We start from the raw sequence: 177,064 nt of genomic DNA on the forward strand, positions 1-177,064 counted from the left end.
CGCTCAATCCTGCTGGCAGAAAATGGCGGTCAGCAGCGGCCCGGCGTGATGGACGATAGCCGTATTGCCGACCGCATCGAGGGCGGCCTGCACCTTGCCCTGCGTGCCCACCACCACCGCGCCATAGGCCGAACGGGCGATCGGCTTGCCGTCGCCGGTCTTGAACAGCGGATCGTCCTGCTGGAAACCCACAATCGCAAACACGCTGAAGCCGTAGGCGGTCAGATGCTGGCCGTGCGCGGGCCAAAACGCGTTAATCGAATTTTTCTCCACGCGCATGGGCTTTTCGTCGATCAGTTTCTGGTCGAGCAAGCCGGAAACGAAGTCGTGCGCCGACTCCTTGCAGGTGAGGGCGTCGTCGAGGGCGGCGGCGTGGCCGGCGAGCGGTGCGAAAGAGAGCGCCGCGAGCAGCAGGGCAGCGAGGGAATGACGTTTCATCGAAATTCTGGGCGATCTGGGTGCGTCGGCGCCGCACGTAGGCGCGAAGCCGGGGCCGATGCGAAGGGATGCACTGTACGCGGGTTTGCCGGAGCGTGCTCGCGGGGCCGCATCGGGCGTGTCCAGATCCTGTCCGATCTGATCGAGGCAAACGTTCGCCCACTCAAGGGCGGACATTCTTTTCTCCCGTTCGTCAGGAACCATGCGCGCTCTGTAGGGTGGCGGTAAAATTGATGCATTCTGAATGAATTATCGCCTTGGTGCGGTAAAAAGTGCCGGTATGGCGGGGAATCATACCAGGGCGCACAGATGCTCAAGAAAATCGCCCGGACGCGCCCATCGCAGGCGTCGAAGTCCGAATAAAACCAGAACGTGCAATATGAAAAACACCGCGCTCGCCGCGTCGGCCTTCCTGGCAGTCGACGTCTTACTCGTCGTCTACATCGCCATGCTCGCCTACGGCTTCAGCATTACCTCGGGGGCGTGCAAGGCGCTTCAGGCCGACTCCGGCGCCATCACGGAACTCGCCGACCTCAAGACCGTTTGCCAGCAGCAAACCGATCCCGTGAGCTGGCTGACGCTGGCATCGGGCAGGCTGTTTCGCGGCTAGGACGTTGGCGCGGCGCGTCAGCGCAAACCAGGCCCGGCTATCTCAAGAAAACGACACACTTCCGGATCGATGAGTTACACGTAAGTGTGCTAGGCCCGAGAGCATATCGAGACGGCTTACACTATACTTCCCGGTTATGACTGGAAAAGACCAACCTGCGGAAACGCTACCGCGATCGGTGCCGCTTCCGCGCACGTGGGATGCGCGCGCGGCGCGCTGGCTCGTCACGCCTCTCGTGCCGACCCGCGTGACTCCGAATCACCTGACGACCCTGCGCCTTTTGATCGGGCTCGCTGGCGCCTTCTATCTGGCGCGCGGCGATTTCCTGCACGTCAATATTGGCGCATTTCTGATCGTTTTGTCGAATTTCGTTGATCACACCGACGGCGAACTCGCGCGAATCAGCGGAAAAACCAGCCGTATCGGGCATTTCTACGATCTCGCTGCGGACGCCGCCACCACCATCCTGCTGTTCTTTGGCATGGGCTATGGCCTGGGCGTCGCCGCCGCCTCCGGCGCGACTGCGGCCGAATGGCGCGTGCCGCCGGCCGTGCTCGGCGGTATCGCCGGGGTGGCCGTCGCGGTAATCTTCTTCCTGCGCATGCGTATCGAGGAAATGGCGGGCAAAGCCGGCACGCAGCAGGCTTTTGTCGGCGGTTTCGAAACGGAAGACGTGCTGTATCTCCTGCCGCTCGTCACCCTTACCGGTATCGCATCGCCGTTCGTCGTGGCCGCGTCCATTGGCGCGCCGCTGTTTGCGGCTTACGTGGTGTTCGACTATTGGCGCGTGACGCGTCGCGCGGTCGGCAAGGAAACCAGTCAGGTTTGGATCAGCAGATGAGTGTGCAAGCAGAAGAAGAACAGGCAGTAATGGGCAACGCGCGTGGCGACGCCACAGCGGCGGCCGGCGTGCCCGATGCCTCGATTGGCCGCGCCCTGGGCGGTCTGGATTCGGCGCGTCTGCGCGACGAATACGTCAATCAGGGTTCGTTTCTGTATCTCTCCGAATTCCTGCCTGCGGACGCCACGCAGCGGCTGATCGACGCCGCTAATGCGCTGATGCCCGAGGTCAACCGCAATTTCATTCCCGGCCACAAGGCGGGCGGCAGCGTCAGCCGCCATACGATCGACCGCCTTCAGCCTTACATCGCCGAGCTATACCGCTCGCCGAAGCTGATCGCCTGGCTCGAAAAGATCACCGGCGACAAGCTCCAGCTTTCGCCCGAGGACGATCCGCACGCCTATGCGCTGTATTACTACACGCGCGCGGGCGATCACATCGGCTGGCACTATGACACGTCGTATTACGACGGCCGCCGCTACACGGTGCTGCTGGGCGTGATCGACGACTCGTCGTGCATTCTCGATTACGAACTGCACACCCGCGACCAGAACAAGGCCGATGAACCCGGCGCGGTGCAATATCCGCCGGGCGCGCTCGTGCTGTTCGACGGCGACAAGCTGCGCCACCGCGTCACGGCCAGCCGCGAAGGCGAGGTGCGCGTTTCGCTCACGTTCGAATACGTGACCAACCCGAATATGCGTCCGTGGCGGCGTTTCATCTCGAACATGAAAGACGCGATTGCGTACTTCGGCTTCCGCCAGGTGTTCCGCAAGGCGCTGCAATCCGCCACTGGCGGCGCGCGCAAGACCGGAGAGCGGGTGTGAGTCGTGTTGCCATCCTGCTGCTGTCGATCGGCACGGCACTCTTTATCGCGCTGCTGGCCTGGCAGGGCCTGGGCTCGATAACGAGCACGCTGGCGGCTGCTGGCTGGGGACTCGCGCTCGTCGCGGCGTTCCACGTCGTGCCGCTCGCGCTGGATGCGGGCGCGATCGCGGTGATGTTCAGGAAGGGCGAGCGCGTCGATCAACGCGACGCGCTGCTTGCGCGCTGGACCGGCGAATCCGTCAATAGCCTGCTGCCGGCTGGCCAGATCGGCGGCCCGGTGGCAATGGTGCGTCAGCTGGCGCAGCGCGGCATGGCCATGCGCGACGCAGCGGCAGCAATTACGGTCAGCACGACGCTGCAGGCGGTCGCGCAGATCGTCTTCGCGGTGTTCGGCATCGCGCTCTTTTCCGCTTATGCCGCCAATGGCGCGCCGCGCGATCTCGGCGTCGCCGCCATGATCGCCACGGTCGTGCTCGGCGGCATGATCGCGCTGTTTTACGTGGCGCAGCGCCGCGGCCTGTTTGGCCGTTTGCTGCGTCTCGCGGCGAAGGTGTTCGGCAAGCGCGACTGGTCGTCGCTCGCCACGCGCGCCGACGCCATCGACGCCGCCGTCAAGGATCTCTACGCCGAACGCGGCCGCGCCGCGGCCAGCTTCGCGCTGAGTCTGGCGGGCTGGCTCGTGGGCACCGCGGAAGTGTGGCTCGCGCTGCATTTCCTCGGCCATCCGGTTGGCTGGATCGACGCGCTGCTGCTGGAAAGCATCGGCCAGGCGATCCGCGGCGCGGCTTTTGCCATTCCCGGCTCGCTTGGCGTGCAGGAGGGTGGTTATCTGCTGCTCGCGCCGCTCGTCGGCCTGCCGCCCGAGGCGGCGCTCGCGCTCTCGCTCACCAAGCGCGCGCGCGAAATCGTGCTCGGCCTGCCGGGCCTGCTGTATCTGCATCTGAGCGAACGTAGCTGGCAACGCCGGCGCGCCCCGCGCGTGCCCGCTGTCGAAATCGCCGATTGACCTTTTTCTCCCAAGGAACGTTGCGCATGCGCGCCATCATTCTCGCGGCAGGCCTCGGCCTGCGCCTTCAGCAACGCGCTGGAGAACAGTTTCCGAAATGCCTGCTGCAATTCGAGGGCGTGTCGCTGCTCGAACGCCATCTGCAGATGCTCGAATCGGCGGGCGTCACTGAAGTTGTGCTCGCGCTCGGCTTCCAGCCCGAGCTGGTCGAAGCCGAACTCAAGCGCATCGGCTGGCCGCACAAGGTCGAAGTGGTGCTGAACCCGCGCTTCGATCTGGGCAGCGTGCTGACGGTGCATCGCACCGCCGAAGCGATGACGCGCGGCGGCGACGTGCTGCTGATGGACGCGGACGTGCTCTACGACGAGCGCGTGTTCGCGCCGCTGGTGGCCGGCGAGGCGCCGGCCAACCGTCTGCTGATCGACCGCGACTTCGAAGCCGGCGACGAGCCCGTGAAGCTGTGCCTGCGCGACGGCGTGCCGGTCGAGCTGCGCAAGCAACTGGCCGTGGGCCTGCAGTACGACACCATCGGCGAATCGGTGGGCTTCTTCCGCCTGAACGAAGCCACGGCGAAGCGCTTCGCGCAGATCGTCGAAGGTTATGTCGATACGGGCCGCGCGAACCTGCCGCACGAAGAAGCGCTGCGCGATCTGCTGCTCGAACGCGGCGCGGAATTCGAAACGGCCGACGTCACCGGCGCGCCGTGGATCGAGATCGACTTCCCGAACGACGTGACGCGCGCCGCCGAACAGGTGCTGCCGCAACTCACGCCGGTTGCGAGCCGCGTCAAGCAGGTTGCTGAATAAGCGCTGCATGATCGCGTCGCTCTGATGCGCAGACAGGCCACCGTCACAGGTGGCCTGTTTGTTTTCGCGCACCGCTTCATCTGTTGCCGTCTGCCCGTTTTCCGCAACACAGTGCCATAATGGCAGCTTTACGCCATCAGCCGCGCTGATTGTCGTTCCTGCCCATGCCACTAGCCCTCGGCGCTTTCATCGTTCCGCTTATCGTTGCGTGCTCGATGTTCATGGAGAACGTGGACGCGACCGTCATCGTCACTTCGCTGCCCGCGCTGGCCCGCGATCTTGGCCAGGATCCCATTACCCTCAAGCTAGCCGTCACGAGTTATGTGATCGGCCTCGGCGTATTCATCCCGATCTGCGGATGGGTGGCCGACCGCTTCGGTTCCCGCAATGTATTTCGCACGGCCATCGGCATTTTCATGACGGGCTCGCTGCTGTGCGCGGCCTCGCGCTCGCTCGAAATGTTCGTGGCCGCGCGCTTCGTGCAAGGCATCGGCGGGGCGATGATGGTGCCGGTCGGCCGCATCATTATTTTCCGTTCGCTGCCGAAATCGGACTTCATTCGCGCCGTCAACTATCTGACCGTGCCCGCGCTGCTCGGTCCCGTCGTCGGGCCGCCGCTGGGCGGTTTCATCACCACGTATCTGCACTGGCGGCTGATTTTCTTCGTCAATATTCCGATCGGCGTGCTGGGCATCTGGCTCGCGAACCGGCATATCGCCAACATGCATGAAGAGCATCCCGGGCCGCTCGACTGGACTGGCTTCTTTCTTTCGGCGGGCGGCGCTTCGCTCTTCATGCTGGGGCTTTCGCTGGTGGGCGGCGAGCTGGTTTCCAATACGAAAGCCGTGACGATGTGCGTGGTCGGCGCGCTTTTGCTAGCGGTCTACTGGTTTTACGCGCAGCGCGCCGAGCGCCCCGTTCTCGATCTGAAATTTTTGCGTATTCCCAGTTTCAACGCGAGTGTGGCGGGCGGCTCGCTGTTTCGTATCGGACTCGGTGCGGTGCCGTTTTTGTTGCCGCTCGCGCTGCAGGAAGGGCTGGGCATGACGGCGTTCGCTTCGGGCGCGATCACCTGTGCATCGGCGTTCGGATCGATCTTTATGAAGGCGATCGTTTCCGGCGTGCTGGGGCGCTTCGGCTTTCGGCGCACGCTGATCGTCAACGCGGCGATTGCCGGTGCGGCCATTGCGATCTACGGTGCATTTTCGCCGGGCACGCCAGTGTGGCTGATCTGGCTTGTCGTGCTGGTGGGCGGCATTTTTCCCTCGCTGCAGTTTTCCGGCCTCAATTCGCTCGCCTATGCGGATATTCCCAGCAAGGACATTGGCCGTGCGACGAGCGTCGCGAGCGTGATCCAGCAGGTCTCGCTTGGCCTTGGCGTGACGATCGCGGGGATCGTGCTGCAGGTTTCGCATCGGATACAAGGGCATCCGACCATCGTGTGGTCCGACTTCTGGCCGGCGTTTCTGGTGGTGGGCCTGTTTTCGGTTGCGTCGATTCCCGTCACCTTGCGCCTGCCTGCCCATGCAGGCGACGAGATCGCACGCGGGCGGCGCGGACAGGCCTGAGCGCAGGGTTGATCGCAGGCATTGGAGCCTGGCGGCTATCGGCGGATGGCCGGATCGCAATCGTTTTCTGTGCGTGCTATAAGCGTTGAGACCGGGTCACAAGCCAGGTGTTAGCTGGGCAAGAACGCGTTATACGATGAACCGAATCATGGAGGTCACTCAATGAAGCTGGTCGATAGAACGAAAATATCCGCTGCCGCTCTCGCACTCGTTTCACTTTCCGCCTTATCCGCGGGCTTTCTCGAAGCCACGCCGGCCTTTGCCAAAGACACGCAACAACATCCCGCGGTATTGAATGCTTCGGCGGTGGCTGTCGCCGACAAATTCGCCGCCGATGCCGCCGAACAGATCTTCAAGGAAGGCGGCAATGCCGTGGATGCGGCGGTTGCCATCGCCTTCTCGCTCGCCGTGACGTATCCCGAAGCCGGTAATATCGGCGGCGGCGGTTTCATGACGCTCTATGTGAACGGCAAGCCTTATTTCCTCGACTATCGCGAGCGTGCGCCGCTGGCCGCCACGCGCACGATGTATCAGGACGAGCAGGGCAACGTGATCCCGGGCAAGAGCCTCTATGGCTATGACGCCGTGGGTGTGCCGGGCACGGTCGAGGGCATGTGGGAAGCGCAGAAGCGCTTCGGCAAGCTGTCGTGGAAGCAGGTGCTGCAGCCCGCGATCAAATACGCACGCGACGGCTTCGTCGTCGACGAACTGCTGGCGAAGCGCCGCGAGGAAGCGTCCAAAGAGTTCGACGGCAAGACCAACTTCGATCAGTACTTCGGCAACATGAAGGTGGGCGAGACCTTCAAGCAGCCCGATCTCGCCAATGTGCTCACGCGCATCGCCAATCAAGGTGCGAAGGACTTCTATGACGGCAGGACCGCCGACCTGATCGCGGCTTCGATGAAGGGCCACGGCCTCATCACGAAGCGCGATCTGCAGGAATACAAGGCTGTCTGGCGTCAACCGGTGGAGGCCAGCTGGAACGGCTACGAAGTCATCACCGCGCCGCCTCCCAGCTCGGGCGGCGTGGGTCTCGTGCAACTGCTCAAGATGAAGGCTGATCTTGCGCCGCAATTCAAGGATGTGCCGCTCAATTCGCCGCAATACATCCATCTGATCGCGGAAATCGAAAAGCGCGTGTTCGCGGATCGTGCGCAATATCTTGGCGATCCTGACTTTTACAAAGTGCCGGTCGCGCAACTGACCGACGACGCCTATATCGCGAAGCGCGCCGCCGAAGTCGATCCCGACAAGCCGTCGGACACTAAGAGCGTGCAGGCGGGACTCGGCACCTCGATGCCGGAAAAGGCCGAGACCACGCACTTCTCGGTGGTCGACAAATGGGGCAACGCCGTGTCGAACACCTACACGATCAACGGCTACTTCGGCTCGGGCGTGGTGGTGCCGGGCGCGGGCATCGTGCTCAACGACGAGATGGACGACTTCTCGGCCAAGCCGGGCGTGCCGAATATGTTCGGCGTGGTCGGCAGCGATGCGAACGCGATTGCGCCGAAGAAGCGCCCGCTGTCCTCGATGTCGCCGACGATCCTCACGAAGGACGGCAAGGTGTCGCTGGTGATCGGTACGCCGGGCGGCTCGCGCATCTTCACGTCGATCTTCCAGGTCATCAACAACATCTACGACTTCAATATGCCGTTGAAGGATGCGGTGGGCGCGATGCGCTTCCATCATCAATTGCTGCCGCCCAACACGATCTTCTGGGAGCCGTACGAGCCGATCAACGGCGATCTGGCGAAGCAGGTCGAAGCCAAAGGCTATGTGCTGAAGGGGCAAGACTTCAACGGCGATATCCAGGCGATCCGCATCGACGGCGATACGCCTGAAGCGGCTGCCGATCCGCGCGGACGCGGTGTGACGCGTATCGTCCAGTAACGCGCCTGGACACTGCCGGTCATTGCTACCGGTTGCGCGTGCATCGTGTTGCCGATAGGCAATTTTTGCTGCGCAAGTTTTCCTGAAATTCGATCGGCATAGCGATGCACGGGAGTCGGATAAAAACTCGCATGCGATGCACGTTTGTTCGCGGGATATCCTCTTTAATGAGGATTTCAGCGCGAGGTGCATCGCGTAGGATGCAAGCTCCGGCGACGTGAACACCCAGCCGGCGTGTGTTTGACTGGGCAGCTTCGGCTGCCCATTTTCTTTTTCTCTCCTGATTTTCCCTCGGTGTTGCGTGCCTGCACGGCGGCTTGAACTCGCCAAAACCGCTATTTAAGCTATAGCGTTTGCGGCGGCCAACGAGGACGCGTGCAGACCGTCATTGGCCCCAGGATTCCACTATTTGGGCTGGTACGTCACCGTCAATCGGAACATCCACGCAGAGCACTTGCGCCCGCATGTATCTGACAAGCCGCGAACTGGCGTTGCTCGCCGACGTCTTCAAGCTGCTGGCCGACCGCACCGTGCCGGAGGCGGTCTTACGGCTCGAAGTGGGGCGGCGCATGCTCGATTTGCTGCGTGCGGATTTCCTCGGTTCCTATGTGTGGGACGACGCGCAGGGCCTCTTCACGAACCGCGTCGCCATCAATATGTCCGCCGACAATCTCGGCGATTACGAGCGCTACTTCCAGTACCGCGATCCGCTCACGCCGCGTCTGCAGCCGCATCGCGTGGCGGTGCGCGTGACCGATGTACTCGCGCACGAAGAACTCGCGAAAACCGAGCTATTCAACGATTTCCTGCGCCGCGACGGGCTGCACTGGGGCATGAATCTGTTCGCCTGGGATGGCGAAACCAACATCGGCGATCTGCGCATCTGGCGTGCCGCGCATCGCGAGAATTTTTCCGATCACGAACTGGCGATGCTCGATCTGATCCGACCGGCGTTTACCGCTGCGCTGGCGCGCTCCCGTGGCGAGGCAGCCGAGGCGCAGAGGCTACCGGACGGAGCGTTCGCTCCGCCGGTTGACGGCGATCCCATCGCTCGCCTGACGCGGCGCGAGCGCGAGGTCGTGACGCTGGCCGCCGAAGGCCTGCTGGATAAGGAAATCGCGCAACGGCTCGGGATTTCCTATACGACCGTGCGTACGCATCTCGATCGCTCGTTTCAGAAACTTGGCGTCAGCAACCGGTCGCGTCTTGCGCGGCTGTTGCATCTGCCGCGGCGTTGACAGTGGCCGTTGGCGCGCTGGCTATGCGTGGGAGATACACGGACTATTGAGCCGCCTGCATATCCTCGCGTGCAGCGTCGATCAAGGCCAGTGCGGTCTGTGCGTTGCCGATACGCTCCACGGCAAGCAGCGCAAAGCGCGCGAGAAAAAGCGGCGCGCTGGCTTCGCCCAGATCGGTCATGGTCTTGCACAGCCGCGTGTAGACCGCGTCGAGTTCGCTGTCGGTCATGGTGTTCTCCTGTTTCGTATTGTCGATTTGCTCACGCGTACAGCGCATGTTGGAGCGCGTCGTGTGCACGCTGCGCGAGCGTTGTGCTGCTGCCTTGCCAATGGCCCAGTACGTGACCGTCGGGCCGCACGAGATAGAGCGTATTGGCATCCGCGCCGTACATCGGAAAGAGGCGGCCCGTGTGATCCCAGGCGCAGCGACGCGTGGCATCGACGGGCGCGCATCGAGCGAGCGGCACGAGCGTGAGCGACACCGTGCATGACGTTTCCAGCGCGGCCAACTCCGGCGGCACGTCGCCGCCATCGCTGAAATAAAACGCCGTGAACTGCGGGCCGATCAGATCGGTGATGTGGCCGACGCGCTCGCCATCGCCAACGACGCCTCCGACGATCGTGATGGGGCATTCGGGCAGCACGGCACCGGGCACGGGCCCGCTGGCGAGCGGATCGGAAACCGCGTTGAGCGGCGAATCCTTGTACGCGATCGCCGATGTCTGGCGCGGATTGATCAGCGAACGCACGCCCGGATGACGCGTGGCGAGGCTCAGTACCGCCGTGCGCATCAATTCGAAGGCGAACGAGGGCGGCGCCATGAATTCCGTGCTCTTCGTGCCGTAGCTGAGGTTTTCATGCGCGGCGAACACGCGCTCGTCGGAATAGCTGTCGAGCAGGCGTGCATCGGCGCGACCGTTGACGACCGAGGCGAGCTTCCAGGCGAGATTGTCCGCATCGTCGATGCCGGAGTTTGCGCCGCGCACGCCGAAGATCGGCACGAGATGCGCGGCGTCGCCAGCAAACAGCACGCGTCCGTGGCGATAGCGTTCGAGCGTGAGCGCGTTGGCCTTGTAAATCGTGATCCAGATGGGCGACCAGGCGGAAGTTTCGCCCATCATGTCGAGCAGGCTTTGCACGCGCGGCATCACATTTTCGGGCTTCACGGCGGCTTCGGCGTCCTCACCGTCGCGCAGCTGATAGTCGATGCGCCAGACGTTGTCGGGCTGCTTGTGCACGAGCACGGTCGAACCGGGATTCGAGGCCGGATCGAAATACGCAAGGCGCTCGGTCGGCCGCGCGCTGTCCAGCAGGATATCGACGATCACATAGCGGCCTTCGTAGCTCGTGCCCGTGAGCTTGAGGCCCAGCGCCTCGCGCACGGTGCTGCGTCCGCCGTCCGCCGCGACCAGCCAGTCGGTCTGCGTCTCGTAATCGCCCAGCGGTGTCGAGAGCGTGAGCGTCGCGCCATGCGCGTCGTGCTGCACCGAAGTCACTTTCGTGCGCCAGCGAATGTCGATGAGATCGGCGTGGCGTTCGGCGGCGTCGAGCAGGAATTGCTCGATGTGGTATTGCGCGAGATTGACCATCGGCGGCAGCTTCTGGTTCTCGTCCTGCGGCATGGTGAAGTGCAGGACTTCATTCTCGCGATAGAAGCTGCGCCCGCCGGTCCACGGCAGACCTTTGGCGAGAAAGCCGTCCAGCGCGCCAAGACGCTCGATGATCTCCAGGCTGCGGCGCGAAATGCAGATGGCGCGGCTGCCTTCGCATACCGACTCATCGGCTTCGATCAGCACCGAGCGCACGCCATGTTTTGCGAGGCCCAACGCAATGGCGAGTCCAACCGGACCGCCGCCGACGATCGTGGCGGCGTGACGCCGTGTTTCGCGGCCATCGACGAGTTCGGGCAGGCGGGCGTCGTACTGCTTCGCCACAAAGGGATAGGGCTTGAATTGCGCGTGCATCGAGTCGCTCATCGCACGTTGTCTCCGATAGGAAATTTTTGTTCGCGCGCGGCGCAAGGCGCGCCACGCGGCGCCGCGGGCTTCGTCAGCTCACGGCGATGCAGCGAGTATGGCGGGCGAGGGAGGCGGCGCTGTCCTCATTTTGGGTACAGCGCGCCGGACGACGCTCAGCGTGCGTCGTTGGCGAGGCAGAGTGCGAAAAGCTGGCGCTGGCTCGAAATGCCCAGGCGCTGATACGCGCGCTTCTGATACGTGACGACGCTGCTGGGTTTCACGCCCATGCTGTCGGCGATTTCAGCCGCGCTATGGCCTTCGAGCACGCCGCGCAGTGCATCCAGCTCCCGCTTCGAGAGTGCGGGACACAGGCTGCGCAGTCGCGCCAGCATCAGTTGCGGAATACCCAGCTGGCTCTGGCCGCGCAGCGCGTAATGATGTTTCGTGGCCTCGCCGATCAGAGGCGCGAGCGCTTCGACCAGTTCCACTTCGCCGGGCTGGAAATTGCCGGCGTCCCGTTCGCGATAGAGATTGACCGAGAGCCAGATATCGGCGGCAGGCTGCATGAGCAGGGAGAGCCGATCGGAAACATTCGGCGTGGCATAGCAGGTCTGGCGATAGCCGTCGTGGGCGATGTCGTCGCTCGATTGCCAGTGCAGTACCAGTGATGAAGGCGGGTCCGTGCGGTTGCCGTCTTCGCCGGTGACGATGCGCTGATTGCCGTCGAGCGCGTAGAACAGGCGCGCGTAGGTGTCGGCGACATCGCGCAGAAAACGGCCGCCGCGATGGTCGGCCACCGAAACCGTGCGCGGCCGGTTGCCGAATTCGTATGCGAACACCGTGCATTGCGATACCGACGTGGCCGGCCCGAGCAGGTTCAGCACTTCGGCAGCGAGCGCATTGGCGTTATCGCCGCCGATCGCGGCGACGAGGCCAGTGACGCGGGCCAGGTCGAATGAGCCGGATAAACCGGCCTGTCGGGTTCGGTCGAGACGCCAGTAACGCATGTTTCGTAAAAGAAAACGGTAGAACAGCGGCGGAAAAACAACAGGGCACGGCTTTCGAGCGTAGCACCGAACGAGCGCGCTGCGTGAGCCGGAACGCGCAGGGAAAGCACCGAGACGGCAGTAAGCCCGATGATCGATACCCGTTTCAACAGCGCGGACAACGGCGGGGCTGCAAGCAAGAATTCGCCCACTTGCGGTAATCTCCGTACTTGCGTCAAAAAGGCGCAAATGTTTCCTTTCTTCTCAGATCGCTTCAAGCCGGAAACCCCGCCATGTGGACTCTCCCCACCGCCATCCCGCCCGATTTTGGCACCGGGGCGGTATTTCTCAGCGTGCTCGTGACGCAACTGGGCGTGCCGGTTCCCGCCGCGCCCGTGCTGATACTGGCGGGCACGATGGCGGCGGGTGGGGAAGCTTCGTATGTGAATCTGCTGCTGGCGGCGGTGGTGGCGACGCTATTTGCCGATTCGCTCTGGTTCACGGCGGGCCGCCTGCGCGGTCGCCGTTTGCTCAACGGCCTCGTGCGTTTTTCGCTCTCGCTCGATACGACGATTCGCGTTGCGCGCAACGTGTTCGAACGCCACGGCGCACCGATTCTCGCGGTGGCGAAGTTCGTGCCGGGACTCGGTCTGATGTCTGCGCCGCTGCTCGGCACTACGTCGATGGACGTGCGGATTTTCCTGCTGTGGGACGCCATTGGCGCGACGCTGTGGGCCGGTACCTGGCTGATCGGCGGGGCAGCGCTGCATACGGAAATTGCGCGCTTCGCCATGTTCGTGCGCGCCAACGGCTGGACCATTTTCGATGTGCTCGCGGTCGCGGGCGTGGTGTTTCTTGCCTGGCGCTGGGTGCGCCGTCTGCAGTTGCGCCACTGGCTCGCCACGCATCGCATTTCGCCCGATCAGCTCGACGAGATGATGAAATCCGCCGCGCCGCCGATCGTTTTCGACGCGCGTCCGCAGACCGTGCGCGAGAAAGAGGCGTATCGCATTCCAGGTGCGCAGCCGCTCAATCTGGATTCGAGCGAGGCGCTGCCCGCCGAGCTGATCGCGCGCCCCATCGTGGTGTATTGCGTCTGCCCGAACGAGGTGACGGCCAAGCGGATCGTCAATCGTCTGCGCGACAAGCACATTTATCATGCGCATGCGCTGCGCGGCGGGCTGGATGCGTGGGAGCGGCGCGGTTATCCGGTCGAGCCGCTGTCGTCGGAATTCCATCGCGCGCATGGGCTGGCTGACGAGGATGTCGACGCCGGGTTCGAAGCGGAAGCCGGGCAGGAGTTCACGGTGCGCGCGAGCCTTTCCAAGTAAATCCGCTTCAATTCGCGCGATGCCGAAGCATCGCGCGATATCGACCTTTACCGCGCCGGAGCGGCGCTATTTACGTTTTATGCACGCTGACGGCGTGAACCACCGCCGACATTCTGGCCCGCATCGCGCGCCATCTGTGCATATCCCCACACCGACAGCAGCGTGAGCACGCCCGCGCCGAGAAACGCGAGGCGGAAGTCGTCCAGCGTGAAGACGTGGCCAGTCGTTTCGCCATGGAAACTCGCGGCGACGCGCAGCGCCAGCGCGCCAAAGGCGATTCCCAAACCATTGGTCATTTGCGCCGCCGCGCTCCAGAGCGTGCTGGCGGCGCTCATCTGCGGCTGCGCGACATCGGCATAGGCGAGCGTGGCGAGCGTCGAAAACTGCATCGAGCGCGTCACGCCATACACGAACACCACGACTAATACGATGGCGAGCGGCACCTCGGGCGTGAGCAGGCCGCAGGCGATCATCGACAGGCCGGCGATCGACACATCCACCACCGCCACGGCGCGAAAGCCCCAGCGTTCGAGAATCCGTGTCGTGAGCGCTTTCATGCCGAGGTTGCCGAGCGCGCTCGCGAGCAGCAATAGCCCCGATTTAAAGGCCGACAGACCAAAGCCGATCTGGAACAGCAGCGGCATCAGATACGGCGCCGCGCCAATGCCGATGCGCGTAATCGAGCCGGTGATGACCGTCACCGAAAGGGTCGGAATTTTCAGCGTCGAAACATCGACGAGCGGGGTGGGATGCCGCTTCGCATGCAGGAAAGCCAGTGCGCCCACCAGCACGCCCGCCGCCACCAGTGTCGCCGCGCGCCACGGATTTTCGCCGGGTTGGCTGGCGAGTTCCGCGCCATAGAGGATCGCTGTTAGCGCCGCGCCGCTCAGCACCAGACCCACGACATCGAGCGGGCGACGCTGTTCGCCGCGCAGGTTCGGAACGATGGTTGCGATCGCAACGAGGACGGCGAGCCCGAACGGCACGTTGAGCAGAAAGATCCAGCGCCACGACGCATACGTCGTAATGAAACCGCCCACCGGCGGCCCCACCACGGGCGCGGCGATCGCTGGCCAGGTGATGGTGGAAATGGCCTGCATCAGGCGGCTTTTGTCGGTGCTGCGCACGACGATCATGCGTCCGACCGGCACCATCATCGCGCCGCCCATGCCTTGCAGCACGCGAGCGGCAACGAATTCGCCGAGATTTTGTGAGACCCCGCAGAGTATCGAGGCGATCGTGAACGTCACCACCGCGCCGAAGAACACCGTGCGCGAGCCGCAGCGGTCGGCCACCCAGCCGCTCGCCGGAATGAAGATGGCGAGCGCCAGCATATAGGCCGTGACGCCCAGGCTCAGGCTGTTAGGCCCGACGCCGAACGAGTGCGCCATCTGCGGCAGCGCCGTGGCGATCACGGTGGTGTCGAGGTACTCCATGAAGAACGTCGCCGCGACGATGTAGGGCAGCCAGCCGATGGCGGCGGCGCGAGCGGAACCGGGTTGTGCGGTGTCGTTCATCGTGCCGCCTCGCGTGAGGCGGCCGGATCGTATTGGAAACCGCAAAGGAAACAATCGGGAAATGACATGGTGCATCGGTCAGGAAACAAACGAGGCAACAGTTTCCGATACGAACGCGCTTTATGTACAGCCTCCGGCGTGTGTCCAGGCGGCTGGAAGATCGCGGCGGGCACGGGGCAGCTCCATGCAGAGGCGCGTACACTCATCGGCGCTTCTTCAACGCACGATTTGTGGAGGATAGGAAATGGAACACCGTTTTCTGGGCGCATCGGGCTTCAAGGTGCCGGTGCTGAGCTTCGGCACGGGCACCTTCGGCGGCAAGGGCGAATTCTTCGAGGCGTGGGGCGCGACCGATGTGGCCGAAGCGAGCCGCCTGATCGACATCTGCCTCGATGCGGGCGTGACGATGTTCGACACTGCGGATATCTATTCGCGCGGCGTCTCGGAGTCGGTGCTCGGCGAGGCGCTCAAGGGGCGCCGCGACAAGGCGATCATCTCGACCAAGGCAACGTTTCGCTTCGACGATGACGACGCCAATAACGTCGGCTCGTCGCGTTTTCATCTGAAGCGCGCCGTCGATGCCGCGCTCAAGCGGCTGCAAACCGATTACATCGACCTGTTCCAGCTGCACGGCTTCGATGCGAAAACACCCGCCGAGGAAGTGCTCTCGACGCTCGACGAACTGGTGCGCGCGGGCAAGATTCTCTATACCGGCGTGTCGAATTTTTCGGGCTGGCACCTGATGAAGTCGCTGGGCGTGGCGGATCGCTATGGCTATCCGCGCTATGTCGCCAATCAGACCTATTACTCGCTGATCGGACGCGACTACGAATGGGAGCTCATGCCGCTCGGCATCGATCAGGGCGTGGGCGCGGTGGTGTGGAGCCCGCTCGGCTGGGGGCGTCTGACCGGCAAGATTCGCCGCGGCCAGCCGCTGCCGCAGACGAGCCGGCTGCATAAGACCGCCGAGCAGGGGCCGCCGGTGCCGAACGAATACCTGTATCGCGTGCTCGATGCCATCGACGAAGTGGCGCAGGAAACCGGCAAGACCGTGCCGCAGATCGCGCTGAACTGGCTGCTGCAGCGGCCGACGGTGGCGACCGTGCTGATCGGCGCGCGCGACGAAGCGCAGCTACGCCAGAATCTGGGCGCGGTGGGCTGGAACCTCACGGCGGAGCAGGTCGCGAAGCTCGATGCGGCGAGCGCCGTGCGGCCCGTGTATCCGTACTGGCATCAGGAAGGGTTCAGCGAGCGCAATCCGTCGCCGGTCTGAGGCTGTCCGCGCCGCACGCAACGCTGTAGCGATTTACTCGGACTCGGCGGAACGCAGGATTTCCGCTGCGCCGAGGTGGATCGCCAGCGCGTAGAAGTCGCGCTCGGCGAGATTGGCGGCCTTGGCGATCGCCATGGCGCGGTCGTGGTCGTGCGGATGCAGCAGCAGTTTGACTTCGATCTTGGCGGGCGGCTTGAGGGTGAACTCCATGGCACATCTCCATCGGTAATCGGGCGCATGGCCCGTGTCGGGTGCGAAGCCCATTACCGGCCGCCAGTGCGCGCGCAAGCGCGAGCCGTTCGCCGCGGCTGACGCTGCGGCGCTGAGAACGGCGATTGACGTGGAGTGGGCCTGAGATTCTGGCCGGTCGCACCACAACGGGCGCGACGGCGCGATGCGCGTGCCGGCGTTAGCGCGGCGCGGGCGATCGTCCTGCGACTGCAAAAGAAGCAAAAGGACTGCGGGTGAAGCGGGTATTCGATGACTTGTACGGCGGATACGGCAGGGAAGCACACTGCATGGGTAACCAACCTCCAGAATTATTTTTCTGCTGCGGTCGGGCACCGCATATGGTACGGACGAGAGTATAGCCAGATCCTCGCCTAGGGTAAACACCTAGATCGTTACCTGGCTGTCAAATCATTGTTGCAGGAGATGAGAAGATCGAGCGCCAATACCGGACGACGCCTGCGCGGCGCGGTCCGGAACGGGGTTAATAGCGGGGGAATGACGGGCGGCGAGGCCGCCCGGACAGACTTGTATCCGGAACCGGATCAGCCCGTGGTGTCCTTGCGCAGGCGCGCGCGCGCCTCGCCTAGCGATTCAAAGCGGCCGTGGGTGTCGTCGAAGATCGAAACCGTGCCCTGACCGATGTCGTACACCCAGCCCTGCAACTGAAGCTGGTTCTGCGCCACGCGGGCCGCGACGGCCGGGTGAGTGCGCAGGTGCGTGAGCTGCAGGCGGACGTTTTCTTCCACCAGCGCCTGCACGATCTGGTTTTCGTCCAGGCCGCGCGTCTGCACCACGCTGCGCGCCGCTTCGGCGTTGCGCAGCCAGGCGGTGACCGTCGGCATGCCGGCCGTAGCCGCGCCACCCGAGGCCAGGCCCTTCATCGCGCCGCAGTCGGTATGGCCGCACAGCACGATCTGCTTGACGTTCAGCGCCATCACGGCGAATTCCACCACCGCCGACACGCCGCCGAGCATCTCGCCGTAAGCCGGCACGATATTGCCGATGTTTCGGCAGACGAACAGCTCGCCGGGGCGCGCCTGGGTGATCATTTCCGGCGACACACGCGAGTCGGCGCAGGTAATGAACAGCGTATGCGGCGCCTGACTATGGGCGAGGCTGCGGAACAGGTCCTGGTTGCCCGGGAACACCTGATGAGTGAACTCGTCCACGCCGTCGAGGAGGTGCAGCAGATCGCAGCCGCACGATTCGGAGTGGTCGTCGTGCGAGTGGTTATGGTCTGGCATGGAAGTTTCTCTCTCTATCATCAATCGACACAATCGAATGGCACCGCGGAAGTTTACGCCGGGCCGCCGGGTTTCAGTTCGGAAACAAGCGGACGAGAACCGGACAAAAGCGGACGGACGTGCGTTTTTACCGTTTCCGATCTCGCTTCCAATCATCGCCTGAGCGCATGAACCGGACGCTATCTGAGCATTCGAATGCGTATTTTCTCACGCACCCTGCATACGCTGCATCACATCAAAAGCTATGTTTCGCATCGGCGTAGCGTGGTGCGTGGGCTTTTGTCATACGACCGGCCAGTCGGTTTTCAGCGCCTGCGCGCATGGCTCCGAGGCCGGCGGGGCAGCATTGTACGCGACGCGGCGATTTATGTGAGCGGGGGTTTCCAGAAGGAAACTTTGCCGCATGGACTCGCAGATGCACGCATTTCGCTCATTCAATCCCATTGATATGGATAGCGAAATAATTGCGGCAATAAGAACGCCCGCCGCGATGCTGCGCGGCAGGCGTCGTTCAGAAGGCGCGGCGGATCAGGATTCCATCGCGGGCTGCGTAGCGCCGGCGCGTCGGCCCGGCATGAAGTACCAAAGGCCCGCGACCGTTTGCAGCACGATCAGCGCGGTCCACACGGACTGATGCGCGACGACCGGATAGTGGCCGTCCACGGCGCTCCAGTGGCCGAGCGCCGCACCGATGGCGATCTGCGTGACGAAGATGCCGACGAAGATCACCAGCGTGAAGGTGGTGTTGACGCGGCCGATCATGCGCGCCGGGAAGTATTCGGCCAGCACCGCATAGGTGAGGATGCCGGTGCCGCCCAGCGCACCGTAAGCGGCCCACAGCAGTGGAGCGGGCAGCGGCACACGGGCAGCCAGCAGCGCCTGGACCACCACGAACAGCGCCATCGTCACGCCGGAAAAGCGCGCGACACTCACGCCGCGGCGCTCGAATGCGCGTGCGAGCGCTCCGAAGCCAATATTGCCGACGATAAACGCGCCGCCCAGCACGGAAACCAGCGAAGCCGCGCGTGAAGCCACGTCAACCGTGCCCGCGGGCGTCACGTCGCGCAGGAATGCGCCCACCCAGAGCGACTGCATCGCGTAGAACACGGTCTGCGTCAGAGCCGAAAACGTCGCCGTCTTCCAGAACGCGTGGCTGCGCAGGATATGCGCGGTGCCCTTGAATTGTTCGAGCACGCTTGCCTGATTGTGGGTGTCGCGCGTGCGCGGGCCGCCGATCCAGATAATCGCCGCGACGGCCGCCGTGAGGACCGCCAGACCCAGGCTCACCGATCGCCACGGCGCGATCGTCAGCAGCCAGGAGAGCGGTGCGCCGACAGCCACACCGCCCAGGCCGCCCACCGCCATCACCAGACCGTTGACGAGCGTGAGCTGGGCGACGGGAAAGTGCTGGGCGGTGGCCTTGAATGCGCCGCCCAGACACACGGAAACGCCCACGCCCACCAGCAGACGGCCGAACATCATCGCGCCCATGCTGTGCGAGAGCCCGAATACGAGCGCGCCGGCGGCGGCCACCAGCATGACGCAGGCGGTCACGCGGCGTGGGCCGAAGTGGTCGAGCAGCACGCCGCCCGGAATCTGCGCGCCCGCAAAGCCCAGGAAGTACAGGCTCGTGAGCGTGCCGAGATCGGTGGCGGTAAAGCCCATTTCGTGCGTCAAAAACGGCGCGAAGCCGAGGTTGACGCCCCGAAACAGATACGAAACGAAATAGCCGAGCGCGAACACGGCAAATACGCGCAGTCTGAGTGCGGTCATGATGCGGACGGTCGATGGGCGCGCGAGATGCCGTGCAACAGGGCAAAAACCGGCGGGGCCGCGCGCCTCGAAAGTGTTTTGAATGGCTGGGACACGATTATTGGCGAAAGCCAGGCCCGAGGCCAGCGAGAGATTTCAGCCGCGATTGTGAGTAGAATTTGACGTCATGTCCCGATCGCTCCCTCCCTTGCAGGCCCTGCGCGCGCTAGAAGCGGCGGCGCGGCGGCGTAGTTTCAGCCGCGCGGCAGAAGAATTGCATTTGACGCACAGCGCCGTGAGCCATCATCTGCGCGCGCTCGAAGCGGAACTCGGCGTCGAACTGTTCCGGCGCGCGGGCAGCCGCATGATTCCCACGGCGGCGGGCGCGCAACTCGCCGAACGGGTGCGGCGCAGCCTCGAAGACCTGCGCGAGGCGCTGGACGCCACGCGTCCCGGCGTGAGCGGCGTGACGCGGCTGGAACTGAGCGTGATGTCCGATTTTGCGTCGGTCTGGCTGATTCCGCGTCTGGGCGACTTCTACGACCGCCATCCGGATGTTGATCTTTCCGTGCGCATGCACGCCGACGTTACGCCGCCCGATCCTTATCCGTTCGATATCGGCATCTGGCATCGTCGCGTGGACGAACCCGGTTTCCAGATTCGCAAACTGCTCGACGATCAGGTGGTGGCGGTGTGCAGCCCCACGCTGCTGGCGCGCTATCCGGACTTTCGTATCGAGGATCTGGCCGCCATGCCTTTGCTGCGCTTTTCGCGCCGTTCGTGGCGCGACTTCTTCGAAGCAGCCGGAGTCGCCGGTGACGAACCCGAGCGCGGCCCGGTATTCGACGACGCCGGGTTGCTATTGCAGGCAACCGTCGCGGGCCAGGGCGCGGCAACAGCGCGTTTGCAACTCGCGCGCGATTTCATCGATCGCGGCGAACTGGTGCAACTCGGTCACGCCCGCATCCCGGCTTCGCTCGATTACTACTTCACCTGGCGCGAAGGGCATCCGCGCGAAGCGGCAATCCAGCAGTTCTATCGCTGGGTGAAGTCGCAACTCGCCACGTAATCGAACATGCGCGTCATGCTGTGTGGCGATACAACACGCGCTTTTTTCTTTCGTGAGTAAATGCGGGTAAAACCTGTGTTGGCGTTTGTCAACGCGGCGTGAATGGCGCGCGTTGCTGGTCGATAAGGGCGCTCAATTGTTTGTGAATGAATTACGCCATGTCGCGCTATTCACGCTGCATGCGCCGCTGTATGCACCTCATTGGCGCGCTCTTAAATGCTATTCAATAGCATTTGAATGAGGGGTTTCATCCTGGCATGCGGGATGTCGTGTAGGCGTGGCTTGGCCGGTTGCTTCAATTCCTCTGTGGAATCGAAGCATTTCACCCACACTCGAATAGTCATAGCGGCAGCTTTCGCATCAGACTCGAAATAAATAGAGTATCGTTAGTCCCCAATCGCGGTTTTCGGTAGTGAAGGGTGTGTAGTGCACGGGTCCATTACCAGTGGGCCATCAAAAAACTGTGACAACAGGAGAAACTGCATGAAGGCTATTCAGGCGTTCAAACTGGCAGCCGGCACGATGCTGGTCGCTGCTTCGCTTCACGTCTATGCGCAGGACGCTGCCAGCGCGCCCGCAGCCGCGCCGACCGACAGCGCCAAGGCCCAGGTCCAGCAGTCGAAACAGCAATACAAGTCGGCCAAGGCTGCCAACCGTGCGCTTTCGCGCAAGGTCCGCGCTGCACTCGCGAAGGATAAGGACATCAGCGTGGCCAACATCACCGTCCGCGCCAAGGACGGCGCCGTGATCCTGCAAGGCACCGTGCCGGAGCAAGGTCAGGTCGATCACGCCACGGACGTGGCGAAGGGCGTGGCTGGCGTGACGTCGGTGAAGAATGCGCTGACGATCCGTCCGGTCGGGACCTGATCGCAGGCGTATTACGCTGCACCAAAGCCGTACGCGCAATCCGCACCGCGGATTGTCCGTGCGGCTTTTTTATTTTATTGTCAGGGTTCGACGTAATGCATCGTGGGCGATTCGCCGAGCAGCAGTGCCTGATTCGCATCGGCGGCGGCGCGCAAATAATCCCATAACGACATAATGCGCCGCAGCTTGCGCAACTCCTCACGGCTGCACAGCCAGAAACGCCGCGTCACCATCACTTCGTCGGGCAGGATGCTAACCAGACGCGGATCGGGTTCCGCCATAAAACACGGCAGGATCGCGAGTGCGCTGCCCTGCAGTGCCGCATGATATTGCGCGATCACGCTGGTGCTGCACAGACTCGCCGTGACGTTGGGCGCGGTCCGTTCCAGATAAAGCAGTTCATGGCTAAAGGCCAGATCGGCGACATAGTTGATGAAAGCATGCTGACGCAGATCCGCGGCAGAGCGAATTGGACCATGACGTTGCAGATATTCAGGTGTCCCATACAGTCTGAGGCGGTAGTCGCATAACTTCGTATAGACATACTGGCCGCGTTCGGGGCGTTCGAGCATGATCGCCAGATCGGCTTCGCGCTTGGACAGGCTCACAAAATGCGGCACCGGCAGCAGATCGATCGACATATCCGGATGCTTGCCCGTAAAGCGCGCGAGTTGCGGCGCCAGAAAAAAGCAGCCGAAACCTTCAGTCGATCCCACCCGCACATGGCCCGAAAGCGACTGCGCGCCCAGCGCGAATTGCTCGCTGGCCGATTGCACCGTCGTTTCCACCGCATCCGCATAAGACAGCAGACGCTGGCCTTCCGCCGTCAGCACGAAGCCGCCCGAGCGCGACTTGTCGAACAACACTGTCCCTAATGCCGTTTCCAGTTCGCGCACGCGCCGCGCGACGGTAGTGTGATCCACGCCAAGCCGCTTGGCGGCGGCGCTCGCGCGCTGTGTGCGCGCCACTTCGAGGAAGTAGCGCAAATCGTCCCAGTTCACTGTCTCCACCTGTCCCGTTGTGTTTTTTTGCATATCGGATGGGCTTTTTCGTCTATATGCCGAGCATATTCGAATAACTATACTCGTTAGCAGACCGCTTCATAAAAGCTTCCAGCCGATACGGCAGACGGTCGCCTACTATAAAGATGGAGACAAACGATGCACATGCAGTCGACCCCCGACGGGGCGGCAGTGGCCGTTCCCGTTTCTGGACAAAAACGCCGCGCGCGCGATTACCTGATCGCCGGCTGGGCCAGCATGGCCGGCACGACGATCGAGTGGTATGACTTCTTCCTGTACGGCACCGCGGCCGCGCTCGTTTTCAACAAGGTTTTCTTCCCTACGCTCGATCCGATCCTCGGCACGCTGGCCGCGTTCGCGACTTATGGCGTGGGCTTTATAGGCCGTCCGATGGGCGGCATCGTGTTTGGCCACTTTGGCGACCGCATCGGACGTAAATCGATGCTGCTGGCCACGCTCCTGCTGATGGGCATTCCCAGCATGGTGATCGGTCTGATTCCCTCGTATGCGAGCATCGGCTACTGGGCCGCCGTGCTGCTGGTGGCGATGCGTTTTCTACAAGGCATGGCTGTGGGCGGCGAGTGGGGCGGTGCCGTGCTGATGGCGGTGGAACACGCACCGCCGGGCCGCAAGGGCTTCTTTGGGTCGCTGCCGCAAACCGGCGTGGGCTTCGGACTGATTCTTTCTTCGATTGCGATGGCGGCAGTCACCGCGTTGCCCGAAGCGGATCTGCTGTCCTGGGGCTGGCGTGTGCCGTTTCTCGCCAGCATCCTGCTGGTGCTGATCGGCTGGGTGATCCGCGTGCGGGTGCCTGAGTCGCCCGATTTCGAACGTGTGAAAAGCCAGGGCGAGCCGGTTAAGGCGCCCGTGCTGGAAGTATTCCGTCGCCAGCCGCGCGAACTGCTGACCATCATCGGCGCACGCACGGCGGAGAATACCTGGTTTTACCTGGTAGTGGCTTTCGCGCTGGCTTACGCCGCAAACCAGCTCAAGATTCCCAAAGTACAAATTCTGCACGCGATCACGGCGGGTGCGGTGCTGTCGCTCGTGACCATGCCGTTCTCCGGCTGGCTGAGCGATCGCATTGGCCAGAAGCGTCTGTTCCTCGCAGGCCTCGTGATCATGGCGCTGTTCGCCGCACCGTTCTTTACGATGCTCGAAACGCTGCACCCCGGCACGGTCTGGTGGGCGATGGTGCTGGGCGTGGGTGTTGTGTTCCCGATTCTCTATGCACCGGAATCACAGCTGTTTGCCGCGCAGTTTCCCGCTGAAATCCGTTATTCGGGCATCTCGGTGTCCGTGCAGGTGGCCGGTGTGCTGGGCGGCGGCGTCGCGCCGATGATCGCAACCGCGCTGCTCGCGTACGGCGGCGGCAAGCCGCATTACGTGGTGGCCTATATGGTTGTGCTGGCGGTGATCGCCTTCGTGTGCACGCTGCTGATGCGCTCACACCACGATTGAATAACATTAAGTCATCCTATGTAATGGAGCGAGGCACGGCCAAGGCCGCATCGTTCCAGTCTGTTCGAACCTTTGAGAGAGAGTTCAAGATGAACGCAGTCACCCAGGCATCCAATGCGCACGTTTCGACCGTCAAGCTGCTGATCGACGGCGAATTCGTCGAATCGAAGACGACGGAATGGCGCGACATCGTCAATCCCGCCACTCAGGAAGTGCTGGCGCGCGTGCCCTTCGCCACGGTCGCGGAAGTCGATCAGGCCGTGCAGAGCGCGCATGCCGCGTTCGCCACGTGGAAGAACACGCCGATCGGCACGCGTCTGCGCATCATGCTCAAGCTGCAGGCGCTGATTCGCGAAAACATGTCGCGCATCGCCCAGACGCTCACGGCCGAGCAAGGCAAGACGCTGCCGGACGCCGAAGGCGATATCTTCCGCGGCCTGGAAGTGGTGGAACATGCGTGCTCGATCGGCACGTTGCAGCAAGGCGGCTTCGCTGAAAACGTCGCGGGCGGTGTGGATACCTACACGCTGCAACAGCCGATTGGCGTGTGCGCCGGCATCACGCCGTTCAATTTCCCCGCGATGATTCCGCTCTGGATGTTCCCGATGGCGATCGTCTGCGGCAATACCTTCGTGCTGAAGCCTTCGGAGCAGGACCCGCTGTCGACCATGCAACTGGTTGAACTCGCGCTTGAAGCCGGTGTGCCGAAGGGCGTGCTCAACGTCGTGCACGGTGGCAAGGAAGTGGTCGACGCGATCTGCTCGCATCCGCTGATTAAAGCGATTTCGTTCGTCGGTTCGACGGCGGTGGGCACGCATGTGTATCGTCTCGGCAGCGAGCACGGCAAGCGCGTGCAGTCGATGATGGGCGCGAAGAATCACGCGGTCGTGCTGCCCGATGCGAACCGCGAACAGGCGATCAACGCGCTGGTTGGCGCGGCGTTTGGCGCGGCGGGACAGCGTTGCATGGCGACTTCGGTGGTGGTGCTGGTGGGCGCGGCGCAGCAATGGATTCCCGAACTGGTCGAGAAAGCCAAGACGCTCAAGGTCAACGCAGGCCACGAGCCGAAAACCGACGTTGGCCCGGTGGTGTCGCGCGCGGCAAAGCAGCGCATTCTGGGCCTGATCGAATCCGGCGTGAAGCAGGGCGCGACGCTCGCGCTCGATGGCCGCGACGTCAAGGTGCCGGGATACGAGAGCGGCAACTTCGTCGGCCCGACGGTCTTCACGGACGTGAAGACGGACATGGATATCTACACGAATGAGATTTTCGGGCCGGTGCTGGTGGTGCTTACCGCCAATACGCTCGATGAAGCCATTGCCATCGTCAATGCGAATCCGTTCGGCAACGGCGTGGGCCTCTTTACGCAAAGTGGCGCGGCAGCCCGCAAATTCCAGAGCGAAATCGATATCGGCCAGGTGGGCATCAATATTCCGATTCCGGTGCCGGTGCCGTATTTCAGCTTCACGGGTTCGCGCGGCTCGAAGCTGGGCGATCTCGGTCCCTACGGCAAACAGGTCGTGCAGTTCTATACGCAGACCAAGACCGTGACGGCGCGCTGGTTCGACGATGCGACCGTCAACGACGGCGTGAACACGACCATCAGCCTGCGTTAAACCCGACGCTTAAGCGAACCATCAAGGGAGAATCGCTCATGAAAATAGGTTTCGTCGGGCTGGGTCATATGGGTGCGCCGATGGCGCTCAATCTGCTCAAGGCGGGGCACACGCTGAGCGTGTTCGATCTGAGCGCCGAAGCGATGCAGACGCTGGCCGATGCGGGCGCAACGAAAGCTGCGTCGCCCAAAGCGGCGGCAAGCGGAGCCGAATGGGTCGTCACGATGCTGCCCGCCGCCGCGCACGTGCGCAGCGTCCTGACCTCGGAAGACGGCGTGCTGGCGGGCATCGCCAAAGGTCTGACGATCATCGATTCGAGCACCATCGATCCGGCCAGCGCGCGCGAGTTCGGCAAACTCGCCGCGGCGAACGGCAACAGCTTCGTGGATGCGCCGGTTTCGGGCGGTACGGGCGGCGCGGCGGCCGGCACGCTCACCTTCATGGTGGGCGGCAGCGCGGCGCTCTACGAGGGCGTGAAGCCGGTGCTGTCGGGCATGGGCAAGAATATTGTCCATTGCGGCGATACGGGCACGGGGCAGGTCGCGAAGATCTGCAACAACCTCGTGCTGGGCGTGACGATGGCAGGCGTGGCGGAGGCGATGGCGCTGGGCGAGGCGCTCGGCATCGACGCGAAAGTGCTGGGCGGCATCATGAATACGTCGACGGGCCGTTGCTGGAGTTCGGATACGTATAACCCGTTTCCCGGCGTGATCGAAACGGCGCCTTCGACGCGCGGCTATACGGGCGGCTTCGGCACCGATCTCATGCTCAAGGATCTGGGTCTTGCCACCGATGCAGCGAAAAGCGCGCATCAGCCCGCGTTTATGGGAGCGATCGCGCAGCAGCTCTATCAGGCGATGAGCAGCCAGGGCGACGGCAAGCTCGATTTTTCGGCGGTCATCAAGCTGTATCGCAAAGCGCAGGGCTAAGGAGCAGAAGCGCGTCAGCCAATGAAGCGGCGCGGGCGTCACACGCTCGCGCCGCTTTTTTCAGGCTTTCTCGATGGCGGCCATGCGCGCTTCGATGCGCGACAGCAGGCGCTTGAACCAGCCGTTGAGCAGCGTGTTGGACGCCGCCGCGAGCGTCGAGCACGCGAGGATGCGATAGACGTCGTTACGCGTGACCTTGGATGGCCGCGCGGGATCGAGCCAGTCTTCGTTGGCCACCAGCAGCTCCAGCGTTTCTAGGCCGATCAGGATCGGCCACAGGCACGCCAGACGCAGACGCACCGAAAGACGCGGTAGCGCGAACGTATAGTCGATGGCCGCGCGGAAGTGGTCGAGCGCGATGCGCACGAGGCTGAACATCAGCGGACGCGCGCGCGGCGAAGTGCCCGGCTGCAGCAGATCTTCGGGCGTGAGCGCGGCTTGCGCGAGCATCGTCGTGGGCAGATAGCAGCGTCCGATGCGCAGATCCTTGCCGCAGTCGCGCAGCACATTCACCAGTTGCAGCGCCTTGCCAAAGCGTATGCCGCGCTGATACATGGTCTCGCGCAGTTCTGGCGCGAGCGTGCCCGGCAGGTGCATATAGGTCATCTTCGTCCAGAACTCGCCCACGCAGCCCGCCACCAGATACGTATAGCGGTCGAGCGCGTCCCAGGTGCCAAGCGCGGCCACCTGCCCCGAGCGTTCGTCCGGGAAGGTGTTCAGATCGAATTCCATGCCCTCGGTGAGCGTCGTGACGATCTCACGCACGGCCACGCGGTCGGCTTCGTCGAGTTGCGCGAGCACGTCCAGTGCGCCGCCCAGCGATTCGAGCAGCAGTTTTTCGTCCGATTGCATCTGCTGACCCGCCACTTCGCTGGCGATGTGGGCGAGGGCGTCGTCGTTCGCGGTTCCTGTACGCGCATGGGTGCCGTTGACGCGTTCGCGGAACGCCAGCAGCAGCGCGAGGCGCTGGGCGGGTGGGATCAGCGAGGTATCGGCAATGGTGTCGGCGGCGCGCGCGAGCAGATACGCCTCGCCCACGGGGTCGCGCATGCCGGCGGGCAGCACGCGCATCGTGAGGTAGAACGAGCGGGAAACGCCCTTGAGCAAGGGGCCGAGCAGGAAGGCCCGATTGGAATTCTGCATGTTGGTTGGACAGTGGAGCGGCAGCGGCATTGTAGCGTGGACGAGGGGTGGTCCCTGACATGACAGGCGATCGACATCCCGCTTTCGGCCCGATGCGACCCCTTGTGCGCGCATTCATCTGACTGTCTGCGCTCTGTCAGCGTTGGTAATCCATCTGATTACAGCGAATTTCGAATCTCGTTCGCTGATTGCGCCCGCAACGGGAAACTGAAAGGCGGCGCAGCCCCCTTGGGTCCGACGCTTCAGCATCTTTGACCATTCTCCGCGTGCGCTCCACGCAATATTGATGAAAGTAATCCAGGTAACGCGTGGGTAATTCCCCGCTGCGCCGCGCCCTCTAGACTCCGCCGATGCTTTTGTCACGGAGTGCCGTTCATGTCCACGTCCACGTCACTAGCCATCGATTCGTTGCGCGGTTTCGAGCTGACCGCGGACGGCCAGTATCTGATGGTCAACGGCAATCAGCCGGACAGCGTCGCGCTGCATTGCTCGGTCCTGCACGAGATGCTGGCTGCCTTGTCCAATGCCATCGGCCGCTCGGAGCGCATTCGCCACAAGACCGCGAGCGTGAAGTTCGCGATGCCTTGCGAAGCGTGGGAAGTGGGCCGCGAGAACGGCGCTGTGCAGCATCTCGTGGTCAGCTTCAGGCTGCCTGGCGGCGCGGAACTCTCGTTCAGGCTGCATCCGGCGCAAGCCGCGCATATGACCGAAGTGCTCTCGCTCGCAACCGGTCTTGCCAAGCCGCTGCGGCCCAGCGGGATGCGCATGCAATAGCCGCCGCCCTCTAGCCGCTGCACGCAGCCGGGTTGCGTGCGCCCAATTCGTCACGCGCTGGCGCGGTCCGCCGCGCCGCGTCCCTCGCGTCGCGCCGGTTTGCGCGGCGTATTCGTTTGTCTTCGCTGGCCTACTTCTCGACTTCCCGCATGACGGTTTCATCTTCTTCGCGCTACGCGCGCGCGCTGACCTTCGCCGGCTTCGGATTCGGCATCGCCGCCACCGCGCAAGCCACCGAGCCCTTCGTGGTCCAGGACATCCGCATCGACGGACTGGCGCGCATCGAACCGGGCACTGTGTTCGCCTATCTGCCCATCAAGCAGGGCGACACCTTCACCGACGACAAGGCCTCCGACGCCATCCGCGCGCTCTACGCCACCGGCTTTTTCAGCGACGTGCGCGTGTCCACCGAAGGCCGCACGGTGGTCGTGCAGGTGCAGGAACGCCCGGCCATCGGCACGATCGATTTCGCGGGTATCCACGAATTCGACAAGGACAATCTCACCAAGGCGCTGGGCGCCGTGGGCCTGTCGCCGGGCCGCAGCTTCGACAAGGCGCTTGTGGACCGTTCGGAACAGGAACTCAAGCGCCAGTACCTCACGCGCGGCTATTACGCCGCCGAAGTCACCACCACGGTTACGCCGATCGACCGCAATCGCGTGGCCCTGCTGTTTTCCGTGATCGAAGGACCGAGCGCGAAGATCCGCCAGGTCAACTTCATCGGCAACAAGGTATTCAGCGAGAGCACGCTGCGCGATGAAATGCAGCTGTCCACGCCGAACTGGTTCTCGTGGTACACGAAGAACGATCTGTACTCCAAAGAGAAGCTGACGGGCGACCTGGAGAACGTGCGCTCGTACTATCTCGATCGCGGCTACCTGGAATTCAACATCGATTCGACCCAGGTGTCGCTCTCGCCCGACAAGAAGGACATGTACCTGACGATTTCGGTGCATGAGGGCGAGCCTTACACGATTTCCAGCGTGAATCTGGCAGGCAATCTGCTCGATCGCGAGGCGGAATTGAAGAAGCTGGTCGCCGTGAAGCCGGGGCAGCGCTTTTCGGCCTCGAAGCTCAAGGACACCACCAAGGCGCTGGTCGATAAACTCGGTGAATACGGCTACGCGTTTGCGACCGTCAATGCCGAGCCGCAGATCGATCAGGTCCATCACACCGTCGCGCTGACGCTGCAGGTCGATCCGAGCCGCCGCGTGTATGTGCGCCGCGTGAATGTAGTGGGCAATACGCGTACGCGCGATGAAGTGGTGCGCCGCGAGATGCGCCAGCTCGAAAGCTCATGGTTCGATTCGAACCGCCTGGCGCTGTCGAAGGATCGTATCAACCGTCTTGGCTATTTCACCGATGTCGATGTCAGCACCGTGCCCGTGGAAGGCACCCAGGATGAAGTCGACGTGGACGTGAAGGTAACCGAGAAGCCCACTGGCACGCTGTCGCTGGGCGTGGGTTACGGCTCGGGCGAAGGGCCGATCATTTCGGCGGGGATTTCGCAGGACAACGTGTTTGGCACGGGCAAGAGTTTGTCGCTGAACGTGAATACGGCGTCCACGTATCGCACGCTGTCGGTCACGCAGGTCGATCCGTATTTCACGGTGGACGGCATCAAGCGCATCACCGATGTCTATTACCGCACCACCGAGCCGCTCTACTATTCGAGCACCAACGACACGAGTTTCCGCATCGTGTCGTATGGTGCGGACATGAAATTCGGCATCCCGTTCTCCGAAACCGACATGGTGTATTTCGGTCTGGGCATCGAGCAGGACCGCCTGGATATCGACTCGGAAACGCCGCAGACGTACAAGGATTACGTGGCCGAGTTCGGGCGCGTGTCGAACACGGTGCCGTTCACGGTGGGCTGGTCGCGCGATAATCGCGACAGCGCGCTGGTGCCAAGCCGCGGTTACTTCGCTCAGGCCAACGCCGAAGTCGGCACGCCGGCCGGGACTGAGTATTACAAAGCCGATGCGCAAATGCAGTACTACTACTCATTCGCGCGCGGCTTCGTGCTGGGTCTGAACTTCCAGGGCGGCTACGGCAACGGCCTGGGCGGCAAGCCGTATCCGATCTTCAAGAACTACTACGCGGGCGGTATCGGTTCCGTGCGCGGTTACGAGTCGGGCTCGCTGGGGCCGCGCGATACGACCACCAACGATCCGATCGGCGGTTCGAAGATGGTGGTCGGCAATATCGAGCTGACGTTCCCGCTTCCGGGCACAGGCTACGACCGCACGCTGCGTGTGTTCACCTTCGTCGACGGCGGCAACGTCTGGGGTACCGAAGGCAGCAGCACCGGCGCGAATGGTCTGCGTTACAGCTACGGCGCCGGTCTGGAGTGGATTTCGCCGATCGGCCCGCTCAAGCTCGACCTCGGTTTCCCGATCGTCAAGCACGCGGGCGACCAGTACCAGAAGTTCCAGTTCCAGATCGGCACGTCGTTCTAAACGGCTAAACCCGCTTAGAAGTCGATCGTCGACGACAGCTCGACCGTGCGGCCCAGGCCCACGGCGATCTGGTTCGAACCCGCCGCGCTCCAGTAGCGTTTGTTGGTGGCGTTCTCCAGATTGGCCTGCACGGAAACGCGCTTGCCATGCACGCGCGTTTCATAGCGCAGGCCCGCCGTGAAGATCGTATAGCCGCCGATCCACGCCTGATTCGCGCCGTTTACCGCACGCGGGCCGGTGTAGTAGAGCCCGCCGTTGACGGCCAGCCCGGTGAGCGCGGGCACGCGGTATTCGGCGAACAGGCTGGCCGTTACGTGCGGCGTGTTCTCGGGCACCTTGCCGAGCAGCGTGGGATCGCTCGATTCGGTGGTTTTCGCATCGAGATACATCGCCGATGCTGACACTGAAACATTGCGCACCGGCTCACCCTGCACGGAAAACTCCAGGCCGCGATAGCGCGCCATGCCGTCGAGCGTATAGACATTGCTGGTGTTGGTTTCCGCCGAAGGCTGGCGCAGGTTGAACAGCGCGACCGACACCAGCGTGTTGCCCGGCAGACGCGTGCGCACGCCCACTTCTTCCTGGCGGCTCACGGCCGCAGGCAGGATCTGATACGCGTTCGCGGCTGTCGCGGGCGCGCTGCCCGGCGATTCGAGCGCTTCCACATAGCTCGCGTAGACGCTGGTATTGGGCGTCAGGCGATACGTGATGCTGCCCGAAGGCGAGGTGCGGTTGATGTTCTGGCTCGGCGTGCCTGCCTGCGAACTCGTGTACTGCGAGTAGCGCACCGCGCCCATCACCTGGAGACGCGAAGTCAGATCGATCTGATCGAACAGATACAGACCGCTATTGCGCACATGCTGGGCGTAAAACGCCTTGCTGGTGGCGCTGCGCGTGAGCTTGGCGATGTCGATCGGATCGTAGAGATTCTGCGTAGCCGTGTAGGTGTAGGTCGTGAAATCCGGCTGGAACAGCCAGTTCTGCGTGCCGCCTACTGTCACGGTGTGCGTGAACGGACCGGTTTTGAAGTCGCCGTTCACTTCCAGACGCACGTTCTTGTTCTCGTACATCTGCCCATTCTGCTGGCTGCCTTGCAGCGTGCCTGTGCCGGTCGCCACGTTGTACTTCTGGAACACCCACGCCCAGCGGTCGCGTCGCGTGATCGACTGGCCGATCGAGAAGTTCGCGCTCCAGTGGTCGTTGAAGGTGTAATCGGCGCGCACGAGTTGCGAGGTGGCGCTCGCATACGTCGGGCGATTGTTGGGCACCAGCAGGCGGCTCGGGTCCGGCATCGCGGGCAGCGTGATGACGCCGTTGACGGCCGCGAGCGGCGCAATGCCCGCCTGCTCGACGATCTTCGTTTCGATGTGTTCGAGATCGTATTGCAGCTTGAGCTGACTGTTCACGCGCCAGTCGAACGCGGCGCTCACGAACTTGCGATAGCCGCGGTCCCCTTCGATGGGCGTTTCAACGTGCTCGTCCATCGCATTGACACGGAGTCCGAATTGATCGTCCGGGCCGAAACGGCGCGCGATATCCACGGCCGCGCCAATCGAGCCATTCGAATCGCCCAGCACGCTCAGGCTCGTGACCGGATCGCTGCCCGCGCGTTTCATCACCATGTTGACGATGCCGGCCGGCACCGTGAAGCCGTAGTAGAGCGCCGACGCACCCTTGAGCACTTCCACGCGCTCCTTGTCTTCCATCGGCATCCAGATGTTGTTGTCGATGGGCAGCAGGCCGTCGATATAGAAGCTCGAACGGTTGTCCAGCGCGATGCCGCGCACGGAGAGGTTGTCGTAGGCGAGGCCGTTGAGCTGCTGGCGCGAGACGCCCGCGACGTTGCGCACGGCGTCGAACAGGCCGGTCGCGCCCTGGGCGTCCAGCAGATCGCGCGTGACGACGTTTACGGTCGCGGCCACGTCGAGCGCGTCCTGGCCGCGATACTGGCCGGTTTCGACGCTCTTCGGCGCAAAGCCTTGCGTCTTGCCGCTGGTGATCTTGATCGGGGCGAGTTGTTGGCCGGGCTGGCCTGAATCCGCAGCAGGTTTTTCGCCCGAACTGGCGTTATCCGATTTCGCATTCGCATCGGCACGGGTGGCGCTGTCTGACGGCGCGTCGGCGGCCAGCGCGGGCAGGGCGGTCAGTCCGAGACTCCCAATCGCGCCGATCACACCGGCGGCCAGCAATGCGTTGATCAATCGGTGACGGCGGCCATGAAGGCCCTGTGCGGCATACGACATCGAACCCAACCCCTGTTTATTCTTGCGGACGCGCGCGGGCCGGCCGTTGCCGAAAAACGGCAAAGCGCCGAGGTTTATGCCTCGCGGGTCAAGCTGTTTGAAAGTCCGCAATAATAATGCGAATGATTCTTAATTGCGACTGTAATTTTTATGCAAGGGTCGGATGTGGGTTTCTGACAACAGCGTAAGAAATGGCGTCAGATGAGCAGTTCGAGCGAGTGATAGAGCCGCCGCCGCTCGGGGTCTTGCGAAGCCTCGCCCGCCCGGATCGCCTCCTTGAGGCAGTCGAGAAAGCATTCGGCGGCGGCGGAAAGCGGCACGCCGCGCCGCGCAACCACGCTCACCACCGTGCGGTCCACTTCTTCCTGAAGCGTGAGCGCCTGCAGATTCTCGCGCGCGAAGCGCGTCTCGACCAGCGGCCAGGGAAAGATGCTCACCATATCGGTGTTCATGATGAGCCCCATCGCCACGATGAACGAATGCGCCAGATGCACGTTGCGGGGCAGCGGCAGGCCGTGGCGGCGGAATACATCGTCGGTGACCATTTCCTTGCTGGCCGGATCCCAGTTGAGCAGCCATTCGCATTCCTGCAGATCGGCAAGCGAATGCGCGTGTTCGAGCGGATGGCCTTTGCGCACGACCACGGCGGATTCGGTCGCGAAGATCGGCGTCTGCGAAAACTCGGTGTGCAGGGACGCCAGCCCCGGTTTGCCGAGCGAAAAGTCGAGCGTGCCGTCGCGCAGGCGCGGCATCACGATATTCAGGAGTCCCTCGTAGAATTCCAGCTGCATGCCGGGCATGCGCTCGCGAAAACGCGTGACCGCATCGGGCAGGAACGAGAGCGCGAGCCACGGCGTCACGCCGATCGAGAGCTTGCCGCCGCCACTGCCGCGCCGGGCGTCAAGTTCGTCCTGGGCGCGCGAGAGCTGATGCACGATCGCGCGCGCATGGACGAGCAGCGCCTGGCCGGCTTCAGTGAACGCAATGCCGTTGGCGTTGCGCGACACTAGGGCAATTTGTTGCTCGGCTTCCAGCTCGCGCACCGCCTTGGTGGCGGCCGCCGGCGAAATGCCGAGCGCGCGCGCCGCCGCGCGGATGCTGCCGGTATCGGCCATGGCGACGAGCGCCCGGAACTGATGGAACTTCATGAGGGAAAACCCGGGTGAAAACCTGCGGTTGGCGGGCTAACCATTTTAGGGCTGTCGGCGAAAAATCGGCGTCATTATCCTGAGGCATCCAGCTATCACAGCGTTTCAGGAGACGACGGATGAACACGATGGCGATTCCGCCCGCAATCGCGGCGATCGAAGAAGAAATGATCGCGCTGCGCCACGCAATCCACGCCCATCCGGAGCTCGGCTTCGAAGAGTTCGTGACGAGCGATCTCGTCGCCGAAAAGCTCGCAGAATGGGGCTACCAGGTGCATCGCGGACTGGGCGGCACGGGCGTCATCGGTACGCTCAAGCTGGGCAGCGGCGCGCGCCGCCTCGGTCTGCGCGCCGACATGGACGCCTTGCCGATTCACGAAGCCACCGGCCTCGATTACGCGAGCCGCATTCCCGGCAAGATGCACGCCTGCGGCCACGACGGCCATACGGCGATGCTGCTGGCCGCCGCGAAGCACCTCGCGCAGTCGCGCGCATTCGACGGCACGCTTCATCTGATTTTTCAGCCCGCCGAGGAAGGCCTGGGCGGCGCCAAACGTATGCTCGACGAAGGTCTGTTCGAGCAGTTTCCCTGCGACGCTGTCTTCGCAATGCACAACATGCCGGGTTTCCCGACCGGCAAACTCGGCTTCCGTTCGGGGCCGTTCATGGCGTCGTCGGATACCGTCATCATCGATATCGACGGACGCGGCGGTCACGGCGCGGTGCCGCACAAGGCGATCGATCCCGTGGTGGTGGCGGCGAACATCGTGCTCGCGCTGCAAACCATCGTGTCGCGCAACGTTTCGCCGCTCGATATGGCGATCGTCACGGTGGGCGCGATTCGCGCGGGCGAAGCACCCAACGTGATTCCGCAGACCGCGCAGATGAAGCTTTCGGTGCGCGCGCTGCGCCCCGAAGTGCGCGATCTCCTGGAGGCGCGCATCACGGCGCTGGTGCACGCGCAGGCGAGCGCCTATGGCGCGACGGCGCGCATCGACTATCAGCGGCGCTATCCGGTGCTGGTGAACGACGCGGAAATGACGGCCTTTGCGCAGGACGTTGCGCGCGACTGGCTGGGCGAGGATGGGCTGATCGACAATCTCGATCCGCTCACGGGCAGCGAAGACTTTTCCTTCCTGCTCGAAAAGTGCGAGGGCAGCTATCTGATCATCGGCAATGGCGACGGCGAGGGCGGCTGCATGGTTCACAACCCCGGCTACGATTTCAACGACGACTGCCTCGCAACGGGCGCGGCGTACTGGGTGCAACTCGCCGAACGTTTCCTGCGCGCCTGACGCGCAGCGAGCCAGTGGTTGCACGAGGCATCAGGGCAGCGGGAAGCGGCGCATGAACGCCGACGCGGCCCAGGAGGAGACACACGATGAACGCCAGCACCTTGCACACCGAAGCGGACGCCGCCGCGCCCGCTTCGTCATTCGCTGCGCGCGTCTCGCGCGCCAAGGCCATCGCCGCGATCACACTCGGCAATGGTCTGGAGTTTTTCGACTTCACGGTCTATAGCTTCTTCGCGACGACCATCGGCACGCTGTTCTTTCCCGTGCATGGCGCGCTGAACCAGTTGTTGCTCGCCGTGGGCAGCTTCGGCGTGGGCTTTATCGTGCGGCCGATCGGCGGCGTGATGATCGGCGCGTTCGCCGACCGCGCGGGCCGCAAGGCCGCCATGACGCTGACGCTGTGGCTCATGGCGCTTGGCTCCGCGTTGATCGCCTTCGCGCCCACTTACGCGCAGATCGGCCTGGCCGCGCCCGCGCTGATCGTGTTCGCGCGGCTGGTGCAGGGTTTTGCGGTGGGCGGCGAAGTCGGGGCCTCGACCGCGATGTTGCTCGAATACGCCGACGACCGTTCGCGCGGTTTCTATGGCAGCTGGCAGTTCGTGAGTCAGGGCCTCAATACGGTGTGCGGCGCGTTGCTGGGCGTGGCGCTTTCGACCGCGCTGTCGCCTGCGGCGCTGCAAAGCTGGGGCTGGCGCGTGCCCTTCGTGATCGGCATGCTGGTGGTGCCGGTGGGCGTGTATATCCGCCGCCATCTCAATGAAACGCTGGAGCATGTCGAGCCAGTGGACGCCGATACGACGGTGGCCGTGGCGGCGCGCCCGGTGCGGGAGATTTTTGCGCGCCATCGCACGGCGCTCGTTGCGGGCGTGCTGACCACCATCGGCGGCACGGCGGCGAACTACATCGTGCTGTTCTACATGTCCACTTATGCGATCAAGATTCTCGGCTTGCCGATGTCGGTGGGCATGGGTGCGGCGCTGGTGGCCGCGCTCGTCACGGCGGTTTGCTCGCCGTTCGCGGGCATGCTGTCCGACCGGTTCGGACGCAAGCGTGTGCTCGGCTACTCGCGTGCGCTGTTGATCGCGGTGATCTATCCCGCCTTCATGCTGATTCATTCGGTGCCGACCGTGCCGGCGGTGTTGGGGGTTGTTGCGGTGCTCGGCGCGATTGTCGCTTTTACGGCAGTGCCGAATATCGTCATGCTCCCCGAACTTTTCCCGCAGTCGATGCGTGTAACCGGCATGTCGATGGTTTATTGCGTGGGCGTGTCGATCTTCGGCGGCTTTGCGCAGTTCTTCGCGACCTGGCTGATCCAGTTATTCGGCAATCCGCTTGCACCGGCGTGGTATCTGATCGGCTGCGGTGCGGTCTCGCTGATTGCATTGCCGTTGATCCGCGAACCGGCTGGACGTCCGCTCGACTGAAGCGGACGCATTTGTCCGACACGTCGGATAAATTCGATGGGGTTAAATGATGTGGCGCGCGCTATAAATTTTTGGCGCGCGCCACATGTTTCTTTACGCGGCATTTGCACGCCGCTTTCTAGAATCGAGCCATGTTCAACTACATGGCGCACCGGTTCTATCGGCAAGCGCCTCGCTCATATGGCATCGCTCCTGCCGCATCATCTTGCCTCGCCCGTCAGGGTTGCACAGCGCGCGACTCGCACGGCGCGCATACAACAGTCGAAACCCATTCGTCACGTCACGGTGCAGATGGCGGTGCGCGTCGCGACCTGTGATGCGCAACTGGCCCGCTGCCTGCTGCACGGACTGCTGGGCCAGGCGCTAGGTGTCCACACGATAGATATCGATCGCAGCCGCGACCTGGCCTGTCTGCATGTCGAACTGGAGCGCGCCCGCGTGCCCGATGCGATGGCGCTTCTGATTCGCACCTTGCCAGGCGCGGAGTTTGGCGCAATCCGACGCATGGATCGAAGCCGTTGATAAAGACTTTCGCTGCTTATCTTTATTTAGATTTCATCTCAAATGTTTGCAATCCAAATATTCAAATTCATTGCTTCCAATGCAACACATGATGTGATTGTTTCTTTGTCTGTATTGAACCTTGACTAACAATAAGGACGGCTTGCTTTTAATGGGCACTGTGATCGTGCACCCTGAAGAAACGCAGTAAGATTTGCTCCGAGCTTGAGGCGGCGCAGCACGTCCTGTCTTTCAGGATTCGCCTGGGGTTCGTCGGTCCAGCGTAGATCGTCGATAACGGAGAAAAGCATGACATGCGGATATCGGGTAGCACGTTTGTGCTTGTCTATGGGTTTGGTGATTGGCGCTGCTGCGTGCCACGACAAGACGCCGGTTGCGTCGGCTCCACCGCCCGCGAATGTAGATGTGATGGACGTCGCGCTGCGCGACGTGCCAGTTGTATTTGACTATGTCGGTCAGACAGAAAGTTCTCAGCAGGTCGAAATACGCGCGCGCGTAAGCGGTTTTCTCGAAAAGCGCGTCTATGAAGAAGGCTCGATGGTTCATCAAGGGGACGTCATGTTCCAGATGGATCGCAAGCCGTTTCAGGCCTCGCTCGACGCAGCGCGTGCTGAATTCGCGCAGCAGAAGGCGCGGCTCGATACTGCGCAGGCCAATCTCAATCGCGTCAAGCCGCTCGTGGCCAAAAACGCGTTGAGCCAGAAAGATCTCGACGATTCCGTCGGCCAGCAACAGGCCGCGGCGGCCGCACTCGAACAGGCGCGCGCCAATGTCACGAGCGCAGAACTCAATCTCGGCTATACCACCATCACCGCGCCGGTGACGGGGCTGTCCAGTTTCGCGAAGAAGCAGGACGGTTCCTATATCGATGCGACCAATAGTTTGCTGACCTACGTCGCGAAGCTCGATCCCATGTGGATCAACTTCTCGCTCTCGGAAAACGAGATGCTGAATCTGCGCTCGCAGACGGCGAATGGCACGCTCAAGCTGCCGCAGGTGGGCAAGCTGGAAGCGGATATCGTGCTCGCTGACGGCAGCACCTATCCGTATACCGGTCACATCGCCTTCGCCGATGCGTCGCTGAGCGATAAAACCGGCACCTATCTGATTCGCGCCGAAGTACCGAACCCGAAGGGCTCACTGCGGCCCGGCCAGTTCGTGCGGATCAAGCTGCGCGGCGCCGATCGCGCCAACGCCATCGCGGTGCCGCAGAACGCCGTGATTCAGGGACCGCGCGGCGCGTTCGTGTGGACCGTGGACAAGGACAACAAGGCACAGCAGCGCTCGATCGAAACCGGCGAGTGGAACGGCAACGACTGGGTGGTCAGCTCGGGTCTGCACGCGGGCGATCGCGTGGTGGTGGATAACACCCTGCGGCTCATGCCGGGCGCGTCGGTCAATCCGCACGCGGTGCAGGCGCCCGCGAAGGCGGCGGATGCGGGCGTTGGCGCGAGCGGCGCTGCGGCCGGGAGTGGCGGCAATGGCGGCAGTGGTGCCAACGGTGTCAACAGCGTTGCGAATGCCGGTCAGGCAGCGGCGTCGAACGGCGGGGCGAACGCCGCCACGTCGGGCGGCAAGATGGCAAGCAGTGCTTCAGGTTCCACCCAGCTTTACTTCAGGAGCGGCAGCGCGAGCCTCGATGCGCAATCGGCAACGGCGCTCGCAGCGGTAGCACAGCGTCTGGCGGCATCGCCCGATGCACATGTCGTGGTGTCCGGTTACACCGATTCGACCGGCTCCGCCGCGCAGAACGACCGGCTTGCTCATGCACGCGCCGACACCGTGCGCTCGGCGCTCATCGTCGCGGGCGTGCAGGACGCGCGCATCGACATGCGCAAACCCGCGCGCGTGGTGGCGACCGATCCCGCCGACAAGTCCCGACGCGTGGACGTGACCCTCTCGCCCGCAGCGGGAGGCTAAGCGATGAAGTTCTCCCACTTCTTCATTGACCGGCCGATCTTCGCGTCGGTGCTGTCGATCATCCTGGTGGTCGCGGGCTTCGTGTCCCTGCTCAATCTGCCGATCGCGCAGTTTCCCGACATCTCGCCGCCGCAGATCACGGTGAGCGCAACCTACCCGGGCGCGAGTGCGGATATCGTCGCGCAGAACGTGGCCGCGCCGATCGAGCAGCAGGTCAACGGCGCGGACAACATGATGTACATGAGCTCGTCGAGTTCGTCGACGGGCAACATGACCTTGACCGTGTATTTCAACATCGGCACAGACCCCGCGCTTGCGCAGGTGGATGTGCAGAACCGCGTGAACCTGGCGCTGCCCACGCTGCCCGACGCCGTCACGGCGCAGGGCGTGTCCGTGCAAAAGCGTTCGTCGGCGTTCATGATGGTGATCGCGATCTACTCGCCCGATAACGCCTACGACCAGTCGTACGTGGCGAACTACGCGAACGTCTACGTGCTCGACGCGCTCAAGCGCATTCCGGGTGCCAACCAGGCGACGATCTTCGGTTCCGCCGACTACGCGATGCGCGTCTGGCTCAAGCCCGATCGCATGGCAAAACTCGGCATCACGGTCGCCGACGTGCAGAACGCCATCAGTGCGCAGAACCAGCAGTTCTCGGCCGGGCGATTAGGGCAGTCTCCAACCGATACGCCTGTGCAGCAGACTTTCCCGGTGGCCACCAAAGGACGGCTCACGGAACCGTCGCAATTCGACGACATCATCCTGCGCGCGGCGTCGGGCGATGCGGCCATTGTGCGGATAAAGGACGTTGGCCATACGGAACTGGGCGCGAAGGATTATTCGCTGCGCGGTCGCTATAACGGCAAGACGGCCACCCTGATCGCCGTCTACCAGCAGCCGGGCGCCAACGCGCTGCAAGTGGCCAAGCAGGTGCATCAGACGCTCGAGGAACTGTCGAAGAACTTCCCGCCCGGACTCAAGTATGAGGTCGCGCTCGATACGACCGAGTTCGTGCGCGAGTCCATCGGCGAGGTGGTGCATACGCTGCGCGACGCGATCATTCTCGTGATTATCGTGGTGTACATCTTCCTGCAGAGCTTCCGGGCGACGCTGGTGCCGATTCTCGCGGTGCCGGTGTCGATCATCGGTGCGTTCATCGGCATGGAGGCGTTCGGCTTCTCGATCAACATGCTTACGCTGTTCGGCATGGTGCTGGCAATCGGCATCGTGGTGGACGATGCGATCGTCGTGATCGAAAACGTCGAACGGAACATGACCGAGTTCAAGCTTCCACCGCGCGAGGCCGCCAAGCGCGCGATGGACGAAGTGAGCGGACCGGTGGTCGCGATCGTGCTCGTGCTGCTTGCGGTGTTCATTCCGGTGGCGTTTCTTTCAGGCATCACCGGGCAGCTATACAAGCAGTTCGCGGTGACGATTGCGGTGTCGGTGGTGCTCTCCGGCCTCTGCGCACTGACGCTCTCGCCGGCGCTTGCCGCCATCCTGCTGAAACCGGGCGAGCAGAAAAAGAACCGCTTTTTCCGCTGGTTCAACGATAAGTTCGAGAAGCTCACCAATGGCTACGCAAGCTGGGTGCAGACCGCGATCCGCCGAGTGATGCTCTCGATCGTGCTGATTCTCGTGATGATCGTGGCGACGGGCGGCCTCTTCAAGTCGATTCCCTCGTCGTTCCTGCCGGTGGAAGATCAGGGCTATCTGCTGGGCGCGGTCGTGATGCCCGATGCGGCCAGTCTCGACCGTACCGGTGATCTGTCGAAAAAGGCGGAAGACTGGTTCGCGAAGCAGCCCGCCGTGAGTTCGGTGGCGGCGCCTATCGGCTATAGCCTGATCGACTCGCAGTACAAGTCGAACGCGGGCACGCTCTTTATCACGCTCAAGGGTTTTGGCGAGCGTGGCAAGAATGGCTCGGCGCAGGACCTGATCCGCGAATCGCAGAAGTATTTCTCGACCTTCAAGGATGGCGCGGTGGTGGCGCTCAATCCGCCGTCGATTCCGGGTCTGGGCACGACGGGCGGTTTCGAGTTCTGGCTGCAAAGCACGGGCGAGGGCAACTATCAGCAACTGGAGCAGAAGGTTCGCGCCATGATTGCGAAGGCGCGTCAGAACCCGGCTCTGCGCAGCGTGAATTCGACCATCAATACGAGTTCGCGTCAGTTGCTGGTCGAAGTGGATCGCGAGCGTGCGGAAACCATGGGCGTGCCGGTTCAGGATGTCTATTCGGCATTGCAGACGATGTTCGGCTCGTCCTATGTCAGCCAGTTCCCGAAGGGCAGCCGGCTGTTTCAGGTGATCGTGCAGGCGGAGCCGCAGTACCGCACGCGTCCCGACGACATCCAGCAGCTTTACGTGCGTAACCGTACCGGCGACATGGTGCCGATCAAGGCGGTGGCAACGGTGCGTTTCGTGCCCGGCCCGGACATCGTCAACCGCTTCAACAACTTCCCGTCGGCCAAGATCACCGGCGACGCCGCACCGGGCCATAGCTCGGGCGAGGCAATCGCGGCGATGGAGGAGATCGCGAAGGAGACGCTCGGCGACGGCTATAGCTACGAGTGGAGCGGTCAGGCCTACGAAGAGAAGAAGGCGGGTTCGACGGCCGCGCTGGTGTTCGCGTTCGCGCTGCTGATGGTGTTCCTGATTCTCGCGGCGCAGTACGAGAAGTGGTCGCTGCCTATTGGCGTGCTGCTGGCGGTGCCGTTCGCCATCTTCGGCGCGCTGGTCGGCATTCTGATACGCGGGATGGAAGACGACGTGTACTTCCAGATCGGCTTGACGGTGCTGATCGCGCTCGCGGCGAAGAACGCCATTCTGATTTTTGAATTCGCGGTGGAAATGCGCGAGAAGGAAAACATGTCGCCGTACGACGCGGCCATTGCTGCGGCCAAGCTGCGCTTGCGCCCGATCATCATGACCTCGCTCGCGTTTATTCTGGGCTGCGTGCCGCTTGCGATTGCCAGCGGGGCGTCGGCGGCAAGCCGTCGCTCGCTTGGTACGGGGGTGATCTTTGGCATGCTGGGCGCCACGCTGATCGCGTTGTTCTTTATTCCGATGTTCTTCTGGGGTCTTGAAACCTTGTCGTCCCGCAAGAAGCCGAAGGCCGAAACGCCTATGACGCCGCCCGCGGTTCCCCCTTCAGCGCCGCCCGCGCAGGAGGGTTGAGGATATGAATCCGACACTCAAGCGGTTCTTGCCTCACTCCGCGATCGCTGCGAGCGTGCTGTGCCTCGCGGCTTGCGCGGTCGGCCCGGACTATCACCGGCCTACGGTCGAAACGCCTTCGACTTACCGCTATGCTTCGGCCAGCGGCGAGGTGGTCGATCCGTCGATCGACTGGTGGAAGCAGTTCAACGATCCTGTGCTGAACGACCTGATCGAGAAAGCGCTTGCCCAGAACAAGGATCTGGGCATCGCGGCGGCGCGCGTCGAAGAGTATTACGGCAAGTATGTCGTCACGCGTGCGGGCCTGTTCCCGCAAGTGAGCGCGAATTTCGGCGGCTCGCGCAGCCGCGGCGTGCCCGCGCCCGGTTATCCGCCGCTGGTGGGCAACCAGGTTCAGCTTCAGGGCGTGGCGTCGTGGGAACTCGATCTGTTCGGGCGGTTGCGCCGTTTAACGGAGGCTGCGCGCGCGAACTATCTCGGCACGCAGTCGGCGCAACAGGCCACGCGTATCGCGATCATCGCCAATGTGGCGACCAGCTATCTGCAACTGCGCGATCTCGATAATCAACTGACGATTGCGGGCGAGACGCTCAAAAGTCGCGAAGATTCGGTGAATCTGTTCGAGGAGCGCTTTGCGGGCGGGGTGGTGTCGCAGCTGCAATTGAGCCAGGCGAAATCCGAGTACGAATCGGCGCAGGCGTCGGTGTTTTCGATCCAGCAACAGATCGCCCAGCAGGAAGATGCCATTTCGCTGCTGCTCGGCCAGAATCCTGGGCCAATTCCGCGCGGCAAGACGATTACGGAACTCACTGCGCCTGCCATTCCGGCTGGCTTGCCGTCGACACTGCTGGAACGCCGCCCCGATATTCTTGAGGCAGAACAGACGCTGGTTGCGGCGAATGCGTCGATTGGCGCGGCACGCGCGCAGTATTTCCCGGATATCTCGATTACCGGGCTATTCGGCGCGGCCAGCACGGCGCTCTCGGGACTCTGGACCGGTCCCGCACGCGTCTGGTCGTTCGCTGGCTCGATCACGCAGCCGATTTTCGAGGGTGGTGCGATTGCCGGTTCCGTGCATGAAGCCGAGGCGCAGCATCAGGAAGCGCTGCTGAGCTACCAGCAGACCATCCAGCAGGCCTTCGCCGACGTCGAGAATGCGCTCGTCGGCGTTGCGCGCACGCGCGATCAACTCGATGCCACCACCCGGCAGGTGGCGGCGCTCACGCAGTATTCGTCGCTCTCGCGCGATCTGTATGAGGGCGGCTACACGAGCTACCTCGAAGTGCTGGATGCCGAACGCAGCCTGTTCGCCGCGCAGATCCAGCAGTCGCAATTGCAGGATCAGCAACTGGCGCAGATCGTCAATCTCTACAAAGCGCTCGGTTACGGCTGGACGCCAAAGACGGCCACGAGCGCCGATACCAAAGCCGCGCCGCAGTCATAGCGGCAATTCCACCGTTCACGCCTCGCGTTGCCGCAAACCACGGCCGCGAGGCGTTTTCACATCGCAAAGGGATGCGCGATCAGGGCGCGTCGGAAACCAGATAGCGCAGCGATTGCGGCGCGGGCCGCGCGACCTTGCCGATCTGCTGCGGCTTGTGATCGTTGCGTGAGATTTTCTGTACCTGCTTGCTGGCGCTCACGCCGGGCGCGACAGCGTTGCCTTGCGCCCACGCCGCGCTGCTGATCGATGTCGCGCACGCACAGAGCGCGACCGTGGCGAGCGTGGAAACGAACGGGGAAGGGATCTTCGAGGCCATGGGAACGCTCCCGCCTGTGCGCTGGCGGGGGCCGGCGCTGCGTTCCTGAGTATGGTCCGACGATAGCGCCGCCGCCTCCATCGTTTGGTGGAGAAACGTGCGGCGCTTTCAGGCTTTTCAGGCAGGGCTAAGTGGAAGAACCCGGCGTGGTCGAACCCGGCGCGACGTCATGCGGTTTCAGCAGATTCAATCGGCAGCGCGCCGATCGGCGAGCGCCAGTTCGCAATCCTTGAGCACCTGTAGCACCAGCTTGGCCTGATAGTTGAGGTCGTCCGTGTCGAGAATTTCCTCGACGGCGTCGCGCGCCCATGTGGCGTCGACAAACCAGGCGTGCTGCTTGGCGATTTCCTGGGCGACGGCGGTGAGCCGCGCGATGGCTAGCCAGTCAGCTTCCCGCGCATGGCGGTCGAGCCACTTGTGCGCCGCCTGCACGTGGAAGGCCGCGTTGGGCCAGGATTCGTTGAGATAGTACGCTCCGAGGCTCCCGCAGGTGAGCCAGCAGAGCAATTCCACGCGGTCGCGTGGACTCAGGTGGTGGCGTACATCACTCATGGCGACGCTCGCGAAGGTGACAGAGTTCGATTGACGGGCACGTGTGCGCTACGACTCCGGTAACCCAACAATATCACGGGTTACACAAGCTGTCAGAGCAAGTCATGTGCCGCATCGCGGGCTACAGGGATAGCGTCGCCTGGCTTCGGCTCGTATGCAAACCAGGACTGACACCAGGGAGGTGGGCGAGAGCGGGATTTAAACCGTCCTGCCGCTTACGTGCGCAAGTCGGGCGGCGGCGTCGGTCGCACCCATGCCGTTGGCGACGTCGAACGCCGTGTTGCCCGAACCGTCCTGCGCGCGCGGATTTGCGCCGCGCGAAAGCAGTTGATCGACGATATCGACGCGATTGAACATGGCCGCGATCATCAACGCCGTGCGGCCGTCGGGCGACGCGCCTTCCACATCGGCGCCATTGTCGAGCAGCGCGCTGATCACTTCCGCATAACCCTTGAAGGCCGCGCCCGCGAGCGGCGTCTGGCCGTTGTCGTTGCGCAGGTCGGGGTCCGCGCCGCGCTGGACCAGCGCGCGCACCGCATTGGCGTGACCGTGGTAGCTCGCCAGCATGACGAGGCTATCGCCTTTTTCATTGCGCAGATTGGGCGGCAGGCCCTGGTCGATCAGCGAGGCCAGCGTGGCCGCTTCGCCGCGACGTGCGGTATCGAACACTTCTCGCGCGAAATCGATGAGGCGCGGGTCGAGATCGTCGCTGGGCGGCAGGTGTGCGGTCACGGCAGGCTCCTTTTGCTTGGCGCGCGTTAAGGCGTGGGTCCATTGTGGCCCAATTGTGCGGTTGCTGCGCGCTGGCGCCAGCGCAATGAAAAACGGCGCTGCGTGGCCAGGCACGCAGCGCCGCTTCGACCAACCGGACGGGCTGTCCAGTTAGCAGATCACGATCAAGGTACGAGCCAGAGCGCCACCGCATAAATCACCAGCGACACCGCAAAAGTCACGGCGGTATAGCCCATCACGCGCTGGATGCGGATGCCCGCGATGGCGACGATCGGCACGGCCCAGAACGGCTGCAGCATGTTCGAGACGTTCTCGGCCATCGCCACGCCCATGGCGGTGCGCGGCACCGAGGCGTGAAGGCTCAGCGCGGCGGGCAGTACGAACGGCCCTTGCACGGCCCAGTGGCCGCCGGCGCTCGGCACCAGCAGCGTGATGATCAGCGAGCTCAGATAGCTCCAGATCGGCAGCGTGACGGGCGTGGCGATCGTCACGAACGCCTTGGCGATCATCGATGCGAGACCCGTGCCCTTCATGATGCCCATGATGCCGCCGTAGACGGGATACTGCAGCAGCATCGAGCCGGTCTGGCGCGCGGCGCGGCGGATCGCGTTGGCGTAGGCGATGGGCGTGCGCTGCAGGGCGAGGCCGATCAGCAGGAAGATCAGGATCGTGGTGTTGATGTCGAGATCGAAGCCTTTTTCGCTCCATTCCATCGCCAGATAGCCCGCGCCCAGCACGATCAGCAACAGCGTGCCGATCATCGACTGTTCGAGCCGCGTGGCGAACGACGGCGTGTCGCTCACGCGCGCGTGCGGGTCGTCGCTGGGGGCGTTGTCTTCGCTTTCGGCAGCCTGGTTGAAGGCCACCACGTCTTCGGCCTTCGGATGCATGCGGATGAAGATGAAGGTCATCACGACCACCACCAGCACCGTCGGCACGAACACGAACGGCGCGAACACCGTCTGCGCCAGCGGCACGACCTGACCGGTGGCCTTTTCGACCAGATTCAGCGCATTGCCGTGCGATGCCTGCGACAGCGCGATCGAGCTGGACAGACCGCTATTGCAGATCGACCACGCCGAATAGCTGCCCGCGACCAGCCACGCGAAATCCACCTTCACGCGCCGCGCAATTTCACGCGAGAGCAGCGCGCCGACGATCAGACCGAGCCCCCAGTTGAGCCACGCCGCAATGGCGACGACCGGAAACACCAGCAGCGCGGCGCGCGTCGGCGTCTGCGCATGGGCGGCGAGGGCGCGCAGACCGCGTTGCACGATCGGCGCTTCGGCGATGGCATAGCCGGTCGCGAGAATCAGGATCATCTGCAACGCAAAGCCGAGGATGCCGAAGGTGCCGGTGTACCACGCGTCCAGCAGCGTCGGCACATTGCCGTGCGGCGCGATCACGAGCGCGAGCACGGCGACGAAAGCGGTGAGGCAGATCGACAGGACGAAGGGATCGGGCATGACCCGTTCGAACACGTAGACGAGGGCGGCGACCACGCCGCGCCCCTTGGCGGATTGCGCTTGCGCGCGGGGAGTGTTGTCTCTTTTCATGCTGTTATTGCTCACGCAGCGTGTGGCGGCTTGCTGCCGTCCGTGGCTGTTTGCTGGCCGGTGCGGTCAGGATCGGCGTGCGTGTGCGGTGGGCCCGTCCCCATGCGGCCGTGCGGCCGAACTGGCAGATGGCTGGTTGAGCGGGCTGGCAGTCGGTCTTCGAGCGTGGTGGTCGGGATGCCGTGCGGCGCTCCTCCATTGCACGAGGCGTTATGCCCCGGCACAGCGGGTTTGTATGCGCCTCACGCGGCAAGCTGAAAACACTGCGCGAGACGGCCAGGCCCGTTCTTGTTGTTTTAAAGTTCGATATATGAACATCGTTTCGTTTATCGAACCGGCCAATAGTCGCCTTATGCGGTGTGAATGTCAAGCCGGCGAGGGGTGCACGCGTGCGCATGCGGCGAATTCACGTCAGATCGCCGTGAATTCGTGGTGAATTGAATGCTAATTGAAAGGAATGCGGGGCGGCGAGCGCGCCGGGGACATCAAGGCAGCGGTCCCGCAACCTGGCGCGCGGGACCGTGAAGGCAGGGAGAAACGTGGAATCAGGCGTTGCGGTTGTCGTTCTTGTCGTCGTCCGCTTCGTCTTCTTCGCCGTCTTCATCCTCTTCGTCGTATTCGTCGTCATCCTCGTAGGCGTTACTGCCCAGCAGGAATTCGTCGACGAGCGGCGCGAGCACGCGCGCATGCACATTCGCCAGGTCGTGGCCGCCGCCGTTCACCACGTCGAGTTCCGAATTCGGCAGGAGTTCGAGCAGGCGCTCGCCCACTGCTAGCGGGCTGATCGGATCTTCGTCGCCCCACAGCAGCATCACCGGCTGCTGGATATAGGCGAGTTCGCCCGTGAGGTCTTCGCGCAGCGTCAGGAACCAGTCCGGCAAGTGCGGGTTCTTCGCGGCGAAATCCGCGCGCCAGTCCTGTGCGCCGAGTGCCTCGGTGTCGAGTCCGCCCGAGGTCACGGCCAGCACGATGTGCGTGACGAGCGCCGTCTTGGCGAGCGCCGCGCGCAGCGCGATCACGCCACCCATCGACTGTGCGATCAGTGCGGTTGGCTGGTCGATCTGCTGCACGATCTTGCGCACGAGGTCTTCGAAATGCTCGACGTCGGGATCGGCGGGCACGTCGCCGAAGCCGGGATACGCAGCGAAGCGGCGCGTGGCCGGATGCGTGAGCTGGTCCGCGAGCGGTTGCCAGAACGCCGGGTCGCCCGAAGCGCCGGGCAGGAAGAGGAGTTGGGTCGGTGCGTGCAAGATGGTTCGCCGGGAGCGCGCAGATTCGCGGGGCGCAGCGCAGTGTCGGCAGCTGCGCGGAACCTGCGCGGGGTTGTGGGAGAGTCGGTGAAACGGCTTGTGTTACGGATCGCGAAAAGCGTAGCGAACGATCTTAGCATGCTGCCTGCGCGCTATCTCCACGGCCTTGCCGCGCGGGCCGCCGCGTAGGGGACGGTACAATGTGCCGCGGCCAGCAGGCCGCTTCGTCGCAGCCTCAATGCGACGCCGCTTATTTCCCGATCGAAGACCATGCAAAAAAAGCCGGCCAAAGGCACGACAGGTACGTCCACCACGTCCACCACGTCGTTACCCGCCTACGAACAGATCAAGCGCCACGTTCTGGCGCAAATCGAGAGCGGCGCGCTCAAGGCCGGCGATGTCGTGCCTTCCGAAACGGAGATGGTCAAGGAATTCGGCGTGGCGCGCATGACCGTATCGCGCGCGCTGCGTGAATTGATGGCCGATGGCGTGCTCAACCGCGTGCGCGGGTCGGGCACGTACGTCGCGCCGCGTCAGTACGAATCGACCGTCCTGCAGATCCGCAATATCGCCGATGAAATCGCCGCGCGCGGCCACCGCCACGCGGCGCGCGTGCTGGCGCTCGAAGCCAGCGACGATGAAAGCGCCATCGCCGCGCTCGAACTCGACGCCGGCCCGGTGTTCCATTCGCGCATCGTGCACAGCGAGGAGGGCGAGCCGATCCAGTACGAAGATCGCTACGTGAACCCTGACGTGTTTCCCGATTATCTGGAACAGGACTTCACGGTCGAAACGCCCAATCACTACATGGTGCGTCTCGCACCGATCCAGCGCGCGGAGTTCCGCATCTACGCGCAAAAACCCGATGCGCGGGTGCGCCAGTATCTGGAGATGGAGATTGGCGAGCCGTGTCTGTTGCTGTTGCGGCGCACCTGGGTCGGGCGGCATGTGGCGACGTCCGTGCGCCTCTGGCATCCCGCTTCGCGCTTCCATCTGGCCGGCACGGTCTGATTTCCCCCCTCTGCGCGTTCGTCTTCTTGTCTAGTCAATGAGCGCCGCCTCTGGCGCTCGATCCCCCTCTTTTTGCTGAAATTACCCCGCAAAATCGCCAGGGTAACTACCTACGTTCGTTTTATTGAAACGAGTTGTATATACAACTTAACGGCGATAGACTAGCTCTCACTTCACCGCGATCCCAGGCAGCCCGGTCGCGCCAGAACTTCCATCCCGAGACGAACGAACGCCATGAACCATCCCAACTTCACCGATCCCCGCCTCGACCCGTCCCGCACGATCCGCGCGCCGCGCGGCAGCGAGAAGGTCTGCAAGACCTGGCTGGCCGAAGCCGCATACCGCATGATCCAGAATAATCTGGACCCGGAAGTGGCTGAGCATCCGCACGCACTGGTCGTCTATGGCGGCATCGGCCGCGCCGCGCGCAACTGGGAATGCTTCGACCAGATCCTCGCGTCGCTCAAGGATCTGAACGAGGACGAGACGCTGCTGATCCAGTCGGGCAAGCCGGTGGGCGTGTTCCGCACGCATGCGGACGCGCCGCGCGTGCTGCTGGCGAATTCGAATCTCGTGCCGCACTGGGCCACGTGGGAACACTTCCACGAACTCGACCGCAAGGGCCTCATGATGTACGGCCAGATGACGGCGGGCAGCTGGATCTACATCGGCTCGCAGGGCATCGTTCAGGGTACCTACGAAACGTTCTTCTCGGTGGCGAACCAGCATTTCAACGGCGATCCGAAGGGCCGCTGGATTCTCACGGGCGGCCTTGGCGGCATGGGCGGCGCACAGCCGCTGGCTGCGACGATGGCGGGCTTCTCGATGATCGCGGTCGAATGCGACGAGACGCGCATCGACTTCCGTCTGAAGACGCGCTACGTGGACCGCAAGGCGAAGACCATCGACGAGGCGCTCGCCATCGTCGAAGAAGCGAAGCAGACCGGTAAGCCGGTTTCCGTGGGCCTGCTGGGCAATGCGGCCGACGTGTTCGCGGAATGCGTCGCACGCGGCATCACGCCGGACTGCGTGACGGATCAGACCAGCGCGCACGATCCGATCAACGGTTATCTGCCGCAAGGCTGGAGCGTCGAGCAATGGCGCGAAGCGCAGAAGGTTGCGCCCGAAACCATCGTCAAGGTCGCCAAGCAGTCGATGGCGAACCAGGTGAGGGCGATGCTCACGCTGCAGGAACGCGGCGCGGCTACGCTCGACTACGGCAACAATATCCGCCAGATGGCCCTGGAAATGGGCGTGGAAAACGCCTTCGATTTCCCGGGCTTCGTGCCCGCGTATATCCGTCCGCTGTTCTGCGAAGGCAAGGGTCCGTTCCGCTGGGTCGCGCTCTCGGGCGATCCCGAAGATATCTACAAGACCGATGCGAAGGTCAAGGAGCTGATTCCGGACGATCCGCACCTGCACAACTGGCTCGACATGGCGCGCGAACGCATCGCGTTCCAGGGCCTGCCGGCGCGTATCTGCTGGGTGGGCGTGAAGGATCGCTATCGTCTGGGCCAGGCGTTCAACGAAATGGTCAAGAACGGCGAACTGAAGGCACCGATCGTGATTGGCCGCGATCACCTCGACACGGGTTCGGTCGCCAGCCCGAACCGCGAAACCGAATCGATGAAGGACGGCTCGGACGCCGTGAGCGACTGGCCGCTGCTCAACGCGCTGCTCAACACGGCGGGCGGTGCATCGTGGGTCTCGCTGCATCACGGCGGCGGTGTGGGCATGGGCTTCTCGCAGCACTCGGGCGTTGTGATCGTCGCTGATGGCACGCAGGCTGCGCATGAGCGTCTGGGCCGCGTGCTGCACAACGATCCGGCCACCGGCGTCATGCGCCACGCCGATGCCGGCTACGAACTCGCGCAGCAGACCGCGCGTGAAGCGGGCCTCAATCTGCCGATGCTGGGCCGATGAGCCGCACGCCCGCCCAGCAAGTGGAAGACGCCGCGCCGCTCACGCTGCTGCGCGGCGCTGACCTGGTGGCGTCGCCGTGGAAAAACGGCGGCGGCGTCACGCGGGAGATCGCCATAAGCGGTCCGCTGGAAGCGTTCGCGTGGCGCGTGAGCGTCGCCGATGTCGCTCAGGCCGGGCCGTTTTCGCGTTTCGAAGGCGTTGCGCGTACGCTCGTGCTGCTCGAAGGTGCGGGCATGGTGCTCGATGAAACCGGCGCTCACGCACGCACGCATTCACTGGAGAAGGTGCTGGACGTCGCGCGTTTCGACGGCGAAGCGCCGATCTCCGCACGCCTGATCGACGGTCCCACACGCGACTTCAATCTGATGGTGCGCCGTGACGTTGCGCGCGCAACGTTCGATGTTTGGCGTGAAGCTGGGCTGCGCGATGTGGAAGCCGAAACCGTACTGCTTTACTGCGCGCTTGGCGTGGCGAATGTGAGCGTGAATGGCGGCGACCGCGTCGCGCTGGCGGTCGGCGACACCTTGCGCATCGACACGAAAAATACGGCGCGCAGCGTGCGGATCGATGCAGAAGGCGAGGGCGCATTGTTCGCCATCGCACTGGAGTCCATCAAGCCATGAATCAGACTGTCTGGCATCACCTGAATCTATGCGCGCAGGGCGAACCGCGCGACACTATCGAAAACGCAGCAATTGCCGTGGAAAACGGCGCGATTGCGTGGATGGGCGCGGCTTCGGCGCTACCGCCGCAATTCGCGCAATGGCCGCGCGAAGACCTGCAGGGCGCGTGGGTGACGCCCGGCCTCGTCGATTGCCATACGCATCTCGTCTACGGCGGCCAGCGCGCGGATGAATTCGCGCAACGTCTGGCCGGCGTGAGCTATGAAGAGATCGCGCGCAATGGCGGCGGCATCGTCTCGACGGTACGCGCCACGCGCGCCGCGAGCGAAGCGTCGCTGTTCGCGCAATCGGCGGCGCGTCTCGAACCGCTGCTCGCCGAAGGCGTGACGGCGGTGGAAATCAAATCGGGCTACGGCCTCGAACTCGATGCGGAGCGCAAGATGCTGCGCGTCGCGCGCCAGCTGGGCGAGCGCTACGCGGTCACGGTGCGCACGACGTTCCTCGGCGCGCATGCCTTGCCGCCCGAATACGCAGGACGCGCCGATGCCTATATCGATGAAGTCTGCGAACGCATGCTGCCCGCGCTGGCCGATGAAGGACTCGTGGATGCGGTTGACGTGTTCTGCGAGCGCATCGGCTTTTCGCTCGCACAGAGCGAGCGGGTATTCGAAGCCGCCGCGCGCCGCAATCTGCCGGTCAAGATGCACGCGGAGCAACTCTCGAATAGCGGCGGCGCGGCGCTGGCGGCGCGATACAAGGCGCTCTCATCCGATCACCTTGAATTTCTCGACGAAGCCGGCGTGGCTGCGATGAAGGACGCGGGCAGCGTCGCCGTGCTGCTGCCGGGCGCGTACTACTTCATCCGCGAAACACAGCTGCCGCCGCTCGATCTGCTGCGCCGCTACGAAGTGCCGATTGCAATTTCGACGGACAGCAATCCGGGCACGTCGCCCGCCACGTCGCTGCTGCTCATGATGAACATGGCATGCACGCTGTTCCGCATGACGGTGCCCGAAGTGCTGCAAGGCGTCACGCAGCACGCGGCACGTGCTTTCGGCGATGCGCAGCATCACGGCACGCTGGCCGTGGGCCGTCCCGCCGATTTCGCGGTATGGGAGGTGCAGTCGCTCGCCGAACTCGCTTACTGGATTGGGCGGCCGCTTTGCACGCGCGTCGTGCGCGGCGGCAAGACCGTCTTCAATCGTCCCTTGACCGCATGAATCACGTCACGAACATGAATGCTTCTACCCGCGCGCTGTTCGCAGCCCAGGCCTGGTTGCCGCAAGGCTGGCGGCGCAACGTGCTGCTCGAATGGGATAGCGCGGGCACGCTGCTGCGCGTGCAGGCCGATATGGACGCCGCGCCTGCGGGTGTCCCGCACGCGGCGGGTCCGGTTTTGCCTGGGATGCCGAATCTTCATTCGCATGCCTTCCAGCGTGCGATGGCGGGCCTGACGGAATACCGCGCGAATCCCACCGATAGCTTCTGGAGCTGGCGCGACCTGATGTATCGCTTCGCCGCGCGCATCACGCCCGACGATCTGGGCGCGGTCGCACGCTGGCTCTATGTGGAAATGCTGAAAGCGGGCTACACCTCGGTCTGCGAATTCCATTACGTGCATCACGCGCATGATGGGCAGCGTTACGCCGATCCGGCTGAGCTGGCGCAACGCGTTGTCGATGCCGCGAGCGAGACCGGCGTCGGCATGACGATGCTGCCGGTGCTGTATCAGTACAGCGGCTTTGGCGCGCGTGCGCCGCGCGACGACCAGCGCCGCTTCATCAATACGCCCGAGCAATTGCTGGGCATCGTGGAAGGCCTGCGTGGCGCGCGGCCCGAGCATGGCGCATTGCGCTACGGCGTTGCGCCGCATTCGCTGCGGGCGGTGTCGCAAGCGTCGTTGCGGGAACTGCTGGGCGGGCTCGACGCGATGTCGCCTGGCGCGCCCGTGCATATCCATATCGCCGAACAAACCGCCGAAGTCGATGCCTGCGTCGAGACAGAAGGCGCGCGGCCGGTGCAATGGCTGCTCGATCGCTTCGATGTGGATACGCGCTGGTGTCTCGTCCACGCCACGCACGTCGATGATCAGGAAACCCAGGCATTGGCGCGCAGCGGTGCGGTCGCGGGACTGTGCCTCACCACCGAAGCCAATCTGGGCGACGGTATCTTCCCGGCGCATGACTATCTCGCGGCGAATGGTGCGTTTGGGGTCGGCTCGGACAGCCATATTGGCGTGGATTGGCGTGCGGAGTTGCGCCTGCTCGAATATGGCCAGCGTCTTGTGCGCCGCGAACGCAACGTGCTGGCCGCGCCGCAGCAGGCCAACGTCGCGGACCGGTTGTTCGGCGCCGCGCTGGCGGGCGGCGCGCGCGCGACGGGCAGGCAGGTGGGCGCACTGGAAGCAGGCGCACGCGCCGACTGGATCGTGCTCGATCCGCAACATCCTGATCTCGCGGAAAAGACGCCACAAAGCTGGCTCTCGTCAGTTGTGTTCTGTGAACACGGCGAAACGCCGGTGCTCGACGTCTACACGGGCGGCGAGAAAGTCGTCGAAGACCGTCGCCATCGCGACGAAGCGCGTTTGTACGCGGACTATCGCGCGGCGCTCGCGCGCCTGCTGGCCGATGCCTGAATAACGAACGGACCGACTCATGACCGATCTCTACACTCTCGAGCGCGGCGATGCGCCGCTTGTTATTTCGATTCCGCATCTGGGCACGGCAATTCCCGAAGCGCTGCGCAGCCAGTACACCGACGTCGCGCTGACGGTCGCCGATACTGACTGGCATCTCGACCGCCTCTACGCGTTTGCGCAGTCGCTGGGCGCGACCATTCTGGGCGCGCGCGTTTCGCGCTATGTGATCGACCTGAACCGGCCGCCCAACGACGAAAGTCTCTATCCGGGCCAGACGACTACGTCGCTATGCCCAACAGAGACGTTTCGCGGCGAGCCGATTTATCGGCCAGGCTGCGAGCCCGACGCGGCGGAGCGCCAGCGTCGCGTCGAAGCGTACTGGCAGCCGTATCACCAGACGCTGCGCGCGGAATTGCAGCGTCTGCGCAGCCGCCATGCGAATGTATTGCTGTGGGAAGCGCATTCGATCGCCAGCGTGCTGCCGCGACTGTTCGACGACAAGCTGCCGGACCTGAATATCGGCACCCAGGAGGGGCGCACGACGCACGCAACGGTGCAGGTGCGCGCCGAACAGGCCGCCGCCAATAGCACCTATACGTGGGTCGCCAACGGTCGTTTCAAGGGCGGTTACATTACGCGCCACTTCGGCGCGCCGCAAGACGGGGTGCATGCCATCCAGCTTGAAATGTGCCAGTCGACTTATATGAATGAACACGCGCCGTTCGACTATGCACCGGCGCTGGCTGAGCGCGTCGAGCCTGTGCTGCGCAAGATGGTGGTTGGTGCACTGGAAGCGATTCAGGCGCTCAATAGCGCTGCCTGATATCTTCGCGTTATCAGTAATCCGAAATAAAAGGCTCTGGATTCGTCGTCCAGAGCCTTTCTTGTTTAGAAGCGATGCACGATGCCAACCTGCACGCCGCGTGCATTGGCGCCGGGATACGCAAGCGGTAAGCCCGCGTTAGCCGCGCCCGCGAGCGTGTAGGCCGCCTGGTTACGATTGCGCAGGAAGGACAGCGCGCCGTACAGGTTCGTGGTCTTGGACACATCGTATTCGTACATCAGGCCCAACTGGTCCGCGTTATTGCCCTGCGAGGTTCGGTCGCGCAGCATCGCGTAGCCGAACGCGAGCGTGCTGGTTGCGTTGAACTGGTATTTGACCGAAAGCCCCGATGTATAAGCGTTGAGCGCGAGATCGGGCCATTTCATGTCCGAATAGCCGCCGAATAATGTCGCCCGGCCGATTGCGTAGGAAACGCCGGCCATGATCGTGCGATTGGTCGCGCTGCCGTCGCTGTCCTTGAGCCATTGGCCGGCCACGAATGCGTTGAAGGGGCCGTTTTCGTAGGTCACGTCGAACTGCTGACTGGAGCCTGCCGCGCGCAAACCGCCCGCGTTGCCAAAGCCCAGATAGACACCGGCCTGCAAGCCCGCGAATTCGGGTGTCACGTAAGAGAGGGTGTTGCTGGTGCGAAAGGAGAATACCGTGAGGTTGTCCATGCCCGAGGCCTGGGTGACGCCGCCGAAGGCGTCCTGGCCGCCCTGATCGTTGAACAGCGGCGAATTCTGTCTGCCTGCGCGCACCTGTCCCCAGTCACCCGAGAGACCCACCCACGCCTGGCGGTCGAACAGCGAGCCGCTCGTGGCGAGTGTGCCGTCGGTTGGATTGAAGCCGTTTTCGAGGTCGAACGAAAGCGTCTGGCCGCCGCCCAGATCTTCCTTGCCCTTCAGGCCGAAGCGGCTGCCCCATTGACCGCTGGAGCCCAGCGCCGCGGTATAGCCGTTGCCGGTGTTGACGTACTGTGCGAATTCGTCGATGAGGCCGTAGAACGTGACGCCGTCCTGAGCATGAGCAGTCTGGGTGAGAAGTGCGAGAGCGGTAGCGCCGAGGGATACAGTCTTTTTCATTATCAGTACAACTATTTATTGAAAATAAAAGAATAAGCGCGCGGGTCGTTAGACTCGCGCGGGTGGACTGCAAAGAGGGGAAAACCGGAGAGGGCGCTCTTTGAAAGCGCCCGGGCGTCAATCGCGCTCGACCGGCAGAATCAGGCGATCCGGCATGGTTTGCGGGGCGCGCCGCATGGTGACGTAGTAGATTACGCCGGGGACGATGAGGCCGAGAATCCAGGAGATATCGGTGCCGCCCAGCGCATCTACGAATGGGCCCGTATAAAAGCTCGTGGAAATAAACGGCATCTGTACGAGTACGCCTAGCACGTAGATCCCGATGGCCTTTGCATTCCAGCGGCCATAACGGCCATCAGGATCGGAAAGCGCGGGCACGTCATAGCGCGACTGCGTAAAGCAGTAGTAGTCGACCAGATTGATCGCGCTCCACGGCGTGAAAAACGCCAGCAGGAACAGGATGAATGCGGTGAATTCCTTGAGGAAGGAATGACGCCCAGTCAGCGCCACGAGCGTCGACAAACCCACCATACCGATGATGTAGATAAAACGGTGGCGCGTGGAGATCGCGCGCTTCGCACGGAACGCGCTCACGACCGTGGCCATCGACATGAAGCTGCCGTAAGCGTTGAGCGTGGTGACGGTCAGTTTGCCAAAAGCGATGCTGAAATACAGCATCGCCGCGACCGCGCCGCTTGCCCCGAGGCCGACGATATACGCCACTTCGTGATGGGCGAATTCATGTCCGGCGAGCGCGGCGGCGAACACGCCGAACACCATCGACGCCTGCGCGCCAAGCACCGAGCCCAGCCCCACCGCAAGGAAGGTTTTTGCGGGCGAGGTCGAGCGCGGCAGATAGCGCGAATAGTCCGCCACATAAGGGCCAAATGCGATCTGCCACGAAGCCGAAAGCGACATGGAAAGCAGGAAACTCGCGATCGTGAAGTGGCGGTTGGCAAGCAGCGCGCCGATGTCGTGATGGGCGAACAGTTGCGCAAACATGTAGCAGAACGCCAGCACGCCAATCACGCTGGCGATGCGGCCCACGAAGTGGATCGAGCGATAGCCGAGAATCGTCAGCACGACGATCAGCGCGGCAAACAGGCAGATGCCGGTCGTATCGGAAACCGACAGCAATTGCGCCGTGGCCTGGCCCGCGAGGACGGTGCCGCTCGCCGAAAAGCCCACGTACATGAGGCAGACCAGCGCGATAGGGATGGCCGCGCCATAGACACCGAATTGCACCCGGCTGGAGATCATCTGCGGCAGGCCGAGCTGTGGGCCTTGCGCGCCGTGCAGCGCCATGACCGCGCCGCCAATAAGTTGTCCAATCAACAGCGCGACGAGCGACCAGAACACGTCGCCGCCCAGCACGACGGCGAGCGCGCCCGTGATGATCGCGGTGACCTGAAGATTGGCGGAGAGCCAGAGCGTGAACTGGCTGAAGAGGCTGCCGTGGCGTTCCGCATCGGGAATATAGTCGATCGAGCGGGATTCCAGCAGCTTGCGGCCTTCCGGCTCAAGCTTGACGAGGGATTCAGGAATGGCCACGTGCGGCTCCGGGAGGTGGAAAGGGTGATGGCGCCCGTGCAGGCGAGCGCCGAGATCCTTGGATCATGTTGTATAGACAACTTATGCGAAATAGGGGATTACCCGTGCGCACGACGACGTGCAGTCGCATTGTGCGCCGGGTTTCGCATCGGAAAAAAATGAATGTGAACGAGGGCTTAATCCTGCTGCTACAGCAACCACTCGATGGGAAGAATCGAAAAGAACCAGACCGCGAGGCGTGTGCTCCAGCGCGAGTTCGGTTCTGTGTCGTAGCGCGTGGTGCCGTCCGCGGTTTGGCGGACCCAGTAGAGCGAGCCGTTCGAGTCGAGCTTCGCCTGATACGCGAGTTGCGGAACCTGGTTCCAGAACGCCGATTCGATGCGTCCAGCGAGCACGGGGCTTTCGATTACGAGACCCAGCTCCGTATTCAGGTTGGCGGAGCGCGGATCAAAATTGAGGGAGCCGACAAATACGCGCTGGCCATCCACCGCGAAAGTCTTCGCATGAAGGCTCGAACCGGAACTGCCGAACACGCCCGGTGCCTGTTCCTTGCTCGCGCTAGAACCCGCGGCGCGGCGCAACTCGAACAGTTCCACGCCGCCTTTGAGCAGCGCTTTGCGTCTGCGCGCATAGCCTGAATGCACGGGCAGCACATCGGTTGCTTCCAGCGAGTTCGTCAGCACGCGTACCGTGACGCCATTCGCGGCGAGTTGCGTGAAGTACTGCGTGCCCACCTCGCCAGGCACGAAATAAGGCGAAACCAGATCGAGTTCGCGCTTCGGCTCGCCGAGGATGTCGCGCAACTGGTTGAGCACCAGCGATTCCGGCGCGGCCTTGCCTTGCGCTTTCGCAGGATCGTCGCTGACGAGACGCGTCGAAGCCCATTCGAGCGGCAGCGTGCCGTCCAGCAGGCGGCGTACATCGGTCTTTTCCTGCAGCGCCGCAATGAACGCCGTCGCGGCGGGATTGGTCTGCACGGCCTGCGCAGCGCGATCGAGCGCTTCGATTTGCGACGGTTGGGGTGCTGGCAGGATTTCATGGGCCGGCCATGCCGACGCACTGGACCAGTAACGGTCGAAATCGTGCGCGACGTCGCTGGCGGCGGGGCCGATGGCCAGCACATCGAGATCGGCAAAGACAACGCCTTCCGTCGCGCCAAAATACTCGTCGCCGATATTGCGGCCGCCGAGGATCGTTGCGATGCCATCGGCGGTCAGCGACTTGTTGTGCATGCGCCGATTAAGGCGGGAAAAATCGGTAAGGAATCCGATTGATTTGGGTTGGCGCACGGCGAAGGGATTGAACAGCCGCACCTGGATGTTCGGATGCGAATCGAGTGCTGCGAGCGTAGGGTCGAGCGAAGAGGGAATGCCGTTGTCGTCGAGCAGGAGCCGTACGCGCACGCCGCGATCGGCGGCTTCGCGCAGCGCTTCGAGCAGCAGCGTGCCGGTGAGGTCGTTGCGCCAGATGTAGTACTGCACGTCGAGCGTGCGTTGTGCCGTACGCACGAGATCGACGCGCGCAGCGAAGGCCTCCAGCGGTTTGGCGAGTGGATCGATGCCGCTCAGGCCGGGATGCGCTGCGAGCGCGCCATCGGCGGCGTTGCCGAGCGGCGTGGTTTGTGCCTCGGTCGCGCCGAGGGCGGTCGACGTCGTGCGAACGCCCGGTGAGGGAAGCTGGCAGGCCGCGAGCATGAGCGTGAGCATCAGCGCGCAAAGCGGCGCCCGCGTTCGGGTGTGCCTGGCAACCGGAGGGAAGGGCGTACTTTGCATGGAGCGTCCGCGCGAAGGTTGGCGTTAGCTTACGCGAATGCCCAAGGCGCCTGCGCGAGCGTGTGCGCGTCGTTCGTCCCCAATGAAATACACTAGTTCTTTCGCGCGGGCCGTTCACCGCGCCGTGCTTCGACTAGTCCAACCGATACCGTCATGACACGATTCAACTGGAACAACCCCTATCCCACGCCGCGTTTGCCGGTGTTCGCCCGTAACGTCGTCTCGACCTCCCATCCACTCGCGGCCCAGGCGGGCTTGCGCATGCTCTGGCAAGGCGGTAATGCCGTCGATGCCGCCATCGCGGCGGCAGCGGCCATCACCGTGGTCGAGCCGGTTTCGTGCGGGCTGGGCGGCGACGCTTTCGCGCTGGTCTGGGATGGCGAGCGTTTGCACGGCCTGAACGCGTCGGGCACTGCGCCGGCAGCCTGGAATCCCGACTATTTCCGCCGCAAGCATGGCGAAGAACACGGTTTGGCCAGACAGCCCAAACGCGGCTGGGACTCGGTGACGGTGCCCGGCGTGATCGCCGGTTGGGAAGCGCTGCACGCGAAGTTCGGCTCGCTGCCGTTCGCGGATCTGATGGCCCCCGCCATCGACATCGCCGAGCGTGGTTATGCCGTGGCCAGCATCGTCGCGCGCAAGTGGCAGGCTGCGGTGCCTGAGCTGCACAATCAGCCCGGCTTTGCGGAAACCTTCATGCCGCGTGGTCGCGCGCCTGAGGTGAGCGAGCACGTGCGCCTGCCGGGCCATGCGGCCACCCTGCGACGGCTTGCACAACTCGGCCCGCGAGCCTTTTACGAAGGCGAAATCGCGGAACGTATCGCGGCGTTCGCGCGCGAAGGCGGCGCGGCACTCACGCTCGACGATCTGCGCGACTATCGCGCGGAGTGGGTCGAGCCGATTTCAAAGAACTATCGCGGCTACCGGGTGCACGAGATTCCGCCCAACGGCCAGGGCATCGCCGCGCTCATCGCGCTTGGCATTCTGGAGCAATTCGATTTGGCATCGCTGCCGTGCGACGGCATCGAATCGCAGCATCTGCAGATCGAGGCGATGAAACTCGCGTTCGCCGATGTCTATCGCTATGTTTCCGATCGGAAATCGATGGAAATCACGCCCGAGCAGATGCTCGACGACGCCTATCTGAAGTCGCGCGCAAAGCTGATCGACCCGAAGCGCGCTTCGCAATTCGACTTCGGCATGCCGCGCTCCGGTGGCACGATTTACCTCTCGGCCGCCGACGAGCGCGGCATGATGGTGAGCTTCATCCAGTCGAACTACATGGGTTTCGGCTCGGGCGTGGTCGTGCCGGGCACGGGCATCGCCATGCAGAATCGCGGCTGCGGCTTTTCGATGGATCCCGCATCGCCGAATGTGGTCGAAGGCGGCAAGCGCCCGTTCCATACGATCATTCCCGCTTTCCTGACGCAGCAGGTGAATGGTCGCGACGAAGCGGTGATGAGCTTTGGCGTGATGGGCGGCGATATGCAGCCGCAAGGGCATGTGCAAACTGTGGTGCGCATGCTCGATTACGGCCAGCAGCCGCAGGCCGCCTGCGATGCGCCGCGCTGGAAGGTCAACCGTGATTTCACGCTCGATATCGAATCGACTTTCGATCCGCACACGGCCCAGGCGCTTGAAGCGCGAGGCCATGAAATCAAGGGTATCGATGATCCGTACATGGACTTTGGCTCGGGCCAGTTCATCTGGAAACTCGATCGCGACGATCCGGAACGCGGTTACGTGGCGGCCAGCGATACACGACGCGATGGCCTGGCCGCGGGGTTCTGACGGGCAAACTTCAGCATTCGATTTTTCCTGGTCCGGTAGACTGAACGTCATGCAGAGCAGTGCTATATTTGCCGAAGTCGTTGCAATGCAGCAGCGAATAATGCTTACGTTTTGTCAGGTGGCGGAGAGTTAAATGGCAATCGAATACCGTGGCTTTCAGATCAATGTCGATACGAAAGCGGACGCGACGGACACGCAATGGCTGTGCCGCGCAGATATCAAAGGCGTTGAGAGCCAGGTGCGCGACGTGGCGCTGCCGGTTGTAGAGCTTGAATTCCCCAAGCTCAAGATCGACGTGCTGATGGTGGTGAGCATGGTGGAGCACAAGGCGCGTCAGTCGATTGACGATTGGCACACCGCGCATCCTGCGACCGCCTGAGCGCGTCGAATCAAGTAAAACCTGAAAGGCCCAGTCGGGCCTTTTTTGTTGCGCCCGCAATTAATTGAATCGCACGATATTGCGCGACTCTCCCGCATGGAAAGCCACGATGTTGTCGATGAGCTGATCGGCGAGCACCTGCATGGCTTCGTCGCTGGCCCACGCCACGTGCGGCGTGAGAATAAAGCCAGGGTGGCCGAGAATCGCCTGGAACGGATGGTGCGCGGGCAACGGTTCCTGCGAGACAACATCGAAGCCTGCACCGGAAATCTGCCCCGATTGCAGAGCGTCGACAAGCGCGGCTTCATCGACAAGGCCGCCGCGCGCGGTGTTGATCAGCAGCGGTCGACGCGACATCCGCGCGAACGCCGCCGCGTCGATCAGATGACGCGTGGCGGGCGTAAGCGGACAGTGCAGCGAAATAATGTCGCTTTGCGCCAGCAGCGTGTCGAACGGTACGTGATCGTCGTTCGTGCCCGCGCGGTCCCCATGCGCGGCGAATAACACGCGCAGACCGAGCGCGCGCCCGATGGCCGCCGTGGCCTGCCCGAGTGCGCCCGCGCCGATGATGCCGAGCGTCGAACCGGCGAGGTTTCTGATCGGAAAATCGAAGAAGCAGAACTGCCCCGATTCGAGCCAGCGCCCCGCGCGCACCGCTTCGCGGTAGGCCACGAGGCTGCGCCTCAGTGCGAAGATCAGCGCAAACGTATGTTCTGGCACCGTGTTGAGCGCGTAGCCCTGAATATTGCTCACCACGATGCCGCGCGCGGCGCAGGCGTGCAGATCGATGTTATCCGTGCCGGTGGCGGCGACCGCGATCATGCGCAATCCCGGCGCGTGCGCGAGCGCATCGGCCGTGATCGGCGCCTTGTTGGTGATGACGATACTGGCGTCGCGGATACGTTGCGCGACGTCGCCGGGGAAGGTGCGTTCGTAGGTTTCCAGATGATGGTCGAACGGCAGGGCGCGTAAGCGGGTTTGCGGGGAAAGCGTGGCGCGGTCGAGAAAAACAACACGGTGTGGCGCGGCCTGGTCGGTCATTGGCGGGGTACGGAGAGTGGACGGGGACGCCGCATTGTGCGGCGTGTGCCGCGCGCGTGGTTTGCTCAATAGGCGACAAAAGTTTCCGATAAGGAAATGCGCGCCAAGCCTTTCCATTTGCTCAACCTCGATTGAGCAACGATCGATTATCAAAGCGTCCAATCGCGCCCATGATGACGTCCAGAGTCAAAACCAGCCTGGAGACAATCATGTCACGACCCCTTTCGGGAATTCGCGTTCTGGAACTTGGGCAACTGATCGCGGGCCCGTTCGCCGGGAAAATGCTCGCCGAATTCGGTGCGAGCGTCATCAAGGTCGAACCGCCGGGCAGCGGCGATCCGCTGCGCAAATGGCGTCTGCTGCACGAAGGCACGTCCGTGTGGTGGGCTGCGCAATCGCGCAACAAGCAGTCGCTCACGCTCGATCTGCGCTCGCCGGAGGGGCAGGATGTGATCCGCCGTCTCGTATCGGAAACCGATGTGCTGATCGAGAATTTTCGCCCTGGCACGCTCGAAGGCTGGGGCTTGGGGTGGGATGTGCTCAGCGAGATCAACCCGGGGCTCATCATGTTGCGCGTTTCCGGCTATGGGCAAACCGGCCCGTATCGCGACCGGCCCGGCTTTGGCGTAGTGGCGGAAGCGATGGGCGGCCTGCGCCATTTGAGCGGCGAGCCGGAGCGCACGCCGGTTCGGGTGGGAATTTCGATTGGCGACTCGTTGTCGGCGCTGCATGGCGTGATCGGCATTCTGCTTGCGCTGCGCCATCGCGAGCAGCAGGGCGGCAAAGGCCAGGTGGTCGATGTCGCGCTCTACGAGTCCGTGTTCAACATGATGGAAAGTCTGCTGCCCGAATACTCGGTGTTTGGCGCGGTGCGGCAGCCTGCGGGCAGCAGCTTGCCCGGCATCGCGCCGAGCAATGCTTACCGTTGCAGCGACGGCAAATACGCCTTGATCGCCGGCAACGGCGACAGCATTTTCCGCCGTCTGATGGAATTGATCGCGCGCCCCGATCTGGGCGCCGATCCGACGCTTGCCGCCAACGATGGCCGCGTTGCGCAGGTGGGTCGTATCGACGAGGCGATCAGCGCCTGGTGCGCGCAACGCACGCTCGACGACGTTCTCGCCGCGCTCAATGAAGCGCGCATTCCGGCGGGGCGCATTTACGACGTCGCGGATATCGCGGTCGATCCGCACTATCACGCGCGCGAAATGATCGTCGAAGATCGCTTGCCCGACGGTACGCCCGTGCAGGTGCCCGGCATCGTGCCGAAACTCAACGCGACGCCCGGCACCATCGAGCACAGCGCGCCGACGCTCGGCGAACATACGGACACGGTGCTGGCAGCGATCGGTATCGACGCAACGACGCGCGACGATTGGCGCGCACGCGGCGTGATCTGAACCAGGGGACTTTGATGACGAATCAGATTAAGCGTTTGTACCTCAACGAAGTCGCTACACGCGACGGCTTCCAGAACGAAGCGGCCTTTATCGACACGGACGACAAGATCGCGCTGATAAATGCGCTAAGCGCCTGCGGCTACGCGAAGATCGAAGTGACCTCCTTTACTTCGCCAAAAGCGATCCCTGCGCTGCGTGACGCCGAAGCCGTGATGCGCGGCATCAAACGTGCGCCGGGCGTCGTCTACACCGTGCTGGTGCCGAATGTGCGCGGTGCGGAGCGCGCGCTGTCGTGCAATGTGGACGAAGTGAATCTCGTGATGTCGGTGAGCGAAAGCCACAATCGCGCGAATCTGCGTATGACGCGCGAGCAATCGTTCGCACAACTGGGTGATGTGATTGAAGCCGTGCGTGACACGGGCGTAGCGATCAACGTTTCGCTCTCTACGGCGATGGGTTGCCCGATGGAAGGCGACGTGCCAATACCGATCGTGCTCGACTGGATGGCGCGCTTTGCAGAGCGCGGCGTACAGGGCGTCACGCTGTGCGATACCACCGGCATGGCGTATCCGAATCAGGTGCGCGAATTGTGCGAGCGTGCGCGCACGCAATTCGGCGAACTGGACCTGACGCTGCATTTTCACAATACGCGTGGCATGGCGCTGGCCAATACGCTGGCCGCGCTCGACGCCGGCATCGTGCGTTTCGACGCATCGCTGGGCGGCCTGGGCGGCTGTCCCTATGCGCCGGGCGCAACGGGCAATGTCTGCACCGAAGAGCTGGTTCACATGCTCGAACTGGACGGCTACGATACCGGCGTAAATCTGGCCGCAGTGCTTGATGCCGCCGCGCGTCTGCCCGCACTGATCGGCCATGACGTGCCAAGCCAGATCCTCAAGGCCGGTCGCCGCACCGATCTTCATCCGCTGCCGGACAGCGTGCAGGGTATGCCCGCGCAGCGCGCATTCACATAAGGAGTCAAGACTCATGGCATTGATCGACCATCTCGACCATCTGGTGCTGACCTGCGTGGACCCCGAAGCCACGAAGCACTTCTATACCGAGGTGCTGCAGATGCAACTGGAGACGTTCGGCGCGGGGCGGCTGGCGTTTCGTTTCGGCAACCAGAAGATCAATCTGCATGTGCGCGGTGCTGAATTCGAGCCGAAGGCGCACGTGCCCGTGCCCGGCGCGCTCGACCTTTGCTTTATCGCCGCCGTGCCGCTCGATGCGGTGATTGCGCATCTCAACAAGCTCGAATGGCCCATCGTCGAAGGGCCGGTCGAGCGCACGGGCGCGACGCAGAAGATCCGCTCGGTCTACGTGCGCGATCCCGATCTGAACCTCATCGAGATTTCCGAACTGATCTGAACGCCGCTGGTCGGGAACGGCGTTTCCGATCGGAGATAAAGTTTTCCCGATATTTACCGCGATCTTTCGCAGCTTGCCGGGGGGCGCCGGCAAGCTGCCGAAGGCATGGGCATACCGTCCATGCACGGACGCGCCGTGTGCGCGTCCGCCTCACGCCTCATCTCTCTACCATCCGCCACGCATGGTTTCCTGATGGAAACCCGCATTGCGCCGCCACTTTCACGCGCGCGCTGGATGCCGCACAATGGTCGCTCACCTGGGCTTGTGGAAGCCCTCTGCATCGGCCTCATCGGCAAACCCAATTCCCGAATCATGGTCAATCCGCTTCATTTCGATCTGCAATCGCTGCGCGTGTTTCTGCTCGTCGCGGAACACGGCAGCCTCACCAAAGCCGCTGAGCATGGCCAACTCACCCTGTCCGCCGTGAGCAAACGCATCGCGGAGCTGGAGAGCGTGACGGACTGTGCGCTGTTCATCCGCCGCGCGCGCGGCGTCGAACTCACGCCCGCCGGCATCGCGTTACTCGATCATGCGAGCCGCGTCATCGATCAGGTCAACCGCATGGCGAGCGAGATGGGCGACTACGCAGCGGGTGTGCGCGGCCACGTGAGGATGTGGGCCAATACCTCGGCGATCGTGCAGTTTTTGCCGGTCGATCTCGCGGGCTTTCTCAACGGTCATCCGGGCATCAAGGTGAGTCTGGAAGAGCGGCTTAGTCACGAGATCGTCGAAGCGCTGGGCGCGGGTAAAGCGGATATTGGCGTGTTCGCGGACAACGTGCCCGCGCCTGGCATCGAGCGGCGTCTTTATCGGCGCGACGAACTGGTGCTGCTGGTGCCGCAGGGACACCGGTTCGCGCAGCAGGAAATCATGCGCTTTGCCGATACGCTCGATGAAGACTACGTGGGCCTGAGCGATGGCAGTTCGCTGCTCGCGCGCATGACCGACGCGGCGTTTGCCGCCGAGCGCTCCCTCAAGCTGCGCATTCAGGCGTCGAACTTCGATGGCGTGTGCCGCATGATCGAAGCCGGTCTGGGCATCGGCATTTTGCCGCGCGATTCGGTCAGCGACGAACGCGGCAAGATTGGCGTTTCCAAAGTGAAACTTTCGGATGCGTGGTCTACGCGCACGCTGTGGGTCGGCATCAAGGCGGGCAGTGCGCCGAAATCGGATGTCGCAAGCCTGTTCGACTATATGTCGGCGCGCAGCCAGCAATGAAAAGGCCGGGGTTGAATTGAACCCCGGCCTTGTACAACTTGCGTTGCGACTGCCTCAAACCGGATTGATCTCGTCCTGACTACGGCGCGTCGTGAGCGGCCCGAGCGCGCGCAAGGTCACCGCGACAATGGCGAGCGCCGCCGAAATCACGCCGAACATCGCCAGCGGCCCATGCTGGGTCAGCACCGGCAGCAGGATGAAGGGCAGGGCACTGCTGACGATGCGCGAAAGCGAATAGGTGCTGCCGATTGCGGTCGAGCGCACGCTTGCGGGGAAGATTTCGGCTTGATAGACGTGATACGAATTGCTGAACACATTGGAGGCGCAAGTCGTCAGCACCCCGAAGCAGATAATCATGGTCGCATTGTTCGAATACGCAAAACCCAGGCCGAACAGCGCAATCGTCACGAGCGAACCGATCACCAGCGTGCGCCGCTCGATCCAGTTGAGCAGCGGCACGGAAAGCAGCGAGCCAATCGGATAGCCGAGAAACGAGAGCGCGACGAACAGCGTGCTACCCGTCACATCGAAACCGCGGCTTTTCACCACCACGCCCGCGAGCGAGCCAAAGCCGTAATAGCCGAAGCCCTGAAACAGGTGGAAGATCACCAGCATCACGTAGCGCTTGTCATAAGGCGCTTTGCCGAGCACGGCGATACGCTCGCGCAGGCCCAAAGGATGCTTGCGCTCGCCCGGTTCTTCGAAGGAGGCCGGCATGGCAACGCCTGCGCTATCGGCGAAACGGCGCAGCGTGGCGTGCGCCTCCTGCGTGCGGCCTTGTGCGAGCAGCCAGCGCGGGCTTTCCGGAAGGCGATGCTTGACGGCCAGCACGAACACCGCGCCCAGCCCGCCAATCGCCAGAATCACGCGCCAGCCCGCGATGCCGTCGTAGTGAAGCGGATTGAGCCACACGGCCAGAAAGCCCACTAGCGGCACGGCAACATACGAGGTGGTATAGGCCCAGGCGGCAAGTCGCCCGCGTTTGTCCTTTGGCAGGATTTCGGAGAGGTAACTGTCCGCCACGGGATAGATCGCGCCCACGCCGATGCCGGTGAGAAAGCGGCAGATCACGAGCATGGTCGCATCGACGGAGAACGCGCCCAGCAACGAAAACGCGCTGTACCAGACCAGCGTGAGCAGGAAGGCGCGGCGGCGGCCGATGCGGTCGGCGAGACTGCCCAGGCACAGCGAGCCGAAGAACATGCCGATAAACGCAGAGGCCAGCAGCAGCTTGAAATCGGTGCTGTGGCTGTCCAGACCGTACTCGTTTTGCAGCGCCGAGCCGATTGAACTGACGAGAAAGATCTCGTACATGTCGAAGAACAGGCCGATGCCGACGACCCACACCACGAAGCGGTGCAGCGCGCCCACCGGCATCTCGTCCATGAAGGCGCCAAGCGTAGTGGCGCGCGACGTGCGGTCCTGCGCGGCGCGGCTTGCCGCCGAAGGGCCGCCTGGGCCTGCGTGGCCGCCCAGATCCAGAGGTTGGCTGTTCATCGTGTCTCCTGGTATAGGTATGCCGCGGCTCGTCAGGGCCGACGGTCAGGCGAGTGCGTAAATCGGGACTGATCCGGGGTGGATGCTGCTCCGCTGTGTGGCACTGACACCTGATATCAGTGTCGGCGATTTTGACCAGCGCGAAAATTGCGGATGGATCAAGCCTCCTTTCTTGCCAGGAAAGCCTGCAGTCGTATCTTGATAAATATGCGCCTAACCAGAATCGGCGCAATATATTGATGCGCATCAGTGTTTCGCCGAGCCGCCTCTTCGGCGGTTTGGCGCCGTACGCCCGGCTGCATGGGCTTATAACGGCCCCAATAAGTTGTCTATGTGAAGATCGCTATGGGATCGTATGAATCTCGATGCCAGAATGCGGGCCGCTCCGCAAGCCGCGACACTCTGTCGCCTTTGTGAGTCGCGCACGCACCTGGAGGTCCCCTCATGAAAAACCACGGCCTGTCACGGCGGGGTTTTCTCAAAGCCAGCATGCTGGCGGGCGTGGCGGTATATGTGGCGCCGTTTGGCAGCCGCGCATTCGCTGCCCTGTTCGAAGAAAAACTCCTCACACCGGTCAAATGGGATAGCGCTACCGGCGCACCCAAGTTCCGTATCGACGGTATCGCTAAAGTCACGGGCTCGAAGGTCTTCGCGCGCGACATCCGCGCCGCCGACATGCCCCACTGGCCGCAGCAGCAGGCCCATGCGCTGATCCTGCGCACCACCCAGGCCGACCGCCTCTACGAAGGCTTCGACCTTGGTCTGTTGGGCGACGATCTCAAGCCCGACCGCGTCGTTACCGCCGACGATCTCGCGCGCGATGGTCTCGCCTTTCCGGCCTTCTACGGCGACGACATGCTGCTGCCCGCGGGCAAGACGCCCGCCTATCTGGGCCAGGCCGTCGCGATCCTGATCTATCACGACTTCGCGCGCTTTCGCTTCGCAAAGAATGCGCTCAAATTCCGCGACGACGTGATCCGCTACGGCGCACAGACGGGAGCGCTCGAGCGCGATCCGTGGGGCACGTTCCGCTTTGTGCGCGTGGGCGGCAAGACGGCCTATGACGACGACGTCTATTCGAGCCTCAAGGACGCGCCCATCTTCCCGAGCATGATGCGCAAGCACGCGCCGGTCTGGCCGGACGGCAACGAACACGGCAAGCTCGACGAGCAGGGCATGTTCCACGCCGGGCGTATCGCCGACGAACTCGATCATCCGTCGCCGGACTGGCTGGTGTTCGATCGCGAATACAACACGCAATCCGTCGATACTGCCGCGCTCGAACCCGATAACGCTAACGTCTGGTACGACGCCGCCACGCAGTCGCTGCACATGGTGGTGCCCACGCAGTCGCCGCTCGAAGTGGCGGATGCCGCTGCTGGTATGGTCGCGAAGTGTCACTTCCCGGTGAAGCAACTGTTCCTGCATCCGTGCTACACGGTGGGCTACGGTTCGAAGGATCACTTCAACGTGCCTTATTACGGGCTGGTAGCGGCGCTGTACGGCGACGGCCGCCCGGTGCGCTTCGCCAACGACCGCTACGAGCAGTTCCAGACCGCGCTCAAGCGCCACGCGTTCAAGATGCATTACCGCATCGCCGTGGATCGCAAGACCGGTTTGCTGCAATCGTTCAAGGGCGATTTCGAAGCCAACGGCGGCGGACGCTGCAATTTTTCGCCTTCGGTGGCGATGGTCGGCGCGACCGCTGCGCAATCGATCTACTACTTCCCGAAGAACGACTTCGCGGCGGTGGCGATCGCCTCGCGCGCAATCGATGCGGGTTCCGCGCGTGGCTACGGTACGCTGCAAAGCATGGCGGCGACCGAAATGGCCGTCGACGAAATCGCTGCGCAGCTGGGCGTCGATCCAATCGATTTCCGCATCAAGAACGCGTTGCGCTCGGGCATGAAGAACACCCAGGGCGCGATTCCCGCTGGCGCGATCCGCGTGGACGACGTGCTCGAACGCGCGAAAGCGCATCCGTTGTGGACGCAGCGCGCGAAGCGCAAGACCGAGTACGAAGCGGCCAATCCGGGCAAGCGCTATGGCGTAGGCTTCGCCTGCGTGCAAAAGGACTTTGGTACGGGATCCGAAGCATCGATCGCGAAAGTCGAAATCGACGAGAACGGCAATATCTCTCTGCAGCACACGGGTGCGGAGATCGGCACGGGCATGTCGACATCGCAGGCCGTGGCCGTGGCGAAGTGGCTCGGCAAGCCCGCAGCGGACATTCGTGTAGCCGTGACGGACTGGCCCGATCTGCCGGTGGTGACGAGCGGCGATCCCTACATGATGAGCCAGGCCGATCAGGACAAGGCCAGCGTGAACCCGCGCTGGACGCCAAATATCGCCTCGCCGTCGAGTGCAACCAATTCCGCGTATTACTTCACGCATAGCACGCGCGAAGCGGCGCGCGCCGTGTTCCGCTTCGGCCTCTGGCCGGCGGCGATGGCGATCTGGGGGCAGGGCATCGGCGGCGGCCAGGCTGCGCCGCTGGTGGTGCGTATCGAAGACGCGCGCTGGGTGGACGGCAAGCTCACTGCAGCGGGGCTTGAACCGTTGCCGCTCGAACAGATCGCGAAACAGGCGCATGCGATGGGCCTGGCTACTGGCGCGGCCGTGCACGTGTTCAACCGCTGGCAATGGACCGAAGCCGAGTTCGATATCGGCGCAACGATTGAACGCATGCCGATCGACGCGCTTTCCTTGCGCTATGGAAAGGGTGACGGCAGTACGGCAACGACGGCAACCGTTGCGCCCACAACCTTGAGCGTCACCGCTAACGGCTATCGCGTGCTGGACCGCAAGCGCGTATTCATCCCGCCGATGAGCCGCAATAACGCGGCGGTGACCTACTACAGCGCGGTCGGCACGCTGGTCGAGCTCGCTGTGCATGAAGCAACCGGCAAGGTCGAATTGCTCACGCATCATTCGATCATGGAGTGTGGCAACCAGATTTCGCCGCAACTGGTTTCGGGCCAGTTGCAGGGCGGTCTGGCGATGGGCATCGGCCATGCGCTGCACGAATATCTGCCGCTCTACGAAGACGGTCCCGGTAACGGTACGTGGAACTTCAACCGATACCAGTTGCCGCGCGCATCGGACGTCGCCGTGTGGACGCAGAGCGGCGAGGTGCTGCCGCCGCTGTCCGAGACCGATCCGCCCAAGGGCATCGCCGAAGTGGTGATGATTCCCGTGGTGGGCGCGGTCGTGAACGGTATCGCGCATGCCATCGGCCATCGCTTCACCGACTTGCCGGTGACCCCGCAAAAAATTCAGGAGGTGCTCGCATGACGCTGCCCCAATCCGCTGCTTCCGCGGTGAGCGCCAGCGCCGCCGCGGCTTCCTCACCGCAGGCACAGACGAACGCGCCCGTCGAGCGCCCGCTCGTGCAATACAAGCCCAAGGCGCTTTCGCTTACGATCAACGGCAAGGCAGTCGGCCCGATGCAGGTGCCCGAGGGCCTCATGATGATCGAGTTCCTGCACGAGTACGCGGGCCTGACCGGCTCGCGTCTCGGCTGCGGGCAGGGCGTGTGCCACGCCTGCGTGGTGATCCTCGACAAGACCGACGGCACGAGCGAGGAAATGCGCACTTGCATCACCGGCGCGCACTTCTTCAACGGCCGCACGATCCGCACCGTCGAAGGCCACGCAAAGCGCAACGAAGCGGGCGAAGTCGTCGAACTCTCGCCGATCCAGCAGAAGTTCCTGGAGCACTTCAGCTTCCAGTGCGGCTACTGCACGCCGGGTTTCGTCAACGCCGCCACCGTGCTGATCGAACGCCTCAAGCGCGAACCGGTTGCGAAGGCCGACGTCGAAAGCACCATCATGACCGCGCTCGACGGCCATCTGTGCCGCTGCACGGGCTATGTGCGCTATTACGAAGCGGTCAAGGACGTGGTGATGACTACGCCCGGTCTCGTGAAGGACGCGGCATGAAGCGCGCGCTCATTCATCGCATCGCGCACGGCGTGTTGATCGCTGCGTGCGCGCTAACGTTAGCGGCGTGCGGGCAGCAGGAATCGTCGCAATCAGACAATGCGAACGCAGCCTTTACGCCCACGCCCGAACAGATCGCGCACGGCCGCTACCTCGTCAAGGCTGCTGACTGCGCCGCCTGCCATACCTCGCAGGACGGCGCGCCGTTTGCTGGCGGCGTGAAAATCGCCTCGCCTTATGGCGCGTTCTATGGCTCGAATATCACGCCCGATAAAGAGCACGGCATCGGCGACTGGAGTGCGGACGACTTCTATCGCGCGCTGCACGACGGCAATGCGCGCGGCAAGCGCCTGTATCCGTCGATGCCATACACGTCCTATCGTCAGCTCACGCGCGCCGATTCGGACGCGATCTATGCCTACCTGATGTCGGTGAAGCCCGCGCCCGTGGCGAACCACGAGCACGACCTCAAGTTCCCGTACAACCTGCGCTTCGGCATGGCGTTATGGGACATGGTGTTCCTCAAGGACGCCTTGCCTGATGCATCGGCAGGGCAATCGGCGGACTGGCAGCGCGGACGCTATCTGGCAAACGCGCTCGGCCATTGCGCCGAATGCCATACGCCGCGCAATTTTGCGGGCCAGCTGGTCGATGCGAAGCCGCTTTCGGGCGCGGCGCTCGGGCGCGTCGTCGCGCCGGATATCACGCCGGCTGGACTCGCCGGGCGGGGCTGGACTGCCGCCGATCTGCAGACGTTCTTTAGCGTCGGGATCGCGCCGCAAGGCTCGGCGTTCGGCGAGATGTATCCGGTCGTGCATCTGAGCACGCAGTACCTCAGCAAAGATGATGTGCGTGCGCTATCGGTCTATCTGCTCGGCGATACGCCGCCCGCACCGCAGCCGGTCGCGGCCGTGTCCGCCGATGTCGCGGCGCTCGCGGCAGGACGTTCGGTGTATCTCGCGGTGTGTGCGGGATGTCACGGGCTGGCGGGCGAGGGCAAGCCGCATGTTGCGGTGGCGATGAACGGCAATTCAACACTGCGTCAGAGCGATCCGCACAACCTGCTGGTGGCGATGCTCGACGGCATCGATACACAGAAGTTCGCGGGCGTCGAGAACATGCAGGCGATGCCGGCGTTTTCCTCGACCCTGAGCGACGATGAACTCGCGCAACTGTCGAACTATCTGCGCGCGACGTGGGGCGGCCAGGCAGCGAACGTCACGGCAAGCGACGTCAAAGCACTGCGCTGAAACAACGGTGGCAGGAGAGCCGACTGCTTTCCTGCCACCGCGTTTCAAGTTCGCAGATACCTCTGCGCCAGCGCTTCATAGAGCGGTGGCGCGAACAGTTTGGACACCTGGCTGGCGATCAGCGCCGTCGCCATCAACGACAGCACCAGCGCGTGCCCGTTGATCATCTCGATCACGATCACGAAGGCCGTAATCGGGCTTTGCGTCACAGCGGCGAGATAGCCCACCATGCCGAGCGCGATCAGCATCGGCAACTGCATCTGCCCGAACACCATATGCAGCGCGTTGCCCATGCCCGCGCCAATCGCCAGTGACGGCGCGAACAGGCCGCCCGGCGTGCCCGGCAGATACGATCCCACCATCGACGCCATCTTGAAGAGCGGATAAGCGGCGCTGAGCTGCGAATGCCCTTCGAGCATATTGCGCGCTTCCGCGTAGCCGCTGCCGAACAGATGGCCGCCGCTCGCCACGCCGATCACGGCGATAAAGAATCCACACACCGCGCCGAACGCAACAGGCCGTTGCGCGCGCAACGAGAGCAGCCGGGCGGGCATCCAGCGCGGCGTGTTGAGCAGCAACCAGCAGAAGATGCCGCCCGCTATCCCCGTCAGCACGCCCACCAGCACGACTGCCGCTGCGAGCAGGTTGGGGAAATGCCCGTCGATGGCGATGGTGCCGAAATAGACGTAGTTGCCCTGCAGAGCGAGTGAGACGACGCCCGCGAAGATGATCGCCGTGATCAGGACGCCGCTCGTGCGTTGCTCGAAGCTGCGTGTCAGTTCCTCGATGGCGAACACGACACCCGCAAGCGGCGCATTGAACGCCGCCGAAAGACCCGCTGCCGCGCCCGCGAGAGCGAGTTTATGTTCGAGGCCGACCCCGTAGATGCTGCGCAGGCGCGCCGGATAGAAGCGCCGCAGGCTGAACATCAGCGCCGCGCCCACATGAATCGTCGGACCCTCGCGGCCGATGGTGAAGCCGCCGAGAATCGCCAGAAACGACAGGGCAATCTTGCCGACGAGGATGCGCAGCGTGAGCAAACGCGGACCCAGCGTGCGCACATCGTGCAGCGTCGCGATGACCTGCGGAATACCGCTGCCTTCCGAGCCCGGAAACCATCGGCGCGTGAGCCAGACGCCCAGCGCCGCAACCGCCGGCGTGACGATGAGCGGCAGCCACGCCGCATGCGCGGTCATGCGCAGAAACAGGTCGTAGCCGTAATCGATGAGGCGTGCATACAGAACAGCCACGAGGCCGGTGACGACCGCGCCGAGCCAGAAGATGCCGAGATACATCCAGCGGCGTTGGCTGCGCTGGATCGATCGGCGGTCGATAAGGGTCAGAATTCGCATGGACGCGCTGGGAAAATGCAGTTTATGGCACATTGTGACATAAATCGCGCTGGCGGCCCTGGAATTCCTGCGCAGTGACTAGCCGGCCTGATCGCCGAAGACCCAGTGGAATGCACCGTAGAGCGCCCTGTGCTGGGCCGCGAGTTCGATCAGAAAGGACTCGCCCTTGGGCGTCAGATGCACCTGTACCTGGCGGCGGTCGGCGGGGTCGGGCTTGCGCAGCACCAGCCCGGCTACTTCGCAGCGCGAAACGAGCGCTGCGGTGCCGTTGGGAGCGCCTTGCAGGCGCTCGGCGAGTTCGCCCACCGTCGCCCATTTACGGTCGGGAAAGCCGCAGACGTGCAGCAGAAGTTGATATTGCAGCGTCGTGATGCCGGCGGCGTTGGCGATCTCTTCCGAGGCGCGCAGGAATTTGCGCAGGTCGTAGCGGAAGGCCGACATGGCTTCGAGATCGTGCTTGTTCATGTGCGCTCCTGATTGCTGGGCCGGTCGCAAAGGCAATGACCGGCCGCCAGGAGGTTACCACGCATCAAACGCTGACGATCAACGGTACCAGCGTGGCGATGCATACGCCCAGTCCAATGACGGGCGCGCCCATTACGATCAGGCCAATCGCTGCAATTGCGCCCAGTATCGCCAGTCCGCCCAGACGCCGACGCGCGAGTTGCCGGCTTTCAATCGACCCGCGCTGCAGCGCGTTTTCACCTGAACGGTGCGTATGCCTCGGAATGGTGATGGCCATTAATCCCCCGAAAGAATGTTGATATGGAAACAACGATGCTATTGAGTTGCGAATAAACGGCGCGCAAGGATTGGCAGGTCCCGCGGTAAACGCGCCGTATAACGCAAGGTCTTTGCAGTAACCCTCGCAATTTTTACGCCTGCTTTACGCGAAGCCCGATACGCTGGTTTCATCGCCACAACGCACGCATCCCGTGCCCGTTCACATGCAACACGCCCATTCCTCCGCGCTTACCGACACGCGTTCCGCCATTTCGTCTTCCGTTTCCGTTGCACGTCGCCCCAGCGCGACGATCCTGCCGTTTCGCGCTCCGCGCGCCTGGCTCGATATCGCCCTCAACGGCAAAACGCTAATTGAATCGCGCACGCATCTGGCGGGGCTGCTCCACTCGGCGCTTGGTGTCTATGTGACGCGCACCGCCGAGCGGGGCGATTCGATCGTCGTTCGCCTCGACATCGCGCCGGAGGATTTTGGCTTTACGCTGCACACGCTGCTGGGTGTCGTGCCGGAAGCGACGATCAGTGCGCTGCGCGCGCGTGCCGATGAGGAGGCGCACTGATATGTATTCGGGTATCTGGTTGCCACTGGTGACGCCGTTTCGCGACGGCGAGGTCGATGTATCCGCGCTCGAAGCGCTCACGCGGCGCTATGTGGAAAGCGGCATCGCTGGAATCGTTGCATTGGGGACAACGGGCGAAGCCGCGCTGCTCGACCACCGTGAACGCAGCGTGGTCATGCAGGCGATCACAGAAGTCGTAGCGGGGCGCATTCCTGTGATCGCAGGTGTGGGCGGCCTCGACACCGCAGCTTTCGTCGACGAAATCCATCGTCTGGAAGTCTGGGACCTGGCCGGGTATCTGGTTTCCGCGCCTGCCTATCTGTGTCCGGATCAGGCCGGCTTGCTCTGGCATTTCCGGCAGATTGCGCAGGCGACCGAACGCGATATCGTGCTTTACGACGTGCCGCATCGCACTGGGGTAGGGCTGGCGGAAGCAACGGTTGCCGAGTTGGCGCGCGTGCCCACTATCCGCGCGATCAAGGCCTGCGCGCGCGAGCGTTTCGCGGCGTTTGGCAAGTTGCCGATTGCGTTGCTCTGCGGTAACGACGATGCGTTTCTCGACTGCCTGCGTGCGGGCGCAACAGGGGGCATTCTGGCGAGCGCGCATGTATGCGCCGATCTGCTGGACGAAGTGCGGTGCCTTTTCATTACGGGAAAGGAAGCGGATGCGAGCCAGCTGTTCGTACGGCTCGAACCCGTCCTCAAACTGCTATTCGCCGCGCCCAATCCCAGCGCGATCAAAGCGATGATGTCGCTCGACGGCACCCTGTCTGCGCAAACGCGCATGCCGATCATGCCCGCGAGCGAGGTGCTGGTGCGGCGTCTGGAAGCGGCGCGCAGGGAACTGGAGGAACTGCGCGCCGTTTCGATCAGCTAGTGCGTGCGGTCACAGTCGTTGCAGGCGCAACGACGCGCGGACGCGCATCGGCGATATCGTCGCTGATCAGCAGGGCGACGGTTTCCGCAGTGGCCGCCGATAGCGTCCAGCCCAGATGGCCATGCCCCGTGTTGTAGAACACATTGCGCTGTTTGCCGCGCCCGACTCTCGGCAACATGCTGGGCAGCATCGGGCGCAGTCCCGCCCACGGAATCACACGCGAAGTTGAAATCGACGGGAAGTGCGTGCGCGCCCATCGCACCAGCGGCTCGATCCGGTCTGAACGGATGTCGCGATTGGCGCCGTTGATTTCCGCCGTCCCTGCAATGCGAAAGCGATCCGCACCCAGTCGGCTCGTGACGATTTTCGCTGCATCGTCCAGTAGGCTCACCCACGGTGCGGATTCCTGACTACGCGCATCGTCGAGGCAAACGGTGATCGAATAGCCCTTCACCGGATACACGTTGACGTGATCGCCCACCTGCGCGGCGAGCGCGCGACTGCCCACGCCCGCGCAGATCACCACGCGATCGAAGGTGGAAACCGAAGGCAGCGCATCGCGCGACGTGGCGATCGAAACCGTGTCGTTGTGTGCGTCGCTGATCGATTGCACGGTGGTGTCGTATTGAAACGCGACGCCCAGCCGTTCGCACGCCAGCGCAAGGCCGCGCGTGAACTTGTGAATGTCGCCGGTCGAATCGGATTCGGTAAAGAAACCGCCGTGGAAATCGCCTTGTAGCGTAGGCTCGATTGCGCGAATTTCCTCTGGCGTAACGGCGCGCCGATCCAGCCCGCCTTCGCGCAGCAGCGCATTCACTTTCGTTGCGGAATCGAATTCCTTTCGTGTTGCGTAGAAGTGCAAAATGCCGCGCTGCTCGTGATCGAAACCGATCGATTCACGCTGCGCAATCGAAAACAGATGTTCGCGCGCGGCGATCGCCAGGCGTACTGTTTCGATGGTATTGCTGCGGTAATTCGGAATCTGGCGCAGAAATTCGCCGATCCAGCTGTATTTATGCCAGTTGGGACGCGGATTCATGAGCAGCGGCGCATCGCGTCGCATCATCCAGCGCAGGCCTTTGAACACGGTTGCGCGGCTGTTCCAGACTTCCGCGTTGCTCGCGGAAAGCTGGCCGCCGTTTGCGAACGACGTTTCCATCGCAGCGTAACGATGGCGATCGATGACGGTGACGCTATGGCCGCGCCGTGCGAGTGCATAGGCGGTGGTGACGCCGGTAATGCCGGCGCCGATTACGGCGATTCGTGACATGACATGGTCCAGAGTGCATTGACTGCGCGCATCAGCGAAGTTGCGCAGTGGGCATCGCCGGCCGATTGCAACCGGCGCCGATGCCCCATCTGTCCATGTACCTGAGAGTTTCGCCCGCGCGCTTACGACGCGCGTGGCTCCCCTTCGGTGGGCGCCACCATGGCGGTGCGCCGCTCTCCAGATGTTCCGGCTGCGTGGTCCTTTTGCCTGAGAGTTTCCGGGGCGGTTGCTCCGTCGGCGTCGTTCCGGTAGAACGATCTCTTCCATGCAGCGTGTGAGAACGCTTCAAGATTAGCGGTGCGCCGCGCCCACGGCAACCGCTTTTTCAAAATTCGGTCTGCGATGTTTCGCCTATGGGTTTTACCGGATTGAAGGGCGAGCGCGCAGCAAAACCGCGCGCCATTGCAGTTACACTCCCGCGTGCCGTCCGTCCCTCCCTTTTATCCGATATGAAACTGCATCAACTCAAAGCGCTCGCCGCCGTTGCGGAAACCGGCAGCATTCTGGAGGCTTCGCGTGTGCTGCACGTTACGCAATCGGCGCTCAGCAAGGCGCTCAAGGAACTGGAGGGGCAGGTGGGCGCAACGCTGTTCGTGCGCTCCAGCAAGGGCGTTCAACTGACGGTCTACGGTCAGCGGCTGGTTGGCCATGCGCGCCTCATCAGCGAGAACGTGCGTCGCGCGCGCGACGATATGGAAGAGATGAAGGGCAATGCGATCAGCGAAATCAGCATTGGCGTGACGCCGGTGACCGCACTGTTACGCCCACTTGCCGATTGCCTTTCCGCATTCCGGCGTGATTATCCGCAGGTGCGCCTGCGTATGCTGGAAATGCGGCCCAACCAGCTGCTCGAACAGGTGCGTGAAGGCACGCTCGATTTTGCGGTGACCTCGCAGCGTATGGCGTCCGATGGTTTGCTCGACTGCACGCCCGTCTTCAGCATGGCGACGCTGGTTGCCGCGCGCAAGGGGCATCCGTTGCGCGGCGAGCGGTCCTTGAAGGCCTTGCTCGATGCCGAATGGATCGTGCTCGATCCGCTGGCGGATGCGAGTGCGCCCTTCGTGCAGTTATTCGCCGATCATGGTCTGGCGTTGCCCGCGCGCGTGATCGAATGCTCGTCGATGTCGCTGGCGCTTTCGATGTGTTCGCAGATGGACACGCTCATCCTGCTTTCCTCCGAATCCACCAGCAGCCGTTTCATGCGTGAAACGATGGACTTTCTCGATCTCGACGACCCGCTGCCCGCGCGCGCGATTTCGCTCGTTACGCGCGACCGCCATACGCTGCCGGGTTCGGCCGAACGCCTGCACGACGCCATCGCCGACGCCTTGCGCGACTACGATCCCACGCGTCCTCATACCCTCAAGCCTTGACGCCGCTATAACCAGACGTCAACGGATTGAAAATCCGTCACTTGTCGCGTCGATTTTGGCAACAAACACTGGTTTCCGGTGACGAACGCCGCAATCCGAATCGCTCTGACAAGTGGACAAGAGGACGTCGATGAATGAAATGCCCCGCGCGCTGCACGACGGCGCGCCCGCCATGCGCCATGCCCTGCATCAGGCCGAACCGGTCCGGCGCGCGCCCACGCGCCGCGCCATCGTCGCCGCCGCAATCGGCAACGGCCTGGAAATGTACGACTTCACGCTGTACAGCTTCTTTGCCGTGACCATCGGCAAGCTGTTTTTTCCCACCGGCAATGCGCTCACTTCGCTGCTGCTGTCGTTTGCGACGTTCGGCGCGGGTTTTCTGATGCGTCCACTGGGCGCGGTCATCATCGGCAATCTCGCGGATCAGCGCGGCCGTAAGGCGGCGCTCACGCTGACCATCGCGTTGATGACCGCTGGCACCGCTTTGATCGCACTCACGCCGGGCTATGCAAGTATCGGTGTGAGCGCAACGATCCTGGTGGTGATCGGCCGCTTGTTGCAGGGGCTCTCGGCGGGTGGCGAGATTGGCGCGGCTTCCGCGCTGCTGATGGAGTCGGGCAGCAAGGCGCGCCGCTGTTATTTCGTTAGCTGGCAGGCCGCGACGCAAGGCGGCGCGGCGCTCGTGGGCGCGCTCGCGGGCGTGGCGGTGTCCGCGACGTTGTCGCCCGATGCACTGCAATCGTGGGGCTGGCGTCTGCCGTTCCTGCTCGGCCTGTTGATTGCGCCGGTGGGCATCTATATCCGCAGGCATCTGGAAGAAACGCATGTGAGCGCGAAGCCGTCGGCGTTCAACGGCGTGGGAGCCGTGTTCCGCGAGCATGCCCGCACGCTGGTGCTCGGCACGTTTCTGATGACGAGCAGCACGTCGGCGATGTATGTGATCGTGTTCTACATGCCGACGTATCTGGTCCGCACGCTGCACATGCCGCAGGTCACCGCGTTCGCCGCGACCTGCGTATCGGGACTCACGATGCTGGTGTTCGCGCCGCTGTTTGGCCGCTTCGCCGATCGTCTGCCGCGCCGCAAACCGCTTCTGATCGCCAACAGCGTGCTCTCCATGCTGATCGTGATCCCCAATTTCATGTTGCTTTCTTCAGCGCCGGGGCTGCCGCTCATCATGGTGTGTGTGGCGATCTCCGGCGTGTTGATGTCGATTGGCACCGGCGCGGGCACGGCCATGATGATGGAGGCGCTGCCGCGTCACCATCGCGCCACCGGCATGTCAATCATGTACAGCTTTGGCGTGACGATATTCGGCGGCTTCGCCCCGCTAGCCGTCACCTGGCTCATCAGCGCGACCGGCAGCCGCATGGCGCCTGCGGGATATCTGCTGGGCGCTTATCTGATCAGCTTTATCGCCTTGCTGTTTTATCCCAGCAATCCGGGCCGCGATTGATTCCGCCCGCCGCATCGATCATTCAATCAGCCGGAAAACATCATGAATCAGCGCGATCCCAATCAAATTGCCGCCGCGCTCGCGGCTTCTGCTCCGCGTTTTGCCGCCATTCGTCACCGCATCCACGCTCATCCTGAACTGGGCGCAGAGGTGCCCGATACGGCCGGTCTCGTCGCGAAGCTGCTGGGCGAGTGGGGTTATGACGTACATACTGGAATTGGCGGCCACGGTGTCGTGGCCCAGTTGAGAGTGGGCGAGGGCACGCGGCGGCTCGGCCTGCGTGCGGACATGGACGCACTGCCGATGCAGGAGCGCACCGGCTTGCCTTATGCGAGCACCGTGGATGGCCGCATGCATGCGTGCGGCCACGACGGCCATACCGTGACGCTGCTCGCCGCCGCGGAATATCTTGCCGCCACGCGCGCGTTCGACGGCACGCTGAACCTGATCTTTCAGCCCGATGAAGAGGGCCTGAGCGGCGCGCTCGCGATGATGAACGATGGCTTGTTCGAGCGCTTTCCGTGTGACGCCGTCTATGCCTTTCATAATGCGCCTGGCCTGCCGGTCGGCAAGGCGGTGGTGCAGGCGGGGCCGCTGGGCGGATCGTCGGATCGCGTGAGCGTGACGTTTCGTGGCAAGGGCGGTCATGGTGCGATTCCGCATCGCGCGATCGATCCCACGCTGGCCTTGTGCATGACCGTGGTGGCGCTGCAGGGTATCGTCTCGCGCAACATCGCGCCCGTGGATGCGGGCGTGATCAGCGTGGGACAACTATCCGCGGGCAGCACGTATAACGTGATCCCCGAAACCGCCACGCTGAAACTGACCGTGCGCGCCACCGTTCCCGCCGTGCGCGAACTACTGGAAGCGCGCATTCGCGCCGTGGTTGCGCATCAGGCCGCATCGGCGGGCGTGGAAGCCGATATCGTCTACGAACATATGGTCCCGGCAATCATGAATACGCCAGCCGAGTCGCAGATCGCACGCGCGGCAGTCGCGAGTGTATTGGGCGCGGATAAGGTCATACAGGTGCCGCCGTCCACGCAGATGGGCAGTGAAGACTTCGCGTGGATGCTGGAACGCTTGCCGGGCTGCTATTTCTCGCTGGGCAACGGCACGGGCGAATGGGTGGGCTGTTCGCTGCACAACGACGGTTACGACTTCAACGACGAATTGATTCCGATTGGCGCGGCCTGCTGGGTGGCGCTCGCCGAATCGTATCTGTGTAACGCCAGTTAAGCCTCTTCACACGCGAATGGACAAGACATTCGCGTCAATCAATTAATTCGGATGCCGAAATAAAAGCATGAAGAAAACGGGAGATCTTTTGATGCGTCATCGCGTAGCGGCTGCGGCAGTGGGAATGGCGGTAACGGGGACGCTCAGCAGCGTAGCGCATGCCCAATCCAGCGTAACGCTGTACGGCGTGGCGGACGTCGGCATGGTGTTCAATTCGAACTCGGGCGGCAAGCAGCAGTATGGGCTCGCGAGCGGTAACGCCAGTTCGAGCGTCTGGGGACTCAAGGGCAGCGAGGATCTGGGTGGCGGCCTTGCGGCGATATTTACGGTCGAGAACGGCTATAGCGCGACCTCAGGGACAATTTCGCAAAACGGTACGTTGTTCGGCAGACAGGCATTCGTCGGGCTTTCTGGCAACGCCGGGACGCTGACCCTGGGACGCCAGTATTCGAGCGCTTACTGGTACACCGGCTACCTCACGGCTGGCGGCAGTTGGGCCGGGTCTGGCGCGGGCTATGGCGCGCATCCCGGCGATGTCGATAATCAGGATACCTTCGCGCGCGTGAATAACGCGGTCAAATACACGACGCCAAAATTCTACGGGTTCACGCTGTCGGGCATGGTTGCGTTCGGCAATCAGGCAGGCTCGATTGCGACCAACCGGATCGTCGCGATTGGCGCGGGTTTTGCGCGCGGGCCCCTAAAGATGGGCCTGGGTTACCAGGACGCCAACCGGCCCAACTATTCGTTCTTTGGCAACAAGGCGAACGATAGCGCTACCGCCAACAATATCTACAATCCGGTCTATGCGGGTTTCGCTTCGGCGGGTGCGCAGAAGATTTTCTCGGCTGCTGCTGCTTATACGATCGACTGGGCGACGCTCGGCCTTGCCTATAGCAATACGCGCTTCACGGACCTCGGCACGGTGGCGGTAACAGGACTTTCAGCAGCGGAAAAAGCCTTTCGCGGCACGGCGACGTTCAATATCGGCGAAGCCAACCTCAAGTTCCAGCTCAGTCCCGCGTTGATGGTGGGCGCGGCGTACTCGTACACGCAGAGCGGCGGCGTGACGCGCGCACACTATCAACAGGTGGATCTGGCGCTCGACTATGCCTTGTCCAAGCGTACCGACCTCTACACGATGGCGTTCTTTCAGCACGCCAGCGGCACCGATTCGCGCGGCTTGCCGGCGGTTGCCGCGCTCGGCGGCGTGAGCGCTTCGCACAGCAATAATCAGACGCTCGTGACGGCGGGCATTCGCCATCGCTTCTGAACGAAGCCCGCGCGCCGTGCATCAGAAGTTGTGCACGAGGCCGATGATTTCCGTCGTGATGTTCTTGCCCGCACCCACGGCGATGCCTGGGCCTGCCGCGTCCGTGACCGTGAAAGCCGTCGATCCGTGATTACGCACGCCTGCCACGCCCGCATAGAAGCCGGTGCGCTTCGAAAGCAGATAGTCGTAGCGCAAGGCCCACGAGAGCGCGTGGCCGTCGCCGCCCGAACGCAGCCAGTACTGGCCGAAGCTCGCGAGCAAGGAGCCGCCCGCGACGTGACGGATCAGCGCGTTGACTTCGTAGAAGTCGTGGTTGGGCGTGGCGTAGGCGCTCGACATCGAACTGCTCACGCCGGTGGCGTTGCGATGCGCCTGGTAAAGCGCGGCGGTTTTCACTGCGCCGAAATCGTACGATGCGCCGATCAGGTAGTAGCGGCCCGTAGCGACCGGCGTTGTCGTGGTGAGCGTGGCGGTGGCCGCGAAGCGCTGCTGCAGATAGTCGACATCGGCGGAAAACGCGCCCGCCTTGAAGTTCAGCCCTGCCGAAAGCGTGTCGCCCAGCGATGCCGGTACGCCGCTAGAGCCGTTCGCGCCGCGCGCATACAGCGCGCGCAGCGTGAAGCCCGCGATTTCCGGCGAAGCGTAGCGCAGCGAGTTCGCGGTGCGCGCGACCGGCACGAACACGTAATTGTTGGTGGCGTTGCCCCAGGCCAGCGCGTTGAGTTCGCCGATCGAATAGGTCACGTAGCTCAGGAATAGCGGCGTGTAGTTGTTGCCCGCCTGAATCTGGCCGAACGGTCCGCGCACGCCAATCCACGCCTCGCGGTTGAAGAGCGCCGTGCTGCTGGCCATCGCGCCCGAGTTCGCGTTGAAGCCGTTCTCCAGCTTGAACACCACGGTATAGCCCGCACCCAGATCCTCCTTGCCGAAGAATCCCCAGCGCGAGGGCGCGACGGAACTTGAGGCCTCGCGCACAACGGTCTGTCCGCCGGTATTGGCGACCTGAATCGCCGTGTCGATGATGCCGTAGAGCGTGACGGACGACTGGGCGTAAGCGCCGGATGCGCCCAGTGTGGCGGCGGTCGTGACCAGGGCCGTGGTGGCGAACGGTGCAAATCTCATCTTGTCTCCTGAACGGTGCCGTCGAAATGCGGCACTCTCTGAAAGCAGGAGTTTTGTGTACGAGGGCTGGATGGTCAATAAAAAATATACAAAACTATCGAAAACACCAGGTTGTGTATTCGACTGCGGGAAATCGACAAACCGTGAGCGAAAGCACGCCCGCACGCGCCAGACGGCGCGCGGGCGTACTCAGCAAGGGAAAGGCGGCAGGGACGCGGCTGGCGGGAGGCTCAGCGCGAAGGCGGGAACAGATCGGCGTCCGCGAGGATGATGTCGGCGGTCTGGCGGTAGTGCGTGGTGAGGAGCTGGATGGCGAGCGCGGCGTCGCCGGCCACCACCGCGTCCAGCATCGACTTGTGCTCTGCGCCCTCATGGCGTTTGGGGAACACACGCCGCACGGAGAGTTGGCGGTAACGGTAGAGCTGGTCGGCCAGTTGTTCGCAGAAGTTTATGAGCCAGCGCGACTGGCAGCCGCCGATCAGCGCGCGATGGAACTCGCGATGGCGGCGCTCCCACTCGGGGTTCTCCTTGTATTCGCTGTCGCTGAGCGAACGCGGCACTTTGGAGAGCCGATGGTAGGCCAGCACGACCTCTTCTTCCCATTCGACGGAGCGGCTGGCGAAGGCTTCGCGCAGGGCGACTTCCTCCAGCCAGCAACGCGTTTTGGTGATCTCCTGCAGGTCGCTCGCGCTGATGCCGGCTACCGCGAAGCCGCGCTGGTCGCGCCGCTCGACCAACCCGTCCGACGTGAGGCGATTGAGCGCTTCGCGCACTGGCGTCTGACCGGCCTGATACTGGTCGCACAGAAACTCGATCTGGAGTTTGCGGCCCGGTTCGAGCTTGCCGTCCAGCAGGTCGGCGCGGATGCGGTCATACAGGTTCGTGGCCAGCGTGGCGGCGCTTGCGCCGCCCGCGCCCGCGGGTGGCGCGGGATAAGTCACTGTGCGGGACAAGTTCACACCTCTGCATTGTTTCGTTTGCGTGAAAGTATATCCGATCAGTCTTGCATTCCTGCTGTTTGGCGAGTCTATGGGGTTTTCCCCATGTAAATACACAAAATCATCGACAACGTAGTTTTGTATATATTATGATCGTCGGCAGATCGAAACGCAGGACCGAGGCAGGAGAGAGACAGGATGGAGACGTTGACGCTGGATCAGGCCAACCTTATTGCGGCCGCTGCGCTGGGCGCGGCTCGACGCGATGGCCTTCGCGCCATGGCGCTGGTCGTACTCGACGAGGCGGGCCAGTTGAAACTGGCGACGCGCGAAGACGGCGCCACGCCGCTGCGCGTGGAGATCGCACATGGCAAGGCCGCTGCGGCATTCGGCATGGGCGTCAATACGCGCACCCTGCACGAACGCGCCAGCGCGAATCCGGTGTTCTTCAACGCCATTGCCCCTGCGAGCGGCGGCAAGTTCATTGCGCAGACGGGGGCGGTCGTGATCGTCGCGGCGAATGGACAGGTGCTGGGCGCGATCGGCGCGAGCGGCGGCACCGGCGACGAAGACGAGGCCATCTGCATCGAGGCCCTGCGCGCAGTCGGCCTCGCGCATCGTTAAGGCTAACGCCATGCAAGCCGCTTACCGCTGCGCCTGTCACGGCATCGACGTTCACGCGCATATCGTGCCCGCCGAGTTTCCGGCTTACCTGGGCGCGCGTGCGCCGCGCGACTGGCCGTCGATGCAGGCCGCGCACGCCTGCCATCGCCATGTGGTGATCGACGAGAAGATCTACCGCACGGTGTCCGATCTGTGCTGGGACACTGAAAAGCGTATTGCCGATATGGACGCGCAGAACGTGGCGATCCAGGCGATCTCGCCGATGCCCGAATTGTTGTCCTACTGGATGGACGCCTCAGACGCGCTGCCGCTGCTGCAATACCTCAACGACACCATCGCGCGCATGACCGACGCGAGCGCGGGCCGCATGGTGGGACTGGGCGCGGTGCCACTGCAGGATGTCGACATGGCGATTGGCGAACTCGAACGCCTGATGCGCACGCCGGGCTTCGCGGGCGTGGAGATCGGCAGCAATATCAATGGCGCGCCCATTGGCGCGGCGCAGTTCGATGCCTTTTTCGAGGCCTGCGAGGCGCTGGGCGCGGCGGTGTTCGTGCATGCGCTGCGGCCCACGGGCAAGGAGCGTCTGGTGGGCCCGGCGCAACTGGTTCAGGCGCTCGCGTTTCCCACTGATGTGGGGCTGGCAGCGGCATCTGCCATTACGTCGAATCTGATCGTCAGGCATCCGAAGCTTCGCATTGCGTTCAGCCACGGCGGCGGCACGCTGGCTTCGTTGCTGCCGCGTCTGGAGCAGGCGAGCCAGGTGTTCGCGCCGCTGCGCGAAACGCTGGAGATCTCACCGCGCGAGCAGGCGCGCCGTCTCTGGTATGACTCGCTCGTGTTCGATACGCCCACGCTGCGCCACCTCGTCGAGACTTTCGGCGATACGCGTCTGATGCTGGGCACCGATTATCCGTTTGCGTTCCGCGAGCGCGATCCCGTGGGCGGCGTGCAGGCGCTCGGCCTCGACGCGGCCGCCGCGGAACGGCTCATCTATCGCAACGCCCGGGAATTCCTGGGCATCAGGAATGGAGCATGACATGACGCAGTGCCTCGTTACAGGCCTCAGAGGCATCGAGATCGGCGTGCCCGATCTCGAACTGGCCGCGCGCTTTTACGCGGACACCTGGCATCTCACCGAACTCACGCGCCGCCCGGAAAAAGTCTATTTTCGCGGCACGGGCGCGGCGCATCACATTCTCACGCTGACGCAGAGCGAGCGCGCCGATGTGCGTGCGATCGAATTCAGCGTGGCCGAAGCCGCGCATCTCGACACGCTCGCGCAGGCCATCGTCGAACACGGCGGCAAGCTGGTGTCCGGCCCCGCGCCGACGACCATGCCCGGCGGCGGCACGCTGCTCGAAGCGCTGGATCCGCAGGGGCGCGTGCTGCGCTTTATCGCAGGCGACCGCAGCCACGCCAATACGGATAGCGTGAAAGACCGTCCGATCAAGATCACGCACGTCGTCCTCAATAGCGAGAACGTGGCCGTGGCGCAGGCCTTCTTCGAAAACGCGCTGGGTTTCAGGCTCTCGGACCGCACGCGCATCATGGCCTTCATGCGTTGTTCAAGCGATCACCACAGCATCGCGCTGGCGGACGCGCAGGAAAACAGCCTCAATCATATTGCCTTCGTGATGCCCGATCTGGATTCGGTGATGCGCGGCGGCGGTCGGATGAACGACGCGGGTTATCCGATCGAGTGGGGCGTGGGCCGTCATGGTCCCGGCAATAACGTCTTTGCCTATTTTCTTGGGCCGTTCGATTTCGTTATCGAATACACGGCCGAGGTACAGCAGGTGGACGACTCCTATCGCACCGGTGGCCCGGACGACTGGAAGTGGCCGCCGGGGCGTATCGACCAGTGGGGCGTGGGACGCAATCCGTCCGACAGGCTGAAAACCGCGCAGAAGACGATCTTCTTCAAGCCGCCGCAAGCCGAATAACGATTCATTCGCATACCAGATCAATCCATTCGCATCATTTAAAAGACCATGAAACTCGTTACTTTCCGATCGGGCGAAACCACGCGCCTTGGCGTTATCGACGGCGATGACGTTGTCGACCTCAATCAAGCCGATGCTTCCGTGCCTAGCGATCTGCGTGCGGCCCTCAAGGCCGGAATCGATCTGAACGCCGCCGCGCAACGCGCCATCGCCAGCGGCGAGCATCGCGCGCCGTATGCCTCGCTCGATCTCGCGCCTGTCGTGCCGGAACCGGGCAAGATCGTTTGTCTCGGTCATAACTTCTTTGACCACGCGAAAGAGGGCGGCAATCTCAAACCGGTTTATCCGCTGATTTTCTTCCGTGGCGCGTCGTCGCTGATTGGGCATGAAGATCCGGTGATCCGCCCGCGCGTGTCGGAAAAACTCGACTACGAAGCCGAGCTCATGATCGTGATCGGCAAGCGTGCGCGCCACGTCAAGCGCGAGAATGCGCTCGATTACGTGTTCGGCTACGCGTGCTTCAACGATGTCTCGGTGCGCGACTATCAGAAGCGCACGTCGCAATGGACCATCGGCAAAAATTTCGACGGCACCGGTTCGTTCGGCCCGTGGCTCGTGACCGCAGACGATCTGCCGCCGGGCGCGGAAGGCCTGACGTTGCGCCTCATCCTCAATGGCCAGGTGATGCAGCAGGCCAGCACCAGCGACATGATCTGGGGCGTGGCCGAAACCATCGAACTGCTCAGCGAATGCCTCACGCTCGAACCGGGCGATGTGGTCGCGATGGGCACGCCCGCAGGCGTGGGCTGGGCGCGCGAACCTTCGGTGTGGCTCAAGCACGGCGACCGCGTGGAAGTGGATATCGAACGCGTGGGCCGCCTGCAAAACACCGTGCAGGACGAGCAGAACGCACCGGACGCATGACGATGGCGGCGAACAACCATTACGAAGTGGTCGTGGTGGGCTTCGGCCCATCGGGCGCGGTGGCGGCGGGTCTGCTTGGCCAGCGCGGGCGCAAGGTGCTGTGCGTCGACCGAGCGCGCGAGGTGTATGACAAGCCGCGCGCCATCGCCGTCGATCACGAAATCATGCGCGTGTTTCAGGGCCTGGGCGTGGTCGAGCGCATTGCCGAACACGTGGCCGTGTTTCCGCCCTCTGAGTATTACGGCGTGGACGGCCAGTTGATCAAGCGCATCGATACGGTGCCCAAACCCTGGCCGCTGGGCTATATGCCGACGATGGTGTTCACGCAACCGCCGGTGGAGGCCGCGCTGCGCGAGCATGCGAGCGCGTATGAATCGGTCGAAGTGGCGCTGGGGACGGAACTGGTGAGCTTCGAGGAAACCGCGCAAGGCGTGACGGTGAATCTCAAGGACGACGCAGGCAACACGCGCACCGTCACCTGCGATTACCTGATCGGTTGCGACGGCGCGTCAAGCACCGTGCGCACGCAACTCGGTATCGCGTACGAAGACCTCGTGTTCGACGAGCCGTGGCTGGTGGTGGACGTGCGCGTGAACGAGAGCGGCATTGCGAAGCTGCCGAAGGTGGCGGTCCAGTACTGCGAGCCGTCGCGTCCGTGCACGTACATCGTTGGGCCGGGCGGGCATCGTCGCTGGGAAATCATGCTGATGCCGGGCGAAGACCCGCGCGAGATGCAGACCGAGGCGCAAGTCTGGAAGCTGCTGTCGCGCTGGCTCACGCGCGAGGACGGCGAACTGTGGCGCGCCGCGAGCTATCGCTTTCATGCGCTGGTCGCGCAGGAGTGGCGGCGCGGGCGCGTGTTCATCGCGGGCGACGCGGCGCATCAACAGCCGCCGTTTATCGGCCAGGGCATGTGCCAGGGCATTCGCGACGTCGTCAATCTGGTCTGGAAGCTCGATGCGGTGATGCAGGGCGAGGCGCAGCCCGCGCTGCTCGATAGCTACGCGGCCGAACGTGGCCTGCACGTGCGACGGCTCACGACGCGCATCAAGGAGATCGGCAAGCTGATCTGCGAGCGCGACGTGGCGGCGGCGCGCGAGCGCGATGCGCGTTTGCTGCGCGAGGCGGGCGGCCAGATCAAGACGATTGCGCGCCAGGACATTGTGCCGAAGCTCGAAGCCGGGTTGCTCACCAATGCGGCGCATGCGGCCAATGGCACGCTGTTTCCGCAGCCGCGCGTGTTGAATGGCGATGGTGTCGATGAGGGCACGTTGCTCGATATCGTCGCTGGAGGCAACTGGCGCGTCGTCACGCTGGGCGGCGAAATCGTCACGGATGCCGTGCAGGTAGCCGCGAAACGCCTCGGCGCACAACTCATCGAGCTGGCGCCCGATGGCGACGGGCAACACGCGGCGGTGATGCCGCAGACGCATCGCATCGTCGAAATCGACGGCGTGCTGGCGGACTGGTTCCAGCGCAACGAATGTCGCGCGGCGATCGTGCGTCCGGATCACTACGTCTATGGCGTGGCAACCGATGCAGCGACGCTTGCCGCTGCGCTCGCGCAACTGGACGCAGCGCTACACGGCTGAAGTATCTGAAGCACCCGGTCAACCGCCCACAAGAGGCGGTGCCGGACACGACACAACACGGAGACAACCTTGGCAACATCCATCAATGTCAGGGAGGAGCTGGCGCACGCGCGCATCGGCGGCTTCCATCTGCGCTTTGCCGTACTCGTTGCGTTCATCATGTTTTTCGACGGCTACGATCTCTTCAACGCCGCCTATGTGATTCCGCTCGTGCGCCATGCGTGGCAGCCTTCGCCCACGATGATCGGCATGATGTTGTCGAGCGGTATCGTTGGTTTGTCGATAGGATCAGTGTTGCAGGGCGTAATCGCCGATCGCATTGGTCGGCGCAAGGTCATGCTCGGTGCGTTGTGGACGCTGACCGCAGCGAGTGGCCTGCTCGCGACGGTGGTGCATTCGGCCGTGGCCTTTGCGCTCGCGCGGCTCGTACTCGGCACGGCGCTGGGCATGGTCACGCCGCTCGCGCTCACCTGCATCAACGAATGGGCACCCCGGCGCAATGCCAATACATTCGCGACGTGGGTGTTCCAGTTCGGCTTTTCAGCGGGCGGAATCTTCGCGGGTATCGCCGGGCTCACGCTGACGCCGCATCTGGGCTGGCAATCGCTCTATTTCGTGGGCGTGCTTTCGGCGTTGGTTGCGCTTGCAGCGTGGCGCTGGTTGCCCGAATCGGCGCAATTCCTCGCATTGCGCGGCCGTATGGACGACGTGCGCGCGCTGCTGGTCAAGGCGCGTCCTGAACGGGCCGACGTCTATCGCGACGCTACGATCGAGACGATGCGGCCTGCCTCGCGCACCGGTTCGATCGCCGATCTGCTCTCGCGCGACTATCGTCACAACACGCTCGTACACTGGATGGCGGGTGCGCTCAGCCTGTTCTGCATTCACGGTCTCACGGGCTGGCTGCCGGCGCTGGTGGTGGCGGGCGGCGGGGCGGTATCGTCGGCGTTTGGTTATGGCACGCTGGTGATGATCGCTTCGGTATTCGGCGGGATTTCGATGGGCTGGCTCGCGGATCGTCTGCGCAGCCGCATTCGCGCCATGGTGGTGGGCTATCTGGGCGCGGGCCTCTTCATGGCGGCATTGTCCGTGGCGCTGGGCAAACCGTTCGCGATGGTGCTGGTGGCGGGCGCGGGTTTCTTCGTGTTCGGTGCGCAGGCGGTGATGAATAATTACCAGGCGATGTGCTATCGCACGGAGTTGCGCGGCACCGGCATGGGCGTGGCGGTGGGGTTGAACCGGATAGGCGGGATACTCGGGCCTGTTATCGTGGGCGTCGTCGCGTCGATCAATCCGGACCCGATGTGGACGTTCGCGCTGTTCACGCTGGCGCTGGTGCTTGCTGCGGGTGTGATCGCGCTGGGCCGCACGGAGATTGCCGCGCTGCCGGCCGATGCGGGCGATACGAACAACGCCGAAGTCACCGCGGTTCGCGCTGTGAGCCACGATCCCGGCGTAGCCGGATGAGCGTCGCGATGCGTTAGCCGGTTCCGATACCCGGCGCGCATGAGCCTTTGAATAACGACAGGCCGCCCGACGAGGCGGCCTTTTGCATGGAGACGCGCGCGATGCGCTTCAACAGACTGGACCTGAATCTGCTCGTCACGCTCGACGCCTTGCTCGACGAGCGCCGCATCACGCGTGCGGCGGAGCGTTTGAACCTGAGCCAGTCGGCGATCAGCGGCATGCTGGCGAAGCTGCGCGAATATTTCGACGACGAACTGCTGGTGCCGGTCGGGCGCAATCTCGAACTCACGCCGCTGGCGCAGGAACTGGTGCAGCCGGTGCGCGACCTGCTGCTGCAGGTGCAGACCATCGTCGCGATCGACCCGGCCTTCGACCCCGCCCACGCGCGCCGTCACTTCAAGATCGCCACCTCGGACTACGTCATCAACGTGCTGATGCATCGCGTGCTGCCCGTGATCGAACAGAGCGCGCCCAACATCACGCTGGAATTCATGCCGCAAGTGGAGGACTCGGCCGAAAAGCTGCGGCGCGGCGAATATGATCTGCTCATCATCCCGGAGCCGTTCATCGCGTCCGATCATCCGAACCTGCCGCTCTTCGACGACAGCTATACCTGTGTGGTGTGGAGCGGTAACGAGCGAGTGGGCGAACGACTGAGCGTGGAAGCGTTCGAGCGTCTCGATCATGTGGAAGCGCTGTTGGGCTGGCCGCGCGCACCGACTTACGACAGCCGCTTCATGCAGGAGCAGGGCATCCGGCGGCGCGTGCGCGTGACCACGTCGGATTTCAGTTCCATCGCGCCCGCGCTGATCGGCAGCCAGATGGTGGCGACGATGCACCGGCGTTTTGCGAGCGAGCTGGCGAAGAGATTGCCGCTGCGCCTGGTCGAACCGCCGGTCGCGATTCCCACCGTGCGCGAATTTCTGCAATGGCACGAGTATCGCGAGAAAGACCCGTGCCACCGCTGGTTGCGCGAGCGCCTGGTTGAAGCTGCGGCGGCGCTCGCGTCAGTCGATTAAAACTTCACGAAGGCGTTGAGCCAGAGCAGGTCGCCCTTGGCGGTGTTGCGCGCATAGACCTGATGCTGCCACGCGATGTAGCCGCCGTATTTCTGCGTGCCCCAGCCGATCTGCGGGCCGACGGCGACGTCGCGCACGCGGTAGCCGTCGCTGTCGACCACGTTGCCGTTGAGCGTATCGTTGGTCAGCTGGTTGTGCCAGTAGCCGCCCACGCCCGCAAAGAAGCCATAGGGCATGTGATAGTTGAGCGCGTAGTCGAGATCGGTTTCGATGCCGGATTTATAGCCGTCCGAGTGATTTTTCGCGTTGAAGATCATCTTGAACATACCGCTCAATTCCCAGCCGCGCGCGAAGAACCAGCTAGCCGCGTAGTCCGCTTGCAGCGCGTAGTAATTGCGGCCGACGTTAACCGCGCGGGTGGCTTCGTACGAGCCGGTGGGCAACACGGCGAGCAGCGAGACCATCTGGTGAAACGTCGCGCTATGCCAGCCGATCGACGGCCCCAGCGAGGTATCGCCGATGCCGCTGTTATGGCCGTTCGCATAGAGCGAACTCAGCGTCGTATCGACATAGGCCGAGGCGACTTCGAAGGCCGTGTCGCCGCCCGCGATCTTGAAGTTCTCGAATATATGCAGATAGCGCAGCGAATGCGCTTGCACGCGCAGATTGCCGTCGGGCAGCGAGTTCTTGCCGTCGTTGTTCGGGAAGCTGCTAGCGTAGACCCAGGTGTTGTAGTTGAGCAGATAGTCGCCGGGATCCTGCAGCACGCCGGAGGCAATGGTCTGCACGCCGATCGGCACGACGGTGCCGCCGCCTTCGGTGGCATGCGCTGCGCCTGCGAATGCTGCGGATAATACGATGGTTCGGAATGCGAAAGAAGCAGTTGTTTTCAAGGTCCGTGTCTCCATGTCGTGTTTTTTGTTGTGCGTGTGGTGTGGGTGTGTACGTCAGCGACGCTGCATGAAATCGAGCAGCGTCAGCGCCAGCGTGTCGTCGACGGTGTTGATCGCTTCGAGCTGGGAAAGATGGTTGTGTCCCGGTATCACGGCCACGTCGGGATCGAAGCCATGCTGGGTGACGAGGCGCGCGAACAGCTCGCCCGCCTGAATCTGCATTTGCGGCGGATCGAGTTCGGCCCAGGTGACGAGCAGCGGAAACGGCGCGCTATCGATCCGTTCCACCGTGGACATGGCCGGATAGTTCGCGAAATCGCTGCCGAAATAGGCTTCGTTGCGTGGATCGGGGCTGGGCACGCCAAACTGGCGTCGCGCGAGCTTTTCCAGATGCACGTTGTAGACGCCTGAAATCAGCAGCGCGGCGCGCGGCTCGGGCACGTTGGCGGGACGCAGGCGCTGGATCAGCGTGGCCGCCGCCACGTGCGCCGCGCCCGCCGATTCGCCGGCCACGTAGATGCGCTGCGGGTCCGCGCCCAGCGCTTCGGCGTTCGCGTAGGCCCACGCCCAGGCGGCCGCGACATCCTGCGCGCCCGAGGGCCAATGGTTCTGCGGACCCAGCCGGTAGCTGGGCAGCACGGTCACGAAACCTGCGCGCGCGAAACGCCAGCCCACGTTGGCGCGCTCGCGCCGGTCGCCGCGCACGAAGCCGCCGCCGTGCACGAACAGCAGGAGCGGGCGGCCCTTCGTCTCTTCAGAATCGCGCTCTGCGGTCGGCAGATAGACGTCGAGCTTTTGCCGTTCGTCGTCGCCATAGGCGATATCGGCGCGCAGTTCGGCGCCTTCGCGCGATTGCGTTTCGCGCAATGGCGCGTACCAGCCCTTCACCAGCGGCGGGTCGATCACCGCGCCCGTCGAGCGGATCAGGTCGGCGAGTTGCTGGGCGGTGGGGAGTGCGTGATGGCTCATCGTCGGTCTCTGTTCTACCTGCTTTAACGCGCGGCGCGCAGCGCGTGCGGCGTTTTGTGGAAGCGGCCGTCTTTCATGATGGCGGTGAGGCGCTGCTTGTCCTGGAGGATCGCCACATCGACGGTAGGATCGCCGTCGACCAGCAGCAGATCGGCGAGATAGCCCGGCGCGATGCGGCCGAGTTCGCCTTCCAGACCCATCAGTTCGCCGCCGAGCGCCGTGGCCGCATGAAGCGCCTGCGCAGGCGTATAGCCGAACAGTTCGACGAACAGTTGCAGGTCGCGTGCGTTGCGCCCGTTCGGGTTGAACGGAAAGCCGTAGTCGCCGCCCGGCAGCACGCGCACGCCGCGGCGGCGCAGTTCGGGCACCAGACGTTGCTGGAGTTCGCGCACTTCGGCGGCGCTCTGCTTCATGTGCGTCATGTCGAAATGCGGCGGCGGGTTCGCATCGAGCGTCGCCTGGATGATGCCGATGGCGGGCGCGACGAAGATGCGATCGCGCGCGGCTTCGAGCATGTCGAGTGCTTCTTCGTCGGCATAGGTGCAGTGATAGAGCACGCGAAAGCCGTTGCGCAGCGCCATTTTCACGGCCTCGCCTGCCTGCGCGTGAGCGGCGAGCCAGACGTTCGATTCCGCTGCCTGTTCGCCGGCCGCGCGCGCTTCTTCCTCGGAATAGAGCAACTGCTGCGATGCGCCGGGCTGCAACGCGTCTTCGCCGGAAAGCAGGAACTTGACCGAGCGCGCGCCCATGTCCGCGCACGAACGCACGAAGGCGCGAATGGCATCGGGGCCTACGCCGTGCGGGTCCACCTCGCCGGGGTTGAGCGCCTGCTCGTCGGCGGCGACGGGCGGCGTGCGCTCGATCGACGATGCCACGAGGCGCGGGCCGGGCATGCCGCCGGTTTCGATCTGCTCGCGCAGGGCGACTTCGACGCGCTTGCTCAGCGAGCCCGCCGAATAGGCGCTGGTGAAGCCGTGATCGAGCAGGATGCGCGCGTTGCGGGCGGTCGTGAGCACGAGTTCCTCGGGCGGCAGCGCCATGCCGGGCACGAACTTCTCGACCGAACTGGGCCAGGACAGATGCGCGTGCGCCTCGACAAGGCCCGGCATCAGCGTCGCGCCACCGCCTTCGTAGATGTCATCGTCGGGTTGGGCGAGCGAGGGTGCGCCGGGGGCAGCGAGAGCGTCGATGCGGTTGCCTTCGATGCGCACCTGCGAGGGGAAGGGCGCGGAGCCGCTGCCATCGAATACGCGAACGTTGTTGAAAACGATGCCTGCCATGTTGGAGCCTCAAAAATAGGTGCGAATTTGCTTGATTACACAAGCGGAACAATCAATGTGCCGAAGGAAGATCGAGTTGTGGCTGCACGAGAGCGAGCGCACGCAGACGGCCAAAACAGAGAAAACTGACGAACGCGATGCCAACAGCCGCGATGCCGAGCGCGCCAAAGCCGAAGCGCACGATCAGCACGCCGCCAAGCAGTGGCCCCACCGCCGATCCCGCCATCAGCATCGCCGGGGTATAGGCGACGGCGCGGCCCGTGGCGTCCAGCTTCGCGAGCAGGCCGAACAGGAAGGTGTGCGTGAAGATCATCGCGAAGACCCACAGGCTGGCGGCGAGCGCGTAGGGCGCGAAGCTCGTGCTGTTGCCAATCACGAGGGCGAGCACGGCCTGCGCGAGCGGCCCGGCCAGCGCCACGTTGCGGGCGTCGAAGCGGCGCTGGAGCAGCGCCGCAAGCACGGGCGGCAGCAGATTGACGAGGCCGACGGCGATCAGCACGGCGTTCACATGCGCTTCGCCGAACCCGCGCGCCAGGCCGATGCGTTGCGCGAAGCTGAACACCATTGCCTGGTTGATCGCCATGAAGACGATGCCGGCAATTGCGCTCCAGCAGCCGCGTTCGAGCCGTGCGCCGCGTGCTTGAGCGAATCGCCGCGCTGCGTCCCTGGCATCGATGCCCTGAAGCCCGGCGGGCCATGCCACGGCAAGCGCTACGCTCGCAACCAGCGACAGGCCAACGAACACGACGAACAGCAGCGCGCCGCCATGCGTGCTCACGAGCGGTGGAACGGCCGCGAAGTAGACGACGCCGAAAACGGCCAGAGCCAGATGGCCCATCGCGAAGAGTCGGTGCGGATTAGCGGTTTTGCCGATCGCGCCATGCACGACCGACAGGCCGCAGCCGATGCCCGCGCCTGCCAGTGCATGGGCGGCGAACATCGCGCCGAACGTCGTGACTTGCGTGGCGACGCCGAAGCCGCAAGCCGCAACGAAGAAGCCGAGCGCCGCAGCCAGCCGCCCCGGCAGGCGCGCGAACAGCGGCGCGACGCACACGGAACACAGCACCGCGAAGGCGAGATAAGTGGTGGCGAGCGCGCCCGCCCGCTGGGCGTCGAAGTGGAAGCCGTCGATCAGCGTGTTGACCCAGACGGGAAGCGCCACCAGATCGATCATTCCCGCGACGTGGGCGACCACCAGTGCGCCATTCGATCCTTGGCGTGGGGGCATGTCTGTCTCCATTTGTTTTGATTTCGCGCAAAGTGGGGCGCGTTGCGAAAGTGTAGAGAGACATCGCCGCACCAGCCCGCGCGTTTCGCGATGCCACATATCGCGATTTGCGAGGGTTGGCCGGGCGGGACTCGGGCAAGCTCCCTATCGCGATATCGACGATAAGAATCGAAAACAAAACAATGGAGACAGAGATGCCCAGGCATTCCGGAGGCAGGCGCGCGATCGCGGCCTGTACGCGCATTTGCGCGATCAAGCGCTTGAATCGTGGCGCGGCGTTGGGTGTGGCGCTGGCGCTCGCCGCCTGCGGCGGCACGCTCGGCGGCGCGGACAGCGCCACGCCATGGCCCGCGAGCGTGAGCGCGGCCAGCTATCTGCCCGATACGGGTAGCGTGCACCCGGTGAAGGTGGTGAGCGTGTCAGGCTCGGTGACGGGCGCGGATGCGCTGCTCACGGGCGGCGCACTCACGCTCAAATACGTGGCGGGCGGCACTGCGCCCACGGTGGTGCTGGATTACGGTCACGAAGTCGGCGGCCTGCCGACCTTCGGCGTCGCCGCGCAGAGCGGTGAGCCGACGCTTTCCGCGACGTTCAGCGAAAGCCGCACCACCGCGACGACCGGCGACGTGAGCGCGGGCCTGACCGTCTCGGTCGATCCGCAGCGCACGAGCCTCTTCCCGTTGAGCGCGACCGGCACGATCCAGTCGAGCAGCGTGCAGGGTGGCGAGCGCTACGAAACCTTGTCGCTTGCCACGCCGGGCGAGGTGACGCTCGACAGCGTCGCCATTCAATCGCTGTATGTTGCGCCCACGGCAACGACATCGGCCACGCGCGGCAGCTTCGTCTCCAGCTCCGATACGCTCAACCGCATCTGGGCGGCGGGCGCGTACACCGTGGAAATGGACCGCCTGGCCGCAACGGCGCTGCCGCTTGCGTGGCAGGTTTCGACCGAAGGCATGACGATTGGCACCAGCGGCACGGGCATCGTGCAAAAGAGCGGCGCGTGGCCCTCCGACTATGCGATGGCCTTCGACGTGCGCGTGAATCGCAATAGCGCGGGCTGGACCATGCGCGATTCGGGCAATCTCACGAGCCTGCGCTTCGTGCTGCATTCGGCAAGCGATACGCAAGGCACGCCCAACACGCTAGAACTCGACGCGTACAGCACGTTCGCGGGCGGCGCGGTCAAGCTCGGCGAACTGCCGGTGTCGGCGGGGATTGCGACGGGCGCGTGGCATAGCGTCAGCACGTCGGTCAGCGGCAATACGGTGAGCGTGACGCTGGATGGCGCGAATCTGGGCACGCTGGACGCGTCAGGCGCGGCGTCGATTTTGCTCACGAATTACGGCAGCGCGGGCTTCTTCAACGTGCCCGCGAGCCAGGCCACATACCGCAATCTGGCGATTACAGCGAATGGAGCGTCGCTCTACGCCAATACGCTGATGACGTCCAGCGCACTGGACGACTTCTCGGCCAACACGAACGCATTGCCGTTGCTGATTGACGGCGCGAAGCGCGACCGCACCGTGTGGTCCGGCGACATCGCTGTGGAACTGCCCACGGTGTTCTACACGACCGCGCAAAGCGACGCCGTGGCCGGATCGATCCGCCTGCTGGGCAGCTACCGGCTGGCGAATGGCGAGGTGTCCACTACGCATAGTCCGCAGGACCCGCTGATCGGCACGGTCGCGGATGCTTATGGCTCATCGAATTTTTATTCGACGCAATATTCGATGTATTTCGTCACAGTATTGCACGACTATTACCTGTATTCGGGCGATGCGGCGTTGCTGGCGCAGCAATGGAGCGCGGCGCAAGGCGAGTTGAGCTATCTGCAAACGCAGGTCGATTCGAACGGGCTGATTTCGGTGGACGCAAGCAATGCGCAGGACTGGTTGCCGGATTTCGCTAGTCCCGTGGTGGGCGAGGTTGCGTCGACAAATATGTTGTACTACCAGGTATTGAGCGACGCTGCAGAGCTGGCGGCCGCGATGGGCGATGCCAGCACATCGTCGGTCTATGCGCAGCGCGCCGCCACGCTGAAACAGGCCATCAACGCGCGGCTGTACAACGCCGCTGGCGGCTACTACGGCATGAGCGCGACCAGCATGAGCGCCGTGGCGCAGGATGCCAATGCGCTCGCGGTGGTGACCGGCGTTGCCTCGCCATCCAGCGCTGCGACGGTGCTGGCGAGCGTCGCGCAGAAACTGGCGAATCCCTATGGACGTCTGGCATTTTCGTCGGACAGCAGACGCACGGCGGTCGTCAGTCCGTTTGCGAGCGATATGGAAGTGCGTGCGCGCCTCGCGAGCGGGGATACACGCGGGGCATTGAGTCTGATCGATACGCTGTGGGGCAATATGATCGCCGATGGCGACAACTACACGGGTACGGTGTGGGAAGCGCTCGGCACCAACGGCTTGCCGGTGAGTTCGCAGACGAGTCTCGCGCATGGCTGGTCGTCGGGGCCGACTTCGGCGCTGTCGCGCTATGTGCTCGGCGTGCGGCCCGTGGCGGCGGGGTTCAAGCAATGGCTTATCAAGCCGCAGACCGGCGATCTGCAATGGGCCACAGGCACGACGCCCACGCCGTATGGCGCGATTGCCGTCAAGTGGGGCCGTACGCAGAACGGTGTGTTCAGGATCGATGTGACGGTGCCCGCGGGAACGACCGGCAGCATCGCGTTGCCGGCTGGCGGGACGGTCAAGGTGAACGGCGCAGTGAGCGCTGCGTCGTCGACGTCGGCTCTCGATCCCGGCGGCGTGGCATCGGATGGGAGTGCTTATCAATATCTCAACGGCGTGGGGCCGGGGAGCTATTCGATTGTCGTGGGCGGGTGATGCGCGGCCGTGACGCTCAGGCGTCACGCGCCGGCACGACAATATCGCTGCGCAGGAATCACGAATGCGCGTACACAACCGAATCCAGATAAGCCAGTTGGCCGTCGTTTTCTGCCTGGATCAGTTCCTGATACACCTGGGCGCGCGTCTTCTGTGCAACGGGTTGGCCATACGGCGGCACCCACGCGCCATCGGCGGTCTTGATCTGGGTTGCGGTTTGTGCAGCCACGCCTGCCTGGTTGGCGGCTTGCGGCGCCGATTGAGCGTGTGCGAGAGCCGAAACGAGCAGGGTGGCGGCGATTGCAGCTTGAATAGCGATCTTCATGATGGCGTTCCTTGATAAAAGTTCGGAGGAGGGCAGAGCGCCCACGGAACGCACGATAGCGGAGGCTTCCGAACACAACCCCAGCATAAACATGAAGAGAAATTCATTCTGGCCCGGCCCGCGCCGCCGTCGGGTGCGCGCCCGGATGAAACGATTTTCATGTTGAGCGCTTTTCGACGATTGCCCCTGTGACTTCCTCAATCGCCTCCCTAACGATTGCCTTAACGTTTTCTTGACGCCCCTTTCCTTACTATCGCGAATGATTTTCATTTGCGATATAGGATAACAAGATGGTGTTGAGTCGGGGAACGTGGGGCAGGCCGTCGGCGCTGTTGACGAATTTATTGAGCGCGACGGTGGGCTGCGTAGCCGTGGCCAATGTGCACGCGCAGACCGTGGCGAATCCGCCGGTGTCCGCGGTAGCCGATACGGCGAAAGCAGCGAAAGCAGCAACCGCAGCGGGCGCATCAGGCGCATCGGAGGCGGGCGCGTCGTCGGCCGCATCGGCGATTTTGCCCGCCGTGAAGATCAGCGGACAAAACGCCCCTTATCAAACGAAGTATCTGCAATCCGATCAATTCACGGCGCCGATTCTCGATATGGCGCAGAGCGTGGCGATCGTGCCCAAGCGCGTGCTCGAGGAGCAGCAGGCGCAAAGTCTGCAGGACATCCTCAAGAACGTGCCTGGCATTACCTTCACTTCCGGCGAGGGCAATCTTGGCTGGGGCGATATGTTCACGATTCGCGGGTTTTCCGGCGAGCAGAGCATTACGATCGACGGTCTGCGCGACGCGGGACTGGCGAGCCGTTCAGATACCTTCGACGTCGAACGCGTCGAGGTCTTCAAAGGCACGGGCACCATCGAATCGGGCGTGGCCGCGCCGGGCGGCAGCGTCAATCTCGTCACGAAAGAGGCGCATCTGGGCGATGCGTATCATCTTTCGACCACGCTTGGCAGTGCGCGTTATCGGCGTGTGACGGCGGATTTGGACAAGCAGATCGGCGAGCATACGGCGCTGCGCCTGAACTTGATGCGTCATACGCAGGATGTGGATGAGCGCGCCAATGTGCACGACGACCGCTGGGGCGTGGCGGGATCGCTGGCGATGGGACTCGGCACGCCGACGCGTGTGACGCTCGATTACTTCCACCAGCAGGACAACAACGTGCCCGATACCGGCGTGCCGATCGAACGCGGCACCGGCGGCAAGACGTTCCCGGGCGTGGCCCGCAACGCGTGGTATGGCGATCCGAATCTGTATAAGGACCATTCGACCACCAATCGTGCGACCATCAAGGTCGAACACGATTTCAACGACAACACCCGCATTTCCAATATCACCCGCTGGGAGCAGACCGATCGCACGACGGTGCTCGCGCCCGCGCGTTTCAATTCGACCAGCGGTACGTCGTATGGCTATACGGGAACGGGTTCGCTGGTGACGAGCGGTGCGGGCATTCTGTCGTATAGCGGTGTGACCGCCGATGCCAATCTTTCTCCGCTGGCGGTTCTGCGCGGCAATAACTACGGGACGTCGAAACGCTACGACATTCTTGCGAACGAGACCAACGTCAACACCTCGTTCGATACGGCGGGACTGCATCACGATCTGGTGATTGGCGCGGAGTTTTATCACGAGCGATATGGCGATCTGCCGCGCAGCGTGCTCGCGCCATCGACCAACCCGGTGATGGATCTCACCAACGCGTATGGCGTGTCGATGGGCGGCGTCAATACGATGGAGGGCACGACGGGCGACTACGCGGCAGTCAACGATGCCGGTGTTTATGTGCGCGATACGGTGACCATCACGCCGAAGTGGATCGTGGAAGGCGCGGCGCGCTACGACCGTTTCTGGGTCAAGCAGGTGAGCGGCGCGGCTAATGCCCACACAGTCCTGAACACCAGCGACGGCGCATTTAGCGGGCGTATCGGCGTGACCTACAAGCCGCTGCCGTTTGGCAGCATTTACGCGAGCTACGCGCGTGCGGCTCAGCCTTCGGCGGTGGGCGCTACCACCAACAACACGATTTACGGCGCAACGTCTTCGGCGGTCGCCAATCTCAAGCCGGCTGTCGCGCAGACCTATGAACTGGGCACGAAATGGGATCTGCTGAATCAGCGTCTGTCGCTGACCAGCGCGATTTTCCGCACCGAACTCAGCGATTCGTGGGATTACGGCGATACGACATCGAGCGTGGTGCGTGAATTGCCGCCCAAGCGTGTCGATGGCATCGAACTGGGCGTATCGGGCAATATCACCGATAAATGGTCGGCGTTCGCGGGCGTGGCGGCGATGCGCGGGCGCATCACCAAGGGCGTGAATGCGGGACAGCGCCCTGCCAATGTGCCGAATGCGACCTTCAATCTCTGGACCACGTATGCGGTGACGCCGAAATTCTCGGTGAGCTACGGCGTGCAATATGTCGGTACGCGTCGCTATACGGACAACGAATATGTGGGCGGTCAGAACAACAACAGCAGCACGGTGAGTGGTTCGAGCGGCAAGCATCCGGCCTATGTCTACGATGCCGAAAAGGCGCCGTCGTTCTGGCTGCATTCGCTGGCGGCGCACTACGAGGTCAATAAGAATCTCTCGCTGAGCCTCAATGTGCAGAACCTGTTCAACAAGTTCTATTACTCGGCCATTGGCGCATCGCTCGACGGATTCCAGCTTTACGGCGTGCCCGGCGCGGGCCGCACGGTGCTGCTTTCTGCCGACGTGCGTTTCTGATCGGCCAGGAAAGTCAGCCATGACGGCGGCCCGCGTAGAGTGGGCCGCCGTTTCGTGTCATTCAAAGAGTCGAAAATGATCGTGGAAATTCCGGGCGTATTCAGCCCGAAAGAAGCACAGTATCTCGTGGATAAATTGCGCACTGCGCAGTGGGTCGACGGAAAAGTCACAGCGGGCGCGCAATCGCAGCGTGTCAAGCACAACCGGCAACTGGATGGCGACGACCCATTGGGCCGGGAAATCGGCGACGAAATCATCAACCGGCTCGCCAAGGACGCGGTGTTCATGTCGGCGGCCTTGCCCAAGCGCATCTATCCGCCGCTTTTCAATTGCTATGGAATGGGTGAATCATTCGGATTCCATATCGATAACGCGGTGCGTGGAATCCGGGCTTCACGTGAGCGCGTGCGCACGGACCTATCCGCCACGCTGTTTCTCTCCGATCCCGATAGTTACGACGGCGGCGAACTGGTCATACGCGATACGTACGGCGAGCAACGCGTCAAACTCAAGGCCGGGAGCATGATCCTGTACCCGGGTTCGAGCGTGCACAAAGTGGAGCCTGTGACGCGCGGCGAGCGCGTCGCTTCATTCTTCTGGATCGAAAGCCTCGTGCGTGAAGACGCACAGCGCAGTCTGCTGCTCGATATGGACGTGGCGATCCAGCGTCTCACGCAGCAGGAGGCGAGCGAAGAGTCGCTCGTGCAGCTTACCGGCTGCTATCACAACCTGCTGCGCATGTGGGCCGATAGTTGACCCGCTGGATAAGCGTCAGGCGTTAGATGCCGGTGCGAGGTCGATATGAAAACGCGCGCCGTTTCCCGGCTGGGAGTCCAGCGTGATATGCCATCCCTGGTGATCGCAGATGCGTTGCACGAGCGATAGTCCCAGACCGAGATTGTCGATCTGTGCCGCGCCACCTCGAACGAAAGGCGCGAAAACCTGTGGAGCGATATCGGCGGCAATGCCGGGGCCATCGTCCGTTACCTCGAAAGCGGCGGCGCTGGCGTGAACGACGATCTGTGTGCCGCTTGACGCATGCTGAAGCGCATTGCGGATGAGGTTCGACAGCGCAATGCGCACCAGGGCGGCGGGGAAGGTGGGCGAGCCAGTTGGGTCTGCTGCCTTGTCGTAATCGGCAATCAGGCGCAGGCCCAGTCGGTCCGCGCGGCTGGTCCAGTGCGTCACTTCCTGTTCGACCGCATCGGCAACCGTGCTGCGGGTAAAGCCGCTCGCATCGGATGAATCGCGCGCGAGCATCAGGTACGCGGCGAGTTGCTGATGAATGTCGATCGAGGCGCTGTGCACGCGTTGTAGTTTCTGTTGCTGCATCGGCGTGAGTTCGGGATCGTCGAGCAGCAGTTCGCAGGAACTCGATATCACCGTAAGCGGCGTGCGCAGTTCGTGGCTGACGTCGGCGGTGAAGAGCTTTTCGCGCTGCAAGGCCATTTCGAGCTGGTTGTAGGTGGCATCGAATGCTGCTGCGAGACGGCCGATTTCATTGCCCGGATACGCGTGGGCGATGCGGGTTTGTGGAGGCAGCGCCGGGCGTTTGATCACCTGTTCGGCGAGCCCGACGAGCGGGCGCACCACCCGGCGCGTTACCGCGCCGCCCAGCAGAAAGGCGACAAAGAGGCTTGCGCCCACGCATAGCACAGTCAGCCAGTGCGAACGCACGCGGCGTTGTTCGAAGGCTGTGTAGTCGCGTAGCAGCACATAGCGCACGCCGTCGCGATCGTCGGCTATGACGTGCCAGTCGCGATCATTGTGTTCGATGCGTGTGAAGCCCGGTTCGACCTGGCGCAGCCACTCGGGGAACGTTTCGCTGCCGGGCTCGCCATGGAAGAAGCGGCTGCCGCGCCCGACGTCCTTGCCCGCGAGAAATTCGCCGCGCACGCGATCGAGCGCCATGCCCATGTCGATCTGCTGGAGATGCGTTTCGAGCCGGTTGACGGTCCACATCGACACCAGCGAGAGCAGCGCGCCCACCAGCACAGCGACGATCAGATAGGCGAGCACCAGTTCGCGCGCCAGCGTGCGTTGCGTCGGGCGAGGCGCGGATTCTCCAGACGCGGCGGACGCGGCCTGCTCAACCGGCATCGCTGGATCCGGCCTGAAGTTGATAGCCCACGCCATGTACGGTGTGCAGCAGCGGCTTGCCAAACGGCTTGTCGATCACCTGGCGCAGTTGATGAATATGCGTGCGCAGGCTGTCGCTATCGGGCGGGGAATCCAGCCACAAGGCTTCTTCGAGGCGCACGCGCGACACGACGGCGGGACTTTCCTGCATGAGGATTTTCAGCACGGTCATTGGCGCGGGCGGCAGGCGCAGTGTGACGCCCGCGCGCGAGAGCGAACGCGTGTCGATATCGAGTACGAGATCGGCGACCTGGAGCGTGCGTGCCGCGTTGCGCTTGCGCGGGCGCTGGAGCAGGGCATTGACGCGCGCGGCCAGTTCGGCGAGCGCAAAAGGTTTGACCAGGTAATCGTCCGCGCCCGCCTGGAAGCCGGTCAGGCGTTCGTCGAGCGTATCGCGCGCCGTCACCATGATGATTGCGGTATCGCATTGGGCCTCGGAACGCAGGCGGCGGCACAGCTCGTAGCCGTCCAGACGCGGGAGGGACAGATCGAGGATGATCAGGTCGTACTCGTTGCGCGTGGCGAGTGTGTAGCCCTGCATGCCGTCCAGCGCGCAATCGACCAGGTAATTTCGTGCCCCAAGATAACTGGCGATATTGCCGAGAATGTCGGGATCGTCTTCGATTGCAAGGATGCGCATGATACAGATGGAGCGGTGGAACGGAGAGTGCCGGATTTTATCAGTGGACGCTGGAATTTGCCGTGATGATGCAACTGCGAAGAACTCCTTAGCGTAGTCCGATGGCGCATTGTTATTGCCCATTGCAAAGCGGGCGTCGTGCGCCCGCTGTGAAAAGGTCCAGCAAGACCGGCTGAGTTGTCTAGCCGAAGTGATGCACGTAGCGCAACACGGCACGTGTTCCCTGAGGCCGGTTGCGCGCGTCCCGCTCGAAATAGGCGTTGAACATCAGATGATCCTCGGGCGAGAAGCTGTACATTGCGCCTGGGCCGATTGCCCATACGCCCTCGCGCGTGCCGGGCACGTCCTGGCCGTTCTCCTTCATGTCGGTGATCTGGCGCAGCCAGTAGCCGTTGAGGCCCAACCGCAAGCCTGGGCGCACCTCGTATTCGGTTGCGAAGTTCGCATGAATCGCCTGGCCGGCCTGGGTAGAGGTGACGTCGGTGCCCAGCGCCGTGGAGGGTTCGTGGTTGGTCGCGTTCCAGAGGTAGTGCAGACGCCAGGAAAGCGTCCATTGCGGCGTGAGCCAGACCGTGGCCGCCCAGTATGGATCGAACGACCAGAAGTGGCTGCCGGGATTGACCGCGCGCGAGGGATCGTAGGCGCCGGTCGGCGCGATGAACTGGAGTTCGACGCGCTGGGCAAAGCGCGGCCCAGACGGCCCCATGACCGGATCGGACTGGAGGAACGGCCCAATCACCATATCGCCAAAACCGGCGCGACCATTGAGCGCCATATTGTTCATGCCGTCGTCGGTATGCGCGGAGGCGACCCACGGCAGAATCACATCGAGGCCCGGATGGAGGCCCGCGAATTTGAGCGGCGCCTGATAGACCAGTTGGCTGAGTCCCGCGAAGACATCGATGGACTGCTTGGGCAACGCCACGCGTCCGCCCGCGTTGTCGTTGATGCGCGATGCACTGTAGTACTCAAGGTACTGTGTGCCATACCAGCCTGAGCCTGCAGGCGGCAGGCCATCGAGAAAGCTCGTGAAGCCGAGATTGAGCGAGGGCAGATCGGACGCCGCGGCGCTGGCACAGGCGCTTAGCCCAAGTACAGCGAGCGCGAGCTTTCGGATACGGTGTTTCATGACGAACTCCTCTTGTTAATTATGGATGACTAATGATCACGGTTGTGCCAAGGCGGGATGTTCAGTGAGCGCGCGGTACTGGCCGCCGTGAAAAACCAGCGGCGGCTTGCCGAATACATCGAAGTGCTCGATCAGGCCGATGAAGATCAGATGATCGCCGCCTTCGTACTGCCCGACATTGCGGCAGACGAGTCGCGCGCTCGTTCCGTCGAGGCATGGCACGCGGGTGAGCGTCGAGTGCGTACAGGGCACGCCGCTAAACTTGTCATCGGCAGGCGTGGCAAAGTGGCGCGAAAGATCGATCTGGTCGTGCGCGAGAATGTTGATCGCAAAACGTTCGGCATGCTGAAAGTCCAGGCAGCTCGGCGCGGCCTTACGCAGGCTCCACAGGATCAAAGGCGGGTCGAGCGAGAGAGAAGAGAACGAATTCGCGGTCAGCCCGATCCGGCGTCCGTTTTCGGCGCACGTCGTCACGACGGTAACGCCGGTTGCGAACTGGCCGAATACCGCACGCAACTGCGCGGGATCGAGAGTGGGTGTATCACGGGATTCGAGTTCAAGCGAAGCGTTCATGGCTAGGGCTCCCGTGGCGCTCATGCTGCGCACTCGACATGTTCGCGAATTGCCGCGGCGCACGCCTGCGGATCGAACCACCACGGCGAGAACGCGCGCGGATCGTCGAAGCCGTTGACGATCCGCGCGGCAAGCGATGGCGATGTGGCTGCCGCGCCCAGCAGATCGAGCAGATGCGGCGCAGGCGGCGTGAGCAGCGAATTGGTCCAGCCCACGACGTGCTGTGCGTATGACCAGTAGCGCTCGAAGGTGGCTTGCATCCAGTCTTCGCTGAATGGCGCCGCCTCATGCGTGAGGATCGCGTCCAGATAGACGCTGGCGCATTTCGCGGCGCTATTCGCGCCCTGGCCCGTGATCGGATCGTTGACGACGACGGCGTCGGCCATCCCCAACACTGCACGGCCAGAGGGCAGCCGGAACGACGGATTGCGCACGCCAGGCGTAAAGCGTCCGGCGAGCGTGCCGTTCGCGTCGGTCAGTTCGATGTTGCGGCAGCGTTCGGCTTCCCACGGCAGATACTGGTGCACGATCGACAGACTGCGTTCCAGATGCTGCCCGGGCGTTTGCACGTCGCCCCAGCAATCCAGCGGGCCGCCCGGAATGCCTTCGAACACCATGATTTCGCAGGGGCCCGAAAGCGTGAGCGCCGGAAAAACGAAGTATTCGCCAATGCCTGGCAGCAGATTGAAACGCACCCGCGAATAGGGCGCGCCCGGCGTCATGCCGGTGACATAGGTGAGCGCAAGCGCGCGCTGCGGCCGATCGAATACCGAGCGTGTGGCGTCACGCCCGAACAGATTGACGATTTCACCCTTGCCCGCCGCAAGCAGGACGAGATCATGGCTCTGCGCGAGCGTCTCCAGTTCGGGAATGCCCACATCGCCGATCTGCACCTGAGCGCCACGGCGTTCGATTTCTTCGAGCCACGCCGACATCTTCAGGCGCTGATCGACCGATTGCGCGTAACGGGTCATCCGCGACGACCAGTCGATCGCCTTGTGGCCCCGTCCGTCGGGCGACACCACCGTCAGGCTGATGCCTTCCACGGCGGGGCAGGCTTCTTCCCAGTGATTGAGGCCAAGATCGCGTTCGAGCTGCAGGGCGGAGTGAAACATGCACTGGCTGGACATGACCTTGCCCGTGCGGATCGATTGCGCGTCCCGATTGGTGGCGAGCGTAACCTGATAGCCCTGATCGAGCAGGGCGAAGGCGAGTTGCAGGCCCGACTGGCCAGCGCCGACAATGGCAATTCGTCTCATTATGGAATCCTGATTGATAGAAAATGAGTGGGGCTTGAATATGGGAAGAACAGCCTATTCTGCGAGGCGCGTAATCGCGGCTTCCGCTTGCTCCGGGCCCATCGCGGAGTAACCGCCATCTACGGCGTAATCGGCGCCAGTGACGAAACTTGCCGCGTCGCTGCAGAGAAAAGTGACCACGCGCGCCACTTCCTCGGGGTCGCCTACGCGCCCTAGCAGGTGATAGGGCGCGGCCACGCGATTGGTTTTCTCGCGGTCGCCGTGCGTGAGATCGTCCATCAGCCGCGACCACGTCCAGCCTGGGGAAACGGAATTCACGCGGATGCCGTCGCGTGCGAAGTCCATCGCCATGTTGCGGGTGAGCTGGCGTATTGCGGCCTTGGAGGTGGGATACAGCCAGCGGCCCGTTTGCGCGCAGTCCGCCGATATCGAGCTGAAATTCACGAGCGCGCCGCCGCCGCGTTTGACCATATAGGGATGTACGGCCATGCTCAACATCACCGCCGACACCACGTTCACATCCATCGCCGCGAGCCAGTCGTTGCGATTGGCTCGCATGCCGTTGTCGACGTAGCTGCAAGCCAGATTCACCAGCAGATCCACGCCGCCGAAGCGTTCCGCTACAGCGGCGACGGCGCGATTGATCGCGCTGTCGTCCGTGATGTCGACGCACAGGAACAGGGCGTTTTCGCCGATGGATTGAGCGACGCTTGCGCCATGTACTTCGTCGATATCGAAAATGGCGACGCGTGCGCCCGCATGAACCAGATCGCGTACTACCGCCGCGCCGATCAGCGTCGCGCCGCCTGTAACGATGGCGACCTTACCTTTGAGTTCGATCATGCCAGGTCTCCTGATAAAGGCTTAGTGGATTTCGTTCGCAGCGCTATCGCGCTGCCAGCGCGGCATGAGCCGGTTGGAGGGGACGGTTTCGTCGAGGAGCTTGCGCGCTGTTTCCACGCCCGCGACTGGCAGACCCTCGGCGTCGAGCAAGCCGATCTGCACCAGTACGCTGGCCTGATCCCAGTAGATGTGCTCGTGATAGAGCTTGTTTCCGCGAAACTTCACGATCGCGACGAGCGGAATCTCCACGCGCTTGCCGGTGGGCGCGACACCTGGCAGCATCCAGTCGATTTCGGTCGTGTGTGTGAAGCAGAAAAGCAGTTCGTCGACCACCTGGGTCGCGCCAATCGTGCGCGAAACCGGAGTAATGGTGGTATCCGGCGGATTCGTGTGGACGAAATGATGGCTGTAGAAATGCTTGAGTTCGTCGTGACCGACGCCGCCGGTGAGGGTGGGAATATGATTGACGTACGGTTGGGCCACCATCGTGGCCATGGTCGCGTCGACGTTGCGCGTATCGAACTCGTGCGCAAGGTGAACCTCCCATAGCGCGGAAAGATCGTGGCGCGGTCCCAGCGTTTCACGAAACGCCGTGACGGCGCGCTGGTGCGCCATCGACGCCGCAGCCTTGTCCCAATGCGCGCTGCCGGTACGGGCAAAAGCGTGGTCGGCGCCGGGGTACGTGTAGAGTTCGACGCCCGCGCGTCCGGCGAGCGAACGCCCGATCTGCTCGCGCGCCTCAGGCGGACAGAAGCGGTCCTCGCCCGCCATATGCAGGACGACGCGGCCAGTGAGCGCTGCAGCCTCATCGAGCGCCTTTTCGATACCCACGCCGTAATAGCTCACCGCGCACGCCACCTGTGGGAGACGGCAGGCCGCGAGCCAGGCGAGCTTGCCGCCGAGGCAGAAGCCGAGCACGCCCATACCACCATTGCATTCGGGCAATTGTTCCAGTGCGCGCAGCGCGGCGGCAATATCGCCAACGCCAAGATTTTCGTCATACGCTTCGTAAAGCGCCATCGCGCGCGCCAGATCTTCGGGTGAATCGCCCAGTTCAATGCCCGGCGCGCTGCGCCAGAACAGATCCGGCAACAGCACGGTGTAGCCTTCTTCGGCGTAGTAATCGGCCACCTCGCGCATATAGCCATTGGCGCCGAATATTTCGTGACACAGCACGATCCCCGGCCCTTTACCGCTCGCCGGTGTGCTCAGATACGCGCCGAAGCTTTCGCCGTGCGGCGACGCGATCTCGATGTTTCGCCCTTTCATGAGGTCCCTCCATTGAGTTTGTGTTGGACCTAGTATTGGTGGCCGAAACAACGCGCTCTATCCGTTTCATTGAACCGTTATCCGTCGATTCCGAAAAATCGCGGTCCGTGCGCGAGGAGCGCCGGTCGGCGCGGGTTTATTCGGATGGGGGCATGCCATGCGCTCTCCTACGATGCACACAGGCCCACTTTTTGCATTTTCCCTGTCGTGAACCGTCTGGATCGCCGGATTGTCCAGATACTCGCGTCGATATCCGCAAACTCCTGGGATAGCGCGGCGCGGTTCACCACAACAGCAACGGATGCACTCATGGAGTGCAAGTGAGTGGGATTGGAGATCTTCGATGGCGCATTCTTCCCCCGGGAACCGTCTTGCCGACGCCCAATGGTTCAATTACGGCAATCTGCTGATGCAGTCGACCGATCTCGACGAAATGCGCGCGTCCGTCGCCGACGTGTTCAAGCCGCATCGCCTGACGGTCGCCGGACACGGCAACGAATTGCACGGCCGCCTGCACCACACGCGCTGGGCCAATCTCTCGTTGAATCTGCTCGATTACGGCAGTGAAGTCATCATCGAGCCCGATCAGCTCGAAGACTTCTTTCTGCTTCAGATTCCTCTACAGGGGCAGGCCGAGATCGAATGCGGCGGGCGGCAGTTCGTATCGTCGCCGTTGGCCGCTTCACTGGTTTCGCCAACGCAGGCGCTGCGCATGCGTTGGGGCGAAGCGTGTCCGCAGGCGATTCTTCGCGTCGAGCGCACCGTGCTGGAACGCCATGCCCAGCGTCATTTCGGGGATGCCGCGCGTGGTCCCATCGAATTCGAACCGGAGTTCTCGCTGACATCGGCGCAGGGGCAGTGCGTGATGCAACTGCTGCCGGTGCTCGCGGAGATCATGAGCACGGAGGCGCATCCGCTGCGTAATCCGCTCGCGTTCGAGCAGTTCGAATCGACGTTGCTCAACGCATTGATCTACGGTCAGCCGAATAGCGTACGCAACAGCACGATGCACGAACGTCGGCCGCTTGCGCCGTTCTACGTCAGGCGTGTGGAGGAATACATCCGCGCGCATTTGCAGGAGCCGTTGACGATCGAGCGCCTTGCGGAGTATGGCAATGTGAGCCCAAGCACCTTGTTTGCCGCGTTCAAGCACTGCCACGGCGTCACGCCGATGGCGCTCGTGCGCCAGTTGCGGCTCGAACGGGTGCGGATGGATCTGCTCAGTATCGAGCCTGCGAATGGGCTCCGACGTTCGTCAGTTACCGATATCGCGCTGAAATGGGGCTTCGCTCACCTCGGGCGCTTTGCGATGGAGTACAAGCGTGCGTTCGGCGAGTCTCCATCGGAAAGTTTGAGGGCGCGGCGCGACACGCTCTAGTCGCTTCTATTGGCGTCGCGGCCGCTACGCCGCGCGCTTGCCGAACGCATGCCTTTCGATCACGCGCGCGAGCGTAGCGAACGCCGGATCGATGTTTTCGTGCGGGACACAGGCATATCCAGTTAGTAATCCTTTGCGTTGTTGCTTGCCTAGATAGTACGAGGCAAGTGGCCGAACGATGACCCCGGCATCGTAGGCTGCGGCCGCGACCACGCGGTCGTCGCAGGACTCGGGCAAGCCGAGTACGAAATGCAGCCCCGCTTCGTCACCCATCACCGGCAGGGCATCGCCGAAGTGCCGGGTGACGGCGTCGATCAGCAATTGGCGGCGCTCGCCATACAGCGTACGCATGCGCCGCACGTGCGAGGTGAGATAGCCGTCCATGATGAATTCGGCGAGCACGGCCTGCTGCATCAACTGGCCTTCGCGATAAAGCTCCGCCACAGCAGTGCGGAAGGTCGCGGCGAGTCGCTCGGGCACCACCATATAGCCGATGCGCAGGCCCGGAAACAGCAGCTTGCCAAGGCTGCCCACATAGATCACACGATCCGATTCGTCGAGTCCTTGCAGGGAAGCGAGCGGCCGGCTGCCATAGCGGAATTCGCTGTCGTAATCGTCCTCGATGATCCAGACCTTGTGCTGGCGCGCGTATTCGAGCAAGGTGCGCCGCCTCGCGAGGCTCATGACCATGCCGAGGGGATATTGATGCGAGGGCGTGACCAGCGCCATACGCGGGGGATGACGCAAATCCGATTCGCGCGGGTTCAGGCCTTCGGCATCCACCGGGATGGGCGCGAGCTTGATGCCGGACGCCTGCAGGACGCTGCGCGCGCCCCAGTAGCACGGTTCCTCGACCCAGGCGCGGTCGCCGTGGTCGGCGAGCAGGCGCACGGCAAGATCGATCGACTGATGGATGCCGGTGGTGATGATGATCTGGTCGGGCGAGCACCGCACCGAGCGCGCGACGCGCAGATAGTCCGACAAGGCGCGCCGCAGCGGACGATAGCCGCCGCCTGGCGCATAGGTGAGCAGGTCGTGGCTCGCCGATTTCCACAGACGCGATTGCAGGCGGCTCCAGGTGCGCGCGGGAAACTCGGCGACGTCGGGCACGCCGGGCATGAACGCGCCCCATTGCTTCGCCGAGACGCCCGCTTCGTCGATCAGGCGCTGCCCGCGCACGGACAGGTCGCCGCGCGGGCAGGATGCGGGCGCAACGGGCGCATCGGCGTCTTCCGGGGCGCGGGTGGCGCGCGGACCGACCGCCGTGGTGTCGGGGCGCGTGTCGGCCACGTAGGTGCCGCTGCCGGTGGTCGACAGCACGTAGCCCTCGGCGCTCAACTGGTCGTACACATGCAGCACCGTATTGCGCGCGATGCCGAGGTCGCCTGCGAGCGTGCGCGAACTGGGCAGCTTGGTGCCGGGCGCGAGCCGGCCGGTCAGGATGGCTTGCTGCATCAGGCTGAGCAGTTGCCGGTAAACCGGTTCGACATCGGCTTTATCGAGTTGCGCGGCGAGCCAGTCGGACAAAATTACCATCGGATCACCCTGACAAAGTGGCTCTATTCGGAATAATGAAATGGCTCCATTGCATGGAACCGTAACCGACTATAGTAATCCGCACGTCAGGTTCGGTTAATGCCAGCGACAGCTTTTATTTAATCGCGCCGGATCGACGGTTCACGGCAATACGGGAATAAAGACAGGAGACCGGGCGATGAAGCAGTCGGACGTGATCGTCAGCTTTCGCGGTGTGCGCAAGACCTACGACGGCGAAACCCTCGTGGTGAAGCAGCTTGATCTGGACATCTATCAGGGCGAGTTCCTGACGCTGCTTGGGCCATCCGGCTCGGGCAAGACCACATGTCTGATGATGCTCGCGGGTTTTGAATTTCCGACTGGCGGGGAAATCCGCCTGGAGGGCAAGCTGCTCAACAACGTGCCGCCGCACAAGCGCGATATCGGCATGGTGTTCCAGAACTACGCGCTGTTCCCGCACATGACGGTCGAACAGAACGTGGCGTATCCGCTGGGCGTGCGCAAGGTGCCTGCGGGCGAGCGCGCCGCGCGCGTGAACGATGCGCTCAAGATGGTGCGCATGGAGAGCTTCGCGAAGCGTTATCCGGCGCAGCTTTCCGGCGGCCAGCAGCAACGTATCGCGCTGGCGCGTGCGCTGGTGTTCCAGCCCAAGCTCGTGCTCATGGACGAACCGCTCGGCGCACTCGACAAACAGCTGCGCGAACATATGCAGTACGAACTGAAGTCGCTGCACGAAAAGCTCGGCGTCACGTTCGTCTACGTCACGCACGATCAGGGCGAGGCGCTCACCATGTCGGACCGCGTGGCGGTGTTCGACAAGGGCATCGTGCAACAGCTCGACAGCGTGGACCGGTTGTATGAATCGCCATGCAACGAATTCGTGGCCAACTTCATCGGCGATAGCAATCGCCTGCGCGGCAAGATCGCCTCGGTCGAAGGCGAGTTCTGTGAAATCCATCTGGCCGACGGCACGCGCCTCACGGGCCGCAATGTCGCCGGCGCGCAAGCCGGTGCGGATGCCATCGCCTGCATTCGTCCCGAGCGCATGAAGCTGAGCGTGCCCGGTGTGAATGGAGCGGCGAGCGGGGCGGCGAACGCCATCGCCGGCGAGGCGCGCAGTCTCATCTATTACGGCGACCACGTGCGCATGCGCTGCGGTTTGCACCAGCAGGACGAGTGCTTCGTCAAAGTGCCGCTCGGCACCGCGGCGCTCGCCGGTTTCGCGCCCGGGCAGCCGGTTGCGCTCGAGTTTGCGCCCGAACATCTGCGCGTGTTCGCGTGAAGACGACCGGGCCACGCCTCGCGTGCTGAAGGCCCGGCAAGACAACCACCAAGGAGAAGGGATTTCATCATGAAGAAGATCGGCAACATGCACGTTGCGGCGGTCGCGGCCACGCTCGCATTCTCGTTTGGCGCAGCCCACGCTGCGGAACTCACGGTCGTCAATTTCGGCGGCGCGAATGGCAATGCGCAGAAGGCGGCGTTCAACGAGCCGTACCAGGCGCAGTCGGGCACGAAGATCACGACCGTCGAGTACAACGGCGAGCAGGCCAAGGTCAAGGCGATGGTCGAAGCGAAGCACGTCAACTGGGACGTGGTGGAAGTGGAAACCGGCGACATCGCACGCGGTTGCGACGAAGGCCTGTACGAGAAGCTCGACTGGTCGAAGCTCGGCAACAAGAGCGACTTCATGAAGGCCGCGCAGCAGCCGTGCGGCGCGGGCTTCTTCGTGTGGTCCACGGCGCTCGCCTATAACGCCGACAAGCTCAAGACCGCGCCCGCAGGCTGGGCCGACTTCTGGGACACGAAGAAATTCCCGGGCAAGCGCGGTATGCGCAAGGGCGCGCAGTACAACCTCGAATTCGCGCTGATGGCCGACGGCGTGGCGCCTCAGGACGTCTACAAGGTGCTCTCGACGAAAGCCGGGCAGGACCGCGCCTTCAAGAAGCTCGACGAGCTGAAGCCGAATATCCAGTGGTGGGAAGCGGGCGCACAGCCGCCCCAGTTTCTGGTGGCCGGCGACGTGGTGATGTCCACGGCCTTCAATGGCCGGATCGACGCCGCGCAGCGCGAAGGCAAGAACCTCAAGGTCGTGTGGAACGGCAGCATCTACGATCTGGACTACTGGGCCATTCCGAAGGGCACGCCGAACAAGGATGCGGCGCTCAAGTACATCGCCTACACGCTTTCGCCGAAGCCGCAGCAGGAGTACGCGAAGCACATCGCTTACGGTCCGGTGAACGAGAGCGCCATCAAGTCGCTTGACGCGAAGACGCTGGACAACCTGCCGAACTCGCCGGCCAACGGCAAGAACGCGGTGCAGCAGAACCTCACGTTCTGGACCGACCACGGCGACGAACTGGAGCAGCGCTTCGCGTCGTGGGCAGCGAAGTAAGCGCGTGAAGCGTTGAAGTATCCGTTGCGCGGCGCCCGGCTTGCAGGACGCAAGACGCGCCGCGCAGCAACGGAGGCAGTGCAGGAGACCTGAAGTGACAACGATGACGACCGCAACAAACGTAGCCGACAACGCTGGCGAATCGAGCGCGCGATTGAAACGCGAACTACGCGTCGCGCAGGCGAAGAAGCGCACGATGGCGCTGATGCTGATCGCGCCGCTGGCGATTTTTCTGTTGCTGATTTTCGTCGTGCCGATTGCGGCGTTGCTCACGCGCGCCGTGCAGAACCCCGAAGTGGCCACCGCGCTGCCGCATACGGTCGCCGCGCTGCATGACTGGGACCGCAAGCGCGTGCCGCCCGACGCAGCCTATGCCGCGCTCGCGCAGGATCTGACGGCGGTGCAGGACGGCGATGCCATGGGCGCGCTTGCCCGCCGGCTGAACGTGGAAATCGCCGGTTACCGTTCGCTGGTGGCGAAGACCGCGCGCGCCATGCCGCTGGCCGACGACGACGGCAAGCCGCTCACGCTCACACCCGCACAAACGCACGCCAAACTCGTCGAACTGGACGATCGCTGGAACGATGTCGCGTACTGGCAGGCCATCGCGAAGAACAGCGGCCGCTATTCGCCGTTCTATCTGCTCGCCTCGCTCGATCACAAACAGGACGCCTTTGGCGGCATCGTGGCCGCCGACCCCGAACAGCAGATCTATCTCGCCGTATTCGGCCGCACGTTCGTGATCAGTGTGTTCGTCACCTTGTTCGCACTCGCGCTGGGTTATCCGCTCGCGTACTGGATCTCGACGCTGCCGGAGCGCCGCGCCAATCTCGTGATGATCCTCGTGCTGATTCCGTTCTGGACGTCGATTCTCGTGCGCGTGGCGGCGTGGATCGTGATCCTGCAAAGCGAGGGTCTGGTGAACAAGGCCTTGATCGGCACCGGCATCATCTCGTCGCCGCTCGCGCTGCTGTTCAACCGCGTGGGCGTGTATATCTCGATGACGCACATTCTGCTGCCCTTCATGGTGCTGCCGCTCTATAGCGTGATGAAGTCGATCCCGCCCACCTATCAGCGCGCGGCGGTCTCGCTCGGCAGTCATCCGTTTGCGGCGTTCTGGCGCGTGTACGTGCCGCAGACCTATCCCGGCATCGGTGCGGGTGTGCTGCTGGTGTTCATCCTCTCGATTGGCTACTACATCACGCCCGCGCTGCTCGGCGGTCCCGCCGACCAGATGGTGAGCTACTACGTGGCGTACTTCACCAACGTGTCGATCAACTGGGGCATGGCGTGCTCGCTTGGCGCGCTGCTGCTGGCGGCCACCACGGTGCTGTACTTCGTCTATGTGCGCTTCACGCGCACCAACCTGAGCCTCGGCTAACGGAGGCCACGACATGAAATTCGCAAAACCGCTGTTTGCGCCGCATACGTCGGGCATCGAACGCGTCTGGTATTTCACGCTGCGCGGCCTTGCTGTGCTCACGCTGCTGTATCTGATCCTGCCCGTGCTGGCGATCGTGCCGCTCTCGTTTTCGTCGAGCACGTTCCTCGTGTATCCGATTCCGGGCTGGTCGCTGCGCTGGTACGAAAATCTCGTGATGTCCGACGAGTGGCGCATGGCCGCGAAGAACAGTTTTATTGTCGGGCCGCTCGCGACCCTGGTGGCCACCGTGCTGGGCACGCTCGCGGCCATCGGTCTGAACAAGGCCGATTTTCGCGGCAAATCGCTGCTCATGGCGATCCTCATTTCGCCGATGATCGTGCCGGTGGTGGTGGTGGGCGTGGGCATGTATCTGTTCTTCGCGCCGCTTGGTCTCGCCAATACGTATGTCGGGCTGATTCTCGCGCATGCGTCGCTGGGCGTGCCGTTCGTGGTGACGACGGTGTCGGCCACGCTCGCGGGTTTCAATCACAATCTCGTGCGCGCGAGCCTGTCGCTGGGAGCGAATCCGGTCACGACATTCTTTCGCATCACCTTGCCGGTGATTGCGCCGGGCGTGATTTCGGGGGCTTTGTTTGCGTTCGCCACGTCGTTCGACGAGGTGGTCGTGACGCTGTTCCTTGCGGGCGCCGATCAAACCACCTTGCCGCGCCAGATGTTCACCGGCATCCGCGAGAACATCAGCCCGACGATTGCCGCGCTGGCGACGATCCTGATTGTCTTCTCGACCTGCCTGCTGCTTGCGCTCGAATGGCTGCGCGGAAGAAATGCGGCTCGTGCGGTCAAGGCCTGAAGCTGGACATTGCTGAAAATGCGGCGTGCGGGTGCTGGATTCGCGCTGTGCCGCCCTGCGGCAGGAGGGTGGCACCACGGCACTACGCCAAAGCGAGCCGCGCGACTGCCGATTGAGCGGCCGAGCGGCTATCAGCCTTTCACGCGCGGCGCTTGCCAGTTCGACTCGCGCGCGAATTCGACGAAAGCATTGAGGTAATCCACCACGGCATCGTCCTCGCGCGTGCCGAGGAAAATCTGCTTGGCGATCCCCTGTTTGCCGAGCTTGACGATGGCGAGCGGCATGCGGTCCGCGTATTCTTCCGCGAGCCATTTGGGCAGCGCCGCCACGCCGCGAAGGCTCGCGACCATCTGCAGCATGATGTCCGTCGTCTCGATCGTTTTGTGCCGACGCGGAATGATGCCGGCGGGGCGCAGAAACTGGTTGTAGATGTCGAGCCGGTCGGTTTCCACGGGATAGGTGATAAGCGTTTCGTCGATCAGCTGTTCCGGTTTCACATAGCGCTCGCCTGCCAGCCGATGGCTCTCCGCGACCACCAGCACCTGCTCATAGTCGAACACCGGCTCGAAACGCAGGCCGGGGCGGTTGAGCGGATCGGGCGTCACCAGCACGTCGATGTCGTAACCGATCAGCGCGCCGATCCCACCAAACTGGAAGCGCTGCTTCACGTCTACGTCCACATCGGGAAATCTCGCCAGATACGGAGAAACCACCTTCAGCAGCCACTGATAGCACGGCGCGCATTCCATACCGATGCGCAGCGTGCCGCGCTCGCCTGCCGCGTACTGCTTCATGCGCTCTTCGGCGAGTTCGAATTGGGGCAGTAGCCGCTCGGCGAGCGACAGCAGATACTGGCCAGCCTGCGTCGGGCGCAGACTGCGCCCCTCGCGGTGCCAGATCGCGGTGCCAAGTTGCTGCTCGATCTTTTTGACCGTGTGGCTCAACGCCGATTGCGTGAGGAAAAGCGACTCCGCGGCGGCGGTGAGTGAGCCCTGACGGGCCACTTCGCGAACGATGACGAGATGAACGCGTTCGAGCATGGAAATGGATAGACCGGAAAAGAATGAAGAAAACTAATGGACAGATGAAATAATGCCATTTTTCTTCATTGAAGATAAGCCCTAAAATCGCTCCTCCGTCCGAACGTTGTTTGTTTTAACGGGACGGCGGTAAAGAGGGTCGTGGAGGCCGTGCACGCTCCTCAACGACGACGTTGCCAGGGGTTTTCTTCGAAGAAAAGCGACATGACGATCAACGAGAGTGCCGAGATCGCGCGGCTCATGAAGATGCTTGAATCGGATGCGGAAGAATGCTGGCCGCTCTACGAAGAAGTCGGGCGTATTGTCGTGTCTTACCTGCTCGCGCATGACCGGCCGGCGGTGTCCGGTATTGCCGAAGCCTGGGCCGCAAGTTCGCGCACACAGGGCGCGCTCGCCGATACGTGGCCCGATTCACCGCGCTATACGCAAATACGGTCCGAAGCGACCGAAGCAGACGCAGCGCTCTTCGCGCTCATCCGGAAAGCGGTCCTTCCCCAGCTACGGTAGCGAACGCGGGGAGCGGCCAACGAACGGTTTTCGATGAATGGAACTAATGGATATATGAAGAATAATCCATAGTCGAATAACAGGCGGTCCAGGATAATCGCGGGTTACCTCAGCAAATTGAGCGTTTCCCGCGCGGCCTGAAAGACAAGCGCCGCTGCGAAAGCATGCCGGTCTCGCCTCAGCCTGCGTGACGTTTCAGCGATAGGAGATGTCATGACATCAATCGATAACCGCAAACCTCTCCCACTGCCTGGCGGCCAGAGCAAGGTGCTGCTGCATTCGTGCTGCGCGCCATGTTCTGGGGAAGTCATGGAAGCCATGGTGGCGTCGGGCATCGACTTCACGATTTTCTTTTATAACCCGAATATTCATCCGCTCAAGGAATACGAACTGCGCAAAGACGAAAACATCCGCTTTGCCGAAAAGTTTGGCATTCCGTTTGTCGATGCCGATTACGACCGGGATAACTGGTTCGAACGCGCACGCGGGATGGAGCATGAGCCGGAGCGCGGCATCCGCTGCACGATGTGCTTCGACATGCGCTTTGAGCGCACGGCGCTCTATGCGCATGAGCATGGCTTTCCGGTCATCACCAGTTCGCTAGGCATCTCCCGCTGGAAGAACATGCAGCAGATCAACGAAAGCGGCGTGCGTGCTGCGTCCCGTTATCCTGACCTGATGTATTGGGAGTACAACTGGCGCAAAGCAGGCGGATCCGCCCGCATGATCGAGATCAGCAAGCGAGAAAACTTCTATCAGCAAGAATATTGCGGCTGCGTCTATTCGCTACGCGATACCAATCGGCATCGCGTGGAAAGCGGCCGCGAGCGCATTCAACTGGGCGTGAAGTTCTACGGCGACGACGCTGCAACCGAATCCTGAAGTCGGCGTCTGGACCCAGCCGGGCAAGCTTTACGGCGATCCAGCACGTAGCTTGCTTCATGAAAACGGCTAATGGTTGCATGAAATCAATTCATTTTTATTCATGGATGGCGTAGCATAAAATTCTGGAAACGCAAGAATTAACCGATCGCTTCGAATCAGAATTCAGGTTTCCAGATCCCAATGAGTAAAGATTTTACGTTCGCTATCAAGAGCATCTGCTTCGACGAAGACTATCGTCCTGCAGATAACACGCGCATCACCACCAATTTTGCCAATCTGGCTAGAGGCGCGAGCCGCCAGGAAAATCTGCGCAACACCTTCAGGATGATTGACAATCGTTTCAATGCGCTCGCGCATTGGGACAATCCTAAAGGCGATCGCTATGCCGTCAATCTTGAGATCATTTCTGTCGAAATGAATATTGATGGTGAAAGCAGTGTCAAAGCTCTTCCTTTGATCGAAATTCTGAAAACGAATATTGTCGATCGAAAAACCGGTGAGCGCATTGAAGGCATTGCGGGGAATAACTTTTCCTCTTATGTGCGGGACTATGACTTTAGCGTGATCTTGCTGGAGCACAACAAGGATCAGCCGAGCTTCAGCACGCCGGATAATTTTGGGGATCTGCATGGCAAGCTGTTCAAGAGCTTCGTGAATTCAAGCGCTTACAAAGAGCACTTTGCCAAACCGCCTGTGATCTGCCTCAGTGTATCGAGCAGCAAGACCTATCTTCGGACTGAAAATCAGCACCCGGTACTGGGTGTCGAATACCTGCAGGACGAATATTCGCTGACCGACGAATATTTCCGGAAGATGGGCTTGAAGGTTCGCTATTTCATGCCGCCGAATAGCGTGGCGCCTTTGGCTTTTTACTTTGTTGGCGATCTGCTCGGCGATTACACGAATCTTGAGCTTATCAGCACCATCAGCACGATGGACACCTTCCAGAAGATCTACCGGCCTGAGATTTACAACGCGAATTCGGCAGCCGGAAAGTCCTATCAGCCTAGCCTGAAGAACCAGGATTTTTCGCTTACCCGCATTGTTTACGATCGCGAAGAACGCAGTCGGCTGGCTATCGAACAGGGAAGGTTTGCTGAGGAGCAATTCATCAAACCCTATCAGACAGTTCTTGAGCAGTGGTCCGCTAACTACGCTCTCTAATGAATCAAAACGCAAGGTCATCTATTGTGAAAAAATTGCTTCCCACGTCGACTGCTGGCAGCTTGCCCAAACCCTCCTGGCTTGCAGAACCCGAGAAACTCTGGTCACCGTGGAAATTGCAGGACGAAGGACTGGTCGAAGGCAAACAGGATGCCTTGCGGTTGTCGCTGCAAGAACAACAACACGCGGGCATTGATATCGTCAGCGACGGCGAACAGACGCGTCAGCATTTCGTGACCACGTTTATCGAGCACCTGGACGGCGTCGATTTCGAGAACCGCAAGACCGTTAGAATTCGCGATCGCTATGATGCGAGCGTGCCGACGGTCGTGGGTGCTGTTGCCCGCCAGAAGCCGGTCTTTGTCGAAGATGCGAAATTCCTGCGTCAGCAAACGAAGCAACCCATCAAATGGGCGCTGCCTGGCCCGATGACGATGATCGACACGCTGTATGACGATCACTATAAGAGCCGCGAAAAGCTGGCGTGGGAATTCGCCAAAATCCTGAATCAGGAAGCGCGGGAACTGGAAGCTGCCGGCGTCGATATCATTCAGTTTGACGAACCCGCATTCAATGTGTTCTTCGACGAGGTGAATGAGTGGGGCGTTGCCACGCTGGAGCGCGCCATCGAAGGGCTCAAGTGTGAAACGGCGGTCCATATTTGCTATGGCTACGGCATCCAGGCCAATACGGACTGGAAGAAGACGCTGGGTTCGGAGTGGCGGCAGTATGAAGAGGCTTTCCCCAAGCTGCAAAAGTCCAGCATCGGCATGGTCTCGCTGGAATGCCACAACTCTCACGTTCCGATGGAACTCATCGAGCTGATTCGCGGCAAGAAGGTGATGGTGGGCGCCATTGACGTGGCGAGCAATACGATTGAAACGCCGGAAGAAGTCGCCAATACCCTGCGCAAGGCACTCAAGTTTGTCGATGCCGACAAGCTCTATCCGTGCACCAACTGCGGCATGGCTCCGCTGTCTCGCGCAATCGCGAAGGGCAAGCTGGAAGCCTTGAGCGCGGGCGCAGAAATCGTCCGCAACGAACTCTCGAACTAATTCGAGAACTGCAGTCGGAAGTGATGCTCGGGAATCGAAGGTGGCGTCGTTTGCAGGGGGTAAAGAAACTCCCTGAATCTTCTGTGGAGATGCGCCGCCCAGGTTGCCCGAGTATCCAGAGTTACGCTGCGCTCACCATCGAAATGGTGTAATGCCTTCCGGCCGGCCCCTGTATCTAGTTCCTACTATGTCACTTTCCAGTACCGCTATCGAGCCATTGAGCTTTCGCGAAGCGCTCGGGCACTACGCGTCCGGTATCACGGTGATTACATCGCACATCGAGGACGAGCCGATTGGCTTCACGTGCCAGTCGTTTTATAGCGTGTCGATGAGCCCGCCGCTGGTGTCATTCAGCGTAATGACCAACTCGGCCAGCTATCCCCGGATCCGCGAGGCAGGTCGATTCGCGGTCAATATCCTGTCGGAAGAGCAAATCAAGATCTCCAACCAGTTCGCCCGACGAGGCACGGACAAATGGCACGGAGTCGAATGGCAGGAGTCGCCGCTGGGTAATCCCATCATTGCGGGCAGCCTGCATTGGCTTGACTGCGAAATTTATGCCGAACACGCGGCAGGTGATCACCTGATCGTCATCGGTGAAGTGAAGGCGCTGAATCTGCAAGAAGCGGCTGCGACGCAGCCATTGCTGTATTTCAAAGGACAATATCGCAACATTGCTGCGCACGGCGCGGTTTGAGCGATTGCTCTTCTTCTATGATGCCAGCCTGCTGCTGGCAATCATCACCGTCGTTGCTCCGCACGATCAGGAAGTGGCTGCGGCAACAATTCCCCTCTGATTCACAACGTATCGAGCTGTCTTGAGTTCATTGAAACAGGCGCTGAACGAAGGACGCTTCGTTTGCGTGCTAGAGGTCGTTCCTCAACAGTCTCCTTCGCGCCAGGCCGCGCTTGAGCAGATCGTGCAGCGCGGACATCTGGCAGGCTGGCCGTTGATGCCAGCCTTCGCCGATCGTGTCGGCCTGCACTCGGACTTGAGCCCTCTGGAAGGCGCTGAAGCGTTGGGAAATGCGCCCTCGTCCTTGCTGCACTTTTCAGGTAAGGATCGCGAGCGTGCAGACCTGCTGCTACAGATCGCGTCGATGAAGGCCCGTGGCCTGAAGCAATTGCTGCTGCTCAGCGGCGATCGCTTGCCAGGCCATCTACCCGCTCAGGCGCCAGTGCGCTATCTGGAGTCGGTGCCGGCGTTGCAGATTGCTCGTGAGCACTGCCCGGACTGGCTATTGGGCGCTGCGTTGAACCCGTTCAAATACCGCGAAGAAGAGGGCGGCGCCCAGTATCTGAAGGCGCAGAAAAAGCTTCTGGCTGGCGCTGATTTCCTTACCCTGCAACTGGGTTTTGACGCCGCCAAACACATTGAAGCGCAGACCTGGATGCGCGCTCAGGTTCAGACGAAACCCATGCTGGCCTGTGTGATGAGGCTGACCGACAAGCGCGCGGCCGTCCTCCAGGCGGTGCCCGGCGTCGTCATTACCGAATCCATGCGCGAGTTGCTGGACAGAGAACAGCAGGTATCGCAAGCGTATGCCAGCGCACGAAGCCTTAAACGCCTGGCGCTGCAGATCGTGGGTCTGCAATTGATGGGTTATGCCGGCGTCCACCTGTCCGGCGTGCATACGGTCGACGAACTGCGTTCGCTGGAGCAGTCGATCACCGTGCAGCGGGACAGCATCACCTCACTATCCGATTGGTCCGAGCGATGGCATGCAAGCTGGCAGATGCCCGGGGCGCCGGAAGTCGGCTTCTCCCCCGAAAGCGCTGCCTGGGAACTGGGGCAATCCGACGTCACCGCCACGCGTAGGGAGCGGTTGCGTTACGCGTTGCTCTCTACAATCCATGGCCAGCTTTTCAACCGCTCGGGATGGCTCGGCAGCGCCTTTGGCTGGAGCGTGACGCGGCCGATCTGGAAGACCGGCGTGGCGGCGCATGCGCTACATGCTGTCGAGCGGACGGTCAAACGGCCGCTGGTCGGCTGTGATACCTGCGGCCGCTGCCGCCTGCAGGATACCCTTTACGTCTGCCCCGAGACTTGCCCCAAAGGCCTGGCAAACGGCCCTTGCGGCGGAACCCGGCTCAATCGCTGCGAATTTGGCGATCGTGAGTGCGTGCACAGTGTCAAATACCGGATCGCCAAATCCGCCGATCAATTACCTGTGCTGGCGCAAACGTTGATTCCCTGCATCGAAGCAGAAGACCGGCACCGGAGTTCATGGCCAGAATGGTTCGAGCCAGACGATTCGATGCCAGAGCGTTGAAACGAACGCTAAGAGTGACGTCGTCCGGTCTCACCCTCATGAATGCATCCGTTTGCAACGGTCGCCCGCGTTCCTGCGGCTTACTTGAGCCGATAGACCTTGCTCACGGTTCCCCGGAACAGTGCCTCCCGCTCATCGGTACTTGCCTGCGAAGTTAATTTTTTGAACGCGTTCCACCCATTGCTGAATGGATAGGAACCCTTATCGACGGGAAAGTTGCTCTCGAACATGCAACGTTGCGCACCGAATGCCTCGATGCAGGTATGCATCCACGGTTTCCACGCCTGCGCCAGCTGATCCGATGAGGGTGGCCGCTCACCCTTATCGAATTCGAAGCCGTTGATGCGCATACCCAGACCGCCCAGCTTCACATAGATATTCGGCAACCGCGCGAGTTCACGCATCGAACGGGACCATGTATCGAACACTTCCGCGCGCTGGGATGCGTAGCTGGCGATGCGAACCACGCCGCCACAATGGTTGATGATGAACGGTGTATCGGGGCAGGCTTTTGCGAGGTCGAGCAATTCGGGCAATTGCGGGAAGAACAGCCAGGCGTCGTAGGTCAGTCCAAGAGGCGCCAGTTGTGCGACACCTGCGCGATAAGCCGGGTCGAGCAATAGTTCTCGCGGCGCGGCGGACAGGGGATTGACCAGGGTCTGGTCCGCATCCCAACTGACCAGATGCCGGATCCCGCGCAAACGACCATCGCCAGCGTCCAGTTCGGCCTCAAGCACCGCACGCACCGCCGATCCCAGACGCAGATCCGCATAGCCGACCATGCCTTTCGCAATCTGCTCCTGGCTGCTTTGTAGAGGCGCAGTCACGCCTGCAACATAGTCAATTTCGCCGACGGGCCGCATCGCCTCCGGGCCCGATGAGCGATATCGTGTCAACGCCTGCATGTACACCGACGCCGTGATGTTATGGCCCGATCGTGCGTCCTGGAGATAGTCGTCCAGTAGATAGGTCCAGCCAGGCCGCTCGTAAAAGTGGTGATGGGCGTCGATGATCGGCATGTCAGGCTCAAGCGCGGCTTCGGTGCCGGAAGCAAGCCATTCGGGCCGCACAGGAAGATAGTTGCCGTTGGTGCTCACGAAGTACGTTTCCTTTTATGCGAACGTCTCAAGACTGCTTTGCGCGACCGAAGGCATACAGGGACAAGGTCAGCAAGGTCGTGATGCCAAGAACGATGGACAGTCCAATCATCCCTGACGCGAACGTACCGTAACTGTCCTTCAGATAGCCCACCAGGTACGGGCCGGCAAAGCCGCCCAGTGCGCCGATCGAGTTGATGAATGCCAGACCGCCGGCTGCCGCTTGCCCGGAAAGGTAGCGCGCCGGGAGCGTATAGAAAATCGTCCGTCCTGCGATCGTGCCGATCAACGCCAGCGTAATGCCGATCATCGCCGGAAGCAGTTGGTCGAAATACGTCGACACGCCTAGCGCAATGGCGCCAATCAGCAGCCCGGCAGCGAGGTTGGCGATCGGGCCGCCGCGACGGTCGACGCGTCTTGCCCACCAGAGCAACGCGATGGTGGCGAAGAAGTAGGGCACGGCGGACATCCAGCCGGTCTGCGTCACGCTCATTCCGTGGGCTCTGAACATCTGTGGCAGCCAGATGCCGATACCGTATGAGCCCATCGTGAAGCCAAAGGAGATCATCGCCAGGATGTACGTGCGTACGTCCCGCAATGCCGCGACGAAATTTTTCTCCTTCTGGCGAGATGCGCCCTCACGATCGAACGCGCCTTGCAGGGCCTGGCGTTCCTCCTGGCTGAGCCATGTTGCGTCGGCGGGCTTATCGGCCAGCAGTTTCAGCACCAGAAAGCCGAGTATGCAGGCAGGCAATCCCTCGACGACGAACATCCATCGCCAGCCTGCCAGTCCCAGCGCACCGTCCATGTGGAGCAGCCATGCCGAAAGAGGACCGCCGACCAGCGACGACAAAGGCGTGGAGACGGTAAACCACGCGAGCACGCGGGTGCGATAGCTGGCCGGAAACCAGACCGCGAGAAAGAAGATTACGCCCGGAAAAAAGCCCGCCTCGCCAATACCGAGCAGCAGCCGGATAGCGTAGAAACTCTTGGGCCCGACCGCGAGCGCGGTGGCCGCCGCGAAGAATCCCCACGTGATCATGATGCGTGCGAGCCACCGGCGCGCGCCGAAACGGTAAAGCGCGAGATTGCTCGGCACCTCGCACAGACAGTAGCCGGCGAACATGATCCCCGCGCCCCAGCCAAACTGCGTCGCGCTCAGACCCAGATCGCGATTCATCGTCAACGCCGCAAACCCGACGCTCGTGCGATCCAGATAGTTGAAGAAGTACGCCAGCGCAAGCAGTGGGATGAAACGCCACGCGGCCTTTCTGACTGCGGACTGCTCAAGCGTGGAACGCTCCGCGCTGCCTGCCGCGAGGCTCGATGAAATGGATGTCATGTTTCGTCTCCGGACGAATCGCGGCGCGCAGAAGGTCATGCCGACCTCTGCGGCTCATGGATTCGCGGTGTTCGTCGCTACGTCAGGCGCTGGCGAGTTCGTTCGCCGAAGGATTCGAGGCATCACCCGGCTGGGCGTCCCCGCATTTGACGACACCGGCCTCGGCCAGTTGTCGCAGATCCTCTGGCGTGTATCCCAAACCTGAGAGAAGTGCCTGGGTATCCTGACCCAGTGACGGCGGCGCCGCGCGCAGGTGCAGCCGCTCGCCACCGAGCGTCAATGGCAACAGCGCAGTTCTCGTTGTGATGGCGTGTCCCGCGCCGCTCGCGTCAGGCGGCAGCGTCACCTCGGCCAGTCCGCCGGTTGCTAGCAGATGCGGATCGTCGAACAGGTCCTGCGGTTTCGTGATCGGCGCATACGGAAGCCCGCATCGTTCGAAGATTTCGCTGATTTCAGCGGCAGTGAACGCTTCCATATGTTTGCGAAGTTGCGGTAGCAACCATTCGCGGGCCTGCACGCGCTGATTGTTGGTGGCGATGCGCGCGTCGGCCTTGAGATCGGCGAGCCCGAATGCGTCGCAGAAGAGCGCCCATTGCGTGTCCGACACCACCGCCAGGAAAATCTGCTCGCCGTTTTTGACCGAGAACACGTCGTAGACCGCCCAGGCTGAAATACGGCTTGGCATGGGCGCCGCGGCCTTGCCGGTCACGGCGTACTGCATCATGTGCTGGGCGACGAGGAACACATTGTTCTCGAACAATGCGCTTTGCACTTCCTGGCCGCGGCCCGTGCGTTCGCGCTGGGCAAGCGCCGCCATCGCGCCGATAGCGCCGAACATGCCGCCCATGATGTCGTTGACGCTCGTACCGGCGCGCAACGGCCTGCCGTCCGGTCCCGTCATATAGGCCAGGCCTCCCATCATCTGCACGACCTCGTCGAGCGCGGTGCGGTGATCGTAGGGACCGGGCAAAAAGCCCTTGTGCGACACGTAGACCAGACGCGGATTGAGTCGGGACAGCGCCGCATATCCCAGGCCAAGCTTGTCCATCGTGCCGCTCTTGAAGTTTTCGCTGAAGACGTCCGCACCGGCCAGGAGCTTGTGAACGATCTCCACGCCGCGCGGATCCTTCACGTCGACGGCAATGCTCTTCTTGTTGCGGTTGAACGTGCTGAAGAAGCCCGCACCCGACCCGCGCAGCGCGCGGGTACTGTCGCCAGCAATCGGTTCGATCTTGATCACTTCCGCGCCCAGATCGGCCAGCACCATGCCACATGTCGGGCCCATCACCATATGCGTCATCTCGACGACGCGCAGGCCGCTATACGGCAAATTCTGGTTTGCGTGTGCGTCGCTCATTGCGCTACTCCAATCAGGCAGCCTTCGGGTTGCGGCGCGCTGGGTGCGCGGCCATCGGCATACACGAAGCCCTTGGGGAGCCCCGCGTCCTGCACGTGCCCATACAGCGCTTCGCCGGGCAGCGCGCTGGCCAGAATCGCGCGCGCGGCGATGAGGCTGTCGATGTCCACACCCGTGTCGTAACCCATGGCTTCGAGAAGGAACGCCAGGTCTTCCGTCACGATGTTGCCGGTCGCGCCGGGCGCGTACGGGCAGCCGCCGAGACCGGCCTGACTGGAATCGATCGTCGTGACCCCCACTTCGAGCGCCGCGATGACATTGGCCAGACCCTGGCCACGGGTGTTATGGAAATGGGCGCCGCCCGCCTTGGCGCCGAATTCCGTTTGCAGCCTGCGAAACAGTCGGCGCACCTGGGCCGGATTGGCGTAGCCGCTCGTATCCGAAAGCCCGATTTCGTCGACGCCGCATTCGGCCATGGCCTCGCACATGCGCATCGTCTGATCGTCGCTCACGACGCCTGCGATCGTGCAGCCAAAGGCAACCGAGACACCCGCTTCAATCTGTACGCCCGGAAACTGCGCATTGCGAAGCGCGACGATATTGCGCACTTCTTCGATCATCTGCTCCGTGGTCTTGCGGATATTGGCGAGCGAATGTTCGTTGGTCACCGAAACGGGAAGCGTGACCTTATGCACGCCGGCTTCGAACGCGCTCTGACTGCCGCGAAGGTTCGGCGCGAGCACGGCGACGTGCAGATCCGGAATCGAAAGCGCATGCGCAACGACTTCGCGGATGTCGGCCATCTGCGGCAACAGCTTCGCGGGCACGAAGGAGCCCACTTCGATTTCCTTGAGCCCGGCAGCGGCAAGCGCCGAGATCCATTGCAGTTTGGCCGCGGTGGGCATGACGCTCTTGATGCTCTGGAGGCCATCGCGCGGTCCAACCTCGCTGATCAGCACTTTCGGATTTGACGTACCCATTCGTTCACCTGTGTTCTATCAGATAGACCTAAATTCTATTGAAGAGAACTATAGAATGAAGTGCAGGTGCCCGAAAGGAGGGTAAACCCAGAAAATAGAACTTGAGTTCTATCAGATAGAACATTACGATGACGCCTATGAACTCAACGACACCACACGACGGCACCGAGGAAGCGCCTGCAACGGCCGCACCATCGGATCAGGCCGGGGAAAATTCCAGCGGCGTGGCCGTTCTTGACCGGGCCTTTGCGATCCTCAACGCCTTCGGGCCGACGGACGATCAGTTGACGCTCAGCGAACTGTCGCGCCGCACGGGTTTGTACAAAAGCACGACGCTGCGCTTGCTGGCCGCACTGGAACACGGCGGCTTCATCCGCAAGTTAAGCGACGGGCAGTATGGCGTTGGCCATCAGCCCTTACGCCTCGCCGCGCTCTATCAGCGATCCTTCCAGGTGGGGCCGGTCATCGAACCGCTGCTCCAGCAGTTGAGCCGCGATCTGGGAGAAACCGCGTCGTTTTACGTACGGCAGGGCGATCGTCGCCTGGTGCTGTATCGCGTCGAACCGACGCGAAGCGTGAGAGTGTCGATCCGCGTCGGGGAGGAGTTCCCGATCGACCGGGGTGCGTCGGGCAAGGTGCTGCTTGCTTTTACCGAGACGCACGATACGCGCTGGAACGAGGTGCGCGAGGCACTCTGGGCCGCGTCCTACGGCGAACGCGATCCGGAGACCGCTTCGGCTTCCGTGCCTGTGTTTGACGCGGCGGGTGAGGTGGTGGGCGCGCTTACGCTATCCGGACCGAAAGCGAGGTTTGGCACGCCGGCCATCATCAATGCCGCCGTGGTGGCGTTGCTCGATAGCGCAAAGCGCGCGACCGTGGCGCTGGGCGGCAAAGGTGGCCGGTTCGATGCCAGCATTGCGGAATGCGCGCGCTAAGCACGCCTGGATAAGCACTCTTATCCAGCTTCATCGCGACACTGGCTCGTCTTCGATACGCAGATAGCCCCACACGGCGCGTTCTATCCTCCCGATCAGCGCGTCGCTGTCGTCTTCCCCGTGCTGCCCGGCCGCGTCCACCATGCCGTGAATGATGGCAAAGAGGTCTTGTGGCAGACGCGGCTCGCGAGCCAGTCGCGCTTCGCCCAACGCGCGAATGAAGATCGACATCAACAGTGCGTGCAGCGGTTGTGCGCTTTGGCGAGGCGGCAGCCGCGCTTCTTCAGCGTCGAGCAGGCGCGCGAGCACCGGGCGCTGCAACTGGTGCTCGACTGCGATCTTCAATAACGCCCGCAGCAGGCCAATCCCCGACGGTTGATCGAGCAAGGTCGTCAGTCGCGCGCCGAGTGCGCTGTCCTCGCGTTCGATCAGTGCTTGCGTGAGCGCCGCCTTGTTCGGGAAGTACTGATAAAGCGAACCGATGCTGGCGCCCGCGCGCTCGGCGATGGCGTTGGTCGTGTACGCCTCCAGGCCTTGGGTTTCCAGAATCTGCGCTGCCGCTTCCAGTATCGCGGATACGGTTGCATTCGCTCGCGGCTGCAGCGGCAGCTTGCGCGGCGAGCGCGACGTAGCGAGAGCGGGCTTCGCGCCGTGGCCGGGCGCAGCGGTTTTCTTCGCGGTGGGCGGTGTTTTTGTCTGACGCATGGTGCTCAGCCGGTGAAGACAGCGCAGAAAATGTGAGCCCGCATTTCGGGCCTGCTCTCATACCGTTGAATGTCAGCCGCTTTGCGCCGTCGCGCAAGGCCGCAATCGTTTCGTAAGCCGCGTGGCGATGCGAGTTTCCAGCGCGAGCGATCGCTCATATGCTAGTTCGCATCTTTTCACGAAACGCACGACTTACGTCACTAATTCACGGAGCGAATCATCATGCGCGTCATCATCGCAGGCGGCGGAATCGTTGGGCTGACCTCGGGCATCGCCTTCAGGTCGATCGGCTGGGACGTGCTGGTCTGCGAGCAGGCGTCGGAGATTCGCGCGGCGGGCGCGGCAATTGGCTTGTGGCGCAATGCGCTCGATGTGTTCGCGGAGGTCGGCGTTGGCGACGCGATCCAGTCGATTGGCACGACGGTCGAGACCTGGTTCTACGATGCGGGCGGCGAGCCACACAGGGCGCCCGGCTTCGATCCGGTCGATCACACCTTTCTGCTGGTGCCGCGCCCCGAACTGAATCGCCGGCTCGCGGCGGCGGTGGGCGTCGACAACATTCGCCTCAATACCAAGGTGGTCGCGTTTTCCGAAGAAGCGGATCACGTCAGCGTGACCTTCGACGACGGCAGCGTCGAGCGCGCCGATCTTCTGCTCGGCGCCGATGGTGCGTATTCGGCGGTACGTGCGCAACTGGTGCCCGGATATCCCGCGCAGGCCCATACAGGACACCACGTGTGGCGCGGCATGCTCGCGGCTGGCGACGAGCCGGCTGCAGGCACCGTCCTGACCGTGGGGCATCAGCGCGTGCGAGGCGGCTTCACGCGAACCTACGGCGACCAGGTCGTATGGATGGTCAACCAGTTCGACAGCGTGCCGCCCACCGGCACGAAGAAGGAAGAAGCGTTGCGCCGCGCCGCGCTGATGAACGACACCGGCTGGAACGATGCGCTGATTGCGCTGATCGAGCGCACGCCGGAAACCCAGATCCTGCATAACCCTATCATGTTCGTGCCGCCGCTGCCGCGCTGGACGTCCTCGCGTGTTGCGTTGATCGGCGATGCGGCGCATGCGCTATCGCCGCATATTTCGGCGGGCGGGACGCTCGGCGTCGAGGATATTCGGGTATTGACCGATGCGCTTCAACATCATGACGACTTGCGCGCGGCGTTGCAGGCGTACGAAAGCAATCGGATTCCTCACTATGCACGCGTGCGCGAACTGGCTTACGCGGTGGAAATGGTGCAGGACGCAGCCGGGTACGCGCTGGAATATGCGCGCTTTAGTCACTGGATGCTGAACGACGGCTATCGGGCGTCGCGTCGGTGAAACGGGGAGGGTTGTGCGGCGCGCAATCAGGAAATCCATTCCGCGTGCAACTTCTTGCTGTCACCTAGATAGTCGAGCACCCATAACAGGACAGGCGGCGTCTTTTGTCCGTGCCACGCGACGCAGCAGGGACTCGCGGCCTTCGGATGGCAGACGCTCTTTTCGACCAGTTGGCCCGATTCGATCAACGCGCGCGCGAGGTGAACAGGCATATAACCGATGCCGAGTCCTTCCACGAAGCAGTTGATGGCGCGCTGCCAGTCCGGCACCACGAGGCGGCGCTGGTTGGGCAGCAGCCACGTATCCCGGCGAGGGATTTCCCGCGATGTGTCCTCCAGGCAGACTGCGGGAAAGGTCGCGAGCTGCTCGGGTTCCAGCGGCTCCTGTGCGCCTGCGAGAAGATGTTGAGGACTAAGCACGAATGCCCACTCGATAGAACCCATGTCGCGGAACGAATATTCGCCGCCAACCGGTACGGCCGTGGTCGCGCCGATCGCTATATCGGCGCGTCCGGTCGCGAGCGCTTCCCACACGCCGTTGAAAACTTCGATGCGTACGATCAACTCGACATTGTCGAAGTGACGATAGAAGTCGGCCATGAGCGCGTTGATGCGATGGCTCGAAACGATGTTGTCCAGCGCAATCGACAGACTGGGCTGCCAACCGTTCGCAACACGGCGCGTTTCGCGGCGGATTTCGTCCATTTTGTTGAGCATGCCGCGCGCTTCGGCAACGAAGTGCCGTCCCGCATCGGTGAGCGCAACGCTACGATGCTCGCGCGTAAATAGTACGACGCCGAGATCTTCCTCGATGTTGCGTACTGCATAGCTCACGGCAGAAGGCACGCGATGCAGCGCTTTTGCTGCGGCGGTGAAGCTGCTGGTGCGCGCGATCAACTCGACAAGCTGGAGTGATTCGATAGACAGCAATGCACGGCTCCTTGATGTGAATTCCTTTGACGCAACGCGTGAAAATATACCGTTTCACGCAGGGGTCTCGGACATCGATACTGTTACGGGCAGTATTCGGCGACATGCTGCTTTTCGCGCCGGATTCGCTCACATCGACGGCAATCTTTTGACGAGGGTTTATGGCAAACAACATCATTGGACTGGGCGCGATTGCCGCGCTCGGAGGCTGTGCGGTAGCGCTACAAGGCCAGTTCATGGGCGTCATGGCAAGGAGCATCGGCACCACCGGCGGCATCTTCGTGAACTACATCAGCGGGGCCATGATCGCGTTGATCTTGCTGCTCGCACTGCAGGGCGGCAACCTTAAGGCGTGGACGGAAGTGCCATGGTATGCGCTTTCAGCTGGCGCGCTCGGGCTCGTGATCGCTGGATCGATCGGTTACACCGCTTCGCGGCTGGGATTGACCACGGCTTTCACGATCATCGTCGCGACGCAATTCGCCGTGTCGGTCATGCTCGATCATTTTGGCTGGTTCGGCGCCACGGCTCGACCGCTTGAAATCACGCGTGTCGCGGGCATTGGGGCCATCATCGCCGGTGTCTGGCTTGCATCGAAGTGAGGACAACCTCGCCAACAAGTATTCTCGCAACGATTGAATGGCAATGAGGTAGAGCGAGGAAATTTGCGCTGAGGAATCTACTGGATGGTGAAGGTTTCGCAGTGATTTAATTCGAAATACTAAGCGGTTGTGGCTGCGCCTGAATCAGGCGCAGCCTGCGTGTCGTTACGCTTATAAAGCGGATCGAGCGTAATGTGCTCGACTCATGCCCTGTTCGCCTCAGCGACTCACACACCGGAATCCGGCATACACATACTGGTATCGCGGCTGAAACCAGTTACGGAACGTCGGCCTTAACATGCACGCAGCGGTGCGCGAGGACCCGCCTTTCATCGCGTAGTGCTGCCCGTCGAAAAAATTCGCCGAATAGCCTTCGTAAAACGGAAACGCTTCGAATCCAGGCAGCGGGCCAAACACCGTGGAAGTCCATTCCCAGCCATTGCCGTACAACCCTTCGACGCCCCAGGTGCTCGCGCTGTCCGGCGATGCATCCACGGCTACGGGATTCCAGTTACGAAAATCGAAGTTATCCGTCGCGCCCGGCAGCGCTCCGTGCGCCGCGCGCTGCCATTCGGCTTCGGTCGGCAGGCGTGCGCCGCGCCAGCGCGCGAACGCGGTCGCCTCGGCGTGACTGACATAGACCGGCCACGCCAGCGGCAACGGGATGTCCTCAAACATCGTTCGCAAACGCCAGGAGCCGTTCGTATCGCGTATCCAGAACACGGGGTGTTCGATGCCCTCGGCTTCCTTCCATGCCCAGTTGGCGTCGTCCCACAACGCTTTGCGCCGATACCCGCCGTCGGCGACAAAGTCGAGGAAGGCGCCGTTGGACACCATATAGCGGTCGACCTCGAAGGCGGGCACTTCCACCTGTTCCTCGCCAAACTCGTTGTCCCAGCCGAACACGCCGCGTTCGCGCGTCATGCCTAGTTCGGTGCGGCCGGCAGGCACGCTGACGGTGGCGGACTTCTCCGAATAGAGATGGTCGGCGATTTCGCGCGCTCCGTCGGGCGCCTGCTTTTGTGCGAAAGGCAGTTGATGGAGCATGTAGGCCAGGGTTTCGACGTGCATCAGGCGATGTTCGATCGCCACGTTCAACAGTTTGGCCGGCGTTTCGTGTTGCGGTGCATCGTGCGGCAAGTCGAGCGCAGCGAGTTGTTCGTCGATGCGCTCGCGCGCGTCGCGTGCATAGGCGCGCACGGCGTTCATGTGCGGCCAGTCGGCGGGCGTATCGGTGGGGAAGCCGCCATCGACGGGATCGATGCCGAAAGCGAACAACTGATCGAGGCGCGCTTCGGCCGATGGCAGGTGGAACAGGCGCTGGTCTAACAGGTTGCGATCGAAGGCTTCGAGATGCCCGATATAGAAAACGATCCGGTGGCGCTCGCGAATCGGGCGCTCGTACAGGAATTCGGGTTTGACGATCTCGAAGAGGGCGTCACTGGCGGCGCGGGCTGCGGCGAGCCGGGCGGCGAGCGTGGGCGTGAGCGGGAGCTGCATTGCGGCGAGTCTCCAGACTTGAGCGGTGTGTTTGAGAATGTAACCGCTGCGCAGGAGTTGTGCCAACGCGCCTTCGTATGCAATAGCGAACGCGCCGCCCGGAAGGGCGGCGCGCGGCGCAAGGCTTGATGCCAGTGGTTCAGAGGTGGCGCAGGCCTTCGAGGTCGATGATGCGGATAAGCTTGCCCTGGGCGTCGATCAGGCCGCGCTTTTGAAATCTTGACAGGGTACGGCTGACCGTTTCTAGCGTCATGCCAAGGTAACTGCCCATGTCCTCGCGCGTCATGCGCAGGTTGAATTCTGCATACGAGTAACCGCGCTGGCCGTTGCGGTTGGACACGTCGAGCAGGAAGGCGGCGACACGTTCATCGGCAGAAAGCGAGCCGAGCACCATCATCTGCGACGATTCCCGGATCAGCTGGTCGCTCATGAGCCGGTGCAGGCGGTCCTGCATCGCGCTGGTTTCGCGGCACATGTGCTTGAGCGCCGAGTAGGGGATGATGCACACGGAGCTGTCTTCGAGCGCCGTGGCGCTCCAGGTGTGGAAGTCGGTGCTGATGCCGTCGATGCCGAGCGGGTCGCCGGCGAGGCGCAGCCCCGTGACCTGTTCGCGGCCGTCACGATGAGCCATGACGGTCTTGAGCGAACCCGAGCGCACTGCATAGAGCGTGTCGAACGGGTCGCCGGCGCGATAGAGCGATTCGCCGCGGCGCACGCTGCGGGCGTTGCAGATCAGCGCTTCGAGTTTTGGCAGATCGTCCAGCGACAGCCCCTGGGGCATGCACAGATGTCGCATCGCGCAGCTTGAGCAGCGGGCCGTGGTGCGCGGGCTGGCGGTGGGAGTGCGGCCTGAGCGGCGCACGGTGGTGTGGGTAACGTCGGTCGAGGTCAGCATCGGCTTGCTCCTGTGATCGGTTTCGGAGCAATCTTGACCGCGTTCAAATCTTAAAAAGGCGACAAAACGCCACGCTTTTGAGATGAAGCCGCTTGCGCCTTGTCAGAAGCCGCTTTCGCGGAAAATGATCAGGCGCAAGTCGGCGACGAAAGGTGTGATTTCCAGGCTTATCTTCTTATTCCGCGTCGGTTTCGCTCGCGCCAGCGGCCGTCGGGATCAGCAGCACGGGGAGCGTCGATTGACGCACGCAGCGCTCGGCCACGCTGCCAAGGATCAGGCGCTGGAAACCGCGCCGCCCATGCGTGCCCATTACGATCAGATCCGCGCCCTGGGCCTTCGCTGCGTTGAGCACCAGCGTGGGGACGTCGTCGAGCGAAGAGGCTTCGCCCGTCACCATCGCGCCTTGCACGCCGCGCGCGCTCAACGCCTTGTTCATGTCTTCGGCAAGCTCATTGCCTTGGGCAATCATCTGGTTGCGCAGGATCGACGGGTCGTAGCCGGGCGCATCGAAATACATCGGCGTGTTTTCGATCACATAGAACGGCTGCAGGGTCGAGCCCATCGCTTTCGCCAGGTCGAGCGCGGCTTCGAAGGCGCGGCGCGACGTTTCGCTGCCGTCGACCGCGACCAGAATGCGTTTGTACATGGAACCTCCGCTTGAGTTGAACGGGGATGCGCACCGCCCGCGCGTTCGTAACCTGCGAGGGCGGTCTTGCGCGGCCTGTATCGATCTGTATTGAGCTTAATGGATCAGTTAAAAAGATGCAGCGCCGCTGTATGAAATGTGGAAGTCGGATGAAGGAGATCAAGGGAAGCTGCGTCGGAAGCCACAGCCGCGTTCTGTCGGGATAAGCTGACGGGGAAGGGCCGCCGCGGCATGGTGGCGTGAATTCGTCTGGTTGCGCCGACAACGCCTGGCCGTTATCGTTGCGTCTCTTTCGTATTCCGCCGGCATTTCCGCGGCACGTCCGCGCCGCAGCCCTTCTGATCGTGACTTCTACCCATTCCCCCTTGCCGTTTCGCGACGCGCTGCTGGCCATGCTCGGCATCGGCCTCGTCAACATGCTGGTCGCGCTCGATCAGACCGTCGTCAGTACCGCCTTGCCGTCGATCGTCGCCGAACTGCACGGTTTCCAGTATTACGCGTGGATCGCGAGCGCCTATCTGCTGGCGTCAGTGGTGACCGTGCCCGTGTTCGGCCGGCTCGGCGATTATTTTGGGCGCAAGCGTTTCGTGCTGGCGGCCGTGATTGTGTTCACAGTGGCTTCGGTGCTGTGCGGCCTCGCCACCGACATGCGCTTCCTGGCGGCGGCGCGCGCGTTGCAGGGCGTGGGCGGCGGCATGATGGTAGGCACCGCGTTCGCCTCGATCCCCGATCTGTTTCCTGACCCGCGCGCCCGCGTGCGCTGGCAGGTGGTGATGGCGGCGGCCTACGGCATCGGCACGGCGGCGGGGCCGTCACTGGGCGGCTGGCTTTCCGAGCATTTCGGCTGGCGTTCGACCTTCATGGTCAATCTGCCGGTGGGCGCGCTGGCGCTGTACTTCATCTGGGCCCATCTGCCGGCTTATCGTCCTGCGCGCACGGGCGAGGTGCGGATCGACTGGACCGGAGCGGTGCTGGTCGCGCTCGTGCTGGGCGGCTTTCAGACTGTCATCGAGGCAGTGCCCAAAGACGGACTGACGACGGGCAATCTCGTGCTGATCGTGCTGGTCGCCATCGGCGCGGCGGCGCTGCTCGTGTGCGAGCGGCGCGCCACGCACCCGATCATTCCGCTCGATCTCTTTCGCGACCCGCAGCTCGTCACGCTATTTACCTTGTCGACGCTGTCCGGCTTCGTGATGTTCTCGCTGATCTTCTTTGCGCCGCTGCTGCTGCAAGGCGGTTTCGGACTGTCGCCGCAGCAGGCCGGCCTGCTGGCAACGCCGATCGCGGCGTGTATCGCGCTGGGCAGCCTCGTCAACACGCGCATCGTGATTCACCTGAAAAAGCCGACTGCCATCCTGAGCGTCGGCTTCGGCCTGCTAGTGGCGGCTTCGGTAGGACTGGCGTTTACCACGCGCAGCACGTCTTATCTGTGGCTCGAACTCTCGATGGCCGCGGTGGGCATCGGACTCGGTTTCATCCTCAACAATCTCAATATCTTCGGCCAGGAGATTGCCGGGCGCGAGCGATTTGGCATTACCACGGCGCTGCTGCAATCGACGCGCATGGTGGGCGGCATGCTCGGCACCAGCATCGTGGCGACGATCGTGAACCATCGTTATGCGGCGGGCATTGGCGACGCGCTTGCCGTGCTCGGCGCACCAGGCGCGGCGCGCTGGCAGCCGCAACTGTCCGACCCGCGCGTGCTGATCGATCCGGCGCTGCGCGACGGACTAACGCTCCATATGAAGGCGGCGGGCCTCGATGGCGCGGCGTTGATCGAGGCGGTGCGGCATGTGCTGGTCGATGCCATCCATTTGGGTATCGGCCTAACCGGCTTCGCCGCGCTGGTTGCGGCGTTGTGTGTACGCCGCATTTCGCATATCCGTTTCGGCCGCGCCGCCGCATCTGCACCGGCGGATACGCCGGCCGAACCGGAATAACTGTCGTTTTTATCTCACGTGTTGATCGTGCAAGCGATCCGCCCGCTGCGGTGGTTTCGGCCACCTTCGGCACAATTCGTCAGACAAAAGTGTAAGCTAGCTGACGGGTGCCGCGGATCGCGACACGAAAAACAGGTCGATTTTCGACATTGCGACGACATCAAGCAGCGTCGGCCATCTGACCGAAGAGCGCATTGCGGGTCTGGGCGCTGACCGCGATTTCCAGCGCCACGGCGTTTTCCACGCCGATGCGCACCGGCGCGCCAAGGCGTCCCACTTCGATGCCGGTGCGGCGCAGCATGCGCTCGATCGGCGTCGTCGTGACCGTTACGTAGCGCGAAATCCCCATGCGGTCGGCGAACCAGACCAGCGAATGGATCGCGCGCATCGTCACTTCCGCAAATCCAAAGGCCTGCTCGTTGCTGGATTCAATGGCGAAGCGGCTCAGTTCCCAGATGTTGCGACCCGTTGGCGCATCGTTGCCATGCAGAAGCTGTGGGAAGGTGTCGCGCAGCATGTTGGGTCCTTCGGTGGGCATGAGACGCCAGCAGCCCCGAACCTTGCCGCCTCCATCCTGAATCAGCATGTAGTGGGGTCCAAGTGCGTCATACCCATCGATTTCCATACCGGCGATGGTGGGAATATCCCAGCCCATGCGGTCACGGAACACCCGCGCCCGCAGTCGATACATCTCGTTGATGTCCTCGTTGTCGAATTCCTGACGCAGTCCGATCCGAATCGCAGCTTGCATGACAACTCTCCCTTTTTGGTGTGGAGGGGGCAGCGGTATGGATCGAAAGCTATGCGTATTGGATATAAAAAAACACCTATCCAGATAGGTAGGTGCGCAGGGAGGGGCAGTTCAGGAGAATGGCTGGGCGGCGTCACTCAACAGGCATATCTGACAGCGAGATACAAAATGGAACTTCTGGACAATCAATGGCAGGCGGGCACGAACTCCCTTCACAATGCGGGGGACCTCTCGTCGGTAATCGACCGTGTCCTGATCATCGCGTATCGGAAAAAGAAGAAAGAAAGCCAGCGCCGTTTCTGGGCGCGGTTCGGCGTGACGCAGTCGCGCGGCAGCCGTTTTGAATCGGGCGCGGAAATTCCGCCGCCGGTTTCGATTCTGCTGGGGCTTTACTTCAACAAGACGATTTCCGATGGCGATCTTGGCCGTGCCGAGCGCGTGCTGCGCCGTCCGGACCTGCCGTCATCGTCGATGATGATGCTCAGCCCGGGTCAATAAGACCCATCTGGGTAGCAATCACGGCAGCCGCACGCCGTGAGTTCACGCCGAACTTCCCGCGAATGTTCTTCATGTGGAAGTTCACGACTGCTTCGGAGCAGTTGAGAATGTGCGAAATTTCCCAGGTGGACTTGCCGAGGGCGGTCCACTTGAGACATTCTTTTTCGCGCGGCGTGAGTTTGGGAATCAGCGATTGAGCGTGGTCGCTCAGATGCCGCTGGCTGGTGTCGAGCACCAGATCGCGCAGCAGCACGAGATTGGGCAGCGCACGGTTGACGTCCTGCCAGAACGAGTCCGACGGGCTCGCATCATTCACGAAGCACAGCATGCCCGCCTCCTGGCGCGGGCCGTGGATCGGCAGGGTAATGCCGGCGCGCAGCCCGTGGGCGCGGGCTTCTTCGTACATCGTTTGCTGCTGCTCGGTGGCAAACAGTTCCGGCGACCAGATCAACGGCGACGACCGCGTCGTGCAGTGCGCGACGGTCGGGTCGAAATACGCCATGTTGTGATCGTTATAGGATTGCCGCCAGGCCGACGAGTAATTCGTCCGGATGAACGCGTCTTCTAGCCGCATACCGGGACGCGGCAGGATCGCCAGCATGACCTGGCCAAAACCCCACGAACTGGCGAGCTGAGACACCGCGTCGAACCACGCCGAATCCTCGGGTGCGTCGAGCACGGAAGACATCTGCTCAATGAAATGTAGAGGCACGTCAAGACTCTCCATCGGCGGTGGGCCAGACCGCAGGCGTCACTCGGGCGATATGCTGCTGCCCTTGCTAGCCTCGCTTCTTATGATGTAACAATTTATCACTAAATTCCGCAATGATCGCCTTTATCCCCTGGCAATGCTGGCTTTGCGCCAGGGATTTGCCCGGCCTTTGGGGAAGTCCCTGACGTAAAACGGGACGTTTCTGAACAAAAGTGCGTGTTTGACCTGTCTATGCGTGCTTACAGCAAGATAGGGCGGAATTGCATTTCAGCTTTCATTACCGATTTAGCAAATCGCTAAATCGTAATTGGCAATAATCGTTACCGACTGCATTGCCTTAATCGGCCACTCACCGTCATTCGCCGGATGCATTTTTTTGCACCCGGCGATTTTGTTATTCAAAACGCATAAAGTTTGAACCGGTTTGCAAATTTGCGGTAAACGCAACACAACCGCATGCCGAAACACGTTCGTCATGCGGGCATGCATGCGTCGCTGTATTGCAGCGCGTCAATTCTTGCGGTGCAACTCGAAAACGCGCGTTGGGCGTAGATGGTTCATGGCGTAGTGCAGCCGACCGGGGCTGCGCCGTTGCACCGGCACGCGGGAATCGGTGAGTTCGCCGTCGAGTTCGTAGGGTATTTCCGCGGCGGTCATGCCCAGGTCCACGGCCTCGAAGTCGGTCTGGGTGGCAAACGGCATGCGGTGCGCGAGGCCGCGGCTGTCGAATCCCGCCAGTCCGTCGCCGCTTTCGGGCACGCTGTCGTCGAGCGAAGCATTGCTGTTAGTGATTTCATCGGGGCCGATCAACCCAGCGCCGGCCAGGCGCGCGGCTTCGCGATTCTTCCCGTCGGTGTCGACGGTGCTGTCATGGGTGCGGTCGTTGTGCGATTCCGCGCTGCGCGGCGGCGCGGTGGGGGCCGGCATGGACGCCGGACGACGGGTGCCATCGGAAGGAGCCATGGTCTGTCCTCCAGGAGGAAAGGGGCAAAAAAGTGTCTGCTGCAACCTGCTAACCGATGCCGAGCAAGAGCCGTTCCAGCGCGCTTGCTGTGGACCCAGAATCCGGCGGAAAAGCAAGCCCGACCGCCAGGAAAACGCTTCCAGCCGCCGCGGATTTTTTTCGTTGGATCGCCGTATTTCCTCGGAGTATGATCCTCTTTCAACGAGTTGGCGCGCTTTAGATAGACGGTCCCACGGAGGATCGCCGCTGTGGCTTTGCCGCACGATCCTGTCGCGCCTACGAAAACGGACAAGGCAGTCAGGGGCGGACGAGACACATGCACTTCGACGCTGCATTCACGCATCGCGGCTATTTGCTCAATTGCGCGCCCGCACGCGCCGGCGACGGCACGTATCAACCCTATGTGGTGATTTCGCGCTCCAGCGACGGCGAGCTGGTTGCCAACCGTTTCTTCCCCGCCGAACTACGTTTTCCAGACGAAGCCGCCGCCATCGCCCATGCGCGCGACTGGGCCGTGCGCTGGATCGACGCCAGCAGCGTGACGCTCTGATCCTGCGAGGCGTCGCCCAGGGCACCTTCGGCGAACTATTCCAAAAAGCGGTAACCTCTGGGGTCGATACACTTCCATGCGATGGGCGCTCTTGCCGTCGCCGCATCACCATGTCAAATGCCGCTTTGCCCCCGTCTACCGGTTCATCCGCTTCGTCCGCTTCTTCCGCTTCGTCCGATTGGGGCCTCGAACAGATCGTCGCCGATCTGCGCGCGTCGCGCGAAGAACGTCACCGCACGCGCCATCCGCTGGGCATTCGCGAACTGCCTTCGCGCGAAGCCGTGGTCAATATCGTGGCAGGCCTGCGCGCCGCGCTCTTTCCCACGCACTACGGCGCGCCCGATCTGACCGACGAGAGCGTCGATTATTACGTCGGTCATACGCTCGAAAGCACGCTGCGCCTGCTCGCCGAGCAGATCCGACGCGCCCTGCGTTTCCTGCCGGAAAATGCCGATGCCAGCGACGATGTCCTGCGCGCCCGCGCCTTCAAGGTGGCGCGCGAATTCGGCCATCAACTGCCGGATATCCGCGCGCTGCTGGTGAGCGACATCCAGGCCGCCTTCACCGGCGATCCGGCCGCGCAGCACATTACCGAAATCCTGCTCTGCTATCCCGGCGTCTGGGCGATGACGCACCATCGGCTCGCGCATGCCCTGCATCGGCTGGGCGTGCCGCTGCTCGCACGTTTCATCAACGAGATCGCGCATTCGGCCACGGGTATCGACATTCACCCCGGCGCACAGATTGCGTCGAGCTTCTTCATCGACCACGGCACCGGCGTGGTGATCGGCGAAACGGCCATCATCGGCGAGCGGGTGCGCGTGTATCAGGCGGTGACGCTGGGCGCGAAGAGTTTTGCCGCCGATCTGGACGGCACGCTGGTGAAGGGCAATGCACGCCATCCGATCGTCGAGGACGACGTGGTGATCTACGCGGGCGCGACCATTCTGGGCCGCGTGACGATCGGGCGTGGTTCGGTAATTGGCGGGAACGTGTGGCTCACGCATAGCGTGCCGCCGGGCAGCAGCGTGCGCCAGGGCAAGATCCGCGAGATCGAGCGCGGCGACGAAACGCCCTGAAGAAAGCCCCTTGTTTTGCAGGGCCGCGCGGGACATTGTTCGTCAGGGCAATGTCCCGCGTCTGCTTTTGCGCTTAGGTATTCGGCACGCTCATCACGCCGGGACTGCCCACGATCGAGAGAAATTCGCGGCGCGTGGAAGGGTCGCTGCGGAACGTGCCGAGCATCCGAGACGTCACCATCGTCACGCCGGCCTTGTGCACGCCGCGCGTGGACATGCACTGGTGCGCGGCTTCGAGGATCACGCCCACGCCCTTGGGCTGCAGCACTTCGTTGAGCGTGTCGGCAATCTGCGCGGTCATCTTCTCCTGGATCTGCAGACGCTTGGCGAAGGCGTCGACCAGACGCGCGAGCTTTGAAATCCCCACCACGCGATGCTCGGGCAGATAGGCGACGTGCGCACGGCCGATGATCGGCACCATATGGTGTTCGCAGTAGCTCTCGAAGCGGATGTCCTTCAGCACGATCATTTCGTCGTAGCCGTCGACTTCCGAGAACGTGCGCGACAGGATCTCGCGCGGATCGTGCTCATAGCCCGCGAAAAATTCTTCGTAGGAGCGAACGACGCGCGCGGGCGTATCGAGCAGACCTTCGCGCGAGGGATCGTCGCCGGCCCAGCGCAGCAGCACGCGCACCGCGTCTTCCGCTTCTTCGCGCGAGGGGCGCGCGATAGCCACAGGCGCAGTTTCGATGTTGGACTTCGGCTTACGTTTCTTCTTTTCCGCGTTCTTTTCGTCGCTCATGCAGAGGCTCCTGTCAGGTGGCCCGCGCCCATGCGACGCGCGCCACGAACGCGCATTGTTCCACGATTTTCAAGCCCTCGCGCAGAGCGCTTTCTTTCCGCACATCACTTGGGCCATTCGTCCATCGCGTCGTTGAACAGCTCGGCGACCACGCTGCGCAGCCACGCGCCGCGCGGCGTGTTGTGAAACTTGCGATGCCAGTGTTGCTTGAGATCGAAGCGGGGCAGCGGCAGCGGCGGCTCGACCAGCGTGATCGAGGCGTGCTCGGAGACATAGGCAAAGCCGATCGCGTGCGGCACCGTCGCGATCAGATCGGTGCGCGTGAGAATGAACGGCAGGCTCATGAAGTGGGGCGTTTCCAGCACCGCGCGCCGCCGCAGGCGATTCTTCTCCAGATACTGTTCGAGCACCTCCTGACTGCGTCCTTCGGCGCGCACCACGGCATGGCCCAGGCCGAGAAACTGTTCCATCGTCATCTGCTTGCCTGCCAGCGGATGGCCGCTGCGCATCAGGCAGATGAAGCGGTGCGTGAAGAGGCGCTGCTGGAAGAAGTTGTTACCGCCCAGATCCGGAAAGAAACCGACGGCCAGATCGACGTCGCCCGACTCCAGACCGCGCTCGACCTGGTTCGGCGGCAGCGAAACCGAACGCAGATTCGCAAACGGCGCGCGCCGCGCGAACAGTTGCAGCAGGCGCGGCAAGAACACAATTTCACCGACATCCGAAAGCGCGATGGAGAACGTGTGCGTGCTGGTGGCCGGATCGAAGTCCTGCGCTTCGAGCATGCCTTTCTCGATGCGCACGAGTGCGTCGCGCGCCGCCGGAATCAGACCGAGCGCACGCGGCGTCGGCTCCATGCCGCGCGAGGTGCGCACGAACAGCGGATCGCCGAAAAACTCACGCAGCTTGCCAAGCGCCGTGCTCACGCGCGGCTGGCTCACGCCCAGCCGTTCGGCGGCGCGGCTCACGTTGCGCGTCTCTTCCATCGCGACGAGATAGGGGATGAGATTCAGGTCGAGGTCTTGCATGGAGCAGCGGATTGGGGATCGGCGGGCAGAAGGACTATGCTGAAGCGAGATAAACCTTAGTCGATCAATCTGGATTGCGGATATTGGGGTATGTGCGCAGAGACGGGTTAGTGAAGGGTTAATGAAGGTCGCATGGGGTTGACCCCGCCTTGACAAGCGCGCGTTCACACTCCGATAATGCGCTGGACGTTCGCTAAACGAATCAGTGTTCGTATATAGAACTTTTCGCGATCGGGTGGCGTGGACTTTCCGCGATGCGCATCGCTTTCAGGAACAGGCATGATCAACAAGATTTTTGATTCGCTTCAAGCCGCTGTCGCTGATATTCAGGACGGCGCCACGGTCATGATCGGCGGCTTCGGCACGGCCGGCATGCCGGCGGAACTGATCGACGCGCTGATCGCGCAAGGCTCGAAAGAGCTGACGATCGTGAACAACAACGCCGGCAATGGCGACACGGGCCTGGCCGCGCTGCTCAAGGCCAAGCGGGTGCGCAAGATCATCTGCTCGTTCCCGCGCCAGACCGACTCGTATGTGTTCGACGGCCTTTATCGCGCCGGCGAAGTCGAGCTCGAACTCGTGCCGCAGGGCAACCTGGCCGAGCGCATCCGCGCGGCGGGCGCAGGCATCGGCGGCTTCTTCACGCCCACCGGCTACGGCACCAAGCTGGCCGAAGGCAAGGAAACGCGCCTGATCGACGGCCGCCACTATGTGCTGGAAGCGCCGCTGCATGCGGACTTCGCGCTCATCAAGGCGTACAAGGGCGACCGCTGGGGCAACCTGGTCTATCGCAAGACCGCGCGCAACTTCGGCCCGATCATGGCGAGCGCGGCGAAGGTAGCTATCGCGCAGGTGTCGGAAGTCGTCGAACTCGGCGCACTGGACCCTGAAAACATCGTGACGCCGGGCATTTTCGTGCAGCGCGTCGTTGAAGTGCCGCAGCCGGCGCAAGCTGCGCTGCAAGCCGCTCAGGCCGCCTGACGCTACGGACGCTACGGAGTTAAGCAATGAAACGGTTGAATCGCGACGAAATGGCTCAACGCGTGGCTCAGGACATTCCTGAGGGCGCTTATGTGAATCTCGGCATTGGCGTGCCGACGCTGGTGGCCAACCACCTCGATCCGAGCAAGGAAATCTTCCTGCACAGCGAGAACGGTCTGCTCGGCATGGGCCCGGCGCCCACGCCTGGCCTCGAAGACGACGAACTCATCAACGCAGGCAAGCAGCACGTCACGCTGCTGACGGGCGGCGCGTTCTTCCATCACGCGGACTCGTTCGCGATGATGCGCGGCGGCCACCTCGACTACTGCGTGCTGGGCGCGTTCCAGGTGTCGGTGAGGGGCGACCTCGCCAACTGGCACACGGGCGCTCCGGACGCCATTCCCGCCGTCGGCGGCGCAATGGACCTGGCGCTGGGTGCGAAGCAGGTTTTCGTCATGATGGAACTGCTCACGAAGCAGGGCGAAAGCAAGCTGGTGAATGAATGCTCGTACCCGGTCACGGGCGTGGGCTGCGTGGGCCGCATCTACACCGATCTGGCCGCGTTCGACGTCACGCCGCAAGGTCTGGAAGTGCGCGAAATCTATTCGGATATCGACTTCGACGCGTTGCAAAAGCTCGCCGGCGTGCCGCTGATCGACGCGACGCTGAATCGCCGCGCGGCTTAAACTGCCGAAGCGCGCGTTCCTCTCGCAGATGAAACCCGCGTGGCGCGACCTCTGGCGGCAACAGTCGCCGGGCGTCGCGCCATCTGCGTTTATCTGCGCCCGCGTGTATCCAGACTTTTTTCCTATCGATCCATGATTGAACGCCTCACGAGCCTGATCTGCGGCACCGAGCCGATGAACGCCGTCTGGTCGCCCGACGCCACGCTGCAGCGCATGCTCGACGTGGAAGCGGCGCTGGCGCGCGCTTCGGCAGTCCACGGCGTGATTCCTCACAGCGCCGTGGCCGCGATCGAGGCGACCTGCAAGGCCGACAGGCTCGACGCCGAAGCGCTCGCGCGCGACGCCGCGCTGGGCGGCAATCTGGCGATTCCGCTCGTCAAGCAATTGACGGCGCGCGTGAAGGACGCCGACCCCGAAGCCGCTAAATACGTGCACTGGGGCGCGACGAGCCAGGACATCATCGATACCGCCACGGTGCTGCAATTGCGCGACGCGCTGGCGTTGATCGAAACGAGTCTCGACGCGACCTGCGCGAACCTGGCCGAACTCGCCCGCGCGCATCGCGCCACGCCAGCGGTGGGCCGCACCTGGCTCCAGCAGGCGCTGCCGATCACGCTGGGCCTGAAATTCGCACAGTGGCTCGACACGCTGCTGCGCCATCGCGAACGCCTCGCGGCGCTGCGCGAACGCGCGCTGGTGCTGCAATTCGGCGGCGCGGCGGGCACGCTTGCGAGCCTGCGCGACGCCGCATCGAAAGTCAGCGCCGAACTCGCCAAAGACCTCGGCCTCGCGCAGCCCGCGCTGCCGTGGCACACGCAGCGCGATCGCATCGCAGAAGCCGCATCGTTCTTCGGCATGCTGATCGGCACGCTGGGCAAGATCGCGCGCGATATCTCGCTGCAGATGCAGACCGAAATCGGCGAACTGGGCGAGCCTGCGGCAGCAGGCAAGGGCGGTTCGTCGACCATGCCGCACAAGCGCAATCCGGTGGGCTGCGCGGCGGTGCTGACTGCCGCCACGCGCGCGCCGGGGCTGGTGGCCACGGTGTTCGCGGGCATGGTGCAGGAGCACGAGCGCGCACTTGGCGGCTGGCAGGCCGAATGGGACGCGCTGCCCGAACTCGCACGCCTGGCGGCGGGCGCGCTCGCGCAGATCGAACAGATCGCGGGCGGCCTCGAAGTGCGCCCCGAGCGTCTCGCGGCCAATCTCGACGTCACGCACGGCCTGATTCTGGGCGAAGCCGTGATGCTCGCGCTGGGCGACCGTATCGGCCGTCTCGACGCGCATCATCTGGTTGAGCGCGCATCGAAATCGGCGGTGCAGTCGGGCCGCACGCTTTACGACGTGCTGGCGGCCGAACCCGCTGTCACGCAACATCTGGACGACGCGCGCCTGAAGGCGCTGCTCGATCCCGCCAATTACGTGGGCGAAGCGCACGCGTTCGTCGACGCGGTGCTCGCGTCGTACGCGCAATCGCAGCAGCGCACGCCCCATACTTCATCGCAGACTCATCAGGAGTAACCGCATGCCTTATGCAGCCGTCAATGACACGCAGCTGTTTTACCGCGTCGATGGTGCCGAAAACACCAACGCGCCGTGGCTGGTTCTGTCGAATTCGCTCGGCAGCGACGTGTCGATGTGGACGCCGCAGCTCGTCGAATTCTCGAAGCACTTCCGCGTACTGCGCTACGACACGCGCGGCCACGGCCACTCGGCCGCGCCGCAAGGTCCGTACACGATCGAGCAACTGACGGGCGATGTGATTGGCCTGCTCGATCACCTTGGCATCGCGCGCGCGCACTTCTGCGGCGTGTCGATGGGCGGTCTCACGGGCGTGGGTCTGGGTGCGCGTTTCGCAAGCCGCATCGACCGCCTCGTGCTGTGCAACACGGCCGCGAAGATCGGCACGCCGCAAGTGTGGGAGCCGCGCGCGGCGAAGGCCCGCAACGAAGGCATGCTGTCGCTGGCGGACGCAGTGCTGCCGCGCTGGTTCACGGCCGAATTCATGGAGCGCAACCCGCTCGTGATCGCCCAGGCGCGCGACGTGTTCGTGCATACGGACAAAGATGGCTACGCTTCGAACTGCGAAGCAATCAATGCGGCTGACCTGCGCGGCGAAGCAGCGTCGATCCAGGCGCCCACGCTGGTGATTTCGGGCACGCACGATCTGGCCGCAACGCCCGCACAAGGCCGCGAACTGGCCGAATCGGTGCAGGGTGGTCGTTACGTCGAGCTGAACGCCTCGCACATCTCGAACGTCGAACTTACCGACGAATTCAACAAGACGGTCCTGAGCTTCCTGCTGGAGTCGAAATGAACGAAGACGATCGCTACGAAGCCGGACTGAAAGTGCGTCGCGCCGTGCTGGGCGACGCGCACGTCGATCGCTCGATTGCCAATCGCACCGAGCTGACCGAGGAATTCCAGACGTTGATCTCGCGTTATGCGTGGGGCGAAATCTGGACGCGCGAAGGTCTGCCGCGTCACACGCGCAGCCTGCTGACGATCGCGATGATGGTTGCGCTGAACCGCAGCGAGGAACTGGCGCTGCATCTGCGCTCGGCGCGAAACAACGGCGTGACGCGCGACGAAATCAAGGAAGTGCTGCTGCAAACCGCGATCTATTGCGGCGTGCCCGCAGCGAATTCCGCGTTCCACCTCGCCGATAAAATCTTCAGCGAGCAGGACGCGCAGGCCGCAGGCGACAAGCCGGCCTGATTCTGTGCGAAAGGGCGCGCATCGCGCGTGCCCTCGAACGCAAAGTCTTTACTCCGCAGCGTCGTGTTCCGCCACATACTGGCGCAACACGGCGAGCACCGCGGCATCTTCGGCGCGGCTCGCTTCGTCGCTGGCCGAACCCGCTTCATCCTCTTCGCCCAATAAAGCGGGCGGCGCGGCAATCGTCTCGAATGCGTGGCCTTCGCGGAATACGCGAATCTCGTGCGTCGCCGCCGTATATTCCGCTACCCAGTGAACGCCTTCGATGTGCGCGCCCACACGAATCGGTGTTTTCATCGCCATCTCTCCTGCATTGCGGTTTCCATCAGCCAACAATACGCCGATGGCGCTTGCCTTGCGCGCATGATGATCGGACGAATAGCGGCATGCTGAAAGCAAAACGGCCCGCTCGAAACGAGCGGGCCGTTAATGCACCGTGATCTGGCGCGAACTCAGGCGACGCTTAGGCCACCTTCGCCAGCACCTCGCGCACCGTGCCGAACAGGCGCTCGATCTCTTCTTCGGTGATGATGAGCGGCGGCGAGAACGCCAGAATGTCGCCGGTGAAGCGGATCAGCACGCCCGCTTCGAAGCACTTCACGAACACCTCGTAAGCGCGTGCGCCCGGCGCGCCATCACGCGAGTCCAGCTCGATACCGGCGACCATGCCCAGGTTGCGTACGTCCTTCACGTGCGGCGCGTCGCGCAGTGCGTGCGCGGCGGCTTCGAACTTCGGCGCAAGGCTGTGCGCGCGTTCGAACAGGCCTTCACGGCGATACAGATCCTGCGTGGCGATGGCGGCAGCGGCAGCCAGCGGGTGCGCCGAATACGTGTAGCCGTGGAACAGCTCGATCGCGCCCGGCGCGCCGCTGTTGACCACCGTATCGTGGATCGTGCGGCTCACGGCCACGCCGCCCATCGGCACGGCCGCGTTGTTGATCGCCTTGGCCATCGTGATGATGTCGGGCGTGACGCCGAAGTATTCGCTCGCGGTGGCCTTGCCCAGACGGCCAAAACCCGTAATCACTTCGTCGAAAATCAGCACGATGCCGTGCTTCGTGCAGATCTCGCGCAGACGTTGCAGATAGCCTTGCGGCGGAATCAGCACGCCGGTCGAACCGGCAACCGGCTCGACGATCACGGCGGCGATGGTCGACGCATCGTGCAGCGCGACGATACGTTCGAGGTCGTCGGCGAGATGCGCGCCCCAGGCCGGCTGGCCCTTGGTGAAGGCGTTGTGTTCGAGGTTATGCGTGTGCGGCAGATGATCGACGGCGGGCAGCAGTTGGCCCGAAAACGTCTTGCGGTTCGCGCCGATCCCGCCCACCGAAATGCCGCCGAAGCCCACGCCGTGATAGCCGCGCTCGCGGCCGATCAGCTTGGTGCGCTGGCCTTCGCCGCGCGAACGATGGTAGGCGAGGGCGATCTTCAGCGCCGTATCGACCGATTCCGAACCCGAGTTCGTGAAGAACACGCGATCGAGCCCTTCCGGCATGATCTCCGCGATCTTGCTGGCGGCTTCGAAGGCCAGCGGGTGACCCATCTGGAAGGTGGGCGCGAAGTCGAGCTTGCCCGCCTGTTGCGCGATGGCCGCGACGATTTCCTCGCGGCCGTGACCGGCGTTCACGCACCACAGCCCCGCGCTGCCGTCCATCACCTCGCGGCCATCGGTCGTGCGGTAATACATGCCCTTGGCCGATTCCAGCAGGCGCGGCGCGGCCTTGAACTGGCGGTTGGCCGTGAACGGCATCCAGAACGACGAAAGATCGTCGATGACGGGGCGCGAAGTCATGGGTGTTCTCCTCCAAAGTGGTTGGACAGAATGTAGCGTCCGGGCTTGAAGGGCGGCATATACAGTCTCTATACTGCGCTGATAACCGTGCTGGACAATCTGGCGCAACTGTATTGGTCGGCGCGCGCAAGTCCGCTTGAACCCGATTTCCCTCCCTATGATCGAATTCGAACTGGAACGCGGACGCGGCGCCGCCACAACGCTCGTCGAGCAACTGGTGCGGGCCTTCGCCCAGGCGATCGAGTCGAACTCGCTGCGCACGGGCGCGCTGTTGCCCTCGGTGCGCCAGCTGGCGCAATCGCACGAGCTGTCCACCTATACGGTGACGGACGCCTACAACCGTCTGGTGTCGATGGGCCTGGTGGTGGCGCGGCGTGGCTCCGGCTACCGCGTGGCGCCGCGCCAACTCGCGCCGCGCGCCGCCGACACCGGCTGGCAACCGCCCGCGCTCACCGCCACCTGGCTGCTATCCGACGTCTACGCGGACCATTCCGTGCCGATCAAGGCCGGCTGCGGCTGGATGCCCACCGAGTGGATCAACGAAACCGGCCTGCACCACGCCTTGCGCGCGACCAGCCGCGTGCCCGCCGCACGGCTGGGCGATTACGGCCACCCTTATGGCTTCGCACCGCTGCGCGAACGCATTGCGGCACAACTGGACCGCCAGGGCCTGCCGATCGACGTCTCGAACGTGCTGCTCACGCAAGGCGCAACCCAGGGGCTCGATCTGATCGTGCGCACGCTGCTACGCCCCGGCGACGCCGTGCTGGTGGAAGACCCCGGCTATTGCAACCTGCTCCAGATCCTCAAGCTCGCCGGTCTCACGGTGCATGGCGTACCGCGTACGCCCGCAGGCCTCGATCTCGACGCGCTCGAACAGCAGGTTGCCGCCCATCGTCCGAAAGCGATCTTCGTCAACACGACGCTGCAGAATCCCACCGGCGCGACCTACTCGATGGCGAACGCGTTTCGCCTGCTGCAGATCGCCGAGCGCGAACGCATGTGGGTGGTGGAAGACGACGTAAGCCGCGAACTCGCTCCGCCTGGCGCGCCGCTGCTGGCCGCAATGGAAGGGCTGCGTCGCGTGCTCTACGTGAGTGGATTTTCGAAGACGGTGACGCCGTCGCTGCGCTGCGGCTATGTGGTGGCGGAGCGCGACGTGCTGCGTGAACTCGCGCGCGCGAAGATGGCGGTGGGGCTGACGTCGTCGGAAACGATCGAGCGCATCGTCGACAAAGTGCTGGTGGAAGGGCGCTACACGCGCCACGTCGAAATCGTCAACGAGCAGTTGAAGGTGGCGCACGCGGCGCTGGAAGACCGCATCGATTCGCTGGGGCTCGAACCGTTCTGCCGGCCGCGTGCGGGTCTCTTCATGCTGGTGCGCCTACCGGTGGAGGCGTCGCGCGCCGCCGCGATTGCCACGGCGGCCCTGCGTGACGGCATCTGGCTCGCGCCGGGCTCCTATTTCCGTCCCGACGACGCAGCTAGCGCGTGGTTCCGTTTCAATGCGCCGTATTCGCTCGACGACGCGCTGTGGCGCTTCATCGAGCGCGTCAGTAAAGCGGGCTAGCAGAAAGACGCCGCTTCAATCTGTAATCCTGATGAAGTCGATCAGCGTTGCAGCAGATGCGCGACCAGCGGGTACATCGACGCAACCAGCGACAGCGCCATGAAGATATTGAACGCGCGCAGGCGACGCGGATCGGCGAGAAAGCGGCGCATGCCCGTGCCGAACGCCGCCCACACACAGATGCAGGGCAGGCCGACCACGTAGAACACCACGGCCATCGCCACGGTATTCAAGCCGAAATCCGTCGACAGCCGGATCGTGGTGGCGGCGGTCAGCACCATCATCCACGCCTTGGGATTGATCCACTGAAACGCGATGGCTTCATGAAAGCGCATCGGGCGACGCTCGCCGGTCTTGACCTTGATATCGCCTGACGTACCGATCTTCCACGCAAGCCACAACAGATACGCCACGCTCGCCGTTTCCAGCACGGTATAGAGCACCGGAACGCGGCGGAACACCTCGCCCAGACCGAAACCCACTGACAGCATCAGTACCACCACGCCCGCGCTAATGCCCAGAATATGCGGCACCGTGCGACGGAAGCCGAAGTTGACGCCGGAGGTCAGCAGCATCGTGTTGTTCGGACCGGGCGTGATCGACGTGACGACCACGAACAGCATGCCGGCGGGCAGGGCGCTGAGCATTTCGGGCAGCATGGGCTAAAGGCTCCGGGGAAAAGATGGCGATCCTGACGATCGTGTCGAGCCAGTGTAACGACAGATCGCGGTACAGTACCGGTACAGTTAATCGGTCGGACGCCGGTACGGAAAAGGGGCGATTGGCAGGGATTGTCGGGCGGCTTTCGGCGTGCGTTCGAGTAAGAATCGGTAAAGCGGTGGTCGGGGGAATGAAATGGCCGTGCCCTAGAATCGATGAGCTCATTTGCCCTGATCCGTCCCGTCGATGCTCCGCTTTTTCGAATCGTCTGCGTCTCGCCGCGTACGTGGCCTGTCCCTCTCGCTGGCCTTGCTGGCGGCGTGCTGTTCGCCGCTCGCTCACGCCGACTGCCGCCCGACCGCCGAGCCCGGCACGATCGTCCTGCCGCTCTCGCCCGTGCATATCGCCGTGCCGCTTAACGCGCCGGTCGGCACCCAGGTTGGCTCGGCCCATGCGGCGATCGTCAGCGATATTCCGTTCACCTGCAGCGGCCCGGACAACACACGCGAGCTACGCGTGCTGGCGCCCGCCGATACGAACTCGGGCCTCGGAAACGTCTACGCGACCAGTCTGCCCGGCATTGGCTTTCGGATCATTACTCGCGGCGGCAGCTTCGCAGGCATCGACGATGGACCGCGCGACGCGGCGTATCGCGTCAAGCTGCCACCCGATGCGGCCAGGCTGACGGGTTTTGCCGTCGATATCGCCTTCGTCACGACGGGCAAAACCCAGGGCGGCGCGCTTGCGCCAGGGAAGCTGGCAAGCCTGTACCTCGGCGGCAACGAATTCATCGACGTGACCGTTCCGGAGAACGGCGTTGTGTTCGACGCGATGCAATGCACGCCGGTGTCGGTCAGCGGCGAGATGTCGGCGGGTGTCGGCACGATGGGCTCGTTCACGCAGGAGGCCGCAGTGATCAGCACCGGCTGCGGCGCGTTCGGCGCGAGCGTGGCGATTGGCGTGGGGCAGGGCTATATCTATGGTTCGCATCCCTCGCTAAGCGTGGATGCTGCGCCCAGACATCACGCGCATGAGAGTGGTGGTTTTGGCGCGTTCGATACCGCTATTCGTCCGGTCGCATCGGGTGTGACCGTGAAGCGCAATCGCGATAGTTCGGGAAACTTACTGATGGACGATGGACAGTCCGATACGATCGACGCAGCGGGCACGGCGCAGAGTTCGGCCAATGGCGCGGGATTCGGTGCAGGCGGCATGAGCGCTCGCATGCGGCATTGATGGATTGCGCTGCGACGGCCTCACCATCGCCAATGGGTCCAGTAGCCACCCAGAATGTCGTGGCCCAACTACGATTTAAAGTATTCCGGCACACGTTATCAATCGAATCAAGTCTTTTAAATCCGTCTTCCTCTACGATTTAAATGGTGTGCTGATATGCAGGCGCTGGATGCCTTATCGGGTGACCTTGTCGATCGGCCCGAAGAAGATCGCCCAGAGTTTGTCGCGACCGATGACGCGTCCGAGTTCGGCAACCACGCAGTAGTTGAAGATCAGCGTGAAGAGAAGAATCTGTACGCCCCAGAAGCGCGGCCAGTTCATATCGGCCAACAAGGCGGCGTTGGCGGCGTGCAGATGGTGCGACTCCTTCCAGTACTCGAACAGCCTCTCCAGATAGTGAAGCGCGGTAGCGACGACGGCGTACATCAGCGTCTTCCACGCGACGTTCCAGATCAGGGGTTTGTCGGGGAAGCGGTTGATGAACGGCAGCATGTCAGCTAGCAGCACGGCTTTGCCGAGGATCAGCGAAGCGACCAGAACGGAAGCCGAAGTCGGGATTGAAACGCCTGTGCCCTTGATCATCAGGGAGCGAACAATGGCGACGATATGCAGGATGACGAAAAAGAAAATGGTGGGCGGGAGCACCTTGAGAAATTCGTGCTTGAGCTTGTTTGTCAACGTCGTCATGATGCTGTCCTTCACGCAGGTTTGAATTAAAACTATATCGCCAGATTGCTTTGCGCCGGTTATTCGGTGCAATGGATGAATGTGCGAAAAATATCAAAACAATCGCGATATCAATTTACAAAATCAGGTCAATCAGGACGCGAATTCATGGCTCGGATCCTGAGCGCGTAAGCCTGGCGTGGTTCACGACTGATGGATAGCCCGATGGGCCGTTTACGCGCCCATCTCTTGATCGTAATGATGCGTCTATTAAAAAATTGCTCATGATCCGCGCGTTGGCGGCCCGCAAGCTGATCGTTCCTGCGCGCGGGCGTTCGCGTGTTGTCGGCAGAAGGGGGCGATGTGATCGTCTTCGGGCTTGTCGTAATATATTCGCGAATATAGCGATACGAACCCCGGACCTGGAGGCAAGCAATGTTTATCCGGCAGCTCAACTATCTGGTTACCCTGGCAAAGGAACAGCATTTCGCACGCGCGGCCGAGCTTTGCAACGTCACGCAACCGGCGCTTTCGTCCGCCATCCGCAGTCTTGAGAACGAACTGGGCCTGGTGATCGTCAGGCGTGGGCGCCGTTTTCTGGGCTTGACCGAGGAGGGCGAGCGCGTTCTGGGGTGGGCCCGCCAGACGATCGCCGCACTCGACCATATGAGGCAGGACGTCTCTGTCTCGAACCTGTTGACGGGGACGGTCAGGATCGGTGTGATTCCGACGACGATGCCGGTCGTGAGCCTGCTCATCGCTACCTGCCGTGAGGCGCATCCCCTGCTTCGCTATGCGGTGCGCTCGTTGAGTTCGGATGCCATTCTGCGGCAGCTCGACGAATATGAGCTCGATATCGGCTTCACCTATCTCGACGATCATACGCAGGCCGGTTTCGAGGTGCTGCCGCTCTATCGCGAACGCTATGTGCTGGTTTCGCCGACGGGATCTGACGATGACGCGCGTGCCGGCAGCGGCCGTTGGGACGCCCTTGGCGATCTCCAGTTCGGGCTGCTGGATTCCTCCATGCAGAACCGCCAGGTGATCAACGCCGCTTTCCGTCGCGCCGGCGTGCAACCCAAGGTCGTTCTTGAGGCGGATTCGTTGCTGACGTTGATGTCGAACGTGCAGCATGCGGGCCTTCACACGGTGTTGCCGCATAGCGTGCTCAGCGTCATGGACAGCACCCGGCGCGATGCGGTCACGCCGCTCGAACCGGAACTCACGCGGGAAATCGGTCTGATCGCCCGCGACCTGCCATCCCGTCCGCCGCTCGTCGCGGCTTTGTGGCGGGTCGCACAATACCTCGACCTGCAGGCCAGTTTCGACGCTTTCCTGGAGCGCCCGCAGGCCAGCGCCGCTGTATCGGCTGAAGTTTCATAAGCCGCGTTTATCAGCTGATACGTCGAAACGATTGGATCGCCATTGTGCTTCTCGTTGACACTCTGTCCGTCGATCGATCGCCGCAGCAAAGCGATCGGACAGCCGGCGGCGTCAAGGGCCCCGGTTCCTCGCCCATCAGAGTGGAGACAGATATCGTGGCAAAAATTGTTTGTGTGCTGTATGACGATCCGGTCAACGGTATGCCGAAGCAGTACGCCCGCGACACCCTTCCTGAAATCACGCGCTATCCCGATGGCCAGACCACGCCGACGCCCCGGGCGATCGACTTCACGCCCGGCCATTTGCTGGGTTGCGTGTCAGGTGAACTGGGCCTGCGCAAGTATCTGGAATCGAACGATCATCAACTGGTGGTGACGTCCAGCAAGGACGGCGCCGACAGCGTGCTCGACCGCGAACTGCACGACGCCGAAATCGTGATCTCGCAACCGTTCTGGCCGGCCTATATGACGGCCGAGCGCATTGCGAAAGCGCCGAAGCTCAAGATGATCGTCACGGCCGGGATCGGTTCGGATCACACCGATCTGCAGGCCGCGATGGATCGCGGCATCACCGTGGCGGAGGTCACCTATTGCAACAGCAACAGCGTGGCCGAGCATGTCGTCATGACCACGCTGGCGCTGGTGCGTAATTATATTCCTTCGCACAACATAGCAAACAATGGAGGATGGAATATCGCGGACTGCGTCGAGCGTTCGTATGACGTCGAAGGCATGAACGTGGGTACCGTCGCCGCCGGGCGCATTGGGCTGCGCGTGCTGCGCCTGCTCAAGCCTTTCGACATGAAGTTGCACTATCTCGATCGCCACCGTTTGCCTGAATCGGTGGAGAAAGAGCTCAATCTCACGCATCACACGAGTCTCGAAAGCCTGACGCGCGTGTGCGATGTGGTGACGCTGAACTGTCCGCTGCATCCGGAAACCGAGCACATGATCAACGCGGCGTCGCTGAAACACTTCAAGCGCGGCGCTTATCTGATCAATACCGCTCGCGGCAAGCTATGCGATCGGGACGCGATTGTCGATGCGTTGAAAAGCGGTCAACTGGCGGGCTATGGCGGCGACGTCTGGTTCCCGCAGCCCGCTCCGGCCGATCATCCGTGGCGCAGCATGCCGCATCAAGGCATGACGCCGCACATCTCCGGCACGAGCCTTTCCGCGCAGGCGCGCTATGCGGCGGGGACGCGCGAAATCCTCGAATGCTATTTTGAGGGCCGGCCGATCCGCGACGAATATCTGATCGTGCAGGGCGGCAAGCTCGCCGGCGTTGGCGCACATTCGTACAGCGCGGGCAACGCGACAAAGGGCTCAGAGGAAGCCGCGCGCTTCAAGGTGGCCTGACGCCTATGACGACCCCGGCCGCCACTTCCGCTGGCGCCAACGGGGCCGCAACGTGGCGCAGCCAGGCCGGCAGCATTCTGTTTGCCGGCCTGGGCGCATTCGTTGCATTGGCGCTCGTGGGCTTGCTGGCACAAGAGACCTCGGCACCCTGGATTCTCGGTTCGTTCGGGGCCACCTGTGTTTTGCTGTTTGGCTTTCCCGCCAGTCCGTTTTCGCAACCGCGCAACATCATCGGCGGACATGTCCTCACTTCGCTTACGGGCCTGCTCTGTTTGCATCTGTTTGGGCCGGGATATCTGCCGATGGCCATCGCCGCAGCATGTGCACTGATGCTGATGATGCTGACGCGAACGGTTCATCCGCCGGCGGGCAGCAATCCCGTCATCATCTTTGCCGCGCAACCAGGCTGGTCTTTCCTGGTACTCCCAACGATGATAGGCGCGGTTTCGCTGGTCGTGATCGGCTGGCTCTACTGGGCGGTGTTGCGACGCGGCGCCTGGCCGCGCCGGTAGTCGTTCAGTGAGGACCCAGCGTGAGCGAGGCCGATGCGCGACACACATCGCGCCCGCTCACGTCACGCAAGATCGAGCACCAGCGTTGGGCTTTGCGCGCCGGACACGCAAACCATCATGACCTTGTTCGCGGCTCTATCGGCAGTCGTGAGCACGGCATCGCGATGCGAGGGACAACCGGCCAGCACACGGGTTTCACACGCGCCGCATAAACCCTCGCGGCAGCTATAGTCGACATCGACGCCCGCTTCGAGCAGCACATCGAGCAACGGCACGCCTTCCGGTACGCGCAAATGTCGCCCGGACTTCGCAAGTTCGACGGTATAGCCGTGTTGCGTCACATCGACCAGCGGAGCCGTCGCGGCAAAGCGCTCGATGTGCACATGGCGGATACCCGCTTGCGCACAAGCGGCTTCGAATGCATTCAACATCGGATTCGGCCCGCAGCAATAGGCATGAACATCGGCAGGCTGTTGCGCGAGCAGAGCCGCGAGATCGAACGGCCGCCCCTGATGTTCGGCGTCGAAGTGCAGATGCACGCTGCCATCGGCGGCATCGAGTTCATCCAGATACGCAGCCTGCGAGCGCTCGCGCGCGCAATAGACGAGATGCACGCTGCGGCCCGCTTCCCGCAGACGCCGGTACATGCACAACATCGGCGTGATGCCGATGCCGCCCGCGATCAGCACCGTCGACGCTGCATTCTCGTCCAGCGCAAAGTGATTGCGCGGTGCGCCAATCGTCACGACCGCGCCACAACGCAACTGCTCGTGCACATAACGCGAGCCGCCGCGGCTGTTTGCGTCCGCGAGTACGCCAATCACGTAACGGTCCACATCGTCCGGCGAATTCACGAGCGAATAGCTGCGAATGAGCCCACCAGGAAGATGCAGATCGATATGCGCGCCCGGCGTGAAGCGCGGAAAGCGTTCCTTGCCGGCTGGCACCAGTTCGATGCCGAGTACGCGCTCCGCTTCATGGCGCAACGTGCGCACGCGTGCTTCGATGCGCGCAAGTGGGGGATTCGCGCTCGCGTCGCCGGTTGGATGTTGCATGGTTGCAGACTCTCGTGAGGTGGAAAGCAGGCGTATCAAGACGTCTGATCGACAGGCGCGTCGTCGCGCGCTTCGTGCGCAGCCTCATTGCGCGCCCCGTGCACCGAGAAGAAACGCGCGCCATTGACTTTCTGGCCAATCGCCGCTTCATAGGCTTCGCGCACGCTCGGCGGCTGCCCGTATTGACCGATGAAATCGCGCAGATACGCACCCAGCAGCGGATGCGCCGACAACTCCGCCAATGGCAAGCCATTGATCATTTCATCGCGGCACGCCGACGGCAAAAACACATTCTCGTTTTTTGCGCTATCGGTGATCAGGCCTTTGGGCGTTGCGCCTGCCGCCACCGCTTCAAGCTCCTCGAAGAAGCGCCGGCGCAGCATCACGATGCCGCGATCGCTAGCACCGAGCGTCTCGCGCGTGCGATCGGTGATCGCACCTTGACCGACCCAGGCAGCAAAGTCCTGATTGGCTACGTGACTAGTGATCCATTCGCCGTGCTCGTCGCGCAGCGGTCCATACCACGCGGGAATATGCTGCTGGACATACGGCTCCTGTTCTTTGGGCACCTTGTTGTAGACCCACAGCACGCTCAGCGTATTTTCATCGTCGATGGGCACGCGCCATTCGAAGTGATGGCCGAGATAAAAACCATTGGGCCACAACGTCACACGCCCGGTCGTCCACATCGGATTCTGCTCGGTCTCGTGTGCGCGCAGGCGCTTGTAGACAAAGCCATATTCGAATTCTTCGTATTTCGTTTCCAGATGCGTTGGCACATGTTCGGAGTGGCGGTCCTGCTGACGTTCAGTCCAATTGTTGTGCGTCCATTCAAAATGAATCGGATCGATCGAGTTTTCCTGGCACTGAAACCAGTTGCAGGGAATCTCCGCCATGACGACCTGCGCAAAGCCATTCGTATAACTAAACGGTTCCCAGTCCGGCAATTCCGGCGCGGGCGACGGACCCATGTAGGCCCATACCATGCCGGCCTTGGCCCGCACTTCGTAGGCCGTGATGCGTGTCTTCTGGCGCAGGCGCGCTTGCGTATCGACGATCTCTTCGTACGGCTGATGCGTGCATTGGCCCTTCGAGTCGAATTCCCAGCCGTGATACGCGCAACGCAGGCCGCATTGTTCGACGAAGCCAAACGCGAGATCGGCGTTGCGATGCGGACAGCGACGTTGCACGAGGCCGAAATTGCCGCTCAAATCCTTGTACAGCACGAGGTCTTCGCCAAACAGACGAATAGGGCGCACGGATTGATCGTCGAATTCCGCGACGCCGGCCACCGGGTGCCAGTAGCGCCGCAAATAGTTGCCCATCGGCGTGCCTGGCCCAACTTCGGTGAGCATTTTATTTTTTTCCTGGCTCAGCATGGTCTGTGTCCTCCAATGTGGGGAGCGCTGCCCGGCTTGTGCTGCAAGGCTTCAGCGATGCATTCATTCTTGGCGACGTGAAGGCGTCGCACAACCTTCCCAAAAGCCAAAGAGGTTGCCGATCGTCTCAGACGCGCAGCGAGATTGAACGCTGAAAGGGCGTATTCCAAAGATGGTCGTCCACACCCAAATGAGAATCATTGCTAATATGAGGGCGAAGAATAGGCAGGCAAATTCCAGCGCTGATATCTGCGAGGATGGAACGGAATGACGGCAACGAATCTGAACTGGCTAGACCTCTGTGATGAGCACGGCAGAGTGGTCCGAGAGTTAGGGCGTGCGCAGCGGCGCGCATCGGCCGTCATCGTCGAGCAGGCCAGGAAGATCGCAGCGCTGGAGGCGCAGGCGATGCAATTGCGGGCCGCAGTGATGATCCGCGAAACCGCGCTCGCCTGGGCCAAAGAAGAATTGACGGAAGTGAAGACGGCAATTGCAGGGCTGCCAAAGCGTCTCGCGCTGGCGCAGCAGGTGCGAGAGCTTGAGGCCAGAATTCATGCGCTGATGCGAGGCGAGGCCAGCACGGCGCCGCGATCGCGCCGCGAGACGGCGGTAAAGCCAAAGCGCGAAGCTGCCGCGCTACCGGCTGACCGCAGAAAAGTCGTGATCTGGATTGGTCAGGATCGCCAACAAACCGCGAAAGCCGAACTCGCGCTTGCTGAGACCGGCGTGCGACTCGTGCGCACGAATGCCGCCGACGCGGAGCAGCTCAGGCAAGGCCTGGCGGACGCCGATCTCGTCATCTGCCAGGCTGGCTGCGTGAGTCACGGCGACTGGTGGCGCGTCAGGGATTATTGTTCCCGTACCGGCAAGCAATGCGTGCTCGTCGAGCAACCCGACGCGCTCGATCGGGTCATTGCATCCCGCGCACCCGTGGCTTCAGGCGATTAAACGCCCAAACCCGGCAACGCCACCCCGAAGGTTTCCAGCAGCAAGACGCCGTTCAGCAGAAGGATCAGGCAGGCAGCGGCAATCGCTGCCGCGTCGGTGAGCGGGCCGTTGGCAAATTCCCCCATGAGGTCGCGCCGCCGCGTGAAGTGCACGAGGGCGAGCATTGGCACGGGCAGCGCAAACGACAGCACCACCTGGCTGACGATCAGCGCCTGCGTGGCGTTCACGCCAAGCGCGACGACCACGAACGCGGGCGCCATCGTGACGAGTCGGCGCAACCAGACCGGAATCCGGAAGCCGACAAAGCCTTGCATGATCATCTGTCCCGCCATCGTACCCACCACCGAACTGGACACGCCGGAGCAGAGCAGCGAAACCAGAAAGAGGCTGGCCGCGCCCGCGCCCAGCAGCGGCGTCAACGTCTGATATGCCGTGCTGATTTCGGTGATGTCCTTGTGGTCCGCATGAAAGGCGGCGCTCGCCATGATGACCATCGCCATGTTGACGAGCCCGGCGATCGAGAGCGCGACGATCACCTCCAGATTCGAGAAGCAGATCAGCATGCGCCGCTCGCTGGCCGTGTTGCTTGCGATGCGGCTTTGCGCGAGTCCCGAATGCAGATAGATTGCGTGCGGCATCACGGTCGCGCCGACGATGCCCGCTGCAAGCATCAACGCACCGCCGCCCGGCATCGACGGCACGATCGCATTACGCGCCACTTCGGACCACGCAACCGGCGCGATCAGCATCTCGGCGAGGTAACACAGGCCAATCACGCCGACCAGCGCGCCGATCACGATCTCCATCGGGCGGAAGCCGTTTTTTTCGAACAGCAGGATGGCATAGGTGACGATCGCCGTGATTCCCATGCCTGCAATCAAGGGCATTTTGCAGAGCAACGCAAGCGCAATGGCGCCGCCGAGAAATTCGGCGAGATCGGTGGCCATCGCCGCCACTTCGCTGACCGCCCACATCGCGTACACCACCGGAGGCGAAAACTGCTCGCGGCAGAGTTCCGCGAGATTGCGGCCAGTGACGATCCCCAGCCTGGCCGAGAGCGCCTGAAGCAGCATCGCCACGAGATTGGCCGCGAGCACGACCCACAGCAGCGAGTAGCCGAAACCTGCGCCCGCCTGGATGTTGGTCGCGAAGTTGCCCGGGTCCATATAGGCGATCGAGGCGATCACGGCGGGGCCCGCGAACAGCAGTAGCGAACGCGGTCCGCGCGGGCCGCCCGCAAGCACTTCGCGGATCGCAGTTGTCGCGCGGCCGGTGAGCGTGCCTCTGTCTGTCACCGTGTTCATCGAAACCTCCCGCGCGACGCCGGGCGTCAGGCGATGGAAATGTGCTTCGTTATGCAGATCATCGAGATCGTGCGGACGATCCGGCGGCGATTATGCGCGTGCGGCTGCGTAGCGTCGGGCGACTTCCTGCCAGTCGACGACGTTGTAGAACGCGCCAATATATTCGGGGCGGCGGTTCTGGTACTTCAGGTAGTACGCGTGCTCCCACACATCGAGCCCGAGTATCGGCGTATTGCCCGACATCAGCCCGGCCATCAGCGGACTATCCTGGTTGCCGGTGCTTTCCACCACGAGCTTGCCCTGCGCGTTGACGCTCAGCCACGCCCAGCCGCTGCCAAAGCGCGTGAGCGCGGCTTTGGTGAAGGCGTCCTTGAACGCGTCGAAGCCGCCCAGATCGGCGTCGATTGCGGCTCGCAGCGCGCCGTCCGGCTCGCCGCCGCCGTGCGGTGACATGACCTTCCAGAACAGGCTGTGATTGGCATGGCCGCCGCCGTTGTTACGCACGGCGAGGCGCAGCGCTTCGGGCAGCGACTCGATGCGCGCGATCAGCGTCTCGACCGGCAGGTCCTGAAACTCCGTGCCTTCCAGCGCGGCGTTGAGATTGTTGACGTAAGTCTGATGATGCTTCGAGTGATGGATCTCCATCGTGCGGGTATCGATATGCGGTTCGAGCGCATCGACCGCGTACGGCAGTTCGGGCAAAACGTAGGGCATCGGGTGACTCCTTGCAGGCTGGCCGTGTTGCCAGCGGGTTGGTCGGCAGGTGGATCAGTGCCGCGTGGGACGGTCGACGTTGAGCGCCAGACAGCCCATGCGCATGACACGGGTAATGAGGGGATGCGGCCCGTGAGCGGCCACATGCGAAATCAGGGCGAGATGCGAGACGCGGCTGTGCTGCAACGCGGCCTCGCGCAGCGACGACGGCCGGTCGGCGTCGAGCAGGAGCGCGATCAGCGATTCATGTGCGCGGCAGAGGTAACCGGCGGCGGTGTCGGTATCGCCGTGTTCCAGGTGCAGATCGGCGAGGTTGTGGCAGGAGACGACCAGCGCGGCCACGCAATCCTGTGCGCGCCCGGCGGGCGGGGCGACGAGCAACTGGCGCGCGATCGACAGCGCCTGTTCGTAAGCAGCAAGCGCCGCTGCGCCCGTGCCGCTTTCGTGCGACGCGGCCAGCGCCTGGCGTGTCACGGCTTCCCACTGGGACAAGCTCGGATCTCTGGCCGGCGAAGCGCCGGCAGCGAGCGTGGCAAGGTGATGCATGGTCGAGCCTCCTGGTCGCGCCCGGGACGGAAAAGGGGTTTCCGAATCACTGGGCTTTGTAAATGATAACCATTACCATTTAGAATTGCCAGAATAACCAGGGTGGCAGGCGGGGCAAAGCGCCAGGGCCGGGCAAGTGTCGACATCGCTTCGCGCTGAGGACTGCTCAACGCCGCAGCCGCCATCGCCTGTTGCCGCCTTTGCAAAGGCACGGCGACACCGACGCAGCATCCGCGACACACCGCGCGGCGAGTACGACAACACAGATTTCCAACCAGAATCGCGGGGAACCGGCTGCTTGCGCACCAGGTCCGCGCACGGCCGTTTGCTGCGATCGACGCATGTTGATCCAGGAGGCAGAACGATGCGTGTGCAGGACCCGAAACAGGCAGATCGATATCGAACGAGCAGGGCAGCCGCCGTATTGGCGCTGCTGGGTGCGCTGGTTTTGCCGGGCTGCGCGCCCGGCGTAAAGAGCGGCGCGCCGGATGCGCCCGACGTAGCCGCCACGCGCGCCGCGGACATCGACGCCATCGCCGCGACGCCGCTGCGCGCCACCATTCGCCGCACGGCCTATGGCGTGCCGCATATCGAGGCCGCCAACTGGAGCGGTCTGGGTTACGGCTACGGCTACGCGCAGGCGAGCGACGATCTTTGCACGCTCGCGGACGGCTTCGTGACCTGGCGCGGCGAGCGCTCGCGTTACTTCGGTCCGGCCGAACACACGCCGACTTACTCGACCATCGGCCGTCCCGAGAACCTGGACGCGGACTTCTACTATCGCTTCCTCGTCGACGATGCGGCGCTCGCGCGCTATGAATTGCAGCAATCCGGCGAGATCCAGGCGCTTGCCCACGGCTTCGCGGCGGGCTACGACCGCTATGTGAAGGAAATCCAGGCGGGTGGCCACGCGGGGGCGCACGCGGCCTGCCGCGCCGCGCCGTGGGTGAAACCCATCGATGCGCGCGACGTCTACCGGCGCATGCTCGCCGCCATGTATGCGGGCGGTTACGCGCGTTTTGTCCACGCGATCGCCCACGCCCAGCCGCCCGTGCCGGCGCAGGTCTCTGCCCAGCCGCAGGCGCTTCAGGAGGCCCACGTGCCGTATCTGCAGGCGGGCGGCGCGGCGGGCATCGGCAGCAATGCGATTGCCTTCGGCAGCGACGCCACCGGCACGCCGAGCGGTCTGCTGTTCGGCAATCCTCACTGGTTCTGGCGCGGTCCCGACCGCTTTTACCAGGCGCAACTGACGATTCCCGGCAAGCTCGACGTGAGCGGCGCGGCCTTTCTCGGTGCGCCGGTCGTGATGATCGGCTTCAATCGCGATGTGGCGTGGAGCCTGACGGTCTCGTCGGCGCGGCGCTTCGGCCTGTTCCGGCTGGCGCTCGCGCCCGGTCGCCCGGATGCGTATCTGATCGACGGCAAGCCCGAGCCAATGCGCGCCGAGCGCATCAGCGTCGAAACCCGCAACGCCGACGGCACGACTGGCACCGTCACGCGCACGCTATACCGCACGCGCTTTGGGCCGCTGGTCGACCTGTCGGGCCTCTCGCCGGCGCTGGCGGCGAATGCGCAGACGGCCTTCGCGATCCGCGACATCAACGCCGACAACACCCGGACGTTCGACACCTTCCTGCGCTGGGACCGCGCGGATTCGCTCGAACACTTCATGCGGATCACGCGCGACGATGCGTCGATGCCCTGGGTCAACACGCTCGCGGTCGGGCGCAACGACGCGCGCGCCTGGTATGCGGATATCGGCGCGATCCCGGACGTGCCCGAGGCGCTGTCGGCGCACTGCACGATCGAACCGATCGCGCGGGCACTCGCCGCGAAGGCGCGCGGCGTGCCGGTGCTGGACGGCTCGCGCGCGGCCTGCAACTGGGCCGATGCGCCTATTGCGCGGCAGCCCGGCGCGTTGCCGCCCGCAGCCATGCCCGGCCTCGTGCGCCGCGACTACGTGGCGAACATGAACAACAGCTACGTGTTCGCCAATCCGGCCGCGCCGCTTGGCGGCTATGGCGCGATCTTCGACAGCCAGGAAGGCTTGTCGTTGCGCGCGCAACTGGGCTTGCAGATGATCCGCGCGCGCCTGGAAGGCCAGGACGGTTTCGCGGGACGGCGCGCGGACAGCGCGAGCGTGCGGGCAATGACGCTCGATAGCCGCGCGCTTTCGGCGGAGCGCTTCAAGGCAGATGTGCTGGCGGCTGCCTGTACGGGTGACGCGACCTCGCCTTCGCCTTCGTCTTCGTCAGCGGAAACGGAAACGCTTGCCGCCGCCTGCAATGCGCTGCGCCGCTGGGACAACACCGGCAACGCCGACGCGCGTGGCGCGAATCTCTGGGACGCGTTCTGGACGCATCTGCAGGCCGCCAGGACGGGCTGGGCGTACACGGTGCCGGCAAACGCCGCCGATCCGCTCAACACGCCGCGCGGCCTGACCCTCGACGCCGCCTTCGCGCGGACAACCCTGATCGCCGCCGCCGACGATCTGCGCCGCGCGCACCTTGCGCCGGACAGCCCGCGCGGCGCGGCGCTCTACGCCACGCGCGCAGGCGTGCGCGTGCCGCTGTTCGGCGGTTGCACGGGGCAGGGCTATTTCACGGCGGCGTGCTCGCAGACACATGTGGACGAGCCGGATGGCCTTGCGCTGGACGGCAACCCGAACGGCAACAGCTATATGCAGGTGGTGAGCTTCGACGCCGATGGGCCGCAGGCCTGGACCTTCCTCACGACCTCGCTGTCCGACGATCCCGCATCGCCGCACGCGGGCGACTACACGCAGCGCTATGCAACGAAGTCATGGGTGAAGATGCCGTACACGCGCGCGCAGATCGAGGCCGACCCGGCGCTGGACGTCACCGTGCTGGACAGCGGCCACTGAGCCTGCGCTGGTGAAAGACGGCCGCGCCGGAAGAGGGCGCGGCCATTGACGGGCGATTTACGTGATTTTCTTTACGTCGCCAATAGCGCGGCTATCAGGCGATTTACGCGCGCAATCTAGTTGGCATTCCAAAGTATTGATAAAAAATCCGTTCAAGCGATGTCACAAGTCAGGTACGTGTCGATGCATGCATTGCGCATCATCGGAGATCGCGTACAGAGCGCCGCGCGGGACCTTAATCGAAATTCGTGACGGCAACCAGCAATTCCCTATGGATCGTAGTTTTAAATCTGCTTACGGCGCTTTGGATAATCTTTTTTACAAATTCCTCAAGTCATTGTCCGAACGGGGAATTCACCGACTGGATCCGTCCGCATCAGGCGAGCAGGTCGGTCTGACGGGTTGACAGCATGCCCTGCAAATACTAAGTTTTAAAAAGAAATAAGAATGATTCGTGTTTACGTTAGTATTTGTAAGTGATCCCGGGGCGAGAACCCGGGACCCGAATCTCAGGCATCGCCGGCGTTGCAGGACGCAGCGCGACATCATCCGAACCAACCGCAATCGCACAACAGGAGAGCCGTCATGAGCTGGGGCGACGACAACACGCATTTCCACGTCGTGGTGAATCACGAAGAGCAGTACTCGATCTGGCCGGACTACAAGGCGATTCCGGCGGGCTGGCGCGAAGCGGGCAAGTCGGGCAACAAGGCCGATTGCCTGGCCTGGATCGACGAAGTCTGGACCGACATGCGCCCGCTGAGCCTGCGCCGCGCGATGGAGCAGGCCGAGTCCGCGCAAGGCGGCAACGCGGCCTGACGCGATGCCGTTGAACGCCACCGCGGCGCAGAGCGTCACGCCGCCGCTTGAAATGCCGCTTGAGTTGCCGATCGAGCTTATCTGCCTGCCGCACGCGGGCGGCGCTGCGGCTTCGTACCGTCGCTGGCAGGCCGCGCTGCCGCGCGGCGTGCGCGTGTTCGCGCCGGATTACGCGGGCCACGGCCTGCGCCGTGCGCAGCCGCCGCATCGCGCCTGGACGCCGTTGATCGACGCGCTGGCCGATGAAGTCGTCGCACGCGTGCCCCGGCACGCGCCGTTTGCCGTGTTCGGTCACAGCATGGGCGCGCTGGCGGGCTACGAGCTGTGTCACGCGCTGCGCGAGCGCGACGGGCGCGAGCCGGTTTGGTTCGGCGCTTCGGCGTCGGTGGCGCCCGAGCGCCGCACGCTCGAAACGCACTGGCTCGACTGCCCGCGCGAGACGATGGCCGCGAAGCTCGCGGCACTGGGCGGCACGCCCGCCGAACTGCTCGCCGACGCCGATTTCCTCGACCTGGTGCTGCCGGTGCTGCGCGCCGACTTTCACCTCTGCGGCGTTTATCTCTCGCATCTGCGGGCCGAGTGGACGCGTGCGCCGCGCGCGCCGCTTGCCTGCGCGCTGGAGGTTTTCACCGGCCGCGAGGATGCCGCGACCGCGCATAGCGCCGATGTCACCGCCTGGCGCGATTGCGCGCAGGGCCCGTTCGCGCAGCATGCTTTCGACGGCGGCCACTTCTATCTCGACACGCACGCGGCGCCGCTGCTGCGCCACATCGGCGCGGCGCTGGCGTCGTGCGCGTCCCATCCCCTTGCGCAAGGTCTCGTCACATGAACGCTGCCGTCATCGACAACGCCGCATCGGCCACGCTCGCGCAGGAGATCATCGAGCACTACGGCACCCGCGTGCTGTGCGTGAGCCCGCGTGCGAATGCCGACACGAATCTCGACGCGCACTGGCCCGAGGTCGCCGCGCTGCTCGGCCGTGCGCGCCACGTGCAGGGCGGCGTGCTGCTGCGCGGCTTCGAAGCGCCGGGCGCGGACGGTTTCGGCCAGGTTGCCGCGCGTCTGGGTGAGCCCTTGCTCGACTACGAGTTTGGCTCCACGCCGCGCAAGCGCATCGAAAAGCGCGTGTATTCCTCGACTGAATATCCGGCCGATCAATGGATCGATCAGCATAACGAACAGTCGTACACCACGCATTGGCCCTCGACGATCTGGTTCTATTGCGAGATCGCGGCGCAGCAGGGCGGCGCCACGCCCATCGCCGATAGCCGCCTCGTGCATGCGCGACTCGATCCCGCGCTGCGCCGCCGTTTTGCGGAACAGGGCGTGATGTACGTGCGCAATTACGGCAATGGCCTGGATCTGCCGTGGCAGCAGGTGTTTGGCACCGAAGACCGCGCCGAAGTCGAGCGCTATTGCGCGACGCATCGCATCGGCTGGGAATGGCTCGACGACGGCGAGGCGCTGCGCACGCGCCAGGTGTGTCAGTCCGAGTTGCGCCATCCCGTGACCGGCGAGACCGTCTGGTTCAACCAGGCGCATCTGTTCCATGTCACCAATCTGCCCGATGCCGTGCGCGAGGCGCTGCTCGACGTGGTCGACGAAGACCGCCTGCCGCGTCAGACCCTGTTCGGCGACGGCAGCCCGATTCCCGACGCGATGCTCGACGAGATCCGCGCGGTTTATCGCGAGAGCCTGCTTGCGTTCGACTGGCGCGCTGCCGATCTGCTGATGCTCGACAACCTGCTGATGTCGCACGGCCGCGCGCCGTTTGCCGGACCGCGCCGCGTGCTGGTCGCGATGAGCGGGCCGCCCGCCTGACGCACGCATTTTCGCTGGCGGCGCGCGCCGCAGCGATCCACCCTGGCTTTGCAGCCCCAGCCGTCATTCCCCTCGCCTCCAGAAGGACTCCTGACGATGTCGCAACCCTCTATCTCGCCCAGCGCGGCGCTCTTCGACTTTACGCCGTTCGAAGGTCAGAGCGACGAGCATGTCGCGCTCATCAAGCGCTTTGCCGCCGCGCTGCCGTTTCGCAGCGCAGTCGTCGACGAACTGGTGCTCGACGGCCAGTTCCACCGCCGCCCGCTGCGTCCCGAGGACTTCGAGTTTCTCAAGTTCCGCAAGCCGGTGCGCACGCACAACGTGAGCCGTCTGCCGTCGCTGGCTTCGAACCGCACGCTGTTGTCGATCTACGAACTGGATATCGCGCGCCCGCCGCTGCAGACCGGCGACGCGCAGTCGGACGACCGCAGCCGGCACTTCGGCGCCTATCACGCCGATGAAGTGCGCGTGCTGGGCGCGCAGATCGCGCCGTTTCTCGAAGGCTACGCGTTCGACTACCTGAGCCGCGACACCGACAGCGCCACGCAGGGCGACGCCGCCGCGGCGCGCCTGACGCGTCTGATCGGCGATGAACTCGCGTTCTGGGAGGACAATTTCGCGCGTCTGGTGCGCAACGATTACCTCGCCGACGGCCTGCGCTTTATCGCCGTGCAGCGCTGGGCGCTGCTGCCGTCGAAGCGTCACGCACTGGCGCGCGCGGCGGCGAGCGGCTTTTTCGACGTGCTGCCCGCTGCGTTGCACCCGACGCTGGCGCTCGATCACGCGAGCGAAAACCTGCTCGAACGCGTCGCCGAAGCCGCGCAGATCACGCGCGAGCAACACTCGTACTGGCAGTTCTATCTGCCGACGAGCCTCGCCAAATGCAATCTGCTGTATGCGCTCGGACGCCGTCCGGATCGCGCCTTCGGCCTGATCGGCGCAGCCTTTGCGGCGCAAGCGGAGCAGCTTGCGTTCGTGGCGGCGCTCACGCGTGCATGCGCCCATCTCACACGCGGCGGCGCGGCGCCCGATGCGGGCGCGGACCGTCAACGCGAACTGGCGCGCCGCTTTGCGGACACGCTGCGCGAACTCGAAACCCACTACGGCGTGGCCGCGCGCGAGCAGTGCATGCAAGGCTTCGCCGCCGCCGAGCGCCTGTGCGAACGCGCTCGCTGGGACCTGGGCGAACAGTTGCGCTGGCTGTCGGCGATCGAGCGCTTCTGCGAATTCGCCCGCCGCATCAGCACGCGCATTTACGCCGAATTTCCCGACATCGACCGCGAAACGTTTGTGGAACCGCATGAGATGTGCTCGACCACGCACGTCCACAACGATCACCGTCTCGTGACGATCGAAGCGGGCGAAATGCTGTTTTGGGGCAACGTCGGCATGCAGTTGAAGATGAACGAGGGCGACATGGTGCTGATCCCCGATGGCCGCCTGCATGGCTCGACCGTCGTGTCGGGCGAGTGCACCTATCACCAGCCGATCATTCCCGATCCGTGGGTTGAAGCGCTGATGGCCGAACTGGACGCGCCCGTCGCGGCGTAACACGTCTGGCACCGCTGAATACGCACTAGAAACACAACAAGCCTTACCCGGCCAGCCCGCCGCGCGCGGCGGGCGCCGTCAGATCACCAGACGCTCATCCGAAGCGCGACGACTTCTCCCCACGAAAAATCCGCATGAACGCGCGGCCGCGAACGGCGCGCATGGCGGGTGCGTTTGCGAACGAACGCACCTCATCGACGAATGCAAGGGAGCATGATGGAATCGAATCAAACGCAGGGCGCATCGCACGAAAGCGCGGCACTGGACGACGCACAACGCGCGGCTCAAGCCGAACTTGCCACGCGCGCGAGCGCCTGCAATGCCGCCGACTGGACCAGCCGCGTGATCCAGGGCGAGCGCATCGGCGCGGAAATCGCGCTGCCCGCATGGCTCGACGCGTCGTATCAGACGCTGCGCTCGCAGGTGATGGACCCAGCATATCCGTGCTTCTTCGGCACCGTGGCCGAGCGTCGCGGCGAAATGTTCTATGCGTTCGTGGAAGGCAAGGGACCCGGCGACATGGCCGCGTCGATGGAAACGTTTGCGCGTCTGGCTGCGCTGCCCGAGTACCGGAAGAACAATATCGCGGTGTTCTTCGAGCCCGACGAAGAGCCGCTGCGTCACGAAGACTATCAGCGTCACTTCTGGCGCATCCTGCAGCAACTGCACGACGCCGATCCGAATCCCGCCGCCGACGCTTACCCCGATCCTTCCGATGAAGCCTGGGAGTTCGCGTTCGCGGGCATCGAAATGTTCGTGGTGTGCGCGCTGCCGTCGTTCGCCACGCGCCACAGCCGCAATCTGGGCCCAGGCATGGTGCTGTTGTTCCAGCCGCGCGCGGTGTTCGTCGACACCATCACTAACAAGGTGATCGGCCGCGAAGCGCGTAACCAGGTGCGCCAGCGCCTGCTCAAATGGGACGAGGTCGAGCCGCACCCGGATCTGGGCTTCTACGGCGATCCCGGCAACCTTGAATGGAAGCAGTATTTTCTCGGCGATAACAACGCGCGCGCGGGCGACGTCTGCCCATTCCTGAGCCGCAAATCGCGACTCGCCCGCGAAGCGCTGTCGGCTCAGGCCGCCGCTGACGCCATGCCCGCCGATATCGTTTCTCGACTCGTCGATCATGCACGCGGCCGCCCGCACGCGATTGCCGTGCGTTTTCTCGTCGATGGCGCGAGCGAAGAGCAGGCGCTGAGCTACGCGCAATTGCTCGAACACGTGCAGCGCGCCGCTGCGGCCCTGCGCGAACACGCGCAGCCGGGCGAGCGCGTGATGCTGATGCTGCCAAGCGGCATCGATTACGTGGTGAGCTTTTTTGCCTGCCTCTATGCAGGCCTCGTCGCCGTGCCGGCGTATGCGCCGCACGCGCAGAACGCGCAGCATCTCGACCGTCTGCGCGCGATGCACGCTGATTGCACGCCGCGTATCGCCGTGGTGGTCGGGGCGCAGCACGAGGCGTGGCGCGCACTGGTTGAGGGCGCAACCCGTCAAGCCGATTGCGTGACGCTCGCGCCCGAGACGCTGCAACGCGCCGCGCCGCTCGTGTTTGAAGCGCCGGATATCGACGCGCTGGCCTTCCTGCAATACACATCCGGCTCGACCTCGGAGCCCAAGGGCGTGATGGTGAGCCATGCGAACATCGCCGCGAACGAGCACGCGATTCACGCGGCCATGTCGATCGACGCCACGCGCGATGTGATGCTGAGCTGGTTGCCGCTCTATCACGACATGGGTCTGATTGGCGGCATGATGCTGCCGCTGTACTTCGGTTTCGAACTCGTGCTGCTCGATCCGCAGCATTTCCTCGAACAGCCCGCGCGCTGGCTGCGCGCCATCTCGCGCTACCGCGCGACCGTGAGCGGCGGCCCGAACTTCGCGTATCAGCTTTGCGCCGAGCGCGTGCGCGATTCGCAACTCAAGGCGCTGGCCGAGCTGGATCTGTCCTGCTGGCGCGTGGCCTTTTGCGGCGCGGAGCCGATCCGCGCGACAACGCTCGACGCCTTCGCGCAGCGCGCCGCCCACGCGGGCTTCGACGCGCGCGCACTGTACCCGTGCTATGGCCTGGCCGAAGCCACTTTGCTGGCGAGCGGCGTGACGGCGGGCGAGGGCGCGCGCGCGCCAGGCTTCGACACCGCCGCGCTCGCGCGTGGCGAAGGCGCGCTGGCGAGTGACGCCGAAACGGCGAGTGACGCCGCGACGGCGAGCGCCATCGTCGATTGCGGCCGCATCGCGCCGCAGCATCAAGTGCGCATCGCGGATGCTGCCACACAGGCGCCGCTCGCCGATGGCCGCATCGGGGAAATCTGGCTGGCCGGGCCGAGCATCGCGCAAGGCTACTGGAACAAGTCGGAAGCGAGCGACGCGACCTTCGTGCAGGACGAATCCGGCACGACGAATACGCGCTGGCTGCGCACAGGCGACCTTGGTTTTGTCGATAACGGGCGGCTCTACGTGACGGGCCGCGTGAAAGACCTCATCATCCTGCGCGGACGCAACGTCTATCCGCAGGACATCGAACGATCGCTCGCGAATGTCGATGGTCTGCGCAACGGCCGCATCGCCGCTTTCGCCGTGCGCGATGCGCAAGGCGACGAAGCCGTGGGCGTGGCCGCCGAACTGGCGCGCTCGGCGCAGCGCGATGGCGCGGCGCAAGCAGTCATCGACGCGATCCGCGCAGCCGTGGCGGCGACGCTCGGCGAGCCGGTGGGCGCGGTGCTGCTGCCGGAAGCGGGCGCGCTGCCGCGCACGTCGAGCGGCAAGCTGCGCCGCGCCGCGTGTGCGCAAGGTTTCGCGGACGGCTCGCTGGCGGCCGTCGCGCGCTATGTGCAGGGCGAATCCGCCATCGATAACCCGGCTGAACCGCTGGCGGCCGATGCCTCGCTCGAAGCGCAGATCGCCGCGCTGTGGCACGCGCTTCCGGCGCTCGAACGCGCCGCGCGCGACGACGACTTCTTCCTGAGCGGCGGCCAGTCGCTCGTCGCGGGTCAACTGGTGGCGAGCCTGAATGCGCGCTTCGGCACGGAATTGCCGCTGCGCTTCGTGTTCGAGCATCCGACCATTGCGGCGCAGGCTGCCGCGCTTGCCGATATCGCGACGCCTGAGCGGGCCGCGCAAGCGCCTGCAAAGCCCCAGGCCGAAGCGAATGTTGAAGCCGAAGCCCCGCTCAGCCTCGGCCAGGAAAGCCTCTATCTGCTCTGGAAGCTCGACCCGCGCGACACCGCCAACGCGATTTCGGCGAGCGTGCGTATTGCGGGCAAGCTCGACGCGGCGGCCTTCGAGGCTGCGCTCGGCGACGTCGTGCGCCGTCACGCGATCCTGCGCACGCGCTTCACGGAAACGCAGGGCGTGCCGCGCCAGATCGTCGATGACACGCGCGGCGCGCAATGGCGCAGCGAAAACTTCGCGCATTTCGACGGCGGCGTGCGCGATGCGCGCCTCTACAGCTTCCTCGACGAGCTGGCCGAACAGCCGTTCGACCTCGCGCACGACACGCTGCTGCGCGTAACGCTCTGCCGTGTCGCCGACGAAGAGCATGTGGTGCATCTGCACGTGCATCACATCGTCGCCGATGCGCACGCACTCGCCGTGCTGCTCGACGAATGGTGCGCGGCTTACGATGCGCGCATCGACGGCGTGTCGAGCTTGCCCGCGTCGTTCGAAACCGCGCCGCTGCAATACGCGCAGCACGCGCGCGCCGAACGCGATCCGGCCCACGCGGCCGCGCTCGAAGCGCATCTCGGCTGGTGGCGCGCGCAGCTTGCCGCGCCCGCTGCCGAACT

The 177,064-nt window shown here is 63.1% G+C and carries 154 protein-coding genes and 1 riboswitch; of the genes, 89 read left to right on the top strand and 65 right to left on the bottom strand.

The features are described 5' to 3' along the window. Positions 1-3: 3 nt before the first annotated feature. The gene (locus tag F3J17_RS12615) at positions 4-438 is read right to left on the bottom strand and encodes a hypothetical protein (protein WP_167058374.1); all 435 of its coding nucleotides are present in this window, start codon (positions 436-438) and stop codon (positions 4-6) included. Between the two features lie 379 nt (positions 439-817). Here F3J17_RS12615 and F3J17_RS12620 point away from each other — a divergent pair, with 379 nt between their 5' ends. The 8 genes from F3J17_RS12620 (at position 818) to F3J17_RS36465 (ending at position 9,228) form a co-directional block, all read left to right on the top strand. After that, positions 818-1,048: a hypothetical protein gene (locus tag F3J17_RS12620; protein ID WP_167058377.1), complete on the top strand. Its 231-nt coding sequence runs from the start codon at positions 818-820 to the stop codon at positions 1,046-1,048. A 136-nt stretch (positions 1,049-1,184) separates the two neighbouring features. After that, positions 1,185-1,889, top strand: a complete 705-nt coding sequence (locus F3J17_RS12625; protein ID WP_167058380.1) for a CDP-alcohol phosphatidyltransferase family protein — start codon at positions 1,185-1,187, stop codon at positions 1,887-1,889. Continuing rightward, positions 1,886-2,716, top strand: a complete 831-nt coding sequence (locus F3J17_RS12630) for a 2OG-Fe(II) oxygenase (RefSeq protein ID WP_167058383.1) — start codon at positions 1,886-1,888, stop codon at positions 2,714-2,716. Before F3J17_RS12625 ends, F3J17_RS12630 begins: the two co-directional genes overlap by 4 nt. Next, the gene (locus tag F3J17_RS12635; protein ID WP_167058386.1) at positions 2,713-3,723 is read left to right on the top strand and encodes a flippase-like domain-containing protein; all 1,011 of its coding nucleotides are present in this window, start codon (positions 2,713-2,715) and stop codon (positions 3,721-3,723) included. The genes F3J17_RS12630 and F3J17_RS12635 overlap by 4 nt, the downstream gene beginning before the upstream one ends. A 26-nt stretch (positions 3,724-3,749) precedes the next feature. Then, entirely contained in the window at positions 3,750-4,529 is a 780-nt protein-coding gene (locus tag F3J17_RS12640) for a phosphocholine cytidylyltransferase family protein (protein ID WP_167058388.1), read from the top strand. Between the two features lie 164 nt (positions 4,530-4,693). Then, positions 4,694-6,097 carry an MFS transporter gene (locus F3J17_RS12645; RefSeq protein ID WP_167058392.1) on the top strand — a complete coding sequence of 468 codons (1,404 nt, stop codon included), beginning with the start codon at positions 4,694-4,696 and terminating at the stop codon, positions 6,095-6,097. A 162-nt stretch (positions 6,098-6,259) separates the two neighbouring features. Continuing rightward, on the top strand, positions 6,260-7,990 hold the full coding sequence (ggt, locus tag F3J17_RS12650) for a gamma-glutamyltransferase (protein WP_167058395.1): 1,731 nt from the start codon (positions 6,260-6,262) through the stop codon (positions 7,988-7,990). A gap of 464 nt (positions 7,991-8,454) precedes the next feature. After that, positions 8,455-9,228, top strand: a complete 774-nt coding sequence (locus tag F3J17_RS36465; RefSeq protein ID WP_167058397.1) for a LuxR family transcriptional regulator — start codon at positions 8,455-8,457, stop codon at positions 9,226-9,228. A gap of 43 nt (positions 9,229-9,271) precedes the next feature. Here F3J17_RS36465 and F3J17_RS12660 read toward each other — a convergent pair whose 3' ends face one another. From F3J17_RS12660 to F3J17_RS12670, 3 genes are all read right to left on the bottom strand, one after another. Further along, on the bottom strand, positions 9,272-9,457 hold the full coding sequence (locus tag F3J17_RS12660; RefSeq protein ID WP_167058400.1) for a DUF2783 domain-containing protein: 186 nt from the start codon (positions 9,455-9,457) through the stop codon (positions 9,272-9,274). A gap of 31 nt (positions 9,458-9,488) precedes the next feature. After that, the gene (locus F3J17_RS12665) at positions 9,489-11,192 is read right to left on the bottom strand and encodes an FAD-dependent oxidoreductase (protein WP_167058823.1); all 1,704 of its coding nucleotides are present in this window, start codon (positions 11,190-11,192) and stop codon (positions 9,489-9,491) included. 167 nt (positions 11,193-11,359) lie between these two features. Further along, positions 11,360-12,193 (bottom strand): helix-turn-helix transcriptional regulator, encoded by an 834-nt coding sequence (locus F3J17_RS12670; protein WP_167058405.1) that lies wholly within the window; start codon positions 12,191-12,193, stop codon positions 11,360-11,362. 272 nt (positions 12,194-12,465) lie between these two features. Between F3J17_RS12670 and F3J17_RS12675 the strand changes: the two genes are divergently transcribed. Continuing rightward, positions 12,466-13,503, top strand: a complete 1,038-nt coding sequence (locus F3J17_RS12675; protein ID WP_167058408.1) for a VTT domain-containing protein — start codon at positions 12,466-12,468, stop codon at positions 13,501-13,503. A 77-nt stretch (positions 13,504-13,580) separates the two neighbouring features. Here the strand turns inward: F3J17_RS12675 and F3J17_RS12680 are convergent, their stop codons facing one another. Then, the gene (locus tag F3J17_RS12680; protein ID WP_167058412.1) at positions 13,581-15,020 is read right to left on the bottom strand and encodes a DHA2 family efflux MFS transporter permease subunit; all 1,440 of its coding nucleotides are present in this window, start codon (positions 15,018-15,020) and stop codon (positions 13,581-13,583) included. 244 nt (positions 15,021-15,264) lie between these two features. Here F3J17_RS12680 and F3J17_RS12685 point away from each other — a divergent pair, with 244 nt between their 5' ends. Further along, positions 15,265-16,293 carry an aldo/keto reductase gene (locus F3J17_RS12685; protein ID WP_167058415.1) on the top strand — a complete coding sequence of 343 codons (1,029 nt, stop codon included), beginning with the start codon at positions 15,265-15,267 and terminating at the stop codon, positions 16,291-16,293. A gap of 33 nt (positions 16,294-16,326) precedes the next feature. On the opposite strand, the gene F3J17_RS12690 is transcribed toward F3J17_RS12685, so the two are convergent. The 3 genes from F3J17_RS12690 to F3J17_RS12700 all read right to left on the bottom strand — a co-directional run bounded on the left by F3J17_RS12690 (position 16,327) and on the right by F3J17_RS12700 (position 19,541). Further along, complete coding sequence (locus tag F3J17_RS12690) at positions 16,327-16,503, bottom strand: hypothetical protein (RefSeq protein WP_167058418.1); 177 nt, start codon at positions 16,501-16,503, stop codon at positions 16,327-16,329. Between the two features lie 563 nt (positions 16,504-17,066). Continuing rightward, positions 17,067-17,768, bottom strand: coding sequence for a carbonic anhydrase (locus F3J17_RS12695; protein WP_167058420.1), 702 nt, complete (start codon positions 17,766-17,768; stop codon positions 17,067-17,069). A 528-nt stretch (positions 17,769-18,296) separates the two neighbouring features. Continuing rightward, positions 18,297-19,541, bottom strand: a complete 1,245-nt coding sequence (locus F3J17_RS12700; protein ID WP_167058423.1) for an MFS transporter — start codon at positions 19,539-19,541, stop codon at positions 18,297-18,299. 166 nt (positions 19,542-19,707) lie between these two features. Here F3J17_RS12700 and F3J17_RS12705 point away from each other — a divergent pair, with 166 nt between their 5' ends. Next, entirely contained in the window at positions 19,708-20,589 is an 882-nt protein-coding gene (locus F3J17_RS12705; RefSeq protein WP_167058426.1) for a LysR substrate-binding domain-containing protein, read from the top strand. 483 nt (positions 20,590-21,072) lie between these two features. Beyond that, positions 21,073-21,456, top strand: coding sequence for a BON domain-containing protein (locus F3J17_RS12710; protein WP_103704539.1), 384 nt, complete (start codon positions 21,073-21,075; stop codon positions 21,454-21,456). An 80-nt stretch (positions 21,457-21,536) separates the two neighbouring features. On the opposite strand, the gene F3J17_RS12715 is transcribed toward F3J17_RS12710, so the two are convergent. Next, positions 21,537-22,490 carry a LysR family transcriptional regulator gene (locus tag F3J17_RS12715; protein ID WP_167058429.1) on the bottom strand — a complete coding sequence of 318 codons (954 nt, stop codon included), beginning with the start codon at positions 22,488-22,490 and terminating at the stop codon, positions 21,537-21,539. A 132-nt stretch (positions 22,491-22,622) separates the two neighbouring features. Between F3J17_RS12715 and F3J17_RS12720 the strand changes: the two genes are divergently transcribed. The 3 genes from F3J17_RS12720 (at position 22,623) to mmsB (ending at position 26,484) form a co-directional block, all read left to right on the top strand. Beyond that, positions 22,623-23,939 (top strand): MFS transporter, encoded by a 1,317-nt coding sequence (locus tag F3J17_RS12720; protein ID WP_167058432.1) that lies wholly within the window; start codon positions 22,623-22,625, stop codon positions 23,937-23,939. A gap of 89 nt (positions 23,940-24,028) precedes the next feature. After that, positions 24,029-25,555 carry a CoA-acylating methylmalonate-semialdehyde dehydrogenase gene (locus F3J17_RS12725; RefSeq protein ID WP_167058435.1) on the top strand — a complete coding sequence of 509 codons (1,527 nt, stop codon included), beginning with the start codon at positions 24,029-24,031 and terminating at the stop codon, positions 25,553-25,555. Positions 25,556-25,593: 38 nt separating this feature from the next. Then, on the top strand, positions 25,594-26,484 hold the full coding sequence (gene mmsB, locus F3J17_RS12730; protein ID WP_167058437.1) for a 3-hydroxyisobutyrate dehydrogenase: 891 nt from the start codon (positions 25,594-25,596) through the stop codon (positions 26,482-26,484). Between the two features lie 60 nt (positions 26,485-26,544). Here mmsB and F3J17_RS12735 read toward each other — a convergent pair whose 3' ends face one another. Further along, positions 26,545-27,627, bottom strand: a complete 1,083-nt coding sequence (locus F3J17_RS12735) for a phytoene/squalene synthase family protein (RefSeq protein ID WP_167058440.1) — start codon at positions 27,625-27,627, stop codon at positions 26,545-26,547. A gap of 375 nt (positions 27,628-28,002) precedes the next feature. On the opposite strand from F3J17_RS12735, the gene F3J17_RS12740 reads away from it, so the two are divergent. Both F3J17_RS12740 and bamA read left to right on the top strand, forming a co-directional pair. After that, positions 28,003-28,401, top strand: coding sequence for a hypothetical protein (locus tag F3J17_RS12740; protein WP_167058443.1), 399 nt, complete (start codon positions 28,003-28,005; stop codon positions 28,399-28,401). Positions 28,402-28,550: 149 nt separating this feature from the next. Continuing rightward, complete coding sequence (gene bamA / locus F3J17_RS12745) at positions 28,551-30,863, top strand: outer membrane protein assembly factor BamA (RefSeq protein ID WP_167058826.1); 2,313 nt, start codon at positions 28,551-28,553, stop codon at positions 30,861-30,863. 14 nt (positions 30,864-30,877) lie between these two features. Here bamA and F3J17_RS12750 read toward each other — a convergent pair whose 3' ends face one another. Both F3J17_RS12750 and F3J17_RS12755 read right to left on the bottom strand, forming a co-directional pair. Beyond that, positions 30,878-33,106 (bottom strand): TonB-dependent siderophore receptor, encoded by a 2,229-nt coding sequence (locus F3J17_RS12750; protein ID WP_167058446.1) that lies wholly within the window; start codon positions 33,104-33,106, stop codon positions 30,878-30,880. Between the two features lie 197 nt (positions 33,107-33,303). Beyond that, complete coding sequence (locus F3J17_RS12755; RefSeq protein WP_167058449.1) at positions 33,304-34,254, bottom strand: LysR substrate-binding domain-containing protein; 951 nt, start codon at positions 34,252-34,254, stop codon at positions 33,304-33,306. A 119-nt stretch (positions 34,255-34,373) separates the two neighbouring features. On the opposite strand from F3J17_RS12755, the gene F3J17_RS12760 reads away from it, so the two are divergent. The 6 genes from F3J17_RS12760 (at position 34,374) to F3J17_RS12785 (ending at position 44,036) form a co-directional block, all read left to right on the top strand. Beyond that, the gene (locus F3J17_RS12760) at positions 34,374-35,549 is read left to right on the top strand and encodes a M20 aminoacylase family protein (RefSeq protein ID WP_167058453.1); all 1,176 of its coding nucleotides are present in this window, start codon (positions 34,374-34,376) and stop codon (positions 35,547-35,549) included. Between the two features lie 86 nt (positions 35,550-35,635). Next, the gene (locus F3J17_RS12765) at positions 35,636-36,973 is read left to right on the top strand and encodes an MFS transporter (RefSeq protein WP_167058456.1); all 1,338 of its coding nucleotides are present in this window, start codon (positions 35,636-35,638) and stop codon (positions 36,971-36,973) included. A gap of 180 nt (positions 36,974-37,153) precedes the next feature. Beyond that, positions 37,154-37,495, top strand: coding sequence for a hypothetical protein (locus F3J17_RS12770; protein ID WP_167058459.1), 342 nt, complete (start codon positions 37,154-37,156; stop codon positions 37,493-37,495). Between the two features lie 327 nt (positions 37,496-37,822). After that, positions 37,823-39,415 carry an efflux RND transporter periplasmic adaptor subunit gene (locus F3J17_RS12775; protein ID WP_345891188.1) on the top strand — a complete coding sequence of 531 codons (1,593 nt, stop codon included), beginning with the start codon at positions 37,823-37,825 and terminating at the stop codon, positions 39,413-39,415. 3 nt (positions 39,416-39,418) lie between these two features. Further along, positions 39,419-42,592 carry a multidrug efflux RND transporter permease subunit gene (locus tag F3J17_RS12780; protein WP_167058465.1) on the top strand — a complete coding sequence of 1,058 codons (3,174 nt, stop codon included), beginning with the start codon at positions 39,419-39,421 and terminating at the stop codon, positions 42,590-42,592. A gap of 4 nt (positions 42,593-42,596) precedes the next feature. After that, on the top strand, positions 42,597-44,036 hold the full coding sequence (locus F3J17_RS12785; protein ID WP_167058468.1) for an efflux transporter outer membrane subunit: 1,440 nt from the start codon (positions 42,597-42,599) through the stop codon (positions 44,034-44,036). A 79-nt stretch (positions 44,037-44,115) separates the two neighbouring features. On the opposite strand, the gene F3J17_RS12790 is transcribed toward F3J17_RS12785, so the two are convergent. From F3J17_RS12790 to F3J17_RS12810, 5 genes are all read right to left on the bottom strand, one after another. Next, positions 44,116-44,352: a hypothetical protein gene (locus F3J17_RS12790; RefSeq protein WP_167058471.1), complete on the bottom strand. Its 237-nt coding sequence runs from the start codon at positions 44,350-44,352 to the stop codon at positions 44,116-44,118. Between the two features lie 186 nt (positions 44,353-44,538). Further along, positions 44,539-44,904 (bottom strand): hypothetical protein, encoded by a 366-nt coding sequence (locus tag F3J17_RS12795; protein WP_167058474.1) that lies wholly within the window; start codon positions 44,902-44,904, stop codon positions 44,539-44,541. A gap of 198 nt (positions 44,905-45,102) precedes the next feature. Then, positions 45,103-45,636: an ankyrin repeat domain-containing protein gene (locus F3J17_RS12800; RefSeq protein WP_167058476.1), complete on the bottom strand. Its 534-nt coding sequence runs from the start codon at positions 45,634-45,636 to the stop codon at positions 45,103-45,105. A 164-nt stretch (positions 45,637-45,800) separates the two neighbouring features. Then, positions 45,801-47,192 carry a TIGR00366 family protein gene (locus tag F3J17_RS12805; protein ID WP_167058479.1) on the bottom strand — a complete coding sequence of 464 codons (1,392 nt, stop codon included), beginning with the start codon at positions 47,190-47,192 and terminating at the stop codon, positions 45,801-45,803. A gap of 545 nt (positions 47,193-47,737) precedes the next feature. Then, positions 47,738-48,442, bottom strand: a complete 705-nt coding sequence (locus F3J17_RS12810; protein WP_167058481.1) for an alpha/beta hydrolase — start codon at positions 48,440-48,442, stop codon at positions 47,738-47,740. 270 nt (positions 48,443-48,712) lie between these two features. Here F3J17_RS12810 and hutC point away from each other — a divergent pair, with 270 nt between their 5' ends. The 6 genes from hutC to hutG all read left to right on the top strand — a co-directional run bounded on the left by hutC (position 48,713) and on the right by hutG (position 55,460). Then, a complete protein-coding gene (gene hutC, locus F3J17_RS12815; protein ID WP_167058484.1) occupies positions 48,713-49,453 on the top strand; it encodes a histidine utilization repressor in 741 nt (246 codons plus the stop codon). A 234-nt stretch (positions 49,454-49,687) separates the two neighbouring features. After that, the gene (hutU, locus tag F3J17_RS12820; RefSeq protein ID WP_167058487.1) at positions 49,688-51,376 is read left to right on the top strand and encodes a urocanate hydratase; all 1,689 of its coding nucleotides are present in this window, start codon (positions 49,688-49,690) and stop codon (positions 51,374-51,376) included. Next, complete coding sequence (locus F3J17_RS12825) at positions 51,373-51,999, top strand: HutD family protein (RefSeq protein ID WP_167058489.1); 627 nt, start codon at positions 51,373-51,375, stop codon at positions 51,997-51,999. Before hutU ends, F3J17_RS12825 begins: the two co-directional genes overlap by 4 nt. Further along, a complete protein-coding gene (gene hutI, locus F3J17_RS12830; RefSeq protein WP_167058492.1) occupies positions 51,996-53,219 on the top strand; it encodes an imidazolonepropionase in 1,224 nt (407 codons plus the stop codon). Before F3J17_RS12825 ends, hutI begins: the two co-directional genes overlap by 4 nt. Positions 53,220-53,233: 14 nt before the next feature. Next, entirely contained in the window at positions 53,234-54,634 is a 1,401-nt protein-coding gene (locus F3J17_RS12835; protein ID WP_167058495.1) for a formimidoylglutamate deiminase, read from the top strand. A gap of 19 nt (positions 54,635-54,653) precedes the next feature. Further along, complete coding sequence (gene hutG / locus F3J17_RS12840) at positions 54,654-55,460, top strand: N-formylglutamate deformylase (RefSeq protein ID WP_167058498.1); 807 nt, start codon at positions 54,654-54,656, stop codon at positions 55,458-55,460. 65 nt (positions 55,461-55,525) lie between these two features. Here the strand turns inward: hutG and F3J17_RS12845 are convergent, their stop codons facing one another. The 3 genes from F3J17_RS12845 to F3J17_RS12855 form a co-directional block, all read right to left on the bottom strand. Then, on the bottom strand, positions 55,526-56,545 hold the full coding sequence (locus F3J17_RS12845; RefSeq protein ID WP_167058501.1) for a porin: 1,020 nt from the start codon (positions 56,543-56,545) through the stop codon (positions 55,526-55,528). A gap of 117 nt (positions 56,546-56,662) precedes the next feature. Then, entirely contained in the window at positions 56,663-58,048 is a 1,386-nt protein-coding gene (locus F3J17_RS12850; protein WP_167058829.1) for a cytosine permease, read from the bottom strand. A 236-nt stretch (positions 58,049-58,284) separates the two neighbouring features. Next, a complete protein-coding gene (locus F3J17_RS12855) occupies positions 58,285-59,802 on the bottom strand; it encodes a phospholipase D family protein (RefSeq protein WP_240160964.1) in 1,518 nt (505 codons plus the stop codon). A 219-nt stretch (positions 59,803-60,021) separates the two neighbouring features. Here F3J17_RS12855 and F3J17_RS12860 point away from each other — a divergent pair, with 219 nt between their 5' ends. Both F3J17_RS12860 and F3J17_RS12865 read left to right on the top strand, forming a co-directional pair. Next, entirely contained in the window at positions 60,022-61,659 is a 1,638-nt protein-coding gene (locus tag F3J17_RS12860) for a gamma-glutamyltransferase family protein (protein ID WP_167058507.1), read from the top strand. A 133-nt stretch (positions 61,660-61,792) separates the two neighbouring features. Then, positions 61,793-62,038 (top strand): hypothetical protein, encoded by a 246-nt coding sequence (locus tag F3J17_RS12865; RefSeq protein ID WP_167058510.1) that lies wholly within the window; start codon positions 61,793-61,795, stop codon positions 62,036-62,038. A gap of 60 nt (positions 62,039-62,098) precedes the next feature. On the opposite strand, the gene F3J17_RS12870 is transcribed toward F3J17_RS12865, so the two are convergent. Next, positions 62,099-63,079, bottom strand: coding sequence for a D-2-hydroxyacid dehydrogenase (locus tag F3J17_RS12870; RefSeq protein WP_167058513.1), 981 nt, complete (start codon positions 63,077-63,079; stop codon positions 62,099-62,101). A gap of 209 nt (positions 63,080-63,288) precedes the next feature. Here F3J17_RS12870 and F3J17_RS12875 point away from each other — a divergent pair, with 209 nt between their 5' ends. From F3J17_RS12875 to F3J17_RS12890, 4 genes are all read left to right on the top strand, one after another. Then, complete coding sequence (locus F3J17_RS12875) at positions 63,289-64,479, top strand: CoA transferase (protein ID WP_167058515.1); 1,191 nt, start codon at positions 63,289-63,291, stop codon at positions 64,477-64,479. A 14-nt stretch (positions 64,480-64,493) separates the two neighbouring features. Continuing rightward, positions 64,494-65,453, top strand: coding sequence for a hydroxymethylglutaryl-CoA lyase (locus F3J17_RS12880; protein WP_167058518.1), 960 nt, complete (start codon positions 64,494-64,496; stop codon positions 65,451-65,453). A 13-nt stretch (positions 65,454-65,466) separates the two neighbouring features. After that, on the top strand, positions 65,467-65,850 hold the full coding sequence (locus F3J17_RS12885; protein ID WP_167058521.1) for a VOC family protein: 384 nt from the start codon (positions 65,467-65,469) through the stop codon (positions 65,848-65,850). Positions 65,851-66,162: 312 nt separating this feature from the next. Further along, complete coding sequence (locus F3J17_RS12890) at positions 66,163-67,068, top strand: LysR family transcriptional regulator (protein WP_167058524.1); 906 nt, start codon at positions 66,163-66,165, stop codon at positions 67,066-67,068. A gap of 54 nt (positions 67,069-67,122) precedes the next feature. Here the strand turns inward: F3J17_RS12890 and F3J17_RS12895 are convergent, their stop codons facing one another. Next, positions 67,123-68,565 carry an MFS transporter gene (locus F3J17_RS12895; RefSeq protein ID WP_167058527.1) on the bottom strand — a complete coding sequence of 481 codons (1,443 nt, stop codon included), beginning with the start codon at positions 68,563-68,565 and terminating at the stop codon, positions 67,123-67,125. Positions 68,566-69,009: 444 nt separating this feature from the next. Here F3J17_RS12895 and F3J17_RS12900 point away from each other — a divergent pair, with 444 nt between their 5' ends. Genes F3J17_RS12900 through F3J17_RS12910 form a run of 3 tightly spaced genes read left to right on the top strand, consistent with a single transcriptional unit; the run spans position 69,010 to position 73,756 of the window. After that, positions 69,010-71,859, top strand: coding sequence for a molybdopterin cofactor-binding domain-containing protein (locus F3J17_RS12900; RefSeq protein WP_167058530.1), 2,850 nt, complete (start codon positions 69,010-69,012; stop codon positions 71,857-71,859). Continuing rightward, a complete protein-coding gene (locus F3J17_RS12905) occupies positions 71,856-72,506 on the top strand; it encodes a (2Fe-2S)-binding protein (RefSeq protein ID WP_167058533.1) in 651 nt (216 codons plus the stop codon). The genes F3J17_RS12900 and F3J17_RS12905 overlap by 4 nt, the downstream gene beginning before the upstream one ends. Continuing rightward, entirely contained in the window at positions 72,503-73,756 is a 1,254-nt protein-coding gene (locus F3J17_RS12910) for a cytochrome c (RefSeq protein ID WP_167058536.1), read from the top strand. The genes F3J17_RS12905 and F3J17_RS12910 overlap by 4 nt, the downstream gene beginning before the upstream one ends. Positions 73,757-73,800: 44 nt before the next feature. On the opposite strand, the gene F3J17_RS12915 is transcribed toward F3J17_RS12910, so the two are convergent. The 3 genes from F3J17_RS12915 to F3J17_RS12925 all read right to left on the bottom strand — a co-directional run bounded on the left by F3J17_RS12915 (position 73,801) and on the right by F3J17_RS12925 (position 75,850). After that, on the bottom strand, positions 73,801-75,108 hold the full coding sequence (locus F3J17_RS12915) for a chloride channel protein (RefSeq protein WP_167058539.1): 1,308 nt from the start codon (positions 75,106-75,108) through the stop codon (positions 73,801-73,803). Positions 75,109-75,186: 78 nt separating this feature from the next. Continuing rightward, positions 75,187-75,573: a MarR family winged helix-turn-helix transcriptional regulator gene (locus tag F3J17_RS12920; protein ID WP_167058542.1), complete on the bottom strand. Its 387-nt coding sequence runs from the start codon at positions 75,571-75,573 to the stop codon at positions 75,187-75,189. A gap of 64 nt (positions 75,574-75,637) precedes the next feature. Then, positions 75,638-75,850: a hypothetical protein gene (locus F3J17_RS12925; protein WP_167058544.1), complete on the bottom strand. Its 213-nt coding sequence runs from the start codon at positions 75,848-75,850 to the stop codon at positions 75,638-75,640. Positions 75,851-76,055: 205 nt separating this feature from the next. Between F3J17_RS12925 and F3J17_RS12930 the strand changes: the two genes are divergently transcribed. Together F3J17_RS12930 and F3J17_RS12935 are read left to right on the top strand one after the other, a co-directional pair. Beyond that, the gene (locus F3J17_RS12930; protein ID WP_167058547.1) at positions 76,056-76,409 is read left to right on the top strand and encodes a hypothetical protein; all 354 of its coding nucleotides are present in this window, start codon (positions 76,056-76,058) and stop codon (positions 76,407-76,409) included. 1 nt (position 76,410) lies between these two features. After that, a complete protein-coding gene (locus tag F3J17_RS12935; RefSeq protein WP_167058550.1) occupies positions 76,411-77,286 on the top strand; it encodes a 4-hydroxy-tetrahydrodipicolinate synthase in 876 nt (291 codons plus the stop codon). Here the strand turns inward: F3J17_RS12935 and F3J17_RS12940 are convergent. Then, positions 77,279-78,556, bottom strand: coding sequence for a D-amino acid dehydrogenase (locus tag F3J17_RS12940; RefSeq protein ID WP_167058553.1), 1,278 nt, complete (start codon positions 78,554-78,556; stop codon positions 77,279-77,281). The genes F3J17_RS12935 and F3J17_RS12940 overlap by 8 nt on opposite strands. Before the next feature lie 185 nt (positions 78,557-78,741). Next, positions 78,742-78,832, bottom strand: a riboswitch (glycine riboswitch). A 173-nt stretch (positions 78,833-79,005) separates the two neighbouring features. Here F3J17_RS12940 and F3J17_RS12945 point away from each other — a divergent pair. From F3J17_RS12945 to F3J17_RS12960, 4 genes are all read left to right on the top strand, one after another. Then, positions 79,006-79,929 carry a LysR substrate-binding domain-containing protein gene (locus tag F3J17_RS12945; RefSeq protein ID WP_167058556.1) on the top strand — a complete coding sequence of 308 codons (924 nt, stop codon included), beginning with the start codon at positions 79,006-79,008 and terminating at the stop codon, positions 79,927-79,929. A gap of 130 nt (positions 79,930-80,059) precedes the next feature. Next, a complete protein-coding gene (locus F3J17_RS12950; protein ID WP_167058559.1) occupies positions 80,060-81,385 on the top strand; it encodes an MFS transporter in 1,326 nt (441 codons plus the stop codon). A gap of 42 nt (positions 81,386-81,427) precedes the next feature. After that, positions 81,428-82,624 carry a M20 aminoacylase family protein gene (locus F3J17_RS12955; protein ID WP_167058562.1) on the top strand — a complete coding sequence of 399 codons (1,197 nt, stop codon included), beginning with the start codon at positions 81,428-81,430 and terminating at the stop codon, positions 82,622-82,624. A 91-nt stretch (positions 82,625-82,715) separates the two neighbouring features. Beyond that, a complete protein-coding gene (locus F3J17_RS12960) occupies positions 82,716-83,897 on the top strand; it encodes a porin (protein ID WP_240160942.1) in 1,182 nt (393 codons plus the stop codon). A gap of 21 nt (positions 83,898-83,918) precedes the next feature. On the opposite strand, the gene F3J17_RS12965 is transcribed toward F3J17_RS12960, so the two are convergent. Beyond that, positions 83,919-85,019 carry a porin gene (locus F3J17_RS12965; RefSeq protein WP_167058565.1) on the bottom strand — a complete coding sequence of 367 codons (1,101 nt, stop codon included), beginning with the start codon at positions 85,017-85,019 and terminating at the stop codon, positions 83,919-83,921. 230 nt (positions 85,020-85,249) lie between these two features. Further along, positions 85,250-85,978, bottom strand: a complete 729-nt coding sequence (locus F3J17_RS12970) for a GntR family transcriptional regulator (RefSeq protein ID WP_167058568.1) — start codon at positions 85,976-85,978, stop codon at positions 85,250-85,252. Positions 85,979-86,155: 177 nt separating this feature from the next. Between F3J17_RS12970 and F3J17_RS12975 the strand changes: the two genes are divergently transcribed. The 7 genes from F3J17_RS12975 (at position 86,156) to F3J17_RS13005 (ending at position 93,529) form a co-directional block, all read left to right on the top strand. After that, the gene (locus tag F3J17_RS12975) at positions 86,156-86,581 is read left to right on the top strand and encodes a heme-binding protein (RefSeq protein ID WP_167058571.1); all 426 of its coding nucleotides are present in this window, start codon (positions 86,156-86,158) and stop codon (positions 86,579-86,581) included. 10 nt (positions 86,582-86,591) lie between these two features. Continuing rightward, a complete protein-coding gene (locus F3J17_RS12980; RefSeq protein WP_167058574.1) occupies positions 86,592-87,620 on the top strand; it encodes an amidohydrolase family protein in 1,029 nt (342 codons plus the stop codon). A gap of 1 nt (position 87,621) precedes the next feature. Next, the gene (locus tag F3J17_RS12985) at positions 87,622-88,527 is read left to right on the top strand and encodes a VOC family protein (RefSeq protein ID WP_205194767.1); all 906 of its coding nucleotides are present in this window, start codon (positions 87,622-87,624) and stop codon (positions 88,525-88,527) included. 48 nt (positions 88,528-88,575) lie between these two features. Beyond that, positions 88,576-89,451 (top strand): fumarylacetoacetate hydrolase family protein, encoded by an 876-nt coding sequence (locus tag F3J17_RS12990; RefSeq protein ID WP_167058578.1) that lies wholly within the window; start codon positions 88,576-88,578, stop codon positions 89,449-89,451. Beyond that, positions 89,448-91,043 (top strand): bifunctional 3-(3-hydroxy-phenyl)propionate/3-hydroxycinnamic acid hydroxylase, encoded by a 1,596-nt coding sequence (locus tag F3J17_RS12995; protein WP_167058580.1) that lies wholly within the window; start codon positions 89,448-89,450, stop codon positions 91,041-91,043. Before F3J17_RS12990 ends, F3J17_RS12995 begins: the two co-directional genes overlap by 4 nt. 69 nt (positions 91,044-91,112) lie before the next feature. Further along, positions 91,113-92,510 carry an MFS transporter gene (locus tag F3J17_RS13000; RefSeq protein ID WP_167058582.1) on the top strand — a complete coding sequence of 466 codons (1,398 nt, stop codon included), beginning with the start codon at positions 91,113-91,115 and terminating at the stop codon, positions 92,508-92,510. 101 nt (positions 92,511-92,611) lie between these two features. Then, a complete protein-coding gene (locus tag F3J17_RS13005) occupies positions 92,612-93,529 on the top strand; it encodes a LysR family transcriptional regulator (protein WP_167058584.1) in 918 nt (305 codons plus the stop codon). Here the strand turns inward: F3J17_RS13005 and F3J17_RS13010 are convergent. The 4 genes from F3J17_RS13010 to F3J17_RS13025 are packed head-to-tail and all read right to left on the bottom strand — an operon-like array spanning position 93,526 to position 97,899. Next, the gene (locus F3J17_RS13010) at positions 93,526-94,422 is read right to left on the bottom strand and encodes a transporter (protein WP_167058586.1); all 897 of its coding nucleotides are present in this window, start codon (positions 94,420-94,422) and stop codon (positions 93,526-93,528) included. The genes F3J17_RS13005 and F3J17_RS13010 overlap by 4 nt on opposite strands. Positions 94,423-94,476: 54 nt before the next feature. After that, complete coding sequence (locus F3J17_RS13015; protein WP_167058588.1) at positions 94,477-95,391, bottom strand: alpha/beta hydrolase; 915 nt, start codon at positions 95,389-95,391, stop codon at positions 94,477-94,479. Between the two features lie 23 nt (positions 95,392-95,414). Next, the gene (locus tag F3J17_RS13020; protein ID WP_167058590.1) at positions 95,415-96,671 is read right to left on the bottom strand and encodes an amidohydrolase family protein; all 1,257 of its coding nucleotides are present in this window, start codon (positions 96,669-96,671) and stop codon (positions 95,415-95,417) included. A gap of 52 nt (positions 96,672-96,723) precedes the next feature. Beyond that, positions 96,724-97,899, bottom strand: a complete 1,176-nt coding sequence (locus F3J17_RS13025; protein WP_167058592.1) for an MFS transporter — start codon at positions 97,897-97,899, stop codon at positions 96,724-96,726. Between the two features lie 194 nt (positions 97,900-98,093). Here F3J17_RS13025 and F3J17_RS13030 point away from each other — a divergent pair, with 194 nt between their 5' ends. Then, positions 98,094-100,739, top strand: a complete 2,646-nt coding sequence (locus tag F3J17_RS13030; RefSeq protein WP_167058594.1) for an alpha-L-rhamnosidase C-terminal domain-containing protein — start codon at positions 98,094-98,096, stop codon at positions 100,737-100,739. A 58-nt stretch (positions 100,740-100,797) separates the two neighbouring features. Here F3J17_RS13030 and F3J17_RS13035 read toward each other — a convergent pair whose 3' ends face one another. Beyond that, the gene (locus F3J17_RS13035) at positions 100,798-101,064 is read right to left on the bottom strand and encodes a DUF4148 domain-containing protein (protein WP_167058596.1); all 267 of its coding nucleotides are present in this window, start codon (positions 101,062-101,064) and stop codon (positions 100,798-100,800) included. A gap of 290 nt (positions 101,065-101,354) precedes the next feature. On the opposite strand from F3J17_RS13035, the gene F3J17_RS13040 reads away from it, so the two are divergent. After that, the gene (locus tag F3J17_RS13040) at positions 101,355-103,799 is read left to right on the top strand and encodes a TonB-dependent siderophore receptor (protein ID WP_167058597.1); all 2,445 of its coding nucleotides are present in this window, start codon (positions 101,355-101,357) and stop codon (positions 103,797-103,799) included. 75 nt (positions 103,800-103,874) lie between these two features. After that, the gene (locus F3J17_RS13045) at positions 103,875-104,555 is read left to right on the top strand and encodes a Fe2+-dependent dioxygenase (protein WP_167058599.1); all 681 of its coding nucleotides are present in this window, start codon (positions 103,875-103,877) and stop codon (positions 104,553-104,555) included. Positions 104,556-104,570: 15 nt separating this feature from the next. Here the strand turns inward: F3J17_RS13045 and F3J17_RS13050 are convergent, their stop codons facing one another. The 7 genes from F3J17_RS13050 to F3J17_RS13080 form a co-directional block, all read right to left on the bottom strand. Then, on the bottom strand, positions 104,571-105,899 hold the full coding sequence (locus F3J17_RS13050) for a HAMP domain-containing sensor histidine kinase (RefSeq protein WP_167058601.1): 1,329 nt from the start codon (positions 105,897-105,899) through the stop codon (positions 104,571-104,573). Continuing rightward, positions 105,889-106,578, bottom strand: a complete 690-nt coding sequence (locus F3J17_RS13055; RefSeq protein WP_167058603.1) for a response regulator transcription factor — start codon at positions 106,576-106,578, stop codon at positions 105,889-105,891. Before F3J17_RS13055 ends, F3J17_RS13050 begins: the two co-directional genes overlap by 11 nt. A gap of 181 nt (positions 106,579-106,759) precedes the next feature. Next, on the bottom strand, positions 106,760-107,707 hold the full coding sequence (locus F3J17_RS13060) for a transporter (RefSeq protein WP_167058605.1): 948 nt from the start codon (positions 107,705-107,707) through the stop codon (positions 106,760-106,762). A gap of 36 nt (positions 107,708-107,743) precedes the next feature. Continuing rightward, positions 107,744-108,280 carry a flavin reductase family protein gene (locus F3J17_RS13065; protein ID WP_240160943.1) on the bottom strand — a complete coding sequence of 179 codons (537 nt, stop codon included), beginning with the start codon at positions 108,278-108,280 and terminating at the stop codon, positions 107,744-107,746. Positions 108,281-108,300: 20 nt separating this feature from the next. Continuing rightward, positions 108,301-109,539: a styrene monooxygenase/indole monooxygenase family protein gene (locus tag F3J17_RS13070; RefSeq protein WP_167058610.1), complete on the bottom strand. Its 1,239-nt coding sequence runs from the start codon at positions 109,537-109,539 to the stop codon at positions 108,301-108,303. Positions 109,540-109,593: 54 nt separating this feature from the next. After that, on the bottom strand, positions 109,594-110,382 hold the full coding sequence (locus tag F3J17_RS13075) for an SDR family oxidoreductase (protein WP_167058613.1): 789 nt from the start codon (positions 110,380-110,382) through the stop codon (positions 109,594-109,596). Positions 110,383-110,403: 21 nt separating this feature from the next. Beyond that, positions 110,404-111,651, bottom strand: coding sequence for a dienelactone hydrolase family protein (locus F3J17_RS13080; RefSeq protein WP_167058616.1), 1,248 nt, complete (start codon positions 111,649-111,651; stop codon positions 110,404-110,406). A 343-nt stretch (positions 111,652-111,994) separates the two neighbouring features. On the opposite strand from F3J17_RS13080, the gene F3J17_RS13085 reads away from it, so the two are divergent. Further along, positions 111,995-113,029: an AraC family transcriptional regulator gene (locus F3J17_RS13085; RefSeq protein ID WP_167058618.1), complete on the top strand. Its 1,035-nt coding sequence runs from the start codon at positions 111,995-111,997 to the stop codon at positions 113,027-113,029. A 24-nt stretch (positions 113,030-113,053) separates the two neighbouring features. On the opposite strand, the gene F3J17_RS13090 is transcribed toward F3J17_RS13085, so the two are convergent. After that, positions 113,054-114,565 carry a PLP-dependent aminotransferase family protein gene (locus F3J17_RS13090; RefSeq protein WP_167058621.1) on the bottom strand — a complete coding sequence of 504 codons (1,512 nt, stop codon included), beginning with the start codon at positions 114,563-114,565 and terminating at the stop codon, positions 113,054-113,056. Between the two features lie 178 nt (positions 114,566-114,743). Here F3J17_RS13090 and F3J17_RS13095 point away from each other — a divergent pair, with 178 nt between their 5' ends. From F3J17_RS13095 to F3J17_RS13110, 4 genes are all read left to right on the top strand, one after another. Further along, positions 114,744-115,847: an ABC transporter ATP-binding protein gene (locus tag F3J17_RS13095; RefSeq protein WP_167058624.1), complete on the top strand. Its 1,104-nt coding sequence runs from the start codon at positions 114,744-114,746 to the stop codon at positions 115,845-115,847. 87 nt (positions 115,848-115,934) lie between these two features. Continuing rightward, positions 115,935-116,960 carry an ABC transporter substrate-binding protein gene (locus F3J17_RS13100; protein WP_240160965.1) on the top strand — a complete coding sequence of 342 codons (1,026 nt, stop codon included), beginning with the start codon at positions 115,935-115,937 and terminating at the stop codon, positions 116,958-116,960. 103 nt (positions 116,961-117,063) lie between these two features. Beyond that, positions 117,064-118,341: an ABC transporter permease gene (locus F3J17_RS13105; RefSeq protein ID WP_167058630.1), complete on the top strand. Its 1,278-nt coding sequence runs from the start codon at positions 117,064-117,066 to the stop codon at positions 118,339-118,341. Positions 118,342-118,354: 13 nt separating this feature from the next. After that, positions 118,355-119,194, top strand: coding sequence for an ABC transporter permease (locus F3J17_RS13110; RefSeq protein WP_167058633.1), 840 nt, complete (start codon positions 118,355-118,357; stop codon positions 119,192-119,194). Between the two features lie 131 nt (positions 119,195-119,325). On the opposite strand, the gene F3J17_RS13115 is transcribed toward F3J17_RS13110, so the two are convergent. Next, positions 119,326-120,234 (bottom strand): LysR family transcriptional regulator, encoded by a 909-nt coding sequence (locus F3J17_RS13115; RefSeq protein WP_167058636.1) that lies wholly within the window; start codon positions 120,232-120,234, stop codon positions 119,326-119,328. Positions 120,235-120,438: 204 nt separating this feature from the next. On the opposite strand from F3J17_RS13115, the gene F3J17_RS13120 reads away from it, so the two are divergent. From F3J17_RS13120 to F3J17_RS13145, 6 genes are all read left to right on the top strand, one after another. Beyond that, positions 120,439-120,741, top strand: coding sequence for a hypothetical protein (locus F3J17_RS13120; RefSeq protein WP_167058640.1), 303 nt, complete (start codon positions 120,439-120,441; stop codon positions 120,739-120,741). A gap of 213 nt (positions 120,742-120,954) precedes the next feature. After that, complete coding sequence (locus F3J17_RS13125; RefSeq protein ID WP_167058642.1) at positions 120,955-121,623, top strand: epoxyqueuosine reductase QueH; 669 nt, start codon at positions 120,955-120,957, stop codon at positions 121,621-121,623. Positions 121,624-121,806: 183 nt separating this feature from the next. Further along, entirely contained in the window at positions 121,807-122,790 is a 984-nt protein-coding gene (locus F3J17_RS13130) for a DUF1852 domain-containing protein (RefSeq protein ID WP_167058645.1), read from the top strand. A gap of 26 nt (positions 122,791-122,816) precedes the next feature. Beyond that, on the top strand, positions 122,817-123,845 hold the full coding sequence (locus F3J17_RS13135) for a methionine synthase (RefSeq protein ID WP_345891189.1): 1,029 nt from the start codon (positions 122,817-122,819) through the stop codon (positions 123,843-123,845). Between the two features lie 187 nt (positions 123,846-124,032). Beyond that, positions 124,033-124,542 carry a flavin reductase family protein gene (locus tag F3J17_RS13140; protein WP_167058648.1) on the top strand — a complete coding sequence of 170 codons (510 nt, stop codon included), beginning with the start codon at positions 124,033-124,035 and terminating at the stop codon, positions 124,540-124,542. Between the two features lie 121 nt (positions 124,543-124,663). Then, positions 124,664-126,118 (top strand): methylenetetrahydrofolate reductase C-terminal domain-containing protein, encoded by a 1,455-nt coding sequence (locus F3J17_RS13145; protein WP_167058651.1) that lies wholly within the window; start codon positions 124,664-124,666, stop codon positions 126,116-126,118. Positions 126,119-126,198: 80 nt separating this feature from the next. Here the strand turns inward: F3J17_RS13145 and F3J17_RS13150 are convergent, their stop codons facing one another. From F3J17_RS13150 to F3J17_RS13165, 4 genes are all read right to left on the bottom strand, one after another. Further along, entirely contained in the window at positions 126,199-127,215 is a 1,017-nt protein-coding gene (locus tag F3J17_RS13150) for an amidohydrolase family protein (protein WP_167058654.1), read from the bottom strand. Positions 127,216-127,243: 28 nt separating this feature from the next. After that, positions 127,244-128,557, bottom strand: coding sequence for an MFS transporter (locus tag F3J17_RS13155; protein WP_167058657.1), 1,314 nt, complete (start codon positions 128,555-128,557; stop codon positions 127,244-127,246). A gap of 82 nt (positions 128,558-128,639) precedes the next feature. Beyond that, positions 128,640-129,914 carry a CaiB/BaiF CoA-transferase family protein gene (locus F3J17_RS13160; RefSeq protein WP_167058661.1) on the bottom strand — a complete coding sequence of 425 codons (1,275 nt, stop codon included), beginning with the start codon at positions 129,912-129,914 and terminating at the stop codon, positions 128,640-128,642. Beyond that, positions 129,911-130,894, bottom strand: coding sequence for a hydroxymethylglutaryl-CoA lyase (locus tag F3J17_RS13165; protein ID WP_167058664.1), 984 nt, complete (start codon positions 130,892-130,894; stop codon positions 129,911-129,913). Before F3J17_RS13165 ends, F3J17_RS13160 begins: the two co-directional genes overlap by 4 nt. Positions 130,895-131,022: 128 nt before the next feature. Between F3J17_RS13165 and F3J17_RS13170 the strand changes: the two genes are divergently transcribed. Beyond that, positions 131,023-131,829 (top strand): IclR family transcriptional regulator, encoded by an 807-nt coding sequence (locus tag F3J17_RS13170; RefSeq protein ID WP_167058667.1) that lies wholly within the window; start codon positions 131,023-131,025, stop codon positions 131,827-131,829. Between the two features lie 30 nt (positions 131,830-131,859). Here the strand turns inward: F3J17_RS13170 and F3J17_RS13175 are convergent, their stop codons facing one another. After that, positions 131,860-132,534: a TetR/AcrR family transcriptional regulator gene (locus tag F3J17_RS13175; RefSeq protein ID WP_167058670.1), complete on the bottom strand. Its 675-nt coding sequence runs from the start codon at positions 132,532-132,534 to the stop codon at positions 131,860-131,862. 222 nt (positions 132,535-132,756) lie between these two features. Here F3J17_RS13175 and F3J17_RS13180 point away from each other — a divergent pair, with 222 nt between their 5' ends. Continuing rightward, entirely contained in the window at positions 132,757-133,863 is a 1,107-nt protein-coding gene (locus F3J17_RS13180) for an FAD-dependent monooxygenase (protein WP_167058673.1), read from the top strand. Positions 133,864-133,889: 26 nt separating this feature from the next. On the opposite strand, the gene punR is transcribed toward F3J17_RS13180, so the two are convergent. Then, the gene (gene punR, locus F3J17_RS13185) at positions 133,890-134,792 is read right to left on the bottom strand and encodes a DNA-binding transcriptional activator PunR (RefSeq protein WP_167058676.1); all 903 of its coding nucleotides are present in this window, start codon (positions 134,790-134,792) and stop codon (positions 133,890-133,892) included. A 161-nt stretch (positions 134,793-134,953) separates the two neighbouring features. Here punR and F3J17_RS13190 point away from each other — a divergent pair, with 161 nt between their 5' ends. Further along, positions 134,954-135,394, top strand: coding sequence for a DMT family transporter (locus tag F3J17_RS13190; RefSeq protein ID WP_167058679.1), 441 nt, complete (start codon positions 134,954-134,956; stop codon positions 135,392-135,394). Between the two features lie 219 nt (positions 135,395-135,613). On the opposite strand, the gene F3J17_RS13195 is transcribed toward F3J17_RS13190, so the two are convergent. The 3 genes from F3J17_RS13195 to F3J17_RS13205 all read right to left on the bottom strand — a co-directional run bounded on the left by F3J17_RS13195 (position 135,614) and on the right by F3J17_RS13205 (position 138,435). Beyond that, the gene (locus tag F3J17_RS13195; RefSeq protein ID WP_167058682.1) at positions 135,614-136,894 is read right to left on the bottom strand and encodes an SUMF1/EgtB/PvdO family nonheme iron enzyme; all 1,281 of its coding nucleotides are present in this window, start codon (positions 136,892-136,894) and stop codon (positions 135,614-135,616) included. A 139-nt stretch (positions 136,895-137,033) separates the two neighbouring features. Further along, on the bottom strand, positions 137,034-137,789 hold the full coding sequence (locus F3J17_RS13200; RefSeq protein WP_167058685.1) for a helix-turn-helix domain-containing protein: 756 nt from the start codon (positions 137,787-137,789) through the stop codon (positions 137,034-137,036). Positions 137,790-137,964: 175 nt separating this feature from the next. Then, positions 137,965-138,435, bottom strand: a complete 471-nt coding sequence (locus F3J17_RS13205) for a universal stress protein (RefSeq protein WP_167058688.1) — start codon at positions 138,433-138,435, stop codon at positions 137,965-137,967. Positions 138,436-138,827: 392 nt separating this feature from the next. Between F3J17_RS13205 and F3J17_RS13210 the strand changes: the two genes are divergently transcribed. Further along, positions 138,828-140,375 (top strand): MFS transporter, encoded by a 1,548-nt coding sequence (locus F3J17_RS13210; protein ID WP_167058838.1) that lies wholly within the window; start codon positions 138,828-138,830, stop codon positions 140,373-140,375. A 160-nt stretch (positions 140,376-140,535) separates the two neighbouring features. Here the strand turns inward: F3J17_RS13210 and F3J17_RS13215 are convergent, their stop codons facing one another. After that, on the bottom strand, positions 140,536-141,126 hold the full coding sequence (locus F3J17_RS13215; protein ID WP_167058691.1) for an acyl-homoserine-lactone synthase: 591 nt from the start codon (positions 141,124-141,126) through the stop codon (positions 140,536-140,538). A gap of 168 nt (positions 141,127-141,294) precedes the next feature. Here F3J17_RS13215 and F3J17_RS13220 point away from each other — a divergent pair, with 168 nt between their 5' ends. Next, positions 141,295-141,624, top strand: a complete 330-nt coding sequence (locus F3J17_RS13220) for an XRE family transcriptional regulator (RefSeq protein WP_167058841.1) — start codon at positions 141,295-141,297, stop codon at positions 141,622-141,624. Here F3J17_RS13220 and F3J17_RS13225 read toward each other — a convergent pair. Next, positions 141,608-142,312, bottom strand: a complete 705-nt coding sequence (locus F3J17_RS13225) for a LuxR family transcriptional regulator (RefSeq protein ID WP_167058843.1) — start codon at positions 142,310-142,312, stop codon at positions 141,608-141,610. The two genes, F3J17_RS13220 and F3J17_RS13225, sit on opposite strands and share 17 nt — an antisense overlap. 534 nt (positions 142,313-142,846) lie before the next feature. Continuing rightward, entirely contained in the window at positions 142,847-143,299 is a 453-nt protein-coding gene (locus F3J17_RS13230; RefSeq protein ID WP_167058694.1) for a DUF3005 domain-containing protein, read from the bottom strand. A 317-nt stretch (positions 143,300-143,616) separates the two neighbouring features. On the opposite strand from F3J17_RS13230, the gene F3J17_RS13235 reads away from it, so the two are divergent. Beyond that, positions 143,617-143,850: a hypothetical protein gene (locus F3J17_RS13235; protein ID WP_027815329.1), complete on the top strand. Its 234-nt coding sequence runs from the start codon at positions 143,617-143,619 to the stop codon at positions 143,848-143,850. A 110-nt stretch (positions 143,851-143,960) separates the two neighbouring features. Next, entirely contained in the window at positions 143,961-144,929 is a 969-nt protein-coding gene (epsC, locus tag F3J17_RS13240; protein ID WP_205194769.1) for a serine O-acetyltransferase EpsC, read from the top strand. A 73-nt stretch (positions 144,930-145,002) separates the two neighbouring features. Here the strand turns inward: epsC and folE are convergent, their stop codons facing one another. Together folE and F3J17_RS13250 are read right to left on the bottom strand one after the other, a co-directional pair. After that, complete coding sequence (gene folE / locus F3J17_RS13245) at positions 145,003-145,671, bottom strand: GTP cyclohydrolase I FolE (protein WP_240160945.1); 669 nt, start codon at positions 145,669-145,671, stop codon at positions 145,003-145,005. 104 nt (positions 145,672-145,775) lie between these two features. Continuing rightward, a complete protein-coding gene (locus tag F3J17_RS13250) occupies positions 145,776-146,699 on the bottom strand; it encodes a LysR family transcriptional regulator (RefSeq protein ID WP_167058696.1) in 924 nt (307 codons plus the stop codon). Between the two features lie 279 nt (positions 146,700-146,978). Between F3J17_RS13250 and F3J17_RS13255 the strand changes: the two genes are divergently transcribed. The 5 genes from F3J17_RS13255 to pcaC all read left to right on the top strand — a co-directional run bounded on the left by F3J17_RS13255 (position 146,979) and on the right by pcaC (position 151,084). Further along, positions 146,979-147,680, top strand: a complete 702-nt coding sequence (locus F3J17_RS13255; protein WP_167058699.1) for a 3-oxoacid CoA-transferase subunit A — start codon at positions 146,979-146,981, stop codon at positions 147,678-147,680. A gap of 26 nt (positions 147,681-147,706) precedes the next feature. Beyond that, positions 147,707-148,366 (top strand): 3-oxoacid CoA-transferase subunit B, encoded by a 660-nt coding sequence (locus F3J17_RS13260; protein WP_167058702.1) that lies wholly within the window; start codon positions 147,707-147,709, stop codon positions 148,364-148,366. Between the two features lie 132 nt (positions 148,367-148,498). Next, on the top strand, positions 148,499-149,887 hold the full coding sequence (locus F3J17_RS13265) for a 3-carboxy-cis,cis-muconate cycloisomerase (protein WP_167058705.1): 1,389 nt from the start codon (positions 148,499-148,501) through the stop codon (positions 149,885-149,887). Between the two features lie 4 nt (positions 149,888-149,891). Further along, positions 149,892-150,683: a 3-oxoadipate enol-lactonase gene (gene pcaD, locus F3J17_RS13270; protein WP_167058709.1), complete on the top strand. Its 792-nt coding sequence runs from the start codon at positions 149,892-149,894 to the stop codon at positions 150,681-150,683. After that, positions 150,680-151,084, top strand: coding sequence for a 4-carboxymuconolactone decarboxylase (pcaC, locus tag F3J17_RS13275; protein WP_167058712.1), 405 nt, complete (start codon positions 150,680-150,682; stop codon positions 151,082-151,084). The genes pcaD and pcaC overlap by 4 nt, the downstream gene beginning before the upstream one ends. Positions 151,085-151,132: 48 nt before the next feature. Here pcaC and F3J17_RS13280 read toward each other — a convergent pair whose 3' ends face one another. Continuing rightward, complete coding sequence (locus F3J17_RS13280) at positions 151,133-151,381, bottom strand: hypothetical protein (RefSeq protein WP_167058715.1); 249 nt, start codon at positions 151,379-151,381, stop codon at positions 151,133-151,135. A 166-nt stretch (positions 151,382-151,547) separates the two neighbouring features. Then, complete coding sequence (locus F3J17_RS13285; protein WP_167058718.1) at positions 151,548-152,876, bottom strand: aspartate aminotransferase family protein; 1,329 nt, start codon at positions 152,874-152,876, stop codon at positions 151,548-151,550. 157 nt (positions 152,877-153,033) lie between these two features. On the opposite strand from F3J17_RS13285, the gene F3J17_RS13290 reads away from it, so the two are divergent. Next, positions 153,034-154,446: a PLP-dependent aminotransferase family protein gene (locus tag F3J17_RS13290; RefSeq protein ID WP_167058721.1), complete on the top strand. Its 1,413-nt coding sequence runs from the start codon at positions 153,034-153,036 to the stop codon at positions 154,444-154,446. 41 nt (positions 154,447-154,487) lie between these two features. Here the strand turns inward: F3J17_RS13290 and F3J17_RS13295 are convergent, their stop codons facing one another. After that, the gene (locus F3J17_RS13295) at positions 154,488-155,105 is read right to left on the bottom strand and encodes a LysE family translocator (RefSeq protein ID WP_167058724.1); all 618 of its coding nucleotides are present in this window, start codon (positions 155,103-155,105) and stop codon (positions 154,488-154,490) included. A 247-nt stretch (positions 155,106-155,352) separates the two neighbouring features. Between F3J17_RS13295 and F3J17_RS13300 the strand changes: the two genes are divergently transcribed. After that, the gene (locus F3J17_RS13300) at positions 155,353-156,342 is read left to right on the top strand and encodes a hypothetical protein (protein WP_167058727.1); all 990 of its coding nucleotides are present in this window, start codon (positions 155,353-155,355) and stop codon (positions 156,340-156,342) included. A 174-nt stretch (positions 156,343-156,516) separates the two neighbouring features. Here F3J17_RS13300 and F3J17_RS13305 read toward each other — a convergent pair whose 3' ends face one another. Beyond that, the gene (locus tag F3J17_RS13305) at positions 156,517-157,029 is read right to left on the bottom strand and encodes a hypothetical protein (protein ID WP_167058730.1); all 513 of its coding nucleotides are present in this window, start codon (positions 157,027-157,029) and stop codon (positions 156,517-156,519) included. Between the two features lie 414 nt (positions 157,030-157,443). Between F3J17_RS13305 and F3J17_RS13310 the strand changes: the two genes are divergently transcribed. The 3 genes from F3J17_RS13310 to F3J17_RS13320 all read left to right on the top strand — a co-directional run bounded on the left by F3J17_RS13310 (position 157,444) and on the right by F3J17_RS13320 (position 160,261). Continuing rightward, complete coding sequence (locus F3J17_RS13310; RefSeq protein WP_167058732.1) at positions 157,444-158,391, top strand: LysR family transcriptional regulator; 948 nt, start codon at positions 157,444-157,446, stop codon at positions 158,389-158,391. Positions 158,392-158,546: 155 nt separating this feature from the next. Continuing rightward, positions 158,547-159,749 carry an NAD-dependent formate dehydrogenase gene (locus F3J17_RS13315; protein WP_167058735.1) on the top strand — a complete coding sequence of 401 codons (1,203 nt, stop codon included), beginning with the start codon at positions 158,547-158,549 and terminating at the stop codon, positions 159,747-159,749. 5 nt (positions 159,750-159,754) lie between these two features. After that, the gene (locus F3J17_RS13320) at positions 159,755-160,261 is read left to right on the top strand and encodes an HPP family protein (RefSeq protein ID WP_167058738.1); all 507 of its coding nucleotides are present in this window, start codon (positions 159,755-159,757) and stop codon (positions 160,259-160,261) included. Positions 160,262-160,323: 62 nt separating this feature from the next. Here the strand turns inward: F3J17_RS13320 and F3J17_RS13325 are convergent, their stop codons facing one another. Then, positions 160,324-161,316, bottom strand: a complete 993-nt coding sequence (locus tag F3J17_RS13325; protein WP_167058741.1) for a PDR/VanB family oxidoreductase — start codon at positions 161,314-161,316, stop codon at positions 160,324-160,326. Between the two features lie 35 nt (positions 161,317-161,351). Then, complete coding sequence (locus F3J17_RS13330; protein ID WP_240160946.1) at positions 161,352-162,671, bottom strand: aromatic ring-hydroxylating dioxygenase subunit alpha; 1,320 nt, start codon at positions 162,669-162,671, stop codon at positions 161,352-161,354. 291 nt (positions 162,672-162,962) lie between these two features. Here F3J17_RS13330 and F3J17_RS13335 point away from each other — a divergent pair, with 291 nt between their 5' ends. Continuing rightward, positions 162,963-163,643, top strand: a complete 681-nt coding sequence (locus F3J17_RS13335) for a DUF2325 domain-containing protein (RefSeq protein WP_167058747.1) — start codon at positions 162,963-162,965, stop codon at positions 163,641-163,643. Here F3J17_RS13335 and F3J17_RS13340 read toward each other — a convergent pair. The 3 genes from F3J17_RS13340 to F3J17_RS13350 all read right to left on the bottom strand — a co-directional run bounded on the left by F3J17_RS13340 (position 163,640) and on the right by F3J17_RS13350 (position 166,207). Next, the gene (locus tag F3J17_RS13340) at positions 163,640-164,947 is read right to left on the bottom strand and encodes an Nramp family divalent metal transporter (RefSeq protein ID WP_167058750.1); all 1,308 of its coding nucleotides are present in this window, start codon (positions 164,945-164,947) and stop codon (positions 163,640-163,642) included. The genes F3J17_RS13335 and F3J17_RS13340 overlap by 4 nt on opposite strands. Positions 164,948-165,037: 90 nt before the next feature. Then, the gene (locus F3J17_RS13345; RefSeq protein ID WP_167058753.1) at positions 165,038-165,661 is read right to left on the bottom strand and encodes a superoxide dismutase; all 624 of its coding nucleotides are present in this window, start codon (positions 165,659-165,661) and stop codon (positions 165,038-165,040) included. A 54-nt stretch (positions 165,662-165,715) separates the two neighbouring features. Beyond that, a complete protein-coding gene (locus F3J17_RS13350) occupies positions 165,716-166,207 on the bottom strand; it encodes a DUF2753 family protein (RefSeq protein ID WP_167058756.1) in 492 nt (163 codons plus the stop codon). A gap of 364 nt (positions 166,208-166,571) precedes the next feature. Here F3J17_RS13350 and F3J17_RS13355 point away from each other — a divergent pair, with 364 nt between their 5' ends. The 6 genes from F3J17_RS13355 to F3J17_RS13380 all read left to right on the top strand — a co-directional run. Then, positions 166,572-169,091, top strand: coding sequence for a penicillin acylase family protein (locus tag F3J17_RS13355; protein ID WP_167058759.1), 2,520 nt, complete (start codon positions 166,572-166,574; stop codon positions 169,089-169,091). A gap of 585 nt (positions 169,092-169,676) precedes the next feature. Continuing rightward, the gene (locus F3J17_RS13360) at positions 169,677-169,910 is read left to right on the top strand and encodes an MbtH family protein (RefSeq protein ID WP_167058762.1); all 234 of its coding nucleotides are present in this window, start codon (positions 169,677-169,679) and stop codon (positions 169,908-169,910) included. A 10-nt stretch (positions 169,911-169,920) separates the two neighbouring features. Beyond that, entirely contained in the window at positions 169,921-170,739 is an 819-nt protein-coding gene (locus F3J17_RS13365) for an alpha/beta fold hydrolase (protein WP_240160947.1), read from the top strand. Then, the gene (locus F3J17_RS13370) at positions 170,736-171,731 is read left to right on the top strand and encodes a TauD/TfdA family dioxygenase (protein WP_167058765.1); all 996 of its coding nucleotides are present in this window, start codon (positions 170,736-170,738) and stop codon (positions 171,729-171,731) included. Before F3J17_RS13365 ends, F3J17_RS13370 begins: the two co-directional genes overlap by 4 nt. 96 nt (positions 171,732-171,827) lie before the next feature. Then, positions 171,828-173,282, top strand: coding sequence for a peptide synthetase (locus F3J17_RS13375; RefSeq protein ID WP_167058768.1), 1,455 nt, complete (start codon positions 171,828-171,830; stop codon positions 173,280-173,282). Between the two features lie 213 nt (positions 173,283-173,495). Next, a partial coding sequence (locus F3J17_RS13380) for a YqcI/YcgG family protein (protein ID WP_167058771.1) occupies positions 173,496-177,064 on the top strand: 3,569 nt, incomplete at its 3' end.

Origin of the sequence: Burkholderia sp. Ax-1719, assembly GCF_011753055.1 — a bacterium.
Taxonomy (GTDB): Bacteria; Pseudomonadota; Gammaproteobacteria; order Burkholderiales; family Burkholderiaceae; genus Paraburkholderia.

Bases quoted from the DNA above. Each gene is read 5' to 3' on its own strand.
- F3J17_RS13370 (WP_167058765.1), top strand. From the start codon at position 170,736: ATGAACGCTGCCGTCATCGACAACGCCGCATCGGCCACGCTCGCGCAG.
- F3J17_RS12760 (WP_167058453.1), top strand. From the start codon at position 34,374: ATGAACACGATGGCGATTCCGCCCGCAATCGCGGCGATCGAAGAAGAA.
- F3J17_RS12900 (WP_167058530.1), top strand. From the start codon at position 69,010: ATGAAAAACCACGGCCTGTCACGGCGGGGTTTTCTCAAAGCCAGCATG.
- F3J17_RS13085 (WP_167058618.1), top strand. From the start codon at position 111,995: ATGGCGCATTCTTCCCCCGGGAACCGTCTTGCCGACGCCCAATGGTTC.
- F3J17_RS13310 (WP_167058732.1), top strand. From the start codon at position 157,444: ATGTTTATCCGGCAGCTCAACTATCTGGTTACCCTGGCAAAGGAACAG.
- F3J17_RS13340 (WP_167058750.1), bottom strand. From the start codon at position 164,947: ATGAACACGGTGACAGACAGAGGCACGCTCACCGGCCGCGCGACAACT.
- F3J17_RS13375 (WP_167058768.1), top strand. From the start codon at position 171,828: ATGTCGCAACCCTCTATCTCGCCCAGCGCGGCGCTCTTCGACTTTACG.
- epsC (WP_205194769.1), top strand. From the start codon at position 143,961: ATGTCAAATGCCGCTTTGCCCCCGTCTACCGGTTCATCCGCTTCGTCC.
- F3J17_RS13025 (WP_167058592.1), bottom strand. From the start codon at position 97,899: ATGCCCCCACGCCAAGGATCGAATGGCGCACTGGTGGTCGCCCACGTC.
- F3J17_RS12885 (WP_167058521.1), top strand. From the start codon at position 65,467: ATGGCATTGATCGACCATCTCGACCATCTGGTGCTGACCTGCGTGGAC.
- F3J17_RS13015 (WP_167058588.1), bottom strand. From the start codon at position 95,391: ATGAGCCATCACGCACTCCCCACCGCCCAGCAACTCGCCGACCTGATC.
- F3J17_RS12715 (WP_167058429.1), bottom strand. From the start codon at position 22,490: ATGCAAAAAAACACAACGGGACAGGTGGAGACAGTGAACTGGGACGAT.
- F3J17_RS12980 (WP_167058574.1), top strand. From the start codon at position 86,592: ATGCAAGCCGCTTACCGCTGCGCCTGTCACGGCATCGACGTTCACGCG.
- F3J17_RS13235 (WP_027815329.1), top strand. From the start codon at position 143,617: ATGCACTTCGACGCTGCATTCACGCATCGCGGCTATTTGCTCAATTGC.
- F3J17_RS13170 (WP_167058667.1), top strand. From the start codon at position 131,023: ATGACGCCTATGAACTCAACGACACCACACGACGGCACCGAGGAAGCG.
- F3J17_RS13320 (WP_167058738.1), top strand. From the start codon at position 159,755: ATGACGACCCCGGCCGCCACTTCCGCTGGCGCCAACGGGGCCGCAACG.
- bamA (WP_167058826.1), top strand. From the start codon at position 28,551: ATGACGGTTTCATCTTCTTCGCGCTACGCGCGCGCGCTGACCTTCGCC.
- F3J17_RS13070 (WP_167058610.1), bottom strand. From the start codon at position 109,539: ATGAGACGAATTGCCATTGTCGGCGCTGGCCAGTCGGGCCTGCAACTC.
- F3J17_RS13355 (WP_167058759.1), top strand. From the start codon at position 166,572: ATGCGTGTGCAGGACCCGAAACAGGCAGATCGATATCGAACGAGCAGG.
- F3J17_RS13155 (WP_167058657.1), bottom strand. From the start codon at position 128,557: ATGACATCCATTTCATCGAGCCTCGCGGCAGGCAGCGCGGAGCGTTCC.
- F3J17_RS12675 (WP_167058408.1), top strand. From the start codon at position 12,466: ATGTGGACTCTCCCCACCGCCATCCCGCCCGATTTTGGCACCGGGGCG.
- F3J17_RS12680 (WP_167058412.1), bottom strand. From the start codon at position 15,020: ATGAACGACACCGCACAACCCGGTTCCGCTCGCGCCGCCGCCATCGGC.
- F3J17_RS13230 (WP_167058694.1), bottom strand. From the start codon at position 143,299: ATGGCTCCTTCCGATGGCACCCGTCGTCCGGCGTCCATGCCGGCCCCC.
- F3J17_RS12670 (WP_167058405.1), bottom strand. From the start codon at position 12,193: ATGCGTTACTGGCGTCTCGACCGAACCCGACAGGCCGGTTTATCCGGC.
- F3J17_RS13305 (WP_167058730.1), bottom strand. From the start codon at position 157,029: ATGACGACGTTGACAAACAAGCTCAAGCACGAATTTCTCAAGGTGCTC.
- F3J17_RS12775 (WP_345891188.1), top strand. From the start codon at position 37,823: ATGGGTTTGGTGATTGGCGCTGCTGCGTGCCACGACAAGACGCCGGTT.
- F3J17_RS12720 (WP_167058432.1), top strand. From the start codon at position 22,623: ATGCAGTCGACCCCCGACGGGGCGGCAGTGGCCGTTCCCGTTTCTGGA.
- F3J17_RS13055 (WP_167058603.1), bottom strand. From the start codon at position 106,578: ATGCGCATCCTTGCAATCGAAGACGATCCCGACATTCTCGGCAATATC.
- F3J17_RS12845 (WP_167058501.1), bottom strand. From the start codon at position 56,545: ATGAAAAAGACTGTATCCCTCGGCGCTACCGCTCTCGCACTTCTCACC.
- F3J17_RS12620 (WP_167058377.1), top strand. From the start codon at position 818: ATGAAAAACACCGCGCTCGCCGCGTCGGCCTTCCTGGCAGTCGACGTC.
- F3J17_RS12755 (WP_167058449.1), bottom strand. From the start codon at position 34,254: ATGAAGTTCCATCAGTTCCGGGCGCTCGTCGCCATGGCCGATACCGGC.
- F3J17_RS12740 (WP_167058443.1), top strand. From the start codon at position 28,003: ATGTCCACGTCCACGTCACTAGCCATCGATTCGTTGCGCGGTTTCGAG.
- F3J17_RS12705 (WP_167058426.1), top strand. From the start codon at position 19,708: ATGTCCCGATCGCTCCCTCCCTTGCAGGCCCTGCGCGCGCTAGAAGCG.
- F3J17_RS13040 (WP_167058597.1), top strand. From the start codon at position 101,355: ATGGTGTTGAGTCGGGGAACGTGGGGCAGGCCGTCGGCGCTGTTGACG.
- F3J17_RS13290 (WP_167058721.1), top strand. From the start codon at position 153,034: ATGATCGAATTCGAACTGGAACGCGGACGCGGCGCCGCCACAACGCTC.
- F3J17_RS13130 (WP_167058645.1), top strand. From the start codon at position 121,807: ATGAGTAAAGATTTTACGTTCGCTATCAAGAGCATCTGCTTCGACGAA.
- F3J17_RS12805 (WP_167058479.1), bottom strand. From the start codon at position 47,192: ATGAAAAGAGACAACACTCCCCGCGCGCAAGCGCAATCCGCCAAGGGG.
- F3J17_RS12895 (WP_167058527.1), bottom strand. From the start codon at position 68,565: ATGAACAGCCAACCTCTGGATCTGGGCGGCCACGCAGGCCCAGGCGGC.
- F3J17_RS12780 (WP_167058465.1), top strand. From the start codon at position 39,419: ATGAAGTTCTCCCACTTCTTCATTGACCGGCCGATCTTCGCGTCGGTG.
- F3J17_RS13300 (WP_167058727.1), top strand. From the start codon at position 155,353: ATGCTCCGCTTTTTCGAATCGTCTGCGTCTCGCCGCGTACGTGGCCTG.
- F3J17_RS12975 (WP_167058571.1), top strand. From the start codon at position 86,156: ATGGAGACGTTGACGCTGGATCAGGCCAACCTTATTGCGGCCGCTGCG.
- F3J17_RS13250 (WP_167058696.1), bottom strand. From the start codon at position 146,699: ATGCAAGACCTCGACCTGAATCTCATCCCCTATCTCGTCGCGATGGAA.
- F3J17_RS12665 (WP_167058823.1), bottom strand. From the start codon at position 11,192: ATGCACGCGCAATTCAAGCCCTATCCCTTTGTGGCGAAGCAGTACGAC.
- F3J17_RS12940 (WP_167058553.1), bottom strand. From the start codon at position 78,556: ATGTCACGAATCGCCGTAATCGGCGCCGGCATTACCGGCGTCACCACC.
- F3J17_RS12660 (WP_167058400.1), bottom strand. From the start codon at position 9,457: ATGACCGACAGCGAACTCGACGCGGTCTACACGCGGCTGTGCAAGACC.
- F3J17_RS36465 (WP_167058397.1), top strand. From the start codon at position 8,455: ATGTATCTGACAAGCCGCGAACTGGCGTTGCTCGCCGACGTCTTCAAG.
- F3J17_RS12825 (WP_167058489.1), top strand. From the start codon at position 51,373: ATGAGCCGCACGCCCGCCCAGCAAGTGGAAGACGCCGCGCCGCTCACG.
- F3J17_RS12735 (WP_167058440.1), bottom strand. From the start codon at position 27,627: ATGCAGAATTCCAATCGGGCCTTCCTGCTCGGCCCCTTGCTCAAGGGC.
- F3J17_RS13080 (WP_167058616.1), bottom strand. From the start codon at position 111,651: ATGAAAGGGCGAAACATCGAGATCGCGTCGCCGCACGGCGAAAGCTTC.
- F3J17_RS13110 (WP_167058633.1), top strand. From the start codon at position 118,355: ATGAAATTCGCAAAACCGCTGTTTGCGCCGCATACGTCGGGCATCGAA.
- F3J17_RS12695 (WP_167058420.1), bottom strand. From the start codon at position 17,768: ATGCCAGACCATAACCACTCGCACGACGACCACTCCGAATCGTGCGGC.
- F3J17_RS12835 (WP_167058495.1), top strand. From the start codon at position 53,234: ATGAATGCTTCTACCCGCGCGCTGTTCGCAGCCCAGGCCTGGTTGCCG.
- F3J17_RS12750 (WP_167058446.1), bottom strand. From the start codon at position 33,106: ATGTCGTATGCCGCACAGGGCCTTCATGGCCGCCGTCACCGATTGATC.
- ggt (WP_167058395.1), top strand. From the start codon at position 6,260: ATGAAGCTGGTCGATAGAACGAAAATATCCGCTGCCGCTCTCGCACTC.
- F3J17_RS13175 (WP_167058670.1), bottom strand. From the start codon at position 132,534: ATGCGTCAGACAAAAACACCGCCCACCGCGAAGAAAACCGCTGCGCCC.
- F3J17_RS13265 (WP_167058705.1), top strand. From the start codon at position 148,499: ATGATTGAACGCCTCACGAGCCTGATCTGCGGCACCGAGCCGATGAAC.
- F3J17_RS13075 (WP_167058613.1), bottom strand. From the start codon at position 110,382: ATGATCGAACTCAAAGGTAAGGTCGCCATCGTTACAGGCGGCGCGACG.
- F3J17_RS12925 (WP_167058544.1), bottom strand. From the start codon at position 75,850: ATGGCCATCACCATTCCGAGGCATACGCACCGTTCAGGTGAAAACGCG.
- F3J17_RS13325 (WP_167058741.1), bottom strand. From the start codon at position 161,316: ATGCAACATCCAACCGGCGACGCGAGCGCGAATCCCCCACTTGCGCGC.
- F3J17_RS13115 (WP_167058636.1), bottom strand. From the start codon at position 120,234: ATGCTCGAACGCGTTCATCTCGTCATCGTTCGCGAAGTGGCCCGTCAG.
- F3J17_RS12625 (WP_167058380.1), top strand. From the start codon at position 1,185: ATGACTGGAAAAGACCAACCTGCGGAAACGCTACCGCGATCGGTGCCG.
- F3J17_RS13200 (WP_167058685.1), bottom strand. From the start codon at position 137,789: ATGCTGACCTCGACCGACGTTACCCACACCACCGTGCGCCGCTCAGGC.
- F3J17_RS13165 (WP_167058664.1), bottom strand. From the start codon at position 130,894: ATGGGTACGTCAAATCCGAAAGTGCTGATCAGCGAGGTTGGACCGCGC.
- F3J17_RS13255 (WP_167058699.1), top strand. From the start codon at position 146,979: ATGATCAACAAGATTTTTGATTCGCTTCAAGCCGCTGTCGCTGATATT.
- F3J17_RS12615 (WP_167058374.1), bottom strand. From the start codon at position 438: ATGAAACGTCATTCCCTCGCTGCCCTGCTGCTCGCGGCGCTCTCTTTC.
- F3J17_RS12785 (WP_167058468.1), top strand. From the start codon at position 42,597: ATGAATCCGACACTCAAGCGGTTCTTGCCTCACTCCGCGATCGCTGCG.
- F3J17_RS13345 (WP_167058753.1), bottom strand. From the start codon at position 165,661: ATGCCCTACGTTTTGCCCGAACTGCCGTACGCGGTCGATGCGCTCGAA.
- F3J17_RS13180 (WP_167058673.1), top strand. From the start codon at position 132,757: ATGCGCGTCATCATCGCAGGCGGCGGAATCGTTGGGCTGACCTCGGGC.
- F3J17_RS13140 (WP_167058648.1), top strand. From the start codon at position 124,033: ATGTCACTTTCCAGTACCGCTATCGAGCCATTGAGCTTTCGCGAAGCG.
- F3J17_RS13120 (WP_167058640.1), top strand. From the start codon at position 120,439: ATGACGATCAACGAGAGTGCCGAGATCGCGCGGCTCATGAAGATGCTT.
- F3J17_RS13335 (WP_167058747.1), top strand. From the start codon at position 162,963: ATGACGGCAACGAATCTGAACTGGCTAGACCTCTGTGATGAGCACGGC.
- F3J17_RS13050 (WP_167058601.1), bottom strand. From the start codon at position 105,899: ATGCCGGTTGAGCAGGCCGCGTCCGCCGCGTCTGGAGAATCCGCGCCT.
- F3J17_RS13105 (WP_167058630.1), top strand. From the start codon at position 117,064: ATGACGACCGCAACAAACGTAGCCGACAACGCTGGCGAATCGAGCGCG.
- F3J17_RS12930 (WP_167058547.1), top strand. From the start codon at position 76,056: ATGCAACACGCCCATTCCTCCGCGCTTACCGACACGCGTTCCGCCATT.
- F3J17_RS13100 (WP_240160965.1), top strand. From the start codon at position 115,935: ATGCACGTTGCGGCGGTCGCGGCCACGCTCGCATTCTCGTTTGGCGCA.
- F3J17_RS13020 (WP_167058590.1), bottom strand. From the start codon at position 96,671: ATGGCAGGCATCGTTTTCAACAACGTTCGCGTATTCGATGGCAGCGGC.
- F3J17_RS12915 (WP_167058539.1), bottom strand. From the start codon at position 75,108: ATGCGAATTCTGACCCTTATCGACCGCCGATCGATCCAGCGCAGCCAA.
- F3J17_RS12935 (WP_167058550.1), top strand. From the start codon at position 76,411: ATGTATTCGGGTATCTGGTTGCCACTGGTGACGCCGTTTCGCGACGGC.
- hutG (WP_167058498.1), top strand. From the start codon at position 54,654: ATGACCGATCTCTACACTCTCGAGCGCGGCGATGCGCCGCTTGTTATT.
- F3J17_RS13295 (WP_167058724.1), bottom strand. From the start codon at position 155,105: ATGCTGCCCGAAATGCTCAGCGCCCTGCCCGCCGGCATGCTGTTCGTG.
- F3J17_RS13350 (WP_167058756.1), bottom strand. From the start codon at position 166,207: ATGCATCACCTTGCCACGCTCGCTGCCGGCGCTTCGCCGGCCAGAGAT.
- pcaD (WP_167058709.1), top strand. From the start codon at position 149,892: ATGCCTTATGCAGCCGTCAATGACACGCAGCTGTTTTACCGCGTCGAT.
- F3J17_RS12875 (WP_167058515.1), top strand. From the start codon at position 63,289: ATGTCACGACCCCTTTCGGGAATTCGCGTTCTGGAACTTGGGCAACTG.
- F3J17_RS12790 (WP_167058471.1), bottom strand. From the start codon at position 44,352: ATGGCCTCGAAGATCCCTTCCCCGTTCGTTTCCACGCTCGCCACGGTC.
- hutU (WP_167058487.1), top strand. From the start codon at position 49,688: ATGAACCATCCCAACTTCACCGATCCCCGCCTCGACCCGTCCCGCACG.
- F3J17_RS12700 (WP_167058423.1), bottom strand. From the start codon at position 19,541: ATGACCGCACTCAGACTGCGCGTATTTGCCGTGTTCGCGCTCGGCTAT.
- F3J17_RS12645 (WP_167058392.1), top strand. From the start codon at position 4,694: ATGCCACTAGCCCTCGGCGCTTTCATCGTTCCGCTTATCGTTGCGTGC.
- F3J17_RS12910 (WP_167058536.1), top strand. From the start codon at position 72,503: ATGAAGCGCGCGCTCATTCATCGCATCGCGCACGGCGTGTTGATCGCT.
- F3J17_RS12770 (WP_167058459.1), top strand. From the start codon at position 37,154: ATGGCATCGCTCCTGCCGCATCATCTTGCCTCGCCCGTCAGGGTTGCA.
- F3J17_RS12855 (WP_240160964.1), bottom strand. From the start codon at position 59,802: ATGCTCACGCTCATGCTCGCGGCCTGCCAGCTTCCCTCACCGGGCGTT.
- F3J17_RS13045 (WP_167058599.1), top strand. From the start codon at position 103,875: ATGATCGTGGAAATTCCGGGCGTATTCAGCCCGAAAGAAGCACAGTAT.
- F3J17_RS12690 (WP_167058418.1), bottom strand. From the start codon at position 16,503: ATGGAGTTCACCCTCAAGCCGCCCGCCAAGATCGAAGTCAAACTGCTG.
- F3J17_RS13065 (WP_240160943.1), bottom strand. From the start codon at position 108,280: ATGAACGCTTCGCTTGAACTCGAATCCCGTGATACACCCACTCTCGAT.
- F3J17_RS12865 (WP_167058510.1), top strand. From the start codon at position 61,793: ATGGCAATCGAATACCGTGGCTTTCAGATCAATGTCGATACGAAAGCG.
- F3J17_RS12965 (WP_167058565.1), bottom strand. From the start codon at position 85,019: ATGAGATTTGCACCGTTCGCCACCACGGCCCTGGTCACGACCGCCGCC.
- F3J17_RS13190 (WP_167058679.1), top strand. From the start codon at position 134,954: ATGGCAAACAACATCATTGGACTGGGCGCGATTGCCGCGCTCGGAGGC.
- hutC (WP_167058484.1), top strand. From the start codon at position 48,713: ATGCAAAAAAAGCCGGCCAAAGGCACGACAGGTACGTCCACCACGTCC.
- F3J17_RS13220 (WP_167058841.1), top strand. From the start codon at position 141,295: ATGGAACTTCTGGACAATCAATGGCAGGCGGGCACGAACTCCCTTCAC.
- F3J17_RS13360 (WP_167058762.1), top strand. From the start codon at position 169,677: ATGAGCTGGGGCGACGACAACACGCATTTCCACGTCGTGGTGAATCAC.
- F3J17_RS12890 (WP_167058524.1), top strand. From the start codon at position 66,163: ATGGTCAATCCGCTTCATTTCGATCTGCAATCGCTGCGCGTGTTTCTG.
- F3J17_RS13095 (WP_167058624.1), top strand. From the start codon at position 114,744: ATGAAGCAGTCGGACGTGATCGTCAGCTTTCGCGGTGTGCGCAAGACC.
- F3J17_RS13285 (WP_167058718.1), bottom strand. From the start codon at position 152,876: ATGACTTCGCGCCCCGTCATCGACGATCTTTCGTCGTTCTGGATGCCG.
- F3J17_RS12685 (WP_167058415.1), top strand. From the start codon at position 15,265: ATGGAACACCGTTTTCTGGGCGCATCGGGCTTCAAGGTGCCGGTGCTG.
- F3J17_RS12725 (WP_167058435.1), top strand. From the start codon at position 24,029: ATGAACGCAGTCACCCAGGCATCCAATGCGCACGTTTCGACCGTCAAG.
- F3J17_RS13195 (WP_167058682.1), bottom strand. From the start codon at position 136,894: ATGCAGCTCCCGCTCACGCCCACGCTCGCCGCCCGGCTCGCCGCAGCC.
- F3J17_RS12880 (WP_167058518.1), top strand. From the start codon at position 64,494: ATGACGAATCAGATTAAGCGTTTGTACCTCAACGAAGTCGCTACACGC.
- F3J17_RS12640 (WP_167058388.1), top strand. From the start codon at position 3,750: ATGCGCGCCATCATTCTCGCGGCAGGCCTCGGCCTGCGCCTTCAGCAA.
- F3J17_RS13280 (WP_167058715.1), bottom strand. From the start codon at position 151,381: ATGAAAACACCGATTCGTGTGGGCGCGCACATCGAAGGCGTTCACTGG.
- F3J17_RS12960 (WP_240160942.1), top strand. From the start codon at position 82,716: ATGCGTCATCGCGTAGCGGCTGCGGCAGTGGGAATGGCGGTAACGGGG.
- F3J17_RS12985 (WP_205194767.1), top strand. From the start codon at position 87,622: ATGACGCAGTGCCTCGTTACAGGCCTCAGAGGCATCGAGATCGGCGTG.
- F3J17_RS13005 (WP_167058584.1), top strand. From the start codon at position 92,612: ATGCGCTTCAACAGACTGGACCTGAATCTGCTCGTCACGCTCGACGCC.
- F3J17_RS12920 (WP_167058542.1), bottom strand. From the start codon at position 75,573: ATGAACAAGCACGATCTCGAAGCCATGTCGGCCTTCCGCTACGACCTG.
- F3J17_RS12710 (WP_103704539.1), top strand. From the start codon at position 21,073: ATGAAGGCTATTCAGGCGTTCAAACTGGCAGCCGGCACGATGCTGGTC.
- F3J17_RS12990 (WP_167058578.1), top strand. From the start codon at position 88,576: ATGAAACTCGTTACTTTCCGATCGGGCGAAACCACGCGCCTTGGCGTT.
- hutI (WP_167058492.1), top strand. From the start codon at position 51,996: ATGAATCAGACTGTCTGGCATCACCTGAATCTATGCGCGCAGGGCGAA.
- F3J17_RS12955 (WP_167058562.1), top strand. From the start codon at position 81,428: ATGAATCAGCGCGATCCCAATCAAATTGCCGCCGCGCTCGCGGCTTCT.
- F3J17_RS13205 (WP_167058688.1), bottom strand. From the start codon at position 138,435: ATGTACAAACGCATTCTGGTCGCGGTCGACGGCAGCGAAACGTCGCGC.
- F3J17_RS12630 (WP_167058383.1), top strand. From the start codon at position 1,886: ATGAGTGTGCAAGCAGAAGAAGAACAGGCAGTAATGGGCAACGCGCGT.
- F3J17_RS12945 (WP_167058556.1), top strand. From the start codon at position 79,006: ATGAAACTGCATCAACTCAAAGCGCTCGCCGCCGTTGCGGAAACCGGC.
- F3J17_RS13210 (WP_167058838.1), top strand. From the start codon at position 138,828: ATGCTCGGCATCGGCCTCGTCAACATGCTGGTCGCGCTCGATCAGACC.
- F3J17_RS13160 (WP_167058661.1), bottom strand. From the start codon at position 129,914: ATGAGCGACGCACACGCAAACCAGAATTTGCCGTATAGCGGCCTGCGC.
- F3J17_RS13030 (WP_167058594.1), top strand. From the start codon at position 98,094: ATGCCCAGGCATTCCGGAGGCAGGCGCGCGATCGCGGCCTGTACGCGC.
- F3J17_RS13035 (WP_167058596.1), bottom strand. From the start codon at position 101,064: ATGAAGATCGCTATTCAAGCTGCAATCGCCGCCACCCTGCTCGTTTCG.
- pcaC (WP_167058712.1), top strand. From the start codon at position 150,680: ATGAACGAAGACGATCGCTACGAAGCCGGACTGAAAGTGCGTCGCGCC.
- F3J17_RS12860 (WP_167058507.1), top strand. From the start codon at position 60,022: ATGACACGATTCAACTGGAACAACCCCTATCCCACGCCGCGTTTGCCG.
- F3J17_RS13060 (WP_167058605.1), bottom strand. From the start codon at position 107,707: ATGAAACACCGTATCCGAAAGCTCGCGCTCGCTGTACTTGGGCTAAGC.
- F3J17_RS12995 (WP_167058580.1), top strand. From the start codon at position 89,448: ATGACGATGGCGGCGAACAACCATTACGAAGTGGTCGTGGTGGGCTTC.
- F3J17_RS13215 (WP_167058691.1), bottom strand. From the start codon at position 141,126: ATGCAAGCTGCGATTCGGATCGGACTGCGTCAGGAATTCGACAACGAG.
- F3J17_RS13260 (WP_167058702.1), top strand. From the start codon at position 147,707: ATGAAACGGTTGAATCGCGACGAAATGGCTCAACGCGTGGCTCAGGAC.
- mmsB (WP_167058437.1), top strand. From the start codon at position 25,594: ATGAAAATAGGTTTCGTCGGGCTGGGTCATATGGGTGCGCCGATGGCG.
- folE (WP_240160945.1), bottom strand. From the start codon at position 145,671: ATGAGCGACGAAAAGAACGCGGAAAAGAAGAAACGTAAGCCGAAGTCC.
- F3J17_RS13090 (WP_167058621.1), bottom strand. From the start codon at position 114,565: ATGGTAATTTTGTCCGACTGGCTCGCCGCGCAACTCGATAAAGCCGAT.
- F3J17_RS13225 (WP_167058843.1), bottom strand. From the start codon at position 142,312: ATGTCTTCCGTGCTCGACGCACCCGAGGATTCGGCGTGGTTCGACGCG.
- F3J17_RS12870 (WP_167058513.1), bottom strand. From the start codon at position 63,079: ATGACCGACCAGGCCGCGCCACACCGTGTTGTTTTTCTCGACCGCGCC.
- F3J17_RS12795 (WP_167058474.1), bottom strand. From the start codon at position 44,904: ATGAGTGATGTACGCCACCACCTGAGTCCACGCGACCGCGTGGAATTG.
- F3J17_RS13330 (WP_240160946.1), bottom strand. From the start codon at position 162,671: ATGCTCACCGAAGTTGGGCCAGGCACGCCGATGGGCAACTATTTGCGG.
- F3J17_RS12950 (WP_167058559.1), top strand. From the start codon at position 80,060: ATGAATGAAATGCCCCGCGCGCTGCACGACGGCGCGCCCGCCATGCGC.
- F3J17_RS13125 (WP_167058642.1), top strand. From the start codon at position 120,955: ATGACATCAATCGATAACCGCAAACCTCTCCCACTGCCTGGCGGCCAG.
- F3J17_RS12905 (WP_167058533.1), top strand. From the start codon at position 71,856: ATGACGCTGCCCCAATCCGCTGCTTCCGCGGTGAGCGCCAGCGCCGCC.
- F3J17_RS12765 (WP_167058456.1), top strand. From the start codon at position 35,636: ATGAACGCCAGCACCTTGCACACCGAAGCGGACGCCGCCGCGCCCGCT.